The 230,686-nt window shown below is 46.6% G+C and carries 189 protein-coding genes, 10 tRNA genes and 1 riboswitch (2 of these 200 cut by a window edge); of the genes, 79 read left to right on the top strand and 120 right to left on the bottom strand.

Going from position 1 to position 230,686, the window contains the following annotated elements:
• The 3 genes in view from DYH48_RS04590 to DYH48_RS04580 are tightly spaced (at most 44 nt apart) and all read left to right on the top strand, a layout consistent with a single transcriptional unit that may run on beyond the window.
• Positions 1-988, top strand: the 3' portion of a protein-coding gene (locus DYH48_RS04590) for a hypothetical protein (protein ID WP_012587141.1). 89 nt of this gene lie to the left of the window's left edge; 988 of the gene's 1,077 nt are visible here — the last part of the coding sequence; the start codon falls outside the window, past its left edge; its stop codon occupies positions 986-988.
• Positions 989-997: 9 nt separating this feature from the next.
• The gene (locus DYH48_RS04585) at positions 998-1,408 is read left to right on the top strand and encodes a type 2 periplasmic-binding domain-containing protein (RefSeq protein ID WP_006082554.1); all 411 of its coding nucleotides are present in this window, start codon (positions 998-1,000) and stop codon (positions 1,406-1,408) included.
• Positions 1,409-1,452: 44 nt separating this feature from the next.
• Positions 1,453-3,072 carry a methyl-accepting chemotaxis protein gene (locus DYH48_RS04580; RefSeq protein ID WP_107402344.1) on the top strand — a complete coding sequence of 540 codons (1,620 nt, stop codon included), beginning with the start codon at positions 1,453-1,455 and terminating at the stop codon, positions 3,070-3,072.
• A 113-nt stretch (positions 3,073-3,185) separates the two neighbouring features.
• On the opposite strand, the gene DYH48_RS04575 is transcribed toward DYH48_RS04580, so the two are convergent.
• Complete coding sequence (locus tag DYH48_RS04575) at positions 3,186-4,457, bottom strand: SLC5/6 family protein (protein ID WP_011847396.1); 1,272 nt, start codon at positions 4,455-4,457, stop codon at positions 3,186-3,188.
• A gap of 256 nt (positions 4,458-4,713) precedes the next feature.
• Between DYH48_RS04575 and DYH48_RS04570 the strand changes: the two genes are divergently transcribed.
• From DYH48_RS04570 to DYH48_RS04560, 3 genes are read left to right on the top strand one after another with little or no spacing between them, the layout of a single operon-like run.
• Positions 4,714-5,097 carry a RidA family protein gene (locus tag DYH48_RS04570; RefSeq protein ID WP_115334172.1) on the top strand — a complete coding sequence of 128 codons (384 nt, stop codon included), beginning with the start codon at positions 4,714-4,716 and terminating at the stop codon, positions 5,095-5,097.
• A 24-nt stretch (positions 5,098-5,121) separates the two neighbouring features.
• On the top strand, positions 5,122-6,396 hold the full coding sequence (locus tag DYH48_RS04565; RefSeq protein WP_011847397.1) for an L-cysteine desulfidase family protein: 1,275 nt from the start codon (positions 5,122-5,124) through the stop codon (positions 6,394-6,396).
• 50 nt (positions 6,397-6,446) lie between these two features.
• Complete coding sequence (locus tag DYH48_RS04560) at positions 6,447-7,106, top strand: helix-turn-helix transcriptional regulator (RefSeq protein WP_006085738.1); 660 nt, start codon at positions 6,447-6,449, stop codon at positions 7,104-7,106.
• An 89-nt stretch (positions 7,107-7,195) separates the two neighbouring features.
• Here DYH48_RS04560 and DYH48_RS04555 read toward each other — a convergent pair whose 3' ends face one another.
• Positions 7,196-8,110, bottom strand: coding sequence for a polyprenyl-phosphate transporter (locus DYH48_RS04555; protein WP_115334171.1), 915 nt, complete (start codon positions 8,108-8,110; stop codon positions 7,196-7,198).
• A 224-nt stretch (positions 8,111-8,334) separates the two neighbouring features.
• Between DYH48_RS04555 and DYH48_RS04550 the strand changes: the two genes are divergently transcribed.
• Positions 8,335-8,835, top strand: a complete 501-nt coding sequence (locus DYH48_RS04550) for a hotdog fold domain-containing protein (RefSeq protein WP_006085741.1) — start codon at positions 8,335-8,337, stop codon at positions 8,833-8,835.
• Positions 8,836-9,141: 306 nt separating this feature from the next.
• Here the strand turns inward: DYH48_RS04550 and xapA are convergent, their stop codons facing one another.
• The gene (gene xapA / locus DYH48_RS04545) at positions 9,142-9,969 is read right to left on the bottom strand and encodes a xanthosine phosphorylase (protein WP_115334170.1); all 828 of its coding nucleotides are present in this window, start codon (positions 9,967-9,969) and stop codon (positions 9,142-9,144) included.
• 135 nt (positions 9,970-10,104) lie between these two features.
• Here xapA and DYH48_RS04540 point away from each other — a divergent pair, with 135 nt between their 5' ends.
• From DYH48_RS04540 to DYH48_RS04520, 5 genes are all read left to right on the top strand, one after another.
• Complete coding sequence (locus tag DYH48_RS04540; RefSeq protein ID WP_115334169.1) at positions 10,105-11,022, top strand: LysR family transcriptional regulator; 918 nt, start codon at positions 10,105-10,107, stop codon at positions 11,020-11,022.
• Between the two features lie 65 nt (positions 11,023-11,087).
• Complete coding sequence (locus tag DYH48_RS04535; RefSeq protein WP_115334168.1) at positions 11,088-11,525, top strand: nucleoside deaminase; 438 nt, start codon at positions 11,088-11,090, stop codon at positions 11,523-11,525.
• 168 nt (positions 11,526-11,693) lie between these two features.
• Positions 11,694-12,899: a DUF418 domain-containing protein gene (locus DYH48_RS04530; RefSeq protein WP_172481153.1), complete on the top strand. Its 1,206-nt coding sequence runs from the start codon at positions 11,694-11,696 to the stop codon at positions 12,897-12,899.
• A 29-nt stretch (positions 12,900-12,928) separates the two neighbouring features.
• Entirely contained in the window at positions 12,929-13,468 is a 540-nt protein-coding gene (locus DYH48_RS04525; RefSeq protein WP_115334167.1) for a DUF1294 domain-containing protein, read from the top strand.
• Between the two features lie 82 nt (positions 13,469-13,550).
• Positions 13,551-14,018, top strand: coding sequence for an Sbal_3080 family lipoprotein (locus DYH48_RS04520; RefSeq protein WP_012587132.1), 468 nt, complete (start codon positions 13,551-13,553; stop codon positions 14,016-14,018).
• 74 nt (positions 14,019-14,092) lie between these two features.
• Here the strand turns inward: DYH48_RS04520 and DYH48_RS04515 are convergent, their stop codons facing one another.
• On the bottom strand, positions 14,093-15,436 hold the full coding sequence (locus DYH48_RS04515) for a short-chain fatty acid transporter (protein WP_115334166.1): 1,344 nt from the start codon (positions 15,434-15,436) through the stop codon (positions 14,093-14,095).
• Between the two features lie 234 nt (positions 15,437-15,670).
• Between DYH48_RS04515 and bamJ the strand changes: the two genes are divergently transcribed.
• Positions 15,671-16,141 carry a BamJ family beta-barrel-assembly machinery protein gene (gene bamJ / locus DYH48_RS04510; RefSeq protein WP_115334165.1) on the top strand — a complete coding sequence of 157 codons (471 nt, stop codon included), beginning with the start codon at positions 15,671-15,673 and terminating at the stop codon, positions 16,139-16,141.
• Between the two features lie 97 nt (positions 16,142-16,238).
• Here bamJ and DYH48_RS04505 read toward each other — a convergent pair whose 3' ends face one another.
• The gene (locus DYH48_RS04505; protein WP_115334164.1) at positions 16,239-18,845 is read right to left on the bottom strand and encodes a glycosyl hydrolase family 18 protein; all 2,607 of its coding nucleotides are present in this window, start codon (positions 18,843-18,845) and stop codon (positions 16,239-16,241) included.
• 114 nt (positions 18,846-18,959) lie between these two features.
• Positions 18,960-19,048: riboswitch (cyclic di-GMP riboswitch) on the bottom strand.
• A 312-nt stretch (positions 19,049-19,360) separates the two neighbouring features.
• Positions 19,361-20,146, bottom strand: a complete 786-nt coding sequence (locus DYH48_RS04500) for an ROK family protein (RefSeq protein WP_115334163.1) — start codon at positions 20,144-20,146, stop codon at positions 19,361-19,363.
• A 392-nt stretch (positions 20,147-20,538) separates the two neighbouring features.
• Between DYH48_RS04500 and DYH48_RS04495 the strand changes: the two genes are divergently transcribed.
• Positions 20,539-22,326 (top strand): aminopeptidase P family protein, encoded by a 1,788-nt coding sequence (locus tag DYH48_RS04495; RefSeq protein WP_115334162.1) that lies wholly within the window; start codon positions 20,539-20,541, stop codon positions 22,324-22,326.
• A 227-nt stretch (positions 22,327-22,553) separates the two neighbouring features.
• Here DYH48_RS04495 and DYH48_RS04490 read toward each other — a convergent pair whose 3' ends face one another.
• Entirely contained in the window at positions 22,554-23,819 is a 1,266-nt protein-coding gene (locus DYH48_RS04490) for an HD-GYP domain-containing protein (protein ID WP_172481152.1), read from the bottom strand.
• Between the two features lie 594 nt (positions 23,820-24,413).
• On the opposite strand from DYH48_RS04490, the gene DYH48_RS04485 reads away from it, so the two are divergent.
• Positions 24,414-25,982 carry a methyl-accepting chemotaxis protein gene (locus tag DYH48_RS04485; protein WP_115334161.1) on the top strand — a complete coding sequence of 523 codons (1,569 nt, stop codon included), beginning with the start codon at positions 24,414-24,416 and terminating at the stop codon, positions 25,980-25,982.
• A gap of 406 nt (positions 25,983-26,388) precedes the next feature.
• On the top strand, positions 26,389-27,690 hold the full coding sequence (locus DYH48_RS04480) for a DEAD/DEAH box helicase (RefSeq protein WP_011847413.1): 1,302 nt from the start codon (positions 26,389-26,391) through the stop codon (positions 27,688-27,690).
• Positions 27,691-27,832: 142 nt separating this feature from the next.
• On the opposite strand, the gene DYH48_RS04475 is transcribed toward DYH48_RS04480, so the two are convergent.
• The 3 genes from DYH48_RS04475 to DYH48_RS04465 all read right to left on the bottom strand — a co-directional run bounded on the left by DYH48_RS04475 (position 27,833) and on the right by DYH48_RS04465 (position 30,828).
• The gene (locus DYH48_RS04475; RefSeq protein ID WP_006085754.1) at positions 27,833-29,233 is read right to left on the bottom strand and encodes a basic amino acid/polyamine antiporter; all 1,401 of its coding nucleotides are present in this window, start codon (positions 29,231-29,233) and stop codon (positions 27,833-27,835) included.
• Between the two features lie 9 nt (positions 29,234-29,242).
• Complete coding sequence (locus DYH48_RS04470; RefSeq protein WP_115334160.1) at positions 29,243-30,145, bottom strand: homocysteine S-methyltransferase family protein; 903 nt, start codon at positions 30,143-30,145, stop codon at positions 29,243-29,245.
• Between the two features lie 467 nt (positions 30,146-30,612).
• Positions 30,613-30,828 carry a TIGR02450 family Trp-rich protein gene (locus DYH48_RS04465; protein ID WP_115334159.1) on the bottom strand — a complete coding sequence of 72 codons (216 nt, stop codon included), beginning with the start codon at positions 30,826-30,828 and terminating at the stop codon, positions 30,613-30,615.
• Between the two features lie 418 nt (positions 30,829-31,246).
• On the opposite strand from DYH48_RS04465, the gene DYH48_RS04460 reads away from it, so the two are divergent.
• The 3 genes from DYH48_RS04460 (at position 31,247) to DYH48_RS04450 (ending at position 33,541) form a co-directional block, all read left to right on the top strand.
• Entirely contained in the window at positions 31,247-31,894 is a 648-nt protein-coding gene (locus tag DYH48_RS04460) for a peroxiredoxin-like family protein (RefSeq protein ID WP_115334158.1), read from the top strand.
• Positions 31,895-31,993: 99 nt separating this feature from the next.
• Entirely contained in the window at positions 31,994-32,629 is a 636-nt protein-coding gene (locus DYH48_RS04455) for a DUF2913 family protein (RefSeq protein ID WP_115334157.1), read from the top strand.
• A gap of 159 nt (positions 32,630-32,788) precedes the next feature.
• Positions 32,789-33,541, top strand: a complete 753-nt coding sequence (locus DYH48_RS04450; protein ID WP_115334156.1) for a substrate-binding periplasmic protein — start codon at positions 32,789-32,791, stop codon at positions 33,539-33,541.
• Positions 33,542-33,743: 202 nt separating this feature from the next.
• Here the strand turns inward: DYH48_RS04450 and DYH48_RS04445 are convergent, their stop codons facing one another.
• The 3 genes from DYH48_RS04445 to DYH48_RS04435 form a co-directional block, all read right to left on the bottom strand.
• Complete coding sequence (locus tag DYH48_RS04445; RefSeq protein WP_115334155.1) at positions 33,744-34,265, bottom strand: YdhW C-terminal domain-containing protein; 522 nt, start codon at positions 34,263-34,265, stop codon at positions 33,744-33,746.
• 81 nt (positions 34,266-34,346) lie between these two features.
• Positions 34,347-36,470: an aldehyde ferredoxin oxidoreductase gene (locus DYH48_RS04440; RefSeq protein ID WP_115334154.1), complete on the bottom strand. Its 2,124-nt coding sequence runs from the start codon at positions 36,468-36,470 to the stop codon at positions 34,347-34,349.
• 16 nt (positions 36,471-36,486) lie between these two features.
• On the bottom strand, positions 36,487-37,131 hold the full coding sequence (locus tag DYH48_RS04435) for a 4Fe-4S dicluster domain-containing protein (RefSeq protein WP_115334153.1): 645 nt from the start codon (positions 37,129-37,131) through the stop codon (positions 36,487-36,489).
• A 355-nt stretch (positions 37,132-37,486) separates the two neighbouring features.
• Here DYH48_RS04435 and DYH48_RS04430 point away from each other — a divergent pair, with 355 nt between their 5' ends.
• Positions 37,487-39,856 (top strand): OmcA/MtrC family decaheme c-type cytochrome, encoded by a 2,370-nt coding sequence (locus DYH48_RS04430; protein ID WP_115334152.1) that lies wholly within the window; start codon positions 37,487-37,489, stop codon positions 39,854-39,856.
• A gap of 214 nt (positions 39,857-40,070) precedes the next feature.
• On the opposite strand, the gene DYH48_RS04425 is transcribed toward DYH48_RS04430, so the two are convergent.
• From DYH48_RS04425 to DYH48_RS04415, 3 genes are all read right to left on the bottom strand, one after another.
• Positions 40,071-41,849 (bottom strand): flotillin family protein, encoded by a 1,779-nt coding sequence (locus DYH48_RS04425; RefSeq protein ID WP_006082587.1) that lies wholly within the window; start codon positions 41,847-41,849, stop codon positions 40,071-40,073.
• Positions 41,850-41,885: 36 nt separating this feature from the next.
• Positions 41,886-42,521 carry a YqiJ family protein gene (locus DYH48_RS04420; RefSeq protein ID WP_071938326.1) on the bottom strand — a complete coding sequence of 212 codons (636 nt, stop codon included), beginning with the start codon at positions 42,519-42,521 and terminating at the stop codon, positions 41,886-41,888.
• A 106-nt stretch (positions 42,522-42,627) separates the two neighbouring features.
• Positions 42,628-43,194, bottom strand: coding sequence for a DsrE family protein (locus DYH48_RS04415; protein WP_115334151.1), 567 nt, complete (start codon positions 43,192-43,194; stop codon positions 42,628-42,630).
• A gap of 63 nt (positions 43,195-43,257) precedes the next feature.
• Here DYH48_RS04415 and DYH48_RS04410 point away from each other — a divergent pair, with 63 nt between their 5' ends.
• The 5 genes from DYH48_RS04410 to DYH48_RS04385 all read left to right on the top strand — a co-directional run bounded on the left by DYH48_RS04410 (position 43,258) and on the right by DYH48_RS04385 (position 46,965).
• Positions 43,258-44,763, top strand: a complete 1,506-nt coding sequence (locus DYH48_RS04410; protein ID WP_115334150.1) for a carboxypeptidase M32 — start codon at positions 43,258-43,260, stop codon at positions 44,761-44,763.
• A 506-nt stretch (positions 44,764-45,269) separates the two neighbouring features.
• The gene (locus DYH48_RS04400) at positions 45,270-45,767 is read left to right on the top strand and encodes a GNAT family N-acetyltransferase (protein WP_115334149.1); all 498 of its coding nucleotides are present in this window, start codon (positions 45,270-45,272) and stop codon (positions 45,765-45,767) included.
• Entirely contained in the window at positions 45,764-46,114 is a 351-nt protein-coding gene (locus DYH48_RS04395) for a DMT family protein (RefSeq protein ID WP_006082592.1), read from the top strand. Before DYH48_RS04400 ends, DYH48_RS04395 begins: the two co-directional genes overlap by 4 nt.
• A gap of 29 nt (positions 46,115-46,143) precedes the next feature.
• Positions 46,144-46,401, top strand: coding sequence for a DUF2960 domain-containing protein (locus tag DYH48_RS04390; RefSeq protein ID WP_006082593.1), 258 nt, complete (start codon positions 46,144-46,146; stop codon positions 46,399-46,401).
• Positions 46,402-46,455: 54 nt separating this feature from the next.
• A complete protein-coding gene (locus DYH48_RS04385; protein ID WP_115334148.1) occupies positions 46,456-46,965 on the top strand; it encodes an RDD family protein in 510 nt (169 codons plus the stop codon).
• Positions 46,966-47,025: 60 nt separating this feature from the next.
• Here the strand turns inward: DYH48_RS04385 and DYH48_RS04380 are convergent, their stop codons facing one another.
• From DYH48_RS04380 to lptF, 3 genes are all read right to left on the bottom strand, one after another.
• The gene (locus DYH48_RS04380) at positions 47,026-48,348 is read right to left on the bottom strand and encodes an IS4-like element ISSba6 family transposase (RefSeq protein WP_115334147.1); all 1,323 of its coding nucleotides are present in this window, start codon (positions 48,346-48,348) and stop codon (positions 47,026-47,028) included.
• Between the two features lie 174 nt (positions 48,349-48,522).
• On the bottom strand, positions 48,523-49,581 hold the full coding sequence (gene lptG / locus DYH48_RS04375) for an LPS export ABC transporter permease LptG (RefSeq protein WP_006085768.1): 1,059 nt from the start codon (positions 49,579-49,581) through the stop codon (positions 48,523-48,525).
• Complete coding sequence (lptF, locus tag DYH48_RS04370; protein WP_115334146.1) at positions 49,578-50,690, bottom strand: LPS export ABC transporter permease LptF; 1,113 nt, start codon at positions 50,688-50,690, stop codon at positions 49,578-49,580. The genes lptG and lptF overlap by 4 nt, the downstream gene beginning before the upstream one ends.
• Before the next feature lie 243 nt (positions 50,691-50,933).
• Here lptF and pepA point away from each other — a divergent pair, with 243 nt between their 5' ends.
• Positions 50,934-52,442: a leucyl aminopeptidase gene (gene pepA / locus DYH48_RS04365; RefSeq protein WP_006082597.1), complete on the top strand. Its 1,509-nt coding sequence runs from the start codon at positions 50,934-50,936 to the stop codon at positions 52,440-52,442.
• Positions 52,443-52,653: 211 nt separating this feature from the next.
• The gene (locus tag DYH48_RS04360) at positions 52,654-53,682 is read left to right on the top strand and encodes an IS110 family RNA-guided transposase (RefSeq protein WP_115334145.1); all 1,029 of its coding nucleotides are present in this window, start codon (positions 52,654-52,656) and stop codon (positions 53,680-53,682) included.
• 223 nt (positions 53,683-53,905) lie between these two features.
• On the opposite strand, the gene DYH48_RS04355 is transcribed toward DYH48_RS04360, so the two are convergent.
• A protein-coding gene (locus DYH48_RS04355) for an IS3-like element ISSba5 family transposase (protein ID WP_115334144.1) occupies positions 53,906-55,083 on the bottom strand; the annotation gives its coding sequence in 2 pieces (ribosomal slippage) (positions 53,906-54,825 and positions 54,825-55,083; 1,179 coding nt in all).
• Between the two features lie 295 nt (positions 55,084-55,378).
• Between DYH48_RS04355 and DYH48_RS04350 the strand changes: the two genes are divergently transcribed.
• Positions 55,379-55,882 carry a DNA polymerase III subunit chi gene (locus DYH48_RS04350; protein WP_115334143.1) on the top strand — a complete coding sequence of 168 codons (504 nt, stop codon included), beginning with the start codon at positions 55,379-55,381 and terminating at the stop codon, positions 55,880-55,882.
• 20 nt (positions 55,883-55,902) lie between these two features.
• Complete coding sequence (locus DYH48_RS04345; protein WP_115334142.1) at positions 55,903-58,779, top strand: valine--tRNA ligase; 2,877 nt, start codon at positions 55,903-55,905, stop codon at positions 58,777-58,779.
• A gap of 626 nt (positions 58,780-59,405) precedes the next feature.
• Here the strand turns inward: DYH48_RS04345 and DYH48_RS04340 are convergent.
• The 13 genes from DYH48_RS04340 to recA all read right to left on the bottom strand — a co-directional run bounded on the left by DYH48_RS04340 (position 59,406) and on the right by recA (position 66,796).
• A tRNA-Arg gene (locus DYH48_RS04340) sits at positions 59,406-59,482 on the bottom strand.
• Between the two features lie 103 nt (positions 59,483-59,585).
• Positions 59,586-59,677: transfer RNA gene (locus tag DYH48_RS04335), tRNA-Ser, on the bottom strand.
• Positions 59,678-59,722: 45 nt separating this feature from the next.
• Positions 59,723-59,799 (bottom strand) — tRNA-Arg (locus DYH48_RS04330).
• A 58-nt stretch (positions 59,800-59,857) separates the two neighbouring features.
• Positions 59,858-59,934 (bottom strand) — tRNA-Arg (locus DYH48_RS04325).
• 48 nt (positions 59,935-59,982) lie between these two features.
• A tRNA-Arg gene (locus tag DYH48_RS04320) sits at positions 59,983-60,059 on the bottom strand.
• Between the two features lie 87 nt (positions 60,060-60,146).
• Positions 60,147-60,223: transfer RNA gene (locus DYH48_RS04315), tRNA-Arg, on the bottom strand.
• A 44-nt stretch (positions 60,224-60,267) separates the two neighbouring features.
• A tRNA-Arg gene (locus tag DYH48_RS04310) sits at positions 60,268-60,344 on the bottom strand.
• A gap of 22 nt (positions 60,345-60,366) precedes the next feature.
• A tRNA-Ser gene (locus tag DYH48_RS04305) sits at positions 60,367-60,458 on the bottom strand.
• Between the two features lie 205 nt (positions 60,459-60,663).
• Complete coding sequence (gene csrA, locus DYH48_RS04300) at positions 60,664-60,861, bottom strand: carbon storage regulator CsrA (protein WP_006082602.1); 198 nt, start codon at positions 60,859-60,861, stop codon at positions 60,664-60,666.
• Between the two features lie 118 nt (positions 60,862-60,979).
• Positions 60,980-62,236: an aspartate kinase gene (locus DYH48_RS04295; protein WP_006082603.1), complete on the bottom strand. Its 1,257-nt coding sequence runs from the start codon at positions 62,234-62,236 to the stop codon at positions 60,980-60,982.
• A 9-nt stretch (positions 62,237-62,245) separates the two neighbouring features.
• Positions 62,246-64,870, bottom strand: a complete 2,625-nt coding sequence (gene alaS / locus DYH48_RS04290; RefSeq protein ID WP_115334141.1) for an alanine--tRNA ligase — start codon at positions 64,868-64,870, stop codon at positions 62,246-62,248.
• Between the two features lie 370 nt (positions 64,871-65,240).
• Complete coding sequence (locus tag DYH48_RS04285) at positions 65,241-65,711, bottom strand: regulatory protein RecX (RefSeq protein WP_373419667.1); 471 nt, start codon at positions 65,709-65,711, stop codon at positions 65,241-65,243.
• A 17-nt stretch (positions 65,712-65,728) separates the two neighbouring features.
• On the bottom strand, positions 65,729-66,796 hold the full coding sequence (recA, locus tag DYH48_RS04280; protein WP_006082606.1) for a recombinase RecA: 1,068 nt from the start codon (positions 66,794-66,796) through the stop codon (positions 65,729-65,731).
• 357 nt (positions 66,797-67,153) lie between these two features.
• On the opposite strand from recA, the gene mutS reads away from it, so the two are divergent.
• Entirely contained in the window at positions 67,154-69,724 is a 2,571-nt protein-coding gene (gene mutS, locus DYH48_RS04275; protein WP_115334140.1) for a DNA mismatch repair protein MutS, read from the top strand.
• Between the two features lie 218 nt (positions 69,725-69,942).
• Here mutS and rpoS read toward each other — a convergent pair whose 3' ends face one another.
• The 11 genes from rpoS to mazG form a co-directional block, all read right to left on the bottom strand.
• Positions 69,943-70,923, bottom strand: a complete 981-nt coding sequence (gene rpoS, locus DYH48_RS04270; RefSeq protein ID WP_006086853.1) for an RNA polymerase sigma factor RpoS — start codon at positions 70,921-70,923, stop codon at positions 69,943-69,945.
• 80 nt (positions 70,924-71,003) lie between these two features.
• Positions 71,004-71,900, bottom strand: a complete 897-nt coding sequence (locus tag DYH48_RS04265) for a peptidoglycan DD-metalloendopeptidase family protein (protein ID WP_115334139.1) — start codon at positions 71,898-71,900, stop codon at positions 71,004-71,006.
• A 100-nt stretch (positions 71,901-72,000) separates the two neighbouring features.
• On the bottom strand, positions 72,001-72,636 hold the full coding sequence (locus DYH48_RS04260; protein WP_115334138.1) for a protein-L-isoaspartate(D-aspartate) O-methyltransferase: 636 nt from the start codon (positions 72,634-72,636) through the stop codon (positions 72,001-72,003).
• Positions 72,633-73,382: a 5'/3'-nucleotidase SurE gene (gene surE, locus DYH48_RS04255; protein WP_107402385.1), complete on the bottom strand. Its 750-nt coding sequence runs from the start codon at positions 73,380-73,382 to the stop codon at positions 72,633-72,635. Before surE ends, DYH48_RS04260 begins: the two co-directional genes overlap by 4 nt.
• Positions 73,379-74,512, bottom strand: coding sequence for a tRNA pseudouridine(13) synthase TruD (truD, locus tag DYH48_RS04250; protein ID WP_063882520.1), 1,134 nt, complete (start codon positions 74,510-74,512; stop codon positions 73,379-73,381). The genes surE and truD overlap by 4 nt, the downstream gene beginning before the upstream one ends.
• Before the next feature lie 20 nt (positions 74,513-74,532).
• Positions 74,533-75,018: a 2-C-methyl-D-erythritol 2,4-cyclodiphosphate synthase gene (gene ispF, locus DYH48_RS04245; RefSeq protein WP_115334137.1), complete on the bottom strand. Its 486-nt coding sequence runs from the start codon at positions 75,016-75,018 to the stop codon at positions 74,533-74,535.
• 37 nt (positions 75,019-75,055) lie between these two features.
• Entirely contained in the window at positions 75,056-75,847 is a 792-nt protein-coding gene (gene ispD, locus DYH48_RS04240; protein ID WP_115334136.1) for a 2-C-methyl-D-erythritol 4-phosphate cytidylyltransferase, read from the bottom strand.
• Between the two features lie 12 nt (positions 75,848-75,859).
• Positions 75,860-76,159 (bottom strand): cell division protein FtsB, encoded by a 300-nt coding sequence (gene ftsB / locus DYH48_RS04235; RefSeq protein ID WP_086010657.1) that lies wholly within the window; start codon positions 76,157-76,159, stop codon positions 75,860-75,862.
• A gap of 99 nt (positions 76,160-76,258) precedes the next feature.
• On the bottom strand, positions 76,259-77,554 hold the full coding sequence (gene eno / locus DYH48_RS04230) for a phosphopyruvate hydratase (RefSeq protein WP_006082616.1): 1,296 nt from the start codon (positions 77,552-77,554) through the stop codon (positions 76,259-76,261).
• A gap of 229 nt (positions 77,555-77,783) precedes the next feature.
• A complete protein-coding gene (gene pyrG / locus DYH48_RS04225; protein ID WP_006082617.1) occupies positions 77,784-79,421 on the bottom strand; it encodes a CTP synthase in 1,638 nt (545 codons plus the stop codon).
• A 116-nt stretch (positions 79,422-79,537) separates the two neighbouring features.
• Entirely contained in the window at positions 79,538-80,434 is an 897-nt protein-coding gene (gene mazG / locus DYH48_RS04220) for a nucleoside triphosphate pyrophosphohydrolase (RefSeq protein WP_115334135.1), read from the bottom strand.
• A gap of 529 nt (positions 80,435-80,963) precedes the next feature.
• On the opposite strand from mazG, the gene aguA reads away from it, so the two are divergent.
• Both aguA and DYH48_RS04210 read left to right on the top strand, forming a co-directional pair.
• Entirely contained in the window at positions 80,964-82,076 is a 1,113-nt protein-coding gene (aguA, locus tag DYH48_RS04215) for an agmatine deiminase (protein ID WP_115334134.1), read from the top strand.
• 77 nt (positions 82,077-82,153) lie between these two features.
• The gene (locus DYH48_RS04210) at positions 82,154-83,860 is read left to right on the top strand and encodes an amidase (protein ID WP_115336094.1); all 1,707 of its coding nucleotides are present in this window, start codon (positions 82,154-82,156) and stop codon (positions 83,858-83,860) included.
• Between the two features lie 178 nt (positions 83,861-84,038).
• Here the strand turns inward: DYH48_RS04210 and DYH48_RS04205 are convergent, their stop codons facing one another.
• Together DYH48_RS04205 and DYH48_RS04200 are read right to left on the bottom strand one after the other, a co-directional pair.
• On the bottom strand, positions 84,039-85,118 hold the full coding sequence (locus DYH48_RS04205) for a methionine synthase (protein ID WP_115334133.1): 1,080 nt from the start codon (positions 85,116-85,118) through the stop codon (positions 84,039-84,041).
• 55 nt (positions 85,119-85,173) lie between these two features.
• Positions 85,174-86,148 (bottom strand): DUF1852 domain-containing protein, encoded by a 975-nt coding sequence (locus tag DYH48_RS04200; protein ID WP_107948626.1) that lies wholly within the window; start codon positions 86,146-86,148, stop codon positions 85,174-85,176.
• 668 nt (positions 86,149-86,816) lie between these two features.
• On the opposite strand from DYH48_RS04200, the gene DYH48_RS04195 reads away from it, so the two are divergent.
• Complete coding sequence (locus tag DYH48_RS04195; RefSeq protein WP_256613025.1) at positions 86,817-91,538, top strand: DUF3320 domain-containing protein; 4,722 nt, start codon at positions 86,817-86,819, stop codon at positions 91,536-91,538.
• Between the two features lie 73 nt (positions 91,539-91,611).
• Positions 91,612-91,968, top strand: coding sequence for a hypothetical protein (locus DYH48_RS04190; protein WP_115334131.1), 357 nt, complete (start codon positions 91,612-91,614; stop codon positions 91,966-91,968).
• A gap of 380 nt (positions 91,969-92,348) precedes the next feature.
• Here the strand turns inward: DYH48_RS04190 and DYH48_RS04185 are convergent, their stop codons facing one another.
• Positions 92,349-92,579, bottom strand: a complete 231-nt coding sequence (locus DYH48_RS04185; RefSeq protein WP_256613024.1) for a hypothetical protein — start codon at positions 92,577-92,579, stop codon at positions 92,349-92,351.
• Positions 92,580-92,606: 27 nt separating this feature from the next.
• Here DYH48_RS04185 and tnpA point away from each other — a divergent pair, with 27 nt between their 5' ends.
• From tnpA to DYH48_RS04160, 4 genes are all read left to right on the top strand, one after another.
• Positions 92,607-92,906, top strand: coding sequence for an IS66 family insertion sequence element accessory protein TnpA (gene tnpA / locus DYH48_RS04180; protein WP_115334130.1), 300 nt, complete (start codon positions 92,607-92,609; stop codon positions 92,904-92,906).
• Positions 92,906-93,250: an IS66 family insertion sequence element accessory protein TnpB gene (tnpB, locus tag DYH48_RS04175; RefSeq protein WP_012088183.1), complete on the top strand. Its 345-nt coding sequence runs from the start codon at positions 92,906-92,908 to the stop codon at positions 93,248-93,250. The genes tnpA and tnpB overlap by 1 nt, the downstream gene beginning before the upstream one ends.
• 84 nt (positions 93,251-93,334) lie before the next feature.
• Positions 93,335-94,879: an IS66-like element ISSba7 family transposase gene (locus DYH48_RS04170; protein ID WP_115334129.1), complete on the top strand. Its 1,545-nt coding sequence runs from the start codon at positions 93,335-93,337 to the stop codon at positions 94,877-94,879.
• 339 nt (positions 94,880-95,218) lie between these two features.
• On the top strand, positions 95,219-96,244 hold the full coding sequence (locus DYH48_RS04160) for a transposase (protein WP_115334128.1): 1,026 nt from the start codon (positions 95,219-95,221) through the stop codon (positions 96,242-96,244).
• Positions 96,245-96,729: 485 nt separating this feature from the next.
• On the opposite strand, the gene relA is transcribed toward DYH48_RS04160, so the two are convergent.
• Together relA and rlmD are read right to left on the bottom strand one after the other, a co-directional pair.
• On the bottom strand, positions 96,730-98,940 hold the full coding sequence (relA, locus tag DYH48_RS04155) for a GTP diphosphokinase (RefSeq protein WP_115334127.1): 2,211 nt from the start codon (positions 98,938-98,940) through the stop codon (positions 96,730-96,732).
• Between the two features lie 152 nt (positions 98,941-99,092).
• Positions 99,093-100,445, bottom strand: a complete 1,353-nt coding sequence (rlmD, locus tag DYH48_RS04150; RefSeq protein WP_115334126.1) for a 23S rRNA (uracil(1939)-C(5))-methyltransferase RlmD — start codon at positions 100,443-100,445, stop codon at positions 99,093-99,095.
• 100 nt (positions 100,446-100,545) lie between these two features.
• Here rlmD and barA point away from each other — a divergent pair, with 100 nt between their 5' ends.
• The 3 genes from barA (at position 100,546) to DYH48_RS04135 (ending at position 104,336) form a co-directional block, all read left to right on the top strand.
• Positions 100,546-103,347 (top strand): two-component sensor histidine kinase BarA, encoded by a 2,802-nt coding sequence (gene barA, locus DYH48_RS04145; RefSeq protein WP_107948631.1) that lies wholly within the window; start codon positions 100,546-100,548, stop codon positions 103,345-103,347.
• Positions 103,322-103,921, top strand: a complete 600-nt coding sequence (locus tag DYH48_RS04140; RefSeq protein WP_006082631.1) for a YjaG family protein — start codon at positions 103,322-103,324, stop codon at positions 103,919-103,921. Before barA ends, DYH48_RS04140 begins: the two co-directional genes overlap by 26 nt.
• Positions 103,922-104,102: 181 nt before the next feature.
• Positions 104,103-104,336, top strand: coding sequence for a DUF3319 domain-containing protein (locus DYH48_RS04135; RefSeq protein ID WP_006082632.1), 234 nt, complete (start codon positions 104,103-104,105; stop codon positions 104,334-104,336).
• Between the two features lie 22 nt (positions 104,337-104,358).
• On the opposite strand, the gene DYH48_RS04130 is transcribed toward DYH48_RS04135, so the two are convergent.
• On the bottom strand, positions 104,359-105,258 hold the full coding sequence (locus tag DYH48_RS04130) for a LysR family transcriptional regulator (protein WP_115334125.1): 900 nt from the start codon (positions 105,256-105,258) through the stop codon (positions 104,359-104,361).
• Between the two features lie 299 nt (positions 105,259-105,557).
• On the opposite strand from DYH48_RS04130, the gene DYH48_RS04125 reads away from it, so the two are divergent.
• Both DYH48_RS04125 and recN read left to right on the top strand, forming a co-directional pair.
• On the top strand, positions 105,558-106,520 hold the full coding sequence (locus DYH48_RS04125) for an AEC family transporter (protein ID WP_115334124.1): 963 nt from the start codon (positions 105,558-105,560) through the stop codon (positions 106,518-106,520).
• A gap of 128 nt (positions 106,521-106,648) precedes the next feature.
• The gene (gene recN / locus DYH48_RS04120; protein ID WP_115334123.1) at positions 106,649-108,307 is read left to right on the top strand and encodes a DNA repair protein RecN; all 1,659 of its coding nucleotides are present in this window, start codon (positions 106,649-106,651) and stop codon (positions 108,305-108,307) included.
• 141 nt (positions 108,308-108,448) lie between these two features.
• On the opposite strand, the gene DYH48_RS04115 is transcribed toward recN, so the two are convergent.
• The 9 genes from DYH48_RS04115 to glyA form a co-directional block, all read right to left on the bottom strand.
• Positions 108,449-108,943, bottom strand: coding sequence for a phosphatidylglycerophosphatase A family protein (locus DYH48_RS04115; RefSeq protein WP_115336093.1), 495 nt, complete (start codon positions 108,941-108,943; stop codon positions 108,449-108,451).
• A gap of 15 nt (positions 108,944-108,958) precedes the next feature.
• On the bottom strand, positions 108,959-109,915 hold the full coding sequence (gene thiL, locus DYH48_RS04110; protein WP_037392620.1) for a thiamine-phosphate kinase: 957 nt from the start codon (positions 109,913-109,915) through the stop codon (positions 108,959-108,961).
• Between the two features lie 78 nt (positions 109,916-109,993).
• Positions 109,994-110,398 carry a transcription antitermination factor NusB gene (gene nusB / locus DYH48_RS04105; protein WP_006082638.1) on the bottom strand — a complete coding sequence of 135 codons (405 nt, stop codon included), beginning with the start codon at positions 110,396-110,398 and terminating at the stop codon, positions 109,994-109,996.
• Positions 110,399-110,409: 11 nt separating this feature from the next.
• Positions 110,410-110,889, bottom strand: a complete 480-nt coding sequence (ribH, locus tag DYH48_RS04100) for a 6,7-dimethyl-8-ribityllumazine synthase (RefSeq protein ID WP_006082639.1) — start codon at positions 110,887-110,889, stop codon at positions 110,410-110,412.
• Between the two features lie 130 nt (positions 110,890-111,019).
• Entirely contained in the window at positions 111,020-112,123 is a 1,104-nt protein-coding gene (ribBA, locus tag DYH48_RS04095; RefSeq protein WP_006082640.1) for a bifunctional 3,4-dihydroxy-2-butanone-4-phosphate synthase/GTP cyclohydrolase II, read from the bottom strand.
• A gap of 95 nt (positions 112,124-112,218) precedes the next feature.
• Complete coding sequence (locus tag DYH48_RS04090; RefSeq protein ID WP_006086876.1) at positions 112,219-112,875, bottom strand: riboflavin synthase; 657 nt, start codon at positions 112,873-112,875, stop codon at positions 112,219-112,221.
• 11 nt (positions 112,876-112,886) lie between these two features.
• Positions 112,887-114,041 (bottom strand): bifunctional diaminohydroxyphosphoribosylaminopyrimidine deaminase/5-amino-6-(5-phosphoribosylamino)uracil reductase RibD, encoded by a 1,155-nt coding sequence (ribD, locus tag DYH48_RS04085; protein WP_172481151.1) that lies wholly within the window; start codon positions 114,039-114,041, stop codon positions 112,887-112,889.
• Between the two features lie 146 nt (positions 114,042-114,187).
• Positions 114,188-114,637 carry a transcriptional regulator NrdR gene (nrdR, locus tag DYH48_RS04080; protein WP_006082643.1) on the bottom strand — a complete coding sequence of 150 codons (450 nt, stop codon included), beginning with the start codon at positions 114,635-114,637 and terminating at the stop codon, positions 114,188-114,190.
• A 260-nt stretch (positions 114,638-114,897) separates the two neighbouring features.
• A complete protein-coding gene (gene glyA, locus DYH48_RS04075) occupies positions 114,898-116,151 on the bottom strand; it encodes a serine hydroxymethyltransferase (RefSeq protein WP_006082644.1) in 1,254 nt (417 codons plus the stop codon).
• Positions 116,152-116,340: 189 nt separating this feature from the next.
• Between glyA and ettA the strand changes: the two genes are divergently transcribed.
• Positions 116,341-118,008 carry an energy-dependent translational throttle protein EttA gene (gene ettA / locus DYH48_RS04070; protein ID WP_115334122.1) on the top strand — a complete coding sequence of 556 codons (1,668 nt, stop codon included), beginning with the start codon at positions 116,341-116,343 and terminating at the stop codon, positions 118,006-118,008.
• Between the two features lie 135 nt (positions 118,009-118,143).
• Here ettA and DYH48_RS04065 read toward each other — a convergent pair whose 3' ends face one another.
• Positions 118,144-119,085, bottom strand: coding sequence for a LysR family transcriptional regulator (locus DYH48_RS04065; protein ID WP_115334121.1), 942 nt, complete (start codon positions 119,083-119,085; stop codon positions 118,144-118,146).
• Positions 119,086-119,356: 271 nt separating this feature from the next.
• Here DYH48_RS04065 and DYH48_RS04060 point away from each other — a divergent pair, with 271 nt between their 5' ends.
• The 7 genes from DYH48_RS04060 to DYH48_RS04030 all read left to right on the top strand — a co-directional run bounded on the left by DYH48_RS04060 (position 119,357) and on the right by DYH48_RS04030 (position 128,724).
• Positions 119,357-120,280, top strand: coding sequence for an MBL fold metallo-hydrolase (locus tag DYH48_RS04060; protein WP_115334120.1), 924 nt, complete (start codon positions 119,357-119,359; stop codon positions 120,278-120,280).
• 216 nt (positions 120,281-120,496) lie between these two features.
• On the top strand, positions 120,497-121,189 hold the full coding sequence (locus DYH48_RS04055; protein WP_115334119.1) for a DsbA family protein: 693 nt from the start codon (positions 120,497-120,499) through the stop codon (positions 121,187-121,189).
• Between the two features lie 2 nt (positions 121,190-121,191).
• Positions 121,192-121,662, top strand: a complete 471-nt coding sequence (locus tag DYH48_RS04050) for a nuclear transport factor 2 family protein (protein WP_172481150.1) — start codon at positions 121,192-121,194, stop codon at positions 121,660-121,662.
• A 325-nt stretch (positions 121,663-121,987) separates the two neighbouring features.
• Entirely contained in the window at positions 121,988-123,190 is a 1,203-nt protein-coding gene (locus tag DYH48_RS04045) for a metallophosphoesterase (protein WP_115334118.1), read from the top strand.
• Between the two features lie 279 nt (positions 123,191-123,469).
• On the top strand, positions 123,470-124,264 hold the full coding sequence (locus DYH48_RS04040; RefSeq protein ID WP_011847468.1) for a substrate-binding periplasmic protein: 795 nt from the start codon (positions 123,470-123,472) through the stop codon (positions 124,262-124,264).
• Between the two features lie 210 nt (positions 124,265-124,474).
• Complete coding sequence (locus DYH48_RS04035) at positions 124,475-125,584, top strand: efflux RND transporter periplasmic adaptor subunit (protein WP_115334117.1); 1,110 nt, start codon at positions 124,475-124,477, stop codon at positions 125,582-125,584.
• The gene (locus DYH48_RS04030; RefSeq protein WP_115334116.1) at positions 125,584-128,724 is read left to right on the top strand and encodes a multidrug efflux RND transporter permease subunit; all 3,141 of its coding nucleotides are present in this window, start codon (positions 125,584-125,586) and stop codon (positions 128,722-128,724) included. The genes DYH48_RS04035 and DYH48_RS04030 overlap by 1 nt, the downstream gene beginning before the upstream one ends.
• Before the next feature lie 76 nt (positions 128,725-128,800).
• Here the strand turns inward: DYH48_RS04030 and DYH48_RS04025 are convergent, their stop codons facing one another.
• Complete coding sequence (locus tag DYH48_RS04025) at positions 128,801-129,964, bottom strand: multidrug effflux MFS transporter (RefSeq protein WP_115334115.1); 1,164 nt, start codon at positions 129,962-129,964, stop codon at positions 128,801-128,803.
• A gap of 142 nt (positions 129,965-130,106) precedes the next feature.
• On the opposite strand from DYH48_RS04025, the gene DYH48_RS04020 reads away from it, so the two are divergent.
• Entirely contained in the window at positions 130,107-130,874 is a 768-nt protein-coding gene (locus DYH48_RS04020) for an AraC family transcriptional regulator (protein WP_115334114.1), read from the top strand.
• A 72-nt stretch (positions 130,875-130,946) separates the two neighbouring features.
• On the opposite strand, the gene DYH48_RS04015 is transcribed toward DYH48_RS04020, so the two are convergent.
• Positions 130,947-131,858: a DMT family transporter gene (locus DYH48_RS04015; protein WP_115334113.1), complete on the bottom strand. Its 912-nt coding sequence runs from the start codon at positions 131,856-131,858 to the stop codon at positions 130,947-130,949.
• Positions 131,859-132,052: 194 nt separating this feature from the next.
• Between DYH48_RS04015 and DYH48_RS04010 the strand changes: the two genes are divergently transcribed.
• Positions 132,053-132,916, top strand: coding sequence for a helix-turn-helix transcriptional regulator (locus DYH48_RS04010; RefSeq protein ID WP_012587077.1), 864 nt, complete (start codon positions 132,053-132,055; stop codon positions 132,914-132,916).
• A 294-nt stretch (positions 132,917-133,210) separates the two neighbouring features.
• Complete coding sequence (locus DYH48_RS04005) at positions 133,211-133,684, top strand: LabA-like NYN domain-containing protein (RefSeq protein WP_115334112.1); 474 nt, start codon at positions 133,211-133,213, stop codon at positions 133,682-133,684.
• Positions 133,685-133,763: 79 nt separating this feature from the next.
• Here the strand turns inward: DYH48_RS04005 and DYH48_RS04000 are convergent, their stop codons facing one another.
• The 7 genes from DYH48_RS04000 to DYH48_RS03970 all read right to left on the bottom strand — a co-directional run bounded on the left by DYH48_RS04000 (position 133,764) and on the right by DYH48_RS03970 (position 144,258).
• Positions 133,764-134,240: a group I truncated hemoglobin gene (locus DYH48_RS04000; RefSeq protein WP_115334111.1), complete on the bottom strand. Its 477-nt coding sequence runs from the start codon at positions 134,238-134,240 to the stop codon at positions 133,764-133,766.
• Positions 134,237-135,106, bottom strand: a complete 870-nt coding sequence (locus tag DYH48_RS03995) for a DUF3034 family protein (protein ID WP_115336090.1) — start codon at positions 135,104-135,106, stop codon at positions 134,237-134,239. The genes DYH48_RS04000 and DYH48_RS03995 overlap by 4 nt, the downstream gene beginning before the upstream one ends.
• Before the next feature lie 85 nt (positions 135,107-135,191).
• The gene (locus DYH48_RS03990; RefSeq protein WP_115334110.1) at positions 135,192-137,498 is read right to left on the bottom strand and encodes a bifunctional diguanylate cyclase/phosphodiesterase; all 2,307 of its coding nucleotides are present in this window, start codon (positions 137,496-137,498) and stop codon (positions 135,192-135,194) included.
• The gene (locus DYH48_RS03985) at positions 137,488-138,165 is read right to left on the bottom strand and encodes a methylamine utilization protein (RefSeq protein ID WP_115334109.1); all 678 of its coding nucleotides are present in this window, start codon (positions 138,163-138,165) and stop codon (positions 137,488-137,490) included. Before DYH48_RS03985 ends, DYH48_RS03990 begins: the two co-directional genes overlap by 11 nt.
• A gap of 246 nt (positions 138,166-138,411) precedes the next feature.
• Complete coding sequence (locus DYH48_RS03980) at positions 138,412-139,716, bottom strand: HD-GYP domain-containing protein (protein ID WP_115334108.1); 1,305 nt, start codon at positions 139,714-139,716, stop codon at positions 138,412-138,414.
• A gap of 131 nt (positions 139,717-139,847) precedes the next feature.
• Positions 139,848-143,006 carry an efflux RND transporter permease subunit gene (locus tag DYH48_RS03975; protein ID WP_115334107.1) on the bottom strand — a complete coding sequence of 1,053 codons (3,159 nt, stop codon included), beginning with the start codon at positions 143,004-143,006 and terminating at the stop codon, positions 139,848-139,850.
• A 13-nt stretch (positions 143,007-143,019) separates the two neighbouring features.
• Positions 143,020-144,258 (bottom strand): efflux RND transporter periplasmic adaptor subunit, encoded by a 1,239-nt coding sequence (locus DYH48_RS03970; protein WP_115334106.1) that lies wholly within the window; start codon positions 144,256-144,258, stop codon positions 143,020-143,022.
• 393 nt (positions 144,259-144,651) lie between these two features.
• Between DYH48_RS03970 and DYH48_RS03965 the strand changes: the two genes are divergently transcribed.
• On the top strand, positions 144,652-145,275 hold the full coding sequence (locus tag DYH48_RS03965; protein ID WP_115334105.1) for a TetR/AcrR family transcriptional regulator: 624 nt from the start codon (positions 144,652-144,654) through the stop codon (positions 145,273-145,275).
• 109 nt (positions 145,276-145,384) lie between these two features.
• On the opposite strand, the gene DYH48_RS03960 is transcribed toward DYH48_RS03965, so the two are convergent.
• Positions 145,385-146,272 (bottom strand): LysR family transcriptional regulator, encoded by an 888-nt coding sequence (locus DYH48_RS03960; RefSeq protein WP_006086898.1) that lies wholly within the window; start codon positions 146,270-146,272, stop codon positions 145,385-145,387.
• A 90-nt stretch (positions 146,273-146,362) separates the two neighbouring features.
• Between DYH48_RS03960 and DYH48_RS03955 the strand changes: the two genes are divergently transcribed.
• Together DYH48_RS03955 and DYH48_RS03945 are read left to right on the top strand one after the other, a co-directional pair.
• A complete protein-coding gene (locus DYH48_RS03955) occupies positions 146,363-146,797 on the top strand; it encodes a PACE efflux transporter (RefSeq protein ID WP_006086899.1) in 435 nt (144 codons plus the stop codon).
• A 323-nt stretch (positions 146,798-147,120) separates the two neighbouring features.
• On the top strand, positions 147,121-147,945 hold the full coding sequence (locus tag DYH48_RS03945; protein ID WP_115334103.1) for a substrate-binding periplasmic protein: 825 nt from the start codon (positions 147,121-147,123) through the stop codon (positions 147,943-147,945).
• Positions 147,946-147,949: 4 nt separating this feature from the next.
• Here the strand turns inward: DYH48_RS03945 and DYH48_RS03940 are convergent, their stop codons facing one another.
• Positions 147,950-148,840, bottom strand: coding sequence for a LysR family transcriptional regulator (locus tag DYH48_RS03940; protein ID WP_006082669.1), 891 nt, complete (start codon positions 148,838-148,840; stop codon positions 147,950-147,952).
• A 140-nt stretch (positions 148,841-148,980) separates the two neighbouring features.
• Here DYH48_RS03940 and DYH48_RS03935 point away from each other — a divergent pair, with 140 nt between their 5' ends.
• Complete coding sequence (locus tag DYH48_RS03935) at positions 148,981-150,237, top strand: adenylosuccinate synthase (protein ID WP_012587066.1); 1,257 nt, start codon at positions 148,981-148,983, stop codon at positions 150,235-150,237.
• 159 nt (positions 150,238-150,396) lie between these two features.
• Here DYH48_RS03935 and DYH48_RS03930 read toward each other — a convergent pair whose 3' ends face one another.
• The gene (locus tag DYH48_RS03930; RefSeq protein WP_006082671.1) at positions 150,397-151,377 is read right to left on the bottom strand and encodes a chemotaxis protein; all 981 of its coding nucleotides are present in this window, start codon (positions 151,375-151,377) and stop codon (positions 150,397-150,399) included.
• Between the two features lie 386 nt (positions 151,378-151,763).
• On the opposite strand from DYH48_RS03930, the gene DYH48_RS03925 reads away from it, so the two are divergent.
• The gene (locus tag DYH48_RS03925; RefSeq protein WP_012089849.1) at positions 151,764-152,195 is read left to right on the top strand and encodes a thioesterase family protein; all 432 of its coding nucleotides are present in this window, start codon (positions 151,764-151,766) and stop codon (positions 152,193-152,195) included.
• Positions 152,196-152,524: 329 nt separating this feature from the next.
• On the opposite strand, the gene DYH48_RS03920 is transcribed toward DYH48_RS03925, so the two are convergent.
• Positions 152,525-154,018 (bottom strand): putative bifunctional diguanylate cyclase/phosphodiesterase, encoded by a 1,494-nt coding sequence (locus DYH48_RS03920; protein ID WP_115334102.1) that lies wholly within the window; start codon positions 154,016-154,018, stop codon positions 152,525-152,527.
• Positions 154,019-154,112: 94 nt separating this feature from the next.
• Positions 154,113-154,955 carry an HDOD domain-containing protein gene (locus tag DYH48_RS03915; protein ID WP_006082674.1) on the bottom strand — a complete coding sequence of 281 codons (843 nt, stop codon included), beginning with the start codon at positions 154,953-154,955 and terminating at the stop codon, positions 154,113-154,115.
• A gap of 341 nt (positions 154,956-155,296) precedes the next feature.
• Here DYH48_RS03915 and trhP point away from each other — a divergent pair, with 341 nt between their 5' ends.
• The 3 genes from trhP (at position 155,297) to DYH48_RS03900 (ending at position 159,308) form a co-directional block, all read left to right on the top strand.
• Positions 155,297-156,664, top strand: a complete 1,368-nt coding sequence (trhP, locus tag DYH48_RS03910) for a prephenate-dependent tRNA uridine(34) hydroxylase TrhP (RefSeq protein ID WP_012587063.1) — start codon at positions 155,297-155,299, stop codon at positions 156,662-156,664.
• A 4-nt stretch (positions 156,665-156,668) separates the two neighbouring features.
• Positions 156,669-156,920: a YfhL family 4Fe-4S dicluster ferredoxin gene (locus DYH48_RS03905; protein WP_006082676.1), complete on the top strand. Its 252-nt coding sequence runs from the start codon at positions 156,669-156,671 to the stop codon at positions 156,918-156,920.
• A gap of 498 nt (positions 156,921-157,418) precedes the next feature.
• The gene (locus tag DYH48_RS03900; protein WP_115334101.1) at positions 157,419-159,308 is read left to right on the top strand and encodes a S8 family peptidase; all 1,890 of its coding nucleotides are present in this window, start codon (positions 157,419-157,421) and stop codon (positions 159,306-159,308) included.
• 118 nt (positions 159,309-159,426) lie between these two features.
• On the opposite strand, the gene ubiT is transcribed toward DYH48_RS03900, so the two are convergent.
• A complete protein-coding gene (gene ubiT, locus DYH48_RS03895; protein ID WP_106651277.1) occupies positions 159,427-159,960 on the bottom strand; it encodes a ubiquinone anaerobic biosynthesis accessory factor UbiT in 534 nt (177 codons plus the stop codon).
• Between the two features lie 137 nt (positions 159,961-160,097).
• Here ubiT and ubiU point away from each other — a divergent pair, with 137 nt between their 5' ends.
• A complete protein-coding gene (gene ubiU, locus DYH48_RS03890) occupies positions 160,098-161,108 on the top strand; it encodes a ubiquinone anaerobic biosynthesis protein UbiU (protein WP_115334100.1) in 1,011 nt (336 codons plus the stop codon).
• A gap of 41 nt (positions 161,109-161,149) precedes the next feature.
• On the top strand, positions 161,150-162,082 hold the full coding sequence (locus DYH48_RS03885) for a U32 family peptidase (RefSeq protein WP_115334099.1): 933 nt from the start codon (positions 161,150-161,152) through the stop codon (positions 162,080-162,082).
• A gap of 82 nt (positions 162,083-162,164) precedes the next feature.
• Here the strand turns inward: DYH48_RS03885 and DYH48_RS03880 are convergent, their stop codons facing one another.
• Positions 162,165-162,878, bottom strand: a complete 714-nt coding sequence (locus DYH48_RS03880) for a DUF998 domain-containing protein (RefSeq protein ID WP_115334098.1) — start codon at positions 162,876-162,878, stop codon at positions 162,165-162,167.
• A gap of 694 nt (positions 162,879-163,572) precedes the next feature.
• Between DYH48_RS03880 and DYH48_RS03875 the strand changes: the two genes are divergently transcribed.
• A complete protein-coding gene (locus tag DYH48_RS03875) occupies positions 163,573-164,931 on the top strand; it encodes a YjiH family protein (protein ID WP_115334097.1) in 1,359 nt (452 codons plus the stop codon).
• Positions 164,932-165,823: 892 nt separating this feature from the next.
• Here the strand turns inward: DYH48_RS03875 and ybiA are convergent.
• The 4 genes from ybiA to DYH48_RS03855 form a co-directional block, all read right to left on the bottom strand.
• A complete protein-coding gene (gene ybiA / locus DYH48_RS03870) occupies positions 165,824-166,354 on the bottom strand; it encodes a riboflavin biosynthesis intermediates N-glycosidase (protein ID WP_256613023.1) in 531 nt (176 codons plus the stop codon).
• Positions 166,341-166,757: a hypothetical protein gene (locus DYH48_RS03865; protein ID WP_115334096.1), complete on the bottom strand. Its 417-nt coding sequence runs from the start codon at positions 166,755-166,757 to the stop codon at positions 166,341-166,343. The genes ybiA and DYH48_RS03865 overlap by 14 nt, the downstream gene beginning before the upstream one ends.
• A gap of 103 nt (positions 166,758-166,860) precedes the next feature.
• Entirely contained in the window at positions 166,861-167,301 is a 441-nt protein-coding gene (locus tag DYH48_RS03860) for a hypothetical protein (protein WP_172481149.1), read from the bottom strand.
• Between the two features lie 86 nt (positions 167,302-167,387).
• Positions 167,388-167,648: a hypothetical protein gene (locus tag DYH48_RS03855; protein WP_115334094.1), complete on the bottom strand. Its 261-nt coding sequence runs from the start codon at positions 167,646-167,648 to the stop codon at positions 167,388-167,390.
• A 581-nt stretch (positions 167,649-168,229) separates the two neighbouring features.
• Between DYH48_RS03855 and ltrA the strand changes: the two genes are divergently transcribed.
• Complete coding sequence (gene ltrA / locus DYH48_RS03850) at positions 168,230-169,579, top strand: group II intron reverse transcriptase/maturase (RefSeq protein WP_115334093.1); 1,350 nt, start codon at positions 168,230-168,232, stop codon at positions 169,577-169,579.
• A 59-nt stretch (positions 169,580-169,638) separates the two neighbouring features.
• Here ltrA and DYH48_RS03845 read toward each other — a convergent pair whose 3' ends face one another.
• Both DYH48_RS03845 and DYH48_RS03840 read right to left on the bottom strand, forming a co-directional pair.
• Positions 169,639-170,229: a hypothetical protein gene (locus DYH48_RS03845; RefSeq protein ID WP_115334092.1), complete on the bottom strand. Its 591-nt coding sequence runs from the start codon at positions 170,227-170,229 to the stop codon at positions 169,639-169,641.
• A 110-nt stretch (positions 170,230-170,339) separates the two neighbouring features.
• Positions 170,340-170,669: a CPCC family cysteine-rich protein gene (locus DYH48_RS03840; RefSeq protein ID WP_115334091.1), complete on the bottom strand. Its 330-nt coding sequence runs from the start codon at positions 170,667-170,669 to the stop codon at positions 170,340-170,342.
• A gap of 759 nt (positions 170,670-171,428) precedes the next feature.
• Here DYH48_RS03840 and DYH48_RS03835 point away from each other — a divergent pair.
• The 3 genes from DYH48_RS03835 to DYH48_RS03825 all read left to right on the top strand — a co-directional run bounded on the left by DYH48_RS03835 (position 171,429) and on the right by DYH48_RS03825 (position 175,006).
• Positions 171,429-172,553, top strand: coding sequence for a UDP-2,3-diacylglucosamine diphosphatase (locus tag DYH48_RS03835; protein WP_115334090.1), 1,125 nt, complete (start codon positions 171,429-171,431; stop codon positions 172,551-172,553).
• Between the two features lie 130 nt (positions 172,554-172,683).
• A complete protein-coding gene (gene olsF, locus DYH48_RS03830; RefSeq protein WP_502263900.1) occupies positions 172,684-174,450 on the top strand; it encodes a bifunctional ornithine lipid synthase OlsF in 1,767 nt (588 codons plus the stop codon).
• A 124-nt stretch (positions 174,451-174,574) separates the two neighbouring features.
• Positions 174,575-175,006, top strand: a complete 432-nt coding sequence (locus DYH48_RS03825; protein ID WP_071938385.1) for a CBS domain-containing protein — start codon at positions 174,575-174,577, stop codon at positions 175,004-175,006.
• Positions 175,007-175,068: 62 nt separating this feature from the next.
• On the opposite strand, the gene DYH48_RS03820 is transcribed toward DYH48_RS03825, so the two are convergent.
• Entirely contained in the window at positions 175,069-176,421 is a 1,353-nt protein-coding gene (locus DYH48_RS03820) for an NCS2 family permease (RefSeq protein ID WP_006082687.1), read from the bottom strand.
• Between the two features lie 524 nt (positions 176,422-176,945).
• Here DYH48_RS03820 and torE point away from each other — a divergent pair.
• From torE to torD, 4 genes are all read left to right on the top strand, one after another.
• Complete coding sequence (gene torE, locus DYH48_RS03815) at positions 176,946-177,122, top strand: trimethylamine N-oxide reductase system protein TorE (protein ID WP_115334088.1); 177 nt, start codon at positions 176,946-176,948, stop codon at positions 177,120-177,122.
• 43 nt (positions 177,123-177,165) lie between these two features.
• Entirely contained in the window at positions 177,166-178,344 is a 1,179-nt protein-coding gene (gene torC, locus DYH48_RS03810) for a pentaheme c-type cytochrome TorC (RefSeq protein ID WP_006086919.1), read from the top strand.
• Positions 178,345-178,359: 15 nt separating this feature from the next.
• A complete protein-coding gene (gene torA / locus DYH48_RS03805; protein ID WP_115334087.1) occupies positions 178,360-180,849 on the top strand; it encodes a trimethylamine-N-oxide reductase TorA in 2,490 nt (829 codons plus the stop codon).
• Between the two features lie 91 nt (positions 180,850-180,940).
• Positions 180,941-181,570: a molecular chaperone TorD gene (gene torD / locus DYH48_RS03800; RefSeq protein WP_115334086.1), complete on the top strand. Its 630-nt coding sequence runs from the start codon at positions 180,941-180,943 to the stop codon at positions 181,568-181,570.
• Positions 181,571-181,647: 77 nt separating this feature from the next.
• Here the strand turns inward: torD and torS are convergent, their stop codons facing one another.
• Positions 181,648-184,740: a TMAO reductase system sensor histidine kinase/response regulator TorS gene (torS, locus tag DYH48_RS03795; protein WP_115334085.1), complete on the bottom strand. Its 3,093-nt coding sequence runs from the start codon at positions 184,738-184,740 to the stop codon at positions 181,648-181,650.
• A gap of 58 nt (positions 184,741-184,798) precedes the next feature.
• Between torS and torT the strand changes: the two genes are divergently transcribed.
• Positions 184,799-185,878, top strand: coding sequence for a TMAO reductase system periplasmic protein TorT (gene torT, locus DYH48_RS03790; RefSeq protein WP_172481147.1), 1,080 nt, complete (start codon positions 184,799-184,801; stop codon positions 185,876-185,878).
• On the opposite strand, the gene torR is transcribed toward torT, so the two are convergent.
• Complete coding sequence (gene torR, locus DYH48_RS03785) at positions 185,875-186,585, bottom strand: two-component system response regulator TorR (RefSeq protein ID WP_115334084.1); 711 nt, start codon at positions 186,583-186,585, stop codon at positions 185,875-185,877. The genes torT and torR overlap by 4 nt on opposite strands.
• A gap of 199 nt (positions 186,586-186,784) precedes the next feature.
• On the opposite strand from torR, the gene DYH48_RS03780 reads away from it, so the two are divergent.
• Positions 186,785-187,156 (top strand): PilZ domain-containing protein, encoded by a 372-nt coding sequence (locus DYH48_RS03780; RefSeq protein WP_006086924.1) that lies wholly within the window; start codon positions 186,785-186,787, stop codon positions 187,154-187,156.
• 153 nt (positions 187,157-187,309) lie between these two features.
• Here the strand turns inward: DYH48_RS03780 and radA are convergent, their stop codons facing one another.
• A complete protein-coding gene (gene radA, locus DYH48_RS03775; RefSeq protein ID WP_115334083.1) occupies positions 187,310-188,674 on the bottom strand; it encodes a DNA repair protein RadA in 1,365 nt (454 codons plus the stop codon).
• A 362-nt stretch (positions 188,675-189,036) separates the two neighbouring features.
• On the opposite strand from radA, the gene DYH48_RS03765 reads away from it, so the two are divergent.
• On the top strand, positions 189,037-191,418 hold the full coding sequence (locus DYH48_RS03765) for a PilZ domain-containing protein (RefSeq protein ID WP_115334082.1): 2,382 nt from the start codon (positions 189,037-189,039) through the stop codon (positions 191,416-191,418).
• Here the strand turns inward: DYH48_RS03765 and DYH48_RS03760 are convergent.
• Positions 191,415-192,410: an alpha/beta fold hydrolase gene (locus tag DYH48_RS03760; RefSeq protein ID WP_115334081.1), complete on the bottom strand. Its 996-nt coding sequence runs from the start codon at positions 192,408-192,410 to the stop codon at positions 191,415-191,417. The two genes, DYH48_RS03765 and DYH48_RS03760, sit on opposite strands and share 4 nt — an antisense overlap.
• A gap of 128 nt (positions 192,411-192,538) precedes the next feature.
• Entirely contained in the window at positions 192,539-193,519 is a 981-nt protein-coding gene (gene serB, locus DYH48_RS03755; RefSeq protein ID WP_115334080.1) for a phosphoserine phosphatase SerB, read from the bottom strand.
• A gap of 79 nt (positions 193,520-193,598) precedes the next feature.
• Between serB and DYH48_RS03750 the strand changes: the two genes are divergently transcribed.
• On the top strand, positions 193,599-194,633 hold the full coding sequence (locus DYH48_RS03750) for a YtjB family periplasmic protein (protein ID WP_115336087.1): 1,035 nt from the start codon (positions 193,599-193,601) through the stop codon (positions 194,631-194,633).
• 136 nt (positions 194,634-194,769) lie between these two features.
• On the opposite strand, the gene deoD is transcribed toward DYH48_RS03750, so the two are convergent.
• The 11 genes from deoD to pnp all read right to left on the bottom strand — a co-directional run bounded on the left by deoD (position 194,770) and on the right by pnp (position 208,073).
• Positions 194,770-195,480, bottom strand: coding sequence for a purine-nucleoside phosphorylase (gene deoD / locus DYH48_RS03745; RefSeq protein WP_006086929.1), 711 nt, complete (start codon positions 195,478-195,480; stop codon positions 194,770-194,772).
• A 91-nt stretch (positions 195,481-195,571) separates the two neighbouring features.
• Positions 195,572-196,786 carry a phosphopentomutase gene (locus DYH48_RS03740; protein ID WP_115334079.1) on the bottom strand — a complete coding sequence of 405 codons (1,215 nt, stop codon included), beginning with the start codon at positions 196,784-196,786 and terminating at the stop codon, positions 195,572-195,574.
• A gap of 9 nt (positions 196,787-196,795) precedes the next feature.
• Entirely contained in the window at positions 196,796-198,127 is a 1,332-nt protein-coding gene (gene deoA / locus DYH48_RS03735; protein WP_012587040.1) for a thymidine phosphorylase, read from the bottom strand.
• A 184-nt stretch (positions 198,128-198,311) separates the two neighbouring features.
• Entirely contained in the window at positions 198,312-199,082 is a 771-nt protein-coding gene (gene deoC / locus DYH48_RS03730; protein WP_006086931.1) for a deoxyribose-phosphate aldolase, read from the bottom strand.
• A gap of 421 nt (positions 199,083-199,503) precedes the next feature.
• Positions 199,504-200,343 (bottom strand): nucleoside-specific channel-forming Tsx family protein, encoded by an 840-nt coding sequence (locus tag DYH48_RS03725; protein ID WP_115334078.1) that lies wholly within the window; start codon positions 200,341-200,343, stop codon positions 199,504-199,506.
• Positions 200,344-200,690: 347 nt separating this feature from the next.
• The gene (locus DYH48_RS03720; protein WP_012587038.1) at positions 200,691-201,950 is read right to left on the bottom strand and encodes a NupC/NupG family nucleoside CNT transporter; all 1,260 of its coding nucleotides are present in this window, start codon (positions 201,948-201,950) and stop codon (positions 200,691-200,693) included.
• A 176-nt stretch (positions 201,951-202,126) separates the two neighbouring features.
• A complete protein-coding gene (locus DYH48_RS03715) occupies positions 202,127-202,891 on the bottom strand; it encodes a TatD family hydrolase (protein WP_115334077.1) in 765 nt (254 codons plus the stop codon).
• A gap of 10 nt (positions 202,892-202,901) precedes the next feature.
• Entirely contained in the window at positions 202,902-203,105 is a 204-nt protein-coding gene (locus DYH48_RS03710) for a DUF5363 family protein (RefSeq protein WP_006086935.1), read from the bottom strand.
• Between the two features lie 90 nt (positions 203,106-203,195).
• Positions 203,196-204,776 (bottom strand): peptide chain release factor 3, encoded by a 1,581-nt coding sequence (gene prfC / locus DYH48_RS03705; RefSeq protein ID WP_006086936.1) that lies wholly within the window; start codon positions 204,774-204,776, stop codon positions 203,196-203,198.
• 99 nt (positions 204,777-204,875) lie between these two features.
• Complete coding sequence (gene nlpI, locus DYH48_RS03700) at positions 204,876-205,778, bottom strand: lipoprotein NlpI (protein WP_115334076.1); 903 nt, start codon at positions 205,776-205,778, stop codon at positions 204,876-204,878.
• Between the two features lie 192 nt (positions 205,779-205,970).
• Positions 205,971-208,073 (bottom strand): polyribonucleotide nucleotidyltransferase, encoded by a 2,103-nt coding sequence (gene pnp, locus DYH48_RS03695; protein WP_006082711.1) that lies wholly within the window; start codon positions 208,071-208,073, stop codon positions 205,971-205,973.
• A 195-nt stretch (positions 208,074-208,268) separates the two neighbouring features.
• Here pnp and DYH48_RS03690 point away from each other — a divergent pair, with 195 nt between their 5' ends.
• Positions 208,269-210,323 (top strand): putative bifunctional diguanylate cyclase/phosphodiesterase, encoded by a 2,055-nt coding sequence (locus DYH48_RS03690; protein ID WP_107948729.1) that lies wholly within the window; start codon positions 208,269-208,271, stop codon positions 210,321-210,323.
• 170 nt (positions 210,324-210,493) lie between these two features.
• On the opposite strand, the gene rpsO is transcribed toward DYH48_RS03690, so the two are convergent.
• The 14 genes from rpsO to rlmE all read right to left on the bottom strand — a co-directional run bounded on the left by rpsO (position 210,494) and on the right by rlmE (position 223,884).
• Positions 210,494-210,763, bottom strand: a complete 270-nt coding sequence (gene rpsO / locus DYH48_RS03685) for a 30S ribosomal protein S15 (protein ID WP_006082713.1) — start codon at positions 210,761-210,763, stop codon at positions 210,494-210,496.
• A 148-nt stretch (positions 210,764-210,911) separates the two neighbouring features.
• On the bottom strand, positions 210,912-211,877 hold the full coding sequence (truB, locus tag DYH48_RS03680) for a tRNA pseudouridine(55) synthase TruB (protein WP_011847515.1): 966 nt from the start codon (positions 211,875-211,877) through the stop codon (positions 210,912-210,914).
• Positions 211,877-212,335 carry a 30S ribosome-binding factor RbfA gene (rbfA, locus tag DYH48_RS03675; protein WP_014620813.1) on the bottom strand — a complete coding sequence of 153 codons (459 nt, stop codon included), beginning with the start codon at positions 212,333-212,335 and terminating at the stop codon, positions 211,877-211,879. Before rbfA ends, truB begins: the two co-directional genes overlap by 1 nt.
• A 57-nt stretch (positions 212,336-212,392) precedes the next feature.
• Positions 212,393-215,035, bottom strand: coding sequence for a translation initiation factor IF-2 (gene infB / locus DYH48_RS03670; protein WP_006082716.1), 2,643 nt, complete (start codon positions 215,033-215,035; stop codon positions 212,393-212,395).
• Positions 215,036-215,060: 25 nt separating this feature from the next.
• A complete protein-coding gene (gene nusA, locus DYH48_RS03665; RefSeq protein ID WP_006082717.1) occupies positions 215,061-216,560 on the bottom strand; it encodes a transcription termination factor NusA in 1,500 nt (499 codons plus the stop codon).
• A 29-nt stretch (positions 216,561-216,589) separates the two neighbouring features.
• On the bottom strand, positions 216,590-217,045 hold the full coding sequence (gene rimP / locus DYH48_RS03660) for a ribosome maturation factor RimP (RefSeq protein WP_006082718.1): 456 nt from the start codon (positions 217,043-217,045) through the stop codon (positions 216,590-216,592).
• 173 nt (positions 217,046-217,218) lie between these two features.
• Positions 217,219-217,295 (bottom strand) — tRNA-Met (locus DYH48_RS03655).
• An 82-nt stretch (positions 217,296-217,377) separates the two neighbouring features.
• A tRNA-Leu gene (locus DYH48_RS03650) sits at positions 217,378-217,464 on the bottom strand.
• An 11-nt stretch (positions 217,465-217,475) separates the two neighbouring features.
• Positions 217,476-217,811 (bottom strand): preprotein translocase subunit SecG, encoded by a 336-nt coding sequence (secG, locus tag DYH48_RS03645; protein WP_006082719.1) that lies wholly within the window; start codon positions 217,809-217,811, stop codon positions 217,476-217,478.
• A gap of 1 nt (position 217,812) precedes the next feature.
• Entirely contained in the window at positions 217,813-218,595 is a 783-nt protein-coding gene (gene tpiA / locus DYH48_RS03640) for a triose-phosphate isomerase (protein ID WP_006082720.1), read from the bottom strand.
• A gap of 194 nt (positions 218,596-218,789) precedes the next feature.
• Positions 218,790-220,127: a phosphoglucosamine mutase gene (glmM, locus tag DYH48_RS03635; protein WP_011847518.1), complete on the bottom strand. Its 1,338-nt coding sequence runs from the start codon at positions 220,125-220,127 to the stop codon at positions 218,790-218,792.
• 80 nt (positions 220,128-220,207) lie between these two features.
• A complete protein-coding gene (gene folP, locus DYH48_RS03630) occupies positions 220,208-221,041 on the bottom strand; it encodes a dihydropteroate synthase (protein WP_115334075.1) in 834 nt (277 codons plus the stop codon).
• A gap of 210 nt (positions 221,042-221,251) precedes the next feature.
• Positions 221,252-223,225, bottom strand: coding sequence for an ATP-dependent zinc metalloprotease FtsH (gene ftsH / locus DYH48_RS03625; protein WP_172481146.1), 1,974 nt, complete (start codon positions 223,223-223,225; stop codon positions 221,252-221,254).
• Positions 223,226-223,254: 29 nt separating this feature from the next.
• Positions 223,255-223,884 (bottom strand): 23S rRNA (uridine(2552)-2'-O)-methyltransferase RlmE, encoded by a 630-nt coding sequence (gene rlmE / locus DYH48_RS03620; RefSeq protein WP_006082724.1) that lies wholly within the window; start codon positions 223,882-223,884, stop codon positions 223,255-223,257.
• A 90-nt stretch (positions 223,885-223,974) separates the two neighbouring features.
• Here rlmE and yhbY point away from each other — a divergent pair, with 90 nt between their 5' ends.
• The gene (yhbY, locus tag DYH48_RS03615; RefSeq protein ID WP_006082725.1) at positions 223,975-224,274 is read left to right on the top strand and encodes a ribosome assembly RNA-binding protein YhbY; all 300 of its coding nucleotides are present in this window, start codon (positions 223,975-223,977) and stop codon (positions 224,272-224,274) included.
• A gap of 83 nt (positions 224,275-224,357) precedes the next feature.
• On the opposite strand, the gene secF is transcribed toward yhbY, so the two are convergent.
• From secF to DYH48_RS03580, 7 genes are all read right to left on the bottom strand, one after another.
• Positions 224,358-225,260 (bottom strand): protein translocase subunit SecF, encoded by a 903-nt coding sequence (secF, locus tag DYH48_RS03610; protein WP_006082726.1) that lies wholly within the window; start codon positions 225,258-225,260, stop codon positions 224,358-224,360.
• A gap of 2 nt (positions 225,261-225,262) precedes the next feature.
• A complete protein-coding gene (gene secD / locus DYH48_RS03605; RefSeq protein WP_115334074.1) occupies positions 225,263-227,077 on the bottom strand; it encodes a protein translocase subunit SecD in 1,815 nt (604 codons plus the stop codon).
• A gap of 227 nt (positions 227,078-227,304) precedes the next feature.
• Positions 227,305-227,943, bottom strand: a complete 639-nt coding sequence (locus tag DYH48_RS03600) for a hypothetical protein (RefSeq protein WP_172481237.1) — start codon at positions 227,941-227,943, stop codon at positions 227,305-227,307.
• Between the two features lie 415 nt (positions 227,944-228,358).
• Positions 228,359-228,835 (bottom strand): transcription elongation factor GreA, encoded by a 477-nt coding sequence (gene greA, locus DYH48_RS03595; RefSeq protein ID WP_006082729.1) that lies wholly within the window; start codon positions 228,833-228,835, stop codon positions 228,359-228,361.
• 371 nt (positions 228,836-229,206) lie between these two features.
• Positions 229,207-230,025: a DUF4198 domain-containing protein gene (locus tag DYH48_RS03590; RefSeq protein WP_115334072.1), complete on the bottom strand. Its 819-nt coding sequence runs from the start codon at positions 230,023-230,025 to the stop codon at positions 229,207-229,209.
• A 54-nt stretch (positions 230,026-230,079) separates the two neighbouring features.
• Positions 230,080-230,592 carry a DUF2271 domain-containing protein gene (locus DYH48_RS03585; protein WP_115334071.1) on the bottom strand — a complete coding sequence of 171 codons (513 nt, stop codon included), beginning with the start codon at positions 230,590-230,592 and terminating at the stop codon, positions 230,080-230,082.
• Positions 230,593-230,608: 16 nt separating this feature from the next.
• Positions 230,609-230,686, bottom strand: the final stretch of a protein-coding gene (locus DYH48_RS03580; protein WP_006086949.1) for a PepSY-associated TM helix domain-containing protein. It continues 519 nt past the right edge of the window; the window shows 78 of its 597 coding nt (coding positions 520-597); its start codon lies off the right edge, out of view — the gene reads right to left on this strand; the stop codon is at positions 230,609-230,611.

Genomic DNA, 230,686 nt, shown 5'->3' with positions numbered 1-230,686 from the left:
TGTCGCGGGTCAAGTTCTCGAAGGTTCTGGCGTTGCTGAGTTTGATTTAGGTCCCACCTTTCTCGCAGACTATCCACTCGTTGGTGCCTACGATGAAGATATTAGCTTTAAACCAGATACCTTATTTGGAATCCAATTTTCTGCTGATTTACTCGAAGGTTTAACTGCCACTGCACAGGTCGTTTCACGCGGTGCCGATGATTTTTCGGCAAGTTTTGAATGGGCTTATTTATCCTACGAGATCAATGATCATTGGACTGTACAAGGCGGTAAAAAACGCCTACCTCTCTACTATTACAGTGATTTTTTTGATGTTGGATATGCCTATCCTTGGATACGTCCACCCGCAGATAACTACACATGGCAAATATTTAACTACACAGGTGTCAGCGCGCTATACAACTATTTAATTGGCGACTGGACCATGTCAGGGCAAGTCTATTACGGTAGCGAAGATAGTGAACCCAATAAACTGTTATCTGACTTTTTCTTCCTCGAAAATACCCGAGAAGTGTGGAAGGACATAGGCGGTATTGTTGTCCAATTCAATAAAGATTGGTTAGATATTCGCCTTACACATATGCAATACACTAATGAACGTTATATTGGTGGAATTCAGCAGGAATGGAATGGCAGCACCCAACGTTCAGGCAAGTTTTATGGCCTGTCAGTTAACGTAGATTATGAGAACTTCCTCTTTCTATCAGAGCTTAACCGCTTAGATCTCGATGGTAGCAATCTAGATACTTACTTGCTCACTTTCGGTTATCGTATCGATTCAGTGATGCCATACATTTCCTATTCGGACTTCAATGATGGTGAAGGCGGCGAAGTGCACCATACAAGCTCGGCAGGAATACGTTGGGATTTCCATCCTTCGGCAGCCTTTAAAATTCAATATGATGACGTTAAAGATGATGGCGGCCCAGGCATGAAAGTCGCAGGGGATTCTAAATCCATCAGTCTTGGTATTGATTTAGTATTTTAGGAGAGAGATATGAAAAAATTACTTTGCTCAATCCTACTCAGTTTACTCTCAATGCCATTATTTGCTGGCGTAGTTGTCATCGTGAATCCCAGTAATGCGGATGCAATAGATCAAAAATCAATCGAGAATATTTTTTTAGGAAAAACAAAGACCTTCCCCGGAGGAGCCCAAGCAGTACCGGTCAATCTTGACAGTGCTATGCCCTTAAGGGAGACATTTGACACTAAAGTATTGGGCAAGTCATCCAGCCAACTTAAGTCATATTGGTCACAGAAAGTGTTTACGGGCAAAGGAACGCCACCCAAGGAGGTCACTAGTGGGGCGGAGATGATAAAATTAGTTGCATCTAACCCTAATATTATTGGCTATATTGATAGTAGTGAGGCCAATGATTCGGTAAAAGTTATTGCCGAGTTTTAGATTGGAGTGCCGGGCTTAAGCTCGGCACAACTTGGGGGCAAGGGATGAATTTCTTTAATAACATTTCTATTTTTAAAAAAGTTATCGCGATATTTATTTTAGCAGTCATCATTTTCGCTTTAAACTTAAGCATTAGTGTTATCTCCATAAATAAAAATCGCACCACTCTTAACTATATGGAGCAGCAAGTTTACCAAAGGGTTGAACTCGCCAATCAAAACGTGTTTTTTATCCAACGACTCGATGAGCTTTATACTCAATCCGTTTCTTTTGCCGACGAAGACCTGTTAACCAATGCAGGTACTATGTACGAATCTTTACGCAAAAACCTCCAACAGTTAGACAACGTCGATCCCTCACAAGCCAATCAACTCAACAATCTATCGGCTAAATTAACCCGTTATAACGACATGACAATTAAGCTGGCTAAAGGCATGCTGGCAGGTACGATTGATATGGCAAATATTGGCCAAATCAGCCAAGAAAAATCCCAAGCCTATGAAGCAGTGCTCAATGAAATACAAAACTACAAACAAGAAAAAGTACTCGAATTTAAACAATCAATAAAAGAAGCGGGCGACAGATCGGAGCAAAGTTTATGGCTCACCCTCTCCATCGGTATCGCTTTGCTGATCGTGATGTTTATTGTCACTATCGCCATTGCACGCGCCATTAGCTCTTCTGCCCGTAATGTTGCCCAGTCATTGAGTGAGCTCGCCGATGGTAAGGGTGATCTTAGCCATAAACTTAACGTGTCTGGTAGTGATGAACTCGGCCAAGTATCGAGTAACTTCAATCGATTCCTTGGGTTACTCGGTGATTCGATTCGCAGGGTGGTGAATGTTACCGATCCCTTGCTTGCAAGCTCGCACTCACTCAAACAGCGAATGGAAGATGCGACGCATGCAACTCAGAGACAAAGCCATGATGCCAGTGCTGTGCAAGTTTCAATGGAAGACATGCGCCACTCCGTCATTGAAATTTCGCAAAATGCGCGCCAAGCCGCCAGTGCCGCCCAGATTGCCGAAAAAGAAGCCATGCAAGGTATGACAGTCGTCCAACGTACTATCGATATTTCACAGGAATTAAATACGGGGATTCAGGCCGCTTCTAACTCGATTAATGAACTTGCCAGAGACACTGAAAATGTCACCTCTATCTTAAATGTGATTACCTCGATTGCTGAGCAAACTAACCTGTTGGCACTGAACGCCGCCATCGAAGCTGCCCGCGCGGGTGAGCAAGGACGGGGCTTTGCCGTGGTAGCGGATGAAGTCCGTGCCCTCGCCTCTAAAACCGCAGATGCAACCACAGAAATTCGTCATGTGTTACAAAACCTTAAAACGGCGGCCATTTCTTCGGTCAGTACCATGAATGTGGCCATGTCGAAATCATCGGAAAATGAAACCAATGCCCAAAACACAGGCAGTGCATTAAAATCGATTCAGCAGCAGATTGTCAGTATCAATAGCATGAACACCCACATTGCCTCGGCAACGGAAGAGCAAGCCTCAGTCGCTTCTCAAGTGGTCGATAACGTCGTCAATATGAACGCTTCATTCGAACAGACATTGCAAATTCTGTCGCAGGTTCGCAATGTCTCCGAAGGGTTAGTTGATTTTGCCAATGAACTGAAAAACGCCACATCTCAATTCAAACTTTGACCATAGAGCATTATCGAAATGATTGCTCAAAATAGAAAACCGGTATTGAGTTTACACTTAATACCGGTTTTTTAATTCCTTAAAGCTTATCTTTTTGTACCACTTTATTCGTGTTAACTAAACGCCAAGAAAGGTGATACACACAGCAATAAACCTGTGATGATAATGATGTACAGCGACGCACCTTTGTACTTATGCAGTGCAGGCACTTGATACACTAAATAAGCAGGGATCAAACACCCGACCAAACCAAAGATTGGACTGCAAATCGACGTAAAGCTCAGCACTGGCGCATTCAATACAATCGCGCCCCACGACAGTAGAATCGTGAAAATCATGATGCCGTAACCCACAAGCTTTTTGTTGATGCGATCTTCAGGCATATATCGACGCAGCATATTCATGGTTAGCCCTTGGCAAGCTTCCCTGAAACCAAGATACACCCCAAAGTAAGCCGTCATGACCGCAAAAATGTTCAGTGTCAGACTCAGTAATTTCAGTGTTTGTCCCTGCATACCTTGGGCGACCATGGCTAAGGCTGAGATATTTTCTTCCGATGCACGCACCGCTTGTTCATGACCCATAGCGAGCGTGAATGACACAGCATAAAAGAACACCACGACAAACAAGACACCAAAGGCAATATTCATGGCGCGCATCGCTTTAAAGCGCGCCACGGCTAAGGATTTTTCCCGCGAACGGTATGAAATCACCATAGGGCTTAAGCTTTGAATAAACAGAATCGATGTCAGCGTAAAGGGCAGCATAACGACCGCATCTTTTAACCAATCTCCCGTTGCCGGAATAGCGCCAATATTATTGATATCCCACTTGTCCACCATCAATAGCCCTAACACAGCCACAACGCCCAGCTTAGTCAGCACCATAAAAGTGGAGATCTTAAACAGTAGATTTTCGCCGCGGGATGCTAAAGCAACTAAGCCGCAGATCAGCGCTAACCCGTAGAAGGGATTATGTGACAACAAGTCTTTCGTCACCCCAAAGCTCTGTAAAAAAGAAGCACTGTCGTTAGTAATGGCCGTTGAATACACAAACACCCAAATAACCAGCATTATGAAGTACAAGCCGCCCAACAACATGCCCCAGTTTTTACCTAAGTAACCCGAAATCACACTCGGGTAATCCTTACACTCAGGTGATTCGGCTAAGGTATTGATAAATAACCGCTGAAACATATACATGGCCGGATAGCCAATAATGCCAGACAGTAAGAACACCCATAGGCCCATTAAACCAACCTGCACAGGCAAAAACACGATCCCCGCGCCAATCGCCATACCGATACTCATGATTATCCAGCCCCAATCCGTACTATCGAAGCGGGTATCTGCTTTCCACTGTGCAGCAGTAATTGTTGCATCCATTATTTCACCTTTACCTTGTTGCTATTATTTTGTGCAAATATATTTGAACAAAACAAACTCAGCAACCATTATACTCAACTTTTGTTGAACAAAGAGTTAACGCTCACAACTTAGCTAAAAACGGGATAAATAGCGCACAAATAACACTAGCAAGTGAAATTTATTAAAAAATAATTGCAATAAATGCAAAAAATACAAATAATGTTGCACATAGGCCGAACGCGGCATTCAATTTTATTTGCACGTTGGAGAGACAATGAAAACCATTATTCACGCAGAAAGCGCTCCCGCAGCCATTGGCCCTTATTCACACGGTACGAGCTATGGCAATCTCATCTTTACCTCTGGCCAACTACCCGTTTGTAAAGAGAAAGGCGGCGTGGTTGACGGTGGGATCACCGCACAATCGATTCAGTCGCTAGACAATCTCAAATACGTACTTGAAGCGGGTGGCGGTAGCTTAGAAACGGTTCTCAAAACCACTTGTTATCTTGCTGAGATCAGTGACTTTGCCGCCTTTAACGAAGTATATAAAACCTATTTTAAAACCGACTGCCCTGCACGTAGCTGTTTTGCGGTGAAGGATCTTCCACTGGGCGTTAAAGTGGAAGTTGAAGCGATAGCACACGTTAACATTTAAGTATTAACAAAAGGTTGTAAGCTGATGAAACCCCAATGGCAGCAGTATATTAACATCATCAAACAGGTCGTTAAGCCCGCATTAGGCTGCACTGAGCCCATCGCCGCCGCTTACGCCGCCGCCGTCGCTCGCGCCTTACTGGGTGTTGAGCCCGATTCAATTGCTGTACAAGTGTCTGACAATCTTTATAAAAACTCTATGGGTGTGTTTGTGCCTGGTACAGGCAAAATCGGTCTGGCAATTGCCGCAGCGGCAGGCGCCATTGCCGGTAATCCTGATGCGGGCTTAGAAGTATTGGCAGTGATCACGCCGGAGCAAGTCGCCAAAGCACAGGCACTGATCGATGCGGGTAAAGTCACCGTCGAGCGCACTGAAACGGCAGAATTTATCTATTGCTGTGTTATCGCAAAAAAAGGCGACCGCGAAGCCCTAGTGAAAATCTGTGGTGGCCATACGCTTATTGCCGAAAAGCGCCTCAACGGCGAATCCGTCTTCAGTGTCGATAGCACGCAAGCTAAAGCCACGGGTTCCATCTGTGAAGGCGTGGATATCACTATCGAATCCATTTATCGCTTCGCCCAAGAAGTCCCCTTCGAAGAGATCAAGTTCATCCTCGAGGCCTCTGAGTTAAACGGCAAATTATCCGATGAAGGCATGGCCAATCCCTATGGACTCGAAGTCGGCCGCACCATGAAAAGCGGCATAGCCGCCGGCATTATTGGTGAAGATTTACTCAATAAAATCGTGATGTTAACGGCTGCAGCCTCAGATGCGCGCATGGGCGGTGCTAATTTGCCCGCCATGAGTAATCTTGGCAGTGGCAACCAAGGCATCGCCGCGACCATTCCCGTGGTATTAACGGCGCAATGCTATAAGGTTTCGGAAGAACAGCTAGCCCGCGCGTTGATCATGAGCCATCTCGGGGCAATTTATATCAAGTCCCACTATCCGCCGCTGTCAGCATTTTGTGGTAATACAGTCACCAGCGCCGCCGCGTCTATGGCCATGGTGTATTTGGCGGGAGGTTCGTTCGAACAATCCTGTTTCGCGATTCAAAACGTGATCAGTGACAGCTCGGGCATGGTGTGTGACGGCGCTAAAGCTTCCTGCGCCATGAAGGTCAGCACGTCCTCCAGTGCGGCCGTGCGCTCATTTTTGATGGCGCTCAGTAGTCACAATGTCTCCGGCCAAGGTATTATTGCAACCGATGTTGAAAAAACCATTAAAAACATTGGCAAAATGATCCTCAATGGCATGTCATCCACAGATGTCACTATTATCGATATTATGTCGGCATAATGATTTTAACCCGCTGAATAATGGCGGGTTAATAACCAAAGGTTGAAATTGTGAAACTGCAAGATTTAACGCAAAGTGATCTGGATATTCTGAAATCGGTCGAAAATATCGTCGATGGCATCGCAGCTATGTATGGTCAGCACACAGAAGTGGTATTGCACAGCTTAGATGCGAAACATCCGTCTGTGGTCAAAATTGCCAATGGCCATGTCACAGGTCGAGAAGTGGGGGCGCCGATAACCAACCTTGCCTTGCTTAAACTCAAGACAGGTCAGGATATTTCTAACTCTTACCTAACTAAATGCGCCAATGGTAAGACGCTAAGATCGATCACGACGGTCATCCGCAACAGTAAAAATCAGCCCATAGGTTTGCTGTGCATTAACAGCGACATGGATGCGCCGCTGCAATCAGTACTGCGCACTATGATGCCGGATAATCTCTTCAGCACTGAAGTAACTAGCTCACCAGAGATATTTGCCCGCAATATCGATGAAGCGCTGCATAGCACGATTGACAGTATCAACCATGAAGTGCGCTCAAATCCTGGGATTTCACCCTCACAAAAGAGCCGTGAAATCGTCAATCAATTGCATGAGTTAGGTATTTTTGAGCTCAAAGACAGCGCCCAAGTGGCCGCGACTCGTTTAGGGATTTCGGTACATTCTATTTACCGCTACCTGCGGGAAATTAAAGCCAATCAAGCTTAATTCAATATTATCTCAGGGTATCAAAAACAAAAAAGCAGCGAATATTCGCTGCTTTTTGTTGTGTAAACCAATCCAGTCAAAATGAAGGATTAATCCCTTTTACCCACTTTCTCTAAACCCCATACCAGTGCAATCGCCGCCAGCATACACACAATCGCAAAGGCGAGTTGCGAAGGTAGGCCCGTCACTTGCTCAAAATTAAGCGGCGAAATATTTTGCTCCAGCAAAGGCACTTGCTCACCGTGGGAGTTAGTCCGCCAAGTTAAGGTTTCTTTCCATGGCCAAATTTTACCTAAGGTGCCTAACATTAATCCGGTTAGAAACACGATAGTGGCATCGTGGTGCTTACGCATCAGTGCCGACAATAGATGACTGAATGTCAGTAATCCCATCACAGCGCCAACGGCGAAACAGCCCAAAATATCCAGCTGAATATTTTTAGCCGCTGCTAAAACCACGGGATATAAACCCAGTAATAATAAGATAAAACTGCCTGAAATCCCCGGCAATACCATGGCACAAATCGCAATCGCGCCACCGAAGAAGATATTAATGTAACTGGCTTCTACTGCGACCGGATTTAACACAGTTATCGCCCATGCAGCCAGCACACCTAAGGCAAATAAACCTAAACGTGCCACAGTGAAACCACTCACTTGCTTAAGCATATGCACAACAGAGATAAGAATAAGCCCAAAAAAGAACGACCAAATCGGGATTGGATGCGTCGCCAGTAACCAAGAGATCAGCTTAGCAAAGGTAAAAATACTGGTCAGGATCCCCGCCAGCAGACTCACTAAAAAGCCACCATTAATATGGGCAAATGCCCCTTTTATGCCCTGCGACTTAATCACACCCCAAAGGGAAGGATTGATGCGTTTTACACTGTCGAGCAAGGTATCGAGAATACCGGTAATAAACGCTATGGTGCCGCCCGAAACGCCAGGCACGACATCGGCAGCGCCCATGGCCATTCCCTTAAAATACGTCAGCAAATATTTCACTGTGAGTCCTTGTAGTTAAATCAATATGCCATTGCCGCTAAACGACAAATTGGCCGCAATTATACGGTGTTACACTAAAAACCGCGAAATGAAGTTTGCTTAATTAAGCCGACTGGTATTTGTTGTTATCCTAATGTTACACTCATCCGACCAGAGCAGTCCAAGCTCAACTTGGAACAGGCTCAAGATAACAATACCCTTTTGCATCATTATTAAGGATGACCATGAGCCAGACAGACTCTTCTAGCACTGCAGAACAAAAACCAAATAAAGTGCTCGCGCTCTACCATAAGACTCGCCGTTATCCCTTCGGCCAAAAACTGTTTTCAATCATGGTTTCACGCATGGCGCCCTATTTCGGCACCATCAAACCACTGATCACTGAATTACGCCTTAATCATTGCGCCTGTTTAATTAAAAAACGCCATGCTGTTCATAATCATATAAAAACTGTGCATGTGATTGCGATTTGTAACGGCCTAGAAATGGCGATGGGCGTGATGGCCGAAGCCTCAATTCCAAAGCATTTACGTTGGATCCCTAAGGGCATGAGTTTGGATTATACCGCTAAAGCCGGCAGCGATATTTTGTGTATCGCCGAAGTGACGCCAGAGCAATGGACTCCTGGCGATATGCTCGTTCCCGTTACCGCCTACGACACCCAAGGTGTGGTTGTGGTGAAAGGACATATCAAGTTGTGGATTTCAGAAAAACCACAGAAATAAGCGTTTTACACGAGCGCTGTGCTTAATGTCTGCATCTAAAAAGGGAGCTAAGCTCCCTTTTACTTTTTAGCCTTCAGCCGTATTTCGTTAAAAAACTCGGTTAGCGCAATTGCACGGCGCCTTGCTCGCTCACTTTTAAGTAAGGATTTTTAAGTGCGGACTTTTAAATCCGAACTGTTAAATATGAGCTCTTAAATATGAGCTCTTAAATACGAAATCTTAATTCGACCTGTTAAATACGAGATTTTAAAATAGCAGCCCTTTATCGCAGCACTACCCTATATAGCAGCCCAGTTAAACCAGATGTTAAGCAAAATGACTGGCGGTAAAACGCTCAATCAAACGGATAAAGTCGGCTTCGGCAAGCTTGGCACATGTTAAGGTTTGTTCATGGGATAACAGCACGTCCCCCAATCCTTCGGCCATATTGGTAATGGCACACACAGCCAAGACGGGCAAACCACAATGCGCCGCCGAAATCACCTCTGGCACCACAGACATTCCCACTACATCGCCACCGATGATTTGCATCATGCGGATTTCGGCCGCGGTTTCAAAACACGGGCCAGAGTAAGACACAAATACCCCTTGATTCGCTGCAATGCCTGCGGCTTTTGCGACACTTAAGGCTTCAGCTCTCAGGTCTTTATCATAAGCATTGGCCAAGCTAAAAAAACGTGGACCGTAACTATCATCATTTGCGCCCGTCATGGGCGTACCCGGCATAGTGTTAATGTGATCGCTGAAAATCACTAATGAACCCACGCCGATCCGCTCTGGCCGTAATGACCCCGCAGCGTTAGTCACCAGTAACAATTCACACCCTAAACGTTTGAAAGTACGCACCGGCGTCGTCATCACCTTCATGCTTTGGTGCTCATAAAAATGCCCACGGCCTTTCATGCACACTATGTCTACGCCATGTAAGCTGCCGAGCACCAGCTCTCCCGAGTGACCGACGACGGTACTCACGGGAAAGCCGTCTAACTCTTCATAGGGGATCACCACTTTGTTATCTAAATTATCGGCAAACGCGCCAAGCCCTGAGCCCAAAATCATAGCAGCACGGGGAGAGAAATTCGGTTTACGGGCTCGAATCGTCGCAAGGGCATTAATAACAGGATCATGGCTCATACAAGGTACCTCATAGCAAAGGAATGAAAGAGTAAACGACCCTCAGTATAAGCGGGCTTGGGGTTGCAAATAATCGCGATTAACCGCACTATTGCGCTGATAAAAAGGACAATAAATAAAAATAGTGAGCCTGAGATGAGCAAGATAAACGCACCAGAACTCGTTACCTTGAAGATGCTGCGGTATTTTCATCGAGTGGCTGAAGTGAAAAACTTTACCGCTGCTGCCGAGCAACTGCATCTATCGAAATCTCCGCTGAGCGCACAAATCAAAGAGTTAGAATCACTCCTTGGCGTTGAGCTGTTCACTCGCAGCACTCGGCAAGTGGAGCTCACACCCTATGGCCAATTGTTAAGAGAAAAGTGCGAGCAAATATTCGAGCTGGTGAATACCTCATTGGAACAAGTGGCTCAGCTTGGGCGACTCGATAGAAACCATATTCGGATTGGCATCATGAGCTCGCTTTTTTGGATGGGATTTGGTGACATACTGAAAAGCTTTCGCAAGCAATGCCCTGAAAATAAGCTGATCTTTCAAGAGTTATCACCTGAAACTCAAAAAGTCGCCTTAGCGCATCAAGAAATCGATTTTGGCCTAGTCCGCTACGCCGACACCTTAAATCTGCCGCACTTCATCGCCGAAACCATCACCAGCGAACCTATGGTGTTAGCGCTGGCAAATAAACATCCCTTAGCCAGACGTAAAAGCATCGACTTGAGTGAACTCAAAGATGAGCCTTTTACCTTACTCAGCCGTGCCAATTCCGCCTCTAGCGATTTGATTATCGCCAGCTGTCAGGCCGCAGGATTTATGCCGCAACTGGTACAGGAAATGGTCGAGCCCAATAGCTTAATGGCGATCATCGCTGGCGATAACAGGGTATCCATAGTGCCGCAAAGTTATGCTTCACAACCTTGGCCTAGGATAAAGTTTATTAAATTAAAACAAACTATTCCCGCCGATATCTGCCTGATTTATCGGACAGAAATGGCTTCGCTGCCGATTCTCGATAGCCTAAGGGACTTATTGAAGCAACAAATCAAAACCATTTAGATTGTCTCCCAAACAAGTGCTATGCTGAGTTTAATATTAAGGGTTCATATTTTAAGGATATCAAGATGGATGAATTTTTAGCGGCAGCCATTGAAGAAGCCAAACAAGGACTGGCCGAGGGCGGTATCCCCATTGGTTCGGTATTAGTGATCGATGGCAAAATCGTCGGGCGCGGCCACAATAAACGGGTACAAAAAGGCAGTTCAGTACTGCATGCCGAAATGGATTGCCTCGAAAATGCCGGCCGATTTAGCGCCGCCGAGTACCAAAGAGCGACCTTGTATTCCACCCTATCGCCCTGTGATATGTGCAGCGGCGCAGTATTACTTTATGGCATACCTAAAGTCATCGTCGGTGAAAACACCACTTTTCAAGGGCCAGAAGCCTATGTCAAATCCCGCGGCGTAGATGTCACTGTGGTCGATAACACCGAGTGTAAACAACTGATGCACGACTTTATCGCTAACCATCCCACATTCTGGAACGAAGATATCGGCGAGTAGTGGATCTTCACTCTTCTCAGTCACTTTCTATATTTCACTTGCTATCTTTTTTGTATTTCACTTTTTGTATTGGCTGTGTTTCATTGGGGGCTAGCGCCTGCTAGGCTAGCCCTCCCAAATCCCAGTGAAAAGTCGAACATGCCTACTAGCGAAAGGAACTCAGCTAACGTGCCAGCCAACTTACCTAAAGACCCTTGGTCAAGAACAGACTCCACGCAGCCAGTCGTAATGGCGATTCCTGCACAGCGTAATGCCAATCTCGATGCCATTCGCGGCTTAGCCGTGTTGGGGATATTTTTTATGAATATCTATTTTATGGGCATTACTTTTTTTGGCTATGCGCCCCACGAAACGCCGCCGCTGTCGGATCACATAATCAAAGTGTTCAGTAACTTTTTCATCGAGGCGCGCTTTATCAGTCTGTTTTCCATCTTGTTTGGCGTCGGGCTTTTTATTCAATATCAGCGATTTAGCGCCAAAGGCCTAGAAGCATATCCTTTACTGCGCTCACGTTTGAAATGGCTAATGGTGTTTGGCTTACTCCACGGCATCATTATCTGGCCTGGTGATATTTTATTAACCTATGGGATCAGCGGATTTTTAGCTTTGTGTTACAAAGATTTAAGTATTGAAGCCCTTAAGCGCAAAGCGAATATTTTTATTTTAAGCGCCTTAGTGATCATCACGCTGATTAGCCTTACGGGCAGCGATGAACCTTTCACTCGAGAATCGAGTCTATTTGCAGAGCAATACAGCGCATGGACCTCAGGCTATGCCGACCAACTGTTTCTGCATTTGATGCAAGTGGGTTATATGGCGCTGGTGATCCCTTTTACCATAATGTGGTTTACGGCGGGCTTAATGTTGCTTGGCATGGCCTTGTATCAACAGGGGACTTTTGAGCGGGGGTTTAGCAAGCCACAACTGCTGAAATTAGTGCTAGCCAGCGTGACGGTATCGCTACTCGATACTGGTTTAGACTTTACGGACAACCCTATTCTAGTCACGTTTTCAGATGTGTTAATCATGCTAAGCGCTATTCCTATGGCGCTGATTTACATTCATATTATGGTTAAAATTTGCCAAAATAATCCAAATAGACTCACGCCACTGCAAAATGTTGGCAAACTCGCCTTTAGCCTCTATATTCTGCAATCCATCGTTGGCGTGTTAGTGTTTAGGCACTTCGCCCCCGAATTGCTATTGAGTCTAGACAGATGGGGATACATGGCTATGGCACTGGTTTATTCAGTAGTGCAATTACTGTTAGCCAGCCTGTACTTACGCTATTTCAAGCAAGGGCCATTGGAAAAACTTTGGCGCCACCTCGCGTTTAAAAAATACGCGGCATCACAAGAACACAAGCAAGCTTAAAAACACTGACACGAGATTGATACCAGATAATGACGAACACAAAACCGGCCAAAACGGGCAACAGCGCTTCACCTCAAACAAATCGTGCTCAAAAGAGTCGACCACAAAACAATCGTGCTCAGAACAGTCGCACTTCAAATAATCGTGCCCAAACAAACAATCGCGCCCAAAGTAGCCGTACTCAAAAATCCAATGCAGCCACTTCAGACTCAAGCCTTATGCCGCTGTTATTGGTGGTGATTTTTCTTGCTGGTTTAATCGGCGCAGCGCAGCAACATATGCTGCCCTACGGCATTGCGGGCATGTACCTCACACTGAGCCTGCTGACCTTTATCGCCTACGCTATCGATAAATCCGCCGCAAAACGCGGTAAATGGCGCACTAAAGAAAGCACTTTGCATCTGCTCGCCCTCATGGGTGGTTGGCCCGGCGCCCTATTTGCCCAAAACGTGTTAAGGCACAAGTCCGTTAAAGCCTCATTTAGAAACGTCTTCTGGCTCACCGTTGTCGCTAACTTAGCCGTGCTGGGTTATGGCATAAAAACCGGCGCCGTAGATATGTTTATCTAGCAAGCTATGGATTCTATGAAAATCTAAAGTTTGTCACTAAAACGCTTTAACTTATTTTAATATAAAAACAAAAGGTTAAATTATGAAAAAATTTTTAGTTGCAGTTTTGGGTGTTGCAATACTATCGGGTTGTGCCGCACCTCGCTATACAGCAAAACCAATAGAAACAAATACTAACAATGTAGAAATAGTCATTATTAAAGATAAAGAAACACGTGACGGCTTCCAAGAAACAATGGAGACATGGCTAAAAGCAAATAATTACACCTACACAGTGCAGCCTGATGGTTCTAAACATGATTTAAATAAACTCACATTAGAATATGAAGGTAATTGGACTTGGGACTTGGCATTATATTTAAAAAGCGCTGAAATTAACGCATTTCAGAATGGCCAAAGAGTTGGCAGTGTTAAGTTTCAAGTACCCTATACTGCGAACCCGAGTAAGTTTGGTAATGCTGCGAATCGTATTAGCTATATGATGTCAGCTCTATTTGGTCAAATCACTGCTGATGAAGCAACAAAAAAAGTAAATGGTTCAAGCGATTAATATCATTGAAACCTTAACTAAAAAACAGGGTAATCATAGAATTACCCTGTTTAGTTTTGCACTGTTTATTATCTTTAAAACCAGCTCAACGCGATACTGATAATCACGCCTGTTATCATCAACTGCATTAAACAAAATCCCATAATATCCCGCGCTTTTAAGCCCGCAATTGCCAGCACGGGCAGTGCCCAGAAAGGTTGAATAAGGTTAGTCCAGGCATCACCCCAAGCTACGGCCATAGCTACCCGAGCAACATCGGCGCCCAAGGCTTCGGCAGCGGGTAACATAATCGGCGCCTGCACGGCCCACTGACCACCACCCGATGGCACAAAAATATTTACAATTCCCGCGCTAATAAAGCTCCAAAATGGCAGGCTCTCGGCACTGGCTATGGCCACAAAACCTTCCGAAATACTTTGGGCTAAACCCGACTGCACCATCACCGCCATAATGCCCGCATAGAAAGGAAATTGGATCACAATCCCTGCGCCGCCCTTAATGGCCTCATTCAAGCTGGTTAATAAACTGCGTGGCGTTTGATGTAAGAGGATGGCGAGAAACAAGAATAAGAAGTTCACTAAGTTAAGGTTTAAGCTGCCGCCCTGTACCCAAAAGTAATAGCCTAAGTACACAAGCCCAGCGCCACCGACGCTCCAGCCGAGTAAGCGGCTATTTTCTAACTTATCTGCAGGACGGTTTTCAAGCTGACACTCGCTCACATTGGCAGATGCCAAAGTTGCTGGTTCGCTGCCTTTGTCATCAAGGGCGCTTGGGTCGACATAAATGCTGTCCTTGTCTTCAGGCAACATAAAGCGATTCACTAATGGCATGACCACAAAAAGAATCGCCACTAACAATAAGTTAAAGCTCGCGAAAATGGTTTCACTAGTGGGGATAATGCCAATTTGTGCTTCGGAGAAATGCCCCGCCGTTGCTATGGTTAATGGGATAGAACCCGCAAGCCCACCATGCCAAACCACAAAGCCAGAATAGGCGCTGGCGACCAGCAGCCGATAATCCACTTTCACTTTACGCGCTAAGGCTTTGGCAAATAACGCGCCCACCACTAGCCCGAATCCCCAGTTAACCCAACTGGCGGCCAGTGATACTAAGGTTACTAAAATAATGGCTTGCGGTGCCGATTTAGCGAATCCTGCAATCGCATCAAGCAGCTTTTTAATCGGCGGCGAGCTTGCCAGCATGAATCCCGCCACCAGCACTAACAGCATCTGCATCGAAAAACTCAGCAAGGTCCAAAAGCCATCGCCCCAATAATTGATGACTTCCAGCGGACTTTTGTGTTCTGCGACCACAGCTGCAATTAACACCACTAAGGTGAGTAAAAGGACGAAAATATAGGGATCGGGTAGATATCGGTCGACGAGTTTGACCAAAGGTTTTGCCGCTTTGTTTAACATAGACTTTCCTTGTTTATTATCTAAATTCTAGTTTTTATCTGTTTTTATTGAATTTTTATTGAGTCTTAAGCCCACAGGTTAAGCGATCTCTAAAGCGGGATAAAGTCTTGAGGGGGTTTTTAAAGCGTTGAACTGGTAGCACCAGATAGCCAGCCCAACGCACACGCGAGTGCCGATAGCATCTCAAGCTAAAAAACTGATAATATGGCCAAAATTAACTAAGGTGCTCTTTATATGAAAATGTTACTTGCCGTTGCTGTGATTGCTGGGGTGATTTTTTACTTCTTTACCTCAATGAACGGCCAAAAAGCCGCCCAAGAGAATATCCGTTTAGGCAATGAATTTTTAACGCAAAACAAAACCAAAGAAGGTGTCATCACCACAGCTTCGGGTTTGCAATATCAAGTGTTAACTCAAGGCGATGGCACAGTTCATCCTAAAGCCAGCGATACAGTGACAGTGCATTACCATGGCACTTTGATCGACGGTACTGTGTTTGATAGTTCGGTTGATCGCGGCGAGCCTATCGCATTTCCGCTTAATCGGGTGATTAAAGGTTGGACCGAGGGCGTACAACTTATGGTCGTTGGCGATAAAGTGCGTTTCTTTATCCCGAGTGAACTCGCCTACGGCAACAGCAGCACGGGGAAGATTGGCGGTGGTTCAGTGCTCATTTTTGATGTAGAACTGCTTAAGATTGATTAAATCTGTCTTCAATGAGCCTAATCGCGTCATAAAAAGCCCTGCATTATCGCAGGGCTTTTTGTCTCTATAACTCAAATAATATTAGTATGTTGGATGATTAAGGACAGCTTGCTGCGCCAATATCAACCCATACCGCCGCAACGCCTGGTACATCACCTTTAGTCCAGTAACTCGCCTTCCACACACGACCGTTATAGCTGGTGGTTTGACCGCCGTTATACACCACACCCGCATCCCAACCGAGATCAACTTGGCTGAGTAGCTGCCATTGATCAGCGGTGCGAGATGGCGTATTGCCCTGAGTCCAGTACTTCGCTTTCCATACCAACTGACTGTGACTCACAGTATCGCCCGTGTTGTACACCACACTGGTTTGCCAAGCAGGATAGTTACCGGCATTAGGATCGGTTGCATCACAACCACCACCGATTACTTTTGGCGTCACGGTCAGATTAGTCGATGCGCTCGCATCCAAGGCACCATCGGAAACCAGCACGCTCAAACCATAGCTGGTCGCTTCGGTGACATTAGGCCCAGTGACCACTAAGGTGGCACTATTTTGTCCGGTTGCCGACACGCCAGCGGGCACAGTCCAAGCGTAAGTTAAGGCATCACCGTCGGCATCAGAGGCACTCGCCACTATGCTGACAGTTTTACCCGCCTCAACTGTTGCAGTGGCTGCCACACTCACCACGGGAGCTTGGTTCGGAGTATCCGCCTTATTGGTCACTGTCACTGAATCTGTAGCAGATAACCCTTCTGGATCAGTTACTTTAAGACTAAAACTATAGGCAACATCAGTTTGCGTTGCAGCCAATTGAATCGCCGCATTCGCCATATCCGCGTTTGTGATGGCAATCGCTGGGCCAGACACTTGAGTCCAAAGATACGTCAGCGCCTCATTTTCAGGATCGCGCGAACCGCTACCATTGAGCACCACATCGGCGGGACCAGTGACATTCACATCCGCACCCGCATTGGCAATTGGCGCTTTATTCACCGGTGGCGTAGTTCCTTCGCCATGACCTAAACCTTCGTGCATCGCATTTAGAATATCGCCGTTATCGGCATCAATTTCCCATGCAAATAAACCACCTAGCTGATTGGCAAGCACATATTGGCCCTTGGCTTTAACTGAACGCGCATCATCGAAAGTGATTAAATCACCCGTAGATGCCTTGAACAGTGATGGCGCCTCGGCCGTTTCATCATAGCTGTAAGTCCAATCGCTCCCCATGTACTCGTTCACTATCTGGCGATAATCCACCACGCCATCTTCCCATGTGCCTTTCACTTTGCCCGTCGCTGTCCCTGTGAATGGGTTATTGCCCGTGTAGCCATTCACGCCTGTCCAGCCGCGGCCGTACATAGCAGCACCAACCACAATTTTCCCTGGGGTTACACCTTGAGTTAACAGGGCTTTTACGCCCTTGTCTGTGGTGTAGCGGGTATCAGGATCCCAACTCGCCTCATAAAGATTGGTTTGATGACCGAGTTCAGTGTTCGTCCAACCGCCATTGAAGTCGTAACTCATCAAGAAGATGTAATCCATGTACTGCTGAGCGGCCTGATAATCGACTTTCTGAATTTTATCATCACCGGCGCTAATGGCTGAAGTCAGCTCATAGGTACGACCCGTCTCAGCACTTAACTCGTCGAGCATGGCGCGCAGTTCACGCATCAAGGTCACATAGGTTTCACCGTCGTTGGCATTGCCTAAGTTTGGATTCGCACCGCCACCACCTGGATATTCCCAATCAATGTCGACACCGTCAAAGAACTTCCACGTTTGTAGGAATTCCTTCACCGATGCGACAAAAGTATCGCGCTTACTTTTATCGCCAAAAAAGAAGAAGGGATCAGATAGCGTCCAGCCACCAACCGAAGGCAAAATCTTTAGATCGGGGTGGGCTTGCTTGAGCGCCATCAATTGACCGAAGTTGCCTTTGTAGGGATCAGAGTAGTCACTCACGCCCGTCTGTGGCATTTGGACCGCCGCCCAAGGATCGTGGATAGCGACTTTAAAATCTTCACGGCCACTACAGGCACGTTGCAACGCTTGGAAACTGCCGTCGATTTCTTTCAAGCTATCGTTAATGCCATCACCACCGCAAATAGGGGTAAAGCCATATAAAATATGAGTTAAGTTCTGTGCTGGGATCTTATCGACTGGGAACTTACGGCCGTACACACCCCATTCTACAAAGTAACTGCCGACCACTTTGCCCGACTTGTTAACGTATGGACGATTGTTTTCTTTAAGCGGAGCATTGAGTGGCACTAAATGGCTGCCATCGGTATCGGCCACGAGGATTTCTTTGGCATCGCTCGCCGTACAACCATCGCTGTTACACAGTTGCACTTGCATCTGATAACGGCCGCCTTTGTTCACCTTAAAGTTAGCGGTGCCCGAAGCGCCTGAGGGGCCCTCCCAAGCGACATTACCGTTGAGCAGCACTTGGGCTTTATTGCCCACATCGCCACTCCAAAGGTTCCAGCTGACGGACACGTCGGCGGCATCTTTAATGGTTACCAACTGATTGTAAGCCGTAGTAGCTTGATTAACTTCGATAATAGCGAACTTGGTTTCACCCCAACCTATAGTCGGTTTGCCGGGCGCTGCGGCAAATGCACTGACACTCACGGTAGATGCCAGCGCCGATGCCACCAGCAAGGCTGATGTTGAAATTTGAGTCTTGAACATGAGATATCCCTATTGAATTTTTTATATGAATCAATAAGGCAAACAAAGCGTAGACAGGAAACAACACTCTCTTAAGACCATGCAACACGACAGACAATTGCACGAAGAAAAACCTGTGGTATCCCCGCTATCATAGGTACAGACGAACCCTTAGACCGGAGGCTTTGCGTCCCAGTTTTTCAACTGGTTTGCCTTTTACACGCAATGACAACGTTGTCATTGCGATAGTCAGCATAGACGTAAGCGCAATAAAAATGCAACAAAATATTATCAACCAAGGTAGTGGTCTGATAAGAAAGCAATTAAATACAGTTCAGCTATTTCTAATATTTACTTTTATAATTAAGGCTTTGCTGACTATTTGAGCCATAAAAAAACAGGACACGATAAGCCAAAGGCATCACCTGTCCTGTTATCAATTTCACTATTTATGCTGCTAATACTGCTTAAACCACTAGCACTGAGCCACTGTAATCTAATAGCTCAAAACCATTAGCTAACAGCATCTATGCTCCTTATGCGCGAGGATAATCCCTTGCGAGCATCACAGATAAACCTCGGCACACTAAGGTTTCCATATCATCGACGCGGTTGATTTTCATCTCAGCTAAGGGCGCGCTCAATGCCATTTGCTTTAAGCTTTCGAGGCAGCCTTTGTAGTAAGGAGCACTGTTCATCATGTTACCCGCGAGCCAAATCCGATTGGGATTAAACAAATTAACGGTCCACGCCAGCCCCATACCAAGGTAACTGCCCGCACGGTATAAATCATCCTGAGTGGTGATGTTACGGCTGCGTACAGAATCGCCACTGGCGAGTTGTTCTAAACTAAATTCGCCTGATTCTGTCATCACGCGGCAATGGCCCAACTCCCCTGCCACCCCTGTCGCTCCAGTAAAAGCTTGCCCATTAAACGCAATCGACATCCCTATCCCGGTGCCGCACATGACCAACAACTCACAGGCATATTTGGCATCGCACGTGGCTTGCATACCCGCATCCATATCGTTGCAGATAAACTTAAGCTCGCCTTGAGTTTTCACTGTGTCAAAACTCAAACCATTGAGTCCGGGTAACGATTTACAGGCAACCAAACGATTATTTTGTACGAGTCCTGGTACGCCAATCGCTAATTGGTAATGCTGTAAATCGTAATCGCGTTCAAGCGCAGCGATTTGATTATTTAACTCTTCAATTTTAAAACCTTCGCCTGTGGGGATTTTATATTGTTCTGTATGTCCCGCGAGCTGAAGTTCGAACAGGGCTGTCGTACCGCCCACATCTATTGTTAGTATTTGCATCGCTTACTCCACTGATACATGCGCCCCACTCTGACCCCGAGCGGAGATGGCAAATGTTAGCATAGGGTCCAAATGTTAGCGATTGAATAAAACTTAAGTTGCTAATTTGTAAGGAACAAGTCTACAAAAAATATGACTGACATTTTGTTTTACTCAAGTTTTATGCTAAGAATCACACAAATAAATTAAGGGTAAAACACTTAGCTTGCGCATCACAGTCAGCACAAATTCACGATTGTATACAAAATCCTTTATTCGCTCCCCTTGCATCCAGCGCGTTAGGCTTGCGATAATCCGAGCTGGTTAGAACTCAAATAAACATAGACCTACTTATCCTTAGGCAAGCTTTGCCTACCGACTCGCACAGCGTGCAAGTCTCACTTGGAGCCCATATGTCACATTCAATTGCCAGCCGCCTCGGTGCCATTCGCAGCGAATTATCTTCCGCCAATCTCGATGCTTTTATCATTCCCCGCGCCGACGAGTATCTGGGCGAATATGTGCCAGAACATAACGAACGTTTATACTGGGCAACAAACTTTACCGGTTCAGCAGGTATGGCTATCGTATTGAAAGATAAAGCCGCTATCTTTACCGACGGCCGTTATACGGTTCAAGTTCGTCTGCAAGTGGATGCCGCACTTTTCAGCTATGAAAGCCTGACCGATACACCGCAAATTGAGTGGTTATGTGACACGCTGCCAGCGGGATCTCGCGTTGGCTTTGATGCACGCTTACATACTTTAGCTTGGTATGAGAATGCCAAAGCAACCTTAAGCAAAGCCCAAATTGAATTAGTAGCGGTTGAACAAAATCCTATCGATTTGCATTGGCAGGATCGCCCCGCACCATCGAGTGCGCCAATCACGTTATTCAGTAACGAGAGTGCCGGTAAAACCAGTCTGCAAAAACGTACTGAAATTGGCGCCTTAGTAAAAAAAGCCGGTGGGGACGTTGCTTTGATTGCCGCGTTAGATTCTTTCTGCTGGCTATTAAACATTCGCGGTAACGATATTCCGCGTCTGCCTGTCGTGCTCGGCAGTGCCCTGCTTCATGCTAATGGCGATATGCAGCTGTTTACCGATTTAAGCAAACTCCCTGACGGCATTGAGGAGCATGTCGGTGCAGGCGTTAGCTTTAAGGACGAAGCCACGCTCGCCGATACACTTGCCAGTTTGCAGGGCGTCAAACTGCTGGCCGATCCAAACTCGGCTAACGCTTGGGCACAAAATCTCGCCCGTGAAGCGGGAGCGAAATTGATTGCTGGAATCGATCCCGTTTCTTTACCTAAAGCACAGAAAAATCCTTCAGAACTTGCCGGAATGCGCGCTTGTCACATTCGTGATGGCGTTGCTGTAAGTCGCTTCCTTGCATGGTTAGATGCCGAAGTTGCCGCCAAGCGTATGCACGATGAAGCCACGCTTGCCGATAAATTAGAAAGCTTCCGCCTGCAAGATGAGCGCTATCGGGAGCCAAGTTTCGACACCATTTCAGCAGCCGGTCCCAATGCAGCCATGTGCCATTACAATCATAACAATGGCACACCTGCGATGATGACGATGGACAGCATCTACTTAGTGGATTCTGGCGCGCAATATATCGATGGCACCACAGATGTGACCCGTACTATTGCGATTGGTAAAGTCACCGATGAACATAAAAAAATGGTCACGCTGGTGCTTAAAGGTCATATCGCGCTAGACCAAGCTCGCTTCCCTAAAGGTACTTCAGGCCAGCAGCTCGATGCATTCGCCCGCCAGTATTTATGGCAACATGGTTTTGATTACGACCACGGCACAGGCCATGGCGTGGGTCACTTTTTAAGTGTGCACGAAGGTCCGCAGCGCATAGGTAAAAATGTCAACGGTATCGCACTGATGCCCGGCATGGTGCTTTCCAACGAGCCGGGTTACTACCGCGCAGAGAGTTTTGGCATTCGCTTAGAAAACTTAGTCGTAGTGCAACACTGTGAAGCACTGAAAGGCGCTGAGCGTGAGATGTATGAGTTCGATGCACTGACGATGATCCCTATGGATGCCCGCCTTATCGATAAGAGCCTGCTAACGCAAGGGGAAATCGACTGGTTCAATGCTTACCATCAGCAAGTGTTCCATACACTTTCGCCGCTGATGTCCGGTGATGAACTCGCGTGGTTAACGCGAGTAACTAAAGCGATGTAGAGCGATTTAGCACTCCTGCGGATAAGTAGCGATTTAAGTCGTCATTTAAATCATCTTCTAAATCCGTTATATGCTACAAAATAAAACGCCCAAGACTATGAGCCTTGGGCGTTTTTTTTAGCACTGCTTCTGTATTTTCAAGGCCTAGTCCTATTTCAATAGCATGCTTTCAGGACATGGTTTCAAAACACGATTTCTATTTCAAACATGATTAAAAACACGAGTCGCTAAACCATAGTAGGCTGCGCCATAGGCTGATAAGCATCATCCAGCGATGCCTTAGATAACACTTCAAACTCCTGATGAATTGCCATAAAACAATCGACTAATTCAGGATCGAAATGCTTACCTTTGCCTTCAATCATTAAATCGATGGCTTCTTGGTGACTAAAGGGTCGCTTATAACATCGCGGTGAAGTGAGTGCATCATAGACATCCACCAAGGCAACGATGCGCGCCGAAAGCGGAATATCCTCACCTTTCAACCCTAAGGGGTAACCACTACCATCCCACTTTTCATGGTGACCCGAAGCGATATCTTGGCCCATCTGAATAAAAGTACATTGGGGCGCATATTCCAACAAACTGCGTAACACTTGGCCACCAATCACAGGGTGGGCTTTGATCTGCTCAAACTCCTGCGGGGTTAATTTACCCGGTTTGAGCAGAATAGCATCGGCAATACCGACTTTACCTATGTCATGCAAAATGGCCGATAGACTAATATCTTGAATAAAATCATCGTTCAATTCAGCCGGAGGATTGTCGGCCTGCAGTCGCTGCGCCGCGAGCATTTTTGAATACTGCCGCATACGTAATAAGTGCGCGCCCGTTTCGTTGTCTCTGTATTCGGCAAGTTTGGCTAAACCTAATACAGTCGCTTGGCGTGAGGCTAAGGTTGAATCGAGTGAATCCGCCAACTTACCTAATAAGTAAGTGATGGTTAGCGTCAACATGGCATTGGTTACAATAAAATTGACCACGACAACGGCCCAAATACCCAAACTGTAACCGTGAATATCAGGCCAGTTTAACCAGCCAAAGTGATAGGCAAGCCCAATCAGTACCAAACTCATCCCATTCAAATATTGGGCATATAAGCTCGCGCGACTTCCTAAGAAAATGCCAACTAATGGCGGAAAGATAAATAACCAGATGAACCCCGCACCCGATGGACCAATCGCAATCAAAAAACCAACGCCGATAGCAAACGCTAACAAACAACCACAGCCAAAACGCGTACTATCAGCAAGCTTAGGAAAATACAGCAAAAATAGTAAAAAAAGATAAGCCAGCGTATCGAATACCACCATAGACCAAAGATCGGCGATGACACATAAATACACGCTGGTGACATATACGGGCACGCAAAGAAGCGCAAGAAAGCCAAATAGACGTTCAAAAATCAAACGTCGCCAATGGGGAAGTGCCGCTGCTGTCCCCAAGGACGCGGTAGCCAATTTAGCTACGCCACGTCTAAGTGATATCGCCATGGGAAAATCCTCTTATGTTGCATTCCCGCTATGAGCTAATGAAGCTGATCTTATGAACCTAAGCTAATGAACCTAAGCTAATGAACTAAAGGGTGCGAATGAGATGACAAAGCTGAGGCAAAGCCAGATAAATCACACGCTCAGCAAGTCATAGTTTGTTGCCCATTAAAGAATAGACTAAGACGAATAAAGCGCCCGAATGAATGCCGCGATATGGCAACCGAATCAACGACATTAGTCCAATGTCGCCGAGCAGATTTAGTCGATAACATGAGCGTCTAATATCCACTCAATATCTGAGGAAAAATAACCCTATACAAAATACTGAAATTTGCGTTTTAGCAGGATAAACGCTCGTTTAATTCTATATTCGCAATACTTAAAAATTTTATATTTTGCAATAGCTTATAAATACAACGAACGATTGATTTTCATGGGTAAGCCATCAAAAAGCGCTCTCCTATACCCATACAAAAATGATAGTCTTATCACATAACAAGCTTACCCCAATGAGAGTAAGCGCAAGAAAATTAGCGCCTAACACCGCGCCCCTGAACCCCAATGAATAATATCGGCCCTGAATGGACACACTAAATGAGCCAGAGTAACGCGTCTGCCAACAGAACACTGAATGCACAGAGATCAGATCAAGAAATCCGCTTAACACCGCAGGACGAACTCATTTCCACCACCGACACTCGCGGTGTTATCACATACGTTAATGCCCGTTTTGCCGAAGTCTCAGGCTATAGCGCCCAAGAGTTAATTGGCAGTGCCCACAACATGGTTCGCCATCCCGATATGCCGAGCGCCGCCTTTAAAGAAATGTGGGAAAAGCTTAAGTCGGGCCAATCTTGGCGCGGCATAGTGAAAAACCGCTGTAAAAATGGTGGCTTCTATTGGGTCGATGCCTTTGTCTCGCCATTGTTTGAAAACGGCACCATTGTCGGTTATCAATCGGTACGTATTCAGCCTCAGGCCGCCTACGTCAGCAAAGCAAATGAGATATACCAAAGACTTAAACTGGATAAATCCATTTCTAAGCCCTTAAGCTTAATGCAAAAACGTATCCTCTCGGCGGTTGTCGCCTCAACAGGCTTACTGATCGCAGGCTACTTTTGGGGCTGGGGCGTGATTATCGCGGGGGCGGTTTTGATGAGTTTAAACTTGGCTATATTCTACGATGAGGCCTTTCGCATTCCCGCTAAACTGATTGAAATGCAAACCAAATACGACTCTATCAGTCGTTACATCTACTCGGGTGCCGATACGTCTTCTATCCTCGATTTCCAGCTCATCATGCTGCAAGCCAAAATGAATGGCGTACTGGGGCGCACACAAGATCAAGCCAATCAATTGCACGCGATTGCCGATCAATTAGTGGTCGCGACCGAGCAAACCTATGTCAGCCTAGATCAAGAGAAAAGTCAGTTAGAACAGCTCTCTGGCGCGATGGAAGAAATGAGTTCAACCATCACAGAAGTGGCGCAGAATACCCATCTCACGTCCACCAGCATCAATACCGCCTACGATCTCTGCCTTAAAAGCAGCGCCAATATGAAGGCCAACACTCAAAAAGTGGAACAACTGGCCAAGTCTGTTGCCGATGCCGCTAACAATGCCCAACAATTGAATAAAGAAGCCGAGCAAGTTGCTAATGCGATGGGCGAAATTGACTCCATCGCCGAGCAAACCAATCTTCTCGCCCTCAATGCGGCCATTGAAGCTGCCCGTGCGGGTGAACAAGGCCGTGGGTTTGCCGTGGTCGCCGATGAAGTGCGCGCGCTGTCGAGCCGAACCCAACTGTCGACCAACAGTATTTCAAAAAGTGTCGATAAGATGTTCACTATGCTCAACGCATGGGCCAAAGAAATGGAACAAAGCCGCCAACACGCTGAGCGCTGCGCTAGCGACATCCAACTGTCCGCCGACAATGTGAATACCCTTTACCAAGAAGTGAGTGATATCCACACTTTTGCCCAGCAAAATGCCGTCGCTGCGGATCAACAGCGTCAAGTTGTTAATGAGATTGCCAGCAACATACACTCCATCACCCATTCAAGCGCGGAGAACTTGGCCGCGACCCATCTGATTGGTGATGCAGCCCATCTGCTTAAGCATAATGCCGAGAAAGCCCTCGGCTTGAGACGCACTTTCGGTTAGTCATAAGTAAGATATAAAATGCCGCAGCCAAAACTGCGGCATTTTTCTATCGCGTTCATTTAGCCTGTTCTTTCCGTCAGCCCTAACTCAACCTTAAATCATACTCTGCTAAAAGCATATTCAATCCAGAGCTGATCCAACCCAGTGCTTGCAGAATTGGTCCTATCCCGCCTGAGCCGTCGCTAAGGCTTTTATCTCTTGGCGATAAAATGATGCAGATAAAATGCCAAAACACTAAAAAGTTCAGGTTTTAACCGAAATTTTTGCTATACTCCGCGCCCGCCATTTTTCTTATAAAATCTGTGTGGAAGAATGAGCCAGTCGGCACGCCTCTCTCCTTAGTCGAGTAAATAATAGAGGCTCGCGGTGCTTGAATGTTTGAATAAGTGAACGATAGGAATCCAAAATGAGATTTGAATCTTTTAGTTTTTCCCCCGAGATTTTGCGCGCTATCTCAGATTGCGGTTATCAACAAATGACGCCTATTCAGCAGCAAGCGATACCTGCTATCCGCCGCGGCCAAGATGTCTTAGCCAGTGCCCAAACCGGTACGGGTAAAACCGCCGCTTTCGCGCTGCCGATCCTGCAAAAGATGGTTGAAAATCCAAGCGAAACGTTAAAGTCGAATGCCCGCGTATTAATCCTTACGCCGACCCGTGAGCTTGCAGCTCAAGTGGCTGACAACGTTACGGCTTACTGCAAGTACTTAAACTTCAGCGTGTTAACCATTTATGGTGGCGTAAAGATAGAAACACAAGCGCAAAAGCTGAAACGCGGCGCCGATGTGATTGTTGCCACCCCAGGTCGCTTACTTGAGCACCTTACCGCCTGTAACTTAAGCCTGTCGAACGTCGACTTTTTAGTCCTAGACGAAGCCGACCGTATGTTAGACATGGGCTTTAGCGCCGATATCCAAAAGATCCTTCAAGCGGTAAATAAGAAGCGTCAAAATCTGTTGTTCTCGGCCACTTTCTCAAGTGCGGTGAAAAAACTCGCCAACGACATGATGGTTAAACCGCAAGTGATCAGCGTTGATAAGCAAAACACTACGGCCGATACGGTTAGCCAAGTGGTTTATCCGGTTGAACAACGCCGTAAACGCGAACTGCTGTCTGAGCTAATCGGCAAGAAAAACTGGCAACAGGTCTTGGTATTTACCGCGACCCGTGATGCCGCCGATACGCTAGTCAAAGAATTGAATTTAGATGGGATCCCCTCTGAAGTGGTCCACGGTGATAAAGGCCAAGGCAGTCGTCGCCGCGCCCTGCGTGAATTTGTGGCTGGTGATGTACGCGTACTGGTTGCCACCGAAGTTGCCGCCCGTGGTCTGGATATCCCAAGCCTTGAATACGTAGTCAACTATGACTTACCTTTCCTCGCCGAAGACTATGTCCACCGTATCGGTCGTACAGGCCGCGCGGGTAAAACTGGCGTAGCCATTTCTTTTGTGAGCCGCGAAGAAGAACGTACCTTAGCCGATATCGAAAAACTGATCGGTCAACAAATTCGCCGCGTCACTGTGCCAGGTTATGAAGTGGGCAGCCGCGAATTGCTGTTAAAGCAATTGCAAACCCGCCGTAGCTTTGCCAAGAAACAACAAAGAACCGACAATGTCGGCGCTCAAGTTACTGCTGAGAAAAACATGCAAGGCCGCCGCGTAAAAATGAAGGTGGGTCAAGCACCTAGCAAAGCGAAAAAACTTAAGTAATCGCTAAAACGGGCGGTGTAAAACGCATAGCGTTTAACCCCATCCCACGTGTTTTAGTGAAATCGGCCACAACAACTGTTGTGGCCGATTTTTTTATGCCCAATTCGATAAAGCACTGCCCACTTTAACCAACAGCAATCCTTTATTGATAACAAAAAGACCATAACGCGGGGAACAAACTCAGCAGCGTCGCCCCCGCGAGCAATCGCTCACGTCCGTTAAGCTTTTTACCATCGACAAGTTGGCGGCGACTGTAGAGAAACAAGAGTAACCCGGGGCCGTAAAGTAGCAAGGACAGCAACAGATACTCGACACCTGCGGCATAGAGTAACCAGAGTCCATAACCGCTCGCCACCAGCGCCACGATTCTCATCAGCCCATTGCCCTGCCCACTCAAAGAAAGCTTCAACAGGAACAGTCCAATCAATAGATAAGGCACTAAAATCATCGACGTAGAAATGAGTAGCAGATTGGTATACCCCTTACCCAGCAGCCATACCAGTATCAAACAAAACTGCACTGTTAAGCTAGATAACCAGAGGGAAGCGATCGGCGTGCCATTGCGATTCTGCCGCAAAAAGATGGCAGGGAAAGCACCGTGGCGGGCTGCGCTGAAAGGCACCTCTGCCGAGAACAGAGTCCAACTTACATAGGAGGCCAGCACAGAAACAATAAGCCCGACACTGATCAGCGCCTTGCCCCAAGAGCCGCTCATGTGTCCCATCAGTCCCGCCATAGAGGGATTAGGCAGCGCTGCAAGTTCAGGACGAGCCAAAATTCCCAGCGCTAACACAGAGATAAGCACATAAAGTAGTAGCGCCAGCACGACGCCAAGGACAGTCGCCGTGCCCACATCCCGCTTATTTTTAGCACGCGCCGATAACACTGCCGCACCTTCGATACCGGTAAATACCCAAAGCGTGATCAGCATAGTGTTACGCACTTGCTCCGACACTGGCACAGCTAAAGTGCTGGCCGCTTGGTCCTGAGCAAAAGTCACAGGGTCAAAGTAATAGCAGGCAAATAGTACGAATAGCAATAACGGCAAACTCTTGGCCAATGTCGCCACCAGATTGAACATGGCGGCCTGCTGTACGCCGCGGGAGACCAACCAATGCACCGCCCACAAAATGCACGACTCACCGATAAAAGCGGCCAGCGTATTGCCCTCGCCAAACCAAACTTGCTGCGGCGTATCGACAAAGCTGCCAAGGGCGGCAAACGCAATCACTAAATATCCCACCACGCCTATGGTGGCGCAAAGCCAGTAGCCCCAAGCAGAAAAAAAGCCCACCAGCTCACCAAAACCGGCTCTCGCGTAGGTATAAATGCCGCCATCAAGCTCAGGCTTCAAGCGCGACAGATAGAGGAAACTCGCAGCCAATGCCAAGATGCCCACACCGGTGATCCCCCAGCCAATTAGCACAGCTCGAACACCCGCCACTTCGGCCATGTTTTGCGGCAGGCTGAAAATCCCAGCACCTACCATAGAGCTGAACACTAGGGCTGTGAGTGACCAGAGACCTATCCTGTTCTCTTTCATACAAAATCCTTAGCGCAAACGAGTAGAAAGAGCCTGAATGTGTTCGGGACCAATGCCGCAGCAACCACCGATAAGCGAAGCCCCTGCCGCGCGCCAACGCTCAGCCCAACCGAGATAATCGAGCGGCCCAAGATCGGCCCGGATCTCATCCAGACCATCGTTAGCGGTCGCCTCTTTCGGCTGAGGAGGAAACGCATTGGCATAGGCACCGAGTCGAATATCGGCACGCCCCAGAGCACTCAATCTATCGCTGGCCACCTGTAATGCCGCCTCAATCACCTCAGGCTGACAACAGTTGAACAGAATCGCATCCACACCGACCGCCACTAACGCGTCGATAGCATCTGCCACCCGCTCACCGGAGCGGAGTGTCGGTTCGCTACCTAACGTCTCGTCCTCTAAGGTAAAAGAAACCCAAAATGGTTTGCCATCTTCTGGCAGCAAGGCCTTGATGGCTAAAGGCTCGGCAATCAAACTCATGGTTTCGGCTAACCAGAGATCGACACTGGGCGACAGAGCTCGAATGAGTGGGAGAGCCAACTCACTCACCCTCGCGGCATCAAATAAATCGGCACGGTAAGAGCCAAACAAGGGTGGCAATGAGCCCGCGACGCGAACCGCATTTGCGTGTTCATCCGCGACATCCCGTGCCAGTTTGCCCGCCAATGCAGCCAGCGCTTCACCCTCGGCGGCAAAACGCTCGTCACCGATATGGAATGGCACGAGTGCATAACTGTTGGTGGTGATGACTTTGGCCCCGCTGGCTACGTAAGCTTGATGCACCTCAGTCACGGTTTGTGGCGCTTCTATCAATGCCAACGCCGACCACTCAGGCTGGCGAAAGGGTGCACCCCGTCTTGCCAACTCACGCCCCATGCCACCATCCAAAACCCACAGTTGCTGCTTATCCATCTTGCTTACCTCAATCTTTTTATGCGACTTCGTTTTACTAAGGCACTCATAGTTAATGAGAATTCTGTTACCTAGCACCTTGCTGCGTTCGATGACGACAATGGATAGCTTCTGTGAGTACCTTAATAACTGCAAAACCATCCAGACGTTTAGATGGCTACAACAAAATAACGGAATCTCGATTTAGCCGCAATCGATATCAGTAAAAAACACGGATTAATCTCAAACTTGAATAAATGGATGCCGCGGCGCTACGAAAATATGCCCAGTTGACGGCAAGAGACGAGGTATTGATGGGATCGTTGATGGAAGACATTGATGGAGGGCATGATGAGGGCATTGATGAATGATATTGCTGCGAAATGAACTAGAGAACCTAGAAGATGATGGCTAAAAAAGTGGAGAACAAGATGAGTGCCCTCCATGTCTTTGGATAATATGAGATTGGTATTACCCAAGTCGTTTTACTATTTCCAGCCCTGCAACCAAAGGTCTTCATCTTTTAAATCAAACCAGTTTATAGGTATAACTCGCTTTGACATCACAGCCTCAATTGAGCATGAGATCACTACGCCTTCCTCATCAAATTCAATCTCAGTGACTAAAAAATGTTTTTCTTTATTGGTCGGCTTAACGGCGGTCCACTTACTGTTGAGTAATTTCTTAGGGTTAATTTTATTCATCAAAACTCCGCGTGACAGCTAATGTAAAAGAAATCACTCATTTCTTTTAATTGAGCAGCTAATTGAACAACTAATTGAGCAACTGGGCTCATATCCTATCTACACCGATAACAAATGAGTCTATTGGGTCTAATGGGTCCTTGAACAGTAAATTTGCGGCGTTATGCAATAACTTCCGCTAATCCCCGTTCCTTTAGAGACTCGCTTGAGAGCGCCTTGGCCAATACGAACAATACAGCAAGACCGCGCAATGGCACTTACACAAAAAGCACTTAAGCGAAGATCTCGCAAACGAATATGACTTAAGCAACAAATTACACAAGCAGATTACACAAGCAGATCTCAGTACTAGGGCAGACAAAAGATAACTGTCGGTGCTTAGAAGCGCAGCCATTGAAAGATAACGTTAGGAACGCCCATGTCAACCATACTAAAAACACTTTGCCTCGTAGGCACTTTATTGCTCACTAGCTTTACGACTCTGGCGCAGCCCATTGCCAGAGATGAGTTTTCCATCAGTCCGCTGCTCAATGGTCAGCAAATTCCAAAGGTAAACTTGCAAGATATCAAGGGTAAAACCGTCGATTTAGCCGAATTAACCCAGCAAAAACCGACCATCTTTTTCTTTTACCGCGGCGGCTGGTGCCCATTTTGTAACAATCAAATGGGGCAACTAAAAGCAATTGAGCCTGAATTACTAAAAATGGGCTTTCAGTTAGTGGGTATTTCACCCGATACACCAGCTCAACTTAAGGCTTCGGCGGCAAAAAATGAGCTTAAGTATCTGCTGCTTTCCGATGAAAAAATGCTGGCAGCGCAAGCCTTTGGCTTAGCTTTTTACACAAGCGAAAAGGTCACTGAGATTTATACTTCGCGTCTTCATGTCGATAATCCAATGTGGACGACTCCCGAGGGAGTCAAACGTTTAGTCTTACCTGTGCCAGCCATTTATATTAGCGATGATAAAGGTTTGATTCATTTCCAATATGTGAATCCTAACTACAAGGTCAGACCCGCACCTAAGCTGATCTTAACCGCCGCAAGTTTGGTGGGATCGCAAGAATAAATATCGGTTTATCGACCGCTTTGCTAAACTAGCTCCGCCGCAATCAATATCGTCCAAGTTCAAATAGATAACATCACTTCAGCCCGCGGCGGAGTCATAATGAATTCTCAAACCTATAACCAAGCTGTGCTCGAACTCGCCCTTGCGGGTCTTGCCGATTTAACCGCTTCAGCACAGACCAAGAAAGCCCAGCGCACTTCTGCGCAGGAAAGTCATTTTTTGTGTAATTGGATGGTCGAGTCCTTAAAGGAAAAACGCTTTTCTAAACTGGTAGCCGACGATCTCACGGCTTGGATACGTTTGGCTCGCAGCCAAGGTGCGGGCGCCGAACTCAAGCGTTTGCTAGAAAGGATAGTGCATCAATATCAAACAGTTGAGACATCAGAGCAAGCGTTAGGTACGGCATTAAATGCTATGATAGAAACTTTAAAGCAAACCGAATGGTTGGTCTTTACTGACACTGAAATCAGCGCCAAGCTCAAACTCGATGGAGATGGCCAATCTAGCTTAGTAATTGATGCAAAAGAATTTAATCAACATATTAAAGATAATCAGTTGGTCAAACCAATCAACTTATATGTCCGCGCCGATGAACAGACGCTAACGCGTATCGCCCTATCCCATGGGTTATTACTCAGCCAAGGCAATAAGAAAACCAGCTTGGTTAAGCACCATAAAACCTATCAAATTTTCCCGCATAATCAGCAGCCCGCCCTGTGTCAGCTATTGGCTTAGGTGTCATAGCGTAAAGTGTAATGGCGTAAAGGTGAAAACTGTTTAACTATGGCCGATGTGACTGATTGTGACCCAATAAACAATTTATTCACACAGTTTAGGTAGAATGGCCATCGGATAGGCCTTGGCTAAAGCAGAGATAACAAGGATAAAAGCAATATGGTTAAGCGATGTTTGCAGTATAAACACTTAGTTCGATTTGCCTTGTTTACCCTTTGCTTTACTCAACCACACGCCTATGCGGAGCAGCTCAAATACAATATCACTGGCTCCTATTCTTGGTATCCGTATTTTATCGGCGATCAAGCCGAGGCGCCGGGGATGATCACTGAGCTTATCCCGATGATTCTATCCTTAGCTAAAATCGACGGTGAAATCCTCACCTTGCCGCCAAAGCGCACTAATAACGCTCTGGAAACCGGTCAACTCGACTTTGATATCGTCAGCCCGAGTTGGTTTGAAAAGCAGGATTTGGGGCCGCTGTTTGTTAAATCCGCCCCCATAATGCAAATCACCGAATATGTGGTCACCCTGCCTGAAAATGTCAGTAAATATAAGGATATCGACCAGATAAAAGGTAAACAAATCGGGACTGTGCGCGGTTATTTATACCACGACGATAAGGACTTTATCCGTGCCGACTTTACCTCTGAGCAAGAGTTAGTCAAAGCCTTAGATAAACACAGAGTCGATGCGATTATTTCCGGTAATTATCCAGCCTTGTATTGGTCGACTCAGTTGCGGATCCCTGTCGCCCTTGCGGCGGTGCATTCCGATGGAGACTTAGTGTTTAGGTTACGTAAGGAACATGCCGATTTGCTGCCTGCCATCAATCAAGCGATTGCGACCCTAAAAGCCAACGGTAAGATTGATGCGATAGTCAAAAAATACACCCAAACACTGACAAGCTGAGCCTATGCTCAAGCATTGGCGTTATTAAGACCACAGTTACAGCTTGGGCTTAGCTCAATCGTTTTTTTTCGTTATAACATCATCGGCATGCCATCTGTCCACATTTCCCGTCATCAATAAAAAAGCGCCCGCAGGCGCTTATCGATACTGTTCCAAGGTTTATCAACACTTATCAGTGTTGATCAATAGAATCAGCTTAATGTCAGTTTGACCATTCACAGGAATCGTAATTGGCGAGGACAGCGGCATAGCTGTGGCTCAATCCTTGAGTCGAGTAATAGTAACCTTTGCCCTGTTTATCCACGGCATAATGGATATCCTCAGCCCCAAGCTGCTGCGGCAATTGCTCACGCACATTGGCTAATTGGGGCTCATCATAAAGATAAGGAGCAAAGGTCAGCACACTCTCCTGATACACCTCAGTATGGCGGCAACTATTGCGGCGAATTTGAGCTATGATGGCCTCAAATGCATCACCGCGCTCCAGTGCTAACCATTGCTCGGCATAGCGCTCAACGATACTTTTGTCGGAATAGAAAAAATGCCGCTTATCCGACAAGCGCATCTGCACATCTGCATAAGCCTCATTAAGGATCAGCTGAATATAACCCGCAACCGTTTGCTTATTATCCCATTCTAGCCCTGCCACGGCGGCAATTTGCTCCGCCGTGACTAAACGTCCATGTTGGCTAAATACTCGGATATAACCGACGAGTTCAATCATTTGTTCACTCATAATGCCCAGTCATAGTGTTCACTCATAATGTCCAGTCATAACGCCAATCATAGCGCCCAACTAGAGTGTTCAAGCGGGTAGTAAACCTCGCGCCGCTAATTTGTCGGCGACAAAGCCCAGACTAAACTTGTCGAGTGTGGCCCGCGTTGGCGCTCCCGTTTGAATGTCCCAACCAAAGGCTTCGTAGAACATGTCCAGCGAGGTTTGCATGTCGGCGCGGTCCATCTTGATGGTGCCCTCTTCACCAAAGTTTTTGTCTGGGTCCATATCGTAAACCCAGTCGCTGAGAACATCGTGCTCTTCACGCATATTGCCCTCATTCATCTGCAACATGGTTAAGGCGCGGTGCAGATGCAAGACTCTTTCCGCCTTGAAATCTAACTCAGTTTCACTGGTTTCAATCCCTGTAACTAGGCTGAACATTTGCGATTCTATGGTGCTATCGCCTTCATAATTACGGTTCTTATCGGGCGATGCCAAAAGCGGGAACATCCAATTACACAGTGTCAGCGAGTCATGCAGCACGTTTTTCACTAAAGACCACTTAGCAAAACGAACCTTAGCGGCATTAATCGGGGTATACCAGCTCACCTTATCAAAGGCGCCCTCGCCCCATTTTTTCTCGGCGATAGCGACTGTCATATCGTGGGGTAACCCACTGTTAACTATGTTGATGTGGGAATGGCACTGGGCATCGCGGTTAAAGACAACGTTGATTAAGGTGCCCACCTGACCTGCAGTTTCACTCGCATGGTGCACGGCGGCGTTGGTTTTTCGGTTAAAGACCTTGGTTTTACTCTCTTTATGTATGTCCCAATACCCTAATGCGGGGTTTGTGCCATCTAAACCCCAACGCGCGATTAAGTCATATAAGCCATCCGCCATATGGGAAATTTCGCCTTCTTTGTAGGCAATGCGGCGATAGAAATCGATTAAGAAGGCAGGATCTTGATTATCCCAAAGCGCCCAAGGAATGCTGTTGTACTCCTCTTCAGGCAGTAAATCTTTGAACATATCGTGTGTTTTTAAAAACTTAAAGATATGAGAAATCAAACCATAGTTACACCAAATACCGTAGTCATCGAGGATCTGTGCCCCCAAGGCTCCCGCCATTGCATGTGCTTCTGAGCCGTTTGTAGTGCCCATCAAATACTGGGGCACCAGGAATCCCATACAGACGTTGGCAATATGCTCGGTTTTACGACCATATTTACTCTTCAGTTCAGGGACTTTAAGCTCGCAGAAACAACGTATTGGGCATGAATGGCAACCGCCAGTGCGCTTCATCCACTTGTTGGCATATTCGACGCCTATATAGCTTTCGGCCATCGAAGTGCGAAACCCAATACGGTTACGCTCATTCCAAGGCACTTCGCCTAAATCGATTTCTTGATCGGCGGCGCCCCACTTAAGGCCAGGTCGTGATTTCCAGCGACTGATAGGGGCTGAGTACTCGGCCCAAGATTGCGGCGTCGAAGGCACCACACCATTATTATTGGCGCCGATAATCCCTAAAATATGGTCATCTAAAGCGCGCATCTTTTCATTATTGGCGGCAATTTTGACGGCGCCGGTACCGATAATGCCGATCCCTTTACAATTTTTTGAGCCCATAACTGAGCCATGACCACCCGCAGAGTGTCCGCCCTGAGTCATGATGACAGACAGCGGCACTTGATTTTCACCCGCTTGGCCAATCGCCGCCACTTGTGCATTGGGACCCATCATTTGCGCTATCATGGCGTGGGTATCGAATATGCCTTTGCCCCATAGCGCATCGGCGGGTTCAATGGTGACCTTGTCATCGACAATTTTTAGCCACACTGGGCTCGCCGCTTTGCCTTCAATTGCAATCGCATCGAAGCCGGCAAATTTCATTGCAGGTGAAAAATGGCCACCAAAGTGACCGTCGGCAATAAGGTGTTTTTCAATCACGGGGCTACGGGAAGTAATCGTTGTTCGTCCAGTACAAATCACGCCTGACCCCGTTAATGGTCCCGCAGAGAAGACAATAATATTCTCAGGATCGATTGCCTTTATATTGTCCTTATGACCATCCCACAATATTTTATAGCCAATACCCATACCACCAATATAGTCATAATATTTTTCTATGGGATCATACGAAATCGTATTTGTCGTTAAATTAACTCTAAGGACTTTTCCTGCCCAACCACCAATTATATTACTCATCATATTTCACCTCGATTCAAGAAACTAAGCCGGTATATTTTTCATATTGTTCTAATGCAGCTTCGGCTTCATCCCAAGGATAAAATTTAATTGCCCCAGTAGGACAAACTTGAGCACAAGCAGGCTGGCCATTGCATAAATCGCATTTCACGGCTTTCATTTTACTGCGGACGACTTTAATCACTTGCTGCGGACATTTATCCGCACAATAACCACATCCAACACAGAGTTCTTCATCAACCACTTTGGCGCCGGTTAGCGGGTTGGTTGAAATAGCCTGTTTCGGGCACACTTGTGTACAAACTTCACATTGGCGGCAAGTGGCAGGAATTATGGTGCCATCACCGCATTCGCCATGCTGTATGTGATAGTTGAATTGCATGCCATGCGGGCCGAAGTTCATGTTATGTTCGACTTTTACGCGCGCCAGCGTTGGACTACTGTCGCCCTCGTGGTTCCAGCTGCAGGCAATCTCGCAGCGTCGACAACTCACACACACCACAGGGTTAACCACCATTAAACCACCGGCCATGACTTCTACGACTTCCTGACTGTCATTGTCGCTGCCACAACCGGTAAGAAAGCTAATCAGTGTCCCGTGATATACAGTACCGACAGCAACGCCCATACTGCTTTTAAGTATTCCTCTTCTGGTAATCATATTCGATCCTTTATTAGTCAAAGCAATATAATTAAAATATGCATACACTTTGATTCCCGACAATTTATGCTAGAGTAATATCTATTATTATTTTACGTCTGCGTCACACTTACCCAAATTGGGGCAATATTAGATCAAGTTACACGACTTGTGTCTGACTAACGCTTTTAAGAATTAACAATTAAATATATCGAAAATTAAAATAATGATTTAATTCAAACTACCTCAATATAATTAATCAAAAAGGTTTAAAAGCGGTTAATTAACTGCCACTCAACGCATAACTCAGTTAATATCTAAAACGCATACATTCCGATTAGAGTCCCGACAGAATCTAATTAAAAAGGAATGGAAAATGATGAACACGAATAACCGTTCTCAATGGAAAATCTTTACGCCAATTGCTGTTGCAGTCTGTCTGATGACCGCCTGTTCCGATGGTGAAGAGGGTAAAGAAGGCCCACCTGGAATTGTGAGTATCAGCATAGAACAGGCCGATACTCTTAAAGCGACAATCGAAAAAGTCGCTATCGATGCGCAAACTCAAGTGCAGGTCGATTTCTTTCTCAGTAACGCCAATGGCATTGCCGTCACTGGACTAGAAAATCTTAAGGAGCTCGACACCTTAGGCTTTGGTATCGCCAAGCTTGCACCGCCGCAGGCGCACTATCACATCCCTCAAGCCACAGCTAACGCTGCGGCGCAGAATAGCGCTGTCACAACGAGTGAGACCGCCAGTACGACAGATGCCGCATTGCAATGGACCAGCTACATCAACAACCAAGTGGAACCTGCGACCAATGCTCAGCCCAATGCCGTAACACAATTCCAAGCGGGCATTGAAAGCAGCTGTAAAGCGGCGTGTTTAACCTCGTTAGGCGCGGGTATTTACCGTTATACCTTTAGCAAACCTCTGACGGCTTATCCGCAATTTGCGGGGCTCGATACCCAATACACGCCAGAACTGACCCACAGGATTTACCTAGAACTCAAACCGTTAGCCAATAGCCCAATCGACACTCAGTTGATCAACAGCGTATACGACTTTGTTCCCGCCACGGGACAAACTGTCGCAGCGGACATGGGCCGCAAAGTTATCGCACCTGAGCAAGCCTGTTTTCGTTGCCATAATGCCGATTTAGCCAATGCCGATACCCGCCTTTTGATGCACGGCAGTAAACGTTTTGCCTTTGAGGGCTGCGTGGTGTGTCACACGACTTATTCTGGCGATCCTGAAACCGGTAACAGCTTAGATATGGCGACATTGACGCACCAGATCCACCAAGTTAAATATCAAATCGTCGGCCACAAGGGACAGTTATATGACTTCTCCAATGTGACCTTTCCCGGCGACATGAACCAGTGCCAGCAATGTCATATCGCTGACGCAGCGGCGCAAAGCAGCAATTACAATATCCCCAGTAAAACCGCCTGCCTTGACTGCCATAAAGCGCAAATTCCCGCCGACTGGAATGGCACTGTCGCGGGGTTATTCCATAATAGGGAGATTTTTGCCAAGCCATGGGCACTCAGCTGTAGCGGCTGTCACCCCGATAGCAATAATCCCCAAGGTGTCGGGCTATTTCACAATGCCGCAGTGAACACGGCCGCTAAACTGGCGAGCGATTACCAAGTTAAGTTACTGAGCTCGCAGCTCAGTGTTGAGGCGCAAACTCTAGTCGTCACACTGCAAGTGCAGCAACTTGACCAACTTCCCGCCACTCAAGCCATGATTAAATCTTTCTGGTTAATTGCTGCGGGTGAAACCAATCACGCCAACATGCCAGTTAATAATGGCCAGCGTAAAGTGTGGGATTTATTGGCAAACGCGAGCGATGTTGCCTTAAACATCACGGCGCCGAATCAGTTAACGGTCACTATATCTAACTTATCGACTGCTGACTTTGGCGATCTGAGCCAATCTAAGCTTTACAGTAAATTGGTGCTCTGCGCTGATAAGAACACTGGCTTTGCCATTGACTGTAATATCGCCAATCACAATGTGAACCTCAGCGCGTTGAATACGCTCACCCTGCAAGGTCAAACGGTTACGGCAAAGGCTAAGGTCGATGAACAAGCCTGTCGCCAATGTCATGATCAAGGCTTAGAGGACAGAGTCCTGTCGGCGCATCAAATGAGGGGGATTTTTGAGCCCACTAGCAGCTGCGGCACTTGTCATGCACCGCAAACCGCAACCGCGCTCACGGATGGGCAATGTCAAAGCTGTCACAGCAATGATGCAATCATGTATCTCAATGCAGGCATAATGCATACTACCGGTGCCGACCAAATCAAGCCCTATCGCACCATCAACAATACCTTGAGCTACAGGGAGTTAGTGCATTCACTGCACGCGGGAACCCGTACTGTCGTCGGTTTTGATAACCCACGCCCAGAACTCACCTACCCTAATGCGAAAAACAATTGCAGTGTTTGCCACAGTGCAGGGCAACTGGATCTCGCGGGACTGAGTGCAGAGCAATCCCTGTTAGTTGCCGCACCCGATGCGGTCAACAATGGTCAAATTGCCGAGTATTCGCCAACCTTGGCAACCTGCGCCGCCTGTCATACACAAACAGATAGCTTAGTGGTTCATGCACGTGGCTTTGGTGGGGTTTATCAAAGCGATGCCAGCGGAGGGCGAATTTACCAAGCTGGGCAAGAATCCTGCGCCATCTGTCACGCCGAAGGTCGCTCATCGGGTGTCGATAAGGTGCACCAATAGGCTGGTAGATTTTATCTCGCCCAAAAACAAAACCGCTCGCAATAATGCGAGCGGTTTTATTTAATCAGGTTGATTTATCAAGCTGATTTATCGTGCTGATTTACCAAGCCTTGAGTCAGTGCTGACTTCACTCAGCGCAAAAGCTTACTTGGCGGATTTAATCTCATAGGGCTAACCTCATCAAGCTAACCTCATAGAGTTCGCTAAGTCGACCTTACAGCTTAGGCACGCTTTGACTCTCGACCACATGCGTTTGGCTGTAATCTTTAAGCTCAGCATGAGACGACTTCACACCACTTAACGCCTCGGCGGTTAACGTGTTATTGCCGTTCAATAAATCATTCAAGGTGCCTGTATCACCGTTCACTAAGCCCAATTCTCTAAGCATGGCATCAACCACCGGCGCATTAGCGCGATAGTTTAATGCGGCACTGGTGACTTGCTCGGCAATGCCACCTTGATGGTGAGCGCCTTCGCCACCCGCGGCAAATTGATTGCCAGCGCCATAGCCTTGAAGAATTTTAATGCCTTCGATGTTTTCCAACGGTTTAACGGCTTGCGCCACAATTTCAGGCAGCGCTTTCAAAATTGCGAGGGATTTTTGCAGGGCTATTTGCTCATCACTCAAGACGTTTTCAGCTTCGTAAAGTGCTTGCTTACCCGCAGCTTCAACGGCATAGACTTTCTCATCCGCTTCGGCCTGCAGTTTTTTCGCATCGGCACTGGCGCGCGCTTCAATCAAAATCGCACTCGATCTGTCTTCGGCGGCACGTTTCTCGGCTTCGGCTTGTACAGTTACACCTACCGCATCACGCTCAGCTTCTTTACGGGCATCAATCACTTCAATCTCTTTACGACGATTCGCTTCGGCCACTTGGCGTGCTGTGATTACCGCTTCTTCTTTCTCAACTTTCAGTTTTTCGGCTTCAGCAGCACGGGCACGAGCAGCAGATTCTTCTTCCGATTTCGCCGCAACCGCAATGCGTTTTTCCTGCTCAGAAACTTCGATATCCCTTTGCTGTTGAATGCGCGATTGCTCAATCGACTTATACTTTTCAATTTCGCGGGTTTCGATATCTTTCGTCTTTTCGATTTGAGCCGTTTCGATAGCGCGTTCTTTAGCAATTTCGGCTTCGCGTTCTTCACGGGCCTTATTTTCTTTCTGCTTAATGATTTCCGCTTTTTGATCGGCGCGTTTAAATTCCAAAGACTGTTGCTGGATCAGGCGCGCTTCTTCTTCCGACTTTTCAATCTCTAGAGATTCTTTTTCGGCTTCGAGGTTACGCTGCTCGATCTTAATCCGGTTATCCTGTTGGATATCGTTGGTTTCTTTGCGTTTCTCTTCAATAATCTTCGCCAGACGCGCACGACCTTCGGCGTCGAATGCGTTGTTTTCATTGAAAAACTGCAAATCAGTTTGATCGAAGCCAGTTAACGAAACCGACTCGAGTTCAAGACCGTTTTTCTCCAGATCGTTAGCCACGTTATTTTGCACACGTTGCACAAAGTCGGCACGCTGCTCATGCATTTCTGTCATGGTCATTTCAGCGGCAACGGCGCGGAGTACGTCGACAAATTTAGACTCCATCAGCTTTTTAAGCTCTTCAACGCGGTTTGTGCGCGTACCTAAGGTTTGCGCCGCCATCGAAATACCATCGGAATTTGGAGCAACCCGCAGGTAAAAGTCAGCCTTCACATCGACTCGCATTCTGTCTTTAGTGATCAGCGCATCTTTCTGAGTTTTTTCCACTTCGATACGCAGGGTATTCATGTTGACCGAAATGGTTTCATGCAGCACTGGTAGTACGATAGCGCCGCCATCTTTAATGATTTTCTCACCGCCAAAGCCGGTACGCACAAAGGCCATTTCTTTGGTTGCACGTTTATATAACTTGGCAAAAATTAACCCAATCACGATAAAGCCAAGTAGCACCATACCGGCAACGAGCAAAATAAAACTACCGGATGAACCGATATCTGTTAACACATCCATTTGATTTCCTTTCAATTGATTTATGGCTGGGGACGATTAATTATCAAAACGCGTAGCAGACCAGACACGGCCTTCACGCTTAAGTAGCACGACTTGAGTGCCAGAGGCAAACTCGATGCCCGAGGTTTCAGGCTCGACTAAGACGTAATGTTTTTGTTGGTGTTTATCACGCACAACGGCTTCGGAAGGCATACCTTTGATGGCGCAGCCTAAGGTAATAGTCGCGACATAGCCGCTCAAATCATCAAGCGAAATCGCGCTCGATTCATTTTTCGGCAGATGATCGGCCAGCACTCGACCGAAATAACGGCAAGAAAAGGCACTCGCAACTATGGCTATGGGTAAAGTGAACAATTGCGGCAGTAAAAGGCCAGCGACATTGAAACTGATAAAATTGACGATATAACCCGCTATCGCAAAACTGGTCAGCGCGAGCACAAACCAAATCAATAACGGCAGTCGATTGAGGCACAGCCAACCGGCAATGCCAGTAAGTCCGCCAGGGCTCACATCTGCGTCATAATCCGCATCGATAGGCACCCATTGGTCTAGCGCACTCATCATGCTTAAGCCAATGACTAACGCGAAGGCTTCAAACACACCGAGGGCCAGAACACAGGCAAAAGCTATGGTGTAAGGTAAATTAGGCTGCTCAACTAAAAACGCCCACATAGTCATCTCCTTGAACAATACAGCATTCCATTTATTTCACTGTAATTATCGACTTATGCGCCACAGAATAGCAAGCCAAGCCATATTTCCAAACTAAAAATTTACCCTAAAATGGATTTTCACTGTAACCCTGCTGCGCCAAAATAGCGTGGGCTGTCATCGCCGATAATGCCATATCAACACCAGGTAATAATGAGGCATTGGTCAAATCAAAATAAGCGGCGCTCTGTCCGCAGATATAAAACTTCACGCCGTGATCAACCAGAGTCTTAACCAAAGCGCGATTGGCGTTTACGGCACCTGAATGCTGCTTGGCATAAAAAACATCATCAGCTAAATCGCTGATGCCGCCACCGTGCACCACCATGGCAAGTTCGATATCCGTTTCTTTAACGCCTGCCGCCACATGCATGTTGATAAAACGCGCTAAACTTTCGAGCTGACGATTTGCCTTGCCCACATCGGCCGCCTTACTCATATCAAAAGCCACTTTAAACTTCATGTCCTTAGGAATGGGCATCATGCTGTCGACTTTGGCAATCTGACCAAACTCAGGAATAGCAGGCCCTGCGACAAATTTATCGGCACCTGCCTGCGCTGTCGAAGCGATAGCGGCGAGGGTCAGGCACAGCGCGGCCTTTAGCGTTTTAGTGCTATATAATTTTGACTTCATTGTATTATCATCCTGTTATTGTTATTTATTCGCGCAGGTTTTATGCGCCAGAAGGGAAATCCCATGGGCACACCTAAGACTAAAGTACCAACGCCAAGTTACGACAAACTGACGGCACATTTCCAGAAAATTTCTCACTTTGAACATTTCAGCGCTTTGGGTGACTGGGATCAAGCGGCCATGATGCCTATGGGCGGCGGTCAAGATCGCGGCGATGCTATGGCAGAACTGGCGCTGCATATCCACGGTCTCAAAACATCAGCCGCCTTAGCTGAGCACTTACACGGCGCGGCGGATGAATCACTCTCAACAGAGCAAGAAGCCAATCTGCGGGAAATACTGTACCAGTATCAACAGGCCAACTTAGTGCCCGGCGACCTAGTACAAGCCAAAACCAAGATGGCCTATCAATGTGAGAATGCGTGGCGCGAGCAGCGTAAAAATAATGACTGGCAGGGCTTTAAGCCCAATCTAAAAGCGGTCATCGACCTTGCCAAGGAAGAAGCGCAGATCCGCGGCGAAGCGCAAAATATCACGCCCTATGACGCCCTGCTCAATAAATTTGAACCGGGAATGACCACGGCAAAGCTAGAACAAACCTTTGGCGGCCTGAAAGATTGGCTACCGACACTCATCCAAGAAGTGCTGGCTAAGCAGGCAAACGAACCAAAGCTTGTGCTCAATGACCCCTTCGATATCAGCGCGCAGCAAGCCCTTGGCCGTGACGTCATGGCGTTTTTGGGGTTTGACTTTAATCACGGCAGGCTGGACATGAGTAGCCATCCATTTTGTGGCGGCGTACCAAGCGATGTGCGGATAACGACCCGCTACAATGAGGCCGATTTCAGTAGCGCTATCATGGGCATAGTTCATGAAACTGGCCACGCCAGATACGAGCAAGGTTTACCTCATACGTGGCGCGGTCAACCCGCTGGGCTTGCACGTTCTATGGGCGTCCACGAAAGCCAAAGTCTATTTTGCGAAATGCAGCTTGGGGCAAATCCGGCATTTTTACGCCAGTTGCAGCCTAAAATCGCGCAGCATCTTAACTGTCATTTCAGCGCCCAAGAATTAGCCCAGCATTATACCCGCGTGAATCCCGGACTTATTCGCGTCGACGCCGACGAAGTCACCTATCCTTGCCACATTTTGCTGCGGTTTGAGGCAGAAAAAGCCTTTGTCGATGGCAGCTTAACCGTCGATGATTTACCTGATTTTTGGTCGACGCAGATGCAACAATTACTGGGGATCAATACTGATGGCAATTACCGCGACGGTTGCATGCAGGACATCCATTGGGCTGTCGGTGAGCTAGGGTATTTCCCAAGTTACACCTTAGGCGCCATGTATGCCGCCCAATGTCGTTTTGCGATGGAAAAAGCCTTAGGGCCGATTGAAGCCCTAATCGATGCAGGCAAGTTGGACTCGGTATTCCAGTGGCTGCGCGAGCACATTTGGTCAAAGGGATCCTTGCTCACGACCGATGAACTGATCCGCCAAGCAACGGGCGAAACCTTGAATGGTCAATATCTTGAGCGTCACCTGCGTCAACGATATCTGGGCATTTAACCGCTGCTGACGCTTATACCCAAGCTACCTGAAGAGTCGAGTTTCAGAGCGCCTAGGGTGCATCAATTCAAGGCGCATCAATGACAGAATGTCGGCCACCTTTTGAATTGATGCAACACGAAAGTGAAGTGCCCTAGGCGCTCCGTCCCGGCGGCTGATGTTAACCACGGGGTAACGCACTTTATGCTGCGTTGGTTATTTTTAACTTAGCCCGCTAGGTCTGCAAATAACCGCAATCGCCATGGATGGCGTGAATGCCATTTATGCAGGAGCAATAAATGGCCTTGCCTAAAGTGCGTTAAACTCCCGCTGAATCCTGCATCTTCAGGTTGTTTGGGTATACAAGCGCTGAAAGCTCAGTTTATACGGGTTTTAAAACGCTTTATATTGCCGCTGGAGCCTGCATTTTGAAGCCGCTTGAGGTTATAATGCCGAGCTTATTTGAATCAGGACTCTTTCTACGGAGTTCCTTCAACAGGACTTTTGAAACAGGATAATTGTCGGCCATGTTACTGCGAGCAATCACCCCACAGGATTGGGATGCCATTTTAGCAATCCAAGATGAGTGTTACTCACAACTGGATCCTGAGCCATTGCACGTGCTGCAAAGTAAATGGCAGGTATCGCCACAGTCCTGTTTTGTGTTCGAAGTAAATGGCTCAGTTGTCGGTTATTGCTTGGCTCACCCTTGGACCACCAATATGCCGCCAGCGCTCTATCAGCCCATCACCGATTTACCTAAGGCTGATACTTTATACCTGCACGATATTGCGCTTTCAGCCAAAGCCCAAGGTTTAGGCGCAGGTGCTAAGGCACTCACCCGCTTAACACTGCTGGCGGATCGATATAATCTCAATTCCTTGTCCCTCGTTGCCGTTCAAGGCGCCGACAGTTATTGGCTAAAAATGGGCTTTAAGCCTCAGACCATAGACAAGTGCCTTGGCAGCTATACCGACGATGCCATGTATATGATTTATAAATTTAATCATAGAGATGAAAGATGAATCCAACCCTAACGACTATTGGTTTACTCTGCTTGAGCAATATCTTTATGACCTTTGCTTGGTATGGGCATTTGAAAACCTTAGGCTCAAAGCCTTGGATTATCGCCGCCTTAGTGAGTTGGGGCATCGCCCTATTTGAATACTTGCTGCAAGTGCCCGCTAACCGTATCGGTTACACGGTCATGAATGTCGGCCAGTTAAAAATTTTACAAGAAGTCATCACCTTAAGTCTGTTCGTCCCCTTTGCCTATTTCTATATGAAAGAGCCATTGAAGCTCGATTATTTGTGGGCAGGATTGTGCATATTAGGTGCTGTGTATTTTATTTTTAGAAGTGAATTTAATTAATTTCAGACTTATTTCAGGAGAGCTCACCCATGGCCCGTCAAGTCACTTATACCTTCAAAGGTAAGACTAAAACTATCGCCTTTAGCTACGACAAACACCATGATTTATATGAAGCTGTGGCCGAAGCCGAAGGTATCGATCTGACCAAATTTTTAGCCATGGAGCAACAAGTCGCCATGACGTCGCGCAAGGGTGCTAAGGCTGAAAAAGAATTCAGAAAAGTAGAATTTGCCCGCTTTGGCTTTAGCAATATCCATTTTGTTAGAGACGAAGAACCAGAAGCCTAGGCAGGTTATTCATTTTTGTATTCGCTTTAAGCACTTTAAAAACAGGACACTGTGATGCTCAATACCGAACATGCTAACTTTCCCCGTGCGGGATTCTTTCGCCGCTTAGGTGCTGCCGTTTACGATTCGCTGTTAGCCGTGGCCGCTTATATGGTTTCTGGCGCTGTGGGCTTTGGCATTTTCTACGGCCTTACCGCTTCAGGATTGGCTGGCATGAATGGCTTTGAGCATGTCTCTGACGCGCTCAATGGCACGCCGATTTACCATGGTATTTATCAACTCTGGCTCGTCTTGTGTGTTGGCACTTTCTACGCCTTGTTCTGGAGTAAGGGCGGTCAAACCTTAGGGATGCGCGCTTGGCGGCTTAAGATCCAACATCCAAACGGCCAAAACTTAAGCATGATCACGGCCTACGCTCGCATCGTTTGGTCACTGCTCGGCATTGGTAATCTGTGGATCCTCATCAATGGCAATAAGCTTGCCCTACAAGATAGTATGACCCGCTCAGAAGTGGTTGTATTGTCTAAAGAAGCCAATCAAATGCGTAACTGGCACGGCGCCTAAGTTTAGTTTCTAGTAAATTGTTAGCATAAAAAAACGACGCAAAAGCGTAATGCCGTTCACTTAAGAGTGAACGGCATTTTTCTTGGGTCTAACCGGATACTTGTTTTTACTCATTTTAAGGACTCTTGGATAAGCCCTTTCCCGTTTACCATCCAACTTAAATTGCCGTGCATTGCGTTCTATATCCAATACGTCTCTCGGGACATTCCCCGGTGTTTGTGATGGCAGTTGCGTCAACTTGAAGATGATATAACTCGCCGCATCCCTAAAACTCAGTTGATTAGGATGGACCGATGGCAAGCTTTTAGCCATCAGCAACATCTTGTATCTAATGAGATTATAGGCCAGTAGCACGCCCCACAACTCTTGAGTCACCAGCTCCGGTAGTTGACTGCGTAGCGTAAAACGACTCTCCAACAGATGTTGTTTCATCTCTCTGTAGCCCAGTTCGATTTCCCATCGATGGGCATATAAGTCGACGATGTCTTCGCTGGGGTAACGCATCGGGTCAGTTAACGAGGTCAAAATGGCGATTGACTTACCTTTCACTGTCTTAGTGAGTAAACGCGCTTCAAGGGTATCAGGGAGCTGCGGCCATTTCTTTCTGGCTTGAGGCGTGGTGGTGAGTTTCACCCACTGGTCATGTTTTCCCAATGTTCGAACCACCTCATATTGAGTGCCTTTCTTCAATGGCAACAACCAGTGGCTGTCAGGTTGCGCTTGCTGCCAAGCGTGCAGAAGGCCGAGCGAGTAAAATCCTCGGTCAAAAAGGGTTAGACTGTGATTGGGAATGCTAGGAATGAGCTGAGATGCTAAGTTCATTTCATTTTCGGCAACCGAATCAAAGGCGCTGTTGACCAACAAATGGCTGCTTAACTCCATCAAGCAAACCATGCGAATTTGCGGATAAGCCGCTTCGCCTGAAGCGTTTGCGGTACGCGCAAAGGCGGCTTGATTTTGGACACTATCGGGTGTCCGCCATACTACACCGTCAACACCATACAAGTTAAGACCGCACCAATGAGGGTGTTCAGCTCTCGCGTGCCAGGTATTAGCGCTGCGACTAAACACTTCTCGAATAACCTCACTGCCCAATCGTTTTCGAGCCTGAGTCACAGCGCTGCGTGCAACATAATCAATCTCTTGCGGCAAAACAATGTCGAGTTTGTTGATGAGTGACCGAACAGACTCCCCTCGGAACAAAGCCATTCCGATAACGGCCCAAATCATCGCATCCATCGGCAATTTACGCCGTCTTAACGTCGCAACGCCTTGTGAGTCTAAACAGGATTGAATTAACTCAGGTTCTAACACATCAGCTAAGCAGGTGAATTCGGTTAGGCGGGTAATATGAGTGCGGGCGAGTGCTTCTGAGAGTTGCATAAAAAAATCCGATGACATGAGGTCATCGGATTTTGATCTTTTCAGCGAGATCGTCAAGCGATCTGTCTTAACTGATCGGCATTACGCAAAAGCGTCGTTTTTTATGGGCTATTTTTTAGGGACTGTTCTTATAAACTATTCTTATAAACTAAATGGGGAGTAATAAGATGAGTATCATCGCCGGATAAAGTAGAAGGCAACGCCGGTAAACAGCAAGCTTGGTGCCACAGCCCCCACATAGGCAGGTAACTCATACACTATGCTCATAGGACCAAAAATCTCATTACTGATATAAAAGCTGAAACCCGCCACAACCCCGAGCAATACCCGCGCGCCCATAGTCACAGTTCGCAGCGGCCCAAATACAAACGACAGTGCCACTAACATCATCACAGCAACAGTCACCGGCTGCATCACCTTGCGCCACAGCGCTAGCTCATAACGGCTCGGATCTTGGCTGTTGGTCTTAAGGTAATCGAGATAACCGACTAGACCGCGGATAGATAACGCCTCAGGTTTAATCGAAACCACACTGAGTTTATCCGGCGTTAAACTCGACTGCCATTGATCTTCTTCCAGATATTCAAGCACGACTTTCTCATAGCTTAAATCAGTACGTTTGACGTCGAATAAACGCCAACGGTCTTGGGAAAACACCGCGCGGTCCGCATGCACAACGTTGGTGAGCTTGAGTTCGCTATTGAACTTATAAAGCGTAATGTTGTTGAGTTTATTGATGTTTTCAACTTCACCAATGTTCACGAACAAATCACCGTCCTTTGCCCAAATACCGCGATGGGACTTAATTAAACTCCCGCCTGAGAGTTTAATGGCTTGCAACTCATTAGCCTTTTGCTCAGCAATCGGTGCGCCCCATTCCCCTAACACCATCACCAGCAACATCAAGGGCACAGCGGTTTTCATCGCCGACATAGTGATCTGCAAACGTGACATGCCAGAAGCTTGCATCACCACAAGTTCAGAGTTCGATGCCAGCATTCCCATGCCAATCAACGCGCCCAGCAACACGGCCATAGGGAAAAACATTTCGATGTCCCGTGGCACTAAAAACAACACATAGATGCCCGCATCCATCATGCTGTAGGTGCCACGACCGACTAAACGCAGCTGGTCAACCCATTTGATGATGCCCGACAAGCCAGTCAACACCAGCAAACACAGCGCTGAAGTGCTTAACAATACTCTGGCGATATAAAGGTCTAATATCTTCATGCCGCCACCTTCTTATGGGCAAACAGGGTCGAGATACGACTAAATATAGGCCTATCTTTGCCGAGCAAGAACAGCCCCATCAAGAGCGCTGAAATATGGATCCACCACATACCTAAATACAGTGGAATAATCCCATCTTGCAATGCCTTACGTCCGGCGACCATGAGGCCAAAATAGCCAAGGTACAAGAGTACTGCAGGGAACATTTTAGCGAACTTACCTTGACGCACATTCACCCGCGCCAGTGGCACCGCAATCAAGGTCATGATCGGAATCGCCAGCGGAATGGCAAGACGCCAATGGAATTCGGCAACGGCTTCCGCGCCTTCGACTTTTACGAGTTCATCGACGGGCAGCGCAGATAACTTACGCCGACGCTCGTCGACTTGCTGCTCTTTAATCTGCATTTTATAACCACCAAATTCGATCATTTGGTAGTCCTTCGCCTTCGGGCTGCCTTGATAACGCACGCCATCATTCAGGTTTAACTGCTGCGCACCAGAGCTATCTTCCTGCACTCGCCCACCTTTGGCCACCACCACATTGGTGACGCCGGTTTCGTCATCAGGGTCTGGCAACTGGGCCACAAACACTTTATCTAACTCGTTATCTTTACCGATACGTTCGACAAATAATACCGCGCGACCATTTGGGCTCGCCTGAAAACGCCCTTGCACTAAGGCCGCAAGCCCAGCTTCGGACTGGGCTTTTTCGAGCACTTGGTTTTGCTGCTCTTCTGCCCAAGGGGCGACATAAAGGGATAAATAGCCGGTAAACAACATATTGATCACGGCAAGAATCAGCGTCACGCGGGTGACATACCACTCACTGACCCCAACACCGTGGAGAACGACCATCTCATTTTCGGAATACATACGGCCATGGGCTAGTAAAATCCCCAAGAACAAACTTAACGGCAGGACTAAGATCACCAGATAAGGCAAGTTAAGCCCAATCAGGGTCATGATTAAAGAGGCGGGAAAATCGCCGTCGGAGGCATCGGCCAGTATACGCACGAAATGCTGGCTAATAAAAATAGTTAACAGCACTAAAAGTACCGCAATTTGTGCCTTTAAAACTTCTCGAATAAGGTATTTAAATACAATCACAGGCAGGATCCGGTCTCTAAACTTATCTTTTTGCTGGTAACAGACTAACTTTCATGTAAACTGTTTACTTTTGATAGTTTTCTGACCAGCTTCAGGGGTTCTAGGTAAACTTAACGTCACGAAATGCGTGACTCAAGCGCCGAGAATAAATCACCTTTGGAGTAATAACTTAGGCCCTTTTCGGGACAAGCAGACATTATCCAATAAATATAAAAATTTGTCTTTAAGAATCTAGGAGTGCTCATGGAGTTTAGCGTAAAGAGCGGTAGCCCCGAAAAACAACGCTCAGCCTGTATCGTGGTCGGTGTTTATGAACCCCGTCGTCTGTCGGGTATCGCGGAGCAATTAGATAAAATTAGCGAAGGTTATATCAGTAACCTACTACGTCGCGGCGATCTGGAAGGTAAACCTGGCCAGATGTTGTTGCTGCACCATGTTCCTAACGTATTGAGTGAACGTGTATTATTAGTGGGTTGTGGCAAAGAACGAGAATTAGACGAACGCCAATACAAACAAATCATCACTAAAACAATCAACACCCTTAACGAAACGGGTTCAATGGAAGCGGTTTGCTTCTTAACTGAACTGCACGTGAAAGGACGCGATACGTATTGGAAAGTACGTCAAGCGGTTGAAACCACTAATAGCAGTCTTTATAGCTTTGATGCCCTGAAGACCCGCAAAGGTGAAACTCGCCGTCCACTGCGTAAATTAGTGTTCAATGTCCCGACTCGCCGTGAATTAACCTTAGGTGAGCGCGCCATCGAGCATGGTATGGCAGTGTCTGCCGGCATGCACTTATGTCGCGATGTGGCCAACATGCCACCTAACATCTGCAATCCAGCCTATTTAGCTTCTCAAGCTCGCCAAATGGCTGAAATACACGACACACTACATGTCACCACTATCGGTGAAGAGCAAATGGCCAAACTGGGCATGAACTCATATCTTGCAGTCGGTCGCGCCAGTGCCAACGAATCCATCATGACTGTGATGGAATACAAGGGCGCTGTCGATAGCACAGAAAAACCCATCGTATTAGTCGGTAAAGGGTTAACCTTCGACTCGGGTGGTATTTCATTGAAACCTGGCGAAGCCATGGACGAAATGAAGTACGACATGGGCGGCGCAGCAGGTGTTATCGGCACCATGAAAGCTATCTGTGACATGAAGTTACCTATCAACGTTGTGGGTATTCTGGCTGGCTGTGAAAACATGCCATCGGGTAATGCTTACCGTCCAGGTGACATTCTGACCACTATGTCAGGCCAAACCGTTGAAGTGTTAAATACCGATGCTGAAGGCCGTTTAGTCTTATGTGACGTATTGACCTACGTTGAGCGTTTCGATCCTGAACTGGTTATCGATACAGCGACTCTGACTGGCGCATGCGTGATTGCCCTTGGTAAACACGCATCGGGTCTGTTCTCATCGCATAACCCACTGGCACACGAGCTATTAAGTGCCGGTGAGCAAAGTGGTGACCGCGCATGGCGCATGCCATTGTGGGATGAGTATCAAGATATGCTCGACAGTCCATTTGCTGACATGACCAACTTAGGTGGTCGTCCAGCAGGTGCTATCACAGCAGCATGTTTCCTCTCGCGCTTTGCTAAAAAGTACAACTGGGCTCACTTAGACGTTGCGGGTACAGCTTGGAATAGCGGTGCTAACAAAGGTTCTACGGGTCGTCCAGTGCCACTATTGACTCAGTTCCTGATCAATCGTGCTGGCGTTGAACTCGGCGAATAACTGACTATCAGATCTTAGCTTTTTTAAGATCAGATAAATCAAAGGCGAAGATGAAAATCTTCGCCTTTTTTATTCGCTATTTTATTCTGAAAATCAATGTCCTGGATAAGGGTTTGAGTTAGAATGTAGTGATGTGATGGACGCCTCAGCACCTAAGCTTGCAGTATTATGCCAAGCTTGAAGCTGACAAATAGTTCTGGAGGTTTCCATCATGGATATTAAAGTTATTGGTATCGATTTAGCCAAAAATGTTTTTCAAGTTTGTGTTTGTCTTATGGATAACTCAGTCATGACTAACAAAAAGGTTAACAGAAACAAGCTGCTCGATAAAATTAGACAATTCTCCGAAGGTAGTCTTATTGCTATGGAGGCCTGTGGTACGGCGCATTACTGGGGAAGACAATTTCAAGCTCTTGGTTATCAAGTGCAATTGATCCCTGCTCAACATGTTAAGCCATTTGTTGCAAACCAAAAGAATGATGCCAACGATGCCCTCGCTATATGCGAAGCGGTTTTCAGACCTAATATCCACATGGTTCCAGTTAAAACTGTTGAGCAACAAGACATTAAAGCATTACGTTGTGTACGTAGTCGTCTCGTTCAAAATCGAACCGCCATGGTCAATCAAATTCGAAGCCTAGCGAGCGAGTCTGGTGTGATCTTCTCTGTCGGCAGGTTGCAATTACAAGCGTCACTTAGCCGTATTTTAGCAAATAATGAGCATGAACTGTCTCATACGCTTCATTACCTGTTAAAACTTTTATATGAAGATTTATGTGTTTTAAATGAGAGAATTAATCAAATCGAGCGCGACATTAAAGCGCTATGTCAAATCCAACCTCGCTACAATGCATTGCTGTCGATCCCTGGCTTTGGACCATTAGTCACAGCAAGCTTTATGAGTGAATTAGGTTCGGGTCATCAATTTAAAAATGGCCGGCAATTATCTGCATGGTGTGGCTTAGTGCCATCGCAATCGAGTTCTGGTGGAAAAGTTCGACTAGGATCGATCACGAAAAATGGCAGCTCAGAACTACGTGTTTTACTCATCCATGGCGCCAGAGCCGTTGGCCGATTTGCGAGCAAACGTGATGATAGACTTGGGCGATGGTTTAATGCACTTGCGTTAAGGCAAGGTCGACACAAAGCCGTTGTCGCATTGGCCAATAAAATAGCGCGTATAGGATGGCGGATCCTCACGAGTAACGATAATTTCGACGTTAATAAAGCGTTTGCGTAAGACGTTAAGCATCACGTAAAAGTTTACATGCACTGATGAATAAACGGTCAACCGTACCTATTAGAGCCTGACTTGACCAAGGCATTAAATGCCGATGTAGTGATAAGGTAATAGGTTTCGGATTTACATCATGGCGCGGGTAAAAAGCCTATTTAGACGCCGAATATATGGTAGTGAACCAATCATTCAAAAGTGTTGTAAAAGCTGAGGCGTCCATATATGGTCAAGTAAAATTGGCCACGGTTTTAGAGTCATTCCAATATAAACGTTCTGACTCATTTGGCGTTAACCCACCATTATATTGATGGGGTCTGGTCTCACTGTAATATCCAGTGATGTAATTTGTGATCTCTTTATCTGCTTCTGTAAAATTCCCATAACCACTTGCGGGTATCCACTCAGATTTCAAACTTCTAAAGAAACGCTCCATTGGTGCGTTATCCCAACAATTCCCGCGACGACTCATACTTTGCTCAATCTGAAGACGCCATATTAATTGTCTGAATTTCAAGCTCGTGTAATGTGAACCTTGATCGCTGTGATATATCACATTCTCAGGCTTACCCCTTAACTCAAATGCCATTTTCAAAGCTTTACAGGTCAGCTCACTATCTGGTGATAATGACAAAGCCCATCCAACAGGTTTGCGGGAAAATAAGTCTAAAACAACGGCTAGATAGGCCCAACGATTACCGACCCAAACATACGTCACGTCGCCACACCACACTTGATCTGGTTGAGTTACTGCAAATTGTCGATTAAGCGTATTGGGGATTGCAACATGCTCTTGTGTCGCTTTCCGATAAGAATGCTTAGGCTGCTGACAGCTTAATAACCCAAGCTTTTTCATTAGATTACGGGCTCGATAACGACTGAGGCCAATCTCTTTGTTAGTCACTAATTGCGCTATCGTTCGCGCACCGGCAGAGCCATGACTAATACGATGTGCGGCCTTCACTTCACTGCATAAAATAGTAAAGTCTGCATCAATATGTTCTTTTCTTTTTAGCCAATACTTATAGCTACTTCGATGCACTTTGAATGCATTACAAATTGTGAGAATAGAGTGGCTCTGCTTGAGTGCGCTGATTAGCGTAAATTGTTCATCGAGTCTGACATCAAGAGAGCGGTAGCCTTTTTTAGGATAAGATTGTGCTCCTCAAGACGAGCTATTTGCTTCTTCAGCTCACGGATTTCAATTTGTTCAGGGGTAATCGGAGATGCTTTTGGTATGCCACCCTGGCGTTCTAGTTTTAACTGTCTCACCCATTTATCCATAGTGGATTTACCTACGTTCATCGCCTTTGCAGCTTCGATGATGCTATGGTTTTTATCGAGGACTAATTGGGCTGCTTCAAGTTTGAATTCAGCACTAAATGTTTTTCTGGTTGTCGATCTCATGTGTTCACCTAAAGTCATCTACGAGGTAATAATATCACCTCTATTTAGGTGGCCAAAATTAGTGTGCCACTACAGAAACCTAGAAGACAGAAGCTATTAAAATAATATTTTCAACAGATAACAATAAAACCTAAGTCATCAAAAGCGGCTTGAAAGCATCCCATTAAGCCCCGCAAGACAGTGATAGATAAAAGCTCAGCGTAAGGTTTGCCCCAAGCATTAACCCATACTGACTTTTAGTGTAAACTGCTGCTTTCGTTCGCCACTAAAACAAGTGAAGCAAGGCATTGAAATCATGACTCAAGTGCTGTTTTATCTCATGCCGCCAGTGGCATCACCTGCCAAGGCCAAGGCTGATTCACCTGTTGCAACCGTGAATACGAACCCTGCACTTTGCGAGATGCATCTTTTGGCATGCCAACTGGCGCAGCAGGCTTTTGTGAAACAACAATGGGTCTATATCCATTGCCAAGATAAGCAGCAAGCCCATGCGATTGATGAACTTTTATGGCAGTTTGAGCCAAGTGCCTTTGTACCTCATAACCTCAAAGGTGAAGGCCCGATGACGGGATCGCCGGTAGAAATTGGTTTTGATCGCCTCGGCGCCAACAAAAGTCGCCAAGTTCTGATTAATCTTGCAGACCAAGCGCCCCCATTTGCGGTAAACTTTGGCCACATTATCGATTTTGTTGCCAATGACGATCAGCATAAAGCGGTCGCTCGCGAACGTTATCGACAGTATCGCGGCTTAGGGGTCAATTTACAGACCCAAGACTTAGCAACACATCCACTTAATTAGTTTGAGACAGACACGTTCCCATGGAAAAAACATACGATCCGCAGTCCATCGAGCAAACTCTTTACCAAAACTGGGAAGAGCAAGGTTACTTCAAGCCACACGGCGATGAATCCCAAGGCAATTATTGCATCATGATCCCGCCACCAAACGTGACAGGCAGCTTGCACATGGGCCACGCCTTCCAAGACACCATTATGGATACTTTGACCCGTTACCAACGGATGAAAGGCAAAAATACCCTATGGCAAGTCGGTACTGACCATGCGGGTATCGCCACCCAAATGTTGGTTGAGCGTAAGCTTGAAGCCGAAGAAGGCAAAAATCGCCATGACCTAGGTCGCGATGCCTTTATGGATAAAGTGTGGGAATGGAAAGCGCAATCGGGCGGCACTATCACTAAGCAGCTACGTCGTATGGGCGCTTCTGTTGATTGGGACCGCGAGCGTTTCACTATGGACGAAGGCTTATCTAAGGCCGTGCAAGAAGTGTTTGTACGTCTGTACGAAGACGAGTTGATTTATCGCGGTAAGCGTTTGGTCAACTGGGATCCAAAGCTGCACACAGCTATCTCTGATTTAGAAGTCGAAAGCAAAGAAAAACAGGGCCATATGTGGCACCTGCGTTATCCACTGGCCGACGGTGAACTGACTGCCGATGGTAAAGACTATTTAGAAGTCGCTACCACGCGTCCAGAAACCATGCTCGGCGACAGTGCTGTTGCAGTGCATCCCGATGATGAACGCTATCAAGCGCTAGTCGGTAAGTTTATTCTATTGCCGATTGTTAACCGCCGCATTCCTATCGTGGCCGACGATTACGTCGACATGGCCTTTGGTACAGGTTGCGTGAAGATCACCCCAGCCCATGACTTTAACGACTATGAAGTCGGTAAACGTCACAACATGCCCATGTTCAACGTACTGACCTTAGATGCCGCCATTCGTGCAAGTGCCGAAGTGGTGAACTCTGACGGTACCTTTAACAAAACGCTCGATGGCAGCCTGCCTGAACGTTTTGCCGGACTTGACCGTTTTAAAGCGCGCGATGCTATCGTCGCCGAATTTGACACTTTAGGTCTGCTCGAAAAAATCGCACCTCATGCCTTGAAAGTGCCTTACGGCGATCGCTCAGGTGTGGTTATCGAGCCAATGCTAACCGACCAATGGTATGTGGCTGTTGCGCCAATGGCGAAAACCGCTATCGAAGCCGTTGAAAATGGCAGCATTAAATTTGTGCCGCAACAATACGAGAACATGTACTTCTCGTGGATGCGTGACATTCAAGACTGGTGTATTTCGCGTCAATTGTGGTGGGGTCACCGCATCCCTGCATGGTACGACGAAAACGGCAAAGTCTATGTCGGACGCAACGAAGCCGACGTCCGTGCTAAGCACAATGTCGCCGACTCAATGACCTTACGCCAAGACGAAGACGTACTGGACACTTGGTTCAGCTCAGCCCTGTGGACTTTCTCAACCTTAGGTTGGCCTGACAATTTAGAAGATTTAAAAACCTTCCACCCAACCGACGTGTTGGTGACAGGTTTTGACATCATCTTCTTCTGGGTTGCCCGTATGATCATGATGACCATGCACTTCATCAAAGATGAAGACGGCAAGCCACAAGTCCCGTTCAAAACTGTCTATGTAACCGGCCTTATCCGCGATGAAGCGGGTAACAAGATGTCAAAATCTAAGGGTAACGTACTCGATCCATTAGATATGATCGACGGTATCGGACTTGAAGATTTAGTTGAAAAACGTACCGGCAACATGATGCAGCCACAACTGGCCGCCAAGATTGAAAAGAGCACTCGCAAAGAATTTGCCGACGGTATCGAAGCCCACGGCACAGATGCACTGCGCTTTACGCTTGCGGCAATGGCATCAACGGGTCGTGACATCAACTGGGACATGAAGCGCTTAGACGGTTACCGTAGCTTCTGTAACAAGTTATGGAACGCCTCACGCTACGTGCTGATGAACACAGAAGATCAAGATTGCGGCCCAGGCTCACCAGAGCACAAAGGCGGCGAAATGGAACTGTCGTTGGCCGATCGCTGGATTATTGGCTTGTTCAATCAAACCGTTAAGACCTTTGACGATCACATGACAGCCTACCGTTTCGACTTAGCAGCCAATACCCTGTATGAGTTCACTTGGAACCAGTTCTGTGACTGGTACTTAGAATTAACTAAACCGGTATTGCAAAACGGCAGCGAAGCGCAAATGCGCGGCACCCGTCACACCTTAGTGACAGTGCTCGAAGCGATGCAACGCCTGATGCACCCTATGATGCCGTATATCACTGAAACCATCTGGCAGCGCGTTAAACCGTTAGCGGGTGTCGCTGGTGATACCATCATGCTGGCACCGTTCCCAACATTTGATGCCGCTAAAGTCGATAGCGCAGCAATGGCCGATTTAGAATGGGTTAAGCAAGTGATTGTCGCCGTGCGTAACATTCGCGCCGAACTGAACATTGCCCCATCTAAGCCACTAAATGCCCTACTTCGTGGTGTTAGCGCGCAAGATAAAGCCCGTGTTGAAGCCAACCAAACCTTCTTCACCACACTTGCCCGCTTAGAAAGCATGACCATTTTAGCCGATGGCGAAACTGCGCCTATGTCGACTACAGGTTTGATTGGCGAAATGGAGCTGCTGATCCCTATGGCAGGCTTAATCGATGTCGCCGCCGAAATGGCCCGTATCGACAAACAGCTTGAAAAACTCGGCCAAGAGATCGCTCGCATCGAAGGCAAATTGTCGAACCAAGGTTTCGTTGCAAAAGCTCCAGCCGAGGTTATCGACAAAGAGCGCGCTAAGATGACCGATCTCAAGCGTGACATGGACAAGCTCAACGAACAAAAATCAGAGTTCGCTAAGTTAGAAGCTTAAGCTTCTCATTTACTCTGATTCACTTGTTATGATTGGTTCTAACTGAATGAAGGGCAGCCACTAGGCTGCCCTTCTTATATCTATATCGCTGCAATCTATGAGCGATTATGAGCCTTCATCTACGCTTTTGAGCCAGATGCCACATTGAACCCGAGTCAATTCTAAACACTGCCCTTTACCTACTGCACTGTATTGAAACTACTTCATAGTTCTTCTTAATCACACCAGTGGTCTATCGCTCATGAGCTCACAAGTAGCCCATCACTGCCTGCATGAGCAAACAACACACATGTAGACCAAAGAGCAGCTAATACCTCTCGAGGCTGCACTGAGAGAGCTGACATGGAGTGCTGACATGGATATCTAATGTCGTCATAGACTCTGGACACAGGCAAAAGCTGATTATTCAGTAAGTCGAACCTAAGAAAGAGAAGTGTTAAAAGCGAAATGACTGAAGATAGCGACACCGAAGAAAGCTAAGCCATAGAATGATCAGCCGAAGGATAAGTAAACCAAGAGATGAGAGGTAAAGAGAGGTAAGCCGAAACGGATAAAGCAATAATGAGTTAAACCACTACAGACTAAAAATAAAAAAGCCCTGCAATTGCTTGCATGGCTTATCTATATGGTGCGCGTGGAAGGAGTCGAACCTCCGACCGCCTGGTTCGTAGCCAGGTACTCTATCCAGCTGAGCTACACGCGCAAACTCGTTTTTGTACTTCTAACAGATCCAATCAAGATTGAGTCTAGGATAAGCACTTTTATCTCGCAAATTTATTCTATTCCCCTCGACTAAGAGAATAGAATGGCGGAGAAGGAGGGATTCGAACCCTCGATGGGAGTTAAAGCCCATACTCCCTTAGCAGGGGAGCGCCTTCGGCCACTCGGCCACCTCTCCGCGTTTAACGCTTTAAATCAACAAGACGTGTCTTGTTAACTGTATTGGTGCGCGTGGAAGGAGTCGAACCTCCGACCGCCTGGTTCGTAGCCAGGTACTCTATCCAGCTGAGCTACACGCGCATGTTAAACGGTAAAACACTAATTTAATTGAAACAATCGCAATCATATTAGCTTAAATTGGTGCGCGTGGAAGGAGTCGAACCTCCGACCGCCTGGTTCGTAGCCAGGTACTCTATCCAGCTGAGCTACACGCGCATTTAAAACGGTAAACATTAATACGACCGAAATCATATTAATCTAAATTGGTGCGCGTGGAAGGAGTCGAACCTCCGACCGCCTGGTTCGTAGCCAGGTACTCTATCCAGCTGAGCTACACGCGCATTTTAACATTTTGCTATAAGCAATTATCTACAAAATTTCTAACTGAAATTCAAAACTGATGAGTTAAAGATTAACTAATGCAGAGATGGTGCGCGTGGAAGGAGTCGAACCTCCGACCGCCTGGTTCGTAGCCAGGTACTCTATCCAGCTGAGCTACACGCGCGACTTGTATCTAAATTTACTTTTACATCAAACACTAATAAAAAATGGTGCGCGTGGAAGGAGTCGAACCTCCGACCGCCTGGTTCGTAGCCAGGTACTCTATCCAGCTGAGCTACACGCGCACTGTTTTCTATCGGTAAGAAATGGCGGAGAAGGAGGGATTCGAACCCTCGATGGGAGTTAAAGCCCATACTCCCTTAGCAGGGGAGCGCCTTCGGCCACTCGGCCACCTCTCCGTTTTCTTGGCGCACATATTACTGTTTGACGAAAATAAGTCAAACCCTTTTTCCGAAACAGATTCCATTTGAACTGTTTTTAATCACATTGCTGCTATATCAAGCCAATGTATTGATTTGCGCCAATCTTTCGGTCTAAAAAATAAAAAAGCCAGTTAAAAAACTGACTCTTCTGTTGCCGTAATACTCTTGCCAAGACAAGGTACTAAAAGTTACCACCTTCCGATGGTGTACCTGATTTTTCAGATTGAATGCGTTGGTAGATTTCTTCACGGTGAACAGAAACCTCTTTTGGTGCATTCACACCTATACGCACTTGATTGCCTTTTACCCCTAGCACTGTAACTGTGACTTCATCACCAATCATCAGTGTTTCGCCAACACGACGAGTCAAAATCAGCATTCGATAGCTCCTTTATTTCTTAATTCAGCTTACACACGGCACTCATCCGGTAGATGGGCTTATTATAAGGTCAGCTTAGTACAAATTAATAGTATTCAATACTCAAACGGTTATTTAATTACACCTTATTTAGCTCGAAAGCGTGATGTAACGCCCGAACCGCCTTGTGTAAGTCCCTTTCATCGATAACGGTTGACAATTTACTCTCTGACGTCGTGAGTAACTTAGCATGAATAGTTTCATTACCCAAGACTTCTAACATCTTAGTCAATAATCCCATTTTTGCCTGTAAACCTTTGCCAACTAAAGATACTTTTGCACGTTGCCGTTCGATAATCAATGGTCCGAGAGCAAGGCTTTCGCTTAAGCCTTCGAGCTCATTAAGCAGAGTATCAACCTTAGCTTCAGCGAGCATAAAACTAACTCGACCCGAAGGATCATCCTCGTGGATCCTCAATGGGGAAATAAATTCCACATCGATTTCCAATCGCGTTAAGCAGCCTAACAGCGCTTGATAACGTTCACTGGTGGTAAACAGCCCTTCAATCGTCAGCGTTGCCAGCGCCTTATTAATCGCAATACCTTGGACTAACGAGGCAATAGTGAGTTCAGACTCGTCGCCAAATTGGATTAACGTCCCCTGCCCAGCTTCAAAACTCGACAAGACTCGCAATGGCACACGAAAACGCTCGGCGTATTCGACTGAATCGGGATGCAGTACTTTAGCGCCTAACTTTGCCATTTCGAGCATCACATCAAACCCAATCACATCGAGACGACGGGCACTGCTATCGATATTCGGATCTGTGGTGAATACCCCTGCCACATCGGTAAAAATCTGGCATTCATCGGCTTCTAACGCCGCCGCTAAGGCTACAGCAGTGGTATCTGAACCACCGCGTCCTAAGGTGGTGACTTCGCCTTGAGGATCGATGCCTTGAAACCCTGCAACGATCGGCACAACACCGTCGGCTAATAAGGATTGCAAATACTCAGTATCCACCCGCTCGATGCTGGCACGGCCAAATTGACTGTTCGTATGAATTTGTACCTGATCGCCCGTAAGGGATTTCGCCTTAATACCGCGACGCTGTAACGCCATCGACATCAAGGCAATGCTCACTTGCTCACCCGTTGACACTAACATGTCTAATTCGCGCGCCGAGGCCCGCGGATTAATTTGTGCTGCCAGTGCAAACAAGCGATTAGTCTCACCCGCCATCGCTGATAAAACTAAGACTTGCTGCTCACCATTGTGAGCTGACTTTGTAATCTGCTCAGCGACTGCTTCGATACGTTCAATAGAACCCACCGAAGTGCCGCCGAACTTTTTCACAAAAAGCTTGCTACCACTAAGCTTTCGTTTTTGGGGCACAGCAACCTCTTAAGCTAGACGCTCAGTAATCCAAGGTAATACTTGAGCCAATGCCGCATCCAGATTTTCTGGCTGGCTACCGCCCGCTTGAGCCATATCAGGACGACCGCCGCCTTTACCGCCCACTTGTGCAGCGACCATAGCGACTAGCTCACCCGCTTTGACTTTGCCGATAAGATCGTTACTCACACCGGCGATCAGGTTAACTTTCCCTTCCTGCGCAGTGCCAAGAACGATAATGGCCGATTTCAATTTTTGTTTTAATTCATCTTGTAGACCGCGTAATGAGCTTGCCTCAACGCCGTCTAACTTTTTGATCAGTACGTTAACGCCATTAACCACAACGGCATCGCCCACTAAATCAGCACTGGCTGCAGCCGCGAGTTTATCTTTCAACTGCGCCATTTCTTTTTCGAGTTGCTTCATTTTGTCGAGCTGGGCTTTTAACTTAGCGACAACTGAGTTGGCATCGCCTTTCAATAAGGCTGCAGCTTCTTCCAGTTCAGCTTGTTGCTGCGCCACATAGGCCATAGCCGCAGCGCCAGTAACGGCTTCGATACGACGCACACCCGCAGCAATACCCGCTTCAGAAGTGATTTTGAATAAGCCAATATCGCCCGTGCGGCCCACATGGGTACCACCACACAATTCGATAGAGAAATCGCCCATAGTCACAACACGCACTTGTGAGTCATATTTCTCACCAAAGAGCGCCATTGCGCCTTTCTCTTTGGCTTCGTCTATACCCATTTCAGCGGTTTTCAGCTCATGGTTACGACGAATTTGAGTGTTAACTAATTCTTCAACTTCTTTTAATTCAGCGGCTTTTACACCTTCGAAATGGGAGAAGTCAAAACGCAAACGCTCAGGATCAACCAAAGAACCTTTTTGCGAAACATGAGTACCGAGCACTTGACGCAGTGCGGCATGCAGTAAATGCGTAACAGAATGGTTTAACTGAGTACGGTGACGCAGTTTTTTGTCGACTTTCGCTTCAACAACTTGGCCAACACTCAAGTTACCTGTAGCTAACACACCTTGATGGCCCGTTGCTTGACCATACTTTTGTGTGTCGTTAACCGTAAACTCAACACCGCTCGCAACCAGTTGGCCTTTATCGCCCACTTGACCGCCAGATTCCGCGTAGAAAGGTGTCACGTCGAGTACAACAACCGCTTCGTCACCCGCTTTGATCGCCGTCACTGACTCACCGTTTTGATAAATCGCAGTGATCTTAGCTTGACCCGCTAATTCGGTGTAACCACTGAATGCGGTTTCGGCATCAATTTTCAGTGCCGCGTTATAATCTGCACCAAAGTTACCGGCAGCTTGTGCGCGGCTACGTTGTTCAGCCATAGCGACTTCGAAACCTGCTTCATCGACAATGATGTTGCGCTCGCGACATACGTCAGCGGTTAAATCCATTGGGAAGCCATAGGTGTCATACAGCTTAAATACGGTTTCACCATCTAAGGTGTCACCTTTTAACTCGTTTAAGGCCGCATCTAAAATGCCTAAACCACGTTCAAGCGTACGAGCAAATTGCTCTTCTTCCGCTTTCAGAGCTTTTTCAACAATCGCTTGAGTCTCAGCTAACCCTTTGGCCGCATCGCCCATTACCGCAATCAAAGACGGAACCAACTTGTAGAAGAAAGCTTCGGTCGCACCTAACTTATTACCATGGCGAACTGCGCGGCGGATAATGCGGCGCAGCACATAACCGCGGCCTTCGTTCGACGGCATAACGCCATCGGCAATAAGGAATGCACATGAACGGATATGGTCGGCAATGACGCGCAGTGACTTCTCGGTTAAATCGCTTACGCCGATGATTTCTGCCGCTTTGGCGATCAGCGTACGGAAGATATCGATTTCGTAGTTAGAATGTACGCCTTGCATAATCGCGGCAATACGCTCAATCCCCATGCCGGTATCAACCGATGGCTTAGGCAAAGGTAGCATTTCACCCGATGCTTGACGGTTGTACTGCATGAACACTATGTTCCAAATTTCGATGAAACGGTCACCATCTTCTTCAGGACTGCCAGGACGGCCGCCCCAAATGTGATCGCCATGGTCATAGAAAATCTCAGAACATGGGCCGCAAGGACCGGTATCACCCATTTGCCAGAAGTTATCTGACGCATAAGCAGCACCTTTATTGTCGCCGATACGGATAATGTTCTCAGCAGCAACACCAATCTTTTTATTCCAGATTTCAAAGGCTTCATCGTCTGTTTGATAAATCGTGACGCATAGACGTTCCTTCGGCAGCTTTAAAGTTTCAGTTAAGAAAGTCCAGCCAAAACGAATCGCTTCTTCTTTGAAATAATCACCAAAACTGAAGTTACCCAGCATTTCGAAAAAGGTGTGATGACGTGCTGTATAACCGACGTTATCTAAATCGTTATGCTTACCACCGGCGCGTACACAACGTTGAGCAGTGGTCGCACGCGTATAATTGCGTTTGTCCATGCCAAGAAACACGTCCTTGAACTGGTTCATGCCTGCATTGGTAAATAAAAGTGTGGGATCGTTGCCTGGCACTAATGAACTACTGTCCACAACTTGATGACCATTGCTGCGGAAAAATTCGAGGAAAGCGCTTCTAAGCTCTGCTGTAGTTTGATACATGAAATCATCCTGAATTGGGTAAGCATTACCAGCTACGCCTTAGGCTAGCCGTATTTCTATTTGCCCAGCATTATAAGCAGACTGAGTAAGGACGACCAGCCTTGATTGGTGATATGCACATCAGGAATTTAATATTTTTGCGTGAATAGCCCATACCAGAGTAGCTAGAGGCAAAACAGCAATAATAAAGGACGATGACAGACTCTGCGGGTTGGGTGCAAAAAGTACAGTATTTGAGCAAGTGGGTAAAGTGTCGGGTACGAAAGCAACAAAGCCCATTTGATGACATTTTAGAGGAGATTTTCTGAGGACTTGTTAAAAGGAGCTTTTACAGTCTTAAGATTACATCGCAATCGATGAGTTGAGGCGATTAATAATCGTCGTCGAGATCATTGGGATCGGAATCTAACGCATAAGTGATTTGATCGTAGCTAAAGCCTTGGCCCATTAAAAACCGCACTCGTTTGGCCTTTTCCTTCGCGATGAGATCCCGGGCTTTAGAGCCCTTCACTTCTGTTACGCGGGGAATTCCATATTTTTTAGTGGCTTTATCTTTTGCTAGCTCAAACCAGTCACAATCACTATTGGTTATCGCCGCTTCAATGCAATCTTTAGACAGGCCTTTTTGCGCTATCGCTTGGCGAATGCGGATGGCACCGTGACCTCGACTAATGTGGCTACGGACCAACAGTTCAGCATAGCGATTATCATTGATAAAACCGGAGGATTCACATGCATCGAGCACAGGTTCGATATCATTCAGTTCGAAACCTTTTTCGAGCAATTTATCGCGGATTTGTAGGCGGGAATAATCGCGGCGCGCTAACAGCGCGACCGCGATTTGACGGGCTGACTGACTCAGAATACTTCGCCTGTTTCTAAATCAACATTATCTTCCGTGCTAGCATCATCTTTAGCAGCCAGTGCACTAGGATTGCTCAAAAGCAATTCACGTAATGTCTTGTCAATTTCAGTAGCAATGGCTGGGTTTTCAGTCAAATATTTACCCGCATTAGCACGGCCTTGACCGATTTTATCGCCTTTATAGCTGTACCAAGCACCCGCTTTTTCAATCAACTTATGGGCTACGCCTAAGTCAACTAACTCACCGGTACGGTTAATACCTTGGCCATAAAGGATTTGGAATTCGGCTTGCTTGAACGGTGCTGCAACCTTGTTCTTCACCACTTTAACACGAGTTTCGTTACCGACAACTTCATCGCCGTCTTTAATGGCACCAGTACGACGAATGTCTAAACGAACAGAAGCATAGAACTTCAGCGCGTTACCACCGGTTGTCGTTTCTGGGTTACCGAACATCACACCAATCTTCATCCGGATTTGGTTGATAAAGATAAGTAAGGTGTTAGATTGCTTTAAGTTACCAGCAAGTTTACGCATAGCTTGGCTCATCATACGTGCCGCTAGGCCCATGTGAGAATCACCAATTTCGCCTTCGATTTCAGCTTTAGGCGTTAATGCCGCCACTGAGTCGACGACGATAACGTCAACCGCGCCTGAGCGAGTTAATGCATCACAAATCTCAAGCGCTTGCTCGCCGGTATCTGGTTGTGAACACAGCAGGTTATCAATATCTACGCCCAATTTTTTAGCATAGATAGGGTCGAGTGCATGCTCAGCATCGATAAAGGCACAGGTTTTACCTTCACGTTGCGCTGCGGCAATCACTTCTAAAGTCAGTGTCGTTTTACCTGATGATTCAGGACCATAGATCTCAACGATACGCCCCATTGGCAAACCGCCAGCACCTAAAGCAACGTCCAGAGACAGAGAACCGGTAGAAATGGTCTCAACATCCATAGAGCGATCTTCACCCAGCTTCATGATGGAGCCTTTACCAAATTGTTTCTCAATTTGGATCAATACCGCAGCAAGTGCTTTCTCTTTATTTGGATCGACCTTCATTCCAGTTCCCTCATCAAGACAAGCCTTAAGCTGTCAAAAGTAATATTCAATTTACAAACGGGTAATTCTGCGGACTAGTATACTGTACAATCATACAGTATCAAGACCTATGGCTGAATTATTTTTAGCTAATGGGATTTTTTAATATGGCTAAGGTTTTAGCGAATATCAAATTCGATATTGCATCCCTTTGACGAATATCCGTCATCAAGGGCTCAATTTTCGGTAAATTATTGCTAAGATTGGCGCAGCAAATTTTGCGTGGTCTTTTTAGCTGAAAATTGTACAGCAGTCTTCTGCTTCCATAGCGCTTAATCCCACATAACCACGGCAGTCACAACGGACGATAACGATTTAATGAATGTAATTGATACCGATGATTTAGAAAAACATACTCCTATGATGCGTCAGTACTTGACCATGAAAGCAGAACATCACGACATGTTGCTGTTTTATCGCATGGGTGACTTCTACGAGTTGTTTTATGACGATGCTAAACGTGCTTCTGAGCTGTTAGGCATTTCACTCACGGCGCGCGGTAAAAGTGGTGGCGATCCTATCCCCATGGCGGGACTGCCTTACCATGCTGTGGAAGGCTATCTTGCGAAATTAGTTCAAATTGGTCAATCGGTTGCGATATGTGAACAAATTGGCGACCCAGCAACCTCTAAAGGTCCTGTTGAGCGTAAAGTGGTGCGTATCGTCACGCCTGGCACCTTAACCGACGAAGCCCTGCTGCAGGAACGTCAAGACAATCTATTGGCAGCCGTTTATCAAGGTAAAGTCGGTTTTGGTTATGCCACTCTGGATGTTTCATCAGGACGTTTTGTGATTGCCGAACTCGACACGCGAGAGTCATTAGAAGCTGAATTACAACGCACTAATCCCGTTGAAATTCTCTACAGTGAAGACTTTGGCGAACTAGGTCTACTAAACGGTTTTAAAGGTAAACGTCGTCGCCCTGAATGGGAATTTGATTACGACACTAGCATCAAGTTACTACTGGCTCAGTTTGGCACGAAAGACTTGCATGGTTTTGGTATTGCAGATGCACGTTTATCACTGCAGGCTGCAGGTTGCTTGATGCAATATGTCAAAGACACACAGCGCACAGCCCTGCCCCATATCAATGCCATTACCCGCTTTAATCAAACCGATAGCATAGTGCTTGATGCGGCAACGCGTCGAAATCTAGAACTCACTCAAAACCTTGCCGGTGGCCGCGATAATACCTTAGCCGCAGTATTGGATAACACGGCAACGCCTATGGGCAGTCGTATGTTGCAACGCTGGATCCATCAGCCGCTGCGAGATCCAAAACACATCAAAGCACGCCAACAGGCGGTGACTGAACTGCTCGATACTGCCGCCCACGAAGGTTTGCATGAGCAGTTAAAAGCGCTTGGCGATATCGAACGTATCATGGCAAGACTCGCGCTGCGTACCGCTCGCCCAAGGGACTTTGCCCGTTTACGTCAAGCGCTGGGCTTACTACCTGAATTACAACAGAGTTTAAGCACACTGAGCGCGCCGCACACGACTCAATTACGGCAACACTTAGGGGAATTCCCCGCTGAACAAGCCTTACTTGAGCGCGCGATAGTCGATAATCCTCCCATGCTTATCCGCGATGGCGGAGTGATCCGTGAAGGCTACAACAGCGAATTAGATGAATGGCGCGGTCTTAGCGAAGGTGCGAGCGATTACTTAGTACAACTCGAAGCCAGAGAAAAAGAACGTACAGGTATCAACACACTTAAAGTCGGCTATAACCGTGTACACGGCTATTACATCGAAGTGAGTCGCTTGCAATCCTCGCAAGTGCCACTCAATTACCAACGACGTCAAACCCTTAAGAATATGGAGCGTTATATCACGCCCGAACTTAAGGAGTACGAAGAAAAAGTGCTCTCGAGCCAAGGTAAAGCACTGGCACTCGAAAAGCAGTTATGGGAACAATTATTTGATCTTATTCTGCCAAAATTACATGAATTACAAGCTTTTGCTCGAGCGGCGGCAGAACTTGATGTGTTAAGTAACTTTGCTGAGCGCGCCGAAACCTTAGGCTACACTTGCCCAGAGCTGAGCCAAGATATCGGCGTACAGATAGAGGCTGGTCGTCACCCAGTGGTGGAACGTGTGAGTCAAACACCGTTTATCGCTAACCCAGTCACCTTGCACAATCAAAGACGTATGTTGATTGTCACCGGACCTAACATGGGCGGTAAATCGACCTATATGCGTCAAGTCGCTTTGATCACGCTGATGGCCCACATTGGCTGTTTTGTGCCAGCAGATCGCGCACTGATAGGCCCTATCGATCGTATCTTTACCCGTATTGGCGCCTCTGACGATCTGGCCTCTGGCCGTTCAACCTTTATGGTCGAAATGACAGAAACCGCCAACATTCTACACAACGCCACCGCCAGTAGCTTAGTGTTAATGGATGAAATCGGCCGCGGCACATCCACCTATGATGGTTTATCGCTCGCTTGGTCGGCAGCAGAGTATTTAGCCCAGCAAGTCGGCGCTATGACCCTATTCGCCACCCATTATTTTGAATTAACTCAGTTACCTGAATTAATGGCTGGTGTTTACAATGTGCACCTTGATGCCATTGAACACGACGATACCATCGCCTTTATGCATGCAGTGCAAGAAGGCGCCGCCAGTAAAAGCTACGGCTTACAAGTTGCGGCACTTGCCGGTGTGCCAAATAAGGTAATTAAAGCCGCTAAACATAAGTTGCAGCAATTGGAGAGTCGCGATCATCAAGCTGAAGGAACGAGGACGCCTATTCAAAGCTTACTCGCGTTACCTGAACCGGTTGAGAATCCAGCGCTAACGAAGTTAAGTAGCATTAATCCCGATAACTTAACGCCAAAGCAGGCACTTGATTTGCTCTATGAGCTGAAACGTCTGAGCTAAAGCTCTGTGAACGGGTGATATTCGCCAAGCGATATGATCAGCAATAAAGGATTAGAAACAACAACGCCCACTCTTGTTAGTGGGCGTTTTACTTTTATCGACTAGACCTAAGCACTAGACTAAATCACTAGACTAAATCACTAGACCTTAGCTAGGAGCTAGGCATAGAGATCAACGAACAACTGATCTTAGTTTCTCATTTATTAGTTTCGAAATAATTAGTTTCTAAACAATGCTTCAACAGATAAACCTTGAGATCCTAATAAGTCGCGTAAACGTTTCAATGCTTCTACTTGAATTTGACGTACACGTTCGCGGGTCAAACCAATTTCAGCACCCACATCTTCGAGTGTAGAAGGTTCATAACCTAACAGACCAAAACGGCGGGCTAACACTTCTCTTTGTTTAGTGTTTAACTCATTGAGCCATTTGACCACTGAATTAGAAATATCTTCATCTTGCACTTTATAGTCAGGGCCAACGTTATCGTCATCGGCTAAAATATCCAGCAACGCCTTGTCATTATCGCCCCCCAAAGGCGTATCGACAGAGGTGATTTTCTCATTCAGCTTAAGCATACGGCTGACATCAGCACTCGACACTTGCAGTTTTTCGGCAATTTCTTCGGCCGTTGGTTCGTGATCGAGTTTTTGTGCTAACTCGCGAGCGGTGCGCAAGTAAACATTGAGTTCTTTAACAACATGAATAGGCAATCGAATTGTACGAGTCTGATTCATAATGGCGCGCTCAATGGTCTGTCTGATCCACCAAGTCGCATAGGTTGAAAAACGGAAACCTCTTTCTGGGTCAAACTTTTCAACGGCACGAATTAAGCCTAAGTTGCCTTCTTCGATAAGATCAAGCAGTGCTAAGCCGCGATTGTTGTAACGACGGGCAATCTTTACGACCAGACGTAAATTACTTTCGATCATGCGATTACGGGATTTTGCACAGCCTTTTAAGGCTTTACGGGAAAAGTAAACTTCTTCTTCTGCGCTAAGCAGTGGGGAAAAACCAATCTCACCTAGGTAAAGTTGAGTGGCATCAAGATTTTTTTGCAGGTCATCTTGAACCTGTTGCTCTATTCCTAGCTCTTGAACTAAATCGGATGCAACTTCTTCTTTTTCAAGATCGAAGTCAACAGTGTCTACGGATAAATCTACTAGTGCTTCTGCGGCAGTGCTTTTTATGCGGCTCATGATTAAATCTCCCAAACCTGATTAAACTGCTGAATTAGTGCAATTTCCTATCCTCCATTTGCCAACAAGGCCCCAAGCAATCATTGTTTGGGTAAATAAGTAAGTGGGTTTACAGACTGTCCATGGTAACGAATTTCAAAATGTAACATTACCCGATTGGCACCTGTACTGCCCATTTTTGCAACTGTCTGCCCTGCGAGGACATGTTGCTTTTCTTTGACTAAGATCTTGTCCGTATGAGCATAAGCACTAAGGTAATCGTCACTATGTTTAATAATCACTAAATTACCGTAACCCCTAAGAGCACTTCCTGCGTATACCACCCGCCCATCTGCAGCAGCTTTGATGATATCTCCCCGATTCCCCGCGATCTTAATGCCTTTATTTCCCTGCTCATTGGCAGAGTAAGTCCCGATTAACTTCCCTCTTACTGGCCACTCCCACTGACTCACACTGGTTGGTAGTGTCGAAGTCGGTGGAACCATGATCGAGTTAACATTTTGTTGGGAACTTGTTACAAGGTACGCGGGCTTAGCTTTCTGATCAAGTGTTTTTTTCAGATCATTACTTGACTTAGCGTCGGTTTGAGAAACCTGATTATCTGTTTGTTTTTTATCATTTTTACTAGAATTATTACCCGAGGAGCTCGTTTTTCTTCCATCTAAAGTTGTAGATTTAGACTGACTACTCGACTTAGCATTCGTTAAATATAAAATCTGTCCGGGGTAAATTGTATAAGGGTTATCTAATTGATTAAGTTTAGCTATTTCAGAAAAATCCTTTCCTGCTCCCCAAGAAATAGAGTAAAGCGTGTCGCCTTTCTTAACTTTATATGAATTCGATTTAATGTGGCCTTTGTTGTTTTTAGAGTAGCTATGGGAAATATTTTCGACGGGCGCGGGTCGGCTGGCCTGAAAGCTACAGCCTGCAAGCAGAAATATAAAGCAGAGGTTTAAGACTAAACCCGCATTCAACAATAAAAACTCCTTGGTGAGGCTGTATTACTGTTTATGATGAGAAAACAATGCCCTCGTTGCAAGACAAGCTGTTCAGTGGAGACAGTAGCACAACACAAGGTTAAGCTAACTCTCCATTAATCAAAGGGACAAATTTAACCGTTTCAATTGTTTCCGAACTGAAGCGGTCCGCAGTACGAGTGATTCGCATCAATTGCTGGGTATCTTCGCCGACTGGCAGAACTAACACTCCGCCCTCGGCTAATTGAGACAGTAAGGCCTCAGGTATAGTCGAAGCGGCAGCGGTCACCATAATGGCATCGAACGGGCTACGATTCGCCCAACCTAACCAGCCATCACCATATTTAAACGACACATTATGCAAATCTAATCGTTTTAAGCGCTGTCTCGCTTGAATTTGTAAGCCTTTTATTCGCTCGATAGTACAAAGCTGCGGCACTAATTGCGCCAAAATTGCCGCCTGATAACCCGATCCTGTACCCACTTCTAATACGCGCTGAGGCATCTTATGCAGTAAGAGTTCGGTCATACGGGCGACGATATAAGGCTGCGAGATGGTTTGCCCTTGGCCAATAGGTAAAGCGGTATTTTCATAGGCTTTATGGGCTAACGCATTATCGAGAAAGATTTCCCGCGGCGTATGCGATATCGCCTTTAACACGGCTTGATTGCGGATCCCCGCATCATGAAGCTTTTTAGCTAAGTTCACCGCCGATGTTAAGGCAACTCGAGTCATATTTTATCTACCCAATTTTGCAATGCCGTTAGTTGTCCGTAGGCAGTTAAATCAACCGTCAAAGGCGTAATTGACACATAGCCATTGGCGATAGCATGAAAATCAGTGCCCTCAGTGGCGTCCTGCTCTTGTCCTGGTGGGCCGAGCCAGAAGATCTCACGTCCAGCGGGATCTTGCGTTCGTACTATGCCTTCAGCCTTATGACGAGCACCAAGGCGAGTCACTTTAATGCCTTTGATTTGATCAAGCGGCAAGTCTGGCACATTCACATTTAAAATCTGATCCTTTGCCAAAGGCTGGGCCAACAAGCCTTGAACTATCCGCCGAGCGTAAACAGCCGCCGATTGATAATGTTCGAATTTGCGGCCATTGAGCGAAATCGCGACCGCAGGAAAACCTAAAAAGCGCCCTTCCATCGCGGCAGCGACAGTCCCCGAATACAAGGTATCATCGCCCATGTTCGCGCCAGCATTGATACCAGACACCACCATATCGGGTTCGCCATCGTACAATTCTCGGATAGCCAAATGCACACAATCAGTCGGTGTACCGTGAACAGAAATGTAACCGTTATCTAACCTATTAATTCTTAATGGATTAGTCAAGGTTAATGAATTGCTCGCACCAGAACAATTACGATCTGGCCCCACTGTCAGCACAGTCGCAATTTCAGCCAAGGCCTCAGTTAAGGCTTTGATCCCCGGAGCATTAACCCCATCATCGTTGCTCACTAAGATGCGGATCATGACTCTGCTTCAGTGTTAGGTGCAGCTTCAGTCTTAGTTTCAATTGTATCAGCCGCTACGTTAGCATTCGTTGCCTCTGGCGCAGGCTCCTGCACCAGTGTCGCTTGCCATTGCTGCTCTTTAACATCTTGATAATTGACTAACTCTCTCAACAAGGATGTGGCAAAACTGCCCGCAGGCAACACAAACTCAAGCACAAGACCATCGGCGGTTTGTTCGTATTTAAGGGCTTGGGGCTCAAGCAGTAACGGACGACGCTCTTGCTCTAATCCCGCATGTTCAAGGCCATAGCAATCGTCGGCCAACTCACTCATGGCCAAGGTTTCCACCGCAGCAGCTTCACCTTGAGGCAGCATCATGCCGCGGCCCCATAATGGTGCTGATAGTTGAATGTCTTTTTCAATCAGACGTTTCAACACAATAAGATCCCATTCAGGCGTAACGAAGAAGCTTTTGCTGCCCGCCAACATCACACAATCACCCGCTAGAGGCTTAGTGCCATGGTTGGCTAAACGGTACGACACCACAGTGTTAAACAGATTTGAGCGCACCGCAGACAAATACATGCTGCGCTTATTTCTATCTTTGACTTTTTTACCCGCCATCATTTGGCGACCAAAAACTAAGTTTTTACCATCGTGACCAAAGCGTTGCTCACCAAAGTAATTGGGCACGCCCACTTGAGCGACCTTTTCGATACGGCTGATAATGTCTTCGACTTGGGTGACATTTCTCAGGGTAAGAATAAAACGGTTACCGACTAAAGCACCGATTCTCAGTTTTTTGCTGTGGCGGCTGCTCGACAATATAGTCAAACGCTCGCTATTGAGATCCTTCCAAAGCGGCGTTTCTTTACCCGGAATACGCACACCGAACCATTGTTCTGTGATGGCATTTTTATCTTTTTGCCCAGCGTAGGTGACTTCCTTTGGATGCACCTTAGCGAACTTAGCGATCATTTCAGCGACTTGTACTGTATTTAGCCCTTCTTTGCGTACATGCAGCATGTGATGTTCACCTTCACCCGTTGGGCTAAAAGGCAAAATCTCTTTCACGATAAAATCGCTATTTTGGGTTCTTAGATCTGCTGTACCTAAAGGCTTGCCATACAGATAATGTAATTCGCTCATGGGACTTTTTTACTCTTAAGTTAATCGTGTTTACGGGTCATCAATACCACGGCTTCTACCGCAATACCTTCTTTACGCCCGGTAAATCCTAGCTGTTCAGTCGTGGTCGCTTTGACGTTAATGTCGTCAAATTCCGAGGTTAAATCTGCGGCCAATATTTGGCGCATTGCCTCAATGTGCGGCGCCATTTTAGGGGCTTGCGCTATGATAGTGACGTCAAGATTACCCAGCACAAAGCCTTTCGCCCTCGCTAAAGCATAGCTATGACGCAGCAATACGCGGCTATCGGCACCTTTATAGGCGGTATCTGTGTCGGGGAAATGTTTACCTATGTCACCCAGCGCCAGTGCGCCGAGAATCGCATCGGAAATCGCATGCAGCACCACATCACCATCTGAATGTGCGATTAGGCCAGTTTCATAGGGCACTTCGACGCCGCAAAGAATGAGGGGCCGTGCAGCACCAAATTTATGCACATCGAAACCATGGCCGATACGGATTTTCATTTAATATTCCTAACGTATTATTTTACTTGGATTATGACTATTTTGCGGCACGCATTAAAAACAATTCGGCCAATCCCAAATCATCGGGATGCGTCACTTTTATATTGTCAGCACGGCCCGAAACGAGTCCGGGTGAAATGCCCGCCCATTCCATCGCCGAAGCCTCATCTGTCACGACCGCGCCTGCCGCCAGAGCGGCATTGAGGTAATCTTTTAGCTGCGCTGCCTGAAATAACTGCGGCGTCAGTGCATGCCATAAATTATCGCGGCACACAGTAGCGCTGATTTCGCCCTGTTTATTGGCGCGCTTCATGGTATCGCGTACTGGCATGGCCAAAATCGCGCCTTGGGGAAATTGCACTCTGGATGCGAGTAACTTGTCGATATCCGTCGCGGTTAAACAAGGTCTTGCCGCATCATGCACTAAGGCCCAACTGTGCTCGGGCACAATTTGCAGCGCCGCCAACACAGAATCTGCGCGCTCACCGCCGCCTAATACTGTGGTCAATTTAGGATGCGCGGCCTGTGGCAGGGTATTGAAGATATTATCATTCGGATGTAAGGCGACGATGACGTGGGAAATGTGCGGGTGAGACAACAGCTTATCTAAAGTATGGCCAAGAATACTCTGCCCACACACCTCAAGATATTGTTTAGGTCTGTCGGCGCCCATGCGGCTACCAATGCCCGCAGCGGGAACGATAGCCACCACAGCTTGAGTAATATGCTCAGCTTGGCGCTGCAATTCAGTTTGCATTACCGGCTCAGATTGACTGCCTGGATTGGATTGCTCGCTTAATCCAAGATCTAAATGTCCTAGCTCTGACATCCTAACTCCATATTACTGGGATGGACTCGATACTGAGCGATCACCACCCACGACGCGATAGAAGGTTTCACCTTCTTTGACCATGCCAAGTTCGTTACGCGCACGTTCTTCTATGGCTTCGGTACCACTTTTCAAATCGATGATTTCTTCCTTCAGCACTTGGTTACGCTCATTGAGTTTGGCGTTACCTTCTTGCTGCGCGGCAATTTGTTTTTGCAGGACGAAATATTCAGGAAGACTATTATCTCCCGACCAAAGACGAAATTGCAGTAAACCGAGTAGCACTATGAGTGCAATGACAAAAAATTTCATGGAGGAATTAGCGTCAGTATCTTGGATTAAAAAAATATACAGCAGATAGTACAACAAAAAAGGCCACCAAGTGGTGGCCTTTTTACATCAAAGTTTAAATTACGCCTGACCTTTGATCTCTTTCAAACCGCGGTATGGGGCTTTTTCACCTAATTGCTCTTCGATACGCAGCAATTGGTTGTACTTAGCAACACGGTCAGAACGACACAGTGAACCGGTTTTGATTTGGCCAGCCGCAGTACCTACGGCTAAGTCAGCAATAGTTGAATCTTCAGTTTCACCACTACGGTGTGAAATCACTGCTGTATAACCCGCTTCTTTCGCCATGCGAATGGCCGCTAAAGTCTCAGTCAATGAACCGATTTGGTTGAACTTGATAAGGATTGAGTTTGCAATACCGTTTTCGATACCACGGGTTAAGATTTTAGTGTTAGTTACGAATAAATCGTCGCCCACTAATTGGATCTTGTCGCCCATGATTTGAGTTTGGTAAGCCCAACCATCCCAATCTGATTCGTCTAAGCCGTCTTCGATAGACACGATTGGATATTGGTCAGCCAATGATTTTAAGAAATCAGAGAAACCGTTCGAGTCGAATACTTTGCCTTCGCCCGCTAAATCGTATTTGCCGTCTTTGTAGAATTCAGATGCGGCGCAATCCAGCGCTAAGGTCACATCCGTACCTAACTTGTAGCCAGCCAGTTCAACCGCTTCTTTGATAATGGCTAACGCATCAGCGTTTGACGCTAAGTTAGGTGCAAAACCACCTTCGTCACCCACTGAAGTGCTTAGACCTTTGTCGTGCAATACTTTTTTCAGCGTATGGAAGATTTCAGCGCCCATGCGCAGTGCTTCACGGAAGGTTTTCGCGCCAACTGGTTGCACCATGAATTCTTGGATATCAACGTTGTTATCCGCGTGCTCGCCACCGTTTAAGATGTTCATCATAGGCACAGGCATAGAATATTGGCCTGGCGTGCCGTTCAATTCCGCGATGTGCGCGTATAAAGGAATACCTTTAAATGCTGCAGCCGCTTTGGCAGCCGCTAAAGACACAGCCAGAATCGCGTTTGCGCCTAACTTGTCTTTGTTTTCTGTGCCGTCTAAGTCGATCATGATTTGATCAAGCTCAGCTTGTGCAGTGGCATCTTTGCCTAATAACGCAGTGCGGATTAAATCGTTTACATTGGCAACAGCCGTTAATACGCCTTTGCCTAAATAACGGCTTTTATCGCCATCACGTAATTCTAACGCTTCGCGGCTACCGGTAGATGCGCCAGAAGGCGCCGCAGCCATACCCACAAAACCACCTTCTAAATGCACTTCGGCTTCAACAGTTGGGTTACCACGAGAATCCATAATCTCGCGACCAATCACGTTAATAATCTTAGCCATAACACCCTCGATTTAAGTTTAAAGATAAAAGAAAAAACCAATACCTATGGGAATAAATGGAAGTCACATACCGCAGAAAATAACAAAATTCCATTTACGGTTTGCTTCCATACAGATGCAACTGATACGCATACTGTTTATACCCAGAGGTATTAAATTCTTATGTTTCAAGTCTGATGAGTGTAGCAAAAGGCCGGCCCCACTGTCGCGGGTCCGGCCTCAAATATTCTTACTTCAGATCACGTTTTTGATGCGCACTTGCCGCAGCAATAAACCCTTCGAACAATGGGTGACCATCGCGCGGAGTTGAGGTGAACTCAGGATGGAATTGACCTGCAACAAACCATGGGTGATCTTTTAATTCGATCATTTCCACCAGCTTACGATCAGAAGACAAACCGCTGAAGATCATGCCAGCTTGTTCTAAACGCTCTCTGTATTTGTTGTTCACTTCATAACGGTGACGGTGACGTTCTACACAGCTATTGCCTTTGTAGGCTTGAGCCGCTTTCGAACCATCGAGTAAATGACACAATTGAGCGCCTAAACGCATAGTGCCACCTAAGTCAGACGCTTCATGGCGCTGCTCGACGTTACCTTCTTCGTCAATCCATTCAGTGATCAAACCCACGACTGGGAATGGTGTTTCTTTATTGAATTCAGTTGAATGTGCATCAGCCATGCCAGCAACATTACGCGCGAATTCAATCAGGGCAACTTGCATACCTAAACAAATACCGAAATACGGTAGATTGTTTTCACGGGCAAATTTTGCCGCCAGTATCTTACCTTCAACACCACGCTCGCCAAAACCGCCTGGTACTAAGATACCGTCTAAGCCCTGTAAGACTTCTTCGCCTTTGGCTTCTACGGTTTGTGAGTCAATGTACTTGATGGTCACTGATACGCGGTTTTTAAGGCCAGCGTGTTTTAATGCTTCGTTAACTGACTTATAGGCATCTGGCAGTTCAATGTATTTACCCACCATACCAATAACGACTTCGCCGTTTGGATTAGCTTCTTGGTAAATCACATTTTCCCACTCAGACAGATCCGCTTCACGGCATTCTAAACCGAAACGCTTAACCACTAAGTCATCCAAACCTTGTGAACGTAACAAAGCTGGGATTTTATAAATACTATCAACATCTTTTAATGAAATAACCGCACGCTCTTCGACGTTGCAGAACAGCGAAATTTTGGCTTTTTCATTAGCAGGAATCGCACGGTCACCACGGCAAACCAACACATCTGGTGCAATACCGATAGAACGCAGCTCTTTCACTGAGTGTTGAGTTGGCTTAGTTTTCACTTCGCCAGCAGCACCTAAGAAAGGCACTAAGGTTAAATGCATGAAAAGAGTACGATCACGACCCAGCTCAACACCGAGCTGACGGATAGACTCTAGGAACGGCAAGGATTCGATATCACCCACAGTACCGCCGATTTCGACGATAGCCACATCATGGCCTTCGCCACCTGCTAATACTTTTTCTTTAATCGCATTAGTGATGTGTGGGATAACCTGAATGGTTGCGCCCAAATAATCGCCACGACGTTCTTTACGTAATACTTCTTCGTAAATACGACCGGTAGTGAAGTTGTTACGACGATTCATCTTAGTACGGATGAAACGCTCGTAGTGACCCAAGTCGAGATCTGTTTCTGCACCGTCTTCAGTAACAAATACTTCGCCATGTTGGGTTGGGCTCATGGTACCCGGATCAACGTTAATGTAAGGGTCCAGTTTCATGATGGTTACATTGAGACCGCGGGCCTCTAAAATTGCAGCTAATGATGCTGCTGCAATGCCTTTACCTAGTGATGAAACAACGCCACCAGTAACGAAGATATACCTTGTAGTCATGCTGAACCTGAGAAAATGAGTTTGAAAATACGTGCTTGTAAGAAAGCACTAGGACGGGGCAGTAGTATACCAAAGGCGGCGCGATTCGACAAACACCAATCGGGATAATTTGCCGTTTATCTCGTCTCAGTCGCTTTTACTTGGTCCCAATAGGCATCAAGCTCCATTAATGTGTGCTCTTGCATGCTTTTACCGCTCTCAATCGCCAACTGCTCTACGCCGCGAAAACGGCGTTCAAATTTAAGGTTGGCTTGACGCAACGCTTGCTCTGGGTCGACCTTAAGATGACGGGCTAGATTCACCACGGCAAATAGCAAGTCGCCCATTTCGGACTGCACTTTCGCTTGATCTTGCTCGGGTTGATTCACTTCATGTAAGACTTCATCGATTTCTTCTTGAATTTTAGCGACCACGGGTTCAAGTTCGGCCCAATCGAAACCGACTCGCGCCACCCTTTGCTGAATTTTGATTGAGCGCGACAGCGCAGGTTGGGTACGCGGAATATTATCTAACGCAGAAACCACAGTGTCAGCTTGGATTTCACCCGCCACTTGCTGCGCCTTTTGTTCGCGTTCAGTCGCTTTAATCGCCTCCCAATTGGCTTTCATCGCTTGAGCGCTATCGCCTATTTGCGGATTTTGCTCACCAAACACATGGGGATGACGGCGGGTCAACTTGTCGCTGATTTTCTCAATCACAGTAGCAAAATCAAACAACCCCTGCTCTTTACCAAGCTGACAATAGAATACGATTTGAAATAATAAATCCCCAAGTTCATCGGGTAACTCATCCCAGGCTAAGCGCTCTATGGTATCGGCAACCTCATAGGCTTCCTCTAAGGTAAAAGGCACTATGGTTTGAAACGTTTGTGCTTTATCCCACGGGCAACCTGTTTGTGGGTCGCGCAGTTTTTCCATTATCTTAAGCAGCGGCTCTACATCTGTAGCAGAAAGGCTCGTTGCAGAAAGTCCCGAGGTCGAAAATGAAGTTAATGGCGCAGAGTGGGAAGTCATGCTTACCTCCTTTAAAGATAAATACTTAAACGGACTAATGCTGAGGATGAACAAAAAGAATACGCCTCAGCAGTGCTTGTTAGTAAAAGGCTATAATAACGCGATGATAAGCGAGGTCACATAAAAGCGCTATTTTGATGCTGATAACAGATCTTAGGGTTCTTATTTAATAGGTCTTATTTTAACTAAAAGCGCATTTGCGCCATGTGGTGATGATATTCACCCCAAGAACAATAAACTGAAGACTTATCTACCCCTACAAATTCTCATCTATGTCCTGCATACAAGTATTTAGCACAAGCCATCTTAAATGATAAGATACGCAGCAATATTTCAATGAAGCTAAAACTCACTGAGTGAAGACCTAACAATTTCGGCCTAACTATATATGTGATGTATGCATGTGATAAGTACCGCTTAATGAATGCGGTCATTCGATTTATTTGATTATGTTAGGTGTATTTCTATTCTGTCGCTCCAAATGGGGCGTACACCCTTATAGATTTGAGCATTACTGGAGACAAAATTCATGACAAACGCGAATGTGGATGCCACGCCGTTAACGACTAAGCCATCTCAAGATGGTTTCCACATGCCCGCCGAATGGGCAGCGCAGCAAGCGGTGTGGATGATTTGGCCACATCGTCCTGACAACTGGCGCTCTGCTGGGGCTTATGCTCAAGCGACCTTTGCTAAAGTGGCCGATGCCATTGGTGGAGCGACGCCCGTGTATATGGGTGTACCTAAAGCCTTTTTAGCTGAAGCTCAAAAAGTGATGCCATCGCACGTCACTTTGGTCGAAATGGACAGTAACGATTGCTGGGCGCGTGACACTGGTCCAACAGTGGTCATTAATGCCGAGGGCGAATGCCGTGGCGTTGACTGGGGCTTTAACGCTTGGGGCGGCCATAACGGTGGTTTGTACTTCCCATGGGATAAGGACGAACAAGTTGCACAGCAAATGCTTAAGCAACATGGGTTTGCCCGTTACAGCGCGCCGCTGATCCTCGAAGGGGGTTCTATCCATGTTGACGGTGAAGGCACCTGTATGACGAGTGCCGAATGTTTACTCAACGCCAACCGCAACCCAGATCTGACGAAAGAACAAATTGAAGACTTACTGCGTGACTATTTGAATGTTAAGCAGTTTATCTGGTTGCAAGATGGTGTGTATATGGATGAGACCGATGGTCATATCGACAACATGTGCTGTTTTGCTCGCCCAGGCGAAGTGATTTTGCACTGGACTGATGATGAAACCGATCCCCAGTATCCGCGCTCAAAAGCTGCGCTAGATGTGCTGCAAAATACCGTGGATGCACAAGGCCGTAAGTTAAAAATCCATCTGTTGCCACAACCGGGGCCGCTGTATTGCACCGAAGAGGAATCACTGGGCGTGACAGAAGGCACTGGCGTGCCACGCACGGCGGGTGAGCGCTTAGCGGGTTCTTATGTGAACTTTTTAATCACCAATAATCGTATCGTTTTCCCGCTACTTGATCCTGCCACCGACGATATCGCCGCGCAAAAACTGCAGGAAATTTTCCCCGAGTATGAGATTGTCGGTGTGCCAGCCCGCGAAATCCTATTAGGTGGTGGCAATATCCATTGTATTACCCAACAGATCCCCTCTGGAAAGTAAGCAACCCAAGGAGAACAGCATGACGATTGATGTCACTGTTATTGCACCACAATTGGCTTTCAGCGGGAGGGCGTAAGATGTTTGAAGTCACAGAAGTTTCTATTGCCGAGCTGCGTGCAGCGCTCGAATCTGGCCGCACCACAGCAGTTGAGCTGGTGAAGTCTTATCTCGCACGGGTTGAGGCGTATGACGGCCCAGCTACGAAGACTAAGCTCAATGCGTTAGTGGTGCACAATCCCGATGCACTCAAAGAAGCCGAGGCGTCAGATGCGCGCCGCGCCCGTGGTGAAACCTTAAGCCCACTTGAGGGAATTACGTATACCGCCAAAGACAGCTATTTGGTGAAGGGACTGACGGCGGCGTCTGGCAGCCCAGCCTTTAAGGATTTAGTGGCCCAGTACGATGCCTTCGCCGTTGAGCGCCTACGCGCCGCGGGTGCCATATGCTTAGGCAAAACCAATATGCCACCCATGGCCAATGGCGGTATGCAGCGTGGTCACTATGGCCGCGCTGAAAGCCCATACAATGCTGAGTATCTTACTGCACCATTCGCTTCTGGCTCTTCCAATGGCGCTGGCACGGGCACAGCGGCGAGCTACTCATCATTTGGCCTAGCCGAAGAGACTTGGTCGAGTGGCCGTGGTCCGGCATCGAACAACGGTTTGTGTGCCTATACGCCGTCACGGGGCGTGATTTCCGTGCGCGGTAACTGGCCGTTAACGCCGACCATGGATGTAGTGGTGCCTTATACCCGCACTATGGCAGATATGCTCGAAGTGCTTGATGTGATTGTAGCTGACGATCCTATCACCCGTGGCGATCTCTGGCGTCTGCAACCTTGGGTCGAAATTCCTAAAGCATCAAGCGTCCGTCCAGCATCTTATCTGGAGCTTGCCGCTCAAGCCGACACGCTTAAAGGTAAGCGTTTTGGCGTGCCGCGCATGTACATCAATAAGGATGAATTGGCGGGAACCAGCGAAAATCCTGGTATCGGTGGCCCAACGGGTCAACGTATTCATACCCGCCAATCGGTTATCGATTTGTGGGAAGCGGCACGTAAAGCCTTAGAAGCTGCTGGCGCAGAAGTGATTGAAGTTGATTTTCCGCTGGTTTCCAATTGCGAAGGTGACCGCCCCGGCGCGCCGACCGTGTTTAACCGTGGCATAGTCACGCCCCAATTCCTCCATGATGAATTATGGGAACTCTCGGGTTGGGCATTCGATGAATTCCTGCGTGCTAACAATGACCCTAAACTCAACAAACTTGCTGATGTTGTTGGGCATTTGATTTTTCCCCACGACTTAGGCACCTTGCCAAATCGTGAAGGTGACTTAGCGGCAGGCATGGAAGAGTATGTGAACATGGCTAAGCGTGGTCTTAAATCCTATGACCAGATCGACAGTATTCCCGATGGTCTGCGTGGCTTAGAGAAGACCCGTAAGCTAGATCTCGAAGACTGGATGGACAGGCTAAAGCTTGATGCAGTGCTGTTCCCAACCGTGGCAGATGTAGGCCCAGCCGATGCGCATGTGAATCCGGCTTCAGCCGATATCGCTTGGAGTAACGGGGTTTGGGTAGCAAACGGAAACCTCGCGATTCGTCACTTAGGGGTACCGACTGTGACTGTGCCTATGGGCGTGATGGCCGATATTGGCATGCCAGTGGGGTTAACCTTCGCGGGCCGTGCCTATGACGATAATAACCTGCTTAAATTTGCAGGTGCGTTCGAGTCGACAGGTGAAAGGCGCATGATCCCGCCGCGCACGCCAAAGCTTGGTGAATAAGCGCCAAGACAATGCATAAACCTAAGCACTAAATGCATGAGCTTAGAAATGAAAACGGGATTGGCATCAATTTGCCAATCCCGTTTTTTTTAATACCGACGTCGATACCTTTTCAACACTAGACTTATGCCGCTATAAAACATACTGCTGTAAAACAGACAGCAGCACTTATCGCGTCTTATCTTAATCCCAAGAGTTCTTTTCTGACGATCTCTGCGCCTGCACTTAAAGCATTGAGTTTACCTCTTGCGACTTGATGAGATAAAGGCGTCATGCCGCAGTTGGTACAAGGATAGAGCTTGTCGGCATCGACAAATTTAAGGGCTTTTCGTAGGGTGTCAGCCACTTCCTCTGCGGTTTCAATCGTGTCGGTGGCAACATCAATCGCGCCGACCATGACTTTCTTACCGCGAATGAGTTCAAGTAGCTCCATTGGCACATGGGAGTTGTGACATTCTAGCGAGATGATATCGATATTAGACTTTTGCAGTTTAGGAAATGCTTCTTCATATTGGCGCCACTCTGACCCTAAGGTTTTTTTCCAATCTGTATTGGCTTTGATGCCATAACCATAACAAATATGCACCGCCGTTTCGCATTTAAGCCCTTCAATGGCTCGCTCTAAACAGGCAATGCCCCACTCGTTTACCTCATCAAAAAACACATTAAAGGCAGGCTCATCAAATTGGATAATATCAACCCCCGCCGCTTCTAATTCTTTGGCTTCCTCATTAAGAATTTTGGCAAATTCCCACGCGAGCTTTTCGCGACTTTTATAATGGTCATCATAAAGCGTATCTATCATGGTCATTGGGCCAGGCAGCGCCCATTTAATTGGTTGCGTAGTTTGCTTGCGTAAAAATTTAGCATCTTCAACAAACACAGACTTTTGGCGACTCACAGGGCCAACAACCGTGGGCACGCTCGCATCATAGCGATCACGAATTTTCACGGTTTTACGTTTTGAAAAATCAACGCCGTTGAGGTGCTCAATAAAGGTAGTGACAAAATGCTGCCGCGTTTGCTCGCCATCACTGACAATATCAATCCCTGCGTGTAGTTGATCCTGTAATGACAAACGCAGTGCATCGTGTTTACCGGCAATTAATTCCTCGCCTTGTAATTTCCAAGGAGACCAAAGTGTTTGAGGCTCTGCCAGCCACACAGGTTTAGGCAAACTGCCTGCCGTTGAAGTCGGTAACAGGGTTTGGTTAAGCAATGTTTTGTTAAGCGGTGTTTTATTAAGTAGTGTTGTCATGATATTGATGCCGTATTGGGTTAATTATTGAGCGTGACGATTAAGTGCAGAGCGACTAAACGAAATTAGCAGACCATTGTTCAAAAAACTTTTGGTAGGGTTTGATAAAGTACTCCGCGGCAAATTTGCCTTGCTCATTAGCCAATTGGCTACGTTCTGCTCGATCATAAACAATTTGAGTCAGTGAATGATCCAGATTTTTCAAATTGGGTTGATAGCATTTCCCTGCAACAGCATTGGCATTATAAATCTCAGGGCGATAGATTTTTTGAAAAGTTCCCATAGTGCTGATGGTGCTTATCAACTCAAGATGGGTGTAATCATTGAGTAAATCACCAAAGAAATAAAAAGCTAACGGCGCCACGCTATTGGGTGGCATAAAATAACGCACCTGTAAGCCCATTTTTTTGAAATATTGCTCAGTTAAAGAGGATTCATTTGGCTGATATTCAACCCCTAATACGGGATGCTGATTCTCAATTCTATGGTAGGTTTTATTATCCGAAACACTGAGACAGATAACAGGTGGCTTATTAAAATTCTGTTTATAAGCATCAGAATTAACAAAAGACTGAAATAGCTTGCCATGTAGACCACCAAAATCATCTGGAATACTAAATTTGGCTTGGCCCTTATTATGTTCTGCCAGTAATACGCTAAAGTCATAATCGCGTACGTAGGATGAAAAGTTATTGCCAACAATGCCTTCAATGCGCTTATTGGTTTTATGATCAACAATATTGGTTTTCAAAATTTCAATCGATGGGAAGGTTTGACCACTGCCGTCAATATCCAGATTAACGGAGATAATTTCCAGCTCGACGCTATAACGATCGCCTTTGGGGTTATCCCAATGCGCTAAGGCATTAAAGCTATTATCAATCATCTTTAACGCGTTGCGTAAGTTCGCTTGGCGATGACTGCCTCTGGCCAAATTAGCAAAGTTGGTGGTGATACGCGTCTTGTCTGAGGGATGATAATTTTCATCAAGACAAATGCTGTTAATCGTAAATGTAAAATGCTTATTCATAGTGATCCAGTATCCCATTGTCTGATTTCAAACCTGAGTTTATGCCCTGCGCTTCTAGCTTCTAGACCCGACTCTGATAGAGATTATTCGTGTTCTGTCTGAGGTTATATTTAACTTAAGTGCCAATAACTTAAGTTCTGATGGCTTAGGCTTGTCTAATATTTCGCTTGGAGTCATTTATACGTGGTTCGGCACATGAACAAAAACGGTTTTATTTCACATAGAACATGAGCCATATTCATGATCGATTAGCATGCCGTTGTTGGTTAAATAATTCCGTAGAGCGTAATAGCCCCAAGGAGACTGGCCGATTAAGTAATTTGCAGGCAAAAGGGCATACTCAGAAATGCTGGGACACATTTTCTTAATTAGGAATGAGGTGAGCAGTAATCTCATGGCGAATAGCACCATCAACTTTAGCTAATATCGTTAAATTTATTAACGGCCCCTAAAAGTAATATCCAACCACTCACTTCCTGCCCGACTTGTTCTTATCATTCTAATAATCCGCAAGATTGCTTTTAGAAACAACCATTGATATGGTAGATTTTTAACCAACGCCACCAGCAAAAACCTAGTGAAAACTATTGCTGTTCAGCATATCTCGGAGATGGATTTTTATGGTTGTTGAGCAGCAGCTGGAACGTGCGCGTCTGGAATTACTTGATATGGGTCTTCGATCCAACCCTCAGCTAAATTACCGCAGTGGTAGTAAAGCCCTCGACATTATTGATGAGCAATCTGCCAAGATATTTGAAATGCTGGTTGAGCAAGAAAACACACTCAGCTTTTTACCATTGCCAGAAGCTTATCAACAAAAAATTGCCGACAGCGAAGATGAAGGATCATTCTTTCAGACCGACGATGAATCGGAATTGCCACCTCTTGATTTATACCTCGAACAGAAAAAGGGAGCGGCCCGCTTCACTGACAAATACCTACAAACCGGATTAGTGCCCGCCAAGCTGGATAAAGCCCTGCTGAAACTGGAAACCGAAGCCCATACCATGCTGCAAGAGCAAGGTGTCGAGGTTCTGTATTTAGCACTTGGTTTTTTACAGTGGAATGAGCCAACAAACTCATCGGTTTCAAGATATGCGCCTTTAATTCTGATCCCTGTTCAACTAATGCGCTCATCAGCCAGAGATAGCTTCAAATTACGCTACACAGGCGAAGAGCTGGGTTCAAACCTGACCTTAGCAGCAAAACTAAGGACTGAGTTTAAGTTAATGCTTCCCGCCTATTCTGATGAGATGGTCATCACAGATTATTATCAGGCGGTAGCTGATGCGATTACAGCGCAACCTTCATGGCGGGTGCATCAAGATAAAATTGGTTTAGGGCTGTTCTCTTTTGGCAAGTTTCAAATGTACATGGACTTGGACCCTACAGGCTGGCCGGAAGGAAAAAAACCATCACAGTTACCTTTGATTGGCCGCTTATTTCGTGATGGCTTTCCCCACGATGCAGAGATCAATCCAGCAGATCTGAATCATCCAGAAAAACTCCACTTGGTAAAAGACGCCGATTCCAGCCAGATTGAAGCAATCTTGGCGATGAAATCTGGCGCGGACCTGATCATTCAAGGGCCGCCAGGTACAGGTAAATCCCAAACTATCACCAACATTATTGCCGAAGCGGTTGCGCTGGGTAAAAAGGTGCTGTTTGTTGCACAAAAAATGGCAGCACTTGAGGTGGTAAAAAAACGCCTTGATGAAACTCATATGGGCTACGCCGTACTCGAACTACATAGTCACAAAAGTACCAAGAAATCTGTGCTTGGTTCTATTGCTGAGTCACTTGAGCAAGGTCGGCCACAAACAGCAAACCGGGAGCAAGAGTTTTCAGATTTAGCGGAATCAAAAGCCTCGCTGGATGCTTATGTGCATGCCATCCGAGCCCCTATTCTGCGTAGCGGTATCAATTACATTGAAGCGTTGGGCTCATTGCTGCAATTGAAGACAAAGGATCCCGACAACTCCTTACCAGCCCTCCCCTTTAGCTACTACGAACAATGGACAGCTGAGGAATACAGTAATGCGAGGAAACTGGTTACGGAATTAGTACAGCAACTAGCACGCATTGGCATACCTGCAGCGCATCCATTTGCGATGTCTGGTCGCACTGACTTTTCACCTGCATTGCAGCAGGCACTAACCTCTACTTTGGTAGAAATAAGCCAGTTGCTTAGCCAACTTGATACGCAAACTCAAACCGTCAGTGTTTTTCTGCAGCTTGATAAACCACAAAGCTTGCAACAAGTCGCACCGCTGATTTCAACAACGAGCTGGCTATCCGAAGTACCGGATCTTAAAAGCGTTAAAGTAAATATCCCCATATGGGCGTTAGAAAAAAAGCGGATCGATAACGGCCTGTCTTGTCTGGCCAATTTCTTATCACTCAAAGCCAGCTGCGAACAACAATTTATCACGCAGGCGCTGGATGCCGATTTGCTGAGTATCCGCCAAGGCTTGATTGGCAAAACAGATAAATGGTGGCGTTTCCTGTCGTCCAGCTATCGTCAAGCCAAAGCACAGCTAGCAGGGCTTTGGCTTGGCGTTCTGCCCGCTTCGTCTACCGACTGGCTTACTGCATTAGATACTGCTTTAACTTACCAAAGCACGAAAAAAGAGCTAACTAGCTACCACCCCCTGTTATCTGAAGCTTTTGGCGCGCAGTGGCAAGGCGAATTTTCGGAGCACAATGAATTAACGCAAATTCACAGCTGGATAAACACCTTTTATGCAAAGGTAAACCGTGTTGAATTGTCGCAGTCATTGGCAGAACTGATTGATAAAGGCGTTGATAAAAAGCTGCTGCGTGACCAGACAAACTCACTGACAGCGCTTTGTAACGCTATTGCAGTGCAGGCACAAACGCTGCAAGAGCTGATACAAATCCCCGACAGCAATCCAAACCATGATTTAGCTGCAATGCAATTTGCGCAGCTAAATGCTTTGTTAGAGGGCTGGAAAAACTCAGCCTTATTTTACGATTTTGCGCGCTACAACCAGATTATTAAAGCGTTTGAGCCTTATAACATCAAGGACTTCACTAAACTGGCGTACTCATGGAATGCAGCCCCAGACTTGCTAATGACGGTATTCGAACTTAGCTATTATTCTGGTCTGGTTAACAATGCCTATGACAGCTCAGAAGCAATACGGCAATTTGACCGCAATAAACATGAACAAAGCCTACGCGACTTTAAACGTATTGATGGTAACAGTTTATTTTTCGCCCAAGAGTTTTTAGTAAACAGTCTGTACGAGCGCTTGCCGAAGAAAACTGCTAAAGGTGAAATGGAATTAGTACTGCGTGAGCTAGGTAAGAAAAAACGTCATATTCCTATTAGGAAATTGCTGGCGGAAGCAGGTAACGTGATCCAGCAAGTAAAACCTATTTTTATGATGAGCCCTATGTCCATCGCCACCTACCTAAAACAAGGTGCGTTAGATTTTGACCTGGTGATTTTTGACGAAGCGAGTCAAATTCCAGCACCCGATGCCTTAGGCGCAATGCTGCGCGGGCAGCAAGTAATTGTGGTAGGTGACAGTAAGCAAATGCCACCAAGCAACCTGTTTGGTAAAGCCGTTGAACTGGAAGAGGAGGAACTGGAAAGCAGCGCCACCGCAGAAATGGAAAGTATTCTGGCATTAATGGAAGCCCGTGGTGCGGCAAGCAAAATGCTGCGCTGGCACTACCGCTCTCGCCACGATTCACTGATCGCAGTGTCCAACGACCAGTTTTATAAAAACAAGTTAGTGGCCTTCCCAAGCCCAGGCTTTCACCCCGATGCAACAGGGCTGAAGTTTCATTATTTACCTGAAACGCATTACGACAAAGGCAGCTCTCGCACTAATACTGGCGAAGTAAAAGCTGTGGTTGCAGCAGTACTGAATCACGCTTTAACTAAACCTCACCTATCGTTAGGCGTGGTTGCGTTTAGCCTTTCGCAGCGAGATGCTATCTTGCTTGAGCTGGAAAAAGAGCGCCGCTTACAGCCAGAAACTGACGAATTCTTTGCACAACATGCAGGTGGTGATGAGTTTTTTGTAAAGAACCTAGAGAACGTGCAGGGTGACGAACGCGACGTTATTTTGATCAGCATTTGTTACGGCAAAACCAGCACAGGCCAGCTGAGCCAGAATTTTGGCCTTCTGAACAAACCAGGCGGCGAACGGCGGTTAAACGTACTGATTTCACGTGCGCGATTGGCAATGGAAGTGTTTGCCAACTTCAAAGGTGATGAACTGAAAGTTGGCGCAGACAGCCCTTTTGGTGTGCGTTCACTGCAAATCTTTTTGCAGTTTGCCGAATCAGGCCAATTGAACAAAGCCTATGAAAAACAGCAGGAACAAAACTTTGCTTTTGGCGCCCTACTGCATCAGGCAATCCAGCGTTTAGGGTATCAGGTAGCCACCCGAGTAGGCAGTCAAGGTTATTACATCGACTTAGCCATCAAGCATCCTGAAGACCCCAGTAAATTTGTATTGGCGCTGGAATATGACGGCGCTGGCTATTATGGAGCAACTTCGGCACGCGACCGCGAAAGGTTGCGGCAAAGTGTACTGGAAGGCCTTGGCTGGAGCTTTGAACGCATTTGGTCCACTGACTGGTTTCGAGATCCAGAGGCAGAGTTACATCGCCTGAAAGTACTCATAGACAAAGCCATAACCCAACATGACGAACTGATGGTAACAATGGCAGCACAAGCCACTAGCACCAGACAAGTGAAACACAAAGTAGCTGTGCCAGAGGCCATTGCAACGCCAATAATGCGGGTAGAAGAAGAACAACCAGAATTTGAAGCCTGCACTACGCCCTATAAAAAAGCTGATGTGTCTAAGCTCAATATTCCGCATGTCGATGATTTCAGCGCCATCCCTTTAAGTATGTTGGTGTATGCAGTGGAGCGTATTGTTGAAACCGAATACCCAATATTCGCCAGCCTAGTTGCTACTCGTTTAGCTAATGCTGCTGGCTTGACAAGGGTTGGCGCCAAAATTAAACGCACTGTAGACCAGGCCATTACAGGCGCTGTTGCCAAAGGATTAATCCAGCTAGATAGCGATGAAGTGTTATGGCCGCATGGCCGCAGTACAGTCAAGTTAAGAAACTGGAACAGCGTCGACACCGCGACCCGTAAGCTGGAAAACGTCTGTGATGCCGAGCTCACCAACGCCTTATTGCTGACAGTGCAAGACGCCCATGCCATTAGCGTGACGGATGCAGCTTCTGCAGCTCTGGGCCTATTGGGCTTTCAACGGGCAACAGCTCAGGCAGCTGAGCGAATGAGCAAGTTGGCACAGATTCAGTGTGATAAAAATGTGCTGGTTTGTGAGAATGAGCGGTTGAAAATATCAATAGCCAAGCCTTCGTTGCCCTGAAAAACAAAGAACACAAATTAACACCAGCAAAAAATTTCAACAACTAATCCTTATTTTTATATGGGGTAATGAAATGCTAATAGATACCGACTTAATTTTTGATGAAATACAGGGGTATGAGTTCTATCACAAATGTGAAGTGAAAGCTGTCATAGATGACAAAGTAAAGGGGGAAGACGGGGAGCTTTTTGAATTCTATGAAAATATTGAATATTTAATAGAAGAGTTTGATGAGATCATTGTTTTACGAAAAAAACTAACACTAATGGAACTTGAAGATTTTCGAGACTACATTGAAAAAAAAGGAGATATAGAAATCGTCAAAACGATAGATAGGCAAATCGAAGAGGCTAAGTTAACGGGGGCTTATATTACATTCGCGTGCTTACACAATGATTCTTTTTATGATTTACATGTATTTAGATACTAAGAATAGTTTTTATCTCACCAAAATTGGGTAGACCATAAAGGTCTTCTTGGTTGCCTTAAAAAGTAGACAAATATTTTTTAAGGAAAATATAAAAACTCTGAACAAGTCAAAATACAAGCTCAACAAAGCTACCAAATTTTAGTTTCAAAAAGCATTCAACTTTACCAAATTAGTTTTGAGTGCTCATGTTTATTTACAAGACTAAAAACTGTGACAGCCCTATTTTTATAGAAAAAGACCGACATTACAAAATACTTCCATTAACTTATGTATAGGCCCTCTTTGTTGTGGTTGGATGATTCTTGGTCGAAAGTTCTAAGCACTAAGAGGGCCTCTAGTTCTAACTTTCTAATCCTGAGTTCAGGTTAAATTAGCAGGGCTCAGGGCGTGTTTACGCAAATCTCGTAATACCACAGGTCTGCGTATGGATGTGATACTTGCGCCCCTAAAGTAAATACGTTGCCATTCTCATCGGTTACTGAGCCTGTACCTATAGGCACTTCACCTTTGTTAATGCCGTCCCACATAAATCTGTTGGTACCGTAACTGGTGTTACTGTAAAGTAAGCGGTAAATAAACCCCACATACTCAATCATAAAAATAGTTGTCATAGTACCTCACCAATTTAAGGAGGCACTATGTCATCACAAGAAAAACACCAGTATTGGTCTTCATTAATCGAGCAGCAAAAACAAAGTGGCATTAGCATCACTCAGTTTTGCGCTGAGCAGAACATAAGCTATCAAACCTTTTATACATGGGCCAAAAAACTCCGAACACAGCCGGAGCCACAACAATTGCAACCCCTCATTGTGACCGATACATCCGTCGTGAGTGAAAACGTTGTCACGCTAACCCTTGCAAATGGTTTGCGTGCTCAGTTGCCAATTCATTTAAGCGCTAGCCAAATCCAGCATTGGGTTGCTGCCCTACAATAATGACACCATCTGCTCAAGTTTATCTCGTCACGGGTGTCACAGATATGCGTAAGTCTATCGATGGCCTATCGCTTATCGTTGCACAACATCTTGAAATGGACCCGTTTAGCGAATCCTGGTTTATTTTTTGTAATCGTCATCGAGATAAACTCAAAATCTTGTTTTGGGACACTAATGGCTTTTGGCTTTATTATCGGCGGTTAGAAAAAGGCACCTTTAAGTGGCCAAAGCCAACACACGATGGCGCACTACATATCAGCAAGGCCCAGCTGAATTGGCTGTTATCGGGGTTATCTATCGAGCATCACAGAGCACATCGACCAATAACTAACCTAACAGTGTGATCAAAAAGGCGATCACATTTTTATGCTTGAACGATCCTTTTTCGCTGTCACAATAAGGAGAAATGAATACAAACTTCGCTAATAATGACAACACTTCCTGATGATATTGAGCAACTTAAGGCCATGGTACTGCAGCTGCAACAAGCTGCTGACATTGCACAGGCACAAGCGTCATTAGCCAAGGAAGAAGTGCTTGTTGCTCAAGAAGAAATCACCGAGCTTAAAACACAAATCCAGTTGTTAATTGAGCAATTAAATTTAAGTCAATCTAAGCGGTTTTCTTCTAAGAGTGAAAAAGTCGCCAAAGGCACCTTCAACGAGGCCGAGCAACAAGATATTGCTGAGCCATCAACGCAAACAACAAAGAAAACAGGCCGTAAACCGTTACCTGAAGCGCTAGAGCGTGAAGTTATCACACATGAGATTGACTCGCCTTGTTGTGAATGCTGTCAGTCTCCATTACACCAATGCGGCGTCGAAACCAGTGAAGAACTTAAAATTATTCCACAAAAAGTGACGGTTATCCGCCATGAACGGGTAAAATATGCCTGTCGCCAGTGTGAAAAAACACAAACAAGTTCACGCATTATCACCACCCCTAAGCCACCCAGTTTAATCCCTAAAAGTATTGGTAGTGCCGAGGCATTTGCCGCCGTTGTGACGGCAAAATACGTTGATGCACTTCCACTTTATCGCCAGGTGGATATATTAACCCGCTCAGGTATTGATATCAGCCGAGCGACCTTAGCCAATTGGTGTGTGCAATTAGGCATGAAAGTACAGCCCATTATTGATGCAATGCAGTCACAACTGCTCAATGAAAAGCTGATTTGTGCTGATGAAACCACCGTGCAAGTGCTTCGTGAAGAAGATAGAAAAGCCGAAACTAAATCGTATATGTGGGTGTATCGCAGTGGTGAGTTTGTCCAATCGCCTATCGTGATTTATGACTATCATCCAAGCCGTGCTGGCCGTTGCGCGCAAGCGTTCTTATCAGGTTTCTCTGGGTATTTGCTGACAGATGGGTACGGTGCTTATGGCACATTAAAAGATGTCACCCATGCTGGCTGCATGGCACATGTGCGTCGAAAGTTCACCGATGCACAAAAAGCGAGTGCGTCAAAAAAAGCAGGTAAGCCCGAAGTTGCACTGAGCTATATTGCCAAACTCTACGCCATTGAAAAACGCTCCAAACAACTCAGTGCTCTTGAGCGACAACAATTAAGAAAACAAGAAGCGGTACCAATATTAGCGGAGTTTAAAACTTGGTTGGAGAAACAACAGGTACTTCCCAAAGGATATCTAGGTAAAGCCATTACTTACGCCCTAAACCAATGGCCGAAATTATTAACTTATCTTGATGATGGCGATATTAGCATCGACAATAATGTCACCGAACGAGATATTCGCCCGTTTACAACGGGGCGCAAAAACTGGATGTTCTCAACGTCAGTCAACGGCGCGCATGCCAGTGCGAACTTATACAGTTTAGTGATGACCTGTCGCGCGAACGATATCAGTCCATATTATTACTTCAGGCACTTGTTTACCGAGTTGCCCAAGCGTCTACCTACCGACGATTTGACCGATTTAATGCCGTGGAATGTTGATCTAAGCAATATCGATTAACGCTTCACTGCTTCATTTACCGCTTACACTGTAAACAAAAGTTTGTCCAGTAAAGCCTGCATCGTTACGACCTTGGTTGTCACCTGCAAAGGCACATTGGGGAGTAATTGCTGCTGATGGTACAAAGCTGAAATTATCGAACTTGGCGCTATAACTGGAAGACCGCGTAGTCCCCCATGTCAGAAGTTCAAATAAATCACCGGTATTAACTTCGATACCCTGAGCTGAACCAGAAGCACTGCCGGCTGTCAGATAAAGAGGACAGCCACATCTTTTGTGTTTTGTGCACTCCTCTACTAGGCTTTACATTACTTTGATTTTGTCTGTGTGGAGTTTGCTATGACTTCGGCCAGAAGACATTTAATTGATGCTAATGCGACGCCCTACTATCATGTGATTAATCGCTGTGTGCGCAGGGCTTTTTTGTGTGGTGAGGATAAACTCACGGGCCGCAGTTTCGAGCATAGACGCGACTGGATTGTTGATAAAATCAAGGCATTATCTGCGATTTTCTGCATTGATATTTGCGCCTATGCGGTGATGAGTAATCACTATCATTTAGTGCTTAAAATTGATGTCGACAAGGCCAAATCGCTAACGCAAAAAGATATTATTAATCGCTGGTGTCAAATCACTAAAGGCCATGCTGTCGCCACTAAGTATATGAATGGCGATGCTTTAATCGACGCTGAAGTGATGTTACTTGATGCATTACTCGCCGAGTGGCATGAGCGACTGAGCAGTATATCTTGGTTTATGCGCTGTTTAAATGAAGAAATTGCCCGTAAGGCCAATCGTGAAGATGAGTGTAAAGGCGCTTTTTGGGAAGGCCGTTTTAAGTCACAAGCCTTGTTAGATGAGCGAGCACTGCTGGCGTGCATGATGTATGTCGATTTAAATCCTATTCGAGCAGGGATTGCCGACTCTTTACAATCCTCTGATTTTACATCGATTCAGGAGCGCGTGAATGCGCTTAATCCTCATATCAACGCGCCACAACTGGCCAACACTATCGCAGATAACCTACAGCCAATTCTACATAAAGCCCTCGCAAAATTTGATGGTTCAACACTTCTGAGTCAGCAAACGGGTATTCCGTTTCATTTTGCCGATTATCTTGAGTTAATAGATTGGACGGGACGCGCTATGCGCCTTGATAAAAAAGGCTATATCGATAATGAACGGCCAAAACTGCTCAATGAATTAGGCATTTCGCCCGATGCGTGGCTCACTTCAGCCAAAGAGTTTCGCCGTCAATACAGTGGCATAAGTGGTCGATGGGATAGCATGTGTGAGTTTAAAAAGCAGCACAACTGCGGAAAATGGTGTAAAGGTAAAGCCTCAAGCCAAGCATTGCATCCTTAAGTTCATCACTGCTCACGATTCAACTCTCGGTATTATTTATGCTTATCCGGAATGCAGAGAATTCCGTGCAAAACATAGCTCATTTCTGCCCAATAGAGTGGTGTCTATAATCGTTAAGATGAGATCTAGTCTTTAAAACCAACAGGTTACGCAAGCACTCGAAAGGCGTGCCATGGTGATTAGCGAGACGACCGTCCGCCCCATGGACGGGGCGGTCGAGCATCCACGGACGGACTGGCTGCGAGTCGGGGAGCAAATGCCATGGCAAGCCATTATGAATGGCTTGCAGCAACAGCTAAGCATACAAAGACTAAATTGACTGGTAATCCCACTCAATTCCCATAAAAACCAAATAAAAAGGCGGCCAGCGAAATTCGCCTTGCCGCCCCTATCCTTTATTACTTTCTAGCTTCTAGATGGCTTCTCTGTATCTTTTATATTGCGAGTGATTTCGAGGCTAATCGCTTCGAAAATCATTGCGAAACCTAAAGCCGTCTTGCCTCGATCACGCTATCGACCTGGGTCAGTTTCGATAACACCCGCGATAAACCATCGAGGTTATAAAGCTCTAGTTCCAACTCAATCGCGGCGGTCTGGTTTTTAGTATCCGATGACGAGCTCATGGCTAATACATTGGATTTTTCGGCAGCCAACACTGAGGTTAAGTCACGCAATAAACCGCTGCGATCGTGGGCCAATACCCGCAAACGCATGCGATAACCGCCGGAGTAATTTTCGCCCCAGACCACATCGACACCGCGCTCAGGGTGAACCCGCATCAGCTCTTTCACTTGTTCACAATCGGCGCGATGCACAGAAATTCCGCGGCCCTTAGTGATAAAACCTAAGATCTCATCACCGGGAACGGGCTGACAACAACGGGCGATATGGTTAAGTAAGTTACCCACACCGTTGACTTCAACCTGACCACGGCCACTGGAGGTCGGTTTGTGTTGGCCTTTCTTAACTAATTCTTCGACGGCATCTTCTTCTGACACTTCGTCGAGTCGCAGACGACTCTGAATATGGTTAACCACTTGATGCAGACGCACATCACCGCCGCCAATCGCCGCCAGTAAGTCATCCATGCTCGCCATATTAAAGCGCTCGACCGCGATGGCCGCGTCTTTAATTTTCAAGCTCACCCGCGCCAATTCGGATTCAAGCATTTCTTTGCCGGCGACAATATTCTTGTCTCTGTCCTGCTGCTTAAACCAATGCTGGATTTTCGAACGCGCCCGCGAGGTGCGGATATAACCTAAGTTAGGGTTAAGCCAGTCGCGCTTGGGATTAGGCTGTTTCGAGGTGATGATCTCGATACGCTCGCCCGTTTCGACCTGATAAGTAAACGGCACAATACGGCCATCGACCTTAGCACCAATACATTTATGTCCCACTTGGGAGTGAATGTAATAGGCAAAGTCGAGCACGGTTGAGCCCAGTGGCAAGTCGACGACTTCACCGCTTGGGGTGAACACATACACTCTATCCTCAAACACTTGGCTGCGCACTTCTTCGACCAAGTTGCCACTTTCGACCACGTCTTCCTGCCATTGCAGAATTTTACGCAGCCAGTTAATTTTTTCTTCGTAGCCGCTTTGCTTACCGGATTGATTATTTCCTTCTTTGTATTTCCAATGCGCAGCCACACCCAGCTCTGCATCTTCATGCATGTCTTGGGTACGAATTTGAATTTCAACGGTTTTGCCCTCAGGCCCCACAACAACCGTATGAATCGATTGATAACCATTAGGTTTAGGGTTAGCGACATAGTCGTCAAATTCCCGCGGAATATGGTGCCAAAGCGTATGCACTACGCCTAATGCACCATAACAATCCTGCAAACGCTCAGTCACGATACGCACGGCGCGCACGTCAAACAACTCATCAAATTTAAGGTGTTTGCCCTTCATCTTGCGCCAGATACTGTAGATATGTTTCGGCCGGCCGTAGACCTTAGCGCGAATTTGGTCTTCATCTAATCTTTGTTGTAACTGACTGACAAACTTGTCGATAAAGACTTCACGATCCAGTCGTTTACCATCTAATTGCTTAGCGATGTCTTTATAGGTATCTGGATGCAGGTAGCGAAAAGAAATGTCTTCCAGCTCCCACTTTAATTGACCTATACCTAAACGGTTGGCCAGCGGCGCATAAATATCGGCAATTTCGCGGGCCAGTAGCACGCGAGTTTCTTCATCGGCATTTTTCACCGCCCGCAGTAAACACACACGCTCAGCCAGTTTGATGACCACAGCGCGCACATCTTCAACCATCGCCAGTAACATGCGGCGGATGTTGTCGATTTGCGGCTCGGTGGAGCGACTGTTGGGATTGATTTTCAAGGCGCCGATGGCATTCATGGTCACAACACTCGCCACTAAACGCGCCAGCGGCTCACCAAATTTCTCTTTGATGGCGTCTTCGGTCAGTAAGCCAGCATCGAACACCACAAACAAAATCGCCGCTTGCAGGGTTTCAATGTCCATGTTCAGCGGTGCGAGGATTTCGATCATCTCTCGAGCACGTTCGAGCAGTTCTCTCTTCGCCGCAGGACTCTTAGCGGGTAAGGCGTCAATCTGCCCTATCAAGGAGAGCAGCATCTGCGCTTCATCGGCATGACCGACATAGCGAGCCACCCAATCTTCTAAGTGAAAATCGGGATCATTAAAGTGCGCTTCGCGAACAGAGACCATCTAATTTATTTCCTTATCCGTGCTCAGAGAGAAAGTGGGCACCACTTCAGCTCTCCTATCTTCAGCATTGGCGCGAACTTGTCAAACCCAACCGACGTAATAATCACATTTTTTACGTTATTCAAACGCTTTGCTTACTTTGCCAGCGCAAATTACTTGGTTAATTCAAACAGTGCCATGGCTTCGATATGGTGTGTTTGTGGGAACATGTCGATAAGTCCCAATTGCTGTAATCGATAACCGCGATCTAACAGCACAGCGCTATCGCGAGCCAAGCTCGCAGGATTACACGAAACATACACGACTTTGCGCGGCTTCATTTTCTTCAGCCATTGCAAGCTTTCAAACGCCCCAGCGCGGGCGGGATCGAGCAGTAATTTATCAATTATTCCCATCCAAGGCTCAAGGGATAAATCCGCACTCAAATCGCCGTGGTAAAAGGTCAGTTTATCCAAATTGTTAGCTTTCGCGTTCACCCGTGCCTGAGTCACCATTTCGGCAACCCCTTCGACGCCAATCACATCCGCGCCCATTTTCGCTAAGGGCAAACTGAAATTCCCCATGCCGCAGAACAAATCCAAAATGCGCTCATCTGGAGCAGGCGCTAACCAATCCATCGCTTGAGCGACCATGGCCTTGTTAATTTGTCCATTCACTTGCACAAAGTTACCTGGGGTGAAGCTTAAACTCACCGCATCCGACTCAACTTTGTCATCTAACAGCTGATAAACCGGTAACACTAACTCAGCGCCAACGCCTTGGAATTGGCCTTCGTTGTCCTGCAGACAAATGTGAATTTGATGCTGCTCGGCAAAGGCTGACAGCTTAGCGAGATCTTTATCGTTGAGCGCCTTAGTGATACGCAGCACGGCAAAGTGACCATTATCGGCGGCAATCAACTCAAGGTGGCCTAAGCTGGCTTTAGCCGACAATTGATTCAGCAACTTAGCAAAGGGGACGATTAAGTCCGATAACGGCTTAGCTAACACCTTACACTGACTGATAGGCACCACATTGCTGCTACTGGCGGCACGAAAACCTAAGCTTAAGTGTTTGGTATTTTTATCAAATAAAGTCGCAAGACGGGCACGGCGACGATAATGCCAACCTTCACCCGTGAGTGCGGGCGATAACGCGCCGCCTTCGGCACCAGCAAACTTAGCCATAATATCCAGCAGCGCCGCTTCTTTATGCTCACGCTGGCCCGATAATGACATATGCTGTAAGTCGCAGCCGCCGCAGGTGTGATAGTGTGGACACTCAGGCTCGACGCGCTCAGAGCTAGGTGTATCGACTTTAATTAACTTGGCGCGGGCATAATTTTTCTTTTGCTCAGTGAGCTGTACCGTCACAGTTTCACCGGGCAGTGCGCCGGGGATAAACACGACTTTACCTTGATGTTGTGCTATACCTGCCCCTAAGTGATCGAGCTGATTCACGCTCAGCGATAACTTAGCCGACAACTGTTTGGAACTATTTGGTTTTGCTTTAAAAAATTGCGCCATTTCGGCCTCTAAATCAATAAAATACTGGCAAAGACCGCCCTCTTTCTGGCAGTCTTATAAAATTATCTTAGTCTCTGTCACAGGAAACACCGCCGCTGCTATGAACCCAGTCAACAACATGACCAAATACAGCCTACGTTCTTGGGTTCTTGTACTGGCGCTCGCGCCAACAATCTTGGTCGGTATCCTTCTGGGCAGCTACTTTACCATAAACCGTTTTTATGAGCTCGAAGATACGCTCGTCGAACAGGGCAGCAATATTATCGAGCCGCTGTCGATTGCCAGTGAAATCGGTTTAGTGGCCAATGATCGCGAGGCAACCAAACGCTTACTCGCAGCGGCGCAGCTCAACAAATCCACCTTAGTGAAATCCATCGCGATTTTCGACGCCAACAATCAGCTCTTTGTGACCTCGCATTACCACAAAGATTTTGAAATTATGCGCTACAAAGAAGCGCTTAACACACTGCATAAAACCGAAATTGAGCATGTGGGCGACAGCCTGATTTTACGGACACCGATTTTCTCCACCGGGCCCAGCGCCGCTCCCGCTAATTACGATATCCAAACAGACGATGGTCAGCTGTTAGGTTATATCTCCATCATCATCAATAAAGAACGTGCCCTACTCGAGCAGCATAGAGCCGCCGTCGCCGCCTTTATTATCGTGTTAATCGGGGTGCAGTTGAACTTGCTGTTCACTTTCCGGCTGGTGAAAAACGTCACTCAGCCCATTACTGAAATGGTGCGCGTCGTCGCTAAAATCCGTGAAGGTAAATTGGACGCCCGCTTAGATGGCAACTTGATTGGTGAGCTCGACTTACTCAAACGCGGTATCAATGCCATGGCGGGGTCGTTGTCGGAATACCATGATGAGATGCAGCAAAATATCGACCAAGCGACTTCGGATCTGCGGGAAACCTTAGAGCAGATTGAAATCCAAAACGTCGAGTTAGATTTAGCGAAAAAACGCGCCCTAGAAGCCAGCCGAATTAAATCAGAATTCTTAGCCAACATGTCCCACGAGTTACGTACGCCGCTCAATGGCGTTATCGGTTTTGCGCGGCAATTGGTGAAAACCCCTTTGCATTCGAGCCAAGTGGATTACATCAAAACCATTGAGCGCAGCGCCACTAACCTGCTGGGCATCATCAACGATATTCTCGATTTTTCTAAACTCGAAGCCGGTAAAATGGTGTTGGAAAACATGCCCTTCGGTCTAAGGGAAACCATAGGCGATACCATCACCTTGATCTCTGGCAGCGCTCAGGCGAAGGGCCTAGAACTCGTCGTCGATATCGCTCCTAACGTACCCGACAATGTTAATGGCGATGCCATGCGCGTGTGCCAAATCATCAATAACTTGGTCGGTAACGCGATTAAATTCACCGACTCTGGCAGCGTGATGGTCAAAATCGAACTGCAAAGCCAGTCGGAAGAACAAGTGGTACTGCGTTGTGATGTGGTCGACACCGGTATCGGTATCGATGAAAGCCAGCAGGACTTTTTATTCCAAGCCTTTGGCCAAGCCGACTCGTCGATTTCCCGCCGCTTTGGTGGCACAGGCTTAGGTTTAGTGATCACTAAGCGTTTAGTGAATCAAATGGGCGGCCAAATCGGTTTTACTTCATCCCCAGAAAAAGGCTCAAACTTCTGGTTCAGTTTGCCGCTCGGCTTAGGTCAGTTCCAAATCGGTGACTCACTGCCGCTCGAAAAACTCAAAGACAAAACCATACTGTTTTACGAGCCCAGAGTGTTGACTCATGCTGTCTTGAGCCGCCAATTGAATCAATGGGATACCAAAGTGACTCACCATCAGCATATCCCAAGCTTGCTGACCACACTCAACACGGCCGAAGCGCCATACGACTATGTTCTCTTGAGTTGCCATGGGTTTAGCGATGCAGGACAACTGGTAAGTACACTTAACTTGGCGAAGACCAAAACCGATTGTCTTGTGGTGCTATACGATTGCCAAGAACAGGATGCCTTGACCCAATTTATTCGCCCGAATGCCGATGTGGTGTTGTCTCTGCCCGTCAGTGAGCATCAACTTGCCCGCAACTTACTCTATCCACCGATGGAATACGACATCATAGCCCCAGTGACCATAGCCACGCCGGCGGCGCGCCAATCCTTAACCGTACTGGCGGTGGATGATAACTTTGCTAACTTAAAGCTAATCGACACCTTGCTCAGCGAGTTAGTGACCACGGTAGTTGCGGTCAACAGTGGCGATGAAGCGGTTAAACAGGCGAAGACTCGCACCTTCGATTTGATTTTTATGGATATTCAGATGCCAGGCACAGATGGTATCAGCGCCACTAAGCAAATTCGCCAAGGCTCGATGAACCGTAACACGCCGATTATTGCCGTGACAGCCCATGCGATTGCTGAAGAACGCGAGCTGATTTTAGGCAGTGGCATGGATGGCTATTTACCTAAACCTATTGATGAAGCGGCGCTAAAAGACGTTATCCATCGCTGGATCACTCGCCCCAAATTCACCCATTTTGACCTGCATACGCTGAACTGGGATTTATGCTTAACCCAAGCCAATCATAAGGCAGATCTTGCCTTAGACATGCTGAGAATGTTGCTCGACTCCTTGCCACAAACCGTGACGACAATTCAGACGGCATTGAGTCAAAACGATCACCCCGTCATGCTCAGTACTATCCATAAGTTGCATGGTGCGAGCTGCTACTGCGGCGTGCCTACAACCCAAAGATTATGCCAAGAAATTGAATCGGCGCTAAAACGTGAAACAGCGGTCGAAGATCTCGAACCCGAAATACTAGAGTTACTTGATGAGTTAACTAAGGTAGAATCTGCGGCAAATCAAGTGATATCACAGCTATCAGCGGAAATAACAGATGACCAAAAAAACGGGCTTCTTTAAACGTCTTAAGGCGTTAACATTGCCACAAAAACAACTCTTCGCCACTGCACTTTGCCAACGCATGTTGCCCAACTATCAACTATTTTCCGAAGTCTGTGAGTTTGGTGACCCTGCTGTGTTGAGTACTGCGTTAGAACTACTCTGGCAATCCCTGTACGACCCTAAGCTTAAATTCAATATCGATGTGCATCTGCAACGTCTTGAAGATAACACCCCAGAACCCGCTGATTTTGAAGCCTATGGCGTCTATCCAGCCATGGACGCTGTGGTCGCCATATCAACCTTATTGGGTGCGATTCAAGGCAAGATTGAAGAAGATATCGTCAATATCAGCAAACTGTCATCGAGCACAGTGGCTAACTATATCGAAGCCATCAGCGATGTCGATTTAGTCGATGAAGCATTAGATGATTTTGTTTTTGCCCATGAAGTTATGGAAGAAGAGAAAGAGTTACAAAATTCTCTGCTGGAAATTATCGAAGAAAATCCAAAGATCACTGCGGAACTGGTCAAAGGTTTACGCAAAGACATTATCGAAGCGGGCGTATCAAATATCGGCATCAGCGTCGCTTAATTGATGGGGTGCTTGGGATAACTCAGGCACCCTTATTTCTAAACAATATGTCTAAACAATGTTTCTAAATAATGTTTCTAAACAATAAGCCTCTAGTCTCGACTGCAATCACTTTCAAGCAAGCCCCAAACGAGTAAAACTAAAGCTAGCAAGTTCCATCAGCCAATATTGAGTTATTCCAATGAAAAAGATTGTTTATCAAGGATTTGTCTTAACCAATAGCGAAGGACGAACCGACAGTTGGAAACTGACCATCAAAGATCAACAGCGTATCGGCTCTTTATTCGAACTGCGGCGTTTAGTGGGGTACTTCTTGGAACTCGGTATATTACCCGCGACACGCTCCAGCTTGCAGGACGCGAAACAAACGCAAAATACTATGAGCAAAAACACGGTAAAACCTAAAAGACGTTAAAAATCAGTTCCCCCTCGTTAAATCAACGCATAGAGAATAACTCTGGCGCCTTTGACTGCATAAACTCAATAAAGACTCTGACCTTTAGCGGCTGCTGGCTGCGCTGATGATATAAAATCGAAATCCGCCTCTGCTCGCCAATCCATTCTGGCAATAACACTTTAAGTTTCCCTTCTTTAATCTGCTGTTTTACAAATAGTTCGGGACCATACAAGATCCCACCATGGCCTAAGGTCGCCTGAATCGCACCGTGTAAATCCGTGAGGGTCAACTTAGTTTGGCCATTAAAATAAAAAGACTCACCGCTCGGATGCTTTAAATGCCAATTAAACAGCGGCCAGACTTTTATCAGTTGATGGGCTTCGAGATCATCGGGATGCTCAAGTTTAGGTGCCTGAGCCAAATATTCTGGCGTGGCAAACAGGCAATAATCCAGCTCGCCTAAGGTACTCGACACCCACGAAGAATCAGGCTGAGCCCCGCCGACAATCGCCACATCTATGCCCTTGTCGATCAAATCCACTAACTCATTGCTCTGGGAAATGTGTAAACGGATATCGGGATACAGGCGGCCAAATTCATTCAAAGCTTGAATAAACACGATGGAAATAATCGAAATCGGCGCGGCGATGCGCAGGGTGCCCTCGGGTTTATCGCTGCCTAAACCACTCAGTTCATCAAATTGAGCAACCACACTCTGGTAGCGTTGGAAGAGTGCCAGCCCTTCCTCTGTCAGTCGCAACTTGCGAGTACTGCGCATAAAGAGCTGCTTATCGAGCTTCTCTTCCAACTTAGCTAACTTGCGGCTCACTGTGGCAATGGGCATATCAAGCTCCTTCGCCGCCTGTGAAAAACTGCCCGCATTGACTAAATGCACAAAAAGATAGACAAGTTGTAGTTCAGCGCCTAAATCATCACTCATTGCATGTCCTAATTCTGTTCTAGCTGCCCACTTTAGGCACTATATAAAGTCATCAACAATCACAGCGTACGCTAAGTCGTTGTGTTTTAAACATCAATTAATCCACTTATACGACCATAGCGCAATAGCCTTAGACTGAAATGATATGTTATTTTGTGGCGAGTTTTACTGCGCTGGCGCTAGTTCTGGTTCTAACGTGACATAAAAAAGGCAAGCGCCCACCTAAAATCAGAGCGATAGTAGAAATAACGGTGGTGGCTGAGTTTATTCAAATTTAATCGTAAGGATGAGTGAGGGAAATGACCATTTTAACCCCTCTGTTTGCCGTCTTCGGGATCATGTTGCTCGGCACACTAGTGCAAAAATTGAAACTCTTGCCCGTCGATACGGATCAAGTGCTAAACCAGTATGTGTACTATATTGCGTTCCCTGCGATCATGCTTATCGCCCTCGCCCAGCAACCGATTGATGAAATTTTGCAATGGGGATTCATTGCGGGCTACAGCACGGCTATGGCGATTACTTATCTTGTCTGCCTTGGGCTCTCGCTGCTTGCTAACCCTAAACAGCATGCGGTTGCCGCTATTCGAGCCCTTAATGCCACCTTTGGTAATACGGCATTTATTGGTATTCCACTGCTTATCATCTTATTCCCGCAGCAGCAAAGTGCCTTAGTTGCCGCCGCTATTGCCAGCTTATTATCCGTGCTGATGTTTGCCGTCGCCTTAGTCTCGATGGAACTGGCCACTAACACCCAAAGACAACACCACGCCTTAGTCATAATGATGATGGCGGTCGGTAAAAACCCTATCGTTATTGGTAGCTTGATTGGCGTCGGCATTTCGGCGCTAGAGATAAAACTGCCTTCTGGGCTGGCGCTAATGATCCAGCAAATTGGCAATACCTCAAGCCCGTGCGCGCTGTTTGCCATCGGCATGGTGCTCGCCAAAGCGATGCGCTACCAGAAAGATAGCAGCGTATTTAGCCCCAAGAATTTTATCGAACTGAGCCTTATCAACCTCTTCAAGCTAGTTGTCCAACCGGCACTCGTCTACTTTATGCTTAACCGTTTTGGTGTAAGCGGTGACTACCTGATCATGGGCGTGATCTTGAGCGCACTACCCACAGCTGCTAGCGTGTACTTGCTCGCCCAGCGCTATAACACTCAAGCTTCAACCAGTGCTCAGGGCATTCTATTTGGCACCTTAGTCACTTTTTTTAGTTTGCCTATCTTAGAAAGCTTAGTAAGAACCCATGCATAATCAGTCAATTAAAAATATTTACTGCCGATAATGCCGATTATTTACCCAAGCCACTTTACTGTATATAAAATCAGTATATACTGTTTATCAATACAGTGGTTTGGTATGTTTTTCGACAGGAATTCACTATGCTTTGCCAACTCAGCATTAATAACTTCGCAATCGTCCGTTTTTTAGAACTGGATTTTCGCCCCGGTATGACCAGCATCACAGGTGAAACCGGTGCGGGTAAATCGATCGCCATCGATGCGCTAGGCCTGTGCCTAGGCAATCGCGCCGATGCCAGCAGTGTTCGCCCAGGAGCCAATAAAACCGAGGTCAGCGCCCGCTTTTCCTTGGATGATATTCCACTGGCAAAACGTTGGTTAGAAGATAACGATCTTGAACTCGATGATGAGTGCATCCTACGTCGAACTATTGGTAGCGATGGCCGCTCGCGCGCCTACATCAATGGTAATCCAGTGCCACTGACGCAGCTCAAATTACTGGGTCAGTTGCTTATCGGTATTCACGGTCAACATGCGCACCATGCAATGTTAAAAAGTGAACATCAACTCACCTTGCTCGACAGTTATGCCAACCACAGATTACTTATCGATACGGTTGCCGCCAGCTTTCAACGCTGCAAGCAAATTGAGGCCGATCTAAAACAACTCGAAGCCTCCCAGCATGAACGTATTGCCCGTAAGCAATTAGTGCAATATCAAGTAGAAGAACTCGATGAGTTTGATCTTAAAGTCGATGAGTTCGATGAAATTGAGCAAGAGCACAAACGTCTTGCCAATGGCACTGAGTTGATTGATACCTGTCAGGCGAGTCTAGATATACTCACTGAAGGCGAAGAGAACAATATAGAGTCGCTGCTTAATCGAGTAGTTTCCCTCGCCGAAGATCTGCAAAACTACGATCCTGCATTAAGCAATATCAGCACTATGCTCAATGATGCCTTAATCCAAGTGCAAGAAAGCGCAGGCGAATTACAGCACTATTTGAGTAAGCTTGAACTCGATCCAACCCACTTTGCCTATTTAGAAGAACGGCTATCAAAAGCCATGCAACTGGCGCGTAAGCACCATGTTAGCCCGAATAAACTGGCCGAACATCATCTAGCATTAAAAGCAGAACTGAGCACCTTAGACAGTGACGAAAGCAAGCTCGAAGAAATTCAACTACAGGTCGATGCCAGTAGAGCCGCTTACCTTAGCAACGCACAAAAACTCAGCCAAAGCCGCGCTAGATATGCCAAAGAACTCGACAAACTCGTGACTCAGTCAATCCACGAACTGAATATGCCTAAGGGTAAATTTACTATCGAAGTCAATTTCCACCCAGAGCAAATGTCAGCCAACGGCAGTGACAATATCGAATTTATGGTCACCACTAACCCTGGCCAACCTTTACAACCGATTTCGAAAGTCGCATCTGGCGGTGAACTTTCACGGATAGGCTTAGGGATCCAAGTCATTACCGCGAAGAAAGTTGCCACGCCGACATTGATTTTCGATGAGGTGGATGTCGGGATTTCCGGCCCCACAGCCGCAGTGGTTGGCCGCATGTTACGCAGCTTAGGGGAATCGACCCAAGTACTGTGCGTGACTCACTTGCCGCAAGTTGCGGGCAATGGTCATCAACACATGTTCGTCGATAAGTTTAATAAGGCGGGCAGTACTGAGACCACAATGAAGTCGCTCGATCGTGAGCAACGTATTCAAGAGCTTGCAAGACTATTAGGTGGCGATACTATCACTAGCAATACCCTAGCGAACGCAAGGGAACTGCTGCAATAGTAGAATCAAACAGAAAAGGGATAAGAGATAAGGGATGTTCAGCTAATCCCTTCAATCAAGCTTCAATCAGAAAAATGCGAAATCAAAAGCTAAGGGTTAGTTGTTGGCCATGTTAACTATTATGCCAATTTAGCTATCATGTTAGCTAACACACCAGACTAGCCCTTGCAGACAGATAAAGGCAAATACGCCCGCTAAAACATCGTCAATCATAATGCCAAAACCACCTTCGACTTTGGCATCGAGCCAACGGATTGGCCAAGGTTTGATGATGTCAAAAAAGCGAAATAAACCAAAGCCCACTAACAGCCAAATCCAGCCCGCTGGTGCCGCTATCATAGTGATCAACAGTCCAGCCACTTCATCCCACACAATCGCGCCATGGTCGTGTACGCCCATGTCATGTGCCGCTTTACCACAGATATAAAATCCTGCAAATACACTCACTAAAGTTAAGCCCAGATACCAAGCAAGCGGTAATGGCGCCATCAGTAAATAGAGGGGAATAGCAGCTATGGTACCGAAAGTACCGGGCGCTTTAGCGGCGAGTCCGCTACCGAAACCGAGTGCCAAAAAGTGGACAGGATTTTTTAATGACAGGCGCGTTAACGCCTGATCCTTTGACAACCATTTCATTAACATGCTCTTCGCTTAAAAGTGCTCGAAACCGTGATACGGCGGCGTAAACGGCTCACCATTGAGTTGTAACTTGAGCTTACTGCCCGCACAAATTTGCCCAACACGAACAAATTTTGCTCCTGCATGGCTTAATGCTGTCTCAAGCGCGCCTTTTTGCGCCTCAGGAACGGTGAACAGCAATTCGTAATCTTCGCCGCCTGTCAGCGCATAACCTAAGGCATGCTCCTCGCTGACGGTATCTTGCATCGCACGCGAAAGCGGGATGCAATTGACATCGACAACCGCACCAACTGCCGAAGCCTTAAGCACATGACCGATATCCGAGATAAACCCGTCGGAAAGGTCGATAGCACTGGAGGCTAGCGAACGCAAAGCTTGGCCCGCTAAGACTCTTGGTGTTGGGCGATAATGGCGATTAATCAGGAATTCTTTGTGCTCAGCTCTAGCCTGTTGGGCGCCGCGAATGATATCCAGACCTAAGGCCGAATCTCCGAGCGTGCCCGTGACATAAATCCAATCACCGGCTTTAGCACCATGACGCGTGAGTGCCTTACCCTGTGGGACTTGGCCGTGCACTGTGATATTAATCGCCCGTGGGCCACGAGTCGTATCGCCGCCAATTAAGGCGATGCCATAGTAATCGGCCGCTTCAAATAAACCTTCGCTAAAACCGCTGAGCCAAGTTTCATCGACTTCGGGTAGCGTCAAGGCAAGCGTCATCCACGCGGGCTCTGCGCCCATGGCAGCCAGATCAGATAAATTTACCGCTAAGGCTTTGTAACCTAAGGCAGCAGGAGGCATATCGGGGAAGAAATGGACATTTTCGACTAAGGTGTCACAGGAGATAGCAATCGACTTGTTTTCTGCGGGTTGCACTAAAGCGCAATCGTCACCGATGCCAAGCTTCACATCACGGCGAGTGGGGCCGCGGTTGCTAAAATAACATTCAATTAATTGGAATTCTTTCACTGTACAGTTTGGCACGACTTACATCGGCCACCTTTGTTAGCAATGAAAAACGGTATCCTAAGATACCGTTTGTCTTTATTACTTGCGTGCAACCAGTTTGTCGAGCAGTCCGTTCACAAACTTATGACTCTCGTCCGCACCGAAAGCTTTTGCCAACTCAATCGCTTCGTTAATCGCGACCTTGTATGGCACATCTTTACGGAAAGTCAGCTCATAGGTCGCTAAACGAACTATGGCTTTCTCTACTGGAGACACTTCATCAATCGGGCGTTCCAGATGCGGGATGATCAGCTCATCCAATTGGGTTTTCTTCGTTGCAACGCCTGAAAATAGCTCACGAAAATAAGCTACATCAACACCGTCGAGGCTTTGTTCAGTTAAAAACTCATGCTCGACATCGGCAATATTATTCCCGCTTAGTTGCCATGAATAGATGGCTTGAACGGCTAAACGGCGGGCCTTGCGGCGCTCAGAAGGCTTCATTATTTTTCCTACTATAACAACTGTTGTTCAAGTTCTTGCAGAACATTGACCATTTCAAGCAGACTTAAAGCAGCTTCGCCGCCTTTGTTACCCGCTTTGGTACCTGAACGTTCAATAGCTTGTTCAATGGTATCTGTGGTCAAAACACCGAAAGCAACAGGCAGATCAAATTCTAAAGCAACTTGAGCTAGACCTTTATTACATTCGCCTGCAACAAAATCAAAATGAGGAGTACCACCACGGATCACCGCACCTAATGCGATAATACCGTCGAATTTACCACTGGCAGCTACGCGACGCGCAGCTAGCGGCAACTCAACCGCACCTGGTACACGGACAACAGTGATATTGTCGTCGCTGACTTGGCCAAAACGTTTCAGCGTGTCAAGTGCACCTTCAAGCAAGCTCTCAACTAAAAAGCTGTTGAAACGCGAAATTACAATCGCAACTTTGGCATTTTTCGCTTCGATATTACCTTGAACTACGTTCATTATCTTACCTAATTTAGCTAAAGCACCCAGCTCGGGGCGAAAAGTGGCGACATGATATCACAGCCAATTGCCCAGAGCCCTATGCAAATTATCAGAAATTGTTAATTTTACTTCAGTGTAACTTTGGGTTTTAGTCCGCCACATACTCAGTCACTTCAAGGCCGAAGCCCGAAAGTGAATGGTAACGTTTAGGCGAGCTGAGCAGGCGCATCTTAGTCACGCCAAGGCTAGCGAGGATTTGCGAACCCACACCCACACGGCGCGACGTTCCCTGCCATTTTGCAGAAGCAGGCGCTTGGCCTTGATCTTCGGCTTCAAAGGCTTTCACCTTAGAGAGGATTTCACAGGGATGTTCTTGATTCCCTAGTAAAACCAATACGCCACCTTCTGCTGAAATACGCTCCATCGCCTTTTCGAGTGGCCAGCTGCGTTGCTGATCGCGCTCTGAATGGAGTAAATCGTTGAAGGTGTTTTGCAGATGCACGCGCACCAAACAATCACTCTTCACCTCACCTTTGACTAAGGCAAAATGCAGTTGATTGTCGATAGTGTCTCTGAAAGTCACCATGTCGAACTCGCCGAAACGGGTCGGTAGTTTACATTTAGCTTCACGCACAACCGTGGTTTCTTTGGTGTTGCGATACTCGATCAATGCCGCGATGGTGCCGATTTTGATGCCGTGCAACTCGGAGAAAATCTCTAAATCTGGGCGGCGTGCCATAGTGCCGTCTTCGTTCAAAATCTCAACGATAACGCCCGATGGCTCAAGTCCCGCAAGACGGGCTAAATCACAACCGGCTTCAGTGTGGCCTGCGCGGGTTAATACGCCGCCGTCCTGTGCCATTAACGGGAAGATATGCCCAGGTTGCACTAAATCAGACGCTTTAGCCTCTTTAGCCACGGCCGCTTTTACCGTTACCGCGCGATCGTGGGCCGAAATACCGGTAGTCACGCCTTCGGCTGCTTCAATAGAAACTGTAAAGTTAGTCGAGAACTGGGCGTTGTTGTTCGTCACCATTAAGGGCAGATTTAACTGCTGGCAACGGGCTTTGGTCATGGTCTGGCAAATGAGTCCACGGCCATATTTCGCCATAAAGTTAATCGCTTCTGGCGTTACCATTTCGGCCGCCATGATCAAATCACCTTCGTTTTCTCTGTCTTCGTCATCCATCAAAATAACCATTTTGCCTTGACGAATATCTTCGATGATCTCTTCTATACTGTGCAGCGCCATTGTAGGACCTTATGATTTTGCTGTTGTTATGAAATTCTATACCTAAATAACCTAAGCTGCCGATAAGCTTAAGTTAAATAATCTGCTCCTGTGCACTAACGCACAAAGCCAGCACGGGCTAACATTTCCATGGTGACACCACCGCTCTTGCTGTCTTTGCCATCATAATTCATCAAGCGTTCAAGATAACGGGCGATTAAATCCACTTCGATATTCACCATATCGCCCGCTTGCAGGTCGATTAACGTGGTTTCACCAGCGGTATGCGGCACTATGGTCAGGCGGAATCGACTACCGTCCACTTCGTTAACCGTCAAACTCACGCCATCAATGGTGATGGAACCTTTATGGGCAATGTAACGCCCAAGCTCTGCGGGTGCGGCTAACCAAAACTCGATAGCTTGACCACGCACTAGGCGTTGCTCAACCATAGCAATCCCGTCTACATGGCCGCTGACCATGTGTCCGCCTAAGCGTGTGGTTGGGGTGACGGCTTTTTCAAGATTCACCTTAGTGCCCACTTTGTAGTGAGCAAAACCGGTGAGACTCACTGTTTCGGCAGAGACATCAGCCACATAACCGTCGGCTAATTGCTGCACAACCGTTAAGCACACGCCGTTGGTGGCAATACTGTCGCCTAAACGCACATCGTTTAAATCCAGTTTGCCGCTCGCCACGGTAAGACGAATATCATCGCCTTTACGCTCCAGTTTGCGCAGGGTGCCAACGGCTTCAATAATCCCAGTAAACATGGTTAACTCACTTAATTAAATAAAGAAGTATCAAGCTTAACGCTCAAGATTAAACGGGTATCTGGCCCTAATTTGCGCTCATCGACCAAAGTTAATGCAGGAATTTGCGCCATGGTTTGATAATCGGGTAGCTGCAGCAGATTACGCCCTTGCCCACCAAGGATTTTCATCGCTTGGTACAGCACTAATTCATCGGCCAGCCCCTCTGCTAAAAAAGCGCCCGCTAAGGTTGCACCCGCTTCCACCAGCACGTGATTACAACTTTGGCCTAAATAGCTTAATAGTTCAGGTAAGGATACGCGACCTGCAATCGCAGGTAACACGAGGCAACTCACATGGGAGGGCAATTGTGCTTGAAACTCTGCGGGATAAGCCACGGTCGAGACCAAGAGTATCGACGATACGATAGCCAAACAGGCAGCCGATAACGGCAAACGGGCGCGACTATCGAGTATCACTCTTAATGGCTGCAGTAATTGCGCCTCGGTTACGCTGTCTTTTATGCCGCCAAGCTCTCGATATCGTACATTGAGTGAGGGATCGTCAGCCAGTATGGTTTCAATCCCAGTCACCAACGCGCAGGAACGTAAGCGTAAGCGCTGCACGTCGCGGCGAGATTCAGGCCCGGTAATCCATTTAGACACACCGTTAGACAGCGCGGTTTTACCATCGAGACTCGCAGCTAATTTGACTGTAACTCTGGGTAAACCTGATTCCATGCGCTTCATAAAACCTAAATTCAAGGCATAAGCTTCATCGCGGTGTAATCCCACATCCACTTCAATACCGGCGTCGCGCAGCATTTGAATACCGCGACCACCCACTTGCGGATTAGGATCTTCCACCGCCACCACCACACGCTTAACGCCAATATTGATCAGTGCCAAGGCGCAGGGCGGCGTGCGGCCATAATGGCTGCAAGGCTCTAAGGTGACATAGGCCGTTGCGCCGCGGGCGTGTTCGCCAGCCATACGTAGTGCATGCACTTCGGCGTGGGGCTCACCCGCTTTTTGATGATAACCTTCGCCGACGATCTGATTATCTTTAACGATAACGCAGCCCACACTGGGATTGGGTCTCGTGGTGTAAAAGCCTTTGCGCGCCAATTGAATCGCGCGGCTCATCATTTGGGTATCGAGTACGGACCAACTTATGTTCAAGCTCATGTTCAACCCTGTTGTTAAAGGTTTCGGCTTTCACCAGTCTTGTAAATCTGTTTTTAGAACCTGTCTTGCGGAAGCTATTAATCAAAAGCCTCTTTTAAAGCTAGCGCAACCAGAAGCCTGAACGACAGGCCACAAAAATCGAATAACTACTTTTGCAGTTTGGCGATGGCTTCACCAAATTCAGACACGTCTTCAAAGGCGCGGTACACAGAAGCAAAACGTATGTAGGCGACTTTATCTAGGCTCATCAATTGCTCCATCATCAAGTTACCCACCATTTCTGAGGGCACTTCCCGCTCGCCAGTGGCGCGTAGGGTCGATTTGATTTTGCTAAGCGCTTGCTCTATTTCATCCATAGACACGGGGCGTTTTTCAACGGCGCGCAGCATGCCACCTTGGAGTTTTTCTTCATCGAAGGGTTGGCGTGAACCATCACGTTTAATCACCCTAGGCATGACTAACTCGGCGCCTTCGAAGGTGGTAAATCTTTCATGGCATTCGGTGCATTCTCGGCGACGGCGCACTTGATGGCCTTCCGCCACTAATCGAGAATCGATGACTTTAGTATCTGTCGCGCTGCAAAATGGACAATGCATTGAGCCTCCTGCCAGTGAATGCGAGTAAAGCGTTAATGGCTTTACCTGTTAAATCTCAGCTAAACGCAATGGATTTAAGCCTAAGATTTTACCAATAAAAATGGCCGCTTGATGCGGCCATGGGATTTTATCCTATTTATGGGCTGAGGTTAACTACCGGATGTTAAGTACCTCATGTAAGTACCTAGTCAGCAAGCGATCACTCTCAGCCAATCATCTACTTAAGCACATACGCACTTAAACCTAGATGCGTCAGCAAATTAGCCGTAAACAGGGAAACGTGCACACAGTGCCAGTACTTGGCCCTTCACACGCTCAATCACTGCAGGATTGCTTGCATCATCAAGGATGTCACAAATCCAGCCTGTCAGCTCTTTCGATTCCGCTTCTTTAAAGCCGCGGCGCGTAATGGCTGGCGTACCGATACGCACACCTGAGGTCACAAAGGGTGAACGTGGATCGTTTGGCACTGAGTTTTTGTTCACGGTAATGTTAGCGCTACCTAAGGCGGCATCGGCTTCTTTACCGGTTAAGTCACGACCAATCAGATCAACTAGCATCAAGTGGTTGCTGGTTCCGCCAGAGACGATTTTGTAACCGCGCTCAAGGAACACTTCAACCATAGCTTTAGCGTTATTAACTACTTGCTGTTGGTACACTTTAAATTCTGGCTCTAGGGCTTCTTTGAACGCAACCGCTTTACCAGCGATAACGTGCATTAATGGGCCACCTTGTCCGCCTGGGAATACCGCTGAATTCAACTTCTTGTACAAGTCTTCATCGTCAGCAGCAGACAGGATCACACCACCACGAGGACCCGCTAAAGTTTTGTGGGTCGTTGACGTCACAACGTGTGCGTGTGGAACAGGGTTTGGATAAACGCCAGCAGCAATAAGACCAGCAACGTGCGCCATGTCGACAAATAGGTAAGCACCTATTTTATCTGCGATTTCACGCATTTTTGCCCAGTCAACTATACCAGAATAGGCAGAGAAACCGCCGATCATCATCTTAGGTTTATGTTCTACGGCCAGACGTTCCATTTCGTCGTAGTCAATTTTACCTGACTCGTCGATACCGTAAGGAATGATGTTGTACAGTTTGCCAGAGAAGTTAACGGGCGAACCGTGGGTCAAGTGACCACCGTGGGCTAAGTTCATGCCCAGCACGGTATCGCCAGGTTTTAACAATGCCATGTAAACAGCGCTGTTTGCCTGTGAACCAGAATGAGGTTGTACGTTAGCGTAAGTTGCGCCAAACAGTTCTTTAGCACGTTCAATCGCTAAGGTTTCAACTACGTCCACATACTCACAACCACCGTAGTAACGCTTGCCTGGATAGCCTTCAGCGTACTTATTGGTTAACTGTGAACCTTGCGCTTCCATCACGCGTGGACTGGTGTAGTTTTCAGAAGCAATCAGCTCAATATGCTCTTCTTGACGCAGAGTTTCATTCTGAATTGCCTTAAACAGTTCCGGATCATAATCTGCGATATTCATATCTTTTTTCAGCATTGCTTACTCCAGCTGCCAATTCTTATAGGTAGGGTTGCGCGGTATTCTACTCGGAACGCGACCACAATCCCAGTATTTGAAACATGAAATTCCTGTGGATAGTACTTGAACTTGGCTCATTGTCGAGTTGAGTTCGGCGCGCAATCGAGTAGAATTAGCCGCATCATTAGTCACTTAAGATAGAGAAAAATGGCTCAGTTTGTTTACAGCATGCTGCGGGTGGGTAAAATTGTTCCGCCTAAGAAGCAGATCCTTAAAGATATTTCTTTAAGCTTTTTCCCCGGCGCCAAAATTGGCGTACTCGGCCTCAACGGTTCAGGTAAGTCGACACTACTGCGCATTATGGCGGGTATCGACACCGAAATTGAAGGTGAAGCGCGCCCAATGCCGGGATTGAAAATCGGTTACCTGCCGCAGGAACCTAAACTCGATCTGAATCAAACCGTGCGTGAAGCGATTGAAGAAGCGGTTGCAGAGGCAAAAAATGCCCTGACTCGCCTCGATGCCGTTTACGCTGCCTACGCAGAGCCGGATGCAGATTTCGACGCCCTTGCCAAAGAGCAAGGTGAACTCGAAGCCATTATCCAAGCCCAGGATGCGCATAACTTAGATCATATCCTTGAGCGCGCAGCTAACGCCCTGCGTCTGCCAGATTGGGATGAAAAAATCGAAGTGTTATCCGGTGGTGAACGTCGCCGCGTAGCGATATGCCGATTGCTGCTTGAAAAGCCAGAAATGCTGTTACTGGACGAACCAACCAACCACTTGGATGCTGAATCTGTGGCGTGGCTTGAGCACTTCTTGCAGGAATATGCCGGTACTGTGGTCGCGATTACCCATGACAGATACTTCCTCGACAATGCCGCTGGCTGGATTTTAGAACTCGACCGCGGTGAAGGTATTCCGTGGGAAGGTAACTATTCTTCATGGCTTGAACAGAAAGACGCCCGTCTGAAGCAAGAATCTGCCACCGAAAGTGCTCGCCAAAAGACCATTGCCAAGGAATTGGAATGGGTACGCCAAGGTGCGAAAGGCCGTCAATCTAAGGGCAAGGCCCGTATGGCGCGCTTTGAAGAGCTGAACACTAACGATTACCAAAAACGTAACGAAACTAACGAGCTATTTATTCCGCCCGGACCACGTTTAGGTGACAAGGTTATTGAAGTGAATAACCTGACCAAGTCTTACGGTGACCGCGTACTCATCGACAACCTGTCGTTCTCTGTGCCTAAGGGCGCGATCGTCGGTATTATCGGTGCCAACGGCGCGGGTAAATCAACCCTGTTCCGCATGTTATCCGGCGCTGAAACGCCAGACAGCGGCAGCATTGAGCTGGGTGATACTGTGCAACTGGCATCGGTTGAGCAGTTCCGCGATTCAATGAATGATAAAAACACCATTTGGGAAGAAATCTCCGGTGGTCAAGACATCATGCGTATCAACAACATGGAAATCCCGAGCCGCGCCTATGTAGGCCGCTTCAACTTCCGTGGTGGCGATCAGCAAAAAGTTATCGGCACCTTGTCGGGTGGTGAACGTAACCGAGTACATTTAGCCAAACTGCTGCAAGCGGGCGGTAACGTCTTATTACTCGACGAACCCACCAACGACTTAGACGTTGAAACCCTGCGCGCACTGGAAGAAGCGATTCTGGAATTCCCAGGTTGCGCTATGGTGATTTCGCATGACCGTTGGTTCCTCGACCGTATCGCGACCCACATTCTGGATTACCGTGACGAGGGCCAAGTGAACTTCTACGAAGGTAACTACACAGAATACTCGGCATGGTTGAAGAACACCTATGGCGCCGATGTGGTTGAGCCACACCGCTTGAAATACAAGCGCATGATTAAGTAGATCTAGAATCTAGTCAAGCATGTATCTGAGGAGTTTAACTCGAAAGGGTTAAGCTCCTTTTTTATGGCATCCCCTTACGCTATAAGTGCCGCAAGCTTTGGCACTATTTCAAGCTAACACTATTTTAAACTGGCACTATTTCAAACTGGCAAAATAAGCCACCAGCATGTCCATCATCACCCTAAGTGCAGGCTGCATATGTTTGCGAGATTGATATACGCCATACACACCCAGTGACTGCGGCATGAACTCAGTTAACAAAGGCACTAACTGACCCGAATCTAAATAGGGTCTCGCCGCCCACAGCGGTTGCATTGCAATCCCCTCACCTGCCAGCGTGGCATTAAGTACCACCATAGAATCATTGGCGCTGAAATTGCCATTCACAGGCACATTAAACGCCTGCCCTTGGTTTAACTTAGGATCGGAGTTCAGCGCCTGAGCCTGTTTCGCAGCCAGATCGGCTTGATAAAACCGCCACATCACATCGCCAAAGTAGGAATAGGTTAAGCAATTATGCTGGGTCAAATCTTCGGGATGCAGCACGGCGGCACGCGCGGCAAGATAACTCGGTGCAGCGCACACCACAGATTCACATTCCCCCAAGCGCCTTGCGATAAGGTTGGGATCGAGTTCATTGGTGATGCGAATCGCCAGATCAATCCGCTCGGCGACCAGATCGACAGTTTGGCTACTCACGTGGATATTCACACTCGCCTGCGGATAACTGGCTAAGTATTGGTGCACCACGGGCGCTAAAATCTGATGCGCCAAAAACTGGGAGCAGCTAATGCGCAATAATCCGCGCGGAATCGCCACCGAAGCATGACTCACCGCTGGCACTTCATTAGCCAATTCGAGCAGTCGATGGCAGTAATCCAGTACTTGCTCACCCGCTGGCGTTAAGCTGAGGCTGCGCGTCGAACGATGCAACAATCTAGCACCGGACCATTCTTCCATTTCGCTCAAGTAACGGGTCACCATAGAACGCGACATATCTAAGGCATTAGCGGCGCTGATCATGCTGCCGCGCTCGACAATAGTCACAAACACCTTAGCCGCTTCGAGTCTATCCATGATTTATCTCCACTCATGTTCAATCAATAACGTTCAATCACTCACGTTCAATCACTAGGCCCACTCACATACTCGCGCCCCCACATGAATAATAACTAAGAGTTCATCCGGCTATTCGTCCGATTAATGCAACAAATATGGGCAGATACTCGCATTTATCTATTGATTACTGCAACCTATACTTAACTCACTTTTTGCAGCAGCTGCAAATCAATGAATGCTAAATCGAACCTTTTTACTCTTTCATCCTGTGACTATAAGTGAGCCAAAAATGAACACATCGACCTATGCTATACGCAACACAGTTAACGCCACATTGAAGGCCTCGTCTAAAATCAGTCTAGCCGCTACCTTGCTGCTAGCGGGACTCGGTGTGGTCAATGCGGCACCATTGCAAGTGAGCCATTTTAATCCGGGCGAAAACAGCATCTTTGCCGTGTCATCGAGCTTTATCAGCGGCGAACACGAAATGATGTTAGTCGATGCGCAATTTCAAAATAACGATGCCCAAACCTTGGTTGATACGATTAAGGCCAGCGGTAAAAAGCTGACTCAGGTATATATCAGCCATAGTGACCCTGACTTTTATTTCGGCTTAGCCGTGATTAAAAAGAATTTCCCCGATGCACAAATTGTCGCGACTCAAACCACAGTCGATGCCATTAAAGCCTCAATGGAAGGCAAGCTCGCCTACTGGGGTCCGATTTTAAAGGACAATGCGCCAAGTGAATTAGTGTTACCTAAGGCGATTCACAGCGACACTTTCACCATCGACGGTGAGCAAGTGATTATCGAAGGTTTTAATGATAAACATCCTAAACACACTTTCCTGTGGGTACCATCGGCAAAAACCATTACAGGTGGCGTAGAAGTATTTGATAACACGCATGTTTGGATGGCTGACACTCAAACTACCGCAGAGCGTCAGGAATGGTTAACTCATTTAGATGCGATGGAAAAACTGCTGCCGACCACAGTGATCCCGGGGCACTATTTAGGCGAAGCGCGATTTGATACCCGTGCCATCGGTTTTACCCGTGACTATGTAAAAGCCTTTGAAGTCGCAGCAAAAGCCTCGAAAGATTCAGCCGAATTAATCCAAAAGATGCTGGCGCTATACCCACAAATGCCAGCCGATGCAGGGCTTGAAATCAGCGCCAAAGTTTACATGGGCGAAATGACCTGGCCTATGTAAGCCCGGCACTCACATCTCGGCACTTAATATACAGGTGATTTGGTGCAGGCATTTAAGTGAAAATAGTTAAAGACAGGCACGTGAGCGATTGCGTGCCATTTTTTAGCTAAATGAATGCACCTAAATAACGGTACCAAACTAACGATTTTAATCGATGATATCAAAGGGCTTAAGTCGTTAATGTAGCGACGAACTTAAGCCAAAAGGTTTAACACTATGACTACCCCAACAACTCATTCTGCTAGCACGGCCAGCAGCACACCAACGGCCAAAGTGCGTACTCTGCACGCGATTATCGACCCTTTATGTGGTTGGTGTTATGCCGCAGCGCCGTTACTCGATGCTGCAGCCAAAGCTGGCTTTACCATTAAGCTTCACGGCGGCGGTATGCTCACAGGCCCAAGACGCAAACAAATCGATGCCAACTGGCGCGACTATGTTATGCCCCACGATCTGCGCATTAGCGAACTAACCGGCCAGCCTTTTGGTGAAAAATACTTTGATGGTCTGCTGCGCGATACCACAGTCGTACTCGACTCGGCGCCCCCCATTAAAGCCATGCTCGCAGTCAATGCTATGGGCGGCGACAGTTTGGCCTATCTACACTCAGTACAACTGGCCCATTACCGCGATGGTCACAGCGCCAGTGATGAAGGTAATCTCGCCAGCTTAGCCGCTGAACTTGGGCTCGACCCTATAACCTTTGCACAGCATTATGCCCAAGGAGATGACAAGCTGTATGAGCATATCGTTGAATCCAGAGCATTATTGAATTTGATAGGCGCCCAAGGTTTCCCTTCGATGGCTATAGAGGATGATGATGGCAACATCACCGCCATTAATATCAACCGCTTCTACGGCCAGCCCGCCCAGTGGCTAAGCCATCTTGAAGCACAGTTTGAGTCATAATCATGCCAATGCTTAATGGTATTTCAACAGGCTCATTAGTGAGTGAGCCTGCTCAGTTAAGTCTTATAGAAACAGCAAGGCAGACTGATGCGAATCTTGCACTGGTTAAAAGCAGCTATGAGGGAAGTAGCTCAGCCGAGAACGCCAAAAATCTTCAGCATGCCTTAGCGAGTGACGCACGCTGGACAGAGGCGGCAGGTTTTCCCTATGCGGGCACTTACGTAGGCTTTAGCGCGATAGCCACCAAGGTGTTCGCTCGCCTCGAAACTGAATGGGATAACTACCGCGTCGATATCGAAGACTATGTCGCCCAAGGCGATAAGGTTTTTGCCTTCGGCACTTATTCAGGTACCTATGTCAAAACGGGCAAGTATTTTAGCGCCCGAGTCGCCCATTTATGGAAGATACACAGCGGCAAAATCGTCAGTTTCGAACAGTTTGTCGATAGTCATACCGTCGTCAATGCCATGTAAGTGTCAATGCATGCAACGTTTAATGCCATGCAACGACAGTCATCAGCTATAGACATACAAGTGTGAAATAACTGAATAATGAGGCGGGCAAGTTTCATTTAGCCCGCCTCGTGACTTGTCGACCCTAAGCCTTATCCGTATGATTTAGTGTTTTCAATATGTTGAGCACTTGAAACTAAGTACTTGAGATTAAGCGCTTGAGTCTGAGCGTTTAAAATTGAACACTTGAGATTAACTTCGTAAAGTTACACATTCGAATACTCATCAACTCAAGTGTCTAAAATGACAGAATGAATAACTAAAACAAGAACAAGGATGCGGTCTAATGCGAATCAATTCGATGCCAGTCGGGGCTCACCCAATCACACTCTCTATCACCCGACTGAGCCGAGCCAGCCAATGGATACTCAAGCGACATAGAAAATTCGCGTCCCTGTTATGGCTTGTTACCGCGCTTCCCTTTGTCTCACTCTCCTTTAACTCATTCGCGGCCAATACCAGTGAGGCCGAGCCAGAACTAAAGATTCAAGAAAGCAGCGTCACCGATGGCCCTTATGTGTTTTTGGACAATGCTCAAAAAGACACTGCCTATTGGATTTGCCAGAGTGAGCTTAAACAAACGCCGATTGCGAAGGCGCAGTTAACTCGCCCTGCCAGTTGCGGTGAATTACCAGAGCCCCATCTTCACACACTAGCTGCCACCGTTGAGCCCGATACCTTTACTCATGTCAGCAAAATTGTCGCCCTTAGCGATGTACACGGCCAGTTTGATGTAATGATTAACTTGCTAAAAGCCCATAAGATTATCGACAAAGATAACCACTGGGCCTTTGGTGACGGTCATATGGTAATGACGGGTGACATGTTTGACCGTGGCCATCAAGTCAATGAAGTATTGTGGTTTTTATATGCCTTAGATCAAGAAGCCCAAGCTGCGGGCGGGCGCTTACATCTACTCATGGGCAACCACGAGCAAATGGTGTTTCGCGGCGACTTACGCTACGTCAACGAACGCTACCAAGTCTCGGCAGATTTACTCAAACGCCACTACGATGCGCTCTACAACAAAGACACAGAAATCGGCCAATGGCTTCGCAGCAAACACACCTTAGTCAAAATCAATAATATCTTGTTTATGCACGGCGGCATCAGCCCTGAATGGGTCGAGCGTAAATTACATATCAGCGAGGCTAACCAACTATTTCGTCAGCATTTAGATGATAAAAAAGCCGAGTTGAAGAAAGATGATTTACTCAACTTTCTGTTTTTTACCAATGGCCCGACTTGGTATCGCGGTTACTTTAAAGATGAACTGAAAGAGTCGGATATCGATAGCATACTGAACTATTTCAAGGTCGAGCATATTGTCGTTGGACACACATCGCAGGAGCAAGTGCTTGGTCTCTATCACAATAAAATCATTGCGATAGACAGCAGCATTAAGAATGGTCAATCCGGTGAACTGTTACTTATTGACGCCGGCAAACTCAGCCGCGGTCTGTATCAGGGTGAGCAGGTTTCGCTATAAAATACCTCACTAATATCTTCGCCATAATATGTGAATGCCCAAGCGCCCTAATGCATGAATAAGTTAGGGCGCGAATGTATAAATAAGCAAAGGTAAAACGGGCACCCACCATGGTTCTAAATCTGTAGCGTTCTCAATCTGCATGGCTCTTAATCGGCATAGTTCTAAATCTATATTGCTCTCAACATGCACTCATCTTAGTACTCATAAGTTCGCCAGTTTTTATTAACTCTGACTATACTCAAGCCAAGTGCGACTCACCTAAGTGCTGGAGTAGATATGGGGAAAAAATTACTCACATTATCTGGCTTTTGCTTGTTTATGCTCGGCTTTATCCACCCCGCATTTGCGGGTCGAGAACTCCATTTAGTCGCCACTAACTACCCTCCTTTTTATGCCGATGCTTTACCCGAACAGGGCGGCGTCGCACAAGTGGTCAAAGAAGCCTTTAAACGCCAAGGTTACAATGCCAGCCTTAAGTTTTATCCCTTCGCTCGCGCAGCCTTACTCGTTAAAACGGGCCAAGCCGATGGCATTATTGGACTCTGGTATCGCAAAGAGCGTGAGCAATGGGCTCAATATTCTGCGCCAATCCAACCCGTACAAATCGTGTTTTATAAACGTAAAGATGCGCCGCTGAGCTTTAGTCAGCTCTCTGAGCTCAAGCCCTACACGATTGGCATAGGTCGCGGTTACGCTAATCCACCCGAAATCTTCGCCGCAGGGCTCACCACCGAAGAAGGTAATTCGGATGAAATGAACCTCAAGAAGCTATTTTTAAAGCGTATCGACTTAGTCTTGATTGGCCATAATTTAGCCAGATACTTAATTAAAAAAGGCCCCGCTGAATATAACGATGCCTTTGAACAAGTCGGTCAACCCATAGCGACAGAGGTATTTCACTTAGGGGTGTCTCTGGCCGTGACGGATCATCAGCAGTTAGTGACGGATTTTAATCAAGGCTTAGAAAGTATGCGCAGCGATGGTCGATTAGCTTCCATTTTAAGCCAATATCCTCAAGTTGAAACGACTCAAGCCCCAGTGGAAAAAACGCGTACTGAGGTCCATCCCTAGCGCACTAGAGTCTTCTCGCACTGGCCCTTTGCACAAAAAAACCGCAAAAGCCGCGTTGAATTGTGTTCAAGGCTCAAAAAACACAATTTCTTTCATTTTCGTTTGCTTACCTTTACAAACTTTTACCCAACTCAGATAGGTTATTCACTAGAATAGCCCCATTAGAGCTATCACCTTTTTCAACTGCCTTTGCGCGAGATAATAATTACAATGAAAAAAACCATTATTGCCATTGCCCTGCTTGCGGTTATCGCCACAGCGGTGAGTTTTAGTGATGTCCTTCAAGCAGCCAAACCCGAAAGCGCTCCCCACCTTATGCGTACCGTTCCAGTGGTCACGGGTGAAGTCGTTGAATATCCGTTAGCACAATCTATCTCGCTTATCGGCAAACTCGCTGCCGAGCGCGCGGTGATCATCGCGCCGCAAGTCACAGGTAAGATTAAGCAAGTCGCCGTGACCTCAAACCAAGCGGTGAAAAAAGGCCAGTTACTCATCGAACTCGATGATATGAAAACCCAAGCCGCTGTCGCCGAGGCTAATGCATTTCTCAACGATGAAAAGCGTAAACTCAAAGAATTTGAAAAACTGATCAGCCGTAACGCCATCACCCAAACCGAGATTGACGCACAAAAAGCCAGTGTGGATATCGCCCAAGCACGCTTAGCTTCAGCCCAAGCCGATTTACATTACCACTCGCTGATTGCGCCGTTTGCGGGCAATACGGGACTGATTAATTTCAGCGAAGGCAAGATGGTCAGCATAGGCACTGAATTAATGTCGCTTGATGATTTATCTAGCATGCGCCTCGACTTACAAGTGCCAGAACATTTCCTGTCGCAATTGAGCATAGGTATGCAAGTGGCGGCCACCAGCCGTGCTTGGCCGGATGAAACCTTTACTGGCAAAGTTGTCGCTATCGATCCCCGCGTCAATGAAGAAACCTTAAACCTTAAAGTGCGGGTGCAATTCGACAACCCAAAAAATCGCTTAAAACCGGGCATGATGATGTCGTCCACTATCACGTTCCCTGCGATTTCTGCACCTATGGTGCCAGTACAAGCCCTGGAATATTCTGGCACTAAACGTTACGTATACGTAGTTAATGCCGATCACATTGCCAACCGCACCGAAGTGCAGTTAGGGGCGCGTATCGATAATCAAGTCTTGATTGAAAACGGTTTAAAAATAGGTGACAAAGTCGTGGTGCAGGGCTTAGTGAATATGCGCGATGGTCTGCAAATCAATGAAGTGACGCTTGATGCCAAGGCATCTACCCGTGCGGCTGAGCTTTCAAGCCCAAAAGCTACGGAGACTAAATAATGTGGTTATCCGATGTTTCGGTTAAACGCCCTGTCGTTGCCATCGTTTTAAGCTTACTGCTGTGCGTATTCGGCATAGTCTCCTTCTCTAAATTGTCGATACGGGAAATGCCCGACGTCGAAAGCCCTGTGGTCACAATTAGCACCAGTTACTCGGGTGCGTCGGCGGCCATTATGGAAAGCCAGATCACTAAAACCCTAGAAGATGAACTGACGGGGATCAGTGGTATCGACGAAATCACGTCGACCACACGTAATGGTAGCTCGCGTATCACAGTGAAATTCCTCCTCGGGTGGAACTTAACCGAAGGCGTAAGTGATGTGCGTGACGCTGTGGCCCGCGCCCAGCGCAGGCTGCCTGAAGATGCGAAAGATCCTGTCGTCTCAAAAGACAACGGTTCGGGCGAGCCCTCAGTCTATGTGAATTTAAGTTCGAGTGTGATGGACCGCACTCAGTTAACGGATTACGCCCAGCGCGTGTTAGAGGACAGATTTAGCCTTATCAGCGGCGTGAGCTCCATCAGTATTTCTGGCGGTTTATACAAGGTCATGTACGTCAAGCTCAGACCCGAGCAAATGGCGGGCCGCAATGTCACAGTCACAGACATAACGAACGCGCTGCGCAAAGAAAACATCGAAACACCCGGCGGCCAAGTGCGAAACGACACCACTGTGATGTCGGTGCGTACCAAACGCTTGTACTACACGCCAAAGGATTTTGACTACCTTGTGGTGCGTACCGCCAGCGATGGCACGCCTATCTACTTAAAAGATGTGGCCGATGTGGCTGTTGGCGCACAAAACGAAAACTCTACCTTCAAAAGCGACGGTATCGTTAACATCAGCTTAGGCATTATTGCCCAGTCCGATGCCAACCCATTGCTCGTTGCCAAAGAAGTGCACCAAGAAGTCGATCGCGTACAAGACTTCCTGCCCGAAGGCACTAGCCTAGTGGTCGACTTCGACTCTACCGTATTTATTGACCGCTCGATTAACGAGGTGTATAGCACCCTTTATGTCACCGGCGCCTTAGTGGTACTCGTGCTGTATATCTTTATCGGACAAGCGCGGGCGACACTCATCCCTGCGGTAACGGTTCCGGTATCGTTAATCTCGGCATTTATCGCCGCTAACATGCTAGGTTATTCGATTAACCTACTGACATTGATGGCATTAATCCTCTCCATCGGTCTAGTGGTCGATGATGCGATTGTGGTGGTCGAGAACATATTCCACCATATCGAAAAAGGTGAAGAGCCCTTATTAGCAGCCTATAAAGGTACCCGCGAAGTAGGCTTTGCCGTTGTCGCCACCACAGCGGTATTAGTCATGGTGTTTCTACCTATATCCTTTATGGACGGCATGGTCGGACTGTTATTTACCGAGTTCTCTGTGATGCTAGCGGTATCGGTACTGTTCTCGTCCTTAGTGGCACTGACACTTACTCCTGTACTGAGCAGCAAACTGCTGAAAGCTAACGTCAAACCGAATCGCTTTAATCGTTGGGTCGATCGCGGTTTTGCCCGCATGGAAAGTGTCTATCGTGTTGCTGTGACTCGGGCAATTAAACTCCGTCTACTCGCGCCCTTAGTTATCATCGCCTGTATCGGCGGCAGCGCTTGGTTAATGCAACAAGTACCTTCACAGCTCGCGCCGCAGGAAGACCGCGGTGTATTGTTCGCCTTTATTAAAGGCGCAGAAGGCACCAGTTATAACCGTATGACAGCCAATATGGATATAGTTGAAGACAGACTCATGCCCTTGCTGGGTCAAGGTGTGCTGCGATCCTTTAGCGTGCAAGCCCCCGCGTTTGGTGGCCGTGCTGGCGATCAAACAGGCTTTGTTATTATGCAGCTTGAAGATTGGGGTACACGCACCGCATCAGCGCAGCAAGCACTTGGGATTATAAGCAAAGCATTGAAGGACATTCCCGATGTGATGGTTCGCCCTATGATGCCAGGCTTTAGGGGGCAATCGAGTGAACCCGTGCAGTTTGTACTTGGTGGTTCGGACTATGCCGAACTGTTTAAGTGGGCGCAGGTGCTCAAAGAAGAAGCCAATGCCAGCCCTATGATGGAAGGCGCCGACTTAGACTACGCCGAAACCACGCCAGAGCTTATTGTCACTGTTGATAAAGAACGCGCGGCTGAATTGGGTATCAGTGTCGATGAAGTGTCGCAAACCTTAGAAGTCATGCTCGGCGGTCGCACCGAAACCACCTATGTGGATCGCGGCGAAGAGTACGATGTGTACTTGCGCGGTGATGAAAATAGTTTTAACAACGTTGGCGATCTTAGCCAAATCTACATGCGTTCCGGTAAAGGCGAATTAGTGACGCTTGATACAGTGACCCATATCGAAGAGATTGCTTCGGCCCAAAGATTAAGTCACACCAATAAGCAAAAATCGATCACCCTAAAGGCTAACGTCAGTGAAGGTTACACCTTAGGTGAAGGCTTAAAGTTTCTTGATGCTAAAGCCATTGAATTATTGCCTAAAGATATTTCCATTGGCTACACCGGCGAATCCAAAGACTTTAAGGAAAACCAAAGCAGTATCTTCATCGTATTTGGTTTGGCCTTACTGGTCGCTTACTTAGTCTTAGCCGCGCAGTTTGAAAGTTTTATCAACCCATTAGTGGTGATGTTTACTGTGCCTATGGGCGTGTTTGGTGGTTTCTTAGGCCTACTGCTAACCAGTCAAGGGATCAACATCTACAGCCAGATCGGCATGATCATGTTGATTGGTATGGTGACCAAAAACGGTATCCTTATCGTGGAGTTTGCTAACCAATTGCGTGACCGCGGCTTTGAACTCGATAAAGCCATTATCGACGCTTCATCCCGTCGTTTGCGGCCAATCCTAATGACAGCCTTCACCACATTAGTGGGCGCTGTGCCGCTAATTTTCTCGACGGGCGCAGGTTCAGAAAGTCGTATCGCTGTGGGTACTGTAGTGTTCTTCGGTATGGCATTCGCCACCTTTGTGACACTACTCGTCATCCCTGCCATGTATCGATTAATCTCGGCAGCGACCCATTCACCGGGATATGTTGAAGCTAAGCTCGAAGCGGCAATTAAAGCACAAGAGTTAGCGGCTCAAGAGACGGCAAAGCAGCAGGAGCTTGCATCTAAAGCCTAACGCTACTCATAGCTGTTGATAATCACATAACAAAAAGCCAAGGCACTGAGTGCCTTGGCTTTTTCTCATTTACGTCTTAAGCATTTTTTACTTTATTGGCTAAGCCAAAATGTAAACCTAAGCCAACACAAAGCAGTGCACTTAACGTAATCACCATACCTAAATGGTGAACGATTCCCGTGCCGCCTAAACCCAGTCCCAACAGAATGTAATAAAACAGTCCGAAGAGTGCACCAGCAGAGCCCGCATAGGTACGGTAGCTTGCCAAAGCAGAGCTGAGTATGTTCGGAATCGCGATACCGTAAGCAATCACAATCAATAGCATAGGCGCTAAAAAGTAAACATTATTCAGCCCTATAAAGGTCGATTGGATCAGCCAAATCCCCAATCCACCGACAAGTGCAATAGCACTGGCTAAGCGAACCAGTCGTGCACCAGTGTGGCCTCGACCCAGCATTATTTTATTAACATAACTGCCAAGGAATGTACCAAAGCCTAACAGTAAGCCACTGGTACCAAAGGCGAGCGTCGATAACCCTTGCGCCTCAAACATAAATGGCGCCAGTGAAAAGTAGCTAAACCACATCAGATTAAACGCCGCTACCAACAAGGTGTTCTTAATAATCCCGCTGTCGGTAAGCATCTTAATCGCTAACTCGCCTATCGCGATTTTCTGGGTGTGTGCGGGTTTGGTTTCGGGTAGATATTTTACCGACAAAAATAATAATACGATTGCAGAGACCATGAGTGCGACAAACACACCTTGATATCCCCAATACGCACTGAGAACACTGCCCAATAGCAATCCGATAACAGGGCTTATTCCAAGTGACATCCCCATCACAGAAAGTACTTTCGCTAATTCCTCTCCGCTATAACTGTCACGCATCATAGTTTGGGTAATCACAGACCCCACTGCCGCGCCAAAGGCCGACAATACGCGGGCCATCAACAACAGGCTAAAGTCGCTAACCATCAAGGCTAACGCTGAGCCAATGGCATAACAGACTAATCCAGCGAGCATCGCTTTACGGCGACCAATAATGTCGGCTAAGCGGCCCCAGCAAAATACGCCGATGGCAAAGGCCATAAAGTACACAGATAAGGTTTGCGATGCGCCAGCAACCGACACCGCAAAGTTTTCTGCAATATTAGGCAAAGCAGGGCTATAAATGGTTTCCATAATTTGCGGAAACATCATTAGCAGCACAACGAGCCCTAATGGTGGTTTTATATTCATGATTTTTAGTCCATTTCAGTCATCCAAATGAGTTGGTTTACCGAAATGTCGCTCCATACTTGTCAAAGATGGCGCAGTATAGATAAAATCCAAATGTGTCCATTAGCAACACTTAGACAAAAAACATCAAAAATAGGACAAAATGGCCTTTATTCTACCTGAACAGCAATTTAATCCAGACCAGCTGAATAATCTGGTCATTGGCATTGCCGCAGATATGGGCGAACACGACTCGGGAGTGCATTACCACAGAAAAGCACAACTGCTGTATGCCCCCACAGGCGTGATGAGATTCACCCTAGCCGAGACTCAAATGGTGTTACCGCCAACGCGCGCGGCTTGGTTGCCAGCTGGCGTTAAGCACAGCGTCACCATGCGTAATGTGGTTGCCTATCGCTCACTCTACTTTGAACCAGAAACCGTCACTTCATTGCCCGATAAAGTCACTATTTTCCATGTAAACCCGCTACTCAAAGCGTTAATCGACACTATGTCGTTTTGGCCTTGGGACAAACCAAGAAGCACTCAGCACAATGCCTTTTTGCTGCTCTGCGAAGAATTGGGCAATGCCGCGGAAGAAAATCTGGCTTTACCCCTCCCACAGGATAAACGTTTAAAAACCTGGCTTGCGCAACTGCAGCTACACCAAAAACCGCCAGCCAATCTTAAGGATATGGCAGTAGAAATCGGAGCCAGTGAACGCACAATTAGCCGTATTTTTAGCGCACAGACGGGAATGGCTTATCAAGCATGGCGCCAGCAATGGCGTTTACTCTCGGCCATTGAACAATTGGCGGCGGGGAAATCGGTGGCGCAGGTGGGCTTTAATCTACAATTTTCCAGTGACAGTGCCTTTATCAGCTTTTTTAAGCAATATACCGGCACCACACCGGCACAATATTTCAAATAAGTACTGGCTCAACTGACTTATAATCGTCGAATCGAGCCTTTCCTCATGTGCATCATGACGCTAGCTGCGACGTTAGGCTTTCAGCGCTGGCGTGGTAGAAGACTTAAACCAAGCAAGCGGTCGTTGGCGGCGCGTTAACATGTTACCGAGCGCGACCAGCAAGAGTCCCACACTTGAATACCAAGTCCAGTGATAATCCTCAAACACACTCGATACACTAAGCGCCACCACAGGGGTTATCACCAACAGATACGCCGCTGCGTTAGCGCCAATTCGCTCAACCAAGATCAAATAAGCGGTAAAGCCAATCACAGAGGCGACAACGGCTAAGTAGAACAGGCTGCCAAGATAACTCGTTGTTAGCGGTAAACTAAAGCTTAAACCTTTAAACCAGATGATCAGCAGTAACGCCGCACTGCCGTAGCACATGGCATATGCTGTCGAGGTAAAAGGCGACACATTATCGCGCGAGTTACGCATGCTGAGCATATTGCCAATCGAGAAAAACCACGTACCTAGCAGCGAAAACAGTAAGCCCCACACTAAGGTTTGTGACCACTGAGTCGCGAGCAAATCGGCGCCAAAGAGTAAGATAACGCCCCCCAGACCGACACTGACTCCTAACCAAAAGTTGCGGGTAGTGGGCGTGCCGTAAAAAATGCGGCCATGTATCGCATTAAAAATGGGCGCAGTGGCCATAATCACCGCCGTTAAACCGCTGGCGATATAATGGGTTGCAGTATAAAACGCGATAAAATTCAAACAAAATAGACACACACCTTGCAGTGCAAACCAAGGATGCTGCCTAAGCTTTACCGTTTGCAGCTTGTTAAAGGCAAAGCCGATGGCGAACATCAACAGGCTCGCTATCGCGAAGCGATAAAAAATCGAGACTTCCGTCGCCACCTCACCGTGCTGCCACTTAATGGCAATCCACGAAAAACCCCACACAAAAATCATCAGCAAATACATCACAGCAGCCATAATGAGCCCCCCCTCACCTTCATAAAATACTTAATTAGGCGAACTATACAGCGATGGCTTTCGTCCTTATGTCACCATCTTGTGGGTCATAACACGATATTGCGGTTTTAATCGCGAGCGAACGTTGAGCCGCGTTAATAAGTGCGATAATTTGGACAGACAAAACACTTAGCCAGTGAGATAACAAGGACCCCATGGAGCCCAAATACACCAGTTTTGATAAATCTGCTAAAACCTGTCTTCGCCAACAAGTGATTACGGAGGATTTATCTTGGGCCCATTATCAAAATGCGGGCGAGCGTTTGTATTACCAAAACGACACACAACACACGCTGAGCATGTATCTGGATGGCGGCTACGAAACCCACAGAACCGATATCAAAGCCGACTATGGCGCGCCCAGCAAGTTTTGCCTTATGCCCCAAGGCTGCCAAAGCCATTGGCAACTGGGGCAACCGCAGCAATTTATGCATTTGTATTTTAGCGATGAACATCTGAAGAAATTGGCGGTGCGAGTCTTTGATAAAGATCCACGCCAAGTACGTTTACCTGAACTGACCTTTGTCGATAATCCGAGGTTAGAGGCGCTATTTAGGCATCAAGTTGCCGGGCTCAATTGGCAGACCAGTGATAACCATCTAATGATGGAACAGGTAACAGACACTGTGCTGGTGACGTTACTACAAAGTTCCGGCTTTAATTTGTCGGTGGGGCCAATCAAGGGCGGGCTAGCACCTAAAGTGGCTAAAGCGATCAAAGAGTTTATTTATTGCCATTCACATCGGCAGATTTACTTGTCTGAACTGGCCGAGATTGCCCAGCTTAGCGAGTACCATTTTTGCCGCATGTTTAAATGCCAATTTGCGATGACGCCGCAGGAGTATTTGCTGCAAGTGCGCATCGAAAAGGTCAAACAAAGCTTGAGTCATTCAACGCAATCCTTGACCGATATCGCCCTCAATAATGGCTTCGCTAATCAAAGCCACATGGGCCGCTACTTTAAAAAGCTCAGCGGCATGTCACCGGGCGAATATCAAAAACATCATCAAGGCCGCTAGCAAACAAAAACGATTCCCCTGCTCGATTCAATCCTGCGTTAATCTTTGCCCACAGCCTGCGTTTAGGCACGCTGGTTAAACTAGGCATTAAAGGGATTATTTTTCAGTCGTATATGAAGTAGCAATGCTGATAAATCAAACGGTTCATTGGCATTATGAGCGTAAAATGTAAGTACATAGAACATGCTCGCGCTGGAAATGACTCAGTAAAGTTCACACTTTCGCGCCTTTCAAAAAAGGCCACACCAGTCTGTGTTATAGTCATGCCTTAGCTGCTACTGACGTGAGTACTCTGTGAAGAAAATCGCTTTATTTGTGGATGTACAAAACATCTATTACACCTGCCGTGAAGCCTATGGCCGCCAATTTAATTACCGTAAATTATGGCAACACTTAGGTTACGAAGGCGACATAGCGTTGGCCGTGGCTTATGCCATCCACAAGGGGGACGATGGGCAGTTAAAATTCCAGGACGCGTTAAAGTACATAGGCTTTGAGGTGAAGTTAAAACCTTTCATTCAGCGCAGCGATGGCTCGGCCAAAGGCGACTGGGATGTGGGGATCACTATCGATATTATGGAAGCGGCGAGTGAAGTGGATACTGTTATCTTATTGTCTGGTGATGGCGATTTCGATTTATTGCTGCAAAAAATCCATCAAAAATATGGCGTTGAAACCCAAGTCTATGGCGTTCCTACCCTGACGGCTAAATCCTTAAGGGATGCAGCGTCTCAATTTCACCCCATCGATGCAGCGCTCTTGCTCTAGCACCCATAAAAAATGCTGCTATCGATCACGACAGCAGCATCTTAAATTCACTATTTTAGCCATCAAAGTTACAACACCTCTAATGATAGGTAATGTCCGAATACATAGGTGCGAGACGTTTTAGGAGGGCATTGCGGGTCGATAATGGTATGTGTTGCTCCTTCATCGATTCAATTAAATGGCCCACTAAGGCATCAAAATCCGCCTGAGTAATATTCAACCCTTGATGACTCAGTGCCATATTTTCACCGTGATACACACAACCGCCATCAGCAACCAGACAAAAATGCTCAATGGCGCGCTCACGAAATAACGCAATATCCGTCTCTTGGAAGTGATGCACTATGCGTGGATCGGTTGCTATGCGGGCAAGTAAACCATCGACAATCGCCGATAAACCGGCTTCACCACCTAGCGCTTGGTATAAGGTTTGCGGGCTTGAGGTGTCATTATTTGAGTTAACCTGTGGCGCCGATGTTTCAGCCGTTTGCACTGCGCAACCAGTGAAAAAAAGCAAAGCGGCGACAGGTAATAGCTTCAGCAATAAACGACTCATAGTGTTCCCTCTACCGACACATACCAACCTTGCTGATCGGCAAAACCCGCAATACTGCCTAAATTCGCATAAGCCGTGACCACGGAAAGATGCTTATTGATAAACCACGCTAAAAACACATCCTGCCAATCATCTTCACGGGCAAAAGCTAACTCATTGGGTTTCTGGCGATATTCGATACCCAGCGCCACATTATCCGTCAGCAATACCGCCGCAGACGCTTCGAGCACAAACTGGTAATCATTACTGGCTTGGGTACCAAAACCCAATAAACCCGTTTGATTCGCCTTGGTCGCGCGCACGGTACCATTAAGTAATAAATTGCGCCCCGCCACCGCATCGAAAAATACTTTGCTGGCCGCAATATACACATCTAACCCCCAATCATCCCGCGCCCCAACCGCCAGAGGAATCGCAAAGTCATCGACTCTTTTATACTGGGCACCTAAGGTGATTTGCGGCATAGCCGTATAAAGTAACTCGCCGGCAAGCTTGTATTTTACCCCAAAGATATCTTGGCCTAACTCGCCGCCCATAGTATCTAAATCAAAGGTTTGCCGCGCTAAACTCAGTTCGAATCGATTATCAAAACTCAAGGAAGCGCCAATCACTTTCAGCGAAAAGTCATCGACATAAACGCCTGTCGCCATCGCCGTAGCGGACCATTCATCGCTACTGCCATAACCGTTGATCACCGCCCACGGCACTATGCCACCGCCAGCACTGCCCTCAATCGTCGTCCCGCCGCCAGTCGCAACCACGCGGCTACCTTCGGCAAATGCAGGGACTGTGCCCAATAGTAAACACAGGCAAGGCAAAGCCTTCAAATAATTCCAAGCTAATGAATTCAACTTCAATGCATTCATGGCAATGTTCACTCGCTACTCCGCTTTATTCTTTCGAAGACGTCTAATTTTAACGCCTTTTGTGCGCTTTCTTGGGTAAATTAACTTATGTGTCTGAGGGATTTGCATGGTTAAACGCTTCAAACCACAGATCAAATTCAGCCGCTTTTAAGGGTTTTGAAAACACATAGCCTTGGATGATGTCGCAATTGAGGTTACGCAGGATGTCAACACCTTCTGGTTCCTCAACCCCTTCGGCCACGACGGTAAACCCTAGACCGTGGATCAACTGAATGCTCGTGTTCACTATCATCACATCTTGGCTATTCGTGAGCATGTCTTTGATAAAGCTACGATCAATCTTCACTTCATTGACGGGCAAAATTTTCAAATAAGCTAAGGATGAATGCCCCGTGCCAAAGTCATCGATGGCGACGGATACACCCATGTCACGGAATCGCTGCAATACGCTCACCACAGTCTGTGCATCTTTCATCACAGCGCCTTCGGTAACTTCGATGCAGAGTGCGCCGCTTGGCAGATTATTATCTTTTAATAAACTAGCAATTTGATTCGGCAAACGGGTATCGGCTAAATCATGGGCCGACAGGTTAATGGCCAGTTTTAGCTGCATACCTCGCTGCTGCCATGCGACTAATTGTTTGATCGCCTGCTGCAACACCCATTGGCTGACGATATCAATGTTGCCAGAGTTTTCAGCGAGTTGAATAAACTCATCGGGCGGAATAAACCCTAAGGTTGGATGCTGCCAGCGGATCAGTGCCTCGGCGCCAGTACACTGATTTAAGTGTAAATCCACCTTAGGTTGAAACACGAGATAGAGTTGGTTTTGCGCCAAACCTATGGGCAAATCGCGGATAATAGTCAGCTCACGCTGGTATTTCTCATCGGCGCCCTGACGATAACTGACAATGCGTTGCTCCTCGAGACAGGCTTGATTGAGGGCAATTTCGGCGCGGCGTACTAACACATCGATATCGGCACCATTACCATCGATTTCAAGTAATCCCGCCCGCACGGTAAGAGAGATATTTGAGCCTTGGATTGGAAATGGCGACTCCAACATATCCAATGATTTCAGCAAGTGCTCGGGACGAATGCCTTGGCTATACAGGAGTAAAAATGAGTCGCCGTCTAATCGCGCGAGTAAATCTGGAGTCGGGGCTAATTGCTCTAAGCGACGGGCAAAAAGCAGCAACAAAGTATCGGCGTTAGCAAAACCGATAATGTCGTTGATATGGCGAAAATGTTTAATATCCAGCAATACCATAGCGCCGGATAGCTCATGTTTAAGATCCGCTAAATGCTGTTTTGCCGCAAAACGATTGAGCAACCCCGTCAAACTGTCGTGGCGGGATTGATAGACTAAATCCTTTTCCCGCGCTTCAATATCGTCACGCATCAAGGACAAACTTTTGGCCAACACCCGCAGTTCTGCTGGCGCACCTTGAATACTGCCAGGCTGCTTACCTTGACCAATTTTACGGGCATAAGTTACCAGTTGATGCACGGGCTCAGTCAAACTGCCCGACAACCAAATCGCAATCACAATCGCCAGCGCTAAGGTCAAGGCAAAAATCAGCAACATATTATTGCGTAGATGCTGATAACTTTGCTGCCACTTAAGGTTTGACTGATGCAATAGGGCTAATTGGCTGCCGTTATGATCATAAAGTTTGATCGCCATGGACAGATAATCCACGGGAATGTTCTCACTGGGCATTTTCAGTAGACTGGGGAATAGGCTCGCCTGCTCTACCACACTGCGTTTTTCATCGTCGGATAAGGTTGACGCGATTTCGGTGCGACCCGTGGCTTGATTGACAAAGCTGACATCGATACCGGTAATGGCTTTAGCTTGTTGGGCGACTTTCTCATCCAATAGGAATCCCATTCCGACCCAAGCAATCAAGGTCGGCGCCTTCACGGGCTGCAACACAAACTGATAGCTGGCATGATCAAAATTGAGGATAGCTAAAGCATTGTTATTGCTGGTGGTCATATCGAATAAGGATTGAATGTCATCCTGAGTGAGTCCGGGTAGACTCGAGGTCAAGAGCTCCCCTTTAGGTGATAACAACACAGCAGCGTCGGCGCCGATACGAGAACCGTGATTGGATAACACTGACTCAATGGTTTCTTGCTCGCCGGTGGCAATCGCGCGCTTAAAACCAAAATCGGCACTGAGCACGGACAAACTTTGGCTGAGCTGAATACCGCGATTCGAAAGGACTTCGAGAAACACATTTGCACCAATATCTAAACTTTTTTGTTGCTGTAAAAAGTTGTCCCTTTCGGTCGCCGTCAATACAGAAAATGCCGTGGCAAACTGCACTAGAGTCAGCACAATAAAGAAAACTAAAATCAGCCGTGCGCGAAAACTATTTAGCATGTAATGGCTTGCCTTGAGCATCGTAGTGGCCAAATCCCGCTGGCGGGGCTGACGGTTTAGCTTGGCGTTCAATGTCTAAGGACAAACTGAGTTGATTCACGCCAGAGGTTAGCATTAGCTCAGTCGGCTCGGAGGCTGCCTTCTGCCAGGGATGCCAGAGTTTGACTTTATATTGACCGGCCGCAAGATCCTTAAACTGGAACTCACCTTTTTCGTCCGTCACCGCAACAATTGGGCTATCCGCCACATAGATAAATGCCTGCATATAATCGTGAATATTGCAGCCAAGTGCGACTAAGCCGGGTTTATCGAACAGGATCGGCGCTTCGGCTTGACCCACATACAGTTTAAGTTCGAAAGGTTTCGCCTCGGAAAAGGAATACACATGGTGACGAGTGCGATCTAGGTTAGGAAAATCTACCTTGGCGCCCTTAGGGACCGCCAACACAAAAGGGATAAAGGTTCGATTTTTTTGTGACATTTCATAATGTCCAACAGGCATAGCCTTATCGGGCATCACTGCCGGGATCAACTCCACGACAGTATCGGCAATCACCTGCTGCTGTAAATCCACCAGCTTAATATTGAGCTCAGCGGCCATGACTTGAGGCGTCAGAGAGGCAGAAACACTCAGAACTAGAGCAAATAAAGCGCGATTTAAGATCATCAGTTACCTCGGGCATAGTGATGCAAGGTCAACAAGTACCTTAGCTGAGTACGGCGTAAAACAAACTATTTTTATTCGTCTAGCATTGTACATCACTAATATATCGAATATTCCATTGGAACCTATAGAAGAGCGCCAAAACAGTAATCATTCTAATCGTCCAACTGCCATTACGCACGAAAGTGACCACAAATAATGGATAAACAACATCATATACACATTTCAAGCACGGATAACCACAAGCGTTTAAATCGAGCCATGCTGACTCAACGCTGGCAATTCCATTTCATTATATTCTTGGGTAGATAACTGATAAAAACTATCGGCATCAGCTTGCAACACACCATAGACATACGAGTCCAACTTACCTTGCTCAACCATAGGAGCCATAATTTCAAAGACTTCTGTCAGTTTCAATGAGCCCCGATAAGGCCGTTTCTGCGTGAGTGCTTGGAATACATCGACGATAGCCAAAACTCGTGATGGTAAATCTAACTCTTCCTGCCGCTTGCTAAAGGGATAACCTGAACCATCGAGACGTTCATGGTGGTTTGAAGCCCATTCACCAATCACTGATTTTGGGAAAAAACATTTCAGGGTGTTTTCGGTATCGACTGTGTGGCGTTTTACGATGGAATATTCTTCTTTCGTTAACTTGCCTTCTTTGTGTAATAACGCATCGGGGGTTTTAAGTTTGCCGACATCGTGTAATAAACCGGCGACATATAACAACTCGGCATCGAGAGCTGGCACGCCACAATCGAGGGCAACCAGTTTTGCGAGCAAGGCCACTTTATCGGAATGATGGAAAGTAAAAGGACTTTTAGCATCGACTATTTTTGCGAGAAATCTAGCCAGTTGAATAACGCCGTCGAGATCTAACTCTTTGTCATAAAAATGGTTTATCTCAAAATCAACAGCCATCTGCTCTATGCTATTGACGTCCATGCTGTACCAAAAGCCATCTTTATTAACCAGTTGGCACATAGCCTCAACCATATTCGGTTCAAATAAACTGCCACTGTGCACCCTTAAATTTTCAGCCACTAAGCTCTCATGCAAAGTGATGAGTTCCTCATGATAACCTTGAGTATATCGAGCGCGTAAAAAGTCTGTACGGTCTGCCAGAAAAATCAGTGCAGCAATATCTCGCTCAAACGCTGACAACACGAGGCTCTGACTCTCTATCCATGGGGTATGATGATAGCGCACTGAGGCTGCAAACTTATCCAATAGTGGACACTTTACTAAAGCTTGATAGCCACGTTCGCAATGGGAGTTGGCACCCTCTGGCTGCATCAGCTTGAGTAGACGCAAATGTTCCTCCGATGAAGACACACCACAGTCATGAATTAGCCCAGCAAAATAGGCAAACTGCTTCTTATCATCGGGCCAATTTAACACCGAGGCACATTCATAGGCCATATACGCGACCCTGTGCCCATGATGTAAGTCATCAACGCCCACAAAATCTAATGCTTTAGCTACGGCTAATAAAGCATGTCTTACATCAATTTTCACTTTTAGTTCATGGGGTTGAAAAGTGTCCATTACAATTGTCCAATCATCCTTTTACTCTGATTAAACTATAGTCAACGCTAATGATTTTCGCCGCGAACAAACAAAAAGGCCTACTTGATGTAGGCCTTTTTTTACGCATTTATCCATCGCGGGAAACAAGCTTAACTGACGGTTAGCTCTTTATGCTCTTCGGCTTTTTTACTGCCTCGCTTTGCCAGTGCGTAGTAGAACAATGGCGTTAGGATAAGACCAAACACAGTCACCCCAATCATGCCGGCGAATACTGCTACGCCCATGGCTTGACGCATCTCGGCGCCAGCGCCAGTGGAGAACACCATAGGCACGACTCCCATAATAAAAGCGATGGAAGTCATCAAGATAGGACGTAAACGTAATCTTGCTGCCTCTAATATCGCATCCATAGGTGCCATACCGTGATCTTGTTTCTCCTTGGCGAACTCGACAATCAAGATAGCGTTCTTAGTCGCGAGTCCCACCAGCACTATCAGGCCAATTTGGGTGAAGATATTGTTGTCACCACCGTAAATTAACACTCCACTGAGGGCTGAGAGCAAGGTCATTGGAATGATTAAGATAATCGCCAATGGCAAGCTTAAGCTCTCGTACTGGGCTGCGAGCACCATGAACACCAGTAAGATCACCAGCGGGAAGACTAACAAGCCCGTATTGCCTGCTAAGATTTGCTGATAGGTCAACTCAGTCCACTCGTAGGTCATACCATTTGGCAGCGTCTCGGCGAGGATTTTCTCAATCGCTGCCTGCGCTTGGCCGGTACTCACACCTGCTGCTGGGCCACCGTTGATTTCAGCGGTCGTAAAGCCGTTATAGTGCATCACTCTGTCTGGGCCTGAGCTTTGGCTGACGTTGATGAACGACCCTAGCGGGATCATATCACCATTCAGATTCGGCACCTTCAGCTGACTTATCTGCTGCGGGCTTTGACGGAATGCCTCATCGGCTTGCATATTCACCTGATAGGTTCGACCGAAACGATTGAAATCGTTGACATAGGTCGAGCCCATATAGGTTTGTAATGTCTGGAAGATTTGATCGAGCGACACTGCCTGCTGTTTCGCTTTAGTTCGATCAATATCCAGTTCAAGTTGTGGCACGTTCACCTGATAGCTAGAGAAAATTCCGGCTAATTGAGGATCGGCCCACGCCTTGTACATCACTTGTTGGGTCACCTGATACAAGGCCTCATAACCAAGGTTGGCTCTGTCTTGAATTTGCAGACGGAACCCTCCTATAGTGCCGAGGCCTTGCACAGGTGGCGGCGGGAAGATGGCAATAAATGCGTCTTGAATACCAGCAAACTCTTTATTCAATTGTCCAGCAATGGCATTCGCCGACAGCGCTGGACTCTTACGCAATTCAAAATCATCAAGCGCGACAAACACCACGCCTGAGTTAGGGCTATTAGTAAAACCGTTGATGCTAAGGCCTGGGAAGGCAATAGAGTGCGCCACACCTGGATGATTAAGGGCAATCTCAGACATCTTTTTGATCACGGTATCGGTACGTTCAAGGGATGCCGCATCGGGCAACTGAGCAAACGCCACTAAATACTGTTTATCTTGACCCGGTACATAACCCGTTGGTGTATGAGCAAATTGCACGCCCGTTAGCGCTACCATCCCTAAATACACTAGGCCGATAATGCCGCCAAAACGGATCACTTTACGCACTAACCAACCATAGCCATCGGATGCACGGCTAAATAAGCGGTTAAAAGGCATGAACAACCAACCACCGAGTAACTTGTCCATTAGACGGGTTAAACCATCCTTCGGCGCATCATGGCTCTTGAGCAATAACGCGGACAATGCCGGACTCAAAGTGAGTGAGTTAATCGCCGAAATAAAGGTCGAAATAGTAATAGTCAAGGCAAACTGTTTATAGAACTGCCCGGTTAAACCACTCATAAACGCCGTAGGAATAAATACCGCCGCCAGCACTAAGGTGGTTGCCACAATCGGACCAGTCACTTCTTTCATCGCCTTTTGCGTTGCAGCAACTGGGCTTAAACCAGCGACAATATTACGCTCGACGTTTTCGACCACCACAATTGCATCGTCCACCACAATCCCGATGGCGAGCACGAGTCCAAACAGCGACAGTGCGTTAAGCGAGAAGCCGAGCAAATGCATAAAGGCAAAGGTACCAACTAATGATACAGGCACAGCCACCAGCGGAATAATTGAGGCGCGCCACGTTTGCAAGAACAGCACTACCACTAACACCACCAGCAACACGGCTTCAAGCAAGGTTTTCATCACCGCCTCAATCGAGCCGCGCACGAACACGGTTGGGTCGTAAACAATTTCGTACGTTAATCCTTCAGGGAATCCTTTAGACAATTCAGCCATTTTGGCGCGCACATCATCGGAAATCTGAATCGCATTTGAACCCGATGCTTGAAACACTGGAATCGCCACTGCATCTTTGTTATCCAGCAGTGAGCGCAGCGCATAGCTTGTCGCACCCAGCTCGATACGAGCCACATCCTTCAAACGATTCACTTCACCGTTTTGGCCGACTTTGATGATGATATCTTCAAATTCAGACAGTTCAGTTAAACGGCCTTTCACGTTAATTAAGAGTTGGAAGTCAGCACTACCACTTGGTTGAGCACCTAAACTGCCCGCTGCCGCCTGTTGGTTTTGCTCGCGCACGGCAGCAATAATGTCCGCAGGTGATAAACCCAGAGCCGAGACTTTATTCGGGTCGAGCCAAATACGCAGGCTGTATTCCCCTGCACCAAACAAGCGTACCGCGCCCACACCTTTAATCCGTGCGAGCTCGTCTTTAACGTTCAGCGCCGCATAGTTAGACAAATACAACATGTCATAACGGTTATCCGGTGACAGCAAATGAACCACCATGGTCAAGTCCGGCGATGACTTTTCGGTGACTATGCCTAAGCGTTGCACTTCCTGCGGCAGACGCGGCATAGCGCGATCGACTCGGCTCTGCACTTGGGTTTGCGCCCTGTCCACATCCGTGCCAATGGCAAAGGTGATAGTCAAGGTCATGCGTCCATCGGACGTCGCTTGCGATGACATGTACAACATGTCTTCGACGCCGTTGATTTCCTGCTCCAGCGGCGAAGCCACTGTTTCGGCAATCACTTTAGGATTAGCGCCAGGGTAGTTAGCGGTCACCACGACTGTGGGCGGCACAACCTCAGGGTATTCAGTGATCGGCAGTTGCCAAACGGCAATCGCCCCTGTGATAAAAAACAGCAGTGAGAGTACGGCTGCAAATATCGGTCTTTTAATAAAAAACTGCGATAACATGGTGTTCTATTCCTTAACCGCGGCTAGCCGTTTCGACCGCTTGCGCCGTCAAAGTATCTTGGTTTTTATCTAGGATTAACTGGGCTTGGCGTAATGCTTCGAGCTTGTCGCTGTCGACCATTTCAACCATGTGCGGATCAATTTGCATCTTAGGACGCACGCGCTGCATACCGTTGACGACGATCTTGTCTTCGGCCATTAAACCTTGGGTCACGATGCGCAGTCCTTGGACTTTCTCACCTAAGGTCACGCCGCGATATTCAACTAAACCATCGGCGCCCACCACTAACACAAACTTATTGTTCAGATCTGTACCAACGGCTTTATCGTCAATCAAGATACCTTCATAAGCGCCACTACCTGCGGTGCGAAGACGAGCAAACAAGCCAGGCAATAACCTATTGTCTTCATTGTCAAAAGAGGCTCTTACGCGAATGGTACCGGTTTGCTTATCCATCGCATTATCCACAAAGTCGACCATACCGATATGTTGATAATCACGCTCATTGGCTAAAGCCATGTACACAGGGTTGTCGCCAGCGCGGGGATCGTTACGTTTCTTCTCGGCCGTTAATTTCACGTATTTAAGGTAGGTTTGCTCATCGACATCGAAATAGGCATACATGCTGGCGGTAGAGACTAGACTGGTCAGCACACTCTGCCCCGCAGTAACATAATTGCCCGCAGTGACATTCGCGTAAGACACGCGACCATCAATCGGCGCTTGCACTTGGGTATAAGCTAAATCAAGCTCGGCGCGCATCAGTGCCGCTTTCACCGAGGCCACTGCAGCCGCGGTCTGGCGTTTGTTTGACTCACGGGTATCGAGTAACTCGGCAGACACCGCTTTTTGGTCAAACAATTTATGGGCTCGTTCAAAGTCATTTGTGGCCAGTTGCTCTGCAGAGAGTGCGCTAGCAAGATCTGCTTTTAACCGGGCCACTTCCACTTCAAATACGCTCGGGTCGATGCGGAATAACACGTCGCCTTTTTTCACTAAGGCGCCTTCTTTAAAATTCACTGAGTCGATATATCCAGATACACGCGGGATAAGGGTGACACTTTCTGGCGCCTGTAAACGGCCGGTAAACTCGTCCCATTCGGTCACTCGCTCATGCAATACTTGGGCGACATCCACCATAGGCGCACTTGTTGCTGGCCCCTGCTGCGCAGTTTGCTCACCACAAGCAGACAGAACGAAAGCGGCCACAGCCGTTAACATCATTATTCGTAAGGGTTTATTGCTCTTCATATTACTATCCTCAAAGTGGCGGGCATGTCACGCTGTTCGAACCACACACATTTAAATACCGACTGGTAAAAAATATTCTGTACTGGACGGTAATATATAGCGTAAAATGACTCTGTCAACAAATTTATGTACCGATCGGTATTAAATTAAAGGCGCGCACTAACCTTCACTTTGCAATGCGCCCTTAGGCGGAAAGCCACAAGTTTGATCTTCAACGCATTTTTATGAATATTGAGGCGAACACTGACTGACACGGATTGAATGCTGAACTTAGGTGACAGCTTGAATGACTAAGTAGACAAATCCCCTTAGTCGGTCATCAGTCAGCAAGTGTGGCTGGACACGGACTAAACCCATGTCTATCCTAGGGGCAATTGAGAATTGAGGAGCCTAATGATGTCAACCGTCACCCCGACGCCCTGTGTAGGTCGCCCACGTGCCTTCGACACTGACGATGCATTAGCCAAAGCCTTAGAAGTCTTCTGGCGCAAAGGTTTTGAAGGTACATCGTTAACCGATTTAACCCAAGCTATGGGCATTAATAAGCCAAGCCTTTATGCCGCCTTCGGCAATAAAGAACAGTTATTTCTCAAAGCGATAGAATTATATGAACAACGCCCCTGTGCGTTTTTCTATCCCGCGCTGGAGCAAAAAACCGCCTATTTAGTGGTCGAGTCAATGCTGCTCGGGGCCGCGAGCTCCTTGGTGGATAAAAGCCATCCGCAGGGATGTTTGATTGTTCAAGGGGCATTAACCTGCAGTGAAGCAGGGCAAGCGATTAAAGACACTTTGATTAATCGTCGCCGCGACGGTGAAATCGCTCTGTGCGAAAGATTGCAACGCGCCAAAGATGAAGGGGATTTGCCCGCAGATGCCGAGCCGTTACTGCTTGCCCGTTATGTCGGCACAGTATTGCAAGGCATGGCCGTACAAGCGACCAGTGGGATTTGCCCGAATGAATTACGCAAAGTCGCCGAGCTAGTGCTAGCTAACTTTCCGCGCAATGATGAGTCCTGATCCATAAATCCTAATGCACAAATCCTAATGCGCACAAACAATAAACCCCAGTTGAGTTCTCACTTAACTGGGGTTTTATTTATGCTTTGCTTTATTTCTGTCCAACCATTTACTTCTGCACAACCAAGAGTTCTCTAAACAGTTGTCTGAGTCGTTTCAATAATGGCAGGCTGCTTTTATCTTGATGCTGGATCACATCGACGTTTGCATACCAGCCTATCTGCTCAAACTCTATGGGGACCCGAGTCAAGTTGCCCGATAAAACTGAGCTGGATGCCATGTGCTCTGGTAACAGACACCAACCATGGCCCTGTAATGCGAGCTCCAATAACACATAATAGTTATCGGCATACCAAACATCAGGACTGAACGCCTGCTGAAAACTGCTGGTTTTAGTATTACGTGAGCGGATGCATAATTGTCGATACAGTCGCAATGAGTCCATGTTCGGTGCAACTGATTTCGCTAAGGGATGCGAACTCGCCACATAAAGATCGAATTCAATCACACCAATACTCTCAAAATCTATACTACTTGGCATAGATAATTCGCTAAAAATCAGTCCTGTAGATGCTCTTCCCGAATGTACCATGTCGATAATATCTATGCTTGAGGCACTGAGAAACTCAAGTTCGATATTAGGGAAATCACTTTCTAACAACTGAATAATTTCCGATATTCTCTGTATCGGAATGCCTTCATCCATCGCAAGGCACACTTCTGAAGATTGACGACTAAAAAGCGATAAGGCGGTATGTTTGAGTCTTCGATGTTGAAGAATCGTCGCTCTTGCGTAGGGCAATAATTTACTGCCTTCGGCCGTTAATACCGGATAACGACCCGAACGGTCAAATAACTCAACCCCACAGTCAATTTCAAGATTCATCACATGCTGGCTAATCACGGACTGTGCTTTCTTAAGTTGCCTTGCGGCATTCGAAAATGAACCAGATTCTACGGTTTCCATAAAGGCTTCGAGTTGTTCGAGACTAAACATATCGCTTTTACCGATACTATCTAACTATTAGTTATCCCTATACTAGATAAAATTATGGCCATAGTCACATTGAATGAATGGGAAATAGCCATGAAAACGACAGAACGTATCTTTAACGCCTTACTCTTTGAAGCGATTGCACTCGCGATTATTATCCCGGTTTCTGCCCTCATATCAGGCAAGGGAACCAGTGAGCTTGTCATAGTCGGTATCGCTTTGAGTCTTTATACCGTGGTGTGGAACTACTTCTACAACCTAGGATTCGACAGAGTATTTGGGGCAAATCGAGAGCAACGCACTTTAAAAACCCGAATACTGCATACCTTTGGATTTGAAGGGGGACTTATTTTCATTAGCATACCGACCATCGCTTGGTTTTTACAGATAGGCTGGTTGGCAGCCATGGGATTAGAAGCAGTTTTTTTGATCTTTTTCTTCTTTTACAGCACCCTATTCCATTGGTGCTATGACAAGTATCAGCCCTATAAGACTTGGTTTACGATGCAAGCCACTAAGGTCAAATAGCCCTGCCAACATCAACACACCATCAAACGAACCTCACTAAGCACTGTAGCGGTTCGTTTGATGGCAGTTTTGAAACCTATCCATTTTAATTTTAGCAAAAATGCTAAGCCAGAATATTCGTTGCCCAGCGCAAAATCCCACTTAAACATGGTAAACACAGTAAACGAAAGTAATAGATCCGCACACAGTGAACTGAGGTTGTTGAAATATCCTATAAACATCACAAAAGTACTCGCTATCAATAATTAATATTCAAATCATTAGTCTAGATATAATTCTTTATGCTATAAAAGCCATATATTAAGCAGGGAGATGGCAGCAAAATGCGTGTAGGGAACAGAGTGAAGCTCAGGATGCAGCAGGCATTAAATTTGCCATCAGCATTGATACTTAGCATCGTTTTATTACTCGCATCCATGACTTACAACATGGCATTCGCCCAAGAAAGCAATGCCGTGCCCGCAGAATCGCAGCCTCAGGCGATAACCTTAGCCGCAGAAGACAGTTGGCCGCCCTTTGCCAATCAATTTGGCCAAGGCATTTCCCATCGTTTAATCCAAGCCGCCTTTAAACAATCGCATATTGAAGTAAATAGCTTAGTCGTGCCCTATTCTCGCGCCTTAATGATGGCGGAAAAAGGCGCCGTAGACGGGGTATTTAACGTCACTCGCGAGAACAGCACCGAACAGCGCTTCATCTTCGGTAAAACCCCATTATTTATCGCCACCGCATCTTTTTATCAAAAGAAACAGAAGCCTATTTTGGCTGATAATAAATGGGCGCTACCTAAAGGCACGGTTATTGGGGTGATTAAAAGCTATGAGTATGGCGATGATTTTCCCAAGTTAGTCAAACAGCAACAGCTCAATATCGTCACCGTCGCTAATCAGCAGCAGCTAATCAATTTATTGTTGATTGGCCGCATAGATGCCGCATTGATGTTTGACTTAGTCGCCAAGGAGAACCTAAAAAAAATGGGCGTGGATGATGATGTCATTCCAGTATTTGCTAACCACAGCAGCGATATTTTTTTGGCATTCTCGAAGGAAAACCCACAGGCGCAGACCTTAGCGACCCAACTCGACGCGGGCTTATCACTGCTAAAAGCCACAGGCCAATACGAAAAATTACTCTTAGTCGCTGACTAATCCCCTATCGCTGCGAGCGAATGATCTCTTGATTCACCCAATATAATAGCTGCTTGATGGCCTTAGACAGGATCTGATTCTGGCGCACAATATAACCCAAACTGGTTGTGGGGAATTGCGGCAAAGGGGTGACTTTAGTAGTCAAATTAGCCTTAGTATAAACCGAAAACTCCGGCACGATCGCTACCCCAAACCCCGCCTCGGCCCAATCGATTTGCGCGTCCACACTGCCCACCTCCATAATCCTGTAATTCGGCAAATTCAGCGACGGCAGTGCGGGATCGAGCAATTCACGGGTTCGCGTATCATGGCCCAGTAAAATCAACGTCGGTTGCTCAGCCAAGGGCGTATCCACAGAGAGGTTTGCCTGCTGCCATTGCTGTAAATTGTCCCCTATTGCACACCATTTTATCTGCTGTAACTCAGTAAAATGCAGCGGCTGACTCTCCTTTTGCGCGATCACAAACCCTAAATCGGCCTCAGCATTTTTCACCAGTTCAGAAGCTTGGGATGATGTGGTATTGAGCAGCGAGAAATCGATCCCCGGAAACTCCGCCTTAAAGAGCTGAAACGGCTGGATCAACAATAACCGCGAGATAATGTCGCTGGCGGCAATGGTCAAGGTGCCCTGACTAAGGTCGTTAATCGCATTGAGATCCGCCTGACAAATTTGCAGCTCCATTAACGTTTTCTGACTGCTCTCTAACAGGCGAAATCCCGCTTGCGTTAATCGAAAGGGATTACGGTCAATCAGCTTGACTCGAGTGCTTTGCTCTAACTGCTTAATATGCAAGCTAACATTGGGCTGTGTCATATGCAGCGCCGTGGCCGCTTTGCCAAAATGCTTATGTTCAGCCAAAGTCACAAAGGTCTTTAACCAATGGATATCGAGCATAAAACCTCCTTTTGCTGTGTATTAGCGTTAATTATAGCCAATGATATATGAAATCCTTATTGAGATGATAACCATAATTAATTTCTCTTATTCAAATGACGGGTCTAGCATAGCGTCTTAATCAATGAGGAGATGTTGTTATGCCGTCGATCGTGGTTGTGGGTGCAAATTGGGGTGATGAAGGCAAAGGCCGCATCGTAGATTATTTAGCCGCGGATGCCGCTGCCAGTATTCGCTTTCAAGGCGGTAACAACGCCGGACATACCGTAGTCAACGACTATGGCACCTTTAAATTACACCAATTACCGAGTGGCATTTTCAACCCTAACTGCATCGCAGTATTAGGCCCTGGTATGGTCATCAGCCCTGAAAAGCTCAGCATTGAAATTGCTGAAGTACAAGCGACCGGTGTTGACGTCAAGTTATGCATTTCTGACCGTGCGACCCTGTGCTTACCTTTGCATGCATTAGAAGATACCTTAGAAGAACAACGTCTTGGCGATTTAGCCTATGGTTCAACCCGTCAAGGGATTGCACCTGCCTATGGTGATCGCGTGATGAAAAAAGGCATTTTAGTCGGTTGGTTAAACCAACCTGAAGTGCTACAAGAACGTATTCAATTTATGCTCGACTGGAAAATGCCACAGTTAAAGGCACTTTATCCAAGCTGCGATTTTAATCAAAGCGCCGCTGAAATGACCGCATGGTTGTTAGAAGTGACTGCGCCATGGCGTCCATTTATTTGTAATGTGACTGAGCCATTAAAAGCATTACAAAAACAAGATGCGAGTCTACTGTTTGAAGCGCAATTAGGTGCTGGCCGCGACTTAGTGTACGGCGAATATCCTTATACTACTTCATCAAACGTGACTGCGGCTTACGCAGGTATCGGCAGCGGTTTACCTGCCCTGCGCCCTGAGCGCGTGATTGCTGTGGCGAAAGCCTTTAGCTCATCTGTGGGGACTGGCACTTTAGTGACAGCTATGGAAGAGCAAGACGCTTTCCGTGAAAACGCCAATGAGTTTGGTGCAACCACAGGCCGTCCACGTGACATGGGTTACTTCGACGCTGTTGCCACCCGTAATGGTGTTGAGCTGCAAGCGGCAACTGAAATTGCCCTGACTAAGATTGATTGCCTGTCAGGCATGAAAGATCTGAAAATCTGCGTAGCCTATGAAGGTGAGCACACTGAGAACCCAATTTGGCCACAAACTGCCGCGTTGAGCCCAGTGTATGAGCAAATGCCAAGCTGGAGCGAAGATATTACCGGTTGTCGCACCTTCGAGAGCCTGCCAGTGGCAGCACAACACTATGTTGAACGTATTGAAGCCCTAATGGGTGTGCGCGTTAGCATGGTTTCTGTTGGACCTGAGCGCGATCAAATGATCATCCGCTAGTCGCGAAGTTTACCCCAAGCCATATTCGCTTCGGTGAATATGGCTTTTTACTTTTATATCGTTTGTCATTGAAGAATCTCTCAAGACCTTGGTAGATGCGATTGGCATTTCTAGTACTAAGTATCTGATATTCAAATATCGCAGTTTAATGAAATGACATTACTCTTCGAATACGTATTTATCTATCATACCGACCATACGGCCAATTTCGGGTTTAGTAATAGTGTCATTTGCCCCCAATGCCATCGCCTTTGTGCGGTTATCCTCGCTCATTAGGGAAGAAAACATCACAATCGGCATTTGTTGGTATGCCTTGGATTCTCTTAATCGTTTAACCAGATGCATCCCATCCATGCGAGGCATTTCAACATCCGTGATCACGGCACTGACAAAATCAGAAATAGAGGCATTATCTTGTTCAGCCAGACTCTCAAATTCCATTAGCATTTCAAGAGCATCACCACCATCTTTGGCGGTAATAATGTTGTAACCTGCGCTGCGGAGCGTATTTTCAATCATTTTGCGAATGAAGGCTGAGTCATCGACGATTAAAATCGTTTTCGCTTCACGTTTTGCCAGCATTTTGTCATTTATCAGCACACTCCTATCGAGCGTGACATCGTACTTATCCATACTCAGTTCAGGATTGATATCGGCAATAATCTTCTCAAAATCCAATATCATAATCAGCATGCCATCACGGCGAACCACAGCAACGACACAATCATTTTCACCCGCTTCTAAAAATTGACTCGGTGATTCAACTTGCTCCCACGACACCCGATGAATGCTACGAACGCTATCTATTAAGAAACCATTAATCATCTTATTAAAATCAGTGACGATAACGACTTTGTGGGTTAAATCCTCCGGTGTAGAGATCCCGAGCCAACCTGCAAGATCGACTAAAGGGATCAGCTTTTCTCGCAACGAGAACACCCCCACCATATGCGGCTGAGCATTGGGATAATCTGAGGTTTCTGGCACCCTAATCACTTCCCTCACTTTGGCGACATTGATCCCGTAATGACACACTTTATGGCCTCCATTAGGGAGTATCTTATGCAGATGAAACTCAATAATTTCGAGTTCATTTGTGCCACTTTCGGTCAATATTTCTGATTTTTTTATTTCGCTCATATAAAGCTCTCAACCTAGCAAATCAACTTAAGAAAGGTATTCCAGCTATCAGTATAGGAAGGGATTAATGATTTAGGCACGCACTTAGACACGATAGTGTGATTTTACTGCCTGATTAGCGTGATATTTCTTGATCATGGATTGATCAGAGACTTACTTTTATCGATAAAATAGGAAAACGTCCCATAATCGAATCTCATTGCTTTTTCAGCAGTCACATTTCAATCATGATCAAACTCATCATGCCTGCTGCCAACCTCAAATAGCCTTTGCGCTACACAACCGCGCTTTTGTATCTCTGTTTTAAAGGTTTTTTAGAGGTTTTGTTTAAAGAGATAAGCCGCTAAACTATTGCGCAATAAAACTATCTAAAATAGCCGTAATCCATGCTGCAATTTAGCCCGACCTTCTCCTTCCCAGTGCAAATCTACTATGAAGATACTGATTTTTCTGGCGTGGTGTATCACCCTAACTTTTTGAAATACTTCGAGCGTGCCCGCGAGCATGTGATTGGTGCCGAGCGTTTAAGTGCGTTGTGGCAACAAAACCAACTGGGTTTTGCTGTGTATCGTAGTGATATGCTGTGCCATGAAGGGGTGGAATTTGCCGATATTATCGATGTTCGCACTAAGTTTTACTTTGAGAGTAAATACCGTACTGTGTGGCAGCAGGAGATTTGGCGCCCACAGGGTAAAAAGCCTGCGGTCACAGCCACAATTGAAATGGTGTGTATGAATCAAGCCCGCCAACTAGCGCCTATGCCGGCAGATTTAATTGCCGTCTTAAGTCAGGGTTTTGTTTCAAGCGAACAGAACTAATACACTTACGCACGCGCGATTTCCTGAGCTGACTTTCGACATAAGCGTAAGCGGCGATTACAAATAGTAGCTGTTACAAAAGTGACTGCAACAAAAGCCTCTGCAAAACCACTTCAAACAACAGCAACTTGAATAGGTGCGTTAGGAATACACTCAGATTCAGTTGAGGCGCCTTAGTGAACTTGAGTTACTCGCAGTGGATTTAACGAGCTGTTGATGTAACTAGCCATTAATTTAAGTGGCCCTAATTTTAAGTGCACTAAATTTAAGTGGCCCTTAATCAAATTAGCACAGGGGTTAATGAGCATTAGATTTAGATGGCATTGGGTTTACATGGCATTGTGCAGCCGGGCCCAGTTCATTTCCAGTTCTGCAGCTCTCATGGGCTTAGCGTAATACATGCCTTGTAGGGTATCGACGCCCATAGCGACGAGTATCTCTCTAATTTCAGGGGTTTCAATCCCTTCGACAGTCACCTCATAACCGAGTTTTTTAGCAATATTAATACTGGCTTCGAGGATATATTCCGACGGTTTATCCTGCTCAAGATCCTTTAGAAAAGCTTTATCGATTTTGACTTCATTGACGGGTAGATGCTTCAAGTAAGCCAGTGAAGAATGACCGGTACCAAAATCATCAATTGCGAGCCTCACCCCTAAAGCACGAATTTTATCTAAGGTTTCGACCGCCTTAGTTAAATCCGCCATTAAGGTACTTTCCGTAATTTCAATCATTAAGGATTCGGGCGGAAGCTTGTAATGCGCCAATCTCGCCGCAATTTCTTGGGGCAAGGTTTCACTGTCGAGATCCCGTGTAGATAGGTTGACTGCGACGCACAATTGTATCCCTGCGGCGCGCCATTTTTCCTGCTGCGCTAAAACCTGATCGAGTGCCCATTGGCTCACTAAATCAATCATGCCGGCATATTCGGCTAAAGGGATAAACTCACCTGGAGAAATAACCCCAAGCTCGTCGTGTTCCCAGCGTATCAAGGCTTCAACCTGAAAACACCTTCCCGTCGCAATATCCTGTTTCGCTTGATACACCATATACACTTGATTGCGTTGCAAACCTTTAGGCAAGCTATCGATAATTCTCAGTTCTCTTAACTGTTGAATATCATCATTCTCGGCATAGTAAGCAATCGCGCTACGAGAGTGACGGGCTTTCTTCAGCGCCAAATCGACGCGACGTAACATCTGACTCGTGTCGGCGTGGTGTTCTTGTAAATGCACACAACCGATTTGAAGTTTAACGCTGACTGGCGTGTTCTTAATGCTAAAAGGCACCTGTAAACGGCCTCTTAAATGAATGAGTTGCTCCTCAGTCAACGCTTGCTCGTAATATAGGCAGAACTCATCACCATTGAGCCGAGCGATTAATCTTGGAGATAAACTTAAGCTGTTTAACCGTTCTGCAAATTGCTTTAGCAAGATATCGCCAAATACAAACCCAAAGAGATCATTTACATAGCGAAATCGATAAATATCAATCAGCACTAGCGTCCCTTGAGTCAGCGGCATCATGGAGGTCAGCGCACGTTTAAGGCCTACACGGTTCACTAGTCCAGTCAACTTGTCCTTACCCACGCTTGCGGGTAAGGCCTTCAATAATTCATCTAAGGTATGGTAGAGAGGCGCAAACTCTTGGGGAACGATGCTAAGGTCTAATGCTTGGCGTTCAATCTTTTGTTGTTCTAGCTGGAGACAAAGCTGTGCTAAGAATTTTTGCTGCGACCGTAGCGATCTATATTTTGCCTGCAGTATATACAATGAAAATATCAATAAAATGAGCGAAGCAACAACTAACCCAATTTCGAACATACCTTGGCCTCTGCTTTACCGCGTAAGCTTATTATCAAATGGCACTGCAATTCAGTGATACGGGCGCCATTTGAGTTCCATTTAGGCCTAACGATTATTGGTAACTTTCTCTAATTGAATGGAATTTTTCCATAAATTCATCACTGGCTAAATCATCGGTTGTCACGGGTAAACCACGGGCGACAAACACACCAAGACGTTGTTCTAACTCAGTGCCAGCACGTAATTCACCTGTATAGAAGGCCGCTGCACGGATAAAGTCGAGATAGGTGACGTGATCGGGCAGATAAGGTAAATCGGCCCAGCGCTCAACCACTTCCATCACTTCGGTAGAAAAATCCCAACTCTTTAACACAGCACGACCTAAGGGCCCCTGCATTTTACGAACGAGCGCGCGTAATTGATCAATGCTCGTAAATAAATGCGGCTGCGCCTCAGCTTCGGTCAACACAGGTAAAGCGCCAATGTTATGTACGAGTCCGGCTAAGGTTAAGGTATCAAAATTTAATCGACTGGTTGAATGGCGTTTATTATACATCTGCAACATGGCACAGGCGGCGGCAGTCACATCGATTGAGGTGCGCCACACTTCGTCCATGACTTCCCACACCATTTCATTGGTGGAAATGAACAATTGCTCCATCGCCACCGAAGTCGCGATGCTTTTAATTTGGATTAAACCAATGCGTGAAACCGCACTGTTAATGCTTTCAGCAGGAACGCCTCGGCTATATAAAGCGCTATTGGCCACCTTAATAATACGGGCAGAAATCGCCGCATCTTGGCCGATCACTTCAGCCACTTGTTTAAGGCTCGCATCGGAGCGTCCGACCACTTCTTGCACCCGCATCGCCACTTCAGGCAACGTCGGTAGCACTAAGGCATCATCTTTTAGTTTTTTTAATAAACTGACTAACAGTAGATGTTCGGTAGACATCTTAACTCCCATCAATCTGTAAACATGAACATTGGATAGTTGGAGTATATCAGCTGACCGTCATTAGATACGTAGAAAAAAGCAACGGACGTTAATAAATTGTATGATTGCGTTATCAATTTTGGCTTAATTATCGGCTGTAATCTTCTGCATCAATCATCACCAGAGCTGAAATGTTTCTCGCTGCTTGCTCAAAGCTAAACGCGCTATATTCGTAAAATGTGAAGTACCACTAAAGTTAGTAAGGGCAATTTGCATAACCCTACTTTCATTGTGTAAAATCCCGCCCCCGCGCACCGCGCCATTTATTCATCGATTAATTAACCAATTTGAGAGTGATTATGTTTAAACCTGAGCTGCTGTCTCCAGCTGGAACCCTGAAAAACATGCGCTACGCCTTTGCCTATGGTGCAGATGCCGTGTATGCCGGTCAGCCGAGATATAGCCTAAGGGTACGTAACAATGACTTCAAAATGGAAAACCTTGCCACAGGCATACAAGAAGCCCATGCGCTGGGTAAAAAGCTGTATGTTGTGAGCAACATAGCGCCCCACAATGCCAAGCTAAAAACCTATATCAAGGACATGGAACCCGTAGTGGCGATGAAGCCAGACGCGCTGATCATGTCCGATCCGGGTTTAATCATGATGGTACGTGAAGCGTTTCCCGATCAAGTGGTGCATTTATCCGTACAAGCCAATGCCATCAACTGGGCCTCGGTCAAGTTTTGGCAAACCCAAGGCATCAAACGCGTGATCCTGTCGCGCGAATTATCCTTAGATGAAATCGAAGAAATTCGTCAACGCTGCCCAGATATAGAACTCGAAGTGTTTGTGCATGGCGCCCTCTGCATGGCGTATTCAGGTCGTTGTTTACTCTCGGGTTATATCAACAAACGCGATCCAAACCAAGGCACTTGTACTAATGCTTGTCGCTGGAAATACGACGTGCACGAAGCGCAGCAAAACGACAGCGGCGACATCATTGCCATGCCTAATGCAGTACAAATCGAAACTCCGACGACTTTAGGTGCAGGTGCGCCCACGGATCAAATCTTCCTACTACAGGAAGCCAATCGTCCCGGCGAATACATGCCAGCCTTTGAAGATGAGCATGGTACTTATATCATGAACTCTAAGGACTTACGTGCTATTCAACACGTTGAGCGCCTGACAAAAATGGGCATAGACTCACTTAAAATTGAAGGGCGCACTAAGTCTTTCTATTACGTCGCCCGCACCGCACAGTTGTATCGCCGCGCGATTGAAGATGCTTCATCGGGTAAAGATTTCGACCGCAGTCTAATGAATCAATTAGAAGGCCTAGCCCACCGTGGTTATACCGAAGGCTTTTTACGTCGCCATGTGCATGATGAATATCAAAATTATGACTATGGCTACTCAGTCAGTGACACCCAACAATTTGTGGGTGAGCTAACGGGTAAACGCAACCTTGCGGGACTGGCTGAAATCGAAGTGAAGAACAAGTTTTCCGTTGGCGACAGTGTCGAGCTGATGACGCCGCAGGGCAATATCAGTCTGACGATTGAACAACTTGAAAATCGCAAGGCTGAAGCGGTTGCAGCGGGCTTAGGTTCTGGGCACACTGTGTATCTGCCCGTGCCAAAAGAAGTCGATTTGAGCCACGGTATTTTGCTGCGTAACCTGCCCCAAGGTCAGGATACGCGCAACCCACATGAACTAGGTTAAGGTCATGGCATTACTGATCGACGATAGCTGCATCAACTGCGATATGTGTGAGCCTGAGTGTCCTAATCAGGCCATCACTATGGGCGAAGAGATCTATGAAATCGATCCCGACCGCTGCACCGAATGTGTGGGGCATTACGACAAACCGACTTGCGTGTCTGTCTGCCCAATTGATTGCATCGACCCAGATCCAAACCGCGTCGAGTCCAACGACGAACTGTTAGTGAAATTTGCCGTGTTAACGCAAAAAGCTTAATCACTTCGCCAGACCGAGTGGTTATCTAACCTCTCGGTCAAATCTACCTCATCCCCGCCTAAAACAATGCAACAGACATGCATATAAACAGTATGCAAAACTATTTAAGCGCATAAATCCGAGCATTCATTCCTGGTTTACTAAAAACACTACTTTAGACTGACGCTGATTTAGTTCTGTCTGTCAAAAAACTAACAGACGATATTTATCCCTTCTTCTCAATTTATAGTTCAAGACATAATGTCGCTTGATAAATCACCAATTTTACAAACGTTGTTACTTTAATAGACTGAGAGTTATTATTTTGACACTTATTTGTACAGCTCAATAGTCATCCCAGTAAAAATTCACTCAGGCCCAAATTGTAAATCAAGTGTTACATTTTAATATTGTGAATGAGTTAAGCCTTAAGCATTAAACTGGGCAGGTTGAAAATACCTTCTACATTGGATTATGTCTCGAAGTCCGTGGAGACATAAAAAGAAAATGGAGTTCAACATGCATAAGAAACATTTAATAGCAGTCGCAGTCGCAACTGGACTTGCTTACTTCCCTGTTAACGCTAATGAATACCAAGCGACTATGGTAAGTGTCCCACAATCTAAAGCCATCAAAGATACTTACATCGTTGTATTCAATACCCCAAGTGTTCTTAATCTAAGTAATAACAACACCATAGCTGAATTCGCGGTTAAACAAGCCGAGAGTTTAGTCAATCAATATGATGTCAGAGTGATGAAAAACTTTGGTAATGTGCTCAACGGTGTACTCATCAATGCCAGTGCCCAACAAGTTAAGGCACTGCTTAAAGATCCAAACGTGAAGTACGTAGAACAAGATCAAGTGATGTCAGTAACGCCCATGATGGAAGCCAATGCGGACCAACCGAGTCCGACCTGGGGCATAGACAGAATCGATCAACGCAACTTGCCATTGGATAACAACTATCACACGGATTACGATGGATCTGGTGTGACCGCCTTTGTTATCGATACTGGGGTGCTTAATACACATAATGAGTTTGGCGGCCGCGCAAGCAGTGGCTATGACTTTATCGATAATGATTACGATGCGACTGACTGTAACGGTCATGGTACACATGTGGCCGGGACGATTGGCGGCTCAACCTACGGTGTCGCGAAAAACGTCAATGTGGTGGGTGTCAGAGTGCTTAACTGTTCAGGTTCTGGCAGTAACTCTGGCGTGATTGCAGGGATTAACTGGGTGAAAAACAATGCTTCTGGCCCCGCTGTCGCGAACATGAGTTTAGGGGGCAGCGCCTCCCAAGCCACGGATGATGCCGTCAATGCCGCTGTTGCCGCAGGGATCACCTTCGTCGTCGCAGCCGGCAATGATAATAGTAATGCCTGTAACTACTCCCCAGCCCGTGCCGCAGATGCCATCACTGTCGGTTCAACCACCAGTAACGATTCCCGCTCGAGTTTTTCTAACTACGGGACTTGCCTTGATATCTATGCGCCCGGTTCGAGCATAACTTCCTCTTGGTATACCTCAAATTCGGCGACCAATACCATTAGTGGCACCTCAATGGCATCCCCCCATGTGGCAGGCGTCGCGGCATTATACTTAGATGAAAATCCTAACCTCTCCCCCGCACAGGTGACTAACTTACTCAAGACGCGCGCCACTGCGGACAAAGTCACAGATGCTAAGACAGGCTCACCGAATAAGTTACTGTTTTCACTTGCAAATGATGATGGTGGCTGTGGCAATGATTGCCCCGTTGACGAGACTCAGCTGCAAAATAATGTGGGTATTGCGATCAGTGGAGCCACAGGTTCAGCGACTTATTACTATATCGATGTCCCCGCAAATGCGGCAAGTTTAGGCATCAACCTCGCGGGGGGCTCTGGCGATGCGGATATTTATGTGAGCCAAGGACAAAAACCGACGACGACCAGCTATCAATGCCGCCCATATCAAAATGGTAACAATGAGAGCTGTAATTTCACCGCACCTGCGGCGGGTCGTTGGTATGTGATGGTTCAAGGCTATAACAATTATGCTAACGCCCAGCTTACCGCCAGCTACAACCTTAATGGCGGCGGAAATTGTACCGATGCGAACTGCTTAACCAATGGCGTACCTGTCACGAATTTGAGCGGAGCAACGGCAACTGAAGCCCTGTATAAAATCGTCGTCCCTGCCAATAGCCAGCTGAATATTGCCACCAGTGGCGGCACTGGCGACGTGGATCTGTATGTCAAAGCAGAGACTGTCCCAACGACCACCAGCTATGATTGTCGCCCCTATAAAAATGGTAACAATGAAAGCTGTTCGATTACCGTGACTCAAGCGGGAACTTACCATGTGATGTTACGTGGTTATGCTAATTACTCGGGCGTTCAACTGAGTGCAAGCTACTAGCGAGTGAATCGGTTCAGTGAGTTTTGAATCAAACTCAAGCCCACTAAGGTAACAACTGAGTGGGCTTTTTAGTAGTTTATTCAGAAGGCTATCTCGCCAAGTAGCATTAATAGCTTGATTAATAACTTGGAGACTTAGCGAGAATAACCGTTGGTTTGGCTTCGAGTTGCAGACGCTCGATCACAGCGGCGAGCTTTTCAACGCTAAGGCGAATTGGGGTCGGCATACTGGCAAATTCGATGCTGAGCAGCAAGTTTTTCACTTCGAGCCCTAATTCTGTATCGCCTTCAATACTCAACTTACGCTGGAAGAATAGCGTGTCGGGATCTTCCTTTGCTGCTGCCACTAACACCAGTTCAGCCGAGTTGGCACTAAAGCTCACCTGCGCATCGGTCAACTCTCTGACTTGCCACTTGCCATTAAAACTCACCTCAAAGGCCAGATTTAAATCATCCACTCGGATCGCAACCCATTTATCACTCAAAAATCCAAGTTCATCATCTGCAGCTTGCTCGGCGAGTAATAGCCCAAGTAATTGGCTGATCACTTTCGCTTTGAGGCTAAAGGGCATTTTAGCAAGGGGAAAGCCAATGGCTTTTGGAGTGAATTCTAAAAGTTGCTGAGCGATTTTTGCGGAAAAAACAGCGGACATGGCGTAAACCCTACAAGAATAAAACATATATATCCCAGTTTATCGGGATTTTATGATCTTAAACCTGTTTTAAATCAATTCATCGCCATTCAATCTTACCTACACTCAGCGGCTATCATTTTATCGGGAGCATCACTATGGAGCTGTTGTGTCCAGCAGGAAATCTGGCCTCGCTAAAGTCGGCATTGCATGCCGGAGCCGACGCAGTATATCTAGGGTTAAAAGACGACACCAACGCGCGCTCGTTTGCAGGATTAAACTTTACCCCAGCAAAATTGCAAGAAGCCACTGAGCTGACGCAAAAGCACGGCAAGAAAATTTTTTTGACCTTAAATACCTTTCCAAAACCGGGCGAAGAGCACCGTTGGCATCAGGCTATCGATCTCGCTGCAAAACTGGGAATGGATGCGTTGATTGTTGCCGATCTTTCTTTGCTCGATTATGCCCATAAACATTATCCACACTTACCGCTGCATTTATCGGTGCAGGCCAGTGCGACCAATCTGGGTGCGCTCAGCTTTTATAAAGAAGCTTTTAACATCGCCCGAGTCGTGTTGCCGCGGGTGTTATCGATGAAACAAGTGCGTGACCTTGCCAAGGTCAGCCCAGTGGATTTAGAAGTGTTCGCCTTCGGCAGTCTATGCATCATGGCCGAAGGTCGTTGCCAGCTGTCGTCCTATGTGACGGGTCAATCACCCAACACCGGCGGCTCTTGTTCACCAGCAAAACACGTGCGCTGGCATGAAGAAGGACAGAACCGATTAACCCTGCTCAACGATGTGTTGATTGATAAGTCGGCCCTTGATGAACAGATGGGTTATCCCGTGGTATGTAAAGGCCGTTACATCACGGAAGATCAAGATTCGCCGCAGTATTTGCTCGAATCACCAACCAGTTTAAATACCTTAAGCTTACTGCCCGAACTCGCTAAGGCAGGCATAGTGTCGTTGAAAATCGAAGGCCGCCAACGCAGCCCAGCCTATGTTGAGCAAGTCACGAGAGTTTGGCGTCAAGCCATAGACACCTATCTGGATAACCCAGAACTGTACTCAACAAGCCAAAACCAACCCCATTGGGAACAAGCCCTTGCAAAAGTTTCCGAGGGTCAAATCACTACACTTGGCGCCTACGAGCGTGATTGGCAATAAAAGGTTAATGAACAGAGCGCCAGATTAACAAAGGACAAGTTATGCATATTTCCCTAGGCCCGCTGTTGTATTGCTGGCAAAAACAACAGGTCAGCGATTTTTATCAGCAAGTCGCCGCGAGTCAAATCCCCTTAGTGTATTTAGGCGAGGCCGTCTGCAGTCGCAGACGCGAACTCAAATGGGGCGATTATCTAGAGCTGGCACAAATGCTCAAGCAGGCGGGTAAAGAAGTGGTGATTTCAACGCTGGCATTAATCGAAGCGCCATCGGAATATACTGAGCTTAAACGCCAAGTCGATAACGGCGAATTTATAGTCGAAGCGAACGATATGGCGGCGGTCTATCTCGCCAACGAGCACAAGCTGCCCTTCGTCTGCGGCGCGAGTATCAATAACTACAATCGCGCCAGTTTAGACATTTTGCAGCGATTTGGGATGCAAAGGTTTGTGATGCCAGTGGAGCTATCAAAGGCTTGGCTTAGCCAAGTGATCCAACAAAAGCCGCCATTTGAAGTAGAGGTCCTCGGCCACGGCTATTTGCCCCTCGCCCATTCTGCACGCTGCTTTACCGCTAGGCACAAACAGCTCACCAAAGATCATTGTGAAACGGTGTGCCGTGAATACAGCAAAGGGCTACTCGCGCAAACCCAAGAGCAGCAGCCTTTGCTCAGGCTCAATGGGATCCAAACTCAATCCGCTAGTTGTTTAGATTTACGCAGTGAAATAACGACAATGGCGCAGATGGGGGTCGATGTGTTTCGGGTATCACCCAGTAGTTTTGACTGCATCACCACAGCCAATGCCTTGGTCGATGCAATTAACACGCCTGAAAATGCTCAAGACTTCTCGATTGGCAGCGATGCGGACCTAGAGAGAACCCAGTGTAACGGCTATTGGTTTGGAGAAGCAGGCCTTGCTGTGCATGCCAATCCTAGCCAGATTCAGAGCCTAAACATGAGCCAGAGCTTAATCTAAGTGAGAATCGGAGCGGGAAACATAATCTGAATTTAAGCCAACGTCGACGTTAACTTAAGGAATGAGTTTAACCAGTGAAGTTTCACTCTTGGCTGGTTCGATCTTGGTTGGAGTGTAACTGGCTGAAAAGTAGCACAGTGGTCCAGCACAATAGACTCCCCAGCCCTATCCATTCCAGTAGGGCTGGCCACCACAAACTAGGACGCGGCAGCTGCAATACCATCTCATGATAAAACGGCCTATCGCCTTCGGTCAAACCTAAATCCAATTGCGGCGCATACAGAAACGTCATCATGCTGCACAGCACAATGAGGGCTAACAACCCAGTCCAGCGACCAAAATGAGACTTGCCGAAAAAAACTAAAGCTAAGTAGAAAATCGCACTTAAGCTTCCCAGATAGAAAAACCATTTCAGCCCTAAAACGTGCAAGTGATACACGTTCACCGGAAATAATCCCACGATCGCTAAAGCTAAAAAAGTGCATGCCAGACTGATAAAAAAGGGATATCCCCAAAAAGATGTCACTTGTTGTAACGAAGACAAACAATAAAAGACGAGACTTAAACTGCCAAAGAACAATCCCCCGTTGAGGATCACAGCAAAAGGAGAATGACCATAAGTCCCCAATTCGCTTAGGGTATGATTTAAAAAATTAAAGCGATGGGATTCGGCGTCGTCAAATCCTAAAACAGTCATCACAATACCGATTAAAAGCCCAAAGATCCCCAGAAAACCAAACTTAATGGCCAGTGTCGAGCCGCCTTTAATCTTAACCTTCTCTACTTTTGCAGTCATGAATACTTGAGTTGGATAGGAATGATACTAACTTACATGGAAATGAGAAGATTTAAAGCGGCGGGTATCCGCTTTATGAATAATATTTTTACTTTCATCGTTATTAGCGACTTTTTAGTCAGCCTCCAAAACATCAAGATGATGAGGAAGATCACTATTATCTCTAAGCAGATTTAACTGCCTGTCGCATAAAAATGTACCGAGCAGCAAAATACACTGAACATAAGCGTGGCATTCTTAAAGCGTGCTTACCCACGCTATATAGAAAGTGTTATCACGACAGTCCGTTTAAATCGCACAAAAAACCAACCGATAGGGCTAAAAGGCTAAAGTTGCTGATGTTTTTTCGTGCAAAAATAACATCTCAATCGTTTTGACTACATCATAATGCAAGCGATTAACCCCTCAGAAACAATAAACCATAACACCATGTTTATAATAATTTTTTATCTGAACCCCCCCGAAAGCATCGACCTAATATCACCGACAACTTAAGTAAAATAACTATGCTGTTTTGCTGCTTATATCAAACTAACTAGCGAATCGTTTTACATAGACAAGCTAAGCGAGTAATCTTCCCCATTCTCGTTTTTGAGTTGAATTTAAATGCACCTTAATTGGCGTCAACAGCGCGTTACGTGCGGCTATTAATTCAAATTTACCATGTACGACTCGTACTTTAAGGTGTACAAAATTGACTACTGAAAATAAAAATCGAAACATTAAGACGATACTCACCTTTATCGTCCCTTCGCTGATCGGTCTGTTGTTATTTATGACCCCTATCAGCTACAACGATGCGATCACTATTCCAATCGCGATTATCTCTAAAGCACTGCAAGGCGCATTGAGCGGCGTGTTAACCCTCATAGTGACGATGATTATCGTGGCTACGGCGCTGGCCTCTTCGCTGTCAAAAGCATTTAAGCCTAAGTTTGTGGCCCAGAATCACTTCCTTAATGCCTTATTAAATGTCAGTCCTTTATGGTTGATCACGCGGATCGTAGGTGCGGTGTTTGTTGTGCTGACCTATTTAGGCTTAGGCCCAGAGGTCATTAACTCCTCAAGCACAGGTGCATTAGTCTTAAACGACTTACTGCCCGTGTTGTTCTCCGTCTTTATCTTTGCGGGTATGTTGTTGCCGCTGCTGCTGAACTTCGGTCTACTCGAACTGTTTGGCACACTGCTAACCAAAATCATGCGCCCCGTGTTCAATCTACCGGGTCGCAGTGCAATTGATTGTATGGCCTCATGGTTAGGTGATGGCAGTGTCGGTATTTTACTGACCAGCAAACAATACGAAGCACGTTTTTATACCCAAAGAGAAGCGGCCGTTATCGGCACAACCTTCTCGGCGGTATCGATTACCTTCAGCCTAGTGGTGATCTCACAGGTTAAATTAGAGCACATGTTTGTGCCCTTCTATTTGACTGTGTGTCTCGCTGGTTTTGCGGCGGCTGTGATTGTACCTAAGTTGCCACCGCTGTCGTGGAAGAAAGACAACTACATAGACGATACCCCACGCATGCCAGATGATGAGCTGATCCCCGCGGGTCACAACGCTTTCTCTTGGGGTTTTGATAAGGCCTTAGAAAAAGCCGCCAGTGCCGGTGGCATCAAAGCCGTTTTGAATGAAGGCGTTAAAAACGTTGTCGATATGGTGTTTGGCATTATCCCTGTGGTAATGGCAATTGGTACGCTAGCGCTGATTATTGCCGAGCACACGCCTATCTTTAACTATCTGGGTATGCCGTTTATTCCATTACTCGAATTGCTGCATATTCCTGAAGCCACTGAAGCCTCTAAAACGATTGTGGTGGGTTTTGCGGATATGTTTATTCCGTCAATTCTGGCCAGCTCAATTGAATCGGATATGACTCGCTTTGTGATTGCGGCCTTGTCTGTGACTCAGTTGATCTACATGAGCGAAGTGGGCGCATTGCTTATCGGCAGTAAAATCCCGGTGAACTTTGTTGAGCTCTTCGTGGTGTTTATTCTACGTACCTTAGTGACACTGCCTGTTATCGCGGGTGTAGCGCATTTATTGTTCTAAAAGCTAACGGCAACAATAGCTCAGCTAAAAGGGGAGTCAGGTTAACTGACTCCCCTTTTTGCACTAACTCATACACGAACTGGCTGATTTGATTATATAGCGTGACTTAATCGTACAATCTCCACTCGACACCACACAACTCACTTTTGGACAAAAATACGTTAGATTTAATGCACTAAAGATGAGTGATAGTACCAACAAAGTTATGGCGACCAGATTAGTTTAGTTTGACCCAGCATATTCATTGACTGATATCCACTCTCACAGGCTTGCCATGACATTCGCTCGTCAACTCGGTGAATAGAAACCTAGGTTTTCTGATCTTATGAACGAGAGCCATGGACGGCGAACTGGCAGTTAAACAGGGACGTTGTTCAAGTCCGTCCTTGGATGCTCGACCGCCCCGTCCATAGGGCGGACGGTCGTCTCGCTAATCACCATGGTTCCACCTTTCGTGCATTCGCGTAATCTGTAGATTTAAAGACATACGTAACATACTTTTGGACCGATATGTGTTGGAGACTAATGTTTGGGACCTGTAATTTTAGTTGTTAGCAGTTTAGCGTTTGCTGATATCCACTCTCACAGGCTTGCCATGGCATTCGCTCGTCGACTCGCAGCCAGTCCGTCCTTGGATGCTCGACCGCCCCGTCCATAGGGCGGACGGTCGTCTCGCCAATCACCATGGCTCACCTTTTGGGCAATAGTGTAACCAGTCTGTATGAAGGAGATACCCAGCAAGCTTTGGGACAAAATCGTGTTAGATTTTTAGCTCGAATTAGTGAATTTCGGATTAACATTTCTATGTGTTTAACGCTTTGCTTTGCGGCGCGCGTTAGCGCGTCCGGTGGAGGCCACGCTTTTTGTGGCCGTAACAAATAACAGCCACTTGTTATATTTCATCGCGAACCTTAACCAAAATTTTTCCTAGTTTATTTTGGCCAGTCCCATCTTGACCACAACCCCAATAATAGTCACCTGGAGCATTCTCAACTATGTCTTGGGTTCCTGTGAACTTAAGTAATGCTGCTAACTCAGGATGGGTTTTGAACTTTTTCAGGACTGCTTCATACATAATGTTGTCCTTAACTTTTTCCCAATCAGTTCTTATGGCTACTTTCCGGCTCCTGCCAAGTTCAGCAGCAATTTTGGGGGTATGGGCTGTTCTGATTCTTTCTTGATACTCTTTACTCTCAAATTTTTGAGCCTGAAAGTAGTGTTCCACTGTGGGCCACCAAACCCCGTCCATCTCAACACCGAACTTTGAGAAGTTACTAAACTCTCCAAACTCATCTGTCTTTGTATAGAAAAAGATCGTCATGCTGACCGATGAAATATAACGCTCGGCTTTGGGGCGAGTGCTTTTTACGCGTCCCGCCGCGCTTTCCAGCGGCAACAACAGCCGCTTGTTAAATCTCGCCACGCTGATACTCCAAATACTTTTTAGCTTCATCTTTAGTTATGTCATCAGTTGATTCATTACTAGAAACTGTCTCTAAAATCGATAACCATTCTGATTTTTCAGCTTCAGGAACACCGTTAATTATTCTGTTTACCATCCACAAAGTAAGAACTGTAGGCTTACGCTTCAATGATTCTTTCAAAGCTTTGTGATAATCATTTTTTTCTTCTAAGAAGTGAACCAATGGCCCAGGCGATCCTAACTCTTTGTCATGAGATTCTTCCATGAATCTAAATATCGCTGGAATAGCATCCCTCTTATTTGGAAGCTTTTCAATACGTTCGATAAAGTCATAAAGCATTCCAAGATCTGCTTCATGACATTCATCAAACTTTACTTTGTTTAATTCGATCTCGAAATCCATATCGTACTACCTAAAGAGATTTAACGCCGCCAGCAGCGGCCGAGTGAAACGAGGTCCAGCGACCGTAGGGAGCGATGCTGGCTGGCCTTGTTATGAGCTTTTGCTAGTGCCACAACAAATTATTCTTATAGTTCGCAGGAGGTTTTCCATCAGTAGTTAACCCTAAGTAGTAATAAAAACTCACCATTTTACCGCCAATGTCGGCGGAACCAACAAAATACCAATGATCTGTATAAGACACTAAACCGAAGTGTGAGCTATGAGAAGCCTCTGAAACTTTAATTTCAGCCCCCTTAAGAAGAGACGCAACATCCGTTCCGCGAGGACAGGATTTGAAGCCATGGTTTTCATATAGCTCGTTTACGGGTAAGCCTTTCGTAAACATTGCATTATTATCAACAGTGCAAATGAAAGCGTTCTTTTCTAAATGCTTTATGCCTATGTCACCTTCAAATTGAGAACTATCTGAAACATTTTTTATGGTTGTGCAACCAACCAAGAGAATTATCAGGCTACAAATTAGTAAGTTATTCATATGGCTCATAACGCCCGCCACACACGCGAGCAACTTGTTGCGAGTCGAGCGCCGAAGGCGCGTTGTGCTGGCGATTGTTATAAGCAACCTAATGATTAACTTGCATTAAAATTAAAAATTTTATTAATGAGGTAAAAAATCAAGCCGTAGCTTAGAAAAGCCAAAACTCCGATGCTAGCCAAAAATGAAATTACATTCAAATAACCTATTTGCTCAATAGGTACATTTTGATCATGCTCAAAACCAAACCACAAACCAACGATGTTGAGCAATAAAACAAATGAGAAACTCGCAATACCAACCCCAAGTGTATAGATGAACTGCTTAATAAGTGGGCTATTAATTTGAAATTTCACATCACTTCCAGTTGCTCATAACGCTTTACTCAGCGGCTGCGTTAGCAGTCCGATGAAGTAACTTGTGTACGCCCAGCATGGGCATGAACTAATGAGGTGAAAGTCCTCTGTAGGAAGATCACCGTTCAATAACATGCTGTTATTAAACGTTAACTACTAGCGAATGGCAAGGGCTTATCCGCGAGGATTGGTTTGAAGGAAGCCGCTAGCAAATTTGCGAGCTGATGAACAAGAACATCATATGAGGCGTAGGCTAGAGGTGAGTTGGCACAAGACGACGAAACCACGTGATCTAATGGCCACCGTAAATGATGCAGCAGTGCAAAGAAAGTTCATGCTCTTATCTGGGGAGATCTGTTTAACACGCGATCGGTCATTAACCAGTCAGGCTCTGGTTTATAAGTGCCTTGGCTTTTCAGTGTCATCGACAGAAAAGAGCGAACCAGATGAAAACCGATAGCGCATGACGGGGCAACTCGGCATGTGATTAAGCAGAAGTCAGCAGACGGCATAGTAGCCCAACGCCCATCGTAATGGATGGGACATGGTGAAGGCCTGAACATTTAGAAGAAGGAGGAGTCTTGTCAAACTTGTTGATACCCACTACGTCGCCAGACGATTACTATCAGCAGCGTATTGATATGCAACCGGCCTTCAACAGCGATTTATTCCAACAACTGCTTCAGCCTGAGAATCTACACCGAGCTTGGCGACAGATTAAAGCCAATAATGGGGCGGCTGGTATCGATGGCATGACCATCGAAGCCTTCCCGCTTTGGGTGCAGCAAGGCGGTTGGCAACAGTGTAAATCTCAACTTGAGTTAGGTGAATATCAACCCTCAGCAGTCAGACGCGTAGAGATCGACAAACCCGATGGCGGTAAACGCAAACTGGGTATCCCTAACGTCATTGATCGTGTGATACAGCAATCAATTGCTCAAATTCTCACGCCGTTGTTTGACCCTTCCTTCTCGGCCAATAGCTTCGGCTTTAGACCGAATAGGAATGCCAAACAAGCAGTCTTGCAAGTCAGGGATATCATCAAACATAAACGCAAATTTGCCGTCGATGTTGATCTGTCCAAGTTCTTTGATCGAGTAAATCATGATCTCTTAATGACTCAGTTAAGGAGCAAGGTACAGGATAAGCGTCTGCTGGCGCTTATTGGTAAATACCTGCGTGCTGGCGTGATGATCAACGACCAATTTGAAGCAAGCTTCGAAGGTGTACCTCAGGGCGGCCCACTCTCACCATTACTATCAAACATCATGTTGGATAGTCTGGATAAAGAGCTGGAAAGCAGAGGGCATCACTTCGCCCGCTACGCGGATGACTTTATCATCTTGGTCAAGTCTCAACGAGCGGGCGAACGTGTCCTCAAGAGTATTACTCGCTATCTTGCCACTAAGCTAAAACTGGTTGTTAACGAACAGAAAAGCCAAGTGGTTAAGGTAGGCCAAAGCAAGTTCCTAGGGTTTACCTTTAACCGCGGAAAGATCCAGTGGCATGTCAAAACACTGCACATCTTCAAACAAAAGATAAGACGACTGACAAACCGCAATTGGGGCGTTAGCATGGGATATCAATTGTTTAAAGTACGGCAATACATGCAAGGCTGGATCAACTACTTTGGCATAGCCAACGCTTATCAAGGGTGTGTCGATTTAGACCATTGGATCCGTCGTCGAGTACGTATGTGCTACTGGCGTCAATGGCGAAAGCCACGGACTAAGGTACAAAACTTACTTAAACGTGGCGTCAGGATCCAAGCTGCCGTTGCTTGTGGGATCACAAGTAAAGGCCCATGGCGGAGCTCGAAAACACCAGGAATACAGCAAGCGCTGAGTAATGAGTATCTTAAGAAAGCAGGATTGTATTCACTGAGAGATGGATGGATCGCGGTTCACTATCCGAACCAGAAAACAGGTTAGGCGTTCTAAATGAACCGCCCTGTGCGGAGCCGCATGCAGGGTGGTGTGGGGGCTGGAGGCTAGATACCTCCGGCTACCCGATTAAGGCCCTGGCTACGCAAATATGCTGACAGAGTCTCGTAATTATTTAGATGATCTTCTGAATAGGCAGGCAAAATATACAGCCCTAGACTAGCGATCAATTCGAACATTTCCAAACAATCCTTCTGATTTTTATATTTAAAGTGAATTGTCCAGTTGTCCTCGAACCAAAGTTCAACACCTAAACGCACAAATACTAAATTGGTTGCATAAACAACATCAAACAGGTTTGCAACATATAAGCCTAAGTCATCACTGCCAATAAAACGCGAAAACTGCAACTTTTGCTTAGTATTGCGGCCAATGTACTTATATTTAATCGGTTTTTCCAACTCAACAAGCTGTGTCAAAAACCTTTTGATGATTCCGTTCCAAGCTCTTATCTGATCATCTGTTGCATCAGCAATAATACTTAAAGAGTCAGATTCATATAGCCAATGATCAAATACTGTCACCGAAGCACAGCTAAAATCCTCTGCGGTACAATCTTCGTTGTACTTCAACAGAAATGAGAACTTTCTAGAAAGTTCTTCATTTTCATTTTTAGACAGATTACGGAAATTTCTCATTATGGCCTTAACTCCGCAAACACGCGACCAATACCGGAATTCTCATTTTGTGCGAATATCTTCTCGCACAAAACGAAGCGGAGAGTATTGGATCGCCGTGCTTTGCCTTGTTATAAGCTTCTTGGTTGATGTACATATTTAGACCGTTCTTGCTCAGGGATGACATGTTTAACCATTTCTTCTTCACATGCGCCGAAAGAGTGAAAATTATCACGACCCTGCCTTAAAGTAATTGAGTGATTAGGGCCGGACGGTTCATCCACATCATCTATATCCTGCCCATCATCTTCCCAAAAGCAAATTGGACATATTAAATAGTTTCCACGTTCTGCCAAAGAGATGTAATCACAACAAGGACATTGCTCACGCGGAGTAGGATCTTCAGGTTCATACCACTCAATCGGCTTATTTTTGAAGATACTGACTATTTTGCTGAACATTACAGTGCCTTATAACATTTTATTAGTGCGCATGCGCGTTTACCTCATTAGACCAGTAAAAACGCGCACAGTTAACTATATGTATTAAAAAGAACTTATCAGTTATTTATCAAATACACCATCTGGAAAAATGCGCATGCGCGTTTTCCAAACCTATTAACTAATTTTGGAAAAGTATATGCAAATGATTTTAAAGGGTTTTGTTAAGTTTTGACTGGATAAACGCGCAAACTCATGAGTTTAAAAACACTCAAAAGCATCTAAATTTAAATACGACTGTATACCTATGCATTGTTAGTCACTTTACGGTAGAGCCAAACATTAGGCCAATAGATGAGATTTTGTAGGGCAACTCGTTAGTCCTTTTTCGATTCACTAAACAAGTGCGGGGCAATAGCTTTTTAGCTGAACGAGCAGCGATAGGGTTAGTGAGGATTGGCATTGTTGCACCTGTGACCTTCTAAAACAGGATGTTTTAGTAGAGCCCTCAGGGACGCTTCTTGTTAAATGCAAGGGCGGCGAGTCACATGGGAAACAATGACAATTCATGCTGCAAACTGACAACAAAGTTATCTTGCTTTAAGGCAGAAGTGAGTTAAATCAACCTGTCGGTTCTAATTGCTTCCTGATGTGAATCTTGACAGGTTCAGTCTAGGCTAATCCACCTTTTGTCATCTGCATGTCATCTAAACTTCATCATTCAGTCAAAGCCCCTCACTAAGCTCATATTCGTTAACAGCCTAATGGGGTGAATACGAGATGACAGGATTTAATTTCAAGGAATTTGAAACAACAGCGCAGGGACAGATAAATGACCCCAGCCTTTCACCTCCTATCTTTAACCGCTCGACGCAAACACCTACATCAGTTCCGACAGCTTCACCAACATCCTCAAATCGTTTCAATTCAGCTTCTTTTACCCCATCCGCATTAACTTCAGATCAGACGGCTTCACCCCTTACCCCAAGCATCACAGTTAACGCCCTCTGGCTATCGGATATCCATTTAGGCTGTAAGGATTGCAAGGCCGACTACCTGCTAAGTTTGCTTGAAACCGTGCGTTGTCAGCACTTGTATCTGGTCGGTGACATAGTCGATTTATGGGCGCTGAAACGTAAGCTGCATTGGCCCGATAGCCACAATAAGGTGCTACAAAAATTCATTGAACTGGCACAAAACGGCACCCAAGTGATTTATCTGCCGGGCAACCACGACGAACTGATCAAACCCTATGCCGAACTAAGCCTGTGGAATATCAAAATTGCCCGCCAACATATTCACCACGGGATTGGCGGCCATAAATTGTTGATGCTCCACGGGGATCAGTTTGATGCCGATGTGTGTGTCGGTCGCTTCTACGCCATATTGGGCGACCATTTATATGACTTATTGCTGTTCCTTAATCGCAATCTCCACAGCCTTCGGGAACGCTTAGGTTATCCCTATTGGTCACTGGCAAGTTACATCAAATCCAAAGTGGGTAAGGCTCAAGCCGCTATCGGACATTATCGCCAAGCGGTGCTCAACTATGCCCAGCATTTCGATGTTGACGGCGTGATCTGCGGCCATATCCATCAGCCAGAACTCTCGACTCACCCCAGAGCAGCACAATACTGCACGCCCCAAAGTACGCCTGAGCAGCGGCAGATCATCTACGCCAACGACGGTGACTGGGTCGAAAACTGTAGCTTAATCACAGAAACCCTTAACGGTGAATTACAGCTGTGTCGCTGGAATGAACAAACGCTCAATCTCGATATTCTCAGCAGCATAGCGTTAGTGCAACAGCCGCCTGAGGCGCACAAAAACAAACAACAAAAAACGGCAGCGCAGCAAATGCCAAACACAAATACCGGCGAAACTCGCCCAAGGGATGTTGCCTAACACTATGAATCAAATAAATAACATGAATCATCAATCAGATAACGCTATGGAACACAATGACCAGACGCTAAACAGCAACCTTAACCATAATAACCATGCTGTGCAGCCACCAGCGCTTAAGGCGAAGAGCATGATTTTTACCGTTGATAATATGGTTGAACAAAATCTGCCTTCTATCAACGACAAACCTTGGCTCGCTAAACCCGCCAAGGCCATGCTGCGTTACCTGCTCAATGAAAAACAATGCAACGATATCGCCAATCAATATGCCTATTTACAGGGCGTGGACTTTGTCGAGCAAGTGCTGGCGAGTTTCGACTTTAGCTTTACTGTGCCCGCCAACGAGATAGCAAACATTCCCTGTGAAGGCCGAGTGGTGATCTTCGCCAACCATCCCATAGGTTCGCTCGATGGCTTAGCGTTGATCAAACTGATCAGTGAAATTCGCCCTGATATCAAAGTGGTCGCCAACGAACTCTTGATGGCACTGGAACCGTTGCACTCAATCTTACTGCCAGTGCGCAATATGACGGGCGGCACACCGAAACAGCATTTAGAAAAAATCCACCAGCACCTGCGTAACGAAGGCGCTGTGCTGATTTTCCCGTCGGGCGAAGTTTCGCGCCTTCGCCCTAACGGCGTGCGTGATACCCAGTGGCACTCTGGCTTTTTAAAGATGGCGATTTCCTGTAATGCGCCCTTACTGCCGATATTTCTAGATGCCAAAAACTCTGCGACCTTCTACGGCGCATCTATGATTTACAAGCCACTCGCCACACTGCTGTTGGTGAAGGAAATGTTCAAGCAGACCAAACGCAATATGCCGATCCGCATTGGCGAGCTTATTCCCAATGAAGCCGTGCGCTCGATGGACTTTCCACTCAAGACCAAGATAAAACTACTTAAAAATCACTTGTATCGTATCGGCAAAGATAAAGATCCGCTGTTTATCACCCAAAGTGCTATCGCCCACCCTGAATCGCGCCGCGAACTGCAAGCGGCGCTGCAGCAATGCGAACTGCTAGGGGAAACGCAAGATAACAAGTTGATTTATCTATACCAGCACCACGACAGCAATCCTATCATGCGGGAAATTGGTCGCCTGAGGGAAATCGCCTTTCGCGCCGTGGGTGAGGGGTCGGGCAAACGCCGCGATATCGACAAATACGATTCCTACTACCAGCACTTAGTGCTGTGGGATAAAGAGCAATTTGAAATTGTCGGTGCCTACCGTTTTGCCAGTGGCGACAAAGTCTTAGAAAAATACGGCGAAAACGCCCTCTACAGCCAATCGCTGTTTCAATACGCCGACAGCTTTATGCCCTTCGTGAAGCAAGGCTTAGAACTTGGCCGTAGTTTTGTGCAGCCTAAATATTGGGGCAAACGCAGCTTAGATTATCTGTGGTTTGGCATAGGCGCTTATCTCGCCAAACACCCTGAATACCGTTACCTATTTGGCCCAGTGTCTATCAGCAATCAACTGCCCGGCAGCGCCAGAGAAATGCTCGTGCACTTTTACTCGCGGGAATTTGCGCCTGCGCAGCAGATGGCGGTTTCCATGTCGCCCTTTGGTTTATCCAAATCCCAAAAAGCCAAGTTAGATGATTTGTATTTCTCCGAGGATTATCAGAGCAACTTCAAGCAACTCAAACAAGTGCTCGCGAGTATGGGCGCCGCCGTGCCGACGCTCTACAAGCAATATGGTGAGCTGTGTAAGGCTGATGGGGTTAAGTTTCTCGCCTTTGGTATCGATGCCGACTTTGGCGATTGTATCGATGGCTTAGTGCTGGTGGACACCCACAAACTGAAAAGCAAAAAGTATCAACGCTACATAGGCGCGCACTTGCCCGAATCGGAGCGGATGCCAATCACAGCGGATGATGAGCCAGAGGCCTAAGATCTTTGCGTTAAAACTTTGTAATGGGTGTTGGCTAAACATGCACCACTCTGTTATAAGTAACTGTAATGCAGCGCATTAACAGAGTGCATCCTAGGATGCACAAGCTTAACAGGGGATCATCATGCCGATCATTATCGCCGATATTATGAGTACCCGAGTCGTCACGGTTGAAATGGACGACCGATTGACTGTGGCGAAGGAAATCTTCGACCAAGCGAACTTTCATCACTTGTTGGTCGTCGATGAGTATCAACTTGAAGGCGTGTTATCGGAGCGGGATCTATTGCGCGCGATTAGCCCGAACTTGGGCAGTAGCGCCGAAACAGCAAGAGACTTAGAAACCCTGCAAAAACGTGTGCATCAAGTGATGACCCGTAATCCGGTTACCGTTGCGCCTCACATCAATTTAGATACAGCAACCCGCATCTTGTTAGACAATGATATAGGCTGTTTGCCGGTGTTAGAAGACGGTAAATTGGTTGGGATTGTCACTTGGAAAGACTTACTGCGGGCCTATTGTGAATACCGGGCACAAAATCAAAGCGAGTGCTAATCCTAAGACTGCACTCGCTTTTGTTTACAATAACTCAGTTCAAATCACTCAGCTTGCCTAGCTTAAATCGCCCAACCACCCATATAGAACACCACTAAACCTAAGGTAATGGCGAGCACGCCTACTTTCAGTTTGCGCCATTCACCACTACAGATACGGCCGACAACTAGGGTCACAAAGCCCAGCATAATACCTGTGACGATATTACAACTTAAGATGATAAACACAGCGCAGGTTAAGCCTGCCATGGCATCGACTTTATCGTCAAAATCAAGTTTTGCTACGTTACTCAGCATCAACAAACCCACGTACATCAAAGCAGGTGCTGTCGCATAGGCTGGCACTAAATAGCTTAATGGCGCTAAAAACATCATCAATAGAAACAGTACGCCCACGATCGTCGCAGTTAAACCTGTCTTACCGCCCGCCGCAGTACCCGCCGCCGACTCGATATACACAGCCGCTGGTGCGCCGCCCACTAAACCCGCCACCATGCTGCTGACCGAGTCTGAGGTTAAGGCTTTGCCGCCGCCGACAATATTGTCGTCTTTATCGAGCAAATTCGCTTGGCCAGCCACAGCACGGATGGTGCCGGTCGCATCGAAAATCGCCGTCATCACTAACGCTAATACGATAGGCAATACCACAGGATTAAAGGCGCCCATGATATCGAGCTGACCAATCAGTGAATGCTCTGAGGTTAAATCAGGCAAGGCAAACAAACCTTGGTATTTCACGCTCGGATCGAACACTAAACCAAATACCGATAACGCGATAATCACCAACAGAATACCGCCAGGTACACCACGGCGCTCTAAACCAATAGTTGCCGCTAAACCTAGAATAGTAGCAATAACAGGTAGGCTATTAATGTCGCCCAACTTCACCGGTAAGCCTGCGCTATTAGCCACAATCAATTGCACGCTGTTAGTCGCAATCAAGAGTAAAAACAAGCCGATACCTATGCCAGTACCGTGGGCAATGCCCTTAGGTAAATTAGCCAGCACCCACTGACGAATACCCGTCACGCTCACAAGCGTGAAAGTCACGCCCATTAGGAAAATCGCACCTAAGGTAACCGGAATCGACATGCCCTGACCGAGCACTAAGCTAAAGGCAGTAAAGGCGGTGAGCGAAATCGCGCAGCCAATCGCCATAGGTAAATTTGCCCATAAACCCATGAGCAAAGAACCAAATGAAGCAATTAAACAGGTGGCGATAAACACGGCACCAGGATCAAATCCCGCTTGGCCTAACATGTTTGGCACCACAATCACTGAGTAGACCATAGCGAGGAAAGTCGTCAATCCCGCAATCACTTCTTGGCGAACTGTGCTGCCACGTTGTTGAATAGAAAAATAACGGTCCAGAAACGAACCAGAGGGTACGGCTGTTGAACTCAATTGCTCAGACATAATGTTGTTATACCTTGTGATCTCTTAAAATGGGGTCGGTACCAATTACCCTAAAACGCAATTGGCGACGCTGGCTGCGGCAGATTAGAGCCCCAAATCCATCAGACTTGGGTGAGAGATCCACATCATTTTCCTACTGTGGGAAAAATCCATGATCTGCAAGCAGTGATGCTTCGCGATGATTAACAAGCCATTAATCATGTAGACGCAGCCGTTGTTGGCCGCGGATGATACTGGAATCTCCCAAAGATAGCTAAGACATCACCTGCACTTCGATAAAAAATTAGCGGCAAAAGCCGAAATCAGTTGTTCAAAAACCGCCCAACCCTAGGCAATAACTGCCCATTGAACTCACATTAATCACCACCAAAGTCTGCCAGAGCAGCGCTAAGCTTACGCCCTTAAAAAGTTTTCATAATCTTTCATATATTGTCAAACCCCATTCATCACAGCAAGCAAGTCCATTCATATCTCCCCTCTATAGTGCTCCTATCAAAAATCGCTTTCGATCGGAGTCGAGCCCAATGACAAAGCCAAACATACAAACACCTACATCAGAGAAATCCACGCGCAAAAGTGAATTAAAAGCGCTCGGGTTCATCATCTTTTTACTCTTCCCCGCGCTCACTATCGCAGGGATCAGTATTTACGGCTTCATCATTTGGATGATCCAAGCCTTCGGCGGCGTTGTCGGCCACTAACTTATATCTATTTACCATATAGTTACTTTTTGAGGACGCGATTATGAAGTGGTTAACCAACCTCTGGCGCACACTGAACAAACCCACCAAAGCGCTGACCTTAGGCGCCGTCAGCATCAGCGCTTTTATCATGGGTATCATCTTCTGGGGCGGATTTAATACTGCACTCGAAGCCACCAATACCGAAGCTTTTTGTATTAGTTGCCACAGTATGGAAAGCAAACCCTACCAAGAGCTGCAGGAAACTGTGCATTGGTCGAATCACTCTGGCGTTCGCGCCACCTGCCCCGATTGCCACGTGCCCCATAACTGGAGCCGTAAAATCGCCCGTAAGATGGAAGCCTCGCACGACGTCTGGGGCTGGTTATTTAACACAGTCAACACCCCTGAAAAATTCGAAGCCAAACGCTTAGAAATGGCGAGCCGTGAATGGAAACGTTTCGACCGCGACAACTCCTTAGCCTGCAAAAACTGCCACAACTACAACTCGATGAAATGGGAAGCCATGTCACCGCTGGCACAAAAACAGATGAAACGCGCTGCAGAAATCGACCAAAGCTGTATCGATTGCCATAAAGGTATTGCCCACCACTTACCAGAAATGGGCACTGCCCGCGCACCAGAACTGATTGCAGAAGTCGGATCGGGTGTTAGCTCAGTTGAAACAAATCAAACTTACTATAGCGCCCTGACTAAACCCTTATTCTTCACTGATAAAGGCGATGTGGAAGCAGGCACACTCAACGTAGCAACGAAAGTCAAAGTGCTCGAAACCCAAGGCAAACGCATCAAGATCGGCATCGATGGCTGGCGTAAAAAGATTGGTGCTGGCCGCGTGATCTACATGGACTTTGGTGTGAACATTCTGTCGGCACAGTTAACCAAAGACGCAGCCGAAACCGAAGGTGTTATCCAAACCTTTGAAGAAAAAGAAGATCCTATGACAGGCCTTAAATGGCAGCGTATCGAAGCGCAAATCTGGACCGATAAGGATTATCTGCTGACCGAGCTGCAACCACTTTGGGGTTATGCCCGCGATACCTTCCGCTCCAGCTGCAGTGTTTGCCATACCCAACCCGATGAGGCGCACTTTGACGCCAATACTTGGCCGGGAATGTTCCAAGGCATGTTGGCCTTCGTGAATATGGACCAAGACACCCAAGCACTAGTGCAGAAATATCTGCAGGAACATTCGTCAACTTTTGTGAAAAAAGAGCACTAATTCGGGAGTAATACCATGAACAGAAGAGACTTTTTAAAGGGTATCGCCTCATCCTCTTTCGTTGTCTTAGGTGGCAGCTCAGTGTTAACGCCCTTAAATGCCTTAGCCAAAGCGGGCATCAATGAAGACGAATGGCTAACCACAGGTTCACACTTCGGCGCCTTTAAAATGAAGCGCAAAAACGGCGTCATTGCCGAAGTGAAACCCTTCGACTTAGATAAGTATCCAACGGATATGATTAACGGCATCCGCGGCATGGTCTACAATCCATCGCGTGTACGTTACCCTATGGTGCGCTTAGATTTTTTACTCAAAGGTCATAAGAGTAATACCCATCAACGGGGTGATTTCCGCTTTGTTCGTGTAACATGGGACAAGGCATTAACACTGTTTAAGCATTCATTAGATGAAGTCCAAACCCAATACGGTCCATCAGGTCTGCATGCGGGTCAAACCGGTTGGCGCGCCACGGGTCAACTGCATTCCAGCACGAGTCATATGCAACGCGCGGTGGGGATGCACGGCAACTATGTGAAGAAAATCGGCGACTACTCCACAGGTGCAGGCCAAACGATTCTGCCCTATGTGTTAGGTTCAACCGAAGTGTATGCCCAAGGCACTTCATGGCCGCTGATCTTAGAACACAGCGACACTATCGTGCTGTGGTCGAACGATCCGTACAAGAACCTGCAAGTGGGTTGGAATGCGGAAACCCACGAGTCTTTTGCTTATCTTGCGCAGTTAAAAGAGAAAGTGAAGCAAGGCAAGATCCGCGTTATCAGTATCGACCCTGTGGTGACTAAGACCCAAGCCTATTTGGGCTGTGAGCAACTCTACGTTAACCCACAGACAGATGTGACCTTAATGCTGGCCATCGCCCACGAGATGATTAGCCAAAAACTTTACGACGATAAATTTATCCAAGGCTACAGCCTAGGCTTTGAAGAGTTTGTGCCTTATGTGATGGGCACTAAAGATGGCGTCGCCAAAACCCCAGAGTGGGCCGCGCCTATCTGTGGTGTTGAAGCCCATGTTATCCGCGATTTAGCCAAAACCTTAGTCAAGGGCCGCACTCAGTTCATGATGGGTTGGTGCATCCAGCGCCAGCAACACGGCGAACAACCCTATTGGATGGCGGCGGTACTGGCGACCATGATCGGCCAAATCGGTCTACCCGGTGGTGGCATCAGTTATGGTCACCACTACTCGAGTATCGGCGTGCCTTCATCGGGTGCCGCGGCGCCAGGTGCCTTCCCCCGTAACTTGGACGAAAATCAAAAGCCGCTATTTGATAGCTCCGACTTCAAGGGCGCGAGCAGCACGATTCCGGTTGCCCGCTGGATTGATGCGATTCTCGAACCCGGCAAAACCATTGATGCTAACGGCTCGAAAGTGGTTTATCCCGATATCAAGATGATGATTTTCTCGGGTAATAACCCTTGGAACCATCACCAAGACAGAAATCGTATGAAGCAAGCCTTCCATAAGCTTGAGTGTGTGGTCACTGTCGATGTGAACTGGACGGCAACTTGCCGCTTCTCGGATATCGTACTGCCCGCTTGTACTACCTATGAGCGCAACGATATCGACGTGTACGGCGCCTATGCTAACCGCGGTATTTTAGCCATGCAGAAAATGGTTGAGCCACTGTTTGATAGCTTGTCGGATTTTGAAATTTTCACTCGCTTTGCCGCCGTACTCGGCAAAGAGAAAGAATACACCCGTAACATGGGCGAAATGGAGTGGTTAGAAACCCTCTATAACGAATGTAAAGCCGCCAACGCGGGCAAGTTTGAGATGCCTGACTTTGCGACTTTCTGGAAACAAGGTTATGTGCATTTTGGTGACGGTGAAGTCTGGACGCGCCATGCAGACTTTAGAAACGATCCTGAAATCAATCCACTAGGCACGCCTTCAGGTTTGATTGAAATTTTTAGCCGTAAGATTGATCAATTCGGTTACGATGACTGTAAAGGTCACCCAACTTGGATGGAGAAAACCGAGCGTAGCCATGGCGGTCCAGGCTCTGACAAGCATCCGATTTGGTTGCAGTCATGCCACCCAGACAAACGCTTACACTCGCAAATGTGTGAGTCGCGAGAATACCGCGAGACCTACGCAGTCAATGGCCGTGAGCCTGTGTATATCAGCCCTGTCGACGCAAAAGCGCGCGGCATCAAAGATGGCGATATAGTGCGAGTCTTTAACGACCGTGGCCAACTGTTGGCAGGTGCTGTGGTATCGGACAACTTCCCTACTGGTATTGTGCGGATTCACGAAGGCGCATGGTATGGGCCAGTAGGTAAAGATGGTAGCACTGAAGGTGGGGCTGAAGTCGGCGCCCTGTGTAGTTATGGCGATCCTAACACCCTCACTTTAGACATAGGCACCTCTAAACTTGCCCAAGCTTGCTCAGCCTATACTTGCTTAGTCGAGTTTGAAAAATACCAAGGCAAAGTGCCTAAGGTCAGCTCCTTCGATGGTCCTATCGAAGTCGAAATCTAACCTTAGAACCAAAATGCTGAGATGCGCCGAACACGGCGCGTTTCAGCATCCAATCTTAGCGCCAAAACTAGGGCGTGTTGAGGAATATACAATGAGTCAAGTCGATATCAACCACGCCAGAGCCTTGGTTTATCAGCTGTTATCATCACTGTTCGCCCGCGAAGTTGACGAGCAAAGACTTAAAGAACTCACCAGCGAAGCGGCGCAGCAATTCTGGGAACAGCTTAGCCTAGAGGCTAATTTCACTCAGTCAGTGGATAAAATTCGCAGCATGCTCAATGGGATAAAAGATGATGAGACGTTACTCGAACTCGCGGCGGATTACTGCGGCTTATTTCTCGTTGGCACCAAACACAGCGCTTCCCCCTATGCTAGCCTGTATTTAAGCGGTGAAGATGAACCTCTGCTATTTGGTCAGCAACATCAGCAGATGAGTGAATTTTTACACCAGAGCAAACTGCAGGTGCAGAGTCATTTCCCAGAGCCCGCCGACCATTTGGCCGTGATGCTCGCCTATATGGCGCACTTATGTTGTCACAGTGAAGACAGTGTCCAATTAAGCTTTTTGCAAACCTGCATCGACTCTTGGTTAGCAAAATTTATTAACCAACTCACTCAATGCGACAAAAACGGTTTTTATAGTGCCGTTGCCACACTCACCTTAGCGTGGGTGAAGCAAGATATCGCACAGCTTGAACCCGCTGTGGCGGTGATTAGCTAAACGTTCTAGAGCGACTTATCTTTAGACTAATGCTATCCAATAGGTTGATGAGCAGGTGGGTTTATGAGCAGGCAAGTTCAGTCGTTTTGTGCAGCTAACCATTGGCTTAAGGCGGCAATGGATGCCTGCCAGCAAGACTCAAGGCGTTGAAATTCACTAAGCTCCAACGCGTTATTTGCACTGGCTTTATCTACACTGTCTTTATTTGCACTGGCTTTTAGCGCCAGCTCTAACTCCTTACATAATTTAGCTAACGCTATCAATCCCATACTGGCACTGCTGCCCTTAAGCCCGTGCAGCAATTTGGCTACCTCTTCCTTGGGATTAGCTAGAGACAGTTTGGCAAGCTGCTCACGACTCGAATCACTAAAAAGATCGAGCATAGACATCATAGCTTCGCTGCCGAGTACGTCCTTATCCTGCGCTAACTGCTTGAGATCTAATAACGGCTCATCATCGACATCCGCTATTGTCGTTGCAATCTTAGCTTCCGTTGTGACTTGAGGCGGCGCAGACAACAGGTCATTCACGGTCGATGATGAAATGGATGCCGACAAGGGAGAAACCGCAACGCCAAGCCATTCTGTAAGGGTTTGTAGACTTAGAGGCTTAGCCAATACAGCATCAAATCCTACCTCGCGGTAATGCTGTAAATCCTCGCTCTGCATTTGGGCGGTAAAGGCGGCAAACTTCACATTAGGGTTGGCGATCAACATTTTTAACTGCGGCAATAAATCAATTCCAGAGCCATCACTGAGCTGAATATCCAGCATCACAGCATCGAAAGCCACGCCGCTAGACTCAACAAATTCAAGCGCCTGCTGGCAACTGACAGCAAGCACTGACTTGTGACCTAAGTGCGCTAAAAATCCCTGCGCCACCATAGCATTCACTTTATTGTCTTCTACCACCATCACTTGGCGAGCAGGCACTAGCACCCTCTCTTTTACCGCTTGGGTATTGGTCATATCGCATTCATTAAAGGCGAGTTCAAAACCAAACTCACTGCCTTTTCCTGGCTGACTTTTAACCCAAATCCCGCGGCCGCTAGCATCCATTAACTCAACCAATTGCTTACAAATAGCGAGCCCTAAACCCGTGCCGCGACTGCGACCTTGATTAGGTAAAGCACTGTAGGGCACAAAAAGTTTATCAAGTGCCGCAGGCACAATACCAACGCCCGTGTCCTGTACGACAAAGGACAATTGGGTGCCTTGCAGACTAACAGTTAGCGTCACGCAGCCCTCTTGCGTAAATTTAATGCCATTGCCGATTAGGTTGAACAATACTTGGCGCAACTTAGGCCCATCGATATTGATGCAGTTTGGTAGCTTAGGCTTGTTCATTTTGAGGCTGAGCCCAGCTAAATTTGCACCCGCAACCATGATTGCCAGCACTTCATCGAGCAAGGTATTGATATCGGTTGGCCTTGGCTCGTGGCTGAGTTTCCCTTGTTCAAGACGCGAAAAATCCAAAATGTCGTTCAACACGGTTTGTAATAAAGTGCCGCTATATTGCGATAGCGCTAACATTTGCTGCTGCGCTGGCGGTAGTTCACTGTGACCGAGCAAAGTTAATGTACCGAGTAAACCATTGAGAGGCGTACGAATTTCGTGGCTCATGGTCGCAAGGAATTGGGATTTTGCCTGACTCGCCTCTTCAGCTATTTTCCTTGCTTTAGCATGGCCCTTGGCTTCGGCATCGAGGCGATTATTGGTATCGGCCAGCTCCTGCGTACGGGCAGCAACCGTTTGCTCCAACGCCTTTTTATGCTCGGTCAACTCATCTGCCACCTGACGTAAATCAGCCTGTAATTTAAGATTATGGGCAGTTTTACGCTTGAAGGCTTCGATAGCATTTGCCATCGCAGTCAGTTCATCATCCCCGTGGGCCTCTAAACTCACGTCCGTGTCACCTAAGCTCAGGCGGGACATGGCCTCGGTCGCCTGATTTAACCTAAGGGCGATACCGCGATAAATCACTCGATAGATCACAAAGCCAATTACCACAAACATCAAGGCACCGGTGCCCCAAAGCCCAAGCCTAGCAAGGGACAATTGGTGTAGATAATCACTACGTGCTAATTCAGCCTGTTGTTGCTGTTGATTTAGAGCTCTATCCACCAGCGTATTAAGTCCATAGAGTTTTTCGGCTAACTCTTGCTGCTGACGCTGTTGCTGCTGCAGTGTTTGGCTTAATTCCCGCTGTAATTTAATGATTTGTGGTGTGTGCGCTAACACTGCTAATTCGGTTTTTAACGCCTGCAAACGCCCCGGATCGCGAATTATCTCGGGCACATTATCGAGTGCCATCAAATCGATATTGATGTCACTCGAAGCAAGCGCTGAATCCGTCTTATGGGCAAGCGCCCTGTCCATTGCCGTCGCCATCTCAGGCTCAGGAAGCGTAAAACTCGGGGAAGGATTCGTGCTTGCAAACGTCGCCAGTAAATTCGGCACACTTAATTGTAATTCTGACTGCAATTCGGAGGATTCAAATAGCTGACTTAACAAGGCAATTTGATGAACTAACTTAAGGGCACGATTGAGCTGCTCTTGAATATCAAGTTCGCCCTCAATCACATCGTCGAGTAATCGGCCGCTGCGCTTCGCGCCTGCCATATCAGGATAGGCCTGACTCAACTTCGCCAAGATGGCAGAATTCACGACGGCGAGCTCAGATTGAAGTAATTCGGAGGCATGTCCTGCGGCGATGGACAAATCATGGGCCTTAAGCTGCAGTTCATCGCCCATGGTCAAACGCCTACCCACACTTTTGCCCAGTGAGGTTAATTGGCTGATGATTTGTTCGGCCAGCTGGTTAAGATTTTGGCCTTCGTTAACATCCAATATAGTTAAGGTTTTGATGCCATTAAACATATTGACACTTTCAAGGCTCAGTTTACGACCAATAAACTCCCGTTGACGCTCATCTTCTACCCGCCCTAACTGCTGCACACCATCGGACAAGGCATTAGAAGCTTGCACTAGCTGCCTCGCCGCTTGGGATGCGGGGAGTGACTCTTCGTACAAGTAACTATCGGCCTGTTTTAGCCAATGTAGACTCAAGCTACCTAAGCTAACAAGCAGCATCAGCAATACGCCTAACACACTGAAGGCGAGCATTAATCGACCGGTTAAACTGGTTCGCGATAAAGATAAAGGAGCCACACATCTTCCTTAAACTGTTACAATGCCATCCAAGATTATGCTTAGCGGATAATACGGGATGATGCGAAAATATTGGCAACGATTGTTCACACTCGCCACATTTGGCCTCGTGTTTTCAGGCTATGCGACAAGTGAAAACCTCACTTGGCCATTAGAGCAGCGCACGCCATTCAATGTCAAAATCCAGCAATCCCAAACATTAAACTACTTACCGCTGACAAAAGCTCAAAAGCCTTGGCGGATCTGCGCCCTAGTGCCACACCTTAAAGATGCCTACTGGATTGGCATTGATTATGGACTGATCCAACATGCCAAAGCCCTTGGCGTCTCACTCGATCTCTTCGAAGCAGGCAGTTATTACCATAAAGATAAACAACTGGCACAGCTACAAAGCTGTATGCAAGGCGACTATGATGCCATCTTACTGGGCTCAGTCAGCCCAGATTTACTCGCCCAATTTACAACACCGCTCACTAAACCCGTATTAGCTCTAGTCAATAAACTCAATAGCGACCGAGTCCAAACCCATATTGGCGTCAACTGGTATCAAATGGGGTTACTGGCGGGTAACTTCATCAAAGCCGATGCAGCATCACAACATCCGCATCAAACGGCAAATTTGGCACTCTTGGCCGGACCAGAAAACGTAGGTGGTACAGATTTAGTTGAGCAAGGTATACGTCAGGCGCTTGAAGGGAGCCAAGTCAAGATTAGTGCCATTCAGCACGCCGATAATAATCGCAATCTGTATCGTGACCAGTTGCAGATGCTGCTAAAAGCTCAGCAGCCGGATTATATTCTCGGCAGCGCAGTGGCGATTGAAGCCGCCATTAGTACTTTGAAACAAAAGGGATTAAGTAACAGAGTAAAGCTAGTAAGCAGTTACTTGTCCCCCGCCATTTTACGTGGGCTAAAACGGGAAAAAGTCATCTACAGTAATGATGATCTAGTCGTATTACAGGGAAAACTCGCCATTGATGTTACAGTGAAACAACTCGAAGGCGCTAAGGCATTTGGCGATATAGGCCCTGCGATCATCAAGCGAACATCATCCTCTAACACTTTGTCTCAATTAGATTTCAGTCTAGCGGAGGCCGACTTTTACCCTCTGTACCAAGTGCGACCTAACTCGTATTAATCGTCCACTTTAGCGGCAAATAAATAACCTTCCCCATGAACAGTGACAAACAATTCAGTGTCGAGTTTATTGCGAAGACGGCGAATGATCACATCTATGGTTCTGTCATTGACATCCAGATTACGGTGACTGGTTTGCTGCATTAAACGCTCGCGGGATAAGACTTGCTGCGGATGCAGGGCAAATGCGGCCAGTAACTCGAATTCCGCTTTGGTGAGTTTGATCAACACATCGCCATGGCGTAATTTACGGCTGTTGAGTTCGAGTTGATAACCTTCAAAACTGATCACATCGTCCGGTTGGGATAATTCTTCGGCGACCGCCAGCTCAGCTTGCTTCACAAGGGAAATCCGCCACAGAAGATTTTTTACCCTAACCAGCAACTCCCTCAGTTCGAAAGGTTTAGTTACATAATCATCGGCGCCCATTTCGAGACCAACGATTTTGTCGATAGATTCATCCCGCCCAGACACCAGAATGATGCCCACATGGGAGCGACTGCGCAGCTCACGGGTCAGGCTCAAACCATCAACACCGGGCAAATTGATATCTAGCATGATCAAATCGATATGTTGGCGATTAAATTCGTACCACATTTGCTCGCCATCGGCAGCTTCAACGACGCGATAACCTTCCTTTTCAAAATATCCCTTCAATCGCGCACGAATAACCGCTTCATCATCGACAACGAGCACACTATAAGCCATTTTCAATTTCTCTTATTTTACTTACGTGAATTATTCATACTTTTTCATATTTGCATATGCGTGAAAGGTTAAATATGCGATCTCGGTAGCTTTATTGAACAAAAAATTGCTCTGCTTTTACAGTCACATCAATATGACATATGCTTAGGGACACTGATGGGACTACACTTAGCTGACTATGAAAGAAAAAGGATTGGGTATGGACGAAAGGCGCAAGTTTTCGCGGATTCTATTTGCCACGAATGCACATCTACAACAAGGTGTTGCACAGTGGGAGACGACCATTCTCGATTTGAGTCTAAATGGCGCTTTGGTGGAAGAGCCGCAAAATTTTATCCACTCGGGTGATGCAATTACCCTCAGTTTTATCCTGCCCGAATCTGACATTGAGATCCGTATGGAAACTGAGTTGGTCCATCAAAAAAATGCCCAATTAGGCTTGAAGTGTAACTTCATCGACGTCGACAGCATCAGCCACCTAAAACGTATGGTGGAGCTTAACTTAGGTGATGCCTCCTTGCTGAATCGCGAACTTATGTTGTTTATCGAAAAACACAATATCGCAGATTAAGACACTCGCTCACAAACACAAACAGCGCCTAATGGCGCTGTTTTGCTTACTGGCGTTCATCTCGCTTGAGAGCGTTTAATGCTAGCTAGTATCTACATTTAGCCTAGCTAGCGCCTTACTTTAGCTAGCATCTAATTTTACTCGGCCTAATGACTAAATCGCTTCTAGCGCTTCGGATAACTTAGACACACCCACGACTTCCATCCCCGCAGGAGGCTTTTTCGGCACATTGGCCTTAGGCACAATTGCGCGCTTAAAACCATGTTTAGCGGCTTCGATTAATCGCTCTTGCCCATTAGGCACTGGACGAATTTCACCCGATAGCCCCACTTCACCAAAGGCAACTAAATCGCTGGGCAAAATATCCCCACGAAAACTCGATACCATAGCCAAGAGTAGCGTTAAGTCGGCACTGGTTTCAGTCACTTTCACGCCGCCCACCACGTTCACAAATACATCCTGATCCGACATCTGTAAACCGCCGTGGCGGTGCATCACGGCAAGCAACATGGCTAAACGGTTAGCATCCATACCCACAGCCACGCGGCGCGGGTTAGCCATGGCCGAATTATCCACCAACACTTGCAGTTCCACCAGTAGCGGCCGTGTGCCTTCCCAGACCACCATAACAAGCGAGCCAGAAGATTCCTCTTCACCACGGGAAAGGAAAATTGCCGAAGGATTGGCGACTTCTTTTAAGCCGCGCTCTGTCATGGCAAATACACCTAACTCATTGATGGCGCCAAACCGGTTTTTGTGGGAACGCAAGGTGCGGTAACGACTATCACTATCGCCTTCGAACATCACAGAGCAATCGATGCAATGCTCCAATACCTTAGGTCCCGCCAGACTGCCATCTTTCGTCACATGGCCGACCATGATGACGGCAATGCCATTCTCCTTCGCAAAACGCGTTAAGTAAGAGGCGGATTCACGGACCTGCGACACACTACCGGGGCTCGATGCCACATCGCTCATGTGCATCACTTGAATCGAATCGACCACTATGACCTTTGGCAATTCTTTTAGGGCAACTTCGCAAATTTGTTCGACGCTGGTTTCAGATAACATCCGCAGTTTATTGGTTGGTAAACCAAGGCGATGGGCACGCATGGCCACTTGCTGCAAGGACTCTTCACCCGTGACATACAGTGCAGGCATTTGCTCGGCCAGATGACACAGGGTTTGCAATAAAAGCGTACTCTTACCCGCACCAGGATGTCCGCCAATCAAAATGGCTGAACCTGGCACTATCCCGCCACCGAGCACTCGGTCTAACTCCCCGAAATGGCTCAATATTCGTGGCATAGCATTGAGATCGATTTGATCTAATGTCTTCACTTCATTACTGCTCGCGCCGGCATAGCCGACAAACTTAGTACTGCGCCCAGGGGAAGCCGCACCGAGCCTGACCTCAGTAATCGTATTCCATTCCTGACAAGCACTGCATTGCCCTTGCCAACGGGGGAAGTCTTGTCCACACTCATTACACACGTACGCTGTTTTATTCTTTGCCATAACTCATTAAAATCTGTATAAAATCAATTTAAGTAACGATGAATACTGCCGACATAAGACTAACAGTACAACATATACCCAAACAACCTGAAGATGCAGAATTCAGCGGGAATATAACGCACTTTAGGTAAGGCAGTTATTTGCAGACCTAGCGGGCTAAGTTAAAAATAACTAACACAGCATAAAGTGCGTTAAAACCCGCCGGAACGGAGCGCATAGGGCACTCCACTTCCGTGTTGCATCAATTCAGAAGGTGGCCGACATTCTGTCATTGATGCGCCTTGAATTGAACCACCCTATGCGCTCTGAAACTCGTATCTTCAGGTAGCTTGGGTATTAATAAGCATTAAAAAGAACCCTACATGAGTTTAGATAACCATAGTGCACTCATCGAACAGCTCAAGCCGTTACTCATGGAACCTAACTTCCAAGAGATTTTTCAGCAGCTGACGATAGATGAAACCAATTCGACCCGTTTTCTTGTGAAAATGGAATTGAGTCGTTTGGCTTCGCCTTGCACGCGAATTATCGATCTCAGGGATAAATCAGAGCTTCCTTGTACTGAAGTCATGTTAGGTCAACAGCGACATTTTTTAGATGAGCCTGCCAAAAGCAGTATGCATGAGGCCATGTCACTGTTTCGCAACCAATATACCTTAGGTGTGTATGAATATGTGCTCAATGCCCATCAACAGCGTCGGGTAAAATTACGCCAAGGTGTGACTCAGGTTGAAGCCGCTGAGCCAGAACCTTTTATGGTGCCAGGCGTAGTATTAGGCAGTTATTTCAACCGCGCTGAGGAGCGGATGAATTACAGTATTCGCATTGCGGCATCACAATCCGGTCGAGGTGAAGTACCTGGGATCACGGCAGATTTATCTATCGGCGGTGCCCGTATTCGCCTCGCCGCCAATCATCCCTTCGATCTCGACCAACCACTCAAAGTTAAGTTACTGGAACTCAGTGAAGAGTTTTACTATCCCGATCTCCAGCTAGGAGTGGATTATCAGATTGTCGATAGCCAAACCAATGGCGAATATATTTGGCTAAGACTCAAACGCCTTGGTGGCAGCGAAGCCTTAAGTGAAATGCTCGGCAATTTAATCCGCGGCTATAAACTGCGTTATAAGGTAGATGTCAATGATGTGATAGTGAGTGCAACAGGACTCGGATTTGAACGCCATTATTTACCCCACTTGCCTCACTTACCTTTGTATTTCAATACTCAAACCCAAGGTTTGAGTCACATGCTACTCAGCCGTGACAACCAACAGATAGTGCATTATTTTCAAGATGAGAATGATGTCAGCCAATTGCCTGCCATGTTGACGCCAAGCCGTTTATCGGCACTACTGAGTCATCCAGAGAATCCCGACCACGGGTTATTTTTTAGTTTTACCTATAACGCCCAAGGCTGCTTATATTTTTACTCTGCCACCTTAGCCGAGCTTAAAGCTAAGGGCATGATGCCTTTATTTTTAGGCTTTGCGTCGACCAAACCTAGCTGGCGGATCTTTAAAGTCACCCAAGATAAAATTTATCATGATAAAGGCTATGGCCGTGCAACTTTGCCGGGTGATGAGGCTAAATTCAGCCCGCTGGTCGAACAGCAGTTATCGCAGTTTAGTCATTTACTGCAGCTCATTGATATCAGCAATGAAGATGCCAGAGGGCATTACAAAGCTTGGCAAGACAGCAGTAATGCCAATGCCCTTAAAACCTTTGGTCAACAACGATTAACCACCAATCAAATTAAGTTAGTTTCCATGCAGTTTAGCGAGCGACGCCAAGAGGCTCGTTTCGCCTTTAAAACCTTAGTCAACGTGACGCAAGACAAGCTGAAAGCCACGGGCATTACCTTAGATATTTCTAGCCGCGGCATGCAATTAACCTTAGACAACCCGACAGATTTTTCATCGAATAAACCACTACTGTTAAGCTTTCCCAAACTACAAACCATTGCAGGCAAAACACAGCTAGATAACCTCCCCTACCGTTTAGTGCGCACCCGCAAGAATGGCGTGACGCTGCACTTAACCGCAGTCATGGGCCATACCCCCCATGTGGGGGTGGAGTTTTTAAATAAACTCATTGCCCATAATAAGGAAAAGCTAGAACAACTGACCGAGAACAATAGTGAGGCTAATGAACTTGCCGATGGTTTAAAAAACATTTTGATGCATGATCTGCATTCTGTGCCCTACTTTGTTGAAAAAACGACAAAATCGGCCCAAGTCGCGTGTTTAGGCGTCGGTACGCGACAAGATGAGATCAGCGATATTTTTGCTGCGGGCACCTCAGATACCCTGCAATATAATTTAGCGCCGCTGCTAAAAGACGGTTTCTTTAAACGGGATATTCTCGAACCTATTCGCCAGATGAAACCCCAGCAAGATATGGATTTTATTGAAGTGTTTGTTCAATTGATCCGTCAATCACGTGGCAAAATCTTTTTAAAGTGTACTCCCGCCACGGAAGTCGGTGAAGTTGACGCTCAGATAACCTTTATCAATCAGAGCAAAGCAGTAGGCCGATTCCTCGCCCTACGCATTTACCGTGGCGCGACAGAGAAGCCAGACATGAGTTACCTGCGCCGCGAGTTGGAATACATTAATATTCATGCAAACCATAAAGCCAAACAGTTAGAAGAACAACTATGGCGAGTGATTGGCGTCGGTGAACTCTTGGATATCACCCAAGAGGTTGAATTAAGATACCCAGTGCTCCACAAAAAACAGTCTTAACCATTTAACACCGCCAAATCAAAACTTAAATACCAATCACTAATTTTGGGAAAATGATCGCTGGTGGCATCTAAATGCGTCAGCATATCGGCATGACCATAGTCATGCTTAAAGCCATTCTCCTTAGAAAGAAGCGTTGATTTAACTCGTTTAAAGCCACACTCTGCGACCATATCCGCCACATCTTCAGGATGCCCCAGCACAGTATCGTTCTGCCCTGAGATAAACCAAGCCGGTGGCCAATTAGCGCGCTTTGCCGCTTTCGCATAATCAAATCTATCGTCGTGATCAATCCAATCACCCCGCACCCAATCAATACTTTGAACTAATGAGGCGCGGCTTTCATTGTCCATACCAATACGCAGCTTATCGGCAGCAAGATAACCTTGGCCCATTGCTAAGCCTGGCGCTAGACGATTCCAAAAGACATCGACCATCAACCATTTTTTGAAGGACTTAACCCGAATAGTCCGCTTGCTACCGAAAGTAAGCAGTGAACGAACGCTTTGTTGTAACTCAGGATAACGGGCCAGACTGCTCGCCATTAACACCCCGCCCCATGAATGGGCGCACCAATGCACTTGCGAAGGCGCCACGGCTTTGCGATCATCTTGAGCCGCTTGTTCTTGACAAGCTTTTTGATGTAAATCGAGAATGGCCTGCTGCACTAAAGGTAATTGCTCGCAGATCACTTCACCTTGCCCTAAGGTAAAATCCCGATCGATTTTCGGCAAACTGAGCCCTCTGCCTGCGGTATCCAACACATACACCACAAATCCCGCCTTAGCCAAAAAACAACCTAGGCCACGGCCACTTTGGCTATAGAACACCCGACCGTTAGACATGGCACCATGGAGCATGAGAATAGGCGTCTTAGAAAAATCAAGCACCGACGGTAATAACTGACGTAGATGCAGTTGGCCATCGCGGTACGGCAGAAAGATTGAAGACTGTGAAATGGGTGATGTTGAGCCTTGAGCGAGCTGAGTCAAAATGAGTCACTGGTAGTTTATCAATCTCCCTAAACTACCAGCTCATCAATAAAAGACAAGAGTCATTACTCTAACTCAGCCCTGACTTAGGCTTTCATCTCGATTCAAATTTCAAATAAATGAATAACCTAGATTTGCAACAGATAAGGTAAAACGCGCAGGTCGAGGTGGCGAATATTGGCATCCGCCGCGGCTGCCAGCTTAGGTTTGGCATGGAAAGCAATACCAAAATCCGCCGCCATCACCATAGGGATATCATTGGCGCCATCGCCGATAGCGACGCTTTGACCTTTTGGAATGCCCCACTGCTCACAGCAACGCTCAACCACATCCGCCTTAAACTGCGCATCCACGACTTTACCCGTCACTTCACCCGCGAGTTTGTCATCAGTGATGACTAACTCATTAGCAAAGGCCGCATCTAAGCTTAGAAGCTGTTTTAAATGACCCACAAAAGGCGTAAAGCCGCCAGATGCCACCACTAAACGCCAGCCATGGGATTTAAGTTCTAACAGCATGGACTCAAGCCCAGGCATTAAAGGTAAGTTGTCGCACAAGGTCTTGATAATACTGGCATCGGCGCCCTTAAGCTGTGCCACGCGCTGACGCAGACTCTGTTCAAAATCTAGCTCACCTTGCATAGCACGTTCAGTAATCGCCGCCACGCGCTCACCCACGCCTGCCATGGCCGCTAATTCATCAATACATTCAATCTGAATCGCAGTGGAATCCATGTCCATCACTAATAAGCCGGGATGGTTCAAACGAGGTAAATCAAAATTGATGACATGCAGTTCAGCCAAAGACTGAGGAAACGCTGCTAACTGCGCCTGAGAAGGCAAATTTACCAGTGCCAACTCGATACAATGTAAGCCGACTTGACGTTCGATATGTGAAATACCGATAACATCAGACGAAGGCAATGCCGCAATCCAGGCCGATACCCCTGCCTGCGCTAACGTATCTTGATAGATCACCCGCAAACGCGAAACACCAGCGGGGTTTGCTGACTCTTGATAACGTTCAAACACTTGCCCTTGGCGTTCAAACCTTGGGGAATGGTCAGAGACTAACCACAAAAAAAGCGCATCTTGGTTCAAGCTTTCCATCGGACTTAAATTCTCCAACTATCGGGCTCACTCAGAATCAATTATGATTAGGCAAGCGCTCTACATTTTAAGGGTCAAAGTGTTATATCTTAAAGGGCTAAAGAAAAGCCATAAAATCAGTAGACTGATCCAAATTGCCGCCGCCTTCGCCTTGATATTCGGCTTAGTACAATTGTGGCAGACAAGCCTACTACAAGGTCAGCTGCTTCTAAAGTCCCAAACTCAAAAGATGGCCAGATTACTGGTACAGCAAACTGCTTATGGTGCAGCGCCCGCGCTACAACTGCAAAATGATGAGCAGTTGCAATGGCTCGCCAGCGCTTTAGTCGAAGATCCTAAGGTGATGTCTGCGGCTATCTTCAGCGACCAAGGCATGCGGTTATCCTTCGCCCAAAGCATCACTAAGGATGTTGTAGATCCTGACTCGGAAGAAATGAATTTGCTACTAAGCAAATATCCTCCCTATGTAGAGCCTGTGATCCAAGAAGGGAAAAATCTAGGTTATGTCGAAGTCAGGCTCGATACCAAGCTGTTTTTCAACGAAATCAAAGAAGCCCACAACTTAAACATGGAACAACAGCAAATCATGCTGCTGGTTGCAGGCTTGATAGGTATGTTGCTTTCGCGCTCTTTGTCTTTCAAACGCGCCGATTTTGACCGCCGCCGCTTTAGGGTTAAGCTGCGTCAAGCGCCAAAAAAACCTAAGAAACGCTCATCAGCAGAAGATCCATCAGAAAGTGTTAATGATGGTTTGGCGCAAGTGCTAACCGAAGATCAAGCTGTGTCGACCACAGATAATCCACAAGAAAAAGCGGCTAAATCCACTAAGACGCCAAAAGCAGTGACAGAGACCCGTGTTGATAAGCTCACTCAGAAAGGCGCGCAAACTAAGGCCGAAAAAACGTCAGAAAAATCATTGGAGTTACAGGATAATACAGCAGTTAAAAACGCGACAAACGATGCGGAACAAGCGGCACCTGTAAAGGTTAAACCTAAGGTTAAAAGTGTCCGTCAGGTAAAACACGCGACTAAAGCAACAGCCGTTACGGCCGAAACCTCGACGCCAAAAACGCCCAGCGAGCCAAGCGATCTCGACACTGATTCAACCGGTTAATCTCTATCTCAATAGATAGGAAGATAGGACAACTCATCTATTGATAGCTAGGTTCTAGATAAGCCATAAATAACAAAGTCGAATAGAAAAGGGTCCGCAATGCGAACCCTTTTTTCAGTAGCACACTCTTATACAGTTAGAGTGTAATCGCCGCTTCTAATGTCATGATGATCATGTCATTGAATGTGGTTTGACGTTCTTCTGCAGAAGTCTTTTCACCAGTGCGGATGTGGTCAGATACAGTCACAACACACAGGGCACGTGCACCAAACTCATGGGCAACACCGTACAGACCAGCCGCTTCCATTTCAACGCCTAACACGCCCATCTTCTCCATCACGTCGAACATTTGTGGATCAGGAGTGTAGAACAGGTCCGCAGAGAAAATGTTACCTACGCGAACTTTAGTGCCACGAACTTTCGCAGATTCGATAACCGCATTCATCAGCTCATAGTTAGCGATAGCAGCAAAATCTTGGCCTTTAAAACGTAAACGGTTAACCGCTGAGTCAGTACATGCACCCATACCGATGATCACGTCACGCACTTTAACGTCAGTGCTGATCGCACCACAAGTACCCACACGGATCAGGTTTTTAACGCCGTAATCACGAATTAACTCAGTAGCATAGATAGAGCATGAAGGAATACCCATGCCAGAACCCATAACTGAAATACGCTTACCTTTATAAGTACCAGTAAAACCTAGCATGTTTCGAACATCAGTCACTTGCTCAACATTTTCTAAGAATGTTTCAGCAATATATTTTGCACGTAATGGATCGCCTGGAAACAGCATTGTCTCAGCGAATGCGCCCTCTACAGCATTAATGTGTGGTGTTGCCATCGAAATAACCCCTGTTTATTTTATTAAGACTTAAGTCTTTGTTTACTGGCGGCAAATGTCAGCCGCCAAATCGAAATAAATGCTAATTTTCCTAAAGGAAAGATTCACCATAGGCCATAGGTTCAAGCTTAAAGTGGCTCGCAATAGATTGGCCGATATCAGCAAAGCTCTTACGACGACCCAGAGAACCTGCTTTCAATCCAGCGCCAAAGGCTAATACTGGCACATATTCACGGGTATGATCCGTGCCTTGCCATGTTGGATCGCAACCGTGATCCGCCGTTAGAATCAGCAGATCGTCTTCACCCAATAATGCGAGCATCTCAGGCAAACGGGCGTCGAAATATTCCAACCCTTTAGCGTAACCAGCCACATCACGGCGATGACCATAGTGAGAGTCAAAATCCACGAAGTTAGTAAACACTATAGTGTTATCACCCGCAGATTTCACTTCGGCTAAGGTCGCATCGAAAAGCGCTTCTAAGCCGTTCGCCTTCACTTTTTTAGTTATACCGCAGTAAGCATAAATGTCGGCAATCTTGCCCACACTCACCACTTCACCGCCCGCTTCATTCAGCTTATCTAATACGGTTTTTGCAGGTGGCGCCAGCGAATAATCTTTACGATTACCAGTACGAGCAAAGTCACTTGGGCCAGTACCATCAAATGGACGGGCAATAACGCGACCTATATTGTAAGGCTCTAACTCTTCACGGGTTATTTCGCAAAGACGATAAAGATTGTCTAAACCGAAGGTTTCTTCATGGCAGGCGATTTGAAACACAGAATCGGCTGAGGTATAGAAAATAGGCATGCCAGAGCGCATATGCTCTTCGCCTAGCTCTTCTAAAATAGTTGTGCCAGAAGCATGACAATTACCTAAAAATCCATCCAGACCCGCACGGGCTAAAATCTTATCCGTCAGTTCTTGAGGGAAAGAATTTTGGTGCTCGCTGAAATAACCCCACTCGAATAGTACGGGCACGCCCGCCATTTCCCAGTGACCGCTCGGGGTATCTTTACCCGAACTTAACTCTTGGGCATGACCATAAGCACCAATCAACTCAACATTGTCACCAAAACCTGGGGCAAAGGCGCCAGTACTTTCCATCGCCGCATGGCCTAAACCTAAGCGCGCTAGGTTAGGTAATTTAAGTGGGCCTTCACGGCCAATATCAGCTTTGCCTTCAGCACATGCTTTAGCAATATGACCAAAGGTATCGGAACCGACATCACCAAAACTTGCTGCATCAGCAGAAGCACCGACTCCAAAGGAGTCCAACATCATAATAATGGTACGTTTCATAATTCTTCCTTAAAGATCCGATGCACGAATATAGGCATAGATCTCAGGTGTTTTTTCTGGAGCGGTTTCACCAATGTGAATCGCTTTTTTCACCGCGAGTTCAGCTTCCGCGAAGGCGGCTTCAGACTGTGCATGGATAACGGCAATCGGCGTCGATGAATCCACTTTATCGCCTAGGGCACACACTTGGGTTAAGCCAACACTATAGTCTAGTGCATCGCCGGGCTTACGACGGCCGCCACCTAAGGTCACAACCGCTAAACCTAACTCACGGGTATCCATGCTGTAGGCATAACCTTGCATATCGGCAAAAACTGGGCGAATAATTTGTGACTGCGGCAGGTATTTACTGTAGTTTTCAACAAAATCAACCGGACCACCAAGACCCGACACCATCTTGCCAAAGAGTTCTGCAGCGCGACCATTGTCGAGTACACGATTCAGTTTAGCGCGAGCATCGGCTTCATTGCTTGCAAGACCGCCAAGGAGCAACATCTCAGCGCAAAGACCCATAGTGACTTCATATAAACGCGGGTTACGGTAAGCACCCGTTAAAAAGTCGATGGCTTCTTTCACTTCAACCGCGTTACCTGCACAAGATGCAAGCACTTGATTCATATCGGTAAGCAAAGCCGTCGTTTTAGTACCCGCGCCATTTGCAACGGCGGCGATACTGCGAGCTAATTCTTCCGATGCCTCATAGGTTGGCATAAAAGCGCCGCTACCGACTTTCACGTCCATCGCCAACGCATCTAAATTACAGGCTAATTTCTTAGACAGGATCGATGCTGTGATGAGGGAAATGGATTCAACGGTGGCGGTATTATCGCGGATAGAATAGAAGCGTTTATCGGCAGGAACGAGATCGCCCGTTTGGCCAATAATCGCCACTCCGACGTCTTTAACCACTTTACGGAACAATTCACTTGAAGGCTCAGTTTGGTAACCCGGAATGGCATCAAACTTATCGAGCGTGCCGCCCGTATGACCTAGGCCGCGTCCAGAAATCATAGGCACATAACCACCACACGCCGCAGCCATAGGGCCGAGCATGAGGCTAATCACATCGCCGACACCACCAGTGCTGTGTTTGTCGATGACAGGACCGTTGAGTCCCAATGATTGCCAATTAAGCACAGTGCCAGAATCACGCATTGCTGTCGTTAAAGCGATTCTTTCATCCATATTCATGTCATTAAAATACACCGCCATGCCTAATGCGGCGATCTGACCTTCAGATACGGAGTTGGTGGTGATACCTTGAACAAAGAACTGTATTTCTTCGGAACTTAGCGCTAAACCATTACGTTTTTTACGAATAATCTCTTGAGCTAGAAACATGATACTGCCTCCAAGATAGGCACTAACAACCCTGTCGCTAGCGCTTATCTTTGCAATGAAACATCAAAACTGTAGCAATATTACAAGTTCATACTATCGAAGTTTTGAGTTTGCCAAATAGATTTAGGTCACACTTAATTAGGCTCGCTATACGCTGATAGTATTAATCAGCGATAGTTTGCGATTAATAGCCTTGAGTTGGCTTAGGCGCATCAGCCAATTCTAGTGTGTGCAGCAAGCTGTTTAATAAGCTTGAAGCACCAAATCTAAAGGTACGCGGTGAAACCCAGTCAGCCCCTAAAATACGCTCAGCAACACCGAGGAACTCAGCCGCTTGGGCAGCATCACGCACACCACCGGCAGGCTTGAAGCCTACTTGGGTATTCTTTTCGCTGATCACAGTTAACATGATCTCAGCCGCTTCGAGTGTGGCGTTTACAGGCACTTTACCCGTAGAAGTTTTGATAAAGTCAGCACCCGCATCGATTGAAAGCTCAGATGCACGGCGGATAAGCGCAGGATCAGCTAACACGCCAGATTCGATGATGACTTTTAACAAGACTTCACCACAGGCTTCTTTACAGGCTTTAACTAATTCAAAACCAATCGTTTCATTGCCTTCCATCAGCGCACGGTATGGGAATACCACGTCAACTTCGTCGGCACCATAGGCAACGGCAGCGCGGGTTTCTAGTACGGCAATGGCGATGTCATCGTTGCCATGGGGGAAATTAGTCACAGTGGCGATTTGGATATCTTCAGCACCGATTTCATCTAGCGTCTTACGTGCAATCGGGATGAAACGTGGGTAAATGCAGATAGCGGCAGTATTGCCCGCAGCCGTTTTCGCTTTGTGGCACAGGTCGATCACTTTTTGATCTGTGTCGTCATCATTCAAAGTCGTTAAGTCCATTAACTCGATGGCGCGTTGTGCTGCTTTTTTTAAATCAGTCATAATAGCTCTCCAAAATAAAAATTAAATGAATAGAAATCAGTCGCATAAAAGCAACGCTTAAGAGGTGGCATTATTTTGATTATTTTTATGGCCGGGCCTTCAGGCGGTGCCGAGTAATTTGCTTATACAAACTACCTTGTTGTAGGTATTCAATCTTGCCTAAGTCATAAAGAGCAATAGGCATCCTGACACTTAAAATAACTTATAAGTGACCACGACTTGAATCCTTGAAGACCGGAAGAGAGGATACGAATAAAATCTTGCTCCTACTTTTCCGCGAAAAATCCATTTTAGCGCGAGAAAAACACAAACCTTTATATAAACCCACTTGTTAGCCTAATAGGCTTAGATAAAGACTCATGGTAAAACAAAGATGGAGCCGCATAATGCGGCCCCAACAAGCAACTAGTATTACAAGAAATTAGAACTTGTAAGTAGCTGACAGGTAGTGTGACCAACCTGTTGATTCTAGAGCTAGTGCACCAGCACCATCTTCTAACAGATAAACGTCTTTGAAGCCTTTCAGGCCATAGCCCAGAGCGTAACGATCTGAGTGCCAGTATAGACCGAAGAAGATGTTACCACCGTTAGAGGTTTTTGGTACGAAAGCAGCTTTGTCTTCATCAGCACCGAATTGATAATCGATGTAACCTTGGAATGACAGGAAGCTCTTGTTGTCGAAGAAGTAGAAAGGCTTGAACCAGTTAGCAGAGAATTGGTAACCGTTCCACTCTTTAGCATTCATGTCATAGAAACCGTACAGGTTCATACCTGTTTTGCCTAACCAAGGCACGTTTACGTCAGCACCAACACCCCAGAAAGTAGAGTTAACGCCTTCACCGTTCAGACCGTCCCAGTTGAACAGAGTAGAGAAGTAAACTTCTTGGATTGGACCGAAAGATAAGTCTTTACCAGTTAATGCATCGATAGAAACACGTGGAGCAAATTTCATGAAGAGTTTGCTTGTGCCAGAACCTGGGTTCTTATCACCGTCTTTAGAGTTCTCGTTTGCTAAGTTGAAAATATCAACATAACCGTATAGATCGAATACGCCAGAACGACCGCCGAATTCCATTTCTAAGTAGTTGTGTTGATCGCCAGACGCTGGATTATCTGGCTTTTCACCAATAGAGTACATAGCGTTGAACTGCATCCACTTGTAGTCAGAACCGTGAAGATCTGTACGATCAGCGGCAAATGCGTTGCCAGAGATTGCAGCTACAGCAGTAGCGGCTAAAGCTAAAGTTTTAACGTTTTTCATCATCAACCCCATTTATCTTGTTTACTACCATCGAGGGTAGCGTTCTTTTTGTGGCGCTCGCATTCTACCTAGATTAAAAAAAATCTCAATAATCTAGCGTAAAATCACAAACACAAAATTCTTAATTGTGAACAAAGTCGCGACTTCTGCATTACGATTAATTAACGTAACCGTGGAACTACGACATTTAAGACAGAATGACAGCTACATCTCAGTTGCATTCTGTGTTTTTCAATTGGAGAAACTATTCACTACAGGAATCACTACTGGAAAATGGTTGAATTAACTCAGGTCCCGCCCTGCATGGTCAGGACCCAGTTAGTGGGGTTTCCCCCGTGCGCAACTACTTAGCCGACATAGAACAAGCCAGCAAGTGTTGCACTCATTAAGTTAGCTAAAGAACCGGCGATAACCGCACGAATACCCATTGTAGCTAAATCATGACGACGATTAGGAGCCATAGCACCTAGACCACCAAGCAGAATCGCAATTGAAGACAAGTTAGCGAAACCACATAGAGCAAACGAAATAATCGCTTTCGTTTTACCTGACATAGCTAAACCAGTTTCTGCTACAACTAAACCGCCATCAGCAATGTCTTTTAAGTAAGGTGCGAAGTTCAAGTAAGCAACAAATTCGTTAATAACGATCTTTTGGCCAATGAAAGAACCAGCGACTAATGCTTCGTTCCAAGGTACACCGATTAGGAAAGCTAAAGGCATGAACACATAGCCAAGAATGAGTTCAAGTGTTAAACCTTCAAGACCAAACCAACCACCCACACCACCAATAATGCCGTTGACCATAGCGATCAAACCAACGAAGGCTAACAACATAGCACCTACGTTCAGCGCTAAGTGCATACCAGATGAAGCACCTGCTGCAGCCGCGTCTAAAACGTTAGCTGGTTTGTCAGGATCTTCTGGCAAATCGCTCATGTCATTCTTAGCAACTTCAGTTTCAGGGTGCATCAGTTTAGCCATTAATAGACCACCTGGTGCTGCCATGAATGATGCGGCAACTAAATACTCGATAGGTACACCCATCTGCGCGTAACCAGCCAATACTGAACCCGCGATTGATGCCAAACCACCCACCATGATCGCAAACAGTTCAGACTGCGTCATAGTTGGAATGAATGGACGAACCACTAATGGGGCTTCAGTTTGACCAACGAAGATGTTAGCTGTTGCTGACATAGATTCAGTACGACTTGTGCCCAATGCTTTTTGTAAACCACCACCGATGATACGGATGACCCACTGCATAATGCCTAAGTAATAAAGAACCGCGATCAAAGAAGAGAAAAACACAATAACGGGTAACACGTTTACTGCGAAGATGAAGCCAAGTTTGAAGTTAGCTAAGTCACCGAACAGGAAACCGATACCGTTTTGTGCGTAACCAATAACGCTAGAAACGGCATCAGACATACCTTTAAGAATGTCTTTACCAACAGGAACGTACAGTACAAAACCACCGAAAGCGGCCTGGATAGCTAAAGCGCCACCCACTGTACGTAAATTAATTGCTTTTTTGTTATTCGATAGGAGGAAACCTATCGCAAGTAGGGTGACCACCCCTACTAAACTCATTAATATATCCATTAACCATCACCCTATTGTTAACACTTTTTAATTATGTTGTTAATCAACCTATTTCCGAGTCAGATTATACCCGAGCCCAAGTCGAAAATCGTCGTTTTGATCATATTTTTGGAGTTTAATTTCAATCGCTTAGTGCGGAATGCTAGTGCGACCTACACCTGTTTATACAAAAACAGCTAAAGGTCAAATAGTTGCGTAGCATTCGACATCAAGTGTTCTGATATTAGAACACTTGATTTTTTTTGCAAAGCGGCAATTTTGTCTATAAAAAGAACAAGGTTAGCGGGTTGGTTACGTTTTTCAGCAACATTTATCGGCGTCATAGCCGGAGAATCAGTCTCAAGTATGAGGTGTTCGAGCGGGAGTTCAGTGACAGTTTTGAGTAATTTTTTGGCATTAGGATTCATAATCAAACCACCAATTCCCAGCTTAAAACCTAACTTGATATATTCCTGTGCAATCTCAACACTGCCAGAAAAAGCATGTATCACACCGCCTCTAGGCAATTGATACTTTTTTAAACAGGCCAAAACCTCGGGATGCGCTTTAACACTATGAATAATCACCGGCAGATTAACGGATTTAGCTAACGTCAATTGCGCCTCAAAAAACGCTAACTGCTGCGGCCAAGTAGCGGAGTAAAGTTTATCTAAGCCACATTCACCAATAGCAACAAAACGAGGACATTCGAGCAACGCGGCAACTTTAGATGTTAATGCTAAGATCCCTGCATCAACATTCTCTGGGCAAAACCAAGGATGGATGCCAAGGGCAAAATAGGTTTGATATTGTGCGGCAACAGCGAGCTGTTTGTGCCAGTGTTTCGGGGACACGCCAGGAATAATCAGATTATTAACCCCAACACTGTGCATACGCTGCACCACAGCATCGCGGTCAATATCAAACTCGACAAAATCTAGATGTGCGTGGGTATCAATCACTGCAAATACCTCACTCTACGGTCGATTTGCCGTTTGAATGCGCTTCGGGCGGCAATACAGTTTCGTCAGCCGTAGTCGCTTTGGCACATTTTACCGCTAATGGCGGATCTTCAAGGCGTGGCATACAACAACGACGATTTTCAGGTGTCAGCCCCATGCGGTCGCACCACTGAATATAAACCTGCCATGTTTTTGTGATCCAATTCGCCATCATTCACATCCAGAACCGTTTTTAGATTTCATTAGATACAAAAATGACGGTGAATTCACCGCCATTTCAACAACTATTCTAAACCCAACCTAATTAATGCTCGCGGGTTTTTGCAAACTCAATATCAGGATACCTTTCCATCGAAAGATTCAGGTTGACCATAGTTGGCGCAATATAGGTTAAGTTGTCACCACCATCGAGTGCTAAGTTTTGGCTACACTTGCGGCGGAACTCTTCAAGCTTACGCTCATCCTTACAATAAACCCAGCGAGCGGTCGAAACACTAATACCTTCGTAAATGGCTTCAACGTTATATTCGCTCTTAAGACGACCAACAACCACTTCAAACTGCAGCACACCCACGGCGCCAACAATTAAATCGTTAGTATCGATTGGGCGGAATACTTGCACAGCGCCTTCTTCTGACAACTGTACTAAGCCTTTTAAGAGCTGCTTTTGCTTAAGCGGATCGCGCAGACGAATACGGCGGAACATTTCAGGGGCGAAGTTAGGCACGCCAGTGAAACGGAATTTTTCACCTTGGGTAAAAGTATCGCCAATACGGATAGTGCCATGGTTATGTAAACCTATGATATCGCCTGGGTAAGCTTCCTCGGCACGCTCACGATCGCCCGCCATAAAGGTTAATGCATCGCTAACGTTAACATCTTTACCAATACGCACATGGTGCATTTTCATGCCTTGCTCGTAACGGCCAGAACACACACGCATAAAGGCGACACGGTCACGGTGTTTTGGATCCATGTTAGCTTGGATCTTGAACACGAAACCGGTGAATTTCTCTTCTTCAGGCATAACTACGCGTGCATCGCTTTCGCGCGGTAATGGCTTAGGTGCCCACTCAACGATACCGTCAAGAATATGATCCACACCAAAGTTACCTAACGCGGTACCGAAGAACACTGGCGTCAGCTCACCTTTCAAGAAAGCCGCATGGTCAAATTCATGCGACGCGCCGCGCACTAATTCCATCTCATCGCGCAAATCAGCAGCGTAACTGCCAATCGCTTTCTCAAGATCAGGGTTATTAATGCCTTTAATTACACGACGCTCTTGAATAGTGTGTCCCATACCGCCTTGATACAAGACCACTTCATCACGCAGTATATGGTAAATACCTTTGAATTCTTTACCGCTGCCAATAGGCCAAGTAATAGGTGCGCAGGCAATATTCAGCACGCTTTCGACTTCATCCATCAGATCGATAGGATCACGGATATCGCGGTCGAGTTTGTTCATAAAAGTCACGATCGGCGTATCGCGCAGACGTGTTACTTCCATCAACTTAATAGTACGCTCTTCAACACCTTTAGCAGAGTCGATGACCATCAGACAGGAGTCAACAGCGGTCAGTGTACGATAGGTATCTTCAGAGAAGTCTTCGTGACCAGGCGTGTCGAGTAGGTTAACGAGGGCGCCACCATAGGGGAACTGCATCACAGACGTAGTAATAGAAATACCACGGTCCTTCTCCATTTCCATCCAGTCAGACTTAGCATGCTGACCCGATTTTTTGCCTTTAACCGTACCCGCTTTTTGCAAAGCGTTTCCGAATAACAGCACTTTTTCGGTAATGGTTGTTTTACCCGCGTCGGGATGCGATATGATCGCGAAGGTGCGACGTTTATCGACCTCTACTTTATTGCCTGACATGTTAACCTATGCACTAGTATCGCTAAAAAGGCGCAAATTATAGCGCCTCAGTTCGAGCTTGGCTAGGCAAAGCCCGAGAAGAGCTCGGGCAGATGGGGGTTATTTTGTGGCTTCGAGCAAACCTTTGACTTTAGCGAGCTCAATCCGCGAATATCTATGTTCAACAAAATCATAAATATTGGTCGCCAGTGCGAGGCGGAAATAATTAGCAGCATCTTGATATTGCTTGTTTTCTATTGCCATTTTCGCCAGGTAAAAATAAGCTTCACATAAACGTTCGGCATATTCTTTTGGATGAGTTAAGCCAACTTTCGCAGCAGCAAACACCTCATCATGTCTTTTTGTACCTAAATAATAATCAACGATAACGGTCGCCCAAGCATCATTATCTAAATTCTTACGATTTTCAGCTAACTGTTTTTTAGCTTCAACGGCATCATCTTTAAAATCAATCAAATACAGCCACAATGCGCGATAACCATCTTTATTATCACCAGCATAAAATGCCTGCATATCTTTAGTGGCTAAATCGTTACGGTCGCCATAGTACAAGGCAATACCGCGATTCAAATAGGCATAATCGTAGTTAGGAGCGAGTTCTAACACACCATCGAATGCTTCATAGGCGCTAGCGTATTCGCCTTCTTGGGTATAATAAATCCCAAGGAAATTATAAGCATCGGCGAGATCGGGTTGCAGCTTCAGCGCTTGCATAAAATCGATGCGCGCGAGCAGTCTTAAGCCCACACTGTCGTATATAACACCGCGATCGTAATGAAATCTGGCTCTCTGCTCATTGGTTAATTCGACCGTAGCCAAAATCTCGTTGAGCTTCGCTAACGTCACTTCCACTTTATAATCAGGCATGACAGGTGCGATAACCAATTTACCTTCAACATCATTATGGTTATCTAAAGGAGACTGGGTGGTAGCGCATCCGGCTAACAACAGACTGGCGCCCGCCAGCACAGCAACGACAGCGGTTCTAATTTTAAGACTCATCCATTTCTACCTTTTTAGATTCCCAACATACGCAGAAGAATCTTCATGATAGCAATCCCACCACAGGACTGCTATTGGGGAATTAAGATTAATACTGACTTTCTTAATGCCAAAAACAAAAAAGGAGATCATTTGATCTCCTTTTGATGCAATCACTTAGAAAGTGTGTGCCTATAATAAGTCAAAGACTCATTATTCAGCAGCGGCAGTTTCTTTAGTTTGTGCTTCTTTGATTGACAGACGTACGCGGCCTTGACGATCCACTTCCATTACTTTAACAGCAACTTCTTGGTTCAGTTCAAGGTGATCAGACACGTTAGCAACACGCTCATCACTGATTTGTGAAATGTGTACTAAGCCGTCTTTGCCCGGCAGAATGTTCACGAAAGCACCAAAATCAACGATACGGATAACTTTACCGTTGTAGATACGACCCACTTCAACTTCTGAAGTGATTTCTTCGATACGACGGATAGCTTCTTTGGTTGCTTCGCCGTTTGAAGAAGCGATCTTCACAGTACCATCATCTTCCAGTTCAATCGTAGTGCCGGTTTCTTCAGTAAGAGCACGGATAACTGCGCCGCCTTTACCGATAACGTCACGGATTTTTTCTGGGTTGATCTTGATAACAGTGATACGTGGAGCGTGATCAGAAATATCATCACGGTGTGAACCAATCGCTTGATCCATCACGTTCAGGATATGTACACGTGCGCCATAGGCTTGTTGCAGTGCGATATCCATGATTTCTTTAGTGATACCTTCGATCTTGATATCCATCTGCAGTGCAGTAATACCATCACGCGTACCCGCAACTTTAAAGTCCATGTCACCTAAATGGTCTTCATCACCTAAGATGTCAGAAAGAACAACGAAATCATCGCCTTCTTTCACTAGACCCATAGCGATACCCGCTACAGAAGTTTTGATAGGCACACCAGCATCCATCAGCGCTAATGAAGTACCACATACTGACGCCATAGAGCTTGAACCGTTAGATTCAGTGATTTCAGATACAACGCGCACGCTGTATGGGAATTCAGCAGCTGAAGGCATAACAGCATTGATACCGCGCCATGCTAACTTACCATGACCGATTTCGCGGCGCTTAGGTGAACCCACCATGCCTGTTTCACCAACAGAGTATGGAGGGAAGTTATAGTGCAGCATGAAACGGTTAGTGCGCTCGCCCATGATGCTGTCAATCTTCTGTGCATCACGTTCAGTACCTAAAGTACAAGTCACTAACGCTTGAGTTTCGCCGCGAGTGAACAATGCGCTACCGTGAGTACGTGGCAATACGCCCGCTAACACGCTTAATGCACGGATCATGTCTGGTTCACGACCATCGATACGTGGCTCACCACGGATGATGCGACCACGAACCACTTTCTTCTCTAAGCTACCCAGCAAGTTGTCTACTTCACGTAAATCAATGCTTGGATTGCTGGCTAACAAGGCTTCTTTTGTTGCTGCTTTAACAACAGAAACTTGAGCATAACGATCTTGTTTAACTTGGATTTTATATGCATCGCCTAAACCAGCTTCAGCAAGCTCTTTGATTTGGGCAACTAAATCGGCATCTTGCGTTGGTGCAGTCCAATCCCAAGTTGGTTTACCAGCTTCTGCTTTAAATTCAGCAATCGCTTTGATAACCACTTGTTGTTGATCGTGACCGTAAACAACAGAACCTAACATCACTTCTTCTGGCAATGCTTGGGCTTCTGATTCCACCATTAATACTGCACCAGCAGTACCAGCAACCACTAAGTTCAGTTGGCTGGTTGCAAGTTGCGCAACACTTGGGTTCAACACGTATTCGCCATCAATGTAACCCACACGTGCAGCACCTAAAGGACCGCTGAATGGAATACCAGAAATAGCCAGTGCCGCAGAAGTACCGATCATAGAGATGATATCTGGCTCGATTTGTGGATCGACAGATACTACAGTAATGATAACTTGAACTTCGTTTTTGAAACCATTAGGGAAAAGAGGGCGAATTGGACGGTCGATCAGACGAGCGATTAATGTCTCATCTTCTGAAGGACGGCCTTCACGCTTAAAGAAACCACCAGGAATTTTACCCGCTGCGTAGGTTTTTTCTTGATAGTTAACAGTCAGAGGGAAAAAGTCACGACCAGCATCTGCTTCTTTTTTACCGACAACAGTGACCAACACAGTCGTGTCACCCATACTCGCTAAAACGGCTGCATCTGCTTGACGCGCTATAACACCTGTTTCCAGGGTGACTGTATGTTGACCATACTCAAAACTCTTTACAATAGGATTCACGTGACCCATTCCTTAATTAATGACCTTGAATTACGCGCGTAAGTATACTGCAAATCGGATCAATAGATAAAGAGCAGATAATGATGACAAATACGTAACTTTTCACTAAAGTGGTTAAATCAACAAAGAGTTGCGGTTTACATTGATACGGAAATTCTCGCAGATGGTGAATAATTATCATAAAGGATGCGCCCGATGACAGGCCGTTTTAAGTCACTGACGTGGAAACAAACTAACCTAGTCGTATTTACTGCCCTATTTTTTGCCATTGCTATTTTTATTGTTGAAATCGCTTTAGTCGTTGTATCAACCAAACAACAACTCACGACTACGCAGCAAGAACTCCTTGATTCAGTTGAACAACCCGCAGCAAATGCCGTCTGGGCATTGGATGACAATTTAGCCCGTCAAACCTTAGAAGGTGCCATTAAGGTTGAACATGTCGGCTCTGCAGTGATCGAACTAGACGATGGTTCCATGTTTGTGTCAGTCAGCAATAATAAAAAGAATAACTCGCAGACATTTATCAGCTTAAGTAACAAATTATTTGATGATCTCAAGGAAATCTCTCGCCCACTCTATCGGCCTTTTTATTTCGAAGGCACCCAACAACAGCAACTCATTGGCACATTAACGGTTTTCTACGATACCCAAGAGCTGACAAACACCCTTTTCTCGCAGTTAAGATTTAGTTTTTTCGCCACACTTGCCCGCGCACTCTTACTCACCTTAGTGCTTTCAGTGGTTTTCCATCGTTTCTTGACTCAACCTATCGCGCGTATCAGTGAGGCAATAGATAAGATTGAACCCGACTCACCGGACGAAAATCTCTTACCTATGTCCAATGCGCATAAGGATGATGAACTCGGATTAGTGACCTCGAAATTCAACCAAATTCTAATCCAATTTAGCCAAACCCAATCCAAACTGCGCAAAATGGCGACCCGAGATCCGCTAACGGGCTTACCGAACCGCACACTATTGCTCGAAACCATCGCAGTCACTATCCAACGTTCGCGTGTACACAAGCGCAGCTTTGCCTTAATGTTTATCGACTTAGATCGATTTAAGAATATTAACGATTCCCTTGGCCACGCATTAGGCGATCAATTCCTCGCCCGTATCGCCCGTATTCTTGAACGCTTCGTTGGCGATAAAGGCACTGTCTCTCGCTTAGGTGGCGATGAGTTTGTGATTTTAGCCGACACAGTACACACCCCTGACCAAGCCGCTGACTTTGTTGATAAGTTACTTATCCAGCTTAATGTCCCTATCCAATTAAATGAACATGCGATTCATCCTGCGGCCTCAATTGGGATATCCATTTATCCCGAAGACGGTCACAGCGCAGAAGATTTGATACGTCATGCCGATATTGCCATGTACAGCGCCAAAGCTGCAGGTTCGAATCAATGGGCCTTCTTTAAACAGCAGATGACAGAGCGCGCCGCTGTGCGTTTACGCACCGAAGCATCCTTGCATGATGCGTTGAAAAACAATGAATTTTTACTGTATTTCCAACCTAAACTCGATCTGCAAACGGGCAAAGTGATTGCCTGTGAAGCTCTGATCCGCTGGCAAAAAGACGGCCGACTCATCAGTCCGGTTTCTTTTATTCCCGTAGCCGAAGAAACAGGGATCATCATTCCAATTGGCCGCTGGGTGATAGAACAAAGCTGCAAAGTCTTAAGGGAGTGGCAGAAGAAATATAACTATGCCATCCCGATTGCGATTAATGTCGCCTCACAGCAATTCGCCGACGCAAGTTTAGTACCCGATATCAAACAGATGGCTCTGCGTTATCAAATTCAGCCTGAGCTACTGGAAATTGAAATCACTGAAACCTCACTAATGAACGACATTGAGCTCGCCATCGCTAAGCTTGAACAACTTAAATCAGCAGGGTTTGGTATTGCCGTCGATGACTTCGGCACCGGATATTCATCACTCTCTTACCTGCGCCATTTGCCCATTACCACCATGAAAATCGACCGCTGTTTCGTGTCCGATTTACCAGGGGATAGCGCAATCGCATCGACCATTTTGATGTTGGGTAAGCAGCTTAATTTGACCATTGTGGCCGAAGGGATTGAAAACGAGCAACAATTGGATTGGTTGAAGGAAAATCAGTGCCAAGTCGGCCAAGGTTTCTATTTTAGCCAACCCCTGCCCCAAGCGGAATTTGAAGCCCTGTATATAGCAACACAGACAGCAACGATAAGCAGTCTTGATGGCTTACGTGGAGCTTAGGTTAATTTAATCAGCGCTAAGGTTTAGGCGGCGTTAAGGCCAGCGTAATAGGCATAACACTATCGACATGCTCAGGCCTAAATCCTTCACAGTTCACGCAATCATCTACTGAATTTTAGGCAATAAAAAAGGAGGCTTAAGCCTCCTTTTTTGCGTTAGTCGACGTGAAATTAACGACGTAGACCCAACTTTTGGATCAGTGCAGTGTAACGTGCTACGTCAGTACGTTTCAGGTAAGCAGTTAACTTACGACGTGAGCTAACCATACGTAACAGACCACGACGTGAGTGATGATCGTGAATGTGCTCTTTGAAGTGAGCTTGCAAATGGTTGATTTGCGCAGTTAACAAAGCAACTTGAACTTCAGTTGAACCAGTGTCGTTTTCACAACGGCCAAAATCAGCCAAAATTTTTGCTTTTACTTCAGTACTTAGTGACATGTATATCTCCAAATAAATAATATGAATCTCTAGCCGATCACTAACTCAGCCAGAGGGCGCGTTATTCTACCCAGAAACCCACCCTAGCGCAATAAAAGGTGGAGACTAATCCATGAACTAAGTAATTAATTTGTTCATGGATAGCGGGCTAATCAGTTTCTGCAGGCTCGTCATGGATCACTATGAGTCGTTTCGGCGCGAGTAGGCCGTCTTCGTTCATAGTGCCAATCCCCACAAATCGGCGAATGTCACCTAAAGTGATACGCACCAGTTCATCGGTTTTCAAGCCTGCATTAACAGGGACCCGAACAGCCTGACCTTGCATTAAGTAAGGGGCGATTGCATCTGGCACATTCACCTCAGGGAAATCGGCCACAGCCGTATCCATAGGTAATAACAGCGGATCAAGAAGTATACTCGGATCTATCTGTTGTTCATGTGCTTGAGCAACAAGCGCTTCAAGTTGTTCTAAGGACACCATTCTTGCATAGGGATATTGTGCAACTTGAGTGCGACGCAACATGATGACATGGGCGCCACAACCGAGCATTTCACCGAGGTCGTCTATGATAGTGCGGATATAAGTGCCCTTAGAACAATGAATGTCTAAGGTCAGCTCATCGCCTTCAAGACCGATGAAATTAAGCTCAAATACCGTAATAGGGCGAGATTCGCGCGGCACTTCAATGCCTTCACGGGCATATTTATACAGGGGCTGGCCCTGATATTTAAGCGCGGAATACATAGAAGGCACTTGCTGAGTCTCACCACGGAAGAAATCAAGCGCGGTTAATAACTGCGCCTCAGTAAAATCAATGGCGCGGGTTTGCACCACTTCGCCATCGGAATCACTGGTATCCGTTCGCTCGCCCAGCTTTGCGGTGACTAAATAACGTTTATCGGCATCTAACAGATGCTGGGAAAACTTAGTCCCTTCGCCTAAGCACACAGGTAACATACCTGTCGCTAACGGATCGAGTGCGCCCGTATGCCCTGCTTTGTTCGCATTAAAAAAGCGCTTTACCCTTTGCAATGCAAAGTTAGAACTCATGCCCGTGGATTTATCCAGCAGCACTATCCCATCGATAAAACGACCTTTTGGACGACGAGCCATTAATCTTTACCTTCCGTTTCATCTGCATCATCGGCAACATCATCACCTAAGACTTCATCTTCAACCGATGCGTCTTCGCTGCCAAATTGCTGCTGCTTCGCTTTGTCTTGGTTGATCACTTGGCTAACTAAGTTAGACATGCGCATACCTTCAACGAGCGAGCTATCATAGATAAAACGCAGTTCAGGCATCACACGCAGCTTCATACGGCCCGCCACTAAAGTGCGGATATAAGGAGCGGCGCTGATCAAAGCGTTTAGCTTTTCTTGAACAACGGCTTTATCTTCCTCAAAAAAAGTCACGAAGACTTTGGCATAGCTAAGGTCGCGTGAGACATCGACGTCATTCACGGTTACAAAGCCAATACGAGGATCTTTCATGTCGCGCTGTAGCACTTGAGCAAGTTCTTGCTGAAGCTGCTGAGCGATTCGACGAGTACGACTGAATTCTTTTGCCATAATATTTCTTACCATAGCTTAAATTGATAAGGGCGGCTAAAGCCGCCCTTATTATCGTTACAGAGTACGAGCAATCTCGACGGTTTCGAATACTTCGATTTGGTCGCCTACGCGAACATCGTTGTAGTTCTTAACGCCAATACCACATTCCATACCATTGCGAACTTCAGCAACGTCGTCTTTAAAGCGACGTAGCGATTCAAGTTCACCTTCGTAGATAACAACGTTATCACGTAGTACGCGAATTGGTGCGCTACGCTTGATGGTACCTTCGGTAACCATACAGCCAGCAATTGCACCCAGCTTAGGTGATTTGAACACGTCACGAACTTCAGCCAGACCGATAATTTGTTGTTTGAATTCAGGAGACAGCATACCTGTCATCGCTGCACGAACTTCATCAATCAAATTATAGATAACGCTGTAGTAACGTAAATCAACACTTTCGCTGTCGATTGTCTTACGCGCTTGTGCATCGGCACGCACGTTAAAGCCAACCAGGATAGCGTTAGACGCTGCCGCTAAGGTTGCATCCGTTTCAGTAAGAGCACCCACACCGCGAGCGATGATGTTCACTTTCACTTCGTCGGTAGACAGACCGGTTAACGAGTCAGTAATCGCTTCGAGTGAACCTTGTACGTCTGCTTTAAGAACAATGTTCAGTTCTTTCACTTCGCCTTCAGTCATGTTCGCGAACATGTTTTCTAGCTTAGATTTTTGCTGACGTGCCAGTTTCACATCACGGAATTTGCCTTGACGATACAGGGCAACTTCACGCGCTTTACGCTCATCACGTACTACTGTTGCTTCATCACCTGCAGACGGAACGCCTGACAGACCTAGAATTTCAACAGGAATAGATGGACCCGCTTCAGTGATTGAACGACCGTTTTCGTCTTTCATTGCACGGATTTTACCGTACTCAAGACCACACAGAACGATATCACCTTGGCGTAGCGTACCTTCTTGAACCAAAATCGTAGCAACTGGGCCGCGACCTTTGTCCAATTGTGATTCAATGACCACACCGGCAGCCATACCATCACGTACCGCTTTCAGTTCGAGAACTTCAGCCTGCAGTAAGATACCTTCTAACAGTTCGTCAACGCCTTCACCTGTCTTAGCTGAAACGAAGGCAAACATGTTGTCTCCACCCCAATCTTCAGACATAACACCGTGTTGTGACAATTCGCTCTTAACGCGATCGATATCCGCTTCCGGCTTATCCATCTTGTTCACAGCCACGATTAATGGCACGTTACCGGCTTTAGCATGTTGAATTGCTTCGATAGTTTGCGGCATTACACCGTCATCGGCAGCAACAACTAACACAACGATATCCGTTGCCTTGGCACCACGGGCACGCATTGCGGTAAACGCGGCGTGACCAGGAGTATCAAGGAAAGTGATCATGCCGTTTTCAGTTTCAACATGGTATGCACCGATATGCTGAGTAATACCACCGGCTTCGCCAGCAGCCACTTTAGCGCGGCGAATATAGTCGAGTAATGACGTCTTACCGTGGTCAACGTGACCCATGATAGTCACAACAGGAGCACGAGACTCTTGCTTGATGCCATCTTCATCGTCACGATCTTTAAGCACTTGGTGCTCAAGTTCGTTTTCACGGATAAGCACAACTTTGTGGCCCATTTCTTCGGCAACCATTTGGGCAGTCTCTTGATCCAACACTTGGTTGATCGTGACCATAGAACCCATTTTCATCATCTGTTTGATGATTTCAGTCGCTTTAACTGCCATTAAATGCGCAAGTTCAGAAACAGTAACAGTTTCACCGATACGCACATCACGGCTTACCGCTGCAACTGGCTTGTTGAAGCCGTGCGCCATAGACTCAGGTGCTGTGCTGCGGTTACGCATGTGTTTTTCACGGCCGTCACGGGCATCTTTGCCGCCACGTTTTTTGGCGTTGCTCTTGTTACGAGCACGACGTCCGCGTTTTTCTTCATCCAGATCAGAAGTATCTTCAGCAGCACGTGCCACTTTAGAAGTCGTGATGTGGTGATCACCGTTTTTCTCGGCTTCTAGACGTTGGCGCTCTTCTTCGGCCCAACGCTTAGAATGTTCTTCAGCCAATAGACGAGCAGTTTCTGCCGCTTTAGCCGCTTCTTCGTCTTGCTTACGTTTTGTCGCCGCTTCTTGTGCTGCTTTTAAACGTTCAGCTTCTAGACGAGCCGCTTCTGCTTCAGGTGACATATCTTTAACCACTTTTACTTCGGCTGCTGCTTTGGCTTTCGCCTTGGCTTCTGCATCCGCTTTTGCTTTCGCATCTGCTTCAGCTTTCGCTTTTACTGCCGCAGCAGCTTCTGCTTCGGCCTTTGCTTTTGCCAAAGCTTCTGCTTCGACTTTCGCTTCTTCTTCAGCCTTCAGAGTAGCCTCATTAGCATCACGCTTGACGAAAGTTCGTGTTTTACGAACTTCAACTTTAACATCTTTAGATTGACCACCATTACCGGCCACACTCAGGGTCGATACGGTTTTACGCTGCAGCGTCATTTTCGTTGGCGCATTTTCGCCACCGTGCTGCTTTTTCAGATAATCCAGTAACTGCTGCTTTTCAGCTTCAGTCACGTTATCAGCTTGGCCTTTCTTAATTCCAGCCTGAGAGAATTGCTCAATCAGACGTTCAACACTTTTACCCACTTCCGTGGCCAATTTCTCTACGGTAGTATCTGCCATCAGTTAAATCCCCCTGTTGATCGACTTATGCTTCTTCGCCAAACCAACAGATATTGCGGGCTGCCATGATGAGCTCACCTGCTTTTTCTTCTGTCAATTCTTCAATTTCGATCAAATCATCAATGCCTTGTTCAGCCAAGTCTTCTAGAGTCACAATACCTTTGCTAGCGAAAACATAGGCTAAGTGTCTGTCAACACCTTCAAGTGCTAGTAACTCTTCACTTGGCTCCACACCATCCAGTGCTTCTTCAGTAGCGAGAGCTCGAGTTGAGATCGCCGCTTTTGCACGTTCACGTAAGGCTTCAACGAGATCTTCGTCAAAACCGTCAATCGCCAATAGTTCAGACACAGGTACATAGGCAACTTCTTCGAGCGACGTAAAGCCCTCGTCCGCCAGTACTTGTGCAAAATCTTCATCGACATCCAGTGAGTTAACGAATAATTCAACCACCTTGGCACTTTCTGCCTGGTGTTTCTTATTCATATCTTCCACTGTCATAACGTTCAGAACCCAACCTGTCAGTTGTGTCGCTAAACGTACGTTCTGGCCATTACGTCCAATGGCTTGTGCCAAACTATCGGCTTCAACGGCGATATCCATAGAATGGTTATCTTCGTCAACTATGATAGAGGCAACATCGGCTGGCGCCATGGCATTGATCACGTATTGTGCTGGATTATCATCCCACAACACGATATCAACACGTTCGCCACCCAGTTCATTCGACACGGCTTGTACACGTGCACCACGCATACCCACACACGCACCGATTGGATCGATACGACGGTCATTCGACTTAACGGCGATTTTAGCGCGCGCGCCTGGATCACGAGCTGCGCCCATGATTTCAATCAGTTCGTCAGCAATTTCAGGTACTTCAACACGGAAAAGCTCGATCAGCATTTCAGGTTTAGTACGGCTTAAGAATAACTGCGCGCCGCGAGCTTCTGGACGTACTGAGTACAATAATGCACGTACGCGGTCTCCTGGACGGAAAGATTCACGTGAAATTAAATCTTCACGGAACAACACGCCGTCAGCGTTATTACCTAAGTCAACCACTACGCTTTCGCGAGTTGCTTTTTTGACTATACCAGTGATTAACTCACCTTCTTGATCTTGGAACTGTTCAACCACTTGAGCACGTTCAGCTTCACGTACTTTCTGTACGATCACTTGCTTAGCAGTTTGAGTGGTAATACGGTCAAACACCACTGACTCGATATCGTCTTCGATAAACTCGCCAGGTTGGATGTCTGGATTTTCGTATCGTGCCGCTTCTAACGTGATTTCGCGGTAAGGATTTTCTAACGCTTCACCGTGATCATCAACCACCATCCAACGACGGAAAGTATCATAACCACCGGTTTTACGGTCGATAGCAACACGAACGTCAATATCACCTTCGTATTTTTTCTTGGTTGCTGTGGCCAGAGCAATCTCTAGCGCTTCAAAAATTTTCTCGCGTGGAACGGCCTTTTCATTTGAAACCGCCTCAGCGACTAGCAGAATCTCTTTATTCATCTCGTCTTGCCTCGTTCACCTTGAAACCATCAAAACTTAGCGATTAAGTTGCCTTTACGGATATTATCCAATGCGACAACTAACTCTTTACCATTCACTTTCAGTGAGAGCATTTGCCCGTCGACCGCAGTGATGGCGCCTTTTAAATTACGACTGCCGTCAACCGGCATAGTCAATTGAAGCTTTACATCCTCGCCCACATAGCCCGCATACTGCTCAGCAGTAAATAAGGGTCTATCAACGCCTGGCGAAGAAACCTCTAGGGTATATTCTGTAGAAATAGGATCTTCAACATCGAGTACAGCACTGACTTGGCGACTTGCATTGGCACAATCTTCAATATTGATACCATTCTCACCATCAATGAACACTCGCAGTGTGGAATGCTTACCCGCTTGAACATATTCAATGCCCCATAGCTGAAAGCCTAATGCTTCCACAGGTACTTTGAGCATTTCTGCCAGTCTGAATTCTAACGTTGCCAAGATTGACCCCCGAAAAAACAAAAAAGGGCTTAATAGCCCTAGTACAACGCCACATACGAAGCATGCGACAAATTTAAAAGTCCCAGATAACAAAAAACCCCGTAATCACGAGGTCATTAATTTCAAGAACCTGTAAACCATAACGAATTCAAACACTATTCGTTACTAGGAGCTGGTTGCGGGGGCCGGATTTGAACCGACGACCTTCGGGTTATGAGCCCGACGAGCTACCATGCTGCTCCACCCCGCGTCAACTGTGTGCAAGTATATTGACTATCGTCATTTCTTGCAATAACTAAGAGAGAACTTATCTCGTCTATCTTAGTTATATTTGGTGCCGAGAGCGGGACTTGAACCCGCACGACCGTTAGGTCACAGCCACCTCAAGGCTGCGCGTCTACCAATTTCGCCACCTCGGCGACACCTTTTACTAGTCAGGAATTTTCGTTTCTGACTTTTGGGTTCCTTGCTCAACAGGTTGTGTGACCTGTTCAGTGTCTGAACCTAAATTTTTCCATGAATCTTCATTTTTTGCGTGGTTTGCACTTAAGTTGCCAATTAGCAGACTCAAAGTAAAAAACGCAATGGCAAGAATTGCCGTAGTGCGTGTCAGGAAGTTACCTGAACCGCTTGAACCAAACAGAGTACCTGATGCACCGGCGCCAAAAGAGGCCCCCATGTCAGCTCCCTTACCTTGCTGAATTAATACTAGGCCGATCAGACCTAATGCAACCAACAAGTAAATAACTACTAGAACTTCATACATATTATGCGCTCATCGCTATGGTACACAGACTTAAAAACTCGCTAGAGTTTAAGCTAGCACCGCCAATCAGTCCACCATCAACATCAGGTTGGGCAAATAAATCTGCAGCATTACTCGGTGTTACACTACCACCGTAGAGAATCCTGATATTTTCTCCGATAAACGGAGACACTTCAGAGAGGCGTTTGCGAATAAACGCATGAACTTCTTGTGCCTGCTCTGGTGTAGCGCTTTTACCTGTCCCTACAGCCCAAAGTGGCTCGTAGGCGATAATGGCGTTATCAAAAGCCATAGTGCCATTTTTCTGGATCACTATATCCAACTCTTCCGCAATCACCTCAAAGGTGCGTCTTGCTTCACGTGCTGGACCTGACTCACCCACACATAAAATGGGAGTTAAGCCATGCTTTTGTGCAGCGGCGAATTTCTCCGCTACGATATTACTCGTCTCTCCGTACATACGGCGACGTTCTGAATGCCCGATAATCACATATCGACATCCTGAATCTTTGAGCATCTGACCTGAAACTTCTCCGGTATAAGCGCCAAAGTCATGTTGACTCAGGTTTTGTGCGCCCATCCTAACAAGTGAACCGTCTAACGCTTCCTTGTTTGCTTCTAGCAGTTGCCTAACGCTCTCTAGATAGATAGAAGGCGGGCATAAAACCACTTCAGCTGAATCATTTTGGAGCTTAGAGGCAAATTTTTTGAACAACTCTTGGGCTAATGCCGCACTGCCGTTCATCTTCCAATTGCCAGCTACCATAGGACGTCTGAGTGCCATCACTGTCTCCTCTGAAAGCGGCGTGAATAATAGCGAACCACTTATTAAGTTACAATAGCTAAATTCGAATTTTTTCAGATATCAGGTTGGAATGCTTATTTTTTACACGTCAAAGCTAATTTCTGTTCATTTGTGCAGCTAACACCTTAATTTTAAATTGGTATCAGCCGCACTCATTACAAAATAGGCAAATATTAGCTTGCCGATTTTACGGCATCCGCAATCAAATTTGCGTGCGCCAATACTGCACTATGATCGTCACCTTCTACCATGACACGGATCAAAGGTTCTGTACCTGACTTACGTAATAGTACTCGACCACGTACGCCAAGCTCAGATTCAACCTGTGCCTGCGCCGCTTTTACTTTATCTGACTTAAGTGGGTCATGCTCGCCCTCAAAGCGCACATTGACTAACACCTGTGGCAACATTTCCATCGCAGAAGTCAGTTCTTCTAGTGTAGCATTTTGGCGACGCATGGCCGCTAACACTAAAATCCCCGCGACAATACCATCACCGGTTGTGCCGTGGTCAAGATTAAGGATATGCCCTGAATTCTCGCCACCAATGCGCCAATCGAGCTCTTTCAGTAATTCCATCACATAGCGGTCGCCCACTTTTGAACGTGCAAAAGGAATATCTAATGCTTGCAAGGCTAAATCAAGCCCAAGGTTCGACATCAAGGTGCCAACCACACCGCCGCGCAATACGCCGCGGGATTTCGCATCACAGGCAAGAATATATAAAATCTGATCGCCGTCGATGACTTCGCCTTTGCTGTTAACCATCATAATGCGGTCGCCATCGCCGTCGAGCGCGATACCTAAATCGGCACTTTCGGCAATAACTGTTTCGCAAATCTTACCCATGGACGTTGCGCCCACTTTATCATTAATGTTCATCCCGTTAGGCTTATCACCAATGGCAATCACCTCGGCGCCTAACTCACGGAACACAGCTGGTGCTATGTGATAAGTTGCGCCATGGGCACAATCGACCACAATTTTTAGCCCAGTTAACGTGTGTTCTGCAGGGAAGTTACCTTTGCAATACTCGATATAACGACCACGGGCATCTTCAATACGCGACACTTTGCCAAGCAGATGCGATTCAACGCAAACGAGGGGCTTTTCAAGCTCAGCTTCGATTTCTAGCTCTAAGTTATCGTCTAACTTACTGCCGTCGGTCGAGAAAAATTTAATGCCGTTATCGTAATAAGGATTGTGTGATGCGCTGATCACCACCCCAGCTTCGGCGCGAAACGTACGCGTCAAATAAGCCACTGCGGGCGTGGGCATAGGCCCCATTAACATCACATTAAGACCTGCGGCAGAAAGACCCGCTTCTAATGCCGACTCAAACATATAACCCGAAATACGGGTATCTTTACCTATGATCACCTTTTTGGTACCGCTGCGGGATAATACGCGACCCGCTGCCCAACCTAATTTTAACGCAAGCTCAGGCGTCATTTGACCTGAACCGACCTTTCCCCGAATACCGTCAGTTCCAAAAAATTTACGTTCTTTCATATCGCCCCACAAACTCAAATGTGTCCCAATGATTTGGGATCATAATATTAATTAAATGCTTAACGAGAGCATAACGATGCTTAAAAATACGCTTGTGTCGCTTGTAACACTTTGAGCATATCCACAGTTTCAGCAACATCATGTACGCGAATGATATGAGCTCCCTTTTGGGCCGCTATCATAGCGCCAGCAAGGCTCCCAGCAAGACGTTCTGAGGTCGGTTTTGCTAAGAGGTTCCCTATCATGCTCTTACGAGACAATCCTATCAATACGGGTAAATCAAACTTGGTAAAAGCGTCGAGCTTTGCCAGTAATTCATAGTTATGTTCTAAGCTTTTACCAAAGCCAAATCCTGGATCGAGTATGAGTAATTCACGGGGGATCCCAACTTGTAAGCAAGCGTCAATCCGCTCGGTTAAAAAGCCAGAAACTTCTTCAATAACATCATAATACGTCGGCGAAGACTGCATGTTCTTCGGCTCACCCTGCATATGCATTAAACATATCGGGACGTGCAACTCTGCGGCAGCTTCGAGCGCACCGGGTTCCATCAAAGCACGCACATCATTAATCAGGTGTGCACCCGCTGCGACAGCTTGACGCATCACTTCAGCTTTACTGGTATCAACCGAAATCCACACATCATGGTGCGTCGCCACATATTTTACTAACGGGATCACCCGCGCAAGTTCATCGGCTAGGCTCACCTCGGCGGCGCCGGGCCTTGTCGACTCTCCACCAATATCAATCATTCCCGCGCCTTGAGCTACCATGTCATCGGCATGCTGACAGGCAAGTTCATAGGAAGAATATTGACCACCGTCGGAAAAGGAATCGGGAGTGACATTCAGAATGCCCATCACTATGGGCGAAGATAACGCGAGGCGTTTAGTGCCAGCAATCAGTTCAAACACGCATTTACTCCAGTAATACGAACACTTACGATTTTACCTATAGGCATAACTTGCGTCATTAGTTTTAGCCTTCACTTTCTATCTGAGGCGACTGATGTCAGAGGCGAAATATCAGTAATGGCAAAGTGGATAAATGACAGCGCAGTCAAATTGCTAACAAGATAAAACAAGAAAACCCCTTTACGGGGTTTTCTTTTATTTCACAACAAATTACTTAGCAGGTGATTCATCTGGCTCTTTCAAGTCTGGTTCAGCAGACGTTGTAGTCACAGTATCTTCAGCTTTTTCAGCTGGCTCACCATGACCGCTGCCTTTGTCGTTAGAACCATGGTCATCCACTTGCCAATCGGCGGGTTGACGCACTTCGCGACGCTTCATTAAATCGTCAATTTGAAGTGAATCAATGGTTTCATACTTCATTAGAGCTTCTTTCATCGAGTGCAGAATATCGAGGTTATCGGTCAATATCTGTCTCGCTCTCGCGTAGTTCTTGTCGATAAAGACTTTCACTTCAGCGTCGATGATAGTTGCAGTTTCATCGGACATGGCTTTGGCTTTACCCATACTGCGACCTAAGAACACTTCACCGTCTTCTTCGGCATACAGTAATGGACCTAGCTTGTCCGAGAAGCCCCACTGAGTCACCATGTTACGTGCAATAGAGGTCGCGTATTTGATGTCCTGTGATGCACCAGTCGACACTTTTTCAGTACCGTAGATAAGCTCTTCTGCTAAACGACCACCGTATGCGACTGAAATTTGGCTTTCTAACTTACGACGGCTCTGACTCACTGAGTCAGCTTCGGGTAAGAAGAAAGTGACACCCAGCGCACGGCCGCGAGGAATGATAGTGACCTTGTGCACAGGATCGTGCTCTGGTACTAAACAACCCACAATCGCATGGCCAGCTTCGTGGTATGCCGTCATTTCTTTTTCAGCTTCAGACATCACCATAGAACGGCGCTCAGCACCCATCATGATTTTATCTTTAGCACGTTCAAATTCTTCCATGCCCACAACTCTGCGATTTCCACGAGCCGCAAACAGGGCCGCTTCGTTCACTAAGTTAGCTAAGTCAGCACCCGAGAAACCTGGGGTACCACGGGCAATGACACTCGCCTTCACATCTTCAGAAAGCGGCACTTTACGCATATGCACTTTCAAAATCTGCTCACGACCACGCACGTCTGGTAAGCCAACGACCACTTGACGGTCAAAACGACCTGGACGCAGCAGTGCAGAATCGAGTACGTCTGGACGGTTAGTTGCCGCGATAACGATAACGCCTTCATTACCTTCGAAGCCGTCCATCTCAACCAGCATTTGGTTCAGTGTTTGCTCACGTTCATCATGACCACCACCTAAACCCGCGCCGCGTTGACGACCGACCGCATCGATTTCATCGATAAAGATAATACAAGGTGCAGACTTTTTCGCTTGTTCGAACATGTCACGCACACGGGATGCACCAACACCAACGAACATTTCAACGAAATCAGAACCCGATATAGTGAAGAAAGGTACTTTAGATTCACCCGCAATGGCTTTCGCCAGCAAGGTTTTACCTGTACCAGGAGGACCCACCATCAGCACGCCCGTTGGAATACGACCGCCCAATTTTTGGAATTTAGTTGGGTCACGCAGATAATCAACTAACTCTTTCACTTCTTCTTTTGCTTCGTCACAACCAGCAACATCGGCAAACGTCGTTTTAATCTGATCTTCGCTCATCAGCTTGGCTTTGCTCTTACCAAAGGACATCGCGCCTTTGCCACCGCCGCCTTGCATCTGGCGCATGAAGAAAATCCATACCCCGATAAGCAATAACATAGGGAACCAAGAGATGAAGATTTGGGTTAGGAACCCAGATTCTTCGGCTTCTTGGCCCTTCATGGTGATGCCCTTACGATCAAGATCATTAATTAAATCTTGGTCATATAACGGCATGATAGTTGTGAACTTTTCACCCGTTCGCTTAGCACCTTCAATAGTACGTTGGTCGCTTTTAACTTCAACAGTTGCGACCTGCCCATCACGGACATTATCTAAGAAGGTAGAATAATCCATCTTCTGCGATGACGAAGAAGAGGGGGAGTAACCCTGAAACACTGACATCAGCACAACGGCGATGACAACCCAGAGTATTAGATTTTTTGCCATGTCACTCAAATTACTAGACCTCATTAAGTCTTGCGATTATTAACGCTAGGTTACTACAACTTGTACCCAGTCGCCACAAGATAGACTTCGCGGGAACGCGCCCGTGAAGAGTCTGGTTTACGTGTTTTAACGACTTTAAACACTGCTTTTACCGCTTTCATGTATTCGTCAAAGCCCTCCCCCTGAAAGACTTTTACCGCAAAACAGCCATTAGGAGCCAATACTTGATGGCACATATCTAACGCCAACTCCACTAAATACATGGCACGGGGTTGATCAACACTATCTGAACCACTCATGTTGGGCGCCATATCAGACAACACAACGTCAACCTTAGCATCACCGACGCGAGTAAGTAATGCTTGAAGGACTTTATCTTCACGAAAATCCCCTTGCAAAAAATCTACCCCGACGATGGGATCCATAGGCAAAATGTCACAGGCGATGACTTTACCTCTATCTCCCGCTAATTTAACTGCCACTTGAGACCAACCTCCCGGAGCAGCACCGAGATCAACCACAGTCATGCCCGGGCGAATCAGTTGATCCTTTTGCTGGATCTCCTCAAGCTTAAACGCAGCGCGAGATCGCAAGCCCATTTTTTGGGCGAGTTTGACATAGTGATCATCAAAGTGTTCTAGCATCCAGCGATTAGAACTGGCCGTACGTTTTATACCTGACATTTAAAATCCGCAACAATTGAGAGTTACACAAAGGCTATATAAGGGTAGAATAGCCGTTTTTCAACAGTAACTCAGCAAAAGTTGGTAGAAATGAACTTAACAACCAAACAAAAACAGCATTTAAAAGGTCTAGCGCATCCGCTAAAGCCAGTGGTGCTGCTTGGTGCCAATGGATTGACTGAAGGTGTACTCGCTGAAATTGAAAGCGCACTCGCTTATCATGAATTGATTAAAGTGAAAGTAGCCTCTGCCGACAGAGAGCTAAAAAATGCCATCGTTGATGCCATAGTACGTGAAACTCAATCCGCAAAAGTGCAACTTATTGGTCATATTCTGGTGATTTATCGTCAATCACCAGAAATGAAGATTGCTTTGCCAAAGGCAAAGTAATTTTTCTTGATTTTTATTGTGTTAACAAAAAGGCCACTCAATTGAGTGGCCTTTTTGTTTTTGCAACAAATTAGAATAAAACACTAAGGCGTATCAGAAATCACTTGTTCCTTATAATGCTCAGGCGTTAAACCTAATAACTCAGGCAATGAGGTGCCAACAGAAATCGATGAGAATGTCCCAGTTAAAATACCGATAAACATCGCAATCGAGAATCCTTCCAGCGGCCCCCCCCCCATGATCCACAGCGCACCGACCGTCATTAAGGTTGTCCCTGACGTCACCATAGTACGGGAGAATGTCGCCACAATCGCTTGGTTATTAATTTCTTGAATGGCAAGCTTTGGCTTAGCAATCAATAATTCACGGATACGGTCGGCAATGATAATCGAGTCATTTAACGAATAGCCTAAAATCGCCAGCACAGCCGCCAGTACCGTTAAATTAAACTCCATCTGCGTCAGAGCAAAAAACGCCAGTACAAACACAACGTCGTGTACCAGCGCAAACAAAGCACCCGATGCGAGTCGCCACTCGAAGCGATAACTTAAATAGCCTAAAATACACAGCATAGCGACTAACAGCGCTAACCCACCCTGCTCCGCCAGTTCTTGACCAATCTGCGGCCCAACAACGCTGCTGTTAAGGACTTGCACTTCAGAGTTAAGCGGCGCTAACGCCTGCTGAATATCGACATTGCTTTGCTCAGTATCAGCACTCTTTATATCACCATAGCGTAATACCCAACGGCCCGGCTCACTGGCCGAGATCACAGAGACTTCCTGCTGATAGGCAGCGTTAAGCAAAGGTTGTAACTCACTGCTGGTGATTTTTCTATCGAGCTGAACTTCAGTCACCACACCACCGGTAAAGTCTAATCCCCAGTTAAAACCCTTTACACCTATGATGGCTAATGACGTTATCATCAATAAAATTGAGATAGCACTGGAGACATAACGCCATTTTGTTAGATTGATATTTTTCATGGTTATACCCTCACATGACGACTAGCATCACGTCCGTAAACTAAGTTAATCAAGGCTCTTGAAGCAAAGATACCGGTAAACATGCTGGTCAACAGACCTAGACCTAAGGTCAAGGCGAAACCTTGAATGGGGCCATTACCGATGGAATACAGCACGACAGCCGTGATCATAGTGGTGAAGTTAGCGTCGAAAATGGTCGAAAACGCACTATCAAACCCCGTATCAATTGCCAGCGCAAAACTGCGACCTTCTTTTAACTTGTCTTTTATTCGCTCAAAAATCAGCACGTTGGTATCGACAGCCATACCCACGGTTAACACTAGGCCAGCAATACCGGGTAAGGTCAGCACAGCACCAGGGATAAGCGCCAGTAGGCCAAACAAGATCACCATGTTAGAGATCAGCGCGATATTCGCCACCCAACCGAGACGGCGATACCAAAGCGCCATAAACAACAAGGTAATGCCCATACCTAGACCGAGCGCAGCAAAACCGTTTTCAATGTTTTCAGCGCCTAACGTCGGGCCAATAGTGCGCTCTTCCACAATCGTCACTGGCGCCGTCATAGAACCCGCTCTTAGTAACAGGGCTAATTGCTGCGCTTCTTGATAGGTGCCAGCGCCAGTGATGCGGAAGCGGTCTCCAAGCTGGGATTGAATGGTCGCGACGCTGATAATCTCTTGAGTTTGCTTAGCCTTACCTTGTTCATCACGGCTGTATTCGCTGTAAGACGTCGCCATAGGTTTGCCAATATTGGTACGGGAAAACTCAGACATTTTCTGCCCGCCGACACGGTCGAGGTTAATGTTCACCTCGGCCATGCCCATCTCACCTAAACTCGCTCTGGCATCGACAATGTGATCGCCGCCCAGTACTGGCGTGCGGCCCACATAAATAGGCTTACCCGACTTGTCGTTAAGCACCATGGCATTCACAGAACCTGACTCTTTCACCTCAAAGAAAGCCAGACTCGCTGTAGCACCAATGACGTTTTTCGCGGCTGCAGGATCTTGCACGCCAGGCAACTCAATCCGAATTCGATGATCGCCTTGGCGCTGTACTAAGGCTTCTGTGATGCCAAGTTCTTCAATACGACTGCGCATAACTTGCAAGTTTTGCTGCACAGTCAAATTACGCAGTTTAGTTCGTTCCTCTTGACTCAACTTAATCTGTAAACCCGCGCCATCGGTATTGGATAATTGCCAATTTGGATAGGACTGTTTCATCATCTGACGCACGGCGGCGCGGGCGTCATTATCGGGCAGCGTCAGGTTTAACTGGTTAGTTTGATCCAAATAGACGCTGGCGCCACGGATCTTCTGCTCACGGATGAATTGGCGTAGCGAATCAACTAGCGCCTCACCCTGAGTTTGATACACAGGGTCAACATCCACATCGAGTAGAAACTGCACCCCACCACGTAAGTCGAGCCCTAGTTTAATCGGCTGAAAACCTAAGTTTTGCAACCAACTCGGCGCTGCACTGGCAAGGGATAAGGTCAACTCTTTTGGCTCTGTCACCATAGACGAAACCAAGGTTTTGACTAAGGTTTGTTGGTTATCCGCATCGAGGACAATCAGGGTTTCGCCATTCTTTTGGTCGATGCGTTTTACCGTCACGCCTTCAGCTTGCAGCTTATCTCTAAGGGCTACGGGCGTGAGTGTTAACCCAGCCTTAGCGCCCACTTGCACCGCGGCATCCTCACCATAAAATGTCGGCAAGGCACTGAATAACATCACAATGATGGTGACGATAAGAACTATATATTTCCAAGCTGAATAGTGATTTAGCAGCCGTTTATTGGGTTTTCTTTCCATGGGATTAACTCGCTATTTATCACCTAACTTTTAAATCAAAAGCTAAGCGAACATATTGATATCAGTCCGAAACCTATCATTGAGCACCAGCAAATCTAGCCAGTTACACTCAAGTCATCACAGCGAATGTAGCCGCGATAGAGATGGTTTCGGTGAGAACAAAAATGCAATGGCATGCAAGTTCAACGGGAGTGGACTCCTGTCGATAGCACACCTAAATAGGCGGGTTAAACGGCTTGTTGGCTAAATCGATATTGAAGATTTGAGACTTTCCAACCCGAAATTCGGGCGGGGGAAGATACAGCTGAAAGCGTCCAATCTGATGCGATATCCAGATCGGTCGGTTCAACGACATTGGGTGTCGGTTCAGCAGTAAAGTCTAACGCAAGTACATATACCGGCTTCACCTCACGCACATCGTGCTGGGCAAGACTGATAAAGCGCGGCGAATTTATTGGGGCAAAATTTAAGTCGTCCGAATGACTCACGTAATCTGAGCTTGGACAAGGTATTGGCTGGGATGCTGAGTCTGAATTGACACGATTGGCATCATGACTATGCAATGAGCCGCAACTTTCAACGGTTTGCGCATCAGACTGTACATTAGATTGGGCATTGAGCTGTGCATTGTCTTGGGTGATAGCGTCGGCATCGGACAAGCTTTGAGGCTCAGCGCTTAGCATTGCATGGTGAGTCGAGCTATCAAGTCTCACAGTGTTCATCTGAGCCGTTTGTTTCAAAGCCGTTTGCTTCAGAGCTGTGTGTTTCTGAACATAATGACGAGACGCGTCACTGCGTTGAACTGAGGTTTTTGGCGTATAGCTAGGCGAGTGCGCGATCAACATGATCGCCACGCAAGCTAACATCAATCCTGTACGCCAATGTTTTACCAAAGCGTGCCCTCTTATAAAACGAAAGATAAACCCAGACATACTTAGTTTTGCTACATAACTGTGGGTTTATAAAGTGAAACTCGCGCTTAATCATTTACACAATACTGAGTTAATTCTGATAAAACTTTCTGATGAAGCTCTAGAGTTGCAGCTTAAGTAAAAGTGCACCAAGAGACAAATTAATCTTTATCCATCTTTCAAGTTCAACCCTGAAGCGCGTTCTCCATCCTTGGCTAAACCTTAAATTCGAACGCAAAGTGCAGCCCTAAACACGCATACAAACTCAATGAGCAGATAACAAAAAACCGCCCTAGGGCGGTTTTAGAACGAGCGAGAATCACACTCTCGGTACGATTTAGCCGACTCGATAGCTAAATCGATTCGCTGATTATAAATACTGTACTGAGATGATTTCGTAATCAGTCATGCCACCTGGCGTGGTAATCGACACTTCATCACCTTCATTTTTACCCACTAAGCCACGGGCTATCGGTGAGTTCACTGAAATCAGGTTTTCTTTAATATTCGCTTCATCATCGCCGACTATGCGATAAGTCACTTCAACGTCAGTATCGAGATTTAAAATAGTCACAGTGGCACCAAAAATAATACGACCGTTGTTCACCATCTTAGTGACGTCGATAATTTGCGCGTTAGATAACTTACCTTCAATATCACGGATACGTGCTTCACAAATACCTTGGTCTTCACGAGCCGCATGGTATTCCGCGTTTTCTTTCAGGTCGCCTAGCTCTCTCGCAGAGGCAATCGCTTCAGTGATCTTAGGGCGACGGTCAAACTTGAGAATATCTAACTCTTTACGCAGCTGTTCTGCACCGACAACTGTCATAGGAACCTTAGTCATAACTTCTTTCGTCTCCTTTAAAACAAAAGCAACCCGTGCCAACGCTAAGGTCAACACAGTCAAATGAGGGTGGAATTGCGCTATTCTAATCGTTATGCGCCTTTGATGCATCAAGAACAATGCATTGACGCAGCTTACCCAACCTTAAGCAGAGTTACCAGCAATGAAATCTAAATCCGCGAGTCAAATAGAATCATAGTGGCTGCATTGATTAATAGCCGTATATATAAAGGGTTTTGAAGATAAAAATGCCCACTCGCCGTTGAGGTTGTGGGCATTTAACGGTGAACGCTACGTCATTTATAAACGCTAAATCATTTTTAACACTCAGTCACTTATAACGCTTACTCACTTGAGCGGAAGACTGAATCCTATTCAAGTCCAGCTTCAAACGTAAGGAAAATCTCACTGACGGTTTTATCGGCAAGGGATGTGTCTGCATTTGGACGTTCAATAGATGCATGCAAAAGATAACGTCCTGCCGCAGGCAAGGTCATGGCCACTTTACCGTCTTTATCTGAGGTTAAAGCGATTTCTTCAGGCTTGTTTCGGTATAGGCTGCCGTCTTTCATAATCGCAACACTCACACCTGCAACGGGTTTGCCGTCATAAACAAACTGCAGTGTTGCAGGTTCGTTTTCAACGATATCCGCAGGATGGGTCACTGGGACTAGTTCCAAGTACTCGCCCTTAGGAGCCAAAACCTTATCCGTTGGCTTATTTCGGGTTACGTAGGTTTCCACCCGCGACACATTTAAAGAACCTTCTAATTCAGAGGCGCCCTTTGGCATGACAGCGGCGGTCGCTTTTTTATCTAAACGACTGCGGACAAAGCCTTCTTTGCCTTTCACTTTATAGCGGGAGAAATAACGCGGCGTAACTTCTTTCTCGAACTTATACGTGCCATCTTGCAGCAACTGCACATCAAATACCGACTTACGGCCGCCGGTATAACTTGAGCTTGGAGAGCTTGACTCACCATCAGGCAGTAACACACGTACGTCACTGGCGCTGAAAGGTTTATCCATCATAAACACTTGATTGCTGGCAGACACATCAGAGGTTATCCACACGGCTTCTTGGCTTTCGGCCGAAACATTAAAGTGGCTAGGTAAAATCCATCTATCGTGGCTGCTTGCCAACGGGCTAATACAAAGTATGCTAAGTAATGCAATAAGACGTAATTTCATGCCTTTTCCTTAAGTTTAACGAGTAATGTACGGGCAATATATTCAGTAGCAGGCTCAGCGAGCCATGCCGCTTAAGCGTATGTCGATAACGCCGGTTTCAGTGGTTGCGGGTAACTGCACTGAGAAGTCCCCCGCGGCTAAATCGATGTTTTGTCGCACGAGATCGCGACCGCCATGCTCACGCACCACTTCTATAAACACAGTGTAACGAGCAGGCTCGAGAGCTTTTCCCGCTTCATCTTTTAAATCCCAATCGATTTTGTAATGACCCGCAGGACGTGTGGCTGATGCAATACCATCAACAAAACTCATATCGTCACGACCCGCTTTACGCCACCAACGACGGATGTCTTTAAGCCATTTATGGCCTTCATCCCAAACCCAAAGGCTTAAGGTTTTTACCGGTTGCCCTTGGGTATTTTCAACCCACACGGCCACATAGGGTCTGTGGTATTGGCCTTCGGTAATTTCAGGTAAAGTTAAATCGACGGTCATTTGTGGCGCCGCAAAAGCAGCAGAACTCACAAACAAAGCACTCACCACAATGGTACGAATAAGATGACGCATACTCGGTCTACACTCCTTATGGAACGAAATAAACATACACAAGTCCGCAACTACCGCTGACAAGTACCATGTATAACAATGACTTTTTGAGGCG

The organism is Shewanella baltica (genome assembly GCF_900456975.1).
Classification (GTDB): domain Bacteria; phylum Pseudomonadota; class Gammaproteobacteria; order Enterobacterales; family Shewanellaceae; genus Shewanella; species Shewanella baltica.
This window is presented reverse-complemented; position numbering and strand designations above follow the sequence as displayed.

What these genes read in the sequence shown, in the direction of transcription:
- DYH48_RS04585 (WP_006082554.1), top strand. Translation starts at nt 998, where the DNA reads ATGAAAAAATTACTTTGCTCAATCCTACTCAGTTTACTCTCAATGCCA.
- DYH48_RS04580 (WP_107402344.1), top strand. Translation starts at nt 1,453, where the DNA reads ATGAATTTCTTTAATAACATTTCTATTTTTAAAAAAGTTATCGCGATA.
- DYH48_RS04575 (WP_011847396.1), bottom strand. Translation starts at nt 4,457, where the DNA reads ATGGATGCAACAATTACTGCTGCACAGTGGAAAGCAGATACCCGCTTC.
- DYH48_RS04570 (WP_115334172.1), top strand. Translation starts at nt 4,714, where the DNA reads ATGAAAACCATTATTCACGCAGAAAGCGCTCCCGCAGCCATTGGCCCT.
- DYH48_RS04565 (WP_011847397.1), top strand. Translation starts at nt 5,122, where the DNA reads ATGAAACCCCAATGGCAGCAGTATATTAACATCATCAAACAGGTCGTT.
- DYH48_RS04550 (WP_006085741.1), top strand. Translation starts at nt 8,335, where the DNA reads ATGAGCCAGACAGACTCTTCTAGCACTGCAGAACAAAAACCAAATAAA.
- xapA (WP_115334170.1), bottom strand. Translation starts at nt 9,969, where the DNA reads ATGAGCCATGATCCTGTTATTAATGCCCTTGCGACGATTCGAGCCCGT.
- DYH48_RS04540 (WP_115334169.1), top strand. Translation starts at nt 10,105, where the DNA reads ATGAGCAAGATAAACGCACCAGAACTCGTTACCTTGAAGATGCTGCGG.
- DYH48_RS04535 (WP_115334168.1), top strand. Translation starts at nt 11,088, where the DNA reads ATGGATGAATTTTTAGCGGCAGCCATTGAAGAAGCCAAACAAGGACTG.
- DYH48_RS04525 (WP_115334167.1), top strand. Translation starts at nt 12,929, where the DNA reads ATGACGAACACAAAACCGGCCAAAACGGGCAACAGCGCTTCACCTCAA.
- DYH48_RS04520 (WP_012587132.1), top strand. Translation starts at nt 13,551, where the DNA reads ATGAAAAAATTTTTAGTTGCAGTTTTGGGTGTTGCAATACTATCGGGT.
- DYH48_RS04515 (WP_115334166.1), bottom strand. Translation starts at nt 15,436, where the DNA reads ATGTTAAACAAAGCGGCAAAACCTTTGGTCAAACTCGTCGACCGATAT.
- bamJ (WP_115334165.1), top strand. Translation starts at nt 15,671, where the DNA reads ATGAAAATGTTACTTGCCGTTGCTGTGATTGCTGGGGTGATTTTTTAC.
- DYH48_RS04505 (WP_115334164.1), bottom strand. Translation starts at nt 18,845, where the DNA reads ATGTTCAAGACTCAAATTTCAACATCAGCCTTGCTGGTGGCATCGGCG.
- DYH48_RS04500 (WP_115334163.1), bottom strand. Translation starts at nt 20,146, where the DNA reads ATGCAAATACTAACAATAGATGTGGGCGGTACGACAGCCCTGTTCGAA.
- DYH48_RS04495 (WP_115334162.1), top strand. Translation starts at nt 20,539, where the DNA reads ATGTCACATTCAATTGCCAGCCGCCTCGGTGCCATTCGCAGCGAATTA.
- DYH48_RS04490 (WP_172481152.1), bottom strand. Translation starts at nt 23,819, where the DNA reads ATGGCGATATCACTTAGACGTGGCGTAGCTAAATTGGCTACCGCGTCC.
- DYH48_RS04485 (WP_115334161.1), top strand. Translation starts at nt 24,414, where the DNA reads ATGAGCCAGAGTAACGCGTCTGCCAACAGAACACTGAATGCACAGAGA.
- DYH48_RS04480 (WP_011847413.1), top strand. Translation starts at nt 26,389, where the DNA reads ATGAGATTTGAATCTTTTAGTTTTTCCCCCGAGATTTTGCGCGCTATC.
- DYH48_RS04475 (WP_006085754.1), bottom strand. Translation starts at nt 29,233, where the DNA reads ATGAAAGAGAACAGGATAGGTCTCTGGTCACTCACAGCCCTAGTGTTC.
- DYH48_RS04470 (WP_115334160.1), bottom strand. Translation starts at nt 30,145, where the DNA reads ATGGATAAGCAGCAACTGTGGGTTTTGGATGGTGGCATGGGGCGTGAG.
- DYH48_RS04465 (WP_115334159.1), bottom strand. Translation starts at nt 30,828, where the DNA reads ATGAATAAAATTAACCCTAAGAAATTACTCAACAGTAAGTGGACCGCC.
- DYH48_RS04460 (WP_115334158.1), top strand. Translation starts at nt 31,247, where the DNA reads ATGTCAACCATACTAAAAACACTTTGCCTCGTAGGCACTTTATTGCTC.
- DYH48_RS04455 (WP_115334157.1), top strand. Translation starts at nt 31,994, where the DNA reads ATGAATTCTCAAACCTATAACCAAGCTGTGCTCGAACTCGCCCTTGCG.
- DYH48_RS04450 (WP_115334156.1), top strand. Translation starts at nt 32,789, where the DNA reads ATGGTTAAGCGATGTTTGCAGTATAAACACTTAGTTCGATTTGCCTTG.
- DYH48_RS04445 (WP_115334155.1), bottom strand. Translation starts at nt 34,265, where the DNA reads ATGATTGAACTCGTCGGTTATATCCGAGTATTTAGCCAACATGGACGT.
- DYH48_RS04440 (WP_115334154.1), bottom strand. Translation starts at nt 36,470, where the DNA reads ATGAGTAATATAATTGGTGGTTGGGCAGGAAAAGTCCTTAGAGTTAAT.
- DYH48_RS04435 (WP_115334153.1), bottom strand. Translation starts at nt 37,131, where the DNA reads ATGATTACCAGAAGAGGAATACTTAAAAGCAGTATGGGCGTTGCTGTC.
- DYH48_RS04430 (WP_115334152.1), top strand. Translation starts at nt 37,487, where the DNA reads ATGATGAACACGAATAACCGTTCTCAATGGAAAATCTTTACGCCAATT.
- DYH48_RS04425 (WP_006082587.1), bottom strand. Translation starts at nt 41,849, where the DNA reads ATGGATGTGTTAACAGATATCGGTTCATCCGGTAGTTTTATTTTGCTC.
- DYH48_RS04420 (WP_071938326.1), bottom strand. Translation starts at nt 42,521, where the DNA reads ATGTGGGCGTTTTTAGTTGAGCAGCCTAATTTACCTTACACCATAGCT.
- DYH48_RS04415 (WP_115334151.1), bottom strand. Translation starts at nt 43,194, where the DNA reads ATGAAGTCAAAATTATATAGCACTAAAACGCTAAAGGCCGCGCTGTGC.
- DYH48_RS04410 (WP_115334150.1), top strand. Translation starts at nt 43,258, where the DNA reads ATGGGCACACCTAAGACTAAAGTACCAACGCCAAGTTACGACAAACTG.
- DYH48_RS04400 (WP_115334149.1), top strand. Translation starts at nt 45,270, where the DNA reads ATGTTACTGCGAGCAATCACCCCACAGGATTGGGATGCCATTTTAGCA.
- DYH48_RS04395 (WP_006082592.1), top strand. Translation starts at nt 45,764, where the DNA reads ATGAATCCAACCCTAACGACTATTGGTTTACTCTGCTTGAGCAATATC.
- DYH48_RS04390 (WP_006082593.1), top strand. Translation starts at nt 46,144, where the DNA reads ATGGCCCGTCAAGTCACTTATACCTTCAAAGGTAAGACTAAAACTATC.
- DYH48_RS04385 (WP_115334148.1), top strand. Translation starts at nt 46,456, where the DNA reads ATGCTCAATACCGAACATGCTAACTTTCCCCGTGCGGGATTCTTTCGC.
- DYH48_RS04380 (WP_115334147.1), bottom strand. Translation starts at nt 48,348, where the DNA reads ATGCAACTCTCAGAAGCACTCGCCCGCACTCATATTACCCGCCTAACC.
- lptG (WP_006085768.1), bottom strand. Translation starts at nt 49,581, where the DNA reads ATGAAGATATTAGACCTTTATATCGCCAGAGTATTGTTAAGCACTTCA.
- pepA (WP_006082597.1), top strand. Translation starts at nt 50,934, where the DNA reads ATGGAGTTTAGCGTAAAGAGCGGTAGCCCCGAAAAACAACGCTCAGCC.
- DYH48_RS04360 (WP_115334145.1), top strand. Translation starts at nt 52,654, where the DNA reads ATGGATATTAAAGTTATTGGTATCGATTTAGCCAAAAATGTTTTTCAA.
- DYH48_RS04350 (WP_115334143.1), top strand. Translation starts at nt 55,379, where the DNA reads ATGACTCAAGTGCTGTTTTATCTCATGCCGCCAGTGGCATCACCTGCC.
- DYH48_RS04345 (WP_115334142.1), top strand. Translation starts at nt 55,903, where the DNA reads ATGGAAAAAACATACGATCCGCAGTCCATCGAGCAAACTCTTTACCAA.
- csrA (WP_006082602.1), bottom strand. Translation starts at nt 60,861, where the DNA reads ATGCTGATTTTGACTCGTCGTGTTGGCGAAACACTGATGATTGGTGAT.
- alaS (WP_115334141.1), bottom strand. Translation starts at nt 64,870, where the DNA reads ATGTATCAAACTACAGCAGAGCTTAGAAGCGCTTTCCTCGAATTTTTC.
- recA (WP_006082606.1), bottom strand. Translation starts at nt 66,796, where the DNA reads ATGAAGGTCGATCCAAATAAAGAGAAAGCACTTGCTGCGGTATTGATC.
- mutS (WP_115334140.1), top strand. Translation starts at nt 67,154, where the DNA reads ATGAATGTAATTGATACCGATGATTTAGAAAAACATACTCCTATGATG.
- rpoS (WP_006086853.1), bottom strand. Translation starts at nt 70,923, where the DNA reads ATGAGCCGCATAAAAAGCACTGCCGCAGAAGCACTAGTAGATTTATCC.
- DYH48_RS04260 (WP_115334138.1), bottom strand. Translation starts at nt 72,636, where the DNA reads ATGACTCGAGTTGCCTTAACATCGGCGGTGAACTTAGCTAAAAAGCTT.
- surE (WP_107402385.1), bottom strand. Translation starts at nt 73,382, where the DNA reads ATGATCCGCATCTTAGTGAGCAACGATGATGGGGTTAATGCTCCGGGG.
- truD (WP_063882520.1), bottom strand. Translation starts at nt 74,512, where the DNA reads ATGAGCGAATTACATTATCTGTATGGCAAGCCTTTAGGTACAGCAGAT.
- ispF (WP_115334137.1), bottom strand. Translation starts at nt 75,018, where the DNA reads ATGAAAATCCGTATCGGCCATGGTTTCGATGTGCATAAATTTGGTGCT.
- ispD (WP_115334136.1), bottom strand. Translation starts at nt 75,847, where the DNA reads ATGTCAGAGCTAGGACATTTAGATCTTGGATTAAGCGAGCAATCCAAT.
- ftsB (WP_086010657.1), bottom strand. Translation starts at nt 76,159, where the DNA reads ATGAAATTTTTTGTCATTGCACTCATAGTGCTACTCGGTTTACTGCAA.
- eno (WP_006082616.1), bottom strand. Translation starts at nt 77,554, where the DNA reads ATGGCTAAGATTATTAACGTGATTGGTCGCGAGATTATGGATTCTCGT.
- pyrG (WP_006082617.1), bottom strand. Translation starts at nt 79,421, where the DNA reads ATGACTACAAGGTATATCTTCGTTACTGGTGGCGTTGTTTCATCACTA.
- mazG (WP_115334135.1), bottom strand. Translation starts at nt 80,434, where the DNA reads ATGACTTCCCACTCTGCGCCATTAACTTCATTTTCGACCTCGGGACTT.
- aguA (WP_115334134.1), top strand. Translation starts at nt 80,964, where the DNA reads ATGACAAACGCGAATGTGGATGCCACGCCGTTAACGACTAAGCCATCT.
- DYH48_RS04210 (WP_115336094.1), top strand. Translation starts at nt 82,154, where the DNA reads ATGTTTGAAGTCACAGAAGTTTCTATTGCCGAGCTGCGTGCAGCGCTC.
- DYH48_RS04205 (WP_115334133.1), bottom strand. Translation starts at nt 85,118, where the DNA reads ATGACAACACTACTTAATAAAACACCGCTTAACAAAACATTGCTTAAC.
- DYH48_RS04200 (WP_107948626.1), bottom strand. Translation starts at nt 86,148, where the DNA reads ATGAATAAGCATTTTACATTTACGATTAACAGCATTTGTCTTGATGAA.
- DYH48_RS04195 (WP_256613025.1), top strand. Translation starts at nt 86,817, where the DNA reads ATGGGTCTTCGATCCAACCCTCAGCTAAATTACCGCAGTGGTAGTAAA.
- DYH48_RS04190 (WP_115334131.1), top strand. Translation starts at nt 91,612, where the DNA reads ATGCTAATAGATACCGACTTAATTTTTGATGAAATACAGGGGTATGAG.
- DYH48_RS04185 (WP_256613024.1), bottom strand. Translation starts at nt 92,579, where the DNA reads ATGACAACTATTTTTATGATTGAGTATGTGGGGTTTATTTACCGCTTA.
- tnpA (WP_115334130.1), top strand. Translation starts at nt 92,607, where the DNA reads ATGTCATCACAAGAAAAACACCAGTATTGGTCTTCATTAATCGAGCAG.
- tnpB (WP_012088183.1), top strand. Translation starts at nt 92,906, where the DNA reads ATGACACCATCTGCTCAAGTTTATCTCGTCACGGGTGTCACAGATATG.
- DYH48_RS04170 (WP_115334129.1), top strand. Translation starts at nt 93,335, where the DNA reads ATGACAACACTTCCTGATGATATTGAGCAACTTAAGGCCATGGTACTG.
- DYH48_RS04160 (WP_115334128.1), top strand. Translation starts at nt 95,219, where the DNA reads ATGACTTCGGCCAGAAGACATTTAATTGATGCTAATGCGACGCCCTAC.
- relA (WP_115334127.1), bottom strand. Translation starts at nt 98,940, where the DNA reads ATGGTCTCTGTTCGCGAAGCGCACTTTAATGATCCCGATTTTCACTTA.
- rlmD (WP_115334126.1), bottom strand. Translation starts at nt 100,445, where the DNA reads ATGGCGCAATTTTTTAAAGCAAAACCAAATAGTTCCAAACAGTTGTCG.
- barA (WP_107948631.1), top strand. Translation starts at nt 100,546, where the DNA reads ATGAACCCAGTCAACAACATGACCAAATACAGCCTACGTTCTTGGGTT.
- DYH48_RS04140 (WP_006082631.1), top strand. Translation starts at nt 103,322, where the DNA reads ATGACCAAAAAAACGGGCTTCTTTAAACGTCTTAAGGCGTTAACATTG.
- DYH48_RS04135 (WP_006082632.1), top strand. Translation starts at nt 104,103, where the DNA reads ATGAAAAAGATTGTTTATCAAGGATTTGTCTTAACCAATAGCGAAGGA.
- DYH48_RS04130 (WP_115334125.1), bottom strand. Translation starts at nt 105,258, where the DNA reads ATGAGTGATGATTTAGGCGCTGAACTACAACTTGTCTATCTTTTTGTG.
- DYH48_RS04125 (WP_115334124.1), top strand. Translation starts at nt 105,558, where the DNA reads ATGACCATTTTAACCCCTCTGTTTGCCGTCTTCGGGATCATGTTGCTC.
- recN (WP_115334123.1), top strand. Translation starts at nt 106,649, where the DNA reads ATGCTTTGCCAACTCAGCATTAATAACTTCGCAATCGTCCGTTTTTTA.
- DYH48_RS04115 (WP_115336093.1), bottom strand. Translation starts at nt 108,943, where the DNA reads ATGAAATGGTTGTCAAAGGATCAGGCGTTAACGCGCCTGTCATTAAAA.
- nusB (WP_006082638.1), bottom strand. Translation starts at nt 110,398, where the DNA reads ATGAAGCCTTCTGAGCGCCGCAAGGCCCGCCGTTTAGCCGTTCAAGCC.
- ribH (WP_006082639.1), bottom strand. Translation starts at nt 110,889, where the DNA reads ATGAACGTAGTTCAAGGTAATATCGAAGCGAAAAATGCCAAAGTTGCG.
- ribBA (WP_006082640.1), bottom strand. Translation starts at nt 112,123, where the DNA reads ATGGCGCTGCACAGTATAGAAGAGATCATCGAAGATATTCGTCAAGGC.
- DYH48_RS04090 (WP_006086876.1), bottom strand. Translation starts at nt 112,875, where the DNA reads ATGTTTACTGGGATTATTGAAGCCGTTGGCACCCTGCGCAAACTGGAG.
- ribD (WP_172481151.1), bottom strand. Translation starts at nt 114,041, where the DNA reads ATGAGCTTGAACATAAGTTGGTCCGTACTCGATACCCAAATGATGAGC.
- nrdR (WP_006082643.1), bottom strand. Translation starts at nt 114,637, where the DNA reads ATGCATTGTCCATTTTGCAGCGCGACAGATACTAAAGTCATCGATTCT.
- glyA (WP_006082644.1), bottom strand. Translation starts at nt 116,151, where the DNA reads ATGCTGAAAAAAGATATGAATATCGCAGATTATGATCCGGAACTGTTT.
- ettA (WP_115334122.1), top strand. Translation starts at nt 116,341, where the DNA reads ATGGCTCAGTTTGTTTACAGCATGCTGCGGGTGGGTAAAATTGTTCCG.
- DYH48_RS04065 (WP_115334121.1), bottom strand. Translation starts at nt 119,085, where the DNA reads ATGGATAGACTCGAAGCGGCTAAGGTGTTTGTGACTATTGTCGAGCGC.
- DYH48_RS04060 (WP_115334120.1), top strand. Translation starts at nt 119,357, where the DNA reads ATGAACACATCGACCTATGCTATACGCAACACAGTTAACGCCACATTG.
- DYH48_RS04055 (WP_115334119.1), top strand. Translation starts at nt 120,497, where the DNA reads ATGACTACCCCAACAACTCATTCTGCTAGCACGGCCAGCAGCACACCA.
- DYH48_RS04050 (WP_172481150.1), top strand. Translation starts at nt 121,192, where the DNA reads ATGCCAATGCTTAATGGTATTTCAACAGGCTCATTAGTGAGTGAGCCT.
- DYH48_RS04045 (WP_115334118.1), top strand. Translation starts at nt 121,988, where the DNA reads ATGCGAATCAATTCGATGCCAGTCGGGGCTCACCCAATCACACTCTCT.
- DYH48_RS04040 (WP_011847468.1), top strand. Translation starts at nt 123,470, where the DNA reads ATGGGGAAAAAATTACTCACATTATCTGGCTTTTGCTTGTTTATGCTC.
- DYH48_RS04035 (WP_115334117.1), top strand. Translation starts at nt 124,475, where the DNA reads ATGAAAAAAACCATTATTGCCATTGCCCTGCTTGCGGTTATCGCCACA.
- DYH48_RS04030 (WP_115334116.1), top strand. Translation starts at nt 125,584, where the DNA reads ATGTGGTTATCCGATGTTTCGGTTAAACGCCCTGTCGTTGCCATCGTT.
- DYH48_RS04025 (WP_115334115.1), bottom strand. Translation starts at nt 129,964, where the DNA reads ATGAATATAAAACCACCATTAGGGCTCGTTGTGCTGCTAATGATGTTT.
- DYH48_RS04020 (WP_115334114.1), top strand. Translation starts at nt 130,107, where the DNA reads ATGGCCTTTATTCTACCTGAACAGCAATTTAATCCAGACCAGCTGAAT.
- DYH48_RS04015 (WP_115334113.1), bottom strand. Translation starts at nt 131,858, where the DNA reads ATGGCTGCTGTGATGTATTTGCTGATGATTTTTGTGTGGGGTTTTTCG.
- DYH48_RS04010 (WP_012587077.1), top strand. Translation starts at nt 132,053, where the DNA reads ATGGAGCCCAAATACACCAGTTTTGATAAATCTGCTAAAACCTGTCTT.
- DYH48_RS04000 (WP_115334111.1), bottom strand. Translation starts at nt 134,240, where the DNA reads ATGAGTCGTTTATTGCTGAAGCTATTACCTGTCGCCGCTTTGCTTTTT.
- DYH48_RS03995 (WP_115336090.1), bottom strand. Translation starts at nt 135,106, where the DNA reads ATGAATGCATTGAAGTTGAATTCATTAGCTTGGAATTATTTGAAGGCT.
- DYH48_RS03990 (WP_115334110.1), bottom strand. Translation starts at nt 137,498, where the DNA reads ATGCTAAATAGTTTTCGCGCACGGCTGATTTTAGTTTTCTTTATTGTG.
- DYH48_RS03985 (WP_115334109.1), bottom strand. Translation starts at nt 138,165, where the DNA reads ATGATCTTAAATCGCGCTTTATTTGCTCTAGTTCTGAGTGTTTCTGCC.
- DYH48_RS03980 (WP_115334108.1), bottom strand. Translation starts at nt 139,716, where the DNA reads ATGGACACTTTTCAACCCCATGAACTAAAAGTGAAAATTGATGTAAGA.
- DYH48_RS03975 (WP_115334107.1), bottom strand. Translation starts at nt 143,006, where the DNA reads ATGTTATCGCAGTTTTTTATTAAAAGACCGATATTTGCAGCCGTACTC.
- DYH48_RS03970 (WP_115334106.1), bottom strand. Translation starts at nt 144,258, where the DNA reads ATGAAGAGCAATAAACCCTTACGAATAATGATGTTAACGGCTGTGGCC.
- DYH48_RS03965 (WP_115334105.1), top strand. Translation starts at nt 144,652, where the DNA reads ATGATGTCAACCGTCACCCCGACGCCCTGTGTAGGTCGCCCACGTGCC.
- DYH48_RS03960 (WP_006086898.1), bottom strand. Translation starts at nt 146,272, where the DNA reads ATGTTTAGTCTCGAACAACTCGAAGCCTTTATGGAAACCGTAGAATCT.
- DYH48_RS03955 (WP_006086899.1), top strand. Translation starts at nt 146,363, where the DNA reads ATGAAAACGACAGAACGTATCTTTAACGCCTTACTCTTTGAAGCGATT.
- DYH48_RS03945 (WP_115334103.1), top strand. Translation starts at nt 147,121, where the DNA reads ATGCGTGTAGGGAACAGAGTGAAGCTCAGGATGCAGCAGGCATTAAAT.
- DYH48_RS03940 (WP_006082669.1), bottom strand. Translation starts at nt 148,840, where the DNA reads ATGCTCGATATCCATTGGTTAAAGACCTTTGTGACTTTGGCTGAACAT.
- DYH48_RS03935 (WP_012587066.1), top strand. Translation starts at nt 148,981, where the DNA reads ATGCCGTCGATCGTGGTTGTGGGTGCAAATTGGGGTGATGAAGGCAAA.
- DYH48_RS03930 (WP_006082671.1), bottom strand. Translation starts at nt 151,377, where the DNA reads ATGAGCGAAATAAAAAAATCAGAAATATTGACCGAAAGTGGCACAAAT.
- DYH48_RS03925 (WP_012089849.1), top strand. Translation starts at nt 151,764, where the DNA reads ATGCTGCAATTTAGCCCGACCTTCTCCTTCCCAGTGCAAATCTACTAT.
- DYH48_RS03920 (WP_115334102.1), bottom strand. Translation starts at nt 154,018, where the DNA reads ATGTTCGAAATTGGGTTAGTTGTTGCTTCGCTCATTTTATTGATATTT.
- DYH48_RS03915 (WP_006082674.1), bottom strand. Translation starts at nt 154,955, where the DNA reads ATGTCTACCGAACATCTACTGTTAGTCAGTTTATTAAAAAAACTAAAA.
- trhP (WP_012587063.1), top strand. Translation starts at nt 155,297, where the DNA reads ATGTTTAAACCTGAGCTGCTGTCTCCAGCTGGAACCCTGAAAAACATG.
- DYH48_RS03905 (WP_006082676.1), top strand. Translation starts at nt 156,669, where the DNA reads ATGGCATTACTGATCGACGATAGCTGCATCAACTGCGATATGTGTGAG.
- DYH48_RS03900 (WP_115334101.1), top strand. Translation starts at nt 157,419, where the DNA reads ATGCATAAGAAACATTTAATAGCAGTCGCAGTCGCAACTGGACTTGCT.
- ubiT (WP_106651277.1), bottom strand. Translation starts at nt 159,960, where the DNA reads ATGTCCGCTGTTTTTTCCGCAAAAATCGCTCAGCAACTTTTAGAATTC.
- ubiU (WP_115334100.1), top strand. Translation starts at nt 160,098, where the DNA reads ATGGAGCTGTTGTGTCCAGCAGGAAATCTGGCCTCGCTAAAGTCGGCA.
- DYH48_RS03885 (WP_115334099.1), top strand. Translation starts at nt 161,150, where the DNA reads ATGCATATTTCCCTAGGCCCGCTGTTGTATTGCTGGCAAAAACAACAG.
- DYH48_RS03880 (WP_115334098.1), bottom strand. Translation starts at nt 162,878, where the DNA reads ATGACTGCAAAAGTAGAGAAGGTTAAGATTAAAGGCGGCTCGACACTG.
- DYH48_RS03865 (WP_115334096.1), bottom strand. Translation starts at nt 166,757, where the DNA reads ATGGATTTCGAGATCGAATTAAACAAAGTAAAGTTTGATGAATGTCAT.
- DYH48_RS03860 (WP_172481149.1), bottom strand. Translation starts at nt 167,301, where the DNA reads ATGAGCCATATGAATAACTTACTAATTTGTAGCCTGATAATTCTCTTG.
- DYH48_RS03845 (WP_115334092.1), bottom strand. Translation starts at nt 170,229, where the DNA reads ATGAGAAATTTCCGTAATCTGTCTAAAAATGAAAATGAAGAACTTTCT.
- DYH48_RS03840 (WP_115334091.1), bottom strand. Translation starts at nt 170,669, where the DNA reads ATGTTCAGCAAAATAGTCAGTATCTTCAAAAATAAGCCGATTGAGTGG.
- DYH48_RS03835 (WP_115334090.1), top strand. Translation starts at nt 171,429, where the DNA reads ATGACAGGATTTAATTTCAAGGAATTTGAAACAACAGCGCAGGGACAG.
- olsF (WP_502263900.1), top strand. Translation starts at nt 172,684, where the DNA reads ATGATTTTTACCGTTGATAATATGGTTGAACAAAATCTGCCTTCTATC.
- DYH48_RS03825 (WP_071938385.1), top strand. Translation starts at nt 174,575, where the DNA reads ATGCCGATCATTATCGCCGATATTATGAGTACCCGAGTCGTCACGGTT.
- DYH48_RS03820 (WP_006082687.1), bottom strand. Translation starts at nt 176,421, where the DNA reads ATGTCTGAGCAATTGAGTTCAACAGCCGTACCCTCTGGTTCGTTTCTG.
- torE (WP_115334088.1), top strand. Translation starts at nt 176,946, where the DNA reads ATGACAAAGCCAAACATACAAACACCTACATCAGAGAAATCCACGCGC.
- torC (WP_006086919.1), top strand. Translation starts at nt 177,166, where the DNA reads ATGAAGTGGTTAACCAACCTCTGGCGCACACTGAACAAACCCACCAAA.
- torA (WP_115334087.1), top strand. Translation starts at nt 178,360, where the DNA reads ATGAACAGAAGAGACTTTTTAAAGGGTATCGCCTCATCCTCTTTCGTT.
- torD (WP_115334086.1), top strand. Translation starts at nt 180,941, where the DNA reads ATGAGTCAAGTCGATATCAACCACGCCAGAGCCTTGGTTTATCAGCTG.
- torT (WP_172481147.1), top strand. Translation starts at nt 184,799, where the DNA reads ATGATGCGAAAATATTGGCAACGATTGTTCACACTCGCCACATTTGGC.
- torR (WP_115334084.1), bottom strand. Translation starts at nt 186,585, where the DNA reads ATGGCTTATAGTGTGCTCGTTGTCGATGATGAAGCGGTTATTCGTGCG.
- DYH48_RS03780 (WP_006086924.1), top strand. Translation starts at nt 186,785, where the DNA reads ATGGACGAAAGGCGCAAGTTTTCGCGGATTCTATTTGCCACGAATGCA.
- radA (WP_115334083.1), bottom strand. Translation starts at nt 188,674, where the DNA reads ATGGCAAAGAATAAAACAGCGTACGTGTGTAATGAGTGTGGACAAGAC.
- DYH48_RS03765 (WP_115334082.1), top strand. Translation starts at nt 189,037, where the DNA reads ATGAGTTTAGATAACCATAGTGCACTCATCGAACAGCTCAAGCCGTTA.
- serB (WP_115334080.1), bottom strand. Translation starts at nt 193,519, where the DNA reads ATGGAAAGCTTGAACCAAGATGCGCTTTTTTTGTGGTTAGTCTCTGAC.
- deoD (WP_006086929.1), bottom strand. Translation starts at nt 195,480, where the DNA reads ATGGCAACACCACACATTAATGCTGTAGAGGGCGCATTCGCTGAGACA.
- DYH48_RS03740 (WP_115334079.1), bottom strand. Translation starts at nt 196,786, where the DNA reads ATGAAACGTACCATTATTATGATGTTGGACTCCTTTGGAGTCGGTGCT.
- deoA (WP_012587040.1), bottom strand. Translation starts at nt 198,127, where the DNA reads ATGTTTCTAGCTCAAGAGATTATTCGTAAAAAACGTAATGGTTTAGCG.
- deoC (WP_006086931.1), bottom strand. Translation starts at nt 199,082, where the DNA reads ATGACTGATTTAAAAAAAGCAGCACAACGCGCCATCGAGTTAATGGAC.
- DYH48_RS03725 (WP_115334078.1), bottom strand. Translation starts at nt 200,343, where the DNA reads ATGAAAAACGTTAAAACTTTAGCTTTAGCCGCTACTGCTGTAGCTGCA.
- DYH48_RS03720 (WP_012587038.1), bottom strand. Translation starts at nt 201,950, where the DNA reads ATGGATATATTAATGAGTTTAGTAGGGGTGGTCACCCTACTTGCGATA.
- DYH48_RS03710 (WP_006086935.1), bottom strand. Translation starts at nt 203,105, where the DNA reads ATGATGGCGAATTGGATCACAAAAACATGGCAGGTTTATATTCAGTGG.
- prfC (WP_006086936.1), bottom strand. Translation starts at nt 204,776, where the DNA reads ATGTCAGGCAATAAAGTAGAGGTCGATAAACGTCGCACCTTCGCGATC.
- nlpI (WP_115334076.1), bottom strand. Translation starts at nt 205,778, where the DNA reads ATGAGTCTTAAAATTAGAACCGCTGTCGTTGCTGTGCTGGCGGGCGCC.
- DYH48_RS03690 (WP_107948729.1), top strand. Translation starts at nt 208,269, where the DNA reads ATGACAGGCCGTTTTAAGTCACTGACGTGGAAACAAACTAACCTAGTC.
- rpsO (WP_006082713.1), bottom strand. Translation starts at nt 210,763, where the DNA reads ATGTCACTAAGTACTGAAGTAAAAGCAAAAATTTTGGCTGATTTTGGC.
- truB (WP_011847515.1), bottom strand. Translation starts at nt 211,877, where the DNA reads ATGGCTCGTCGTCCAAAAGGTCGTTTTATCGATGGGATAGTGCTGCTG.
- rbfA (WP_014620813.1), bottom strand. Translation starts at nt 212,335, where the DNA reads ATGGCAAAAGAATTCAGTCGTACTCGTCGAATCGCTCAGCAGCTTCAG.
- infB (WP_006082716.1), bottom strand. Translation starts at nt 215,035, where the DNA reads ATGGCAGATACTACCGTAGAGAAATTGGCCACGGAAGTGGGTAAAAGT.
- nusA (WP_006082717.1), bottom strand. Translation starts at nt 216,560, where the DNA reads ATGAATAAAGAGATTCTGCTAGTCGCTGAGGCGGTTTCAAATGAAAAG.
- secG (WP_006082719.1), bottom strand. Translation starts at nt 217,811, where the DNA reads ATGTATGAAGTTCTAGTAGTTATTTACTTGTTGGTTGCATTAGGTCTG.
- tpiA (WP_006082720.1), bottom strand. Translation starts at nt 218,595, where the DNA reads ATGGCACTCAGACGTCCTATGGTAGCTGGCAATTGGAAGATGAACGGC.
- glmM (WP_011847518.1), bottom strand. Translation starts at nt 220,127, where the DNA reads ATGAAAGAACGTAAATTTTTTGGAACTGACGGTATTCGGGGAAAGGTC.
- ftsH (WP_172481146.1), bottom strand. Translation starts at nt 223,225, where the DNA reads ATGAGGTCTAGTAATTTGAGTGACATGGCAAAAAATCTAATACTCTGG.
- rlmE (WP_006082724.1), bottom strand. Translation starts at nt 223,884, where the DNA reads ATGTCAGGTATAAAACGTACGGCCAGTTCTAATCGCTGGATGCTAGAA.
- yhbY (WP_006082725.1), top strand. Translation starts at nt 223,975, where the DNA reads ATGAACTTAACAACCAAACAAAAACAGCATTTAAAAGGTCTAGCGCAT.
- secF (WP_006082726.1), bottom strand. Translation starts at nt 225,260, where the DNA reads ATGAAAAATATCAATCTAACAAAATGGCGTTATGTCTCCAGTGCTATC.
- secD (WP_115334074.1), bottom strand. Translation starts at nt 227,077, where the DNA reads ATGGAAAGAAAACCCAATAAACGGCTGCTAAATCACTATTCAGCTTGG.
- DYH48_RS03600 (WP_172481237.1), bottom strand. Translation starts at nt 227,943, where the DNA reads ATGTTAGCTTGCGTGGCGATCATGTTGATCGCGCACTCGCCTAGCTAT.
- greA (WP_006082729.1), bottom strand. Translation starts at nt 228,835, where the DNA reads ATGACTAAGGTTCCTATGACAGTTGTCGGTGCAGAACAGCTGCGTAAA.
- DYH48_RS03590 (WP_115334072.1), bottom strand. Translation starts at nt 230,025, where the DNA reads ATGAAATTACGTCTTATTGCATTACTTAGCATACTTTGTATTAGCCCG.
- DYH48_RS03585 (WP_115334071.1), bottom strand. Translation starts at nt 230,592, where the DNA reads ATGCGTCATCTTATTCGTACCATTGTGGTGAGTGCTTTGTTTGTGAGT.